The sequence below is a fragment of the Bacillus sp. 22190 genome (assembly GCF_052045575.1).
In the GTDB taxonomy this organism is placed as follows: domain Bacteria; phylum Bacillota; class Bacilli; order Bacillales; family Bacillaceae; genus Bacillus; species Bacillus altitudinis.
Genome location: NZ_JBQEPF010000004.1, coordinates 1 through 230,686, shown reverse-complemented (window position 1 = coordinate 230,686; position 230,686 = coordinate 1). Strand labels below are relative to the sequence as shown.

The 230,686-nt window shown below is 40.8% G+C and carries 222 protein-coding genes, 12 tRNA genes, 1 pseudogene and 1 riboswitch (1 of these 236 cut by a window edge); of the genes and pseudogenes, 81 read left to right on the top strand and 154 right to left on the bottom strand.

The genetic code is table 11. The features are described from left to right. The 10 genes from ACTJKA_RS07655 to ACTJKA_RS07610 form a co-directional block, all read right to left on the bottom strand. Positions 1-2,466, bottom strand: the 5' portion of a protein-coding gene (locus ACTJKA_RS07655) for a carbamoyl phosphate synthase large subunit (protein WP_171465173.1). Its footprint begins 615 nt before the window's first position; the window shows 2,466 of its 3,081 coding nt (coding positions 1-2,466); the start codon lies at positions 2,464-2,466; the stop codon falls past the left edge of the window. Continuing rightward, positions 2,459-3,520 (bottom strand): carbamoyl phosphate synthase small subunit, encoded by a 1,062-nt coding sequence (locus tag ACTJKA_RS07650; protein ID WP_265154051.1) that lies wholly within the window; start codon positions 3,518-3,520, stop codon positions 2,459-2,461. The genes ACTJKA_RS07655 and ACTJKA_RS07650 overlap by 8 nt, the downstream gene beginning before the upstream one ends. A gap of 69 nt (positions 3,521-3,589) precedes the next feature. Further along, positions 3,590-4,741 (bottom strand): acetylornithine transaminase, encoded by a 1,152-nt coding sequence (locus tag ACTJKA_RS07645; protein ID WP_265154050.1) that lies wholly within the window; start codon positions 4,739-4,741, stop codon positions 3,590-3,592. After that, positions 4,738-5,514: an acetylglutamate kinase gene (gene argB, locus ACTJKA_RS07640; RefSeq protein WP_345912206.1), complete on the bottom strand. Its 777-nt coding sequence runs from the start codon at positions 5,512-5,514 to the stop codon at positions 4,738-4,740. The genes ACTJKA_RS07645 and argB overlap by 4 nt, the downstream gene beginning before the upstream one ends. 14 nt (positions 5,515-5,528) lie before the next feature. After that, positions 5,529-6,749 carry a bifunctional ornithine acetyltransferase/N-acetylglutamate synthase gene (gene argJ / locus ACTJKA_RS07635; RefSeq protein WP_060832234.1) on the bottom strand — a complete coding sequence of 407 codons (1,221 nt, stop codon included), beginning with the start codon at positions 6,747-6,749 and terminating at the stop codon, positions 5,529-5,531. A 20-nt stretch (positions 6,750-6,769) separates the two neighbouring features. Then, positions 6,770-7,807 carry an N-acetyl-gamma-glutamyl-phosphate reductase gene (gene argC / locus ACTJKA_RS07630; protein ID WP_176544686.1) on the bottom strand — a complete coding sequence of 346 codons (1,038 nt, stop codon included), beginning with the start codon at positions 7,805-7,807 and terminating at the stop codon, positions 6,770-6,772. Positions 7,808-7,945: 138 nt separating this feature from the next. Beyond that, the gene (locus tag ACTJKA_RS07625; protein ID WP_025207139.1) at positions 7,946-8,494 is read right to left on the bottom strand and encodes an MFS transporter; all 549 of its coding nucleotides are present in this window, start codon (positions 8,492-8,494) and stop codon (positions 7,946-7,948) included. Beyond that, complete coding sequence (locus tag ACTJKA_RS07620) at positions 8,491-9,936, bottom strand: FAD-binding protein (RefSeq protein WP_440607671.1); 1,446 nt, start codon at positions 9,934-9,936, stop codon at positions 8,491-8,493. Before ACTJKA_RS07620 ends, ACTJKA_RS07625 begins: the two co-directional genes overlap by 4 nt. Before the next feature lie 123 nt (positions 9,937-10,059). Next, a complete protein-coding gene (locus tag ACTJKA_RS07615) occupies positions 10,060-10,368 on the bottom strand; it encodes a metal-sulfur cluster assembly factor (protein WP_003211530.1) in 309 nt (102 codons plus the stop codon). A 46-nt stretch (positions 10,369-10,414) separates the two neighbouring features. Further along, positions 10,415-11,200 carry an alpha/beta fold hydrolase gene (locus ACTJKA_RS07610; RefSeq protein ID WP_008348536.1) on the bottom strand — a complete coding sequence of 262 codons (786 nt, stop codon included), beginning with the start codon at positions 11,198-11,200 and terminating at the stop codon, positions 10,415-10,417. A 137-nt stretch (positions 11,201-11,337) separates the two neighbouring features. On the opposite strand from ACTJKA_RS07610, the gene ACTJKA_RS07605 reads away from it, so the two are divergent. The 3 genes from ACTJKA_RS07605 to ACTJKA_RS07595 all read left to right on the top strand — a co-directional run bounded on the left by ACTJKA_RS07605 (position 11,338) and on the right by ACTJKA_RS07595 (position 12,579). Then, positions 11,338-12,150 carry a Cof-type HAD-IIB family hydrolase gene (locus tag ACTJKA_RS07605; RefSeq protein ID WP_008348537.1) on the top strand — a complete coding sequence of 271 codons (813 nt, stop codon included), beginning with the start codon at positions 11,338-11,340 and terminating at the stop codon, positions 12,148-12,150. An 88-nt stretch (positions 12,151-12,238) separates the two neighbouring features. Continuing rightward, positions 12,239-12,391 (top strand): hypothetical protein, encoded by a 153-nt coding sequence (locus ACTJKA_RS07600; protein ID WP_008348539.1) that lies wholly within the window; start codon positions 12,239-12,241, stop codon positions 12,389-12,391. Continuing rightward, the gene (locus tag ACTJKA_RS07595) at positions 12,388-12,579 is read left to right on the top strand and encodes a DUF3813 domain-containing protein (RefSeq protein ID WP_008348541.1); all 192 of its coding nucleotides are present in this window, start codon (positions 12,388-12,390) and stop codon (positions 12,577-12,579) included. The genes ACTJKA_RS07600 and ACTJKA_RS07595 overlap by 4 nt, the downstream gene beginning before the upstream one ends. A 40-nt stretch (positions 12,580-12,619) precedes the next feature. On the opposite strand, the gene ACTJKA_RS07590 is transcribed toward ACTJKA_RS07595, so the two are convergent. Together ACTJKA_RS07590 and ACTJKA_RS07585 are read right to left on the bottom strand one after the other, a co-directional pair. Then, positions 12,620-13,075, bottom strand: coding sequence for a BsuPI-related putative proteinase inhibitor (locus ACTJKA_RS07590; RefSeq protein WP_235702035.1), 456 nt, complete (start codon positions 13,073-13,075; stop codon positions 12,620-12,622). A gap of 14 nt (positions 13,076-13,089) precedes the next feature. Continuing rightward, positions 13,090-13,932: a YitT family protein gene (locus ACTJKA_RS07585; RefSeq protein ID WP_007499067.1), complete on the bottom strand. Its 843-nt coding sequence runs from the start codon at positions 13,930-13,932 to the stop codon at positions 13,090-13,092. A 141-nt stretch (positions 13,933-14,073) separates the two neighbouring features. Between ACTJKA_RS07585 and ACTJKA_RS07580 the strand changes: the two genes are divergently transcribed. Then, entirely contained in the window at positions 14,074-14,931 is an 858-nt protein-coding gene (locus ACTJKA_RS07580; protein ID WP_268357510.1) for a DegV family protein, read from the top strand. A 41-nt stretch (positions 14,932-14,972) separates the two neighbouring features. Here ACTJKA_RS07580 and ACTJKA_RS07575 read toward each other — a convergent pair whose 3' ends face one another. From ACTJKA_RS07575 to ACTJKA_RS07565, 3 genes are all read right to left on the bottom strand, one after another. Further along, on the bottom strand, positions 14,973-16,622 hold the full coding sequence (locus ACTJKA_RS07575; RefSeq protein ID WP_255836042.1) for a methyl-accepting chemotaxis protein: 1,650 nt from the start codon (positions 16,620-16,622) through the stop codon (positions 14,973-14,975). Next, positions 16,619-17,596, bottom strand: a complete 978-nt coding sequence (locus tag ACTJKA_RS07570) for a BMP family lipoprotein (RefSeq protein WP_144740717.1) — start codon at positions 17,594-17,596, stop codon at positions 16,619-16,621. The genes ACTJKA_RS07575 and ACTJKA_RS07570 overlap by 4 nt, the downstream gene beginning before the upstream one ends. A gap of 353 nt (positions 17,597-17,949) precedes the next feature. Then, the gene (locus tag ACTJKA_RS07565; RefSeq protein ID WP_017360190.1) at positions 17,950-18,798 is read right to left on the bottom strand and encodes a CvfB family protein; all 849 of its coding nucleotides are present in this window, start codon (positions 18,796-18,798) and stop codon (positions 17,950-17,952) included. A 226-nt stretch (positions 18,799-19,024) separates the two neighbouring features. On the opposite strand from ACTJKA_RS07565, the gene ACTJKA_RS07560 reads away from it, so the two are divergent. From ACTJKA_RS07560 to ACTJKA_RS07540, 5 genes are all read left to right on the top strand, one after another. After that, positions 19,025-19,516, top strand: a complete 492-nt coding sequence (locus ACTJKA_RS07560) for a YajQ family cyclic di-GMP-binding protein (RefSeq protein ID WP_345912205.1) — start codon at positions 19,025-19,027, stop codon at positions 19,514-19,516. 81 nt (positions 19,517-19,597) lie between these two features. After that, a riboswitch (SAM riboswitch) is annotated at positions 19,598-19,716 on the top strand. Between the two features lie 78 nt (positions 19,717-19,794). Continuing rightward, on the top strand, positions 19,795-21,636 hold the full coding sequence (locus ACTJKA_RS07555) for a bifunctional homocysteine S-methyltransferase/methylenetetrahydrofolate reductase (RefSeq protein WP_050827137.1): 1,842 nt from the start codon (positions 19,795-19,797) through the stop codon (positions 21,634-21,636). Then, positions 21,620-25,048: a methionine synthase gene (metH, locus tag ACTJKA_RS07550; RefSeq protein ID WP_250026582.1), complete on the top strand. Its 3,429-nt coding sequence runs from the start codon at positions 21,620-21,622 to the stop codon at positions 25,046-25,048. Before ACTJKA_RS07555 ends, metH begins: the two co-directional genes overlap by 17 nt. Positions 25,049-25,165: 117 nt before the next feature. Then, on the top strand, positions 25,166-26,101 hold the full coding sequence (locus ACTJKA_RS07545) for an anti protein (RefSeq protein WP_345912204.1): 936 nt from the start codon (positions 25,166-25,168) through the stop codon (positions 26,099-26,101). Positions 26,102-26,198: 97 nt separating this feature from the next. Next, entirely contained in the window at positions 26,199-27,056 is an 858-nt protein-coding gene (locus ACTJKA_RS07540) for a GNAT family N-acetyltransferase (protein WP_348936634.1), read from the top strand. Positions 27,057-27,101: 45 nt separating this feature from the next. Here ACTJKA_RS07540 and ACTJKA_RS07535 read toward each other — a convergent pair whose 3' ends face one another. The 6 genes from ACTJKA_RS07535 to ACTJKA_RS07510 are packed head-to-tail and all read right to left on the bottom strand — an operon-like array spanning position 27,102 to position 35,412. Beyond that, positions 27,102-28,916, bottom strand: coding sequence for an IucA/IucC family protein (locus tag ACTJKA_RS07535; protein WP_440607670.1), 1,815 nt, complete (start codon positions 28,914-28,916; stop codon positions 27,102-27,104). A gap of 13 nt (positions 28,917-28,929) precedes the next feature. Beyond that, positions 28,930-30,279 carry a lysine N(6)-hydroxylase/L-ornithine N(5)-oxygenase family protein gene (locus tag ACTJKA_RS07530; RefSeq protein ID WP_047945522.1) on the bottom strand — a complete coding sequence of 450 codons (1,350 nt, stop codon included), beginning with the start codon at positions 30,277-30,279 and terminating at the stop codon, positions 28,930-28,932. Further along, on the bottom strand, positions 30,254-30,808 hold the full coding sequence (locus ACTJKA_RS07525) for a GNAT family N-acetyltransferase (protein WP_008348567.1): 555 nt from the start codon (positions 30,806-30,808) through the stop codon (positions 30,254-30,256). Before ACTJKA_RS07525 ends, ACTJKA_RS07530 begins: the two co-directional genes overlap by 26 nt. Beyond that, positions 30,805-32,586, bottom strand: coding sequence for an IucA/IucC family protein (locus ACTJKA_RS07520; protein ID WP_440607669.1), 1,782 nt, complete (start codon positions 32,584-32,586; stop codon positions 30,805-30,807). Before ACTJKA_RS07520 ends, ACTJKA_RS07525 begins: the two co-directional genes overlap by 4 nt. Then, complete coding sequence (locus ACTJKA_RS07515) at positions 32,583-34,079, bottom strand: pyridoxal phosphate-dependent decarboxylase family protein (protein WP_440607668.1); 1,497 nt, start codon at positions 34,077-34,079, stop codon at positions 32,583-32,585. The genes ACTJKA_RS07520 and ACTJKA_RS07515 overlap by 4 nt, the downstream gene beginning before the upstream one ends. Then, positions 34,066-35,412, bottom strand: a complete 1,347-nt coding sequence (locus ACTJKA_RS07510; protein ID WP_017360200.1) for an aspartate aminotransferase family protein — start codon at positions 35,410-35,412, stop codon at positions 34,066-34,068. Before ACTJKA_RS07510 ends, ACTJKA_RS07515 begins: the two co-directional genes overlap by 14 nt. Before the next feature lie 387 nt (positions 35,413-35,799). Here ACTJKA_RS07510 and ACTJKA_RS07505 point away from each other — a divergent pair, with 387 nt between their 5' ends. Further along, positions 35,800-36,336: a serine O-acetyltransferase gene (locus ACTJKA_RS07505; RefSeq protein WP_322536338.1), complete on the top strand. Its 537-nt coding sequence runs from the start codon at positions 35,800-35,802 to the stop codon at positions 36,334-36,336. A gap of 168 nt (positions 36,337-36,504) precedes the next feature. On the opposite strand, the gene ACTJKA_RS07500 is transcribed toward ACTJKA_RS07505, so the two are convergent. The 3 genes from ACTJKA_RS07500 to ACTJKA_RS07490 all read right to left on the bottom strand — a co-directional run bounded on the left by ACTJKA_RS07500 (position 36,505) and on the right by ACTJKA_RS07490 (position 38,285). Further along, positions 36,505-36,780: a hypothetical protein gene (locus ACTJKA_RS07500; RefSeq protein ID WP_008348576.1), complete on the bottom strand. Its 276-nt coding sequence runs from the start codon at positions 36,778-36,780 to the stop codon at positions 36,505-36,507. A 63-nt stretch (positions 36,781-36,843) separates the two neighbouring features. After that, the gene (locus tag ACTJKA_RS07495; protein WP_035392472.1) at positions 36,844-37,404 is read right to left on the bottom strand and encodes a GNAT family N-acetyltransferase; all 561 of its coding nucleotides are present in this window, start codon (positions 37,402-37,404) and stop codon (positions 36,844-36,846) included. A 14-nt stretch (positions 37,405-37,418) separates the two neighbouring features. Next, on the bottom strand, positions 37,419-38,285 hold the full coding sequence (locus ACTJKA_RS07490; RefSeq protein ID WP_336749567.1) for an AraC family transcriptional regulator: 867 nt from the start codon (positions 38,283-38,285) through the stop codon (positions 37,419-37,421). A gap of 113 nt (positions 38,286-38,398) precedes the next feature. Here ACTJKA_RS07490 and ACTJKA_RS07485 point away from each other — a divergent pair, with 113 nt between their 5' ends. Then, the gene (locus tag ACTJKA_RS07485) at positions 38,399-39,775 is read left to right on the top strand and encodes an MATE family efflux transporter (RefSeq protein WP_336749566.1); all 1,377 of its coding nucleotides are present in this window, start codon (positions 38,399-38,401) and stop codon (positions 39,773-39,775) included. Positions 39,776-39,856: 81 nt separating this feature from the next. Here the strand turns inward: ACTJKA_RS07485 and ACTJKA_RS07480 are convergent, their stop codons facing one another. From ACTJKA_RS07480 to asnB, 4 genes are all read right to left on the bottom strand, one after another. Continuing rightward, complete coding sequence (locus ACTJKA_RS07480; protein ID WP_017360206.1) at positions 39,857-40,696, bottom strand: phytoene/squalene synthase family protein; 840 nt, start codon at positions 40,694-40,696, stop codon at positions 39,857-39,859. Beyond that, complete coding sequence (locus ACTJKA_RS07475; RefSeq protein WP_046526629.1) at positions 40,689-42,164, bottom strand: phytoene desaturase family protein; 1,476 nt, start codon at positions 42,162-42,164, stop codon at positions 40,689-40,691. The genes ACTJKA_RS07480 and ACTJKA_RS07475 overlap by 8 nt, the downstream gene beginning before the upstream one ends. Further along, complete coding sequence (locus tag ACTJKA_RS07470; RefSeq protein WP_171465165.1) at positions 42,161-43,678, bottom strand: phytoene desaturase family protein; 1,518 nt, start codon at positions 43,676-43,678, stop codon at positions 42,161-42,163. Before ACTJKA_RS07470 ends, ACTJKA_RS07475 begins: the two co-directional genes overlap by 4 nt. Before the next feature lie 147 nt (positions 43,679-43,825). Then, positions 43,826-45,667, bottom strand: coding sequence for an asparagine synthase (glutamine-hydrolyzing) (asnB, locus tag ACTJKA_RS07465; protein ID WP_035392662.1), 1,842 nt, complete (start codon positions 45,665-45,667; stop codon positions 43,826-43,828). 156 nt (positions 45,668-45,823) lie between these two features. Between asnB and ACTJKA_RS07460 the strand changes: the two genes are divergently transcribed. Beyond that, entirely contained in the window at positions 45,824-46,351 is a 528-nt protein-coding gene (locus ACTJKA_RS07460) for a DUF2777 family protein (RefSeq protein WP_025207116.1), read from the top strand. Between the two features lie 38 nt (positions 46,352-46,389). On the opposite strand, the gene ACTJKA_RS07455 is transcribed toward ACTJKA_RS07460, so the two are convergent. From ACTJKA_RS07455 to ACTJKA_RS07440, 4 genes and pseudogenes are all read right to left on the bottom strand, one after another. Further along, positions 46,390-46,758 (bottom strand): YisL family protein, encoded by a 369-nt coding sequence (locus tag ACTJKA_RS07455; protein WP_007499115.1) that lies wholly within the window; start codon positions 46,756-46,758, stop codon positions 46,390-46,392. Positions 46,759-46,849: 91 nt separating this feature from the next. Beyond that, positions 46,850-47,755 (bottom strand): fumarylacetoacetate hydrolase family protein, encoded by a 906-nt coding sequence (locus tag ACTJKA_RS07450; protein ID WP_007499116.1) that lies wholly within the window; start codon positions 47,753-47,755, stop codon positions 46,850-46,852. An 18-nt stretch (positions 47,756-47,773) separates the two neighbouring features. Continuing rightward, complete coding sequence (locus ACTJKA_RS07445; RefSeq protein WP_440607687.1) at positions 47,774-48,058, bottom strand: hypothetical protein; 285 nt, start codon at positions 48,056-48,058, stop codon at positions 47,774-47,776. Continuing rightward, positions 47,952-48,407: pseudogene (locus ACTJKA_RS07440) on the bottom strand (CotG/ExsB N-terminal domain-containing protein); the annotation flags it as partial. The gene ACTJKA_RS07445 and the pseudogene ACTJKA_RS07440, both read right to left, overlap by 107 nt. 203 nt (positions 48,408-48,610) lie before the next feature. On the opposite strand from ACTJKA_RS07440, the gene ACTJKA_RS07435 reads away from it, so the two are divergent. The 8 genes from ACTJKA_RS07435 to ACTJKA_RS07400 all read left to right on the top strand — a co-directional run bounded on the left by ACTJKA_RS07435 (position 48,611) and on the right by ACTJKA_RS07400 (position 52,080). After that, a complete protein-coding gene (locus tag ACTJKA_RS07435) occupies positions 48,611-49,705 on the top strand; it encodes a CotH kinase family protein (RefSeq protein ID WP_171465162.1) in 1,095 nt (364 codons plus the stop codon). Positions 49,706-49,827: 122 nt separating this feature from the next. Then, on the top strand, positions 49,828-49,989 hold the full coding sequence (locus tag ACTJKA_RS07430; protein WP_008348605.1) for an aspartyl-phosphate phosphatase Spo0E family protein: 162 nt from the start codon (positions 49,828-49,830) through the stop codon (positions 49,987-49,989). A 127-nt stretch (positions 49,990-50,116) separates the two neighbouring features. After that, positions 50,117-50,338, top strand: a complete 222-nt coding sequence (locus tag ACTJKA_RS07425) for a spore germination protein (protein WP_003211745.1) — start codon at positions 50,117-50,119, stop codon at positions 50,336-50,338. 14 nt (positions 50,339-50,352) lie between these two features. Beyond that, positions 50,353-50,586, top strand: a complete 234-nt coding sequence (locus tag ACTJKA_RS07420) for a spore germination protein GerPB (protein ID WP_003210877.1) — start codon at positions 50,353-50,355, stop codon at positions 50,584-50,586. 31 nt (positions 50,587-50,617) lie between these two features. Further along, a complete protein-coding gene (locus ACTJKA_RS07415) occupies positions 50,618-51,232 on the top strand; it encodes a spore germination protein GerPC (RefSeq protein WP_008348607.1) in 615 nt (204 codons plus the stop codon). After that, positions 51,229-51,405 (top strand): germination protein GerPD, encoded by a 177-nt coding sequence (locus ACTJKA_RS07410; RefSeq protein ID WP_003210893.1) that lies wholly within the window; start codon positions 51,229-51,231, stop codon positions 51,403-51,405. Before ACTJKA_RS07415 ends, ACTJKA_RS07410 begins: the two co-directional genes overlap by 4 nt. Further along, positions 51,405-51,839, top strand: a complete 435-nt coding sequence (locus ACTJKA_RS07405; RefSeq protein WP_025207112.1) for a spore germination protein GerPE — start codon at positions 51,405-51,407, stop codon at positions 51,837-51,839. Before ACTJKA_RS07410 ends, ACTJKA_RS07405 begins: the two co-directional genes overlap by 1 nt. Before the next feature lie 22 nt (positions 51,840-51,861). Beyond that, positions 51,862-52,080, top strand: coding sequence for a spore germination protein (locus ACTJKA_RS07400; protein ID WP_003211468.1), 219 nt, complete (start codon positions 51,862-51,864; stop codon positions 52,078-52,080). A gap of 47 nt (positions 52,081-52,127) precedes the next feature. Here ACTJKA_RS07400 and ACTJKA_RS07395 read toward each other — a convergent pair whose 3' ends face one another. From ACTJKA_RS07395 to addB, 5 genes are read right to left on the bottom strand one after another with little or no spacing between them, the layout of a single operon-like run. Then, positions 52,128-52,427 (bottom strand): hypothetical protein, encoded by a 300-nt coding sequence (locus ACTJKA_RS07395; protein WP_025207111.1) that lies wholly within the window; start codon positions 52,425-52,427, stop codon positions 52,128-52,130. 17 nt (positions 52,428-52,444) lie between these two features. Continuing rightward, on the bottom strand, positions 52,445-55,840 hold the full coding sequence (gene sbcC, locus ACTJKA_RS07390; RefSeq protein WP_144684696.1) for an exonuclease subunit SbcC: 3,396 nt from the start codon (positions 55,838-55,840) through the stop codon (positions 52,445-52,447). After that, the gene (sbcD, locus tag ACTJKA_RS07385) at positions 55,837-57,012 is read right to left on the bottom strand and encodes an exonuclease subunit SbcD (protein ID WP_345912197.1); all 1,176 of its coding nucleotides are present in this window, start codon (positions 57,010-57,012) and stop codon (positions 55,837-55,839) included. The genes sbcC and sbcD overlap by 4 nt, the downstream gene beginning before the upstream one ends. 25 nt (positions 57,013-57,037) lie before the next feature. Next, entirely contained in the window at positions 57,038-60,742 is a 3,705-nt protein-coding gene (gene addA, locus ACTJKA_RS07380; protein WP_345912196.1) for a helicase-exonuclease AddAB subunit AddA, read from the bottom strand. Further along, the gene (gene addB / locus ACTJKA_RS07375) at positions 60,720-64,229 is read right to left on the bottom strand and encodes a helicase-exonuclease AddAB subunit AddB (RefSeq protein WP_216099312.1); all 3,510 of its coding nucleotides are present in this window, start codon (positions 64,227-64,229) and stop codon (positions 60,720-60,722) included. Before addB ends, addA begins: the two co-directional genes overlap by 23 nt. A gap of 166 nt (positions 64,230-64,395) precedes the next feature. On the opposite strand from addB, the gene ACTJKA_RS07370 reads away from it, so the two are divergent. After that, positions 64,396-64,842 carry a ferritin-like domain-containing protein gene (locus tag ACTJKA_RS07370; RefSeq protein ID WP_007499129.1) on the top strand — a complete coding sequence of 149 codons (447 nt, stop codon included), beginning with the start codon at positions 64,396-64,398 and terminating at the stop codon, positions 64,840-64,842. Between the two features lie 191 nt (positions 64,843-65,033). Here the strand turns inward: ACTJKA_RS07370 and ACTJKA_RS07365 are convergent, their stop codons facing one another. From ACTJKA_RS07365 to ACTJKA_RS07355, 3 genes are read right to left on the bottom strand one after another with little or no spacing between them, the layout of a single operon-like run. Continuing rightward, a complete protein-coding gene (locus tag ACTJKA_RS07365) occupies positions 65,034-65,444 on the bottom strand; it encodes a DoxX family protein (protein ID WP_008348626.1) in 411 nt (136 codons plus the stop codon). Between the two features lie 57 nt (positions 65,445-65,501). Then, complete coding sequence (locus ACTJKA_RS07360) at positions 65,502-66,341, bottom strand: M56 family metallopeptidase (RefSeq protein ID WP_025207106.1); 840 nt, start codon at positions 66,339-66,341, stop codon at positions 65,502-65,504. Next, on the bottom strand, positions 66,334-66,756 hold the full coding sequence (locus ACTJKA_RS07355; protein WP_007499135.1) for a BlaI/MecI/CopY family transcriptional regulator: 423 nt from the start codon (positions 66,754-66,756) through the stop codon (positions 66,334-66,336). Before ACTJKA_RS07355 ends, ACTJKA_RS07360 begins: the two co-directional genes overlap by 8 nt. Positions 66,757-67,030: 274 nt before the next feature. Between ACTJKA_RS07355 and ACTJKA_RS07350 the strand changes: the two genes are divergently transcribed. Next, the gene (locus ACTJKA_RS07350) at positions 67,031-68,173 is read left to right on the top strand and encodes an AbrB family transcriptional regulator (protein ID WP_046526642.1); all 1,143 of its coding nucleotides are present in this window, start codon (positions 67,031-67,033) and stop codon (positions 68,171-68,173) included. A 35-nt stretch (positions 68,174-68,208) separates the two neighbouring features. Here the strand turns inward: ACTJKA_RS07350 and lepB (ACTJKA_RS07345) are convergent, their stop codons facing one another. Both lepB (ACTJKA_RS07345) and ACTJKA_RS07340 read right to left on the bottom strand, forming a co-directional pair. Continuing rightward, complete coding sequence (lepB, locus tag ACTJKA_RS07345) at positions 68,209-68,721, bottom strand: signal peptidase I (RefSeq protein ID WP_007499139.1); 513 nt, start codon at positions 68,719-68,721, stop codon at positions 68,209-68,211. Next, positions 68,721-69,338 (bottom strand): TVP38/TMEM64 family protein, encoded by a 618-nt coding sequence (locus ACTJKA_RS07340; RefSeq protein WP_017366969.1) that lies wholly within the window; start codon positions 69,336-69,338, stop codon positions 68,721-68,723. The genes lepB (ACTJKA_RS07345) and ACTJKA_RS07340 overlap by 1 nt, the downstream gene beginning before the upstream one ends. Before the next feature lie 160 nt (positions 69,339-69,498). Here ACTJKA_RS07340 and ACTJKA_RS07335 point away from each other — a divergent pair, with 160 nt between their 5' ends. Together ACTJKA_RS07335 and ACTJKA_RS07330 are read left to right on the top strand one after the other, a co-directional pair. Further along, entirely contained in the window at positions 69,499-69,861 is a 363-nt protein-coding gene (locus tag ACTJKA_RS07335; RefSeq protein ID WP_017360224.1) for a hypothetical protein, read from the top strand. An 86-nt stretch (positions 69,862-69,947) separates the two neighbouring features. After that, positions 69,948-70,382: an enoyl-CoA hydratase gene (locus ACTJKA_RS07330; protein ID WP_081114760.1), complete on the top strand. Its 435-nt coding sequence runs from the start codon at positions 69,948-69,950 to the stop codon at positions 70,380-70,382. Between the two features lie 34 nt (positions 70,383-70,416). Here the strand turns inward: ACTJKA_RS07330 and ACTJKA_RS07325 are convergent, their stop codons facing one another. The 7 genes from ACTJKA_RS07325 to ACTJKA_RS07295 form a co-directional block, all read right to left on the bottom strand. Continuing rightward, on the bottom strand, positions 70,417-71,373 hold the full coding sequence (locus ACTJKA_RS07325; protein WP_007499147.1) for an LCP family protein: 957 nt from the start codon (positions 71,371-71,373) through the stop codon (positions 70,417-70,419). A 337-nt stretch (positions 71,374-71,710) separates the two neighbouring features. Then, positions 71,711-72,655, bottom strand: coding sequence for a siderophore ABC transporter substrate-binding protein (locus ACTJKA_RS07320; RefSeq protein WP_286108810.1), 945 nt, complete (start codon positions 72,653-72,655; stop codon positions 71,711-71,713). Positions 72,656-72,677: 22 nt separating this feature from the next. After that, positions 72,678-73,436: an iron ABC transporter ATP-binding protein gene (locus tag ACTJKA_RS07315; protein ID WP_019743341.1), complete on the bottom strand. Its 759-nt coding sequence runs from the start codon at positions 73,434-73,436 to the stop codon at positions 72,678-72,680. After that, on the bottom strand, positions 73,427-74,377 hold the full coding sequence (locus tag ACTJKA_RS07310) for an iron chelate uptake ABC transporter family permease subunit (protein ID WP_017366965.1): 951 nt from the start codon (positions 74,375-74,377) through the stop codon (positions 73,427-73,429). The genes ACTJKA_RS07315 and ACTJKA_RS07310 overlap by 10 nt, the downstream gene beginning before the upstream one ends. Then, complete coding sequence (locus tag ACTJKA_RS07305; protein ID WP_017366964.1) at positions 74,370-75,320, bottom strand: ABC transporter permease; 951 nt, start codon at positions 75,318-75,320, stop codon at positions 74,370-74,372. The genes ACTJKA_RS07310 and ACTJKA_RS07305 overlap by 8 nt, the downstream gene beginning before the upstream one ends. 158 nt (positions 75,321-75,478) lie before the next feature. Then, positions 75,479-75,757: a barstar family protein gene (locus tag ACTJKA_RS07300; RefSeq protein WP_025207101.1), complete on the bottom strand. Its 279-nt coding sequence runs from the start codon at positions 75,755-75,757 to the stop codon at positions 75,479-75,481. Positions 75,758-75,819: 62 nt separating this feature from the next. After that, a complete protein-coding gene (locus ACTJKA_RS07295) occupies positions 75,820-76,989 on the bottom strand; it encodes an MFS transporter (protein WP_017360232.1) in 1,170 nt (389 codons plus the stop codon). Positions 76,990-77,132: 143 nt separating this feature from the next. Here ACTJKA_RS07295 and pdxR point away from each other — a divergent pair, with 143 nt between their 5' ends. Next, complete coding sequence (pdxR, locus tag ACTJKA_RS07290; protein ID WP_440607667.1) at positions 77,133-78,572, top strand: MocR-like pyridoxine biosynthesis transcription factor PdxR; 1,440 nt, start codon at positions 77,133-77,135, stop codon at positions 78,570-78,572. A gap of 30 nt (positions 78,573-78,602) precedes the next feature. On the opposite strand, the gene ACTJKA_RS07285 is transcribed toward pdxR, so the two are convergent. The 3 genes from ACTJKA_RS07285 to ACTJKA_RS07275 form a co-directional block, all read right to left on the bottom strand. Then, entirely contained in the window at positions 78,603-79,085 is a 483-nt protein-coding gene (locus ACTJKA_RS07285; RefSeq protein WP_046343108.1) for a hypothetical protein, read from the bottom strand. 386 nt (positions 79,086-79,471) lie between these two features. Continuing rightward, on the bottom strand, positions 79,472-80,578 hold the full coding sequence (locus ACTJKA_RS07280; RefSeq protein ID WP_129548215.1) for a D-TA family PLP-dependent enzyme: 1,107 nt from the start codon (positions 80,576-80,578) through the stop codon (positions 79,472-79,474). A 143-nt stretch (positions 80,579-80,721) separates the two neighbouring features. Then, on the bottom strand, positions 80,722-81,300 hold the full coding sequence (locus ACTJKA_RS07275; protein WP_017366958.1) for a competence protein ComK: 579 nt from the start codon (positions 81,298-81,300) through the stop codon (positions 80,722-80,724). A gap of 289 nt (positions 81,301-81,589) precedes the next feature. Between ACTJKA_RS07275 and ACTJKA_RS07270 the strand changes: the two genes are divergently transcribed. Next, complete coding sequence (locus ACTJKA_RS07270; protein WP_008348804.1) at positions 81,590-81,826, top strand: IDEAL domain-containing protein; 237 nt, start codon at positions 81,590-81,592, stop codon at positions 81,824-81,826. 58 nt (positions 81,827-81,884) lie between these two features. Here ACTJKA_RS07270 and ACTJKA_RS07265 read toward each other — a convergent pair whose 3' ends face one another. After that, positions 81,885-82,745 carry an SDR family oxidoreductase gene (locus ACTJKA_RS07265; protein WP_017366957.1) on the bottom strand — a complete coding sequence of 287 codons (861 nt, stop codon included), beginning with the start codon at positions 82,743-82,745 and terminating at the stop codon, positions 81,885-81,887. Between the two features lie 142 nt (positions 82,746-82,887). On the opposite strand from ACTJKA_RS07265, the gene ACTJKA_RS07260 reads away from it, so the two are divergent. The 4 genes from ACTJKA_RS07260 (at position 82,888) to ACTJKA_RS07245 (ending at position 87,986) form a co-directional block, all read left to right on the top strand. Further along, positions 82,888-84,420: an FAD-dependent oxidoreductase gene (locus tag ACTJKA_RS07260; RefSeq protein WP_125589117.1), complete on the top strand. Its 1,533-nt coding sequence runs from the start codon at positions 82,888-82,890 to the stop codon at positions 84,418-84,420. A 25-nt stretch (positions 84,421-84,445) separates the two neighbouring features. Next, entirely contained in the window at positions 84,446-85,807 is a 1,362-nt protein-coding gene (locus ACTJKA_RS07255) for a globin-coupled sensor protein (protein WP_370539267.1), read from the top strand. Between the two features lie 61 nt (positions 85,808-85,868). Continuing rightward, on the top strand, positions 85,869-86,453 hold the full coding sequence (locus ACTJKA_RS07250; protein WP_035700154.1) for a histidine phosphatase family protein: 585 nt from the start codon (positions 85,869-85,871) through the stop codon (positions 86,451-86,453). Between the two features lie 387 nt (positions 86,454-86,840). Next, complete coding sequence (locus ACTJKA_RS07245) at positions 86,841-87,986, top strand: serine alkaline protease SapB (RefSeq protein WP_008348814.1); 1,146 nt, start codon at positions 86,841-86,843, stop codon at positions 87,984-87,986. A 46-nt stretch (positions 87,987-88,032) separates the two neighbouring features. Here the strand turns inward: ACTJKA_RS07245 and ACTJKA_RS07240 are convergent, their stop codons facing one another. Next, positions 88,033-89,316 carry a M48 family metallopeptidase gene (locus ACTJKA_RS07240; protein WP_008348815.1) on the bottom strand — a complete coding sequence of 428 codons (1,284 nt, stop codon included), beginning with the start codon at positions 89,314-89,316 and terminating at the stop codon, positions 88,033-88,035. Between the two features lie 177 nt (positions 89,317-89,493). Between ACTJKA_RS07240 and ACTJKA_RS07235 the strand changes: the two genes are divergently transcribed. After that, entirely contained in the window at positions 89,494-89,910 is a 417-nt protein-coding gene (locus tag ACTJKA_RS07235; protein ID WP_056705121.1) for a hypothetical protein, read from the top strand. A 15-nt stretch (positions 89,911-89,925) separates the two neighbouring features. Here the strand turns inward: ACTJKA_RS07235 and ACTJKA_RS07230 are convergent, their stop codons facing one another. The 3 genes from ACTJKA_RS07230 to ACTJKA_RS07220 all read right to left on the bottom strand — a co-directional run bounded on the left by ACTJKA_RS07230 (position 89,926) and on the right by ACTJKA_RS07220 (position 93,387). After that, positions 89,926-91,479: a fatty acid--CoA ligase family protein gene (locus tag ACTJKA_RS07230; RefSeq protein ID WP_076821940.1), complete on the bottom strand. Its 1,554-nt coding sequence runs from the start codon at positions 91,477-91,479 to the stop codon at positions 89,926-89,928. Positions 91,480-91,651: 172 nt separating this feature from the next. Continuing rightward, positions 91,652-92,641 (bottom strand): lipoate--protein ligase, encoded by a 990-nt coding sequence (locus ACTJKA_RS07225; protein ID WP_008348846.1) that lies wholly within the window; start codon positions 92,639-92,641, stop codon positions 91,652-91,654. Positions 92,642-92,643: 2 nt separating this feature from the next. Beyond that, positions 92,644-93,387 (bottom strand): MBL fold metallo-hydrolase, encoded by a 744-nt coding sequence (locus ACTJKA_RS07220; protein WP_440607666.1) that lies wholly within the window; start codon positions 93,385-93,387, stop codon positions 92,644-92,646. A gap of 155 nt (positions 93,388-93,542) precedes the next feature. On the opposite strand from ACTJKA_RS07220, the gene yhfH reads away from it, so the two are divergent. Beyond that, positions 93,543-93,680 carry a protein YhfH gene (yhfH, locus tag ACTJKA_RS07215; RefSeq protein WP_008359029.1) on the top strand — a complete coding sequence of 46 codons (138 nt, stop codon included), beginning with the start codon at positions 93,543-93,545 and terminating at the stop codon, positions 93,678-93,680. Positions 93,681-94,019: 339 nt separating this feature from the next. Continuing rightward, a complete protein-coding gene (locus ACTJKA_RS07210; protein WP_008348850.1) occupies positions 94,020-95,309 on the top strand; it encodes a cation:dicarboxylate symporter family transporter in 1,290 nt (429 codons plus the stop codon). A 32-nt stretch (positions 95,310-95,341) separates the two neighbouring features. On the opposite strand, the gene ACTJKA_RS07205 is transcribed toward ACTJKA_RS07210, so the two are convergent. The 7 genes from ACTJKA_RS07205 to ACTJKA_RS07175 all read right to left on the bottom strand — a co-directional run bounded on the left by ACTJKA_RS07205 (position 95,342) and on the right by ACTJKA_RS07175 (position 105,604). After that, the gene (locus ACTJKA_RS07205) at positions 95,342-96,391 is read right to left on the bottom strand and encodes a M42 family metallopeptidase (protein ID WP_050827110.1); all 1,050 of its coding nucleotides are present in this window, start codon (positions 96,389-96,391) and stop codon (positions 95,342-95,344) included. 360 nt (positions 96,392-96,751) lie between these two features. Then, positions 96,752-99,061 (bottom strand): YhgE/Pip domain-containing protein, encoded by a 2,310-nt coding sequence (locus ACTJKA_RS07200; protein WP_268396906.1) that lies wholly within the window; start codon positions 99,059-99,061, stop codon positions 96,752-96,754. 64 nt (positions 99,062-99,125) lie between these two features. Further along, a complete protein-coding gene (locus tag ACTJKA_RS07195) occupies positions 99,126-99,704 on the bottom strand; it encodes a TetR/AcrR family transcriptional regulator (protein ID WP_026050070.1) in 579 nt (192 codons plus the stop codon). Between the two features lie 175 nt (positions 99,705-99,879). Beyond that, complete coding sequence (gene hemY / locus ACTJKA_RS07190) at positions 99,880-101,292, bottom strand: protoporphyrinogen oxidase (RefSeq protein WP_048002574.1); 1,413 nt, start codon at positions 101,290-101,292, stop codon at positions 99,880-99,882. A gap of 22 nt (positions 101,293-101,314) precedes the next feature. Next, positions 101,315-102,253 (bottom strand): ferrochelatase, encoded by a 939-nt coding sequence (gene hemH, locus ACTJKA_RS07185; RefSeq protein WP_045034863.1) that lies wholly within the window; start codon positions 102,251-102,253, stop codon positions 101,315-101,317. 32 nt (positions 102,254-102,285) lie between these two features. After that, entirely contained in the window at positions 102,286-103,344 is a 1,059-nt protein-coding gene (gene hemE, locus ACTJKA_RS07180) for a uroporphyrinogen decarboxylase (protein WP_025207037.1), read from the bottom strand. 124 nt (positions 103,345-103,468) lie between these two features. Continuing rightward, positions 103,469-105,604, bottom strand: a complete 2,136-nt coding sequence (locus tag ACTJKA_RS07175; protein ID WP_017360307.1) for a transglycosylase domain-containing protein — start codon at positions 105,602-105,604, stop codon at positions 103,469-103,471. Between the two features lie 127 nt (positions 105,605-105,731). Between ACTJKA_RS07175 and ACTJKA_RS07170 the strand changes: the two genes are divergently transcribed. Next, complete coding sequence (locus ACTJKA_RS07170) at positions 105,732-106,217, top strand: antibiotic biosynthesis monooxygenase family protein (RefSeq protein WP_007497177.1); 486 nt, start codon at positions 105,732-105,734, stop codon at positions 106,215-106,217. A 697-nt stretch (positions 106,218-106,914) separates the two neighbouring features. Beyond that, complete coding sequence (locus ACTJKA_RS07165; RefSeq protein WP_050827107.1) at positions 106,915-108,102, top strand: M20 family metallopeptidase; 1,188 nt, start codon at positions 106,915-106,917, stop codon at positions 108,100-108,102. 29 nt (positions 108,103-108,131) lie between these two features. Here ACTJKA_RS07165 and ACTJKA_RS07160 read toward each other — a convergent pair whose 3' ends face one another. Genes ACTJKA_RS07160 through ACTJKA_RS07150 form a run of 3 tightly spaced genes read right to left on the bottom strand, consistent with a single transcriptional unit; the run spans position 108,132 to position 110,839 of the window. After that, complete coding sequence (locus ACTJKA_RS07160; protein WP_017360311.1) at positions 108,132-108,839, bottom strand: EcsC family protein; 708 nt, start codon at positions 108,837-108,839, stop codon at positions 108,132-108,134. A gap of 46 nt (positions 108,840-108,885) precedes the next feature. Continuing rightward, positions 108,886-110,106 carry an ABC transporter permease gene (locus tag ACTJKA_RS07155; RefSeq protein WP_046527139.1) on the bottom strand — a complete coding sequence of 407 codons (1,221 nt, stop codon included), beginning with the start codon at positions 110,104-110,106 and terminating at the stop codon, positions 108,886-108,888. Continuing rightward, positions 110,099-110,839, bottom strand: a complete 741-nt coding sequence (locus ACTJKA_RS07150; protein WP_008348877.1) for an ABC transporter ATP-binding protein — start codon at positions 110,837-110,839, stop codon at positions 110,099-110,101. Before ACTJKA_RS07150 ends, ACTJKA_RS07155 begins: the two co-directional genes overlap by 8 nt. Before the next feature lie 486 nt (positions 110,840-111,325). Between ACTJKA_RS07150 and ACTJKA_RS07145 the strand changes: the two genes are divergently transcribed. The 3 genes from ACTJKA_RS07145 to ACTJKA_RS07135 all read left to right on the top strand — a co-directional run bounded on the left by ACTJKA_RS07145 (position 111,326) and on the right by ACTJKA_RS07135 (position 113,636). Next, entirely contained in the window at positions 111,326-111,754 is a 429-nt protein-coding gene (locus ACTJKA_RS07145; RefSeq protein WP_171465144.1) for an HIT family protein, read from the top strand. 158 nt (positions 111,755-111,912) lie between these two features. Beyond that, positions 111,913-112,992 (top strand): 3-phosphoserine/phosphohydroxythreonine transaminase, encoded by a 1,080-nt coding sequence (gene serC, locus ACTJKA_RS07140; RefSeq protein WP_007497164.1) that lies wholly within the window; start codon positions 111,913-111,915, stop codon positions 112,990-112,992. A gap of 125 nt (positions 112,993-113,117) precedes the next feature. After that, positions 113,118-113,636 (top strand): tryptophan transporter, encoded by a 519-nt coding sequence (locus tag ACTJKA_RS07135; RefSeq protein ID WP_008348886.1) that lies wholly within the window; start codon positions 113,118-113,120, stop codon positions 113,634-113,636. Positions 113,637-113,683: 47 nt separating this feature from the next. On the opposite strand, the gene ACTJKA_RS07130 is transcribed toward ACTJKA_RS07135, so the two are convergent. After that, positions 113,684-113,875: a hypothetical protein gene (locus ACTJKA_RS07130; protein WP_008348888.1), complete on the bottom strand. Its 192-nt coding sequence runs from the start codon at positions 113,873-113,875 to the stop codon at positions 113,684-113,686. Between the two features lie 128 nt (positions 113,876-114,003). Between ACTJKA_RS07130 and ACTJKA_RS07125 the strand changes: the two genes are divergently transcribed. Both ACTJKA_RS07125 and ACTJKA_RS07120 read left to right on the top strand, forming a co-directional pair. Next, positions 114,004-114,360, top strand: a complete 357-nt coding sequence (locus ACTJKA_RS07125; protein WP_007497160.1) for a YtxH domain-containing protein — start codon at positions 114,004-114,006, stop codon at positions 114,358-114,360. Positions 114,361-114,547: 187 nt separating this feature from the next. Beyond that, positions 114,548-115,162, top strand: a complete 615-nt coding sequence (locus tag ACTJKA_RS07120) for an HTH-type transcriptional regulator Hpr (RefSeq protein ID WP_008348891.1) — start codon at positions 114,548-114,550, stop codon at positions 115,160-115,162. On the opposite strand, the gene ACTJKA_RS07115 is transcribed toward ACTJKA_RS07120, so the two are convergent. After that, positions 115,140-115,484: a YhaI family protein gene (locus ACTJKA_RS07115; protein ID WP_440607665.1), complete on the bottom strand. Its 345-nt coding sequence runs from the start codon at positions 115,482-115,484 to the stop codon at positions 115,140-115,142. The genes ACTJKA_RS07120 and ACTJKA_RS07115 overlap by 23 nt on opposite strands. Positions 115,485-115,718: 234 nt before the next feature. Here ACTJKA_RS07115 and ACTJKA_RS07110 point away from each other — a divergent pair, with 234 nt between their 5' ends. Both ACTJKA_RS07110 and ACTJKA_RS07105 read left to right on the top strand, forming a co-directional pair. After that, complete coding sequence (locus ACTJKA_RS07110) at positions 115,719-116,237, top strand: DUF3267 domain-containing protein (RefSeq protein ID WP_007497155.1); 519 nt, start codon at positions 115,719-115,721, stop codon at positions 116,235-116,237. Positions 116,238-116,319: 82 nt separating this feature from the next. Further along, positions 116,320-116,505, top strand: coding sequence for a hypothetical protein (locus ACTJKA_RS07105; protein WP_072368131.1), 186 nt, complete (start codon positions 116,320-116,322; stop codon positions 116,503-116,505). Between the two features lie 53 nt (positions 116,506-116,558). On the opposite strand, the gene ACTJKA_RS07100 is transcribed toward ACTJKA_RS07105, so the two are convergent. Both ACTJKA_RS07100 and ACTJKA_RS07095 read right to left on the bottom strand, forming a co-directional pair. Beyond that, a complete protein-coding gene (locus ACTJKA_RS07100) occupies positions 116,559-116,648 on the bottom strand; it encodes a YjcZ family sporulation protein (protein ID WP_017360317.1) in 90 nt (29 codons plus the stop codon). Positions 116,649-116,793: 145 nt separating this feature from the next. After that, positions 116,794-116,880 (bottom strand): YjcZ family sporulation protein, encoded by an 87-nt coding sequence (locus ACTJKA_RS07095; protein WP_008361129.1) that lies wholly within the window; start codon positions 116,878-116,880, stop codon positions 116,794-116,796. A 161-nt stretch (positions 116,881-117,041) separates the two neighbouring features. Between ACTJKA_RS07095 and ACTJKA_RS07090 the strand changes: the two genes are divergently transcribed. Beyond that, positions 117,042-117,917: a peptidylprolyl isomerase gene (locus ACTJKA_RS07090; protein ID WP_007497153.1), complete on the top strand. Its 876-nt coding sequence runs from the start codon at positions 117,042-117,044 to the stop codon at positions 117,915-117,917. A 53-nt stretch (positions 117,918-117,970) separates the two neighbouring features. Here the strand turns inward: ACTJKA_RS07090 and ACTJKA_RS07085 are convergent, their stop codons facing one another. The 4 genes from ACTJKA_RS07085 to ACTJKA_RS07070 all read right to left on the bottom strand — a co-directional run bounded on the left by ACTJKA_RS07085 (position 117,971) and on the right by ACTJKA_RS07070 (position 123,342). Beyond that, positions 117,971-118,201 carry a sporulation YhaL family protein gene (locus ACTJKA_RS07085; protein WP_017360318.1) on the bottom strand — a complete coding sequence of 77 codons (231 nt, stop codon included), beginning with the start codon at positions 118,199-118,201 and terminating at the stop codon, positions 117,971-117,973. 107 nt (positions 118,202-118,308) lie between these two features. Beyond that, on the bottom strand, positions 118,309-119,262 hold the full coding sequence (yhaM, locus tag ACTJKA_RS07080; protein WP_007497151.1) for a 3'-5' exoribonuclease YhaM: 954 nt from the start codon (positions 119,260-119,262) through the stop codon (positions 118,309-118,311). A gap of 62 nt (positions 119,263-119,324) precedes the next feature. Continuing rightward, positions 119,325-122,111 carry an ATP-binding protein gene (locus ACTJKA_RS07075; RefSeq protein ID WP_268357547.1) on the bottom strand — a complete coding sequence of 929 codons (2,787 nt, stop codon included), beginning with the start codon at positions 122,109-122,111 and terminating at the stop codon, positions 119,325-119,327. Between the two features lie 16 nt (positions 122,112-122,127). Then, the gene (locus ACTJKA_RS07070; RefSeq protein WP_440607664.1) at positions 122,128-123,342 is read right to left on the bottom strand and encodes a metallophosphoesterase family protein; all 1,215 of its coding nucleotides are present in this window, start codon (positions 123,340-123,342) and stop codon (positions 122,128-122,130) included. Between the two features lie 173 nt (positions 123,343-123,515). On the opposite strand from ACTJKA_RS07070, the gene ACTJKA_RS07065 reads away from it, so the two are divergent. Then, on the top strand, positions 123,516-123,704 hold the full coding sequence (locus ACTJKA_RS07065) for a YhzD family protein (RefSeq protein ID WP_008348907.1): 189 nt from the start codon (positions 123,516-123,518) through the stop codon (positions 123,702-123,704). Positions 123,705-123,739: 35 nt separating this feature from the next. Here the strand turns inward: ACTJKA_RS07065 and ACTJKA_RS07060 are convergent, their stop codons facing one another. Then, positions 123,740-124,555, bottom strand: coding sequence for an enoyl-CoA hydratase (locus ACTJKA_RS07060; protein ID WP_268439109.1), 816 nt, complete (start codon positions 124,553-124,555; stop codon positions 123,740-123,742). Positions 124,556-124,690: 135 nt separating this feature from the next. Between ACTJKA_RS07060 and ACTJKA_RS07055 the strand changes: the two genes are divergently transcribed. From ACTJKA_RS07055 to ACTJKA_RS07045, 3 genes are all read left to right on the top strand, one after another. Further along, positions 124,691-125,017, top strand: a complete 327-nt coding sequence (locus ACTJKA_RS07055; protein ID WP_025207030.1) for a hypothetical protein — start codon at positions 124,691-124,693, stop codon at positions 125,015-125,017. 64 nt (positions 125,018-125,081) lie between these two features. After that, positions 125,082-125,579 (top strand): cation:proton antiporter regulatory subunit, encoded by a 498-nt coding sequence (locus ACTJKA_RS07050; protein WP_017366937.1) that lies wholly within the window; start codon positions 125,082-125,084, stop codon positions 125,577-125,579. 3 nt (positions 125,580-125,582) lie between these two features. Then, positions 125,583-126,806, top strand: coding sequence for a cation:proton antiporter (locus ACTJKA_RS07045; protein ID WP_007497140.1), 1,224 nt, complete (start codon positions 125,583-125,585; stop codon positions 126,804-126,806). Positions 126,807-126,848: 42 nt separating this feature from the next. On the opposite strand, the gene ACTJKA_RS07040 is transcribed toward ACTJKA_RS07045, so the two are convergent. The 5 genes from ACTJKA_RS07040 to ACTJKA_RS07020 all read right to left on the bottom strand — a co-directional run bounded on the left by ACTJKA_RS07040 (position 126,849) and on the right by ACTJKA_RS07020 (position 132,737). Further along, positions 126,849-128,123 (bottom strand): lysine N(6)-hydroxylase/L-ornithine N(5)-oxygenase family protein, encoded by a 1,275-nt coding sequence (locus ACTJKA_RS07040; RefSeq protein ID WP_440607663.1) that lies wholly within the window; start codon positions 128,121-128,123, stop codon positions 126,849-126,851. A gap of 75 nt (positions 128,124-128,198) precedes the next feature. Then, positions 128,199-129,698, bottom strand: coding sequence for a coproporphyrinogen III oxidase (locus ACTJKA_RS07035; protein WP_025207028.1), 1,500 nt, complete (start codon positions 129,696-129,698; stop codon positions 128,199-128,201). Between the two features lie 113 nt (positions 129,699-129,811). Next, positions 129,812-130,678 carry a Cof-type HAD-IIB family hydrolase gene (locus ACTJKA_RS07030; RefSeq protein WP_171465141.1) on the bottom strand — a complete coding sequence of 289 codons (867 nt, stop codon included), beginning with the start codon at positions 130,676-130,678 and terminating at the stop codon, positions 129,812-129,814. Between the two features lie 446 nt (positions 130,679-131,124). Beyond that, positions 131,125-131,481, bottom strand: coding sequence for a YlbF family regulator (locus ACTJKA_RS07025; protein ID WP_008348927.1), 357 nt, complete (start codon positions 131,479-131,481; stop codon positions 131,125-131,127). A 122-nt stretch (positions 131,482-131,603) separates the two neighbouring features. Continuing rightward, a complete protein-coding gene (locus ACTJKA_RS07020; protein ID WP_017366934.1) occupies positions 131,604-132,737 on the bottom strand; it encodes a DUF445 domain-containing protein in 1,134 nt (377 codons plus the stop codon). Between the two features lie 214 nt (positions 132,738-132,951). Between ACTJKA_RS07020 and ACTJKA_RS07015 the strand changes: the two genes are divergently transcribed. The 7 genes from ACTJKA_RS07015 (at position 132,952) to ACTJKA_RS06985 (ending at position 139,200) form a co-directional block, all read left to right on the top strand. Then, positions 132,952-134,058, top strand: coding sequence for a YheC/YheD family protein (locus ACTJKA_RS07015; RefSeq protein ID WP_322536328.1), 1,107 nt, complete (start codon positions 132,952-132,954; stop codon positions 134,056-134,058). Continuing rightward, a complete protein-coding gene (locus ACTJKA_RS07010; protein WP_282900499.1) occupies positions 134,015-135,373 on the top strand; it encodes a YheC/YheD family endospore coat-associated protein in 1,359 nt (452 codons plus the stop codon). The genes ACTJKA_RS07015 and ACTJKA_RS07010 overlap by 44 nt, the downstream gene beginning before the upstream one ends. 145 nt (positions 135,374-135,518) lie before the next feature. After that, the gene (locus ACTJKA_RS07005; protein WP_008348933.1) at positions 135,519-135,728 is read left to right on the top strand and encodes a YheE family protein; all 210 of its coding nucleotides are present in this window, start codon (positions 135,519-135,521) and stop codon (positions 135,726-135,728) included. 20 nt (positions 135,729-135,748) lie between these two features. After that, a complete protein-coding gene (locus tag ACTJKA_RS07000) occupies positions 135,749-136,624 on the top strand; it encodes a helix-turn-helix domain-containing protein (RefSeq protein WP_017360327.1) in 876 nt (291 codons plus the stop codon). 137 nt (positions 136,625-136,761) lie between these two features. Continuing rightward, a complete protein-coding gene (locus ACTJKA_RS06995; protein ID WP_024719977.1) occupies positions 136,762-137,868 on the top strand; it encodes an ABC transporter ATP-binding protein in 1,107 nt (368 codons plus the stop codon). Between the two features lie 226 nt (positions 137,869-138,094). Then, complete coding sequence (locus ACTJKA_RS06990) at positions 138,095-138,298, top strand: alpha/beta-type small acid-soluble spore protein (protein ID WP_008348940.1); 204 nt, start codon at positions 138,095-138,097, stop codon at positions 138,296-138,298. Positions 138,299-138,582: 284 nt separating this feature from the next. Continuing rightward, the gene (locus ACTJKA_RS06985) at positions 138,583-139,200 is read left to right on the top strand and encodes an NAD(P)-dependent oxidoreductase (protein ID WP_008348943.1); all 618 of its coding nucleotides are present in this window, start codon (positions 138,583-138,585) and stop codon (positions 139,198-139,200) included. Positions 139,201-139,325: 125 nt separating this feature from the next. Here ACTJKA_RS06985 and ACTJKA_RS06980 read toward each other — a convergent pair whose 3' ends face one another. Both ACTJKA_RS06980 and ACTJKA_RS06975 read right to left on the bottom strand, forming a co-directional pair. Continuing rightward, the gene (locus tag ACTJKA_RS06980) at positions 139,326-141,341 is read right to left on the bottom strand and encodes an ABC transporter ATP-binding protein (RefSeq protein ID WP_008348945.1); all 2,016 of its coding nucleotides are present in this window, start codon (positions 141,339-141,341) and stop codon (positions 139,326-139,328) included. Continuing rightward, positions 141,338-143,095, bottom strand: a complete 1,758-nt coding sequence (locus tag ACTJKA_RS06975) for an ABC transporter ATP-binding protein (protein ID WP_035392543.1) — start codon at positions 143,093-143,095, stop codon at positions 141,338-141,340. The genes ACTJKA_RS06980 and ACTJKA_RS06975 overlap by 4 nt, the downstream gene beginning before the upstream one ends. Before the next feature lie 559 nt (positions 143,096-143,654). On the opposite strand from ACTJKA_RS06975, the gene ACTJKA_RS06970 reads away from it, so the two are divergent. Further along, positions 143,655-144,161: a universal stress protein gene (locus tag ACTJKA_RS06970; protein WP_035392544.1), complete on the top strand. Its 507-nt coding sequence runs from the start codon at positions 143,655-143,657 to the stop codon at positions 144,159-144,161. A 47-nt stretch (positions 144,162-144,208) separates the two neighbouring features. On the opposite strand, the gene dat is transcribed toward ACTJKA_RS06970, so the two are convergent. Continuing rightward, a complete protein-coding gene (gene dat / locus ACTJKA_RS06965; protein ID WP_129548201.1) occupies positions 144,209-145,063 on the bottom strand; it encodes a D-amino-acid transaminase in 855 nt (284 codons plus the stop codon). A gap of 295 nt (positions 145,064-145,358) precedes the next feature. Between dat and ACTJKA_RS06960 the strand changes: the two genes are divergently transcribed. Next, positions 145,359-146,213 carry a polysaccharide deacetylase family protein gene (locus ACTJKA_RS06960; protein ID WP_035392549.1) on the top strand — a complete coding sequence of 285 codons (855 nt, stop codon included), beginning with the start codon at positions 145,359-145,361 and terminating at the stop codon, positions 146,211-146,213. Positions 146,214-146,251: 38 nt separating this feature from the next. On the opposite strand, the gene ACTJKA_RS06955 is transcribed toward ACTJKA_RS06960, so the two are convergent. From ACTJKA_RS06955 to ACTJKA_RS06945, 3 genes are all read right to left on the bottom strand, one after another. After that, a complete protein-coding gene (locus tag ACTJKA_RS06955) occupies positions 146,252-146,983 on the bottom strand; it encodes an NAD-dependent protein deacylase (protein ID WP_414834776.1) in 732 nt (243 codons plus the stop codon). A 29-nt stretch (positions 146,984-147,012) separates the two neighbouring features. Beyond that, on the bottom strand, positions 147,013-148,101 hold the full coding sequence (locus ACTJKA_RS06950) for a mechanosensitive ion channel family protein (protein ID WP_007497114.1): 1,089 nt from the start codon (positions 148,099-148,101) through the stop codon (positions 147,013-147,015). Between the two features lie 164 nt (positions 148,102-148,265). Further along, on the bottom strand, positions 148,266-148,367 hold the full coding sequence (locus ACTJKA_RS06945) for a YhdX family protein (protein ID WP_017360338.1): 102 nt from the start codon (positions 148,365-148,367) through the stop codon (positions 148,266-148,268). A 305-nt stretch (positions 148,368-148,672) separates the two neighbouring features. Here ACTJKA_RS06945 and ACTJKA_RS06940 point away from each other — a divergent pair, with 305 nt between their 5' ends. The 3 genes from ACTJKA_RS06940 to ACTJKA_RS06930 are packed head-to-tail and all read left to right on the top strand — an operon-like array spanning position 148,673 to position 150,156. After that, positions 148,673-149,389 carry a glycerophosphodiester phosphodiesterase gene (locus ACTJKA_RS06940; protein WP_025207021.1) on the top strand — a complete coding sequence of 239 codons (717 nt, stop codon included), beginning with the start codon at positions 148,673-148,675 and terminating at the stop codon, positions 149,387-149,389. Next, positions 149,389-149,790 (top strand): fluoride efflux transporter CrcB, encoded by a 402-nt coding sequence (crcB, locus tag ACTJKA_RS06935; protein ID WP_017366925.1) that lies wholly within the window; start codon positions 149,389-149,391, stop codon positions 149,788-149,790. Before ACTJKA_RS06940 ends, crcB begins: the two co-directional genes overlap by 1 nt. Further along, complete coding sequence (locus ACTJKA_RS06930) at positions 149,791-150,156, top strand: CrcB family protein (RefSeq protein ID WP_046527367.1); 366 nt, start codon at positions 149,791-149,793, stop codon at positions 150,154-150,156. Here ACTJKA_RS06930 and ACTJKA_RS06925 read toward each other — a convergent pair. Both ACTJKA_RS06925 and ACTJKA_RS06920 read right to left on the bottom strand, forming a co-directional pair. Beyond that, positions 150,153-150,545: a hypothetical protein gene (locus tag ACTJKA_RS06925; RefSeq protein ID WP_017360342.1), complete on the bottom strand. Its 393-nt coding sequence runs from the start codon at positions 150,543-150,545 to the stop codon at positions 150,153-150,155. The genes ACTJKA_RS06930 and ACTJKA_RS06925 overlap by 4 nt on opposite strands. A gap of 89 nt (positions 150,546-150,634) precedes the next feature. Beyond that, positions 150,635-152,017: a hemolysin family protein gene (locus ACTJKA_RS06920; RefSeq protein ID WP_025207018.1), complete on the bottom strand. Its 1,383-nt coding sequence runs from the start codon at positions 152,015-152,017 to the stop codon at positions 150,635-150,637. Positions 152,018-152,352: 335 nt separating this feature from the next. Between ACTJKA_RS06920 and ACTJKA_RS06915 the strand changes: the two genes are divergently transcribed. Continuing rightward, positions 152,353-152,793 (top strand): MerR family transcriptional regulator, encoded by a 441-nt coding sequence (locus ACTJKA_RS06915; protein WP_076821966.1) that lies wholly within the window; start codon positions 152,353-152,355, stop codon positions 152,791-152,793. A 58-nt stretch (positions 152,794-152,851) separates the two neighbouring features. Then, the gene (locus tag ACTJKA_RS06910; protein ID WP_007497105.1) at positions 152,852-154,183 is read left to right on the top strand and encodes a hemolysin family protein; all 1,332 of its coding nucleotides are present in this window, start codon (positions 152,852-152,854) and stop codon (positions 154,181-154,183) included. A gap of 39 nt (positions 154,184-154,222) precedes the next feature. On the opposite strand, the gene ACTJKA_RS06905 is transcribed toward ACTJKA_RS06910, so the two are convergent. Then, positions 154,223-154,825, bottom strand: coding sequence for a lysophospholipid acyltransferase family protein (locus ACTJKA_RS06905; protein ID WP_017360344.1), 603 nt, complete (start codon positions 154,823-154,825; stop codon positions 154,223-154,225). A gap of 385 nt (positions 154,826-155,210) precedes the next feature. On the opposite strand from ACTJKA_RS06905, the gene ACTJKA_RS06900 reads away from it, so the two are divergent. Genes ACTJKA_RS06900 through ACTJKA_RS06890 form a run of 3 tightly spaced genes read left to right on the top strand, consistent with a single transcriptional unit; the run spans position 155,211 to position 157,031 of the window. Beyond that, positions 155,211-155,702, top strand: coding sequence for a sigma-70 family RNA polymerase sigma factor (locus tag ACTJKA_RS06900; RefSeq protein WP_008348979.1), 492 nt, complete (start codon positions 155,211-155,213; stop codon positions 155,700-155,702). Then, positions 155,695-156,753 (top strand): anti-sigma factor, encoded by a 1,059-nt coding sequence (locus ACTJKA_RS06895; protein WP_024719964.1) that lies wholly within the window; start codon positions 155,695-155,697, stop codon positions 156,751-156,753. The genes ACTJKA_RS06900 and ACTJKA_RS06895 overlap by 8 nt, the downstream gene beginning before the upstream one ends. Next, entirely contained in the window at positions 156,741-157,031 is a 291-nt protein-coding gene (locus ACTJKA_RS06890) for a hypothetical protein (protein ID WP_008348984.1), read from the top strand. The genes ACTJKA_RS06895 and ACTJKA_RS06890 overlap by 13 nt, the downstream gene beginning before the upstream one ends. Positions 157,032-157,075: 44 nt before the next feature. On the opposite strand, the gene ACTJKA_RS06885 is transcribed toward ACTJKA_RS06890, so the two are convergent. Together ACTJKA_RS06885 and ACTJKA_RS06880 are read right to left on the bottom strand one after the other, a co-directional pair. Then, a complete protein-coding gene (locus tag ACTJKA_RS06885) occupies positions 157,076-158,476 on the bottom strand; it encodes an amino acid permease (RefSeq protein WP_017360346.1) in 1,401 nt (466 codons plus the stop codon). A gap of 456 nt (positions 158,477-158,932) precedes the next feature. Then, entirely contained in the window at positions 158,933-159,763 is an 831-nt protein-coding gene (locus tag ACTJKA_RS06880) for a C40 family peptidase (RefSeq protein ID WP_008348987.1), read from the bottom strand. Between the two features lie 354 nt (positions 159,764-160,117). On the opposite strand from ACTJKA_RS06880, the gene ACTJKA_RS06875 reads away from it, so the two are divergent. Continuing rightward, complete coding sequence (locus ACTJKA_RS06875; protein WP_008348991.1) at positions 160,118-161,482, top strand: alkaline phosphatase; 1,365 nt, start codon at positions 160,118-160,120, stop codon at positions 161,480-161,482. A 50-nt stretch (positions 161,483-161,532) separates the two neighbouring features. On the opposite strand, the gene ACTJKA_RS06870 is transcribed toward ACTJKA_RS06875, so the two are convergent. Continuing rightward, positions 161,533-162,957, bottom strand: a complete 1,425-nt coding sequence (locus tag ACTJKA_RS06870) for a SpoVR family protein (protein ID WP_428004183.1) — start codon at positions 162,955-162,957, stop codon at positions 161,533-161,535. A gap of 67 nt (positions 162,958-163,024) precedes the next feature. Next, on the bottom strand, positions 163,025-164,224 hold the full coding sequence (locus ACTJKA_RS06865) for a globin domain-containing protein (RefSeq protein WP_116306647.1): 1,200 nt from the start codon (positions 164,222-164,224) through the stop codon (positions 163,025-163,027). A 183-nt stretch (positions 164,225-164,407) separates the two neighbouring features. Between ACTJKA_RS06865 and ACTJKA_RS06860 the strand changes: the two genes are divergently transcribed. Together ACTJKA_RS06860 and ACTJKA_RS06855 are read left to right on the top strand one after the other, a co-directional pair. Then, positions 164,408-164,839 carry an Rrf2 family transcriptional regulator gene (locus tag ACTJKA_RS06860; protein ID WP_007497090.1) on the top strand — a complete coding sequence of 144 codons (432 nt, stop codon included), beginning with the start codon at positions 164,408-164,410 and terminating at the stop codon, positions 164,837-164,839. Between the two features lie 160 nt (positions 164,840-164,999). Beyond that, the gene (locus ACTJKA_RS06855; RefSeq protein ID WP_045034838.1) at positions 165,000-166,475 is read left to right on the top strand and encodes a catalase; all 1,476 of its coding nucleotides are present in this window, start codon (positions 165,000-165,002) and stop codon (positions 166,473-166,475) included. Positions 166,476-166,520: 45 nt separating this feature from the next. On the opposite strand, the gene ACTJKA_RS06850 is transcribed toward ACTJKA_RS06855, so the two are convergent. Further along, on the bottom strand, positions 166,521-166,904 hold the full coding sequence (locus ACTJKA_RS06850; RefSeq protein ID WP_046527363.1) for a YqzG/YhdC family protein: 384 nt from the start codon (positions 166,902-166,904) through the stop codon (positions 166,521-166,523). 128 nt (positions 166,905-167,032) lie between these two features. Between ACTJKA_RS06850 and ACTJKA_RS06845 the strand changes: the two genes are divergently transcribed. Further along, a complete protein-coding gene (locus tag ACTJKA_RS06845) occupies positions 167,033-167,281 on the top strand; it encodes a YhdB family protein (RefSeq protein ID WP_008349000.1) in 249 nt (82 codons plus the stop codon). Between the two features lie 178 nt (positions 167,282-167,459). On the opposite strand, the gene ACTJKA_RS06840 is transcribed toward ACTJKA_RS06845, so the two are convergent. The 11 genes from ACTJKA_RS06840 to ACTJKA_RS06790 all read right to left on the bottom strand — a co-directional run bounded on the left by ACTJKA_RS06840 (position 167,460) and on the right by ACTJKA_RS06790 (position 181,139). Then, positions 167,460-168,110, bottom strand: a complete 651-nt coding sequence (locus ACTJKA_RS06840) for a response regulator (protein ID WP_007497084.1) — start codon at positions 168,108-168,110, stop codon at positions 167,460-167,462. Beyond that, entirely contained in the window at positions 168,107-169,252 is a 1,146-nt protein-coding gene (locus tag ACTJKA_RS06835) for a GAF domain-containing sensor histidine kinase (RefSeq protein WP_286108798.1), read from the bottom strand. Before ACTJKA_RS06835 ends, ACTJKA_RS06840 begins: the two co-directional genes overlap by 4 nt. Before the next feature lie 151 nt (positions 169,253-169,403). Beyond that, on the bottom strand, positions 169,404-171,149 hold the full coding sequence (locus ACTJKA_RS06830; protein ID WP_286108797.1) for a phospho-sugar mutase: 1,746 nt from the start codon (positions 171,147-171,149) through the stop codon (positions 169,404-169,406). A 144-nt stretch (positions 171,150-171,293) separates the two neighbouring features. Next, positions 171,294-172,955: a glycerol-3-phosphate dehydrogenase gene (gene glpD / locus ACTJKA_RS06825; protein WP_345912178.1), complete on the bottom strand. Its 1,662-nt coding sequence runs from the start codon at positions 172,953-172,955 to the stop codon at positions 171,294-171,296. A gap of 139 nt (positions 172,956-173,094) precedes the next feature. Next, the gene (gene glpK / locus ACTJKA_RS06820) at positions 173,095-174,591 is read right to left on the bottom strand and encodes a glycerol kinase GlpK (RefSeq protein WP_007497075.1); all 1,497 of its coding nucleotides are present in this window, start codon (positions 174,589-174,591) and stop codon (positions 173,095-173,097) included. A gap of 15 nt (positions 174,592-174,606) precedes the next feature. Continuing rightward, positions 174,607-175,422: an MIP/aquaporin family protein gene (locus tag ACTJKA_RS06815; RefSeq protein WP_008349011.1), complete on the bottom strand. Its 816-nt coding sequence runs from the start codon at positions 175,420-175,422 to the stop codon at positions 174,607-174,609. Between the two features lie 215 nt (positions 175,423-175,637). Further along, positions 175,638-176,195, bottom strand: a complete 558-nt coding sequence (locus tag ACTJKA_RS06810; protein ID WP_017360356.1) for a glycerol-3-phosphate responsive antiterminator — start codon at positions 176,193-176,195, stop codon at positions 175,638-175,640. 326 nt (positions 176,196-176,521) lie between these two features. After that, positions 176,522-177,859: an aspartate aminotransferase family protein gene (locus ACTJKA_RS06805; RefSeq protein WP_099496410.1), complete on the bottom strand. Its 1,338-nt coding sequence runs from the start codon at positions 177,857-177,859 to the stop codon at positions 176,522-176,524. 241 nt (positions 177,860-178,100) lie between these two features. Next, the gene (locus ACTJKA_RS06800; protein WP_081114738.1) at positions 178,101-179,693 is read right to left on the bottom strand and encodes a PucR family transcriptional regulator; all 1,593 of its coding nucleotides are present in this window, start codon (positions 179,691-179,693) and stop codon (positions 178,101-178,103) included. 28 nt (positions 179,694-179,721) lie between these two features. Next, positions 179,722-180,639, bottom strand: coding sequence for an AEC family transporter (locus tag ACTJKA_RS06795; RefSeq protein WP_138825449.1), 918 nt, complete (start codon positions 180,637-180,639; stop codon positions 179,722-179,724). Between the two features lie 83 nt (positions 180,640-180,722). Continuing rightward, positions 180,723-181,139, bottom strand: coding sequence for a VOC family protein (locus tag ACTJKA_RS06790; protein WP_008349030.1), 417 nt, complete (start codon positions 181,137-181,139; stop codon positions 180,723-180,725). 166 nt (positions 181,140-181,305) lie between these two features. Here ACTJKA_RS06790 and ACTJKA_RS06785 point away from each other — a divergent pair, with 166 nt between their 5' ends. Continuing rightward, positions 181,306-181,722: a hypothetical protein gene (locus ACTJKA_RS06785; RefSeq protein WP_007497062.1), complete on the top strand. Its 417-nt coding sequence runs from the start codon at positions 181,306-181,308 to the stop codon at positions 181,720-181,722. Positions 181,723-181,767: 45 nt separating this feature from the next. Here ACTJKA_RS06785 and ACTJKA_RS06780 read toward each other — a convergent pair whose 3' ends face one another. The 3 genes from ACTJKA_RS06780 to ACTJKA_RS06770 all read right to left on the bottom strand — a co-directional run bounded on the left by ACTJKA_RS06780 (position 181,768) and on the right by ACTJKA_RS06770 (position 184,635). Continuing rightward, entirely contained in the window at positions 181,768-183,306 is a 1,539-nt protein-coding gene (locus ACTJKA_RS06780; protein WP_007497061.1) for a bifunctional GNAT family N-acetyltransferase/carbon-nitrogen hydrolase family protein, read from the bottom strand. A 14-nt stretch (positions 183,307-183,320) separates the two neighbouring features. Next, positions 183,321-183,986, bottom strand: coding sequence for an HAD family hydrolase (locus tag ACTJKA_RS06775; RefSeq protein WP_072368402.1), 666 nt, complete (start codon positions 183,984-183,986; stop codon positions 183,321-183,323). Positions 183,987-184,293: 307 nt separating this feature from the next. Further along, entirely contained in the window at positions 184,294-184,635 is a 342-nt protein-coding gene (locus tag ACTJKA_RS06770; RefSeq protein WP_322536322.1) for a DUF5365 family protein, read from the bottom strand. 108 nt (positions 184,636-184,743) lie between these two features. On the opposite strand from ACTJKA_RS06770, the gene ACTJKA_RS06765 reads away from it, so the two are divergent. Further along, on the top strand, positions 184,744-185,646 hold the full coding sequence (locus ACTJKA_RS06765; protein WP_098681055.1) for an RluA family pseudouridine synthase: 903 nt from the start codon (positions 184,744-184,746) through the stop codon (positions 185,644-185,646). A 34-nt stretch (positions 185,647-185,680) separates the two neighbouring features. On the opposite strand, the gene ACTJKA_RS06760 is transcribed toward ACTJKA_RS06765, so the two are convergent. The 3 genes from ACTJKA_RS06760 to ACTJKA_RS06750 all read right to left on the bottom strand — a co-directional run bounded on the left by ACTJKA_RS06760 (position 185,681) and on the right by ACTJKA_RS06750 (position 192,631). Further along, the gene (locus ACTJKA_RS06760) at positions 185,681-186,247 is read right to left on the bottom strand and encodes a class D sortase (protein WP_025207002.1); all 567 of its coding nucleotides are present in this window, start codon (positions 186,245-186,247) and stop codon (positions 185,681-185,683) included. 32 nt (positions 186,248-186,279) lie between these two features. Next, complete coding sequence (locus ACTJKA_RS06755) at positions 186,280-189,186, bottom strand: 5'-nucleotidase C-terminal domain-containing protein (protein WP_440607662.1); 2,907 nt, start codon at positions 189,184-189,186, stop codon at positions 186,280-186,282. A gap of 82 nt (positions 189,187-189,268) precedes the next feature. Continuing rightward, a complete protein-coding gene (locus ACTJKA_RS06750) occupies positions 189,269-192,631 on the bottom strand; it encodes a CheR family methyltransferase (protein WP_089374177.1) in 3,363 nt (1,120 codons plus the stop codon). A 144-nt stretch (positions 192,632-192,775) separates the two neighbouring features. On the opposite strand from ACTJKA_RS06750, the gene ACTJKA_RS06745 reads away from it, so the two are divergent. Then, positions 192,776-193,420: a spore coat protein gene (locus tag ACTJKA_RS06745; protein ID WP_072368398.1), complete on the top strand. Its 645-nt coding sequence runs from the start codon at positions 192,776-192,778 to the stop codon at positions 193,418-193,420. 28 nt (positions 193,421-193,448) lie between these two features. Here the strand turns inward: ACTJKA_RS06745 and ACTJKA_RS06740 are convergent, their stop codons facing one another. Both ACTJKA_RS06740 and ACTJKA_RS06735 read right to left on the bottom strand, forming a co-directional pair. After that, entirely contained in the window at positions 193,449-194,324 is an 876-nt protein-coding gene (locus ACTJKA_RS06740) for a hypothetical protein (protein ID WP_019743739.1), read from the bottom strand. A 156-nt stretch (positions 194,325-194,480) separates the two neighbouring features. After that, positions 194,481-194,987, bottom strand: a complete 507-nt coding sequence (locus ACTJKA_RS06735) for a YhcN/YlaJ family sporulation lipoprotein (protein WP_008349054.1) — start codon at positions 194,985-194,987, stop codon at positions 194,481-194,483. A gap of 153 nt (positions 194,988-195,140) precedes the next feature. Here ACTJKA_RS06735 and ACTJKA_RS06730 point away from each other — a divergent pair, with 153 nt between their 5' ends. Further along, positions 195,141-195,548, top strand: a complete 408-nt coding sequence (locus tag ACTJKA_RS06730) for a spore coat protein (RefSeq protein WP_440607661.1) — start codon at positions 195,141-195,143, stop codon at positions 195,546-195,548. A 34-nt stretch (positions 195,549-195,582) separates the two neighbouring features. Here the strand turns inward: ACTJKA_RS06730 and ACTJKA_RS06725 are convergent, their stop codons facing one another. Continuing rightward, entirely contained in the window at positions 195,583-195,963 is a 381-nt protein-coding gene (locus ACTJKA_RS06725) for a hypothetical protein (RefSeq protein WP_129548188.1), read from the bottom strand. Positions 195,964-196,057: 94 nt separating this feature from the next. On the opposite strand from ACTJKA_RS06725, the gene ACTJKA_RS06720 reads away from it, so the two are divergent. Both ACTJKA_RS06720 and cspB read left to right on the top strand, forming a co-directional pair. Continuing rightward, positions 196,058-197,149: a GGDEF domain-containing protein gene (locus ACTJKA_RS06720; protein WP_048003248.1), complete on the top strand. Its 1,092-nt coding sequence runs from the start codon at positions 196,058-196,060 to the stop codon at positions 197,147-197,149. A gap of 211 nt (positions 197,150-197,360) precedes the next feature. After that, entirely contained in the window at positions 197,361-197,561 is a 201-nt protein-coding gene (cspB, locus tag ACTJKA_RS06715; protein WP_008349061.1) for a cold shock-like protein CspB, read from the top strand. Positions 197,562-197,674: 113 nt separating this feature from the next. Here the strand turns inward: cspB and ACTJKA_RS06710 are convergent, their stop codons facing one another. The 9 genes from ACTJKA_RS06710 to queG form a co-directional block, all read right to left on the bottom strand. After that, positions 197,675-198,034, bottom strand: coding sequence for a hypothetical protein (locus tag ACTJKA_RS06710; RefSeq protein ID WP_268390537.1), 360 nt, complete (start codon positions 198,032-198,034; stop codon positions 197,675-197,677). A gap of 13 nt (positions 198,035-198,047) precedes the next feature. Then, positions 198,048-198,572: an NAD(P)H-dependent oxidoreductase gene (locus ACTJKA_RS06705; protein ID WP_008358701.1), complete on the bottom strand. Its 525-nt coding sequence runs from the start codon at positions 198,570-198,572 to the stop codon at positions 198,048-198,050. Between the two features lie 17 nt (positions 198,573-198,589). Then, a complete protein-coding gene (locus ACTJKA_RS06700) occupies positions 198,590-200,209 on the bottom strand; it encodes a DHA2 family efflux MFS transporter permease subunit (RefSeq protein WP_017366903.1) in 1,620 nt (539 codons plus the stop codon). A gap of 39 nt (positions 200,210-200,248) precedes the next feature. Beyond that, entirely contained in the window at positions 200,249-200,881 is a 633-nt protein-coding gene (locus tag ACTJKA_RS06695; protein WP_007497037.1) for an HlyD family efflux transporter periplasmic adaptor subunit, read from the bottom strand. Positions 200,882-201,244: 363 nt separating this feature from the next. Beyond that, positions 201,245-202,408 carry a sporulation protein YhbH gene (yhbH, locus tag ACTJKA_RS06690; protein WP_007497035.1) on the bottom strand — a complete coding sequence of 388 codons (1,164 nt, stop codon included), beginning with the start codon at positions 202,406-202,408 and terminating at the stop codon, positions 201,245-201,247. A gap of 140 nt (positions 202,409-202,548) precedes the next feature. After that, the gene (locus tag ACTJKA_RS06685; protein ID WP_017360374.1) at positions 202,549-204,444 is read right to left on the bottom strand and encodes a PrkA family serine protein kinase; all 1,896 of its coding nucleotides are present in this window, start codon (positions 204,442-204,444) and stop codon (positions 202,549-202,551) included. Positions 204,445-204,886: 442 nt separating this feature from the next. Next, positions 204,887-205,360, bottom strand: coding sequence for a tRNA (uridine(34)/cytosine(34)/5-carboxymethylaminomethyluridine(34)-2'-O)-methyltransferase TrmL (trmL, locus tag ACTJKA_RS06680; protein ID WP_003211950.1), 474 nt, complete (start codon positions 205,358-205,360; stop codon positions 204,887-204,889). A gap of 43 nt (positions 205,361-205,403) precedes the next feature. Continuing rightward, positions 205,404-206,306 (bottom strand): amidase domain-containing protein, encoded by a 903-nt coding sequence (locus ACTJKA_RS06675; RefSeq protein WP_050827087.1) that lies wholly within the window; start codon positions 206,304-206,306, stop codon positions 205,404-205,406. A gap of 61 nt (positions 206,307-206,367) precedes the next feature. After that, positions 206,368-207,516, bottom strand: coding sequence for a tRNA epoxyqueuosine(34) reductase QueG (queG, locus tag ACTJKA_RS06670; RefSeq protein ID WP_026050065.1), 1,149 nt, complete (start codon positions 207,514-207,516; stop codon positions 206,368-206,370). 83 nt (positions 207,517-207,599) lie between these two features. On the opposite strand from queG, the gene ACTJKA_RS06665 reads away from it, so the two are divergent. Then, a complete protein-coding gene (locus tag ACTJKA_RS06665) occupies positions 207,600-208,196 on the top strand; it encodes a hypothetical protein (RefSeq protein WP_156061623.1) in 597 nt (198 codons plus the stop codon). A gap of 96 nt (positions 208,197-208,292) precedes the next feature. On the opposite strand, the gene ACTJKA_RS06660 is transcribed toward ACTJKA_RS06665, so the two are convergent. The 14 genes from ACTJKA_RS06660 to ACTJKA_RS06595 form a co-directional block, all read right to left on the bottom strand. After that, positions 208,293-208,366: transfer RNA gene (locus ACTJKA_RS06660), tRNA-Gly, on the bottom strand. Between the two features lie 127 nt (positions 208,367-208,493). Beyond that, entirely contained in the window at positions 208,494-209,150 is a 657-nt protein-coding gene (locus ACTJKA_RS06655; RefSeq protein ID WP_268357602.1) for a hypothetical protein, read from the bottom strand. Positions 209,151-209,229: 79 nt separating this feature from the next. Continuing rightward, complete coding sequence (locus tag ACTJKA_RS06650) at positions 209,230-209,511, bottom strand: hypothetical protein (protein WP_024719932.1); 282 nt, start codon at positions 209,509-209,511, stop codon at positions 209,230-209,232. Further along, on the bottom strand, positions 209,508-210,413 hold the full coding sequence (locus tag ACTJKA_RS06645; protein ID WP_265153746.1) for a PqqD family protein: 906 nt from the start codon (positions 210,411-210,413) through the stop codon (positions 209,508-209,510). Before ACTJKA_RS06645 ends, ACTJKA_RS06650 begins: the two co-directional genes overlap by 4 nt. After that, the gene (locus tag ACTJKA_RS06640; RefSeq protein WP_213406530.1) at positions 210,397-211,863 is read right to left on the bottom strand and encodes a hypothetical protein; all 1,467 of its coding nucleotides are present in this window, start codon (positions 211,861-211,863) and stop codon (positions 210,397-210,399) included. The genes ACTJKA_RS06645 and ACTJKA_RS06640 overlap by 17 nt, the downstream gene beginning before the upstream one ends. After that, entirely contained in the window at positions 211,841-212,587 is a 747-nt protein-coding gene (locus ACTJKA_RS06635) for an ABC transporter ATP-binding protein (RefSeq protein ID WP_008349096.1), read from the bottom strand. The genes ACTJKA_RS06640 and ACTJKA_RS06635 overlap by 23 nt, the downstream gene beginning before the upstream one ends. 115 nt (positions 212,588-212,702) lie before the next feature. Next, positions 212,703-212,915, bottom strand: a complete 213-nt coding sequence (locus ACTJKA_RS06630) for a hypothetical protein (protein WP_003211695.1) — start codon at positions 212,913-212,915, stop codon at positions 212,703-212,705. Positions 212,916-213,031: 116 nt separating this feature from the next. Continuing rightward, the gene (locus tag ACTJKA_RS06625) at positions 213,032-213,154 is read right to left on the bottom strand and encodes a hypothetical protein (RefSeq protein WP_345912174.1); all 123 of its coding nucleotides are present in this window, start codon (positions 213,152-213,154) and stop codon (positions 213,032-213,034) included. A 737-nt stretch (positions 213,155-213,891) separates the two neighbouring features. Further along, positions 213,892-214,725, bottom strand: coding sequence for a CatB-related O-acetyltransferase (locus ACTJKA_RS06620; RefSeq protein ID WP_171465754.1), 834 nt, complete (start codon positions 214,723-214,725; stop codon positions 213,892-213,894). Between the two features lie 508 nt (positions 214,726-215,233). Continuing rightward, on the bottom strand, positions 215,234-216,376 hold the full coding sequence (gene ssuD, locus ACTJKA_RS06615; protein ID WP_345912173.1) for an FMNH2-dependent alkanesulfonate monooxygenase: 1,143 nt from the start codon (positions 216,374-216,376) through the stop codon (positions 215,234-215,236). A gap of 14 nt (positions 216,377-216,390) precedes the next feature. Then, positions 216,391-217,179 (bottom strand): ABC transporter permease, encoded by a 789-nt coding sequence (locus ACTJKA_RS06610; RefSeq protein ID WP_419715764.1) that lies wholly within the window; start codon positions 217,177-217,179, stop codon positions 216,391-216,393. Between the two features lie 44 nt (positions 217,180-217,223). Beyond that, complete coding sequence (locus tag ACTJKA_RS06605; protein ID WP_336749509.1) at positions 217,224-218,213, bottom strand: aliphatic sulfonate ABC transporter substrate-binding protein; 990 nt, start codon at positions 218,211-218,213, stop codon at positions 217,224-217,226. Positions 218,214-218,227: 14 nt separating this feature from the next. Continuing rightward, positions 218,228-218,995, bottom strand: a complete 768-nt coding sequence (locus ACTJKA_RS06600; protein WP_345912172.1) for an ABC transporter ATP-binding protein — start codon at positions 218,993-218,995, stop codon at positions 218,228-218,230. A gap of 163 nt (positions 218,996-219,158) precedes the next feature. Continuing rightward, entirely contained in the window at positions 219,159-219,314 is a 156-nt protein-coding gene (locus ACTJKA_RS06595; protein WP_019743964.1) for an FbpB family small basic protein, read from the bottom strand. Positions 219,315-219,579: 265 nt separating this feature from the next. Here ACTJKA_RS06595 and ACTJKA_RS06590 point away from each other — a divergent pair, with 265 nt between their 5' ends. Continuing rightward, the gene (locus ACTJKA_RS06590) at positions 219,580-220,872 is read left to right on the top strand and encodes a homocysteine synthase (RefSeq protein ID WP_008349114.1); all 1,293 of its coding nucleotides are present in this window, start codon (positions 219,580-219,582) and stop codon (positions 220,870-220,872) included. Positions 220,873-220,915: 43 nt separating this feature from the next. Here the strand turns inward: ACTJKA_RS06590 and lepB (ACTJKA_RS06585) are convergent, their stop codons facing one another. Next, positions 220,916-221,482, bottom strand: a complete 567-nt coding sequence (gene lepB / locus ACTJKA_RS06585) for a signal peptidase I (RefSeq protein WP_035703366.1) — start codon at positions 221,480-221,482, stop codon at positions 220,916-220,918. Positions 221,483-221,638: 156 nt separating this feature from the next. After that, positions 221,639-223,582 carry an LTA synthase family protein gene (locus ACTJKA_RS06580; protein WP_108611614.1) on the bottom strand — a complete coding sequence of 648 codons (1,944 nt, stop codon included), beginning with the start codon at positions 223,580-223,582 and terminating at the stop codon, positions 221,639-221,641. Positions 223,583-224,116: 534 nt separating this feature from the next. On the opposite strand from ACTJKA_RS06580, the gene ACTJKA_RS06575 reads away from it, so the two are divergent. From ACTJKA_RS06575 to ACTJKA_RS06555, 5 genes are all read left to right on the top strand, one after another. Further along, on the top strand, positions 224,117-224,920 hold the full coding sequence (locus ACTJKA_RS06575) for a DUF2262 domain-containing protein (RefSeq protein WP_336749507.1): 804 nt from the start codon (positions 224,117-224,119) through the stop codon (positions 224,918-224,920). A gap of 18 nt (positions 224,921-224,938) precedes the next feature. Beyond that, the gene (locus tag ACTJKA_RS06570) at positions 224,939-225,628 is read left to right on the top strand and encodes a DUF1963 domain-containing protein (RefSeq protein ID WP_336749506.1); all 690 of its coding nucleotides are present in this window, start codon (positions 224,939-224,941) and stop codon (positions 225,626-225,628) included. Between the two features lie 64 nt (positions 225,629-225,692). Continuing rightward, positions 225,693-225,986 carry a hypothetical protein gene (locus ACTJKA_RS06565; protein ID WP_008349126.1) on the top strand — a complete coding sequence of 98 codons (294 nt, stop codon included), beginning with the start codon at positions 225,693-225,695 and terminating at the stop codon, positions 225,984-225,986. A gap of 117 nt (positions 225,987-226,103) precedes the next feature. Next, positions 226,104-226,295: a hypothetical protein gene (locus ACTJKA_RS06560; RefSeq protein ID WP_008349128.1), complete on the top strand. Its 192-nt coding sequence runs from the start codon at positions 226,104-226,106 to the stop codon at positions 226,293-226,295. Positions 226,296-226,366: 71 nt separating this feature from the next. After that, on the top strand, positions 226,367-226,912 hold the full coding sequence (locus tag ACTJKA_RS06555; RefSeq protein ID WP_336749504.1) for a histidine phosphatase family protein: 546 nt from the start codon (positions 226,367-226,369) through the stop codon (positions 226,910-226,912). A 42-nt stretch (positions 226,913-226,954) separates the two neighbouring features. Here the strand turns inward: ACTJKA_RS06555 and ACTJKA_RS06550 are convergent, their stop codons facing one another. The 14 genes from ACTJKA_RS06550 to ACTJKA_RS06485 form a co-directional block, all read right to left on the bottom strand. Beyond that, positions 226,955-227,659, bottom strand: a complete 705-nt coding sequence (locus tag ACTJKA_RS06550; RefSeq protein ID WP_345912171.1) for a hypothetical protein — start codon at positions 227,657-227,659, stop codon at positions 226,955-226,957. A 119-nt stretch (positions 227,660-227,778) separates the two neighbouring features. Next, positions 227,779-228,573: a phosphotransferase gene (locus ACTJKA_RS06545; protein ID WP_336749501.1), complete on the bottom strand. Its 795-nt coding sequence runs from the start codon at positions 228,571-228,573 to the stop codon at positions 227,779-227,781. A 416-nt stretch (positions 228,574-228,989) separates the two neighbouring features. Beyond that, positions 228,990-229,415: a hypothetical protein gene (locus tag ACTJKA_RS06540; RefSeq protein ID WP_017360396.1), complete on the bottom strand. Its 426-nt coding sequence runs from the start codon at positions 229,413-229,415 to the stop codon at positions 228,990-228,992. A 254-nt stretch (positions 229,416-229,669) separates the two neighbouring features. Further along, positions 229,670-229,751 (bottom strand) — tRNA-Leu (locus tag ACTJKA_RS06535). A 38-nt stretch (positions 229,752-229,789) separates the two neighbouring features. Continuing rightward, positions 229,790-229,878: transfer RNA gene (locus ACTJKA_RS06530), tRNA-Leu, on the bottom strand. Positions 229,879-229,892: 14 nt separating this feature from the next. Further along, a tRNA-Cys gene (locus ACTJKA_RS06525) sits at positions 229,893-229,963 on the bottom strand. Positions 229,964-229,968: 5 nt separating this feature from the next. Then, positions 229,969-230,043: transfer RNA gene (locus ACTJKA_RS06520), tRNA-Gly, on the bottom strand. Between the two features lie 7 nt (positions 230,044-230,050). Further along, positions 230,051-230,122 (bottom strand) — tRNA-Gln (locus ACTJKA_RS06515). Between the two features lie 9 nt (positions 230,123-230,131). After that, positions 230,132-230,207: transfer RNA gene (locus ACTJKA_RS06510), tRNA-His, on the bottom strand. Between the two features lie 24 nt (positions 230,208-230,231). Further along, positions 230,232-230,305: transfer RNA gene (locus ACTJKA_RS06505), tRNA-Trp, on the bottom strand. A gap of 13 nt (positions 230,306-230,318) precedes the next feature. Further along, positions 230,319-230,403: transfer RNA gene (locus tag ACTJKA_RS06500), tRNA-Tyr, on the bottom strand. Between the two features lie 15 nt (positions 230,404-230,418). Further along, a tRNA-Thr gene (locus tag ACTJKA_RS06495) sits at positions 230,419-230,491 on the bottom strand. A gap of 6 nt (positions 230,492-230,497) precedes the next feature. Beyond that, positions 230,498-230,573, bottom strand: a tRNA-Phe gene (locus tag ACTJKA_RS06490). A 19-nt stretch (positions 230,574-230,592) separates the two neighbouring features. Beyond that, positions 230,593-230,669, bottom strand: a tRNA-Asp gene (locus ACTJKA_RS06485). Between the last annotated feature and the right edge of the window lie 17 nt (positions 230,670-230,686).

The window sequence follows — 230,686 nt, the reverse complement described above, 5'->3', positions numbered from 1 at the left end:
TTGAATATTCATAATGCCTTTAAAAGCTAATTTCTTTGCGATTTGTTCAGAAGCGTTATACACCTGCTCTTTGATGTCTTCACTAATAGAGACACTTGGCAAGATGGCAAAGCTGTCACCTGAGTGTACGCCCGCTTTTTCAATATGCTCAACGATTGTTGGAATGAATGTCGTTTGTCCGTCTGAAACGAGATCCACTTCCACTTCTTTTCCAGTGACATACTCATCAATTAAGATCGGATAAGGTAAATGATCTGGCTGATCAAGTAGTTCTGCCAATTGAGCTTCTGTATGAACAACGATCATGCCCATTCCACCAATGACATATGATGGACGAATAAGAACAGGGTACCCGATGCTTGCAGCATGCTCCAGTGCTTCTTCTTTTGAATGTGCTGTATCTCCTTTTGCATGAGGAAGATTCAGTTCATCAAGAAGCTGATAGAATAAATCGCGATCTTCTAATGCATCTAGTGTGTCAAAGGACGTGCCTAACAAGGTAACGCCGGCTTTTTCTAAACCTTCCGCCACATTGATTGCTGTCTGCCCGCCAAATTGAACGATGACAAAATCAATTTGCTCCGCTTCAACTACGTTTAAAATATGTTCTAACGTGATCGGCTCAAAGTATAAACGATCTGCAATCTCATAATCGGTACTAACCGTTTCTGGATTGTTGTTCATCATGATGGTTTCAAATCCAAGCTTTTGTAAAGTAAGAACGCCATGAACGGCACTATAATCAAACTCGACCCCTTGCCCAATTCGAATCGGACCAGAGCCAATGATGAGTGCACGCTCCTTTGTTTTCTCTTGATGCTCTCCATCACTTTTGCCAAAGTACGTAGAATAGAAGTAATTCGTTTTTGCATCGAATTCAGCCGCACATGTATCGACAATTTTAAATGAAGCGGCAATGCCATACTCTTGGCGAAGCCGTCTGATATCTTGTTCACTGCGATCCGTCAGAGAAGCGATTGTTTCATCAAGGAAGCCTTTTTCTTTCACCTTTCTTAAGGTGTCTTTGGATAGCGTCCCCTGATGGTTCTTCAATTCTTGTTCGAGTGTGATCATATTCTTGAAAACATGTAAGAAAAACAGATCAATCTTCGTCGTTTCATGAATCGTTTCAACGGTTTCTTTTCTGGAAAGCAGCTCCATGACAGCAAAGAAACGGCGATCGTCCGGTGTTTTGATTAATTCAAATAACTGTTCAGTCGAATGTTCTTTCAGTTCAGGCAAGTGGAAGCCCTTTGTTTTGATTTCAAGTGATGCGACTGCTTTTTGAATGGCAGATTCTAAATTACGGTCAATCGCCATGACTTCACCAGTCGCCTTCATTTTTGTGCCTAATTTCCGGTCTGCCTGTTTAAATTTATCGAACGGCCAGCGCGGGAATTTCACCACGACATAATCGAGTGCCGGTTCAAAGCTAGCATACGTTGTTCCTGTAAGCGGATTTTTCAATTCATCTAGTGTATAACCGACCGCAAGTTTTGCCGCCATTTTGGCAATCGGATAGCCTGTTGCTTTCGATGCAAGAGCAGAAGACCGGCTGACCCGAGGGTTGACCTCAATGACAAAATATTCTTTGCTGAGTGGATCGAGAGCGAATTGGATATTACAGCCGCCAACGACATCAAGCGCTGAAATAATTTTTAAGCTCGCTGAGCGGAGCATTTGATAATCCTGATCCGTTAATGTCTGTGACGGTGCAACGACAATCGAGTCACCTGTATGCACACCAACTGGATCGATATTTTCCATGTTACATACAGTGATACACGTATTTTGACGATCTCTCATGACCTCATACTCGACTTCTTTAAAGCCAGCAATGCTTTTTTCAACTAAGCACTGATGAATCGGACTCGCTAGAAGAGCACCTTCAATCAGCGGTTTAAAAGCCTCTTCAGTTAAAGCGATGCCTCCCCCTTTACCACCAAGTGTGTAGGCTGGTCGAAGAATGACGGGAAAGCCCACTTCTTTTGCAAATTGAAGGGCGTCTTTCGCATTATCCACAATTTCACTTTCTGGTACAGGTTCATTCAAATGCTTCATGAGAGCACGGAATTTCTCACGATCTTCACCGTTTTCAATTGTTTCAACTGACGTTCCGAGCAGTTTTACCCCATGCTTTTTCAGCACACCGGCTTTTTCCAGCTCGACAGCAAGGTTTAAAGCCGTCTGTCCGCCAAGATTGGCTAAAAGACCATCTGGTTTCTCTTTTTCAATGATTCTTGTCACTGAATCAACTGAAAGCGGTTCAAAATAAATTTCATCAGCAAATGACTCGTCTGTCATAATGGTTGCTGGGTTGTTATTCACTAAGATGACGTTGTAGCCTTCTTCTTTTAAGGCCATACAACCTTGTGTTCCTGAGTAATCAAATTCTGCTGCCTGACCAATGATGATTGGACCAGACCCGATGACTAGAATGGTTTGTATGCTTTGATCTTTAGGCATGTGCGACTTCTCTCCTTGCTTGTTTCACTTTCTCAATAAAATCATCGAATACCCATTCACTTTCTGCAGGGCCTGGGTGTGCTTCTGGATGAAATTGAACGGACATAATCAGCTTCTCTTTATGAATGAATCCTTCAACAGATCCGTCATTCACGTGGAGGAATTTGACGTCCACTTCTTTGTCATTCATGCTTTTTTCATTGACCACATAGCTATGATTTTGGCTTGTCATAAAGACACGTTTTGATTCTGTATCTTGTACAGGATGATTCGCCCCGCGGTGGCCAAAAGGAAGCTTATACGTATCCCCGCCAAGCGCAAGAGCAATTAATTGATGACCTAAGCAAATGCCTAGTGTCGGGAAGGTCATCATGATGTCATGAATGGTTTTTAAATATGGCTTCATTGTTTTTGGATCTCCAGGTCCATTTGACAAAAGGATCGCATCTGGCTTGATATCAAATACCTTTTCCATTTGTTTGTACGGAATCACTATGACTTTACAGCCGCGCGCTTCGAGTGAGTCTGCAATAGATTTTTTAAAGCCAAAATCAATGAGTGCTACATGTTCCTCGCCGCTGCCTTGTGTGTATACTTCATCTTCTGTGACCTGCTCAACCACATTGTCTTGCTTCATTGCAGGTGGCGTTTCATTTTCGTCTAAACTAAGCACTGCGTTCATCGTTCCATTTGCTCGAATGTTCTGCACGACTGCGCGAGTATCTGTATGTGTAAGAAGCGGAATGTTCCACTTCTGTAAATAATCCTTTAAGCTTACGGCTGCAAGGTGATGAGAAAAATGCTCAGCTGCCTCATAGACAACGACCGCTTTTACTTGTGGTTTTTTGCTCTCAAAGTCTTCATGATTGATCCCGTAGTTTCCGATGAGTGGATATGTGAAAACAATGATTTGTCCTTTATAAGAAGGATCTGTGAGCACCTCTTGATAACCTGTCATCCCCGTAAAAAAGACCACTTCACCTGTTATGCCAGCTTCTCCTGTCAGATCTCCTTCAAAAGAGGCTCCATCTTCTAAATTTAAATAACCTTTCATGCTTGTGTCACCCCGTATTGAATAATTAATAATATAAATGCATGTTTATACGTTTTGTTGCAAAAAAATTTAGACCGTTACTGTTTCATTTGCTAACACTTGAATGATTGCTTCAATGGCTTGATCCAATTCAACTTTTTTGACATTCAGTGGAGGTAATAAACGAATGACATTCGGACCAGCTGGAAGCACCAGCAAACCTTGCTCTCGAAGGGCTGTGATGTAATCACCTACTGGCTGATGACACTCAATCCCTGCCATTAATCCTTTGCCCCGTACTTCTTTCACGATATTCAGCTGTTTGACTTCTTGCAGTCTCTTTAAGAGATACGCACCCTTTTCTTTCACTTCTGAAAGAAAGTCTTCTTTGAATATCACATCAAGAGTTGCGTTCACAGCTGACATAGCGAGCATGTTGCCACCAAATGTTGTGCCATGAGAGCCTGGAGAAAATGCATCCCCTAAAGCTTTTTTCCCTATCACTGCACCGACTGGAAACCCATTTCCTAAACCTTTTGCGACTGAAATAATATCAGGATCAAGTCCCGATTGCTCATAGGCAAATGCTGTCCCTGTTCGCCCAATACCCGTTTGGATTTCATCTACAATCAGCAGTGCTTGATGTTTTTTACAAAACTCTTGAACGGCCTTTAGAAATTCCGCTGTAGCTGGATTCACTCCACCTTCACCTTGCACCACTTCCAGCATGACCGCTGCGACATCATCGATTTCACACGCTGTGATCGCTTCAGGGTCATTAAACGGTACATAATGAAAGCCTTCCAGCATCGGTCCAAAACCAGTTTTGATTTTATCTTGACCTGTGGCAGCCATACCAGCATACGTGCGCCCATGGAAAGAGTGCAAAAACGTCACAATATTTGTTTTACCTGTTGCTTTTCGGGCCAATTTGATAGCCCCTTCATTCGCTTCAGCCCCGCTGTTGCAGAAAAATACGAGATCTCCTGAACTGTTTGCTGCCAGCTTTTCCGCTGCTTTTTCTTGCAGTCCATTTTCAAATAGATTTGATACGTGCCAGACCTCGTCAAGCTGCTTCTTGATGGCTTGATTGACCTTTGGATGATTGTGACCTAAATTCGTGACCGCAATGCCTTGTATAAAGTCTAAATATTTTTTCCCAGTTGTATCAACTGCCCAAGAACCTTCTGCCTCTTTAATTTCAACATTCCACCGTCCGTACGTTTGAAAGAGATGACTCACAGGACCGCCTCCTTTTGTTTTACAATTCGAGTTCCTTTAAAGGTATCTCCTGTAAAAATACTGCCTTTTCCATTCACAATCATGACTTCATCCACATCTCCTGATAAAGCACTTAGCGCAGATTGCACTTTTGGAATCATTCCCCCGGAAATAATACCTTCATCGATGAGCTTGAGCGCTTCTTGTTCGGTGACAACGTCTAACAGCTCACCATTTTTTAAAATTCCTTCCACATCTGTGACAAACATGAGCTTATCAGCTTTCATAGCTCCTGCGACTGCTGATGCTGCAAGATCAGCATTTACATTTAACGTTTGGCATTCTTCGGTCATAGATAGCGGCGCAATGACGGGAATGAATTGTTTCTCCATTAGTGCTTCTGCCATCTCTGAATTGACTTCTTTGATTTCGCCAACGTACCCATATACATCTTGATCGAGAAAATCGGCGACAAGCATCTGTCCATCTTTACCAGATACACCGACAGATGATATATCATGCTTTGCCAGCTCTGAAACAAAGTATTTATTCACCGTTCCTGAAAGGACCATTTCGGCTACCTCTAACACCGGCTTTGTTGTTTTGCGCTGTCCATCTACAAATTCCGTTTTCACTTCTAATTTTTGCAGCATGCTCGTGATTTCAGGACCTCCGCCATGTACGATAGCCAGTTTAAATCCAGCAGCTTGAAGTGAGCGGACATTTTCATAAAAGGTATCGGAAAGTTCTCGAATGACACTGCCTCCACACTTGAACACGATCGTTTTATCCATGTCTATCTCCTTCATTATGTGCGATAGCTCGCGTTAATTTTCACATAATCATAGGTAAGGTCACAGCCCCATGCGGCCGCTTCACCATTTCCTTCATTCATTTGAATGAAAATCGTAATCTCATCCTGCTCTAGATACGCTTTTGCTTCCTCTTCTGAGAAAGACTGGGGTTCATTATGTTTAAACAGACATTGCCCGCCTAAGTAAACTTCCACCTCTTCTGGCGTGACAGAAGCTGCGCTATGACCGATTGCTCCGACAATCCGGCCCCAGTTGGCGTCCGTACCGTATACGGCTGTTTTCACAAGACTTGAACCTACGATTTTTTTTGCAATAATACCAGCTTCTAAGTTGTTTTTTGCACCAACAACTTTCGCTTCGATTAATTTAGTTGCACCTTCTCCGTCTCTTGCAATCTCTTTTGCTAGATCTTCGCAGGCTAGTTTTAATCCTTCTTTAAACAATGGCCATTCTGGATGTTCTTCATTCAGTGCCTGGTTTTCTGCCATTCCATTTGCCATCACAAGCACCATATCGTTAGTTGATGTTTCTCCATCGACGGTAATTTGATTAAACGTCACATCTGTAATGTCACGAAGAGCATTTTGCAAAGCTTCTTGTTCGACATTTGCATCGGTTGTGACAAACCCGAGCATTGTGGCCATGTTCGGATGAATCATACCAGAGCCCTTTGCTGCACCAGAAATGAGAATCTCTTTCCCGTCTATCGTCAAGGAGTATGTCGTATTTTTAATGACTGTATCTGTTGTTAGAATCGCTTCTTCAAAGTGGCCATTTCCTGCTTTTGCTTCTTTTAGCTGAGCGATGCCTGTTTTGATTTTATCCATATCCAGACACTCTCCAATGACACCAGTAGAAGAAACAGCAATGTAATCAGACTCTGTCCCTAACATGTCTGCACAGGCTGCCTGCATGTCGTATGCATCTTTTAATCCCTGCTCACCTGTACATGCGTTGGCGATGGCACTATTGACAATGACACCTTTTAGTTTGCCCGTCTTTTTCAAGCTTTTTTGTGTGACTTGAAGAGGCGCAGCTTGAAAGTGACTTTGAGTGTATACCGCTGCACTCGCTGCTGGTACTTCACTGATGATCAAGCCAAGGTCTTTTTTTGAATAGCGTAATCCTATATGAATCCCCTTTGCTTCAAAACCTTTTGGTGATGATACGTCCCCGTCTATTTTGACAATACTTTTTTCATTCAATTCGATCATGTTTGTTGTCTCCCCTGTTCTTATGGATAGAGAGGTGTCATTGTGAGGCCCGCCTCTTCATGTAAGCCTTTGATGATATTGAAGTTTTGAACCGCTTGGCCGGCTGCGCCTTTCATGAGATTATCTATGACAGATACAATCGTCAGTCTGCCTGTTCGCTCATCTAAATGAAAACCAATGTCACAGAAGTTACTGCCGTATACTTCTTTTGTTTGCGGATATATCCCATGATCTCTCACTCTTACAAAATAGGAATCTTCATAAAAGTCCTTCATCCGTTTCATTAATTCTTCTTTTGTGACATCTGATTTCAATTGTGTATACATCGTCGCCATAATCCCTCTTGTCATCGGGACAAGGTGTGTTGAAAATGTGATGTTCGCCGTTTGCGGGTTCCATTCTCTAAGTACTTGTTCTATTTCAGGTGTGTGCTGATGTTCATTCACCTTATAAATTTTAAAGTTATCGTTCAGCTCTGAAAAATGTGTGCCAAGTGAGGCTGATCGTCCTGCACCGGACACCCCGGTTTTTGCATCTATTATGATCATAGATTCATCGATTAAATTCTGTTTCATCAGCGGTGCTAATCCTAGAAGAACTGCAGTAGGAAAGCAGCCTGGGTTTGCAATGACTTCCGCTTGCTTAATGGTTTCACGATTCAATTCAGATAATCCGTATACAGCTTGTTGAACCGATGCTTCATCCGCTGCCCTTCGTTTATACCACGCTTCATAAACAGTTCCATCTTGAATGCGCAAGTCACCTGATAAATCAATAATTGGCACCCCTTGATTCATGAGCTTCGGTGTGAGTTCACTTGAAACGCCTGCTGGTGTCGCTAAAAACACAGCATCTGTTTCTTGCACAATGGTAGCCGGATCAATGGCTTTTAATGTTTGGTCAGTAATCGTTGTCAGATGCGGATAAGATTGACTGTATAATTGCCCATCACCACTTGATGAATACAATATACATTCCTCCACATGTGGATGCTGCTTAAAGATACGAACTAATTCCGCACCGCCGTACCCTGTAGCACCTATAATACCTATTTTCAACGTCAATACACCCTCTTGATCTTTGTGAAATTATTTAACATTATAACATGTATAAAAATTAATTCAATTGTATATTTAATATTTGTTTTCATTTTTTTTCATAAAAAAATCCACATATCTTCGTGAGACATGCGGATTTTATCTATTGTTCTTCATATTGAGGACCAGAAGCGCACTGCATAAATATAATAGGGAACTTGCATAAAAAATCAAATGAATGGTGAAGAAATCAGCAAACAGGCCGCCAAGCATAATGGCGATCGATGAAAAAAGCGCTGTCCAAAAATGATAGTGCCCAACTTCTTTCATACGCTTTTTCTCGTTTGTGAGTTCGGTGACGAGTAGTTTCTCTCCGTGCTTCTGAACACCACCTAGCACACCTAAGGCAAGCTGAATCATATAAACTTGCTCTACTTCTGTGATATGTGGAAAAAGGAGAAGAAGAAACGCCATACCAAACGAATGAATGATTAAAAAGAGACGCCTGTCGGTCATTTCAGGAAGTTTTCCTAATAATAAATGAATGAACGCACCGCTCAAACCAAACAGACCATAAGCAAGACCAAATTGAGAATAGCTCGACCCAACATTTTTAATAAAAAGAATATAAAAAGGGAAAATGAGACTACTGGCGAAAAACAGTAAACTTTGTGAATAGACGAACCATTTCATTGCTTTAGCATTCATTGTGTATTATACCTTTCATAAAAGTAGTTGATAAATCTGCCATCTGGATCTGCTTGCTTTTTCTTTTGAAAGAATTGATCGGTTTTTGGATACGCTTGTTTCATTTGTGCTTTCGTTTGATAAGGCATGTATGGTAAGTAATAGCTTCCATGGTGTCGCAAGGTGATATCTGTCATTTGCCGGATGACCCGCTCTGCTTCTGCCTTCTCTTCTTTCTCAAAACCATAATTCACTAACAAAACAAGTGCAAACATATCTTCTTTCGCATATGAGAGATCCGCTTTTTCATTTTTTTGTACGTAGCGGATCGTGATGTTCATTAGATTCAATTCTTCCTGTTGTAAAAAACCTCTCATGTCATCGATATACGCACGAAAACGATCAACTGGAACAAAGTATTCTTGAAGCACATCGGTATCTGACTCATTTTCATATTCTAAAAAAGCAGAATCAGACCGCATCACGTTATTTCTTGTGATCAGCTGGTCATTTTGACTTTGAAAATACTTCTTTTGCAAGTTCCATAGCAAATCTTTCCCCATATCAAATCTTCTCGAAAGGCCGAGCATAAATTTTAAAGGGATGACGAGCTGATCTTCTTTGAGCTCGCGGTATGGATCGATCTGTTGATCAGAAGTAAGCGAATAATTCGTCACATACATCTCTTTCAAAAAATTTGTTTTCGCTGTAGAGATTCTTGCGAGATGCATGCGCACTTCTTTATTGTTCTTTACATACTTTTGAAAATAATCAGTGTATTCATCGAAGTGTAGAGAGGTTGTCTCCATTTTATATAATTCATCCTTTGTTAAGGACAGCTCAACATCTAAAATGACACCGAATAAGCCGTATCCTCCAATCACGGCAGTAAATAAATCATCGCTAGGCTTTACTGTGATGATCTCTCCACCTGCTTTTAACAGTGTGAAAGAGCGCACAGTGTCAATAAGTGAGCCGTAGCGAATGTCACGTCCATGTGCATTTGCACTTAACGAGCCACCAATCGTAAAGATGTTTTGAGATTGCATCACCTTTACTGCAAGACCATATGGGTTCACATATGTTTGAATATCATCCCATGTGGCGCCGCTCTGGACACGAATGGTCTTCTTTTTTTCATTAAATGATACGATTCGGCGAAATTTCGTCATGTCTAGTACAATGCCATTTTCATAATACGTGTGGCCGCCCATACTATGCTGCTTTCCGGCGATTGAAATGGGCAGATTTTTCTCTTTTGCTTCTTCTAATACTTCTTTTAAAGATTCTATTTCTTTTCCTTGCACGACTTTTTTTATTTTGACCGGCATGAGGTGACTCACATCTGTAAACGCCTCAAGTCCTTGTCTTTTGTGTGCTTGACCTTCACGTATAGAGACTGATGCAAAAAAGGCAGCACCATATCCCATTAAAAGAACGATCCATATCCACTTTCGTTTCATTATAGGTACTCCGTTCTATAAAATTACATCCATTATATCAAGCCATACTCCTCCTCTACCTTAATTTTTCATAAAAAAACCTGGTACGAGTTTATCTCATACCAGGCATTTTTCATTTTGTGCTTATTGAATACCAAGCGCAATTTTAGCGTATCTTGACATTTTGTCACGTGTCCAAGGTGGATTCCAGACGATGTGAACTTCAGTTTCCTTCACTTCAGGCAAGTCGCTCAATGCTTTTTTGACTTCATCGACGATAACTGGTGCAAGAGGACAGCCCATTGATGTTAAAGTCATTGTGATATCCGCTTTTCCATTCTCATCAAGATCGACATCATAGACAAGTCCAAGGTTGACGATGTCTACGTTTAACTCAGGGTCAATCACCTGTTCTAGGGCGCCTAAAATATTTTCTTTCAATGCTTCATCCATGATATCCACTCCTTTTTCAACTAGTATAACGTACTTTTCCTTTTGGCTAAACGTTTGTGCTTTTCAGGTGTGTCACAAACCAATCAATCGTTTCAAACATCGCTTGTCTTGAGACCTTATGGCCAGCCTGTCCATCTGTAATAAAACGAATCAGGTGCGGATCTTCTTTATATTGGGTTTCTGCTAACTCGTCATAAAGAGCTTTTGCATGTCTGTAAGGGACAACTGGATCGTTTTCTGCATGCCAGAATAACAGCGGTCTTTTGTTTAGTCGATCTGTTTGTAGCGTTAAATCATAAGGACGCAGCGCGTCTAATTGCTGATGAACCTCTTCATCTGTAATCTCTTTCATCAACCCTTTGTGCCGCATGTCCATAATTTGTGCTTGTAGGAATGTCGTATATTTCGGACTGCCCATCAAGCTGACTGCCGCTTTAATCCAATCATGTTTTGCGAGTGCACCAAAGGTCGTGATGCCTCCCATGGAAGTACCTGCAACGCCTATTAGGTCGGCTTCAATCAATTGTTTTTCTTGAAAATGTGTCTTTAGTATATCGATTTCACGGATTTCGTTCAGGACGATTTCCCAAAACTTTGATGCCAGTTCCTCTAAGCTGAGGTTTTCTGATCTTACACCATGATAAGCACAGTCAGGCAAAATGACTCTCATGCCTTTTTCCGCCAAATGAAAGGCGAAGTGTAAGTTGTGCTCGCGTGCACTTGTAAATCCATGTATAAAAAATACAAGTGGCAGTGGTTTATCTTTATTTTCAGCTTTTACGATATGTAAAAATGGAATATCGTGCGTCATTTGCTCATCAATGGTGATCACAGCCTATGAATCCTCCTTTATCATTCCCGTCTTTGTTTATTTTAACATGTAGACAACGAAGATGTGATAAAGATACACTATAGGTGGAGGCACCCGCACCAGCTGCCTCCTATTACTTACAGATCAAAGGAGATTTTATGGAGACTAAACCTTATCTAATCGCACTTGACCTGGATGGCACGTTATTAAAAGACGATAAAACGATTTCAGCACACACACTTGATGTCATTCAAAAAGTGAAAGACAGCGGGCATCATGTCTGTATTTCAACTGGCCGGCCATTTCGTTCCAGCTCTCCTTATTATCAGCAATTGCAGCTCGATTCTCCGATTGTGAACTTTAATGGAGCGTTTGTCCATCATCCTCTTGATGAAAAATGGGGCAGATTTCACACATCACTTGATCTTCAAGTCGTAAAACAGCTTGTGGATATTAGTGAGGAATATAAAGTACACAATGTGTTAGCTGAAGTGCTAGACGATTTGTATTTCCATTATCATGATGAAAAGCTCATTGATATATTTAATATGAATGCAAACAAAGTGACCGTTGGAGATCTTCGGAACAATCTTGGAGAGAATGTCACAAGCGTCTTAATTCACGCAAAAGAAGAAGACGTCGGAGCGATTCGGAGCTATTTGACAGATGTTCATGCAGAAGTGATTGACCACAGACGCTGGGCTGCTCCGTGGCACGTCATTGAAATCATTAAAACAGGCATGAACAAAGCCGTTGGACTGCAAAAAATTAGTGATTATTACGGTGTGCCTCAGGAACGGATTGTGGCATTCGGAGATGAAGACAATGATTTAGAGATGCTTGAATTTGCTGGATGCGGGGTTGCAATGGGCAACGGGATTGATGCAGTGAAACGCGTCTCTAATGAAGTGACAGATACGAATGAACAAGATGGGATTGCAAAATTCCTAACGAATTACTTCTCGCTTTAATTTTTCCATTCATACATAGCAGGTCGAAGCGGGCATACTACCGTTAGACAGGTTGTCCTGTCAGCTTGTGTAAAGGGGCGGATTCCGAATGGGTAAAAGAAGCAAATCGAAACGCTTTATACAACAAGGTAAAGATTCAGTCAGTCTGCATGACGCACGTTTTCCGTATCGTTCCACACTTGAAGAAGCTGCGGAGGACAGGGGAAATATGAAGACTGATGCTTCTGGAGGTTCATTGTGAGAAACGAACTTTTTGATCAAGCCAAATCATTTACTGAGGAAGCCCTTACTTCTTCATTTCCATCTGGTTTAGAGCGTCAACAAGCAGTTCAGCGAGCTAAAAACGCCGTATCATCTGCATTTGCTAATTCGACAGATGCAGAAAGAAACCAGCTGCATACGTTCCAAGACCTGCTTGATGATCTTTAACGAAAAAAGCTGTCCGCTTTGTGGACAGCTTTTCTTATGCTTATTTCACTTGGAACGTTTTCTTCTCAATGATTTGCTTTAGCCCTTCTGCTTTTCCTTTAAATGTGACGACCGCTTCATACGTTCCCGGCTCCACACCGTTTGACCACGTATCTTGGAAGTCATATGTTTCATCTGCTTTCAGCACAAAGGATTGGATGGCTTGTGTGAACATACGGTCTTTCGAGTAACGGTATTTTTCATTTCCGTCTTCATCGTACACACTCAATTCGAATTTTTGGCTTGTGTTAAACGTGAATTCAATATCTCGATCTGATTCATTTTTGAGTGACATATGAAATTGAACCGAAGAACCTTTTTGGACGGGGTCTACTGTGAGTACAACGGTTTTTTCTCCCATTTGACCGGATACCTCCTTGTCTGGTTCATCCTTTTTTTGTTGCCCACAAGCTGTTAAAACCAATAGAACGAGAAAAAGCACTAACCCTTTTTTCATCTTCTACCCACCTTTTAATCTCGTCTGAAAAATCCAAGAATATTGGTTGTTTGAACAATATTTGTAAAGGCTTTTGGATCGACTTCCTTTATAATTTGTTCAAGTTCATACAGCTCATACCTTGTAATGACAATGACCATCATTTCTTTTTGTTCATTGGTAAATGCCCCTTTTGCCGGAACAGTCGTAATCCCTCTGACCATTTTTCCATAAATGGCTTCTTTGATTTCATCTGCTTTCTTTGTCACAATCATGGCAGTCAGCTTTTCATGTCTCGTATGGATGGCATCAATTACCCTAGTCGTCACATATAATGTGACAAGGGTATATAAAGCTTTCTCCCAACCTTGTAACAATCCTGCTGTAAAAATGATAATTCCGTTTAAAATGAAGAAATACGTGCCCACTGGTTTGTCTTTCCATTTCGCTAAAATCATCGCAATAATGTCAAGGCCGCCTGTAGATGCCCCATATTTCAGTGTAATCCCAATGCCAAGTGCAGAAATGACTCCGCCAAATACAGCATTTAATAAAATATCTTCAGAAACACTTGTCTCTGGTAAAATGCCGAGGAAAATCGTTGTCAGTGCCACACTAATAATGCTATACAAAGTAAAGGAACGACCAACCTTCATCCAGCCTAAAATGCCGACCGGAATGTTTAAAATAAATAATAGGATCCCTGTTGATAAATAAAACGGTGCATATTGATCGATTAAACTAGATAACAGCTGGGCAACCCCTGTAAAACCACTTGCATATACGTCAGCAGGGATTAAAAATAAATTCAGTCCAATCGCATTGAGTAAGGCACCAATGACGACGACGATGAATTTTTTTGCTTCTCCAATGAACATGTTGTCATTCCTCCACTTACCATTCTCTCTATGGTTTTCCCTAAAATTTAGAATTTGAACACGAAAAGATGATTTTCTATGATATAGTTAGGCTAAAAAGATGTAAAATATGGTTGATTTTTTTAGAAAGAAGGGATTTTGATGACCGTTCATATCATAGCAGACAGTGCTGCTGATCTGCCTCTTTCTTATTATGATGAACAAAACATGACACTCATTCCGCTGCGTGTGTTACTCGGCGAGCAGGAATTTGATGATTTGATTACCATTGAACCAAAACAAGTATTTGATGCGATGAGACAAGGTGCAAGTCCAAAAACATCACAAGCTTCACCGAACCGGATAAAGGAAGCCTTTGTTTCTGCAGCACAAACCCATACATCGGCTATTTATGTTGCCTTTTCATCAGAGCTTTCAGGTACATACCAAACCGCTGTGATGATGGCAAACGAAGTGAAGGAAGAATACCCTGATTTCGATTTACGAATCATTGATTCTAAATGTGCTTCACTTGGTTATGGACTAGCTGTCAAACACGCTCAATCACTTGCCATTGACGGAAATACAATACAAGAAATTGAAACGTCTGTAAAGCATTTTTGTGAATCTTTACAACATATTTTTACTGTAGACGATTTATCGTATTTAGCAAGAGGCGGAAGAATCAGTAAAGCGTCCGCATTTGTTGGCGGATTGTTAAGTATTAAACCCATTTTACACGTTGAGGATGGAAAACTGATACCCCTTGAAAAAATTCGTGGCCGTAAAAAATTATTGAAACGCATTATCGAGCTGATGAAAGAACGCGGATCTGACTGGTCTAGTCAAACTGTTGGCATTAGTCATGGAGATGACCCTGCACTTGCAGAAGAAATGAGACAATTAATCGAAGCCGAATTTCATCCAAAAGAAATCGACATCCAGGTCATCGGCGCGGCTGTCGGGTCCCACTCAGGCCCTAGCACACTTGCCATCTTCTTTACAGGCAGCCCATCATAAAAAGCACCCTTCCCTGAAACATCACGGGAAGGGTGCTTTTCTTATGATAGCTTAAATCGGTGAACGGTTTCGTTTAACCTTGCCGTCATACTCATCAGTTCTTCTACTTGTTTGTTCATTTGATGGAAAGATTGCAGTTGTTCGTTTGCCGAGGCAGAAATTTCTTCGCTGCCCGCTGCCGTTTCTTCTACAACGGCACTAATATTTTCAATCGAGTTCAGCACTTGTCCGCCAAGCTCTGTTGATTGAATAATTTGGTCATTTAAGACCGCCATTTCTTGCTTAATATGTTGTGCTTTTGTTTCTATATCTTCAAAGGAGTGTGAGGTTTTGTCCATTGCATCTTGCTGCTGAAGTGATAGCTTGACCCCTTCTTGTACAGTTTGGCTAATGGATTGAATGCCTTTTTCAATATGACTCACCATGTCAAAAATTTGTCTTGTTGCACGAGATGATTCATCTGCGAGCTTACGGATTTCGTCCGCTACGACGGCAAACCCTTTGCCAGCTTCTCCTGCTCTTGCCGCTTCAATCGCCGCATTGAGCGAGAGGAGGTTTGTCTGGTCCGCAATGTCAGAAACCGTTTTGGCCATTGCGGAGATTCCGCTTGCGTACTGAGTGAATTCTCCTGCTGACTCTTCAATTTGTCTCGTCGCACGTGTATTTTTTTCAATGGCTGCTTTTGTTTCTGTTAACGTGTGCTTTCCGCTTTCCACCGCTTCAATGGCATCCTCTGTACTACGGATGACTGTATGTGATCTTTCGGAATTCTTACGGCCATGTGAATCCATTTTCTCAATCAAACTAACGCCATGCTGAAGGTCTTCTGAAATCGCTTGTGAACCATTCGCCATTTCGTCTGTCGATACAGACACTTGATTGGCCGATTCCATAAGCTTTTTGTTTTCATCATCTAGCTGAATCGAGAACGATTCCACTTGACTTGAGACATGACTGATTTCTTGAATCAAGCTAATCAGCTGATCCGTCATTTGATTGAACGACTCATTTAAGCCACCGATTTCATCTTTCCGCTTGATGTTCATCCGCTCCACAGCGAGGTTTCCTTCGGCAATCTGTTTTGCCCGGTAAGAAAGGGATTTGATTGGTGTCACAATGGATCTCGTTAAACCAATATTTAAAAAGACGGCGATGACAATCAGCGTGAGGGCTGCGACAGATGCGCTTGTGATGATCCTTTGCACATTGTCTGCCGCCTCCTCTAAATGGTATTCATACGCTTCTTGTGCTCTTTTATTCATCGTATGCACGTCGTTTAAAACACCGTCAATTCTGGCAGCCACTCGTCTGGCATCAGAGGCATTTTTTTCACCAATGGCATTGTTTGCTTCTTGCGTCCATGTGTCAAACTTTGAATTTAACCGTGTTAGGGCTTCTTTGTTCATATTTCCTGCGTTTTTGTTTAACGTTTGCAGCTGTTTTTTCGCTGTCGATATATCGGTTTGAACGACCTCTAGCTGTTCATCTGAAAGGGTCATGGAATAATTGGTCATGGCTTGTTCGACACTTTCAAAGCTGGCCTTCGTTTTTTGTACGTTCAGTAAGGTTTGAACTTCTGTTTCGCTTGATGACTGAATCTTTGTCATGCTCACAATAATAAAGGCAATTACGCCCACCGCTAAAAGAAGTGAAATGAGTGAGTTGAGCAAAATTTTGATGCGTAAGCTCATGATGCTGCCCCCTCTTCTTTCAGAAGTGTCTGCTTCAGTCCATTTAATTTTTTGGTCAATTTCTCAGCATCTTTGAGCACCCGGATTCTTGCCATATCGATTCCGTCATTACTTAAGTCATAAACGATATGCCCGCTTTTGATTTTGCTGCTTTTGACGAGCTGTTCGCTGAATTGATAGACGACTTCATCGACTTTTTTGACCATAGACGAAATAACGGCTTTTTCAGCTGTATAATACTGATCGCTGTCCACACCGATTGCATATTTGCCTTGCGTTTGCGCTTCTTTTAATACACCAACACCCGTATAACCGGCTGCGGCATATAAAACATCTGCTTTCTTTTTGATCATGTCTTTCGCTATTTTACTGCCTTTGCCTGCATCACTAAATGTGCCAGCATACGTGGATACAATCTTGATGTTCGGATTCACTGATTTTGCACCTTTTTGATAGCCTTGTTCAAATCGGTGGATAACCTCTGCATCGACTCCGCCAACAAAACCAATGACATCACTTTTTGTTGTCATGGCAGCAAGTGCTCCCGCTAAATAGCTGCCCTGCTCTTCTTTAAAAGTCACTGATGTGACATTTTTCAGTTCAGACACAGCATCAATGAGTAAAAATTGCTTTTTCGGATATTTTTTCGCTACCTTTTCTAAGTCTTCTTGCATACTGAAACCTACACCGATGATCAGGTCATTTCCATCTTTCACAAGCTCGGTCAGCCCTTTTTCATATGTATCGGTTTCTGCAATTTCTCTATAATCGAATTCAATGCCAAGCTCATCACGTGCTTTTTCTAATCCTTTAAATGATGAATCGTTAAATGATTGATCACCAAGACCATCATCCGTCAGCATGACACCAATATGTTTCGCATTTGATATCGGTGGTCCTCCCTGCTGATTGCTGCATGAGGCGAGTACCATGATCATAGCTGCCATCAGAAGTAATGAAATCTTCACTTTCATCCAAAAACACACTCCTTTTATCATCCTTACCCCTTATTTATCGGATTTGAGAGTCATTGTTTCAATGATAAAGTGAAGGATTTTCAGCTTTTTTCATGACTTTTTTCACTGAAAAAAACCATTATTTATGACAAAAATAAAAAAAGTGAGCAAATGCTCACTTCAGATTGTTGACAAAGGGCTAAAATGAACTTGATTTTAGCCCTTTGTCTTCTTTTCAGCGTGATAGAAAACCTTTGCAGTCTAGGAAGTACAGCTACTTTTACGGAGCGAATTTGACATTCGTGAGTACCAGCGCGCAGGACTGACAAAGAATGCGAGGGTTTGTCTACACGCTGAAAGTGAGCAAATGCTCACTTTTTCTCGTATGTCCACCCTTCTTTTTGGTAAACAAGATCATTTTTCATCAGATGACCTAATGCTCGTTTGAAGGCTGCTTTGCTCATTTGAAATCTTTCCCGGATATCTTCTGGATCACTTTTATCCCCGTAAGGCATTGCACCGTTTCTCGTTCTCATGTAAGTTAAGATTTCTTCTGCATCGACAGATAATGCATCCTGTTTTCTAGGAAGCAGAGAAACGTTTACAGTTCCGTCCTCTTTCACTGCAATGACGCGTCCTGTCACGGTCGATCCTAGTCTAGGCTCTTCCTTTCGTTCCGTGCGGTGGATAAATCCACGCACGCCTGTATCTGTCAGCATAAAAGAACCTGTCGCAATTAAGCGATAGATTGTTCCAGTAATTTCTTTGTTCATTAACGTTTCTGGCGCTTCAGTAAATAATTCACTGATCACATCTTCAGTGGCTGGTTTTGCGAACATTCTCCCGTAACTTGTCACTTTGAGCATACAGTATAGTTTGTCGCCTTTTTTCGGCCACGCTTCCTCAAAAGGCGGGAGGTGTTCAGTTGCAACAAGTGCATCCTTTGACAAACCTATATCGACAAAAGCACCCATATCTTCTACAACGTCTACGACTTCTACCCAGTCGTATGTATGTGCATTGATTTTAGGAATTTTCATCGTCGCTGCCAGTCTTTCCTCATGATCTACATATAAGTAGACCTCTACTTCATCACGATCTCCAATATCCTCTGTCATCTCACTGCGATGTAGGAGGACAGAATCTTCTCCATCTGTTAAAAAGTAGCCGTATTCCATCTCGTTATCTATTTGCAAGGTCAGTTGCTCACCTGGTCTCATGTTCTCTTCCTTCCTATCTGCCCTTAAAAGAGCGTTCGTTCATCTTTTGATTCACTTTATTCTACTATACTTCTGTCATCATGAACATCTCTAGTTCTGTTAGCTAAAGTGGACAAACTGCACTTGAATTATACCGCATGCATCTGAACTCTCTTCGATAAAGTTTCTTCTTCCCCTATTGGCATGATAAAATAGACGCAATATCTATAGTTGGAGGTCATATGTGATGGCAAAAGAAAGTTCATTTGATATTGTATCGAAGGTGGAGCTGCCAGAGGTGCAAAACGCCTTTCAAGCAGCACTGAAAGAAATTAAAAACCGTTATGATTTTAAAGGAAGTAAAAGTGATATTTCACTAGAAAAAGAAGAACTCGTTCTCATTTCTGATGATGACTTCAAGCTGGAGCAGCTAAAGGATGTCCTTGTGACAAAACTGATTAAACGAAACGTACCGACTAAAAACATTGACTACGGAAAAACAGAACATGCCCTAGGTGGAACCGTTCGCCAGCGTGCAAAGCTGATTAGCGGGATTGATAAGGACAATGCCAAAAAGATCAATGCCTTGATCAAACAATCTGGTATAAAAGTAAAGTCGCAATTTCAAGATGACCAAGTGCGTGTGACAGGAAAAAATAAAGATGATTTACAAGAAGTGATTGCGCTCATGCGCAAGGCAGATTTACCGATTGACGTCCAATTTATAAATTTTCGATAAATTTCAAATTTTCCATTGATTATTTCCGATTTTTTCGATACAGTTGATGGAAGTTCAATTCATTGACATGTTCATATCGCTTTCTTATCAAGAGAGGCAGAGGGACTGGCCCTGTGAAGCCTCAGCAACCGGTGTAGTAGAAATCTATTTTCTATGACCAAGGTGCTAAATCCAGCAAGCAACTGCTTGGAAGATAAGAAGAAGAATTTCCATACAGCCAAAAAGTCTTCTTCTTATCAGAAGGCTTTTTTTGTTACATAGAAATAAGGAGGAAACCAATGGGCCTATTACAAGACTTACAAAATCGCGTACTGATTGCTGATGGAGCAATGGGAACACTTTTATACTCTTATGGCATTGACCGTTGCTTTGAAGAATTAAATTTATCAAAAGAAGATGAAGTCAAAAGAGTGCACGAAGCATATGTGCAAGCTGGAGCGGACATTATTCAAACGAACACATACGGTGCGAATTATATTAAACTATCCCGCTACGGCTTAGAGGAAGAAACAAAACGCATTAACACAAAAGCTGTACAAATTGCCAAAGCTGCCGCTGGCTCAGCTTATGTCCTTGGAACGATCGGCGGTATTCGAACATTTAACAAAAATGCCTACTCTTTAGACGAGATTAAACGGAGCTTTAGAGAACAGCTCTATATCCTTTTAAATGAAGAGCCTGATGGATTACTGCTTGAAACGTATTACGATATTGAAGAAGCAAAGGCCGTGCTTGAGATAGCGCGCAAAGAAACAGCGCTTCCGATTGTCATGAACGTCTCCATGCATGAGCAAGGTGTATTGCAGGACGGTACACCGCTAAAAGACGGTTTATCTGAATTATCCTCACTTGGCGCTGATGTTGTCGGCATTAACTGCCGGCTGGGCCCTTATCATATGATTCAGGCACTTGAAGGCGTTCCACTTTTGCAAAATTCGCATTTATCTGTCTATCCAAACAGCAGTCTTCCCTCCCTTGAAGAAGGCAGACTCGTCTATGATACAGATAATGATTATTTCCGAAAAAGTGCACTTGAGTTTAGAAATCAGGGCGCACGAATCATTGGAGGCTGCTGCGGAACAACCCCTCAGCATATAAGCGCCATGGCAGAGGCGGTCAAAGATTTAGCACCTATCACCGAAAAAGAAGTGAAAGTATTAAAAGAAGAAATCATTTCCATCCAAGATCAACGGACAGAACCAGGTCTTGACGAGCTGGCTGTGAAAAAACGTTCGATTATCGTCGAGCTGGACCCGCCGAAGAAGCTGAACTTTGAAAAATTCCTTGTCGCAGCGAACGAATTAAAAAGTGCTGGCATTGATGCCCTCACGCTGGCCGATAACTCTCTAGCTACCCCGCGTATTAGCAATGTGGCATGCGGCGCTTTATTAAAACAGCAGCTTGATATGCGTTCACTTGTCCATATCACATGTCGTGATCGCAATTTGATTGGACTCCAATCCCACTTAATGGGGCTGGACACACTTGGACTAACCGATATTTTAGCCATCACAGGCGATCCGTCTAAAATTGGAGACTTCCCAGGTGCGACATCTGTGTATGATTTAACCTCCTTTGATTTGATCCGTCTGATCAAACAATTTAACGAGGGACTATCTTTCTCCGGGAAGCCGCTCGGGAAAAAGACTAATTTTTCAGTGGCTGGCGCGTTTAATCCAAATGTCCGTCATATTGATAAAGCAGTCAAACGCCTCGAGAAGAAAATCGAATACGGTGCCGATTATTTTATTTCACAACCTGTATACTCTGAGGAACAGCTTGTGAAGATTCATGAAGAAAGCCGACATTTGGATAAACCGATTTACATCGGTATTATGCCGCTAACAAGCAGCCGAAACGCAGAGTTTATTCATCATGAAATTCCCGGCATTAAATTGTCTGACTCGATTCGTGAGATTATGGCCAAGGCAGGCGAAAATAAAGAAAAGCAGCGGACAGAAGGGTTAGCGATTGCCCGCTCTTTATTAGATACAGCTTGCGAATTGTTTAATGGTATCTATTTAATTACCCCTTTCCTTCGATCAGATTTAACAGCAGAACTGACAACTTACATCCATCAGAAAGAAAAGGAGCCAAACATCCATGCCAACTATCACTGAACAGCTCAAAAAACGCATCCTCGTCCTTGACGGTGCAATGGGCACAATGATTCAAAACGCCGATCTCACAGCAGAGGATTTCGGCGGAGAAGAGTATGAGGGCTGTAACGAATATTTGAACGTCACAGCCCCTCACATTATCTCCACGATTCACCGGCAATACCTAGAGGCAAGTGCTGACCTCATTGAAACAAATACATTCGGTGCGACGAAGCTCGTTCTCGATGAATATGGACTTGGCCATCTCGCCTATGAATTGAACGTAAAAGCAGCTCAGCTGGCAAAGCGTGAAGCAGACCGTTTGTCGACGCCAGACTGGCCCCGCTTTGTAGTAGGCGCAATGGGGCCCACTACAAAAACATTATCCGTGACAGGCGGCACAACGTTTGAAGAGCTCGTTGCAAATTATGAAGAACAAGCCCGCGCCCTGATTGATGGGAAATGTGATGCTCTTCTTTTAGAAACGAGTCAAGACATGCTGAATGTCAAAGCTGGATTTAAAGGCATTCAAGAAGCCTTTCACGCAACCGGTATTGAGCTACCACTGATGGTGTCAGGGACGATCGAACCAATGGGCACCACCCTTGCCGGTCAAGATATTGAAGCCTTTTATATCTCACTTGAGCATATGAAACCAATCAGCGTCGGACTAAACTGTGCAACTGGTCCAGAATTTATGACAGACCATATCCGTACACTTTCCTCCATCTCAAAGTCGGCTGTCAGCTGCTATCCAAACGCTGGTCTCCCTGATGAAGAAGGACAATATCACGAATCCCCTGCTTCGCTTGCTAAAAAAATCGCCGCTTTTGCAAAAGAAGGCTGGTTAAATATCGTTGGCGGCTGCTGCGGTACAACGCCTGCACATATTAAGGCATTATCAGATGAAGTACGTCCGCTTCAGCCCCGCAGCATGTCGCATGAGTCATCACCGCATACCGTATCAGGAATCGAGCCCCTCATTTATGAAGAAGCGATGCGCCCCCTCTTTGTTGGTGAGCGCACAAATGTCATTGGTTCACGCAAATTCAAACGGCTCATCGCAGAACAAAAGTTTGAAGAGGCAGCAGAAATTGCCCGTGCTCAAGTGAAAAATGGCGCTCACGTCATTGATGTGTGTTTAGCAGACCCTGATCGTGATGAGATAGCAGACATGGAAGGCTTTTTAAAAGAAGCCATGAAAAAAGTGAAAGCTCCTTTTGTCATTGATTCAACCGATAAACATGTCATCGAAAAAGCACTCATGTATTCTCAAGGAAAAGCCATTATTAATTCTATTAATTTAGAGGATGGAGAAGAGCGCTTTGAAGAGATTCTTCCGCTTGTCAAGCTATATGGCGGCGCACTTGTTGTTGGAACAATCGATGAAACAGGGATGGCCGTCACAGCAGATCGAAAACTTGAAATTGCCGTAAGATCCCATGACCTGCTCACGAAAAAATATGGAATCCCTGCGAGTGATATCATTTTTGACCCGCTTGTCTTTCCAGTAGGTACTGGAGACGAACAGTATATTGGTGCTGCTGAAGAGACGATTAAAGGCATTGAGCGAATCAAAGCAGTACTGCCTGAATGTCTCACCATTTTAGGCATTAGTAACGTGTCTTTCGGACTCCCGCCAGTTGGTAGAGAAATATTGAATGCCGTTTATTTGTATCACTGCGTCAAAGCAGGGCTTGATTATGCGATCGTGAATACTGAAAAGCTTGAACGCTTCGCTTCAATTCCAAAGGAAGAAATCAAGCTGGCTGAAACTTTACTTTATGAAACAAATGATCAAACCCTTGCTGAGTTCACACAATTTTATCGCGGGAAAAAGAAAACAGAGAAAAAACCAAAGATCTCCTTATCGCTTGATGAAAGACTGGCACTCTATGTCGTCGAAGGGACGAAAGAAGGCCTGATTGATGACCTTGCCCTTGCTTTGGAGAAATTTGAATCACCTCTTCATATCATCAATGGACCATTAATGCAGGGAATGTCAGAGGTTGGGCGGCTTTTTAATCAAAACGAATTGATTGTAGCTGAAGTCCTCCAATCCGCTGAGGTCATGAAAGCATCTGTTTCATACCTTGAGCAATTTATGGAGAAAAAGGACGCAAGCGGCAAAGGGAAGATTCTCCTCGCCACCGTCAAAGGAGATGTCCATGATATAGGGAAAAACCTGGTCGACATCATTTTGAGCAATAATGGCTTTCACGTCGTCGATCTCGGAATCAAAGTAACCCCACAAACATTGATTGAAGCGGTGCAAAAAGAAAAGCCAGATATGATTGGACTATCAGGTTTACTTGTCAAATCAGCACAGCAAATGGTCTTGACCGCTCAAGATTTACAAAAAGCAAACATCTCTGTTCCCATTTTGGTGGGCGGCGCGGCGCTTTCACGGAAGTTTACGAAGATGAAAATTTCGCCTCAATATGATGGCCCCGTCCTTTACGCCAAAGATGCAATGGACGGTCTGTCTTTAGCGAATGAATTAAGAACGAACCCTCTTCAATTTCAAACAAAACCCTTAGAGGATCAAGAAACGCTCCATAAGGAAAAAGAAACAACGCAGCCAAAAGCTGTGATTGAATTACTAGAAAAACGCGCGACACTTCCGGAGGCAGCGATATTCACGCCAGAAAATACGAAACGCCATTATGTACGGGATATTGATTTGCACCACATAATGCCCTATGTCAATGAGCAAATGCTGATCGGCCATCATCTCGGTTTAAAAGGAAAGGTCAAAAAGCTCTTGGCTGAACAGCATCCAAAAGCATTGGAGTTAAAACAACTGATCACAGATCTTCTTCAAGAAGGCAGAGAGAAAAACTGGTTTGCACCTGCATTCGTCTATCAATTCTTCCCTGCCAATTCAAATGGGAATGACCTGCATATCTATGATCCAGAAGCGCCTGACCGCGTCATTGAGACATTCCAATTTCCAAGACAGGAAAAACTTCCGTACCGGTCTATTTCTGATTATGTGCGGAAAACCGGAGAGAACGAGAAAGATTATATCGCCTTATTTGCAGTGACGGCTGGTGCCCGCATACGAGAAGTTGCGCAGCAATTTAAACAAGAGGGTGACTATTTGAAAATGCATGCTGTCCAAGCTTTAGCACTTGAGCTTGCAGAAGGATTGGCTGAACGAACGCACCAAGTAATTCGTGATAAATGGGGATTCCCAGACCCAGTCGATTTCACGATGGAGAAACGATTCCAAGCCAAATATCAAGGTCAGCGCTATTCCTTTGGTTATCCAGCGTGCCCTAATCTAGAAGACCAAGAAAAACTATTCCACCTGCTGCAGCCAGAAAAAATCGGGATTCATCTCACAGAAGGGTTTATGATGGAGCCTGAAGCATCCGTTTCAGCCATTGTCGTTTCTCATCCTGAAGCTCGATATTTTAACGTTCACTAAAAAAACCTCCTGAATTGGAGGTTCTTTTTATAAATAAAAATGGAATAAATATGAAAAATTAAGTTTATTTACCGATATTATAAATGAAAGTCATTTACTTAAAAGGAGATGTTTGTCATGTTCAAAAAGAAGATCGGGGTTTTATTGCTTACAGGCCTCTTTATCGCTAGCCCTCTTTTCCAATCACCTGCTCAAGCAAGTGAAACGTCTACTAAACAAACCAAATATTATACAGAAGAATTGGAGCATCTGCATCCAGACAGTGATTATGCAAACAATGATACGATGGACAAAGCTCAATTCTTACAGCACTCTCTTCATCTAAACAAGACCTATTTATATCACGAAGGCAGTATCTCTTCTATGAATGACATTGATTTTTACCGGTTCACCAGCTCTAAATTTGATGGAGCAGATGGCCGCTTTTCTATCAAACTCGTCAATGTGAAAGCTGGAAATGATTTCGATCTTTATCTTTACAATCAGAGCGGGTCACTCGTGTCTTCCTCTGTGCGAACAAACAACCAAAATGAAATCATCCATATGCCGAAAATTGCCGCCAGTACTGACTACTATTTAGCCGTCAAACCAAAGCAATTATTAAATGAAGAGGACAACATGTATCGTATTGTCTTTGATAAAAGTATTGAAAAAGGCACAACCAAACGATATGGATCACCTGCCACATTGAATAGTTTCAATGAAGCCGGATCTCCCAATTCTTCTTTTGATTTAAGCAGCTTGCCGCAGGATGCCGTTGTCACTGGCCTGTCATTAGAAGCTGAAAAAGGTAGTACAAATGCATATAATTATGTATTCACCGTCTCTTCCTTAAAAGGCGGAACAGTGAACGTACCTTGGAACGGTCAAAAAGTTGACATCTCTTCTTATAAAACAAGTCAAGTGCCAGCAAAAGACCGCTTTTTTGTTTCTTTTAATGCAACCGAGGTTCCTCAATTGATCGGTGGACGGTTAATCAAAGTAGGCGTTGTCTCAATTAAGAACTTACAGCTCACCTTTGAATATGAATACAACCGTGACCTCAATTATTAAACTAGACAAAAGGAAAAGGTATCCCCTTTTCCTTTTTCTTATGCGTTCTTATGGTACGATACATAGAGAGAAATCAGCTAAGAAGGAGTTGCGTGTATTGCCAAACGTTATTCAACGATCTTTAACCCTTGATGACATACCAGACCTTGTCGCATTGTCAAAAGAGGTCGATTGGCCTGATTACAATGCGGAAGAGCTCACATCTCTTTTAACAAATGGACACTTTACCGGTTTTACAACAACTGACGGACAAGTCATTTCATGCGCTGGACTTTTTCAGTATGACAGTGTGGCATCAATTGGAGCGGTCATTGTATCTGAGACACATCGAGGCCTCGGTCTTGCCCGTCAAATGATTGACACACTGCTTCGTCATAGTGATCCAAGTGTCCCTGTCGTTTTAACGGCTACTGTACAAGGACAGCCAGTTTATGAAAAAATCGGCTTTCAGACAGCCGGTTATATTCATACATACAAAGCACAAAAAACAAATCCTAGTGCGCTTCACCCGTCACATCAGATTCATCTTTTTCCCGCTGATGAAACGCACCTCCCGTCTATTGAAAGGCTGGATGAAAAAGGCGCAGGGACCAATCGATCAAACTTCTTAATAAAGCGAATGGAGCGAGCAGCATTTAAACTGATCGCAAAGGATGAACACCACGAAATCACCGGCTTCGCGTTTGGTGTGGAAACACCAGCTAATCTGATGATTGGCCCGCTTGCAGCAAACGATGAACAAACGGCGCTATCACTCATTCAATCACTTCTCACGTCTTATTCTGGCGCCTTTCGTATAGATATGCAGGAAGAAACAGCTGAACGCCTGCATGCATCACTTGTAGAAGCAGGATTTACGAAAACAAACGTCGCACATTTTATGATGATTCGCGGGAACGAAAAGCAGAACGATCCGGCGCTTCTCTATTTCCTGGCCTCACAAGCATTTTCATAAAAAATCAAAAAGCTGTAGACAGATGTTGTCTACAGCTTTTCTTATTTACTTTTCGCCTACGGATGAGAGGACTTGAGCGAGTGCATTTGTGACCTTGCCATGCTCTGATGCATGCGGCCGGTCATCTCCGTCTCCATAGCCGTAATCAATCATGCGATTACGGTTTAAGCAAAGCTTTGTCAGCTGAGGCTGGAATAGATCAAATAAAGCAAAACGATCTTTTAGCTGTGGAAATTGCTTTTGATACTGCTGAATTTCTTCTGCAAGCAAGCGCCAAAGCGTCGTTTCATCTAACAGATTGTGATTGTCTAACACGTTTGACACGTAACGAAGATTGCAAATAAACAGACCCGTAAAAATAAATTGTACAAGACCCTCAGGCGGCTCACTACGCAGCACTTCCTTTAGATCTTCTTCTAATGAAGCCAATTCAGGCAGCGGTTGATCACTAATGTTCACATCATCAACAAAATCTTTGATCGCCAAACGATGCGGCTTGTGATCTTTTAATACAAGAATTGTATTTTGTCCGTGCGGTGAAAACACCGTGCCATATTGATACATAAAGTGCAGAAGCGGCGGCATGACAACGTGGAAGAATGACGCCATCCATTCTTTTGCTGACAGACCCGATTTCTCAATGAGCTGCTTCAGATAAGGCTCGCCTTCATGATCTTCATACGTCAGTGCCGCCAACGTAACAGGGCTCTCCCCTTCATCTAAATACGTATAAATGCTTTCTCTAAAAATGACTCCAAGCATTTCAAGGTATTGATATGGCGCACCAGGTAGCTTGCTGTAATAAGGATGATCAACATTGATACTCGCATTCTCACCCGGTAAAATCACGCGGCATACATCGGATAAATAGGCGTCTTGATCGGCGATTCCTTTAATATGTGCTGTAATACGAGGAGCAATCACCGTACGTTCTGATGGGAGCCCCCGGTACACTAGCGTATTTAAAATACTCATTGGCAGTTTAATATGATGCTTGCCTTTATTTGAGATGTTTGTAAAGGTTCTGATCGATTGCTGTGGAATATATTGATCCAGCCCTTCTCCTAAATACACAATACGGCGCATGGCTAAATCTTCAGGGAAATGCTGGATGATCATATGCGTCCACTGCCATTTATGAACAGGCATCATATAATAATCAGCCGCATTCAGCCCTTCATCCTTTAACACACGTTGGAATTGACGAATCGTGACTTCGTCTAATTCTTTGGCAATGATGTGCTCATAGTTCTCATGATCGACCGCATGGAAAGTCGCAAGTTCTCGGTGAACAGCAATCCAAGACAGCTGCACACATTCCTGCCTTTCAGGTGCATAGGCTAAGTAATCATCGTAGCTGAATCCAATACGCCCTTTGTTATAGACGATCCACGGATGACCAGTCATCTCGCCCTCAATCCATGCATAATCTGTATCTGTTAGCTCATCTGCACGAAGTGCTTTTTTCGACAGCAAATGAACATCCGCTAACAAGGTATGGTGAAGCTCTTTGATCAGATGACCAGTTGTTTCAGAAGACATTGGGATGATTGGCTGAATGTCTAGTAAAAACACAATGGCACTAACATCCTTTGTCCATGTTCCGTCTTGACAGCACTCGATCGATTCAGCAATCGTATCAAAACTATCAAACAAACGAGGTTTTGCGAGATAACGATATTTCTTCTGATCGTGAATGATTAATTCATATTGGGCGATGCCATCCTGATGATTTAGCTGAACGGGATGCAGCATATCCTCATACATATATTCGGACAGCATTTTTGCCACCATTCGCTGGTTTGCTTTTTTCCAAGCAGCAGGATTGACCGCTTTTTTCAATTCATCTTGTACACTCATCGGTTCATCCTCCTTACCCTTTGATTTCTTCAAATGTATTTGCGTGTTTATGTGTACCGAATGTCTGGAAAACATGCTTTTGATAAAGTGGATACACAGGTCGACGAGCCAGTTCATTGATAATGACACTGTTTCGGTACGCCCCTAGCCCTAAATCTGGTGCGCCTACTCCATGTGTATGAAGCTCTGCATTTTGTACAAAAATATCATTCTCACCTAATGTGTTTGTTTTCAATCGATATTCACGTTCAACCTGGAAGCGTCCTTGATGATCCCACTGAATATGATGGGAAATCGGATCAATAAATGGTGGTAATACAGATTGATAGCCCGTTGCCAAGACGACAATGTCTGTCTCATGCGTAAAGGATTCCTCTTTGACCCATTGATTGCATGAAAGCGATAAGCCGTCCCTCGTTTCCTCAATCAAATTGACTTCCGTCATCGCCTGCAGCACGGTGTTCAGCTGCTCTCCGCAAGCAGAACGTTCATAAAGCAAGTGATAAATATCTCGGATCATCGCTGAGCTGATGCCTTTATACAGCAAATCTTGCTGCTTTAATAGCGCATCTTTTTTAGGCTGAGGAAGCTCATAAAAGAAATCAATATAGTCTGGAGAGAAATACTCAAGACCCAAATTTGAATATTCCATTGGGAAAAACCCTTTAGAGCGTGTAAACCAATGAATATCCTTCGCCTCATCGTCTGATAAAATGTCATAGAATACTTCTGCCGCACTTTGACCAGAACCGATGACCGTCACGGATTTTCCTTTAAAACAGCCTTCTTTCTTTCGTTTCAAGTAATCAGCAGAATGAAACACCCGATCCCCTAAAGCTGGCTGAAGAGATACTGGTACCGCAGGCTGTGTGCCGATACCTAAAACAAGATGCTTACTTTCAAACACCTCTACCGTTTGATCTTTCACATGACGGACATGCACTTCATATCGTTTTTCTCCAGCTTTTTCAACGATGGAGACAGATTCGACATTCATGCCAAATCGGCAAGAATCTAATTGATCCGCGACCCAGCGGCAATAATGACTATATTCCTTGCGCGGGATATGGAAGTCTTCTAGAAAGTAAAATGAATACAAACGGTTTTGTTCCTGCAAATAGTTGAGAAAGCTATATTTACTTTTCACATCCGCCATACTGACAAGATCCGCTAAAAAGGGGACTTGAAGTGTTGTCCCTTCAATGAGCATACCTGGATGCCAGTGGAACGCTTCACTTCTTTCAAAAAACAAAGCGTCAATTTCATCTACTTCTTCAGATAATGCAGCAAGCCCTAGGTTAAATGGTCCAATGCCAATCCCAATGACATCCACTACATTATTTTGCTTGTTGAACCGCGTCATGGTTATACTTCCTTTCAAATCGATCTCGATGACAAAACATCAAAAGACCTGTTTTATCTGGTAAAGTAACTGGTTTCACACGTTCGAATCCACACTTTTCAAAGACATGAATCATTTTTTCGTTCCGAATATCTGGCTCAGCCACGATTTTTTCTGTTCGTTTGTTCTGCTCAAACTGAAATGCTGTCATGGCTTGAAGCAGCGGAGCCGCAAATCCTTTCCCTACATAATCTGGCTCTCCAATTAACAGGTGAATGCCTTGATCATGCGGAGAAGGCTGATAGTACGATTCAATGATATCCCCTTTCACATTGTATGCTTCAAAATAGCTCATCGGCGTGCCATCAATGGTTCCTAAATAAAGGGTTTGATGCGGATCATGAATGGCCTGATAAAAGTGCTTTTCAAAAGCAGGAAATGGAATATTCAAATGCCAAAATGGGTGGACATACTCTTCTTGCATCCACTTGTGGACAAGCTGGACGTCCCGTTCATATTCAGCGCGAATGAACCCAATTCGATGCCTCATCCAATCAGCGCCTCCTCATGTAAAAAGAGCGGATTCAATACAGACGTGTACCTGGATTGAGTTTCTAAAGAACCCGTCAGCTCATCCATATCTTCAAACCGCGTGAGTAAGTTCGCTTTTGAAGGCAGCTCCTGTGACCGAAGAAGACTGTTCGTCAGCTCAGATGCACCATATGTCTCTTCATGCGCAAGCAGTGTGTCTCTAATCAGGGCTAATAAATCTTCTTCTTTTGCAAGCCCCTCTGTACCAAAACCATTCACAAGACCAAACAAATGATTAAAGAAGAAATAGTAACGCAGTCTCTCAACCGCTACATCGTCTGCACAAATGGTTTCACTTCTGACGCTTAAGTTTTGAACAAGCTTCGCAAGCTGATCCTTTTTCGATTCGCTATAATAGTAGCCTTGGTTGTCACGATAATAGAATGTGTGCGGATATCCATTCTTTAGCTGTACGACAGCATTTTGCTGATGGGCTTCAAGGGCAAGTCCATACGTTTCAAACAGCCAAAGCATCGGCTCTAACGCAATCGATAAATATTGTGTGAACCAATCACGGCTAACATCTTCTGTTGATCTGCCTTCAGCGTCTGCTAATTCATGGATAATGCCTGAAAGCCTTGATTTTCCTCCGTATGCATGATCCTGACATAGCCCTGCAATTAAGCTTGCCCCTTTTTCATGATGCAAAAATGGATTTTGACGAATGACGACTTCAAAGCCAGATTCCGCCTCATCCCCTTGAATAGATAGATACGCAGGATCTTCAATCACACGGAATCCAGAGAATTTGTCATATAATGAAACGCCTAATTCTGTTTTTAAGATACGAGACATCTCAACTCCGCGATCAAGTTCCTTTTGTTTGTTAACGCGTAAAGAGTTTGTGATCTTTACAGGGACAGAGAATTTAAGCATGTACGCAGAGTCTTTTTGATAGACCGTTCTAAAGGAAGATGTCGCTGTGTATTCAGATCCTAGCGGCCCTAAATACGTCAGCATTCCGTCCTCTATATAACGCTTGACGAACGCTTTCTCCATGACCACTTGGACTTGTAGCGGATGAATCGGAATCAGGACATATTGACCGCCTTCTGTTAACGTCGTCAGTCTCTCTTTTTCTTCTGGCATCTGGCGCATGAGCTCCTCAAACATGAGGCTTGCCGCAGACTGTGAAATTGAAGAATCCTGAAGCACAATTGACGGATGTGCTTTAAAGTAATGAAGCTGGAAAGAGCCTTTCAGCTCAGGAGAATAAATAGCTTCCTCCTCTTCTGTCATTCCTTGTCTGCTTTTTGGTGTAGGATGCGTTAAATGCCCAAGAAGGAGTGACTGCTCCGCTTCGATATATTCAAAATCAGCTGAAGAAAGAGCTGCTCGATCACTTTCTCTCTCTCTGATGAATCGTTCAATATTCCGGCAGCTTAAAATGATGCGAAGCATGAACTCATCCTCTGCATCTGTGCGGCCATATTCAATGAGAAGTTCCTTTGAACATAAAGCAACAAGTGTGGTGTAATCGATGATCGTTCCCTGTTGCTCACTGCCTTGCGGGCGAAAGCGAACGGGAAAATCAAAGAGATGACGGCCTATAGGCGAAAAATATCGAATCGGAATGACAAGCTCAAGATCTTGTTTTGCTAATGCTGCTACAAATACAAGTGAGCCGTCTGCTTTTGTCTCTTTCTTTGCAGATCGATCAATTCCTGTTTCACGTAAAAAACAGTTTAAAAAGCTTTGCATCGTTGCATTTTCAGCCATTTGTTTATATTGACTCAACGTAGTACCCTCCCGGATTGAATATGAGCGATCCCGATATCAACAATGTCAGAAAGGATTTCCTCAATATGTGTAATAGTCGTTCTCGGATTTAACAAAGTGAATTTTAAGCATGTTTGACCATCGGCTACTGTTTTTGCTACGACAGCCGTTCCTGTTTGGAAAAGTGTGCGATGAATGATTTTATTGATGTCATCTGCTTGATGATCATCTATAAAACGGAACACGACTGCATTGATTTCTGGATTAGGATTGATCACCTCAAGATGCTCATTTTTCTCAATCAACGTAGCCACATCTTTCGCAAATTGGATGGTATGGTCAATGATACTTGCAAATCCTTCTTCTCCAATCATACGCAGAGAGAGAAGGAGTTTTAGCGCATCAAACCGGCGCGTCGTCTGAACAGATTTATTCACGAGATGCAGAATGCCTTCCAGTTCATCTTCCTTTGGATTGAGATAATCTGCATGGTAATCAATCAAACCAAAATATCTTTTATCCTTTAGTAGAAATGCCCCGCAGGAGATCGGCTGATAAAATTGCTTATGAAAGTCGATCGTGATCGAATCAGCAAGCTCGATGCCATCTAATTTTCCTCGGAACGTTTTGCTTAATACAAGCGCTCCTCCATAGGCAGCATCTGCATGAATCCACAAACCGAAAGGCTTCACCATGTCATATATGTCACGTACAGGATCAATACTGCCAAAATCAGTTGTCCCGCAAGTCGCCACGACTGCAAATGGAAGCAAATCCTGCTCCTTAAGCTCCATAAGCTTCTTCTGCAAATCATGCAGGTCCATTCGGTGATGTTCGTCTGTCTCAACTAACACAACAGCCTGTTCACCTAAACCTAGCTGAGATGCTGATTTTTTCACAGTGAAGTGGGCATTCTTGGAGCAAAGAATCCGCATACGGTTTGCCTCGCTCGGCAACCCTTTCTGCTGTACATTCCATTGCCATGTGTTTTCGCAAAATGCATCTCTTGCTAAAAGCAGTCCCATGTAGTTAGATTGGGTTCCACCGCTCGTAAAGGTCCCATCTGCTCGTTCTCCATAAGAAAATTTTTCACATAACCACTTGAGGATTTCCTCCTCAACCAAAGATGCAATGCCGCTTTGATCAAAGGAATCCATTGATTGGTTAAAGGAACTTACGATCACCTCTGCTGCCAGAGCAGGGATAAGAGGTGGGCAATGCAAATGTGCCAGGCATTTAGGATGTGACACATCAACCAAATGCGGTAAAAGGTGATTTTTTATATCTTGAAAAACAGACTCAATGGATTCACCAGCCGGTTGTATCTGGAATAACGATTCGACATGAGTCGCTAATTTCCCAGGCAATATTCCGCTATACGGTCCTCTGCTTGTTTGCCACTCTGCCAGTAAACTGTCGATGGATGTGTAGAGAGCCGCTTGGAAGGACTCCCTCCCAAGCTGGCTTTGTTGAATAAATAATGAATCGACAGATGGTTTAGTTGACTGCATCGTAAACTGCCTCTTTAAAAATCGTGATGACTTTTTCAAGCTGTTCTTCTGTCATGATCAAAGGCGGTAAGAATCGAATCACACTTCCAAAACGGCCTCCTGTCTCCACAATTAAGCCTTTATCAAAACAATTCTTTTGAATGAGACTGGCTAGCTCTGGATTTGCTGGATAACTGCCGTCCACATCCTGTTTCTCATCTGGATTCACAACTTCAACACCAATCATTAATCCTCTTCCTCGCACATCACCGAGAGCAGGCACTTGTTTTTGAATGTCTTTTAGATTGGCCTGCATACGCTGACCAAGCGCTTCTACATGATCAAGCAGATTGGTTTCTTTTATATATTTAAGCGTAGCAGTTCCAGCTGCCATCGCCATTTGATTTCCTCTAAACGTGCCAATGTGTGCACCTGGATTCCATTGATCTAAGTCTTTGTCATAAATCACAACGGATAGTGGCAGGCTTCCCCCAATTGCTTTTGATAACACAATGACATCTGGCACAATACCAGCATGTTCAAAGGCAAACATCTTACCAGTTCGGCCGATGCCTGATTGAACCTCATCAATAATAAGTGGAATTCCTTTTTCTTTTGTGATTCGTCTCATTTCTTGTATCCATTCAATTGATGCCGGGATGGAGCCGCCCTCCCCTTGCACCGCTTCAAAGATCATGCCTGCTGGCGGGAGAATTCCACTCTCAGGATCATTTAATACACGCTCAATATAAGAACTGGAAATGCGATGTGAGTCTTTACCGCCGATTCCAAATGGGCAGCGGTATTCATATGGATAAGGCAGGAAGTGAACATCTGGCATTAATCCTTGTACTTTTTCTTTTGGCGATAAGTTGCCGCTTAATGACATCGTGCCATGCGTAGCACCATGATATGCTCCGTGGAATGATAGAATGGAACGATTTCCCGTCGCTGTCTTGACTAATTTAATTGCTGCTTCTATAGCATCACCACCAGTTGGTCCACAAAATTGAATTTTTGCTCTTTTTGCAAACTCTTCTGGCAAGTGAGAAAAAATCTCATTCACAAATTCTTCTTTAATCTCTGAAGTGATGTCCAGCGTATGCAACGGTCTTTTTTCATGAAGCATACGTTCAATAGCATCTATAACAACCGGGTGATTGTGACCAAGGGCAAGTGTTCCTGCACCTGCTAGGCAGTCATAAAATTCTCTACCATCTGCATCTGTCACGATCATACCTTCGGCTTTTTGCATGGCTAATGGGAACCGTCTCGGGTAAGACCTTGCATTAGATTCTCTTTGACTTTGTTGCTCTAAAAATTGCTGATTTTTAGAAACGGTTTTGATGGACATAATAAAACACTCCTCCAATTGATAAAGATTATCATTTTCATTTACTAGCCTAGAGGATGTAAGATACGAAAGTCAATTGTATTCAAAAAGATGATTCTAAAAGCATATGAATGCTATATTCTCTTTTTAACGAGTAATTTCGTGTATTTTTTACAAACATCTACAGCCATAAGGGCGATGTAACGTTTGAGTATGAAAAATATTGAAAAAAATTACAAAACAATTCTCCTAGTTCTTTTGCTCTATGCGTTGTAGCTCCCTTGCTTGATACGCGACGGCCGAATGAAATGAATGCAGTAAAACAAAAAATGAACGTTATTTTATCTTGATATAAATGGTTATGATGGTATAATTTCTCTGAAACGAAAGGGAATCGAGGGAGATCTGATGATTTTAACGAAGCATGACCTTCACCACTACTTGGCACAAGATCAGAAAGCACTTGCAATCAATCGAAAAAGTCCAAAGTGGCTTGGGGATGATATTTGGAAATATCAAAGATATTTACGAAAATATGAGTACTATACGAATAGCGGTGCTACGTTACGCAAATGGTTTTATCGTTACTTACATAAAAAGAAAGGCATGCAGCTTGGCTTTGATATCCCAATTGGTGTATTTGGACCTGGGCTCAGAATCAACCATACTGGGCTGTTGATTGTGAACAAGCACGCCAAAATCGGATCGTTTTGTGATATTCATCAAGGCGTGAATATCGGTCAAAACCATCATGAAAAAGATGTGCCCGTCATTGGAGATCATGTATGGATCGGCCCTGGCGCTAAACTGTTTGGAAATATTTATATTGCGAATCATATTTCCATCGGAGCAAATGCAGTAGTGAATCGCTCCTTTCATGAAGAGCGGATTGTCATTGCAGGTGTCCCTGCTCAAAAAATAAAAGAAAAAAGCCCTTCTTTATGAAGGACTTACTTGACCAAAGCAGTGAGCCACATGAGATAAAATAAGATGGATAAACATGAGGATCATCCTGCCCGATCCCCATCACCATTTATCCTAAGATGCTTTGGCGCAATCAAACCATCAATCGGTAGCAACTTGAAGTGAAACAAATCGCCACAGCCGTACTCTCTAATTTGCGTTGGAGTACCCGAAGACCAGCATGAGAAAGTACAAGACAAAGACGAGGATGGCAATCGCATAGATGAGAATGGACACAATCAGTACTGTCCAGCCCAACCCTTTTCTTCCTGTTTGAATGAGATATATTCCAAGTGTGAAGAGCCCGAGTAAAAGACCTAAGATGGCCCATAACCATTTATTTTTCCCGTGTTTTGGTGCATCAACGAATAGGTAGATTGCGACTAAGATGGATACAAACCAACCTGTAATCCATTTCACATTCATCCGCCACCCTTCTTTTTCAATTTATTGAATCTTACTATACTTTTTTCCTAATCTTAAAAACAACTATTCAAATGAATGATTCGGAAGGCTTTGCCATTCTTCTCTCAGCATCCCATACCGCATCGAATCATAATACTCCCCTTGATAGTAACGTACCTTGCGCAGTCTTCCCTCAAGGATAAACCCGCATTTCTCTGCGCAACGCATCATGCGTTCATTTCCAGACCAGGTGGTCAGGCCGATGCGTGGGATATCAATGTGTGAAAAGAGTTCATCGATCCATAGACGCAATGCCTTTGTACCAACGCCCCCATTCCAAAAACGTGAGTCATAAATAAGAATCCCACACTCCAGCCAGCGTGTGCGTTCATTCTCCCAATAATAAGAAACTGTGCCCTTTAATTCACCTCCGACATCAATGCCAAATAGTTTTGGCAGGACAGAATCATCCTGTAAATAGCGTTTTTTAAATGCAGCAAGCGATATGTCATGTTCAATAAAATACGGAGCATTCCACTTTCGATAGGCCTGATCTGGTGCTTTAAACCTTAAATGCCATACCACTTCTAAATCGGTTTCGTCTAATGGACGTATGCTCACAATCTCTTCTTTTTTTCCTTTCATCTGTTCACGTTCCTTTACTTTGTCGTTCTTTTAGCAAGATGACGATACTCGATAGGCGTCATGCCTTCATTTTGCCGAAACAGCTTTGAAAAATAAGTAGGGTCATCAATGCCTACATGTTCTGCAATGAGAGCTATTTTTTCATTCGTTGAAGCAAGCAGGCTTTTGGCTTTTTCAATTTTGAGTCGATTGATGTACTGGCTCGGCGTCAGTCCGTACACGGTCTGCATGCACCTTGTCATGTAATCAGGATGATAATGAAGAATCTCTGCCAGCTTCTCCATCTGTAATTTTTGCGTAAAATGACGTTCAAGATAGTGAACCACTTCTGAAGCGACAGTCTCCTTTGCACTTGGAATATGAAATGCTTCTTTTTGTAAATGAATGAGCATTTCCTCAAATTGAAGCTGCTTTTTGAGCTGAAGTTCAGACGCATCATCATTTAAAGCGCGCATCGCTGAAAGATGCTTCTGTAGCACGCTTCCCCCTTTCACTTTTCCTTTTCGGGGCAGACGAAATTCATAGCTTGCTGCTTTTTCAAAAGTGGCTTGATTTTGCTTCATGTCAAACCAGTGTTCTCTCGGCCGATCTGTAAACTCAAATGAATCAATTGAAAAATGCAGCCACTCATAAAGTGTTTCTTCTTTGCATGGCAGATGTCCACCATGGGCAAGTCCCGGTGATAAGATGATATATTCTCCCTCTTTTACATGATGAGGCACTTCGTCTTCTGTGATCCACAGTTCACCTTTCGTGACATAAAGAAGATCAAAGACGGTGAAAATTCTGGAGATATGTCGTTCTCCTGGGTGGAATACACCTTTACCTGAAGCAATATAGACTGAAAATGGCGGTACAGTAAATGTAATAAACGGACCCATATTCATCCCCTTATGAAGTCGGATTTCTCCAATAAGTTTCGGTTTCATCTCTTCTTATTATAGTCGATGCAAGGTACACTATAAATCGGATTTATACGAAAGAAGGTGATGTGATGAAACCACAAGCACTCACAATACAAAAGGTTCAAGCCAAAAGTGAAAAATTCCACCCTTCATTATTTGCATTAACTTGGCCTATTTTTATCGAAATCTCTTTATATATGCTGATGGGGAGCGCAGATACACTGATGCTCAGCCAGTATTCTGACAATAGTGTTGCCGCAGTAGGGGTTAGTAATCAGCTATTAAATCTATTGATTGTGATGTTCAGCTTCATTACGACTGGGACGACGATTGTCATTGCGCAGCTTTTAGGAGCGGGCCGCAAGCAGGAAGCGACCCAAGTTGCCTATGTATCACTAGGCACTAACTTCCTCATTAGCTTTGTGATCAGTCTTCTTATGTTTGTGTTAGCTGTGCCCATCCTGACTATGATGGGATTATCTAGCGAGCTCATGCCAGATGCAACCGTCTTTTTACAGATTGTCGGCCTGCTTTCTTTTATTCAGGCGCTCATTATGACCTATAGTGCTATTTTAAAAAGCTATGGATTCACGAGAGATACGATGTATGTCACCATCGGTATGAATCTGTTAAACGTTGCTGGTAATTATTTGGTCATCTTTGGACCATTTGGCTTCCCTGTATTAGGTGTCATGGGTGTTGCTCTTTCCACATCATTTGCACGGTTAATCGGTCTAACAGCCATGATTCTCATTGTTCGACACCGCATTGGATTGCGGTTTTCATTCAAGCGAATGTTTTACATCCAGCGAACGCATTTGAAAAAACTGCTAAAAATCGGCATTCCTTCTGCTGGAGAACAGCTTTCTTATAATGGCTCTCAAATGATTATTACGCTGTTTATCACATTTATGGGCACGCAAGCACTGGCAGCAAAAGTCTATACCCAGAATTTGATGATGTTCATTATGTTATTTGGTGCCGCCATTAGCCAAGGAACGCAAATCTTAATTGGGCGCCTGATCGGGGCGAAAGAATTTGATGCGGCCTATCGAAGGTGCATGAAAAGCTTATACTGGGCCATTGCCATCTCACTTCTTTCTTCGACTGCTTTATCTTTATCATCGACGCATTTACTTACTTTTTTCACTAGCAACAGTGAGATCATTCAAATAGCGAGCGTCCTCCTCATATTGACGATTATTTTAGAGCCTGGACGTTCTTTTAATATGGTCATCATCAACTCCTTGCGGGCAGCTGGTGACGCGAAGTTTCCAGTCTATATGGCGATGATTTCAATGTGGGGCATCGGCCTTCCAATCGCTTATTTATTAGGCATTCAACTTGAGATGGGCCTGATCGGGGTTTGGATTTCTTTTATCGTGGATGAATGGGTAAGAGGTATCTTCATGTATAGGCGGTGGCGTTCAAGGGTGTGGACGGAGTACCGGTTTACTTCCACATAAAAAGGACTGCGGGTGCAGTCCTTTCAGATTGTTGACAAAGGGCTAAAACGAACTTTATTTTACCCCTTTGTCTTCTTTTCATTACGTAATATCTTCTAAAATAAGTGCTTTTTCTTGTGTTGAAATATATGACCGCTTCGTAAAGACGCGGTATTCGTTTTCTCTAGTTTTATCTAGAATAGCCTTATAAAAGTGAGCAGCTGCTTTCACTGGTATCCTTGAATAAAGTGGGAATTCATGGAGATGGTCAAAAAATTCCTCATAGTACGCCTCTGCCTCAAACGCTATATATTCCCATACATGCTGGAAGGCTTGATTGACGATCCCTTCTTGTAATTCTTGCTCTGTATACCCAAATTGATCCATGACTTGTTTTGGCAAATAAATGCGGTTCCTTTCCGCCTTATCCTCACCAATGTCTCGAAGAATATTGGTCAACTGCATGCCAATCCCAAGGGAAATCGCGGCTTCTTTTAGCTGTTCTTTTTTACGCGGTGCAATGATCGGAAGCAGCATTAATCCAACTGTACTTGCGACATGATAGGAATAAATGAGCAGTTCATCTAACGTTTCATACCGGTGCTGCTCTAAATCCATCTCCTGTCCACGCAGCAGGTCACGGAATGGGGATTCATCCATACGAAACTGTTGAAATGTATACTCCAGCGCCACCCACATTGGATCATCACGATCTACTTCTCCTTGCAAGAAACGATCAAATGCCTCCTGAAAAGACGCCAGTTCTTCCTTTGGTGAAGGAGACTCATCTACAATGTCATCCGCTCTCCTACAAAAGGAATAAACAGCCCAAACAGCCTGTCTTTTCTTTTTAGGCAGCATGGAAAAGGCACGATAAAACGTTTTTGAATGGGTTTGAATGGTCTCTTCACATATTTTCAATGCTGTTTGCACATCAACCACTTAGCTTCACTTCCTTTCTGTTGTTCAGATCTTTAAGCAGTACAGAAGCCATGAGCTTTGCACTTTGCATCACGATCGGTACCCCGCCGCCGGGATGGATGGAAGCACCTACCGCATATAGATTGTCTACATCTGCAACCTTTACTTGCGGGCGAAACACACCTGATTGAAACAAATTAGGAGCGAGTCCAAAGCTGCCGCCTTCAAACAATCCTTCTCGCATTGAATCATTCGGTGTTCTCACCTTATGCCAGACAACCGCCTCTCGCAGCTGTGGAAAGCCTCTTTTTTCAAGACGCTCCACCATTTTATCCACAAAGTCTGTCTCTTGTTCCCAGTTGATGTGATCTCCTGATGGAACAGGAATGAGCATATATAGGACACTGCTGCCTTCTGGGGCAAGGGATGGATCGATGGTCGATGGATTAAACGTATAAAATGATGGATCTTGAGGTATCGTTTTCGTTTGGAACACCTCTCTCATATGCTGATCAAAGTGTTCTCCCATGAAAAATTGATGAACAGGTGCTTCATCGTATACTTTGTTTAACCCTAGATACACCATCACGCAGCCGGAGGATGGAACGTATTTACGCCGGTCTTGTTCACCTAAACCAAGCTGTTTTAACGCCGCTGGATAATCTCCGTTCATCACAAATGCATCAGCTGCTATGTGCTCATCATTTATTTTTGCCTTGACCACACGTTTCCCCTCAAACTCAAATTGTGCGACTTCTTCACTTTTTCTTATGTGTACACCCGTCTTTAAGAGCTGTCTCTCCAATATATCTACTAAACTCGCATATCCGCCTTTTAAATAGTAAATTCCGTGTGCGTGCTCACTATATGAAACAAGCGAATAAATGGCGGATGCTTCATACGGATTTCCTCCGACATAGAGGGTTTGAAGTGCATATGCATCTCGGAGGCGCTCATCTGAAAAATATTTTTTGAGAGAACTTTGAACGGTTCGATATGCTTTTAATTTCATTAAAATCTTCATGTTCGCTTTTGTAAAAAAGGTTCGTTTTTCATGAAATGATTTTTCTAGAAAAGCTTCCTGCCCTTCTTGAAACCGATCCGTCATTTCTTGCATAAATGTTAAATATCCCTGTTCTTCCTTTGGAAATACACGTTTGATTTCTTCTAGTTGTCGCCGTGTATCAGAGTATTTCGTGTAGGAAGTTCCATCTTGATAGTGGATCGTATACAGCGGATCGAGCTGCAAGAGATCAAGAGATGTTTCATCAATGCCTACGTCATGTAAAATGCCTCTTAACATATCAGGAAGTAGGACAATGGTCGGACCTTCATCTACTTTATATCCTTTCTCACGTACAAAAGCAAGTCTCCCGCCGAGCCGTTCATTTTTTTCAACAAGGGTGACATCATGTCCAGCTTTTTTTAAATAGAGGGCTGAGATCATTCCGCCAATACCGCCGCCAGCAATCAATATATGTTTTTTCATGAGGCGCTCCCCTTTTCTTGATGTGGCACTCTTTTGTGCGTATGTTTCTCTTTTGCCAGAATCGCATTTGTCGTAATACGCGCTGATTCTAAAATGGTTGGCAATCCACTGCCTGGGTGGGTTCCTCCACCAACGAGCCAGCAGTGTTTCAACTCATCAAATTCATTATGCGGCCTGAGTACCATCATCTGCGTCAACTGATGACCCAGATTAAATGTAGCTCCTTCATATACATACAGCTCTTCTTCCCAATGCTTCGGCGTGATCATCCGCTCGACTTCAATATGCTGCCTGATATTCTTAAAGCCCGTTTTCCGCTCCAGTGTATCCAGCACAAGCTCTCTAAATTCTTCTTGATGCGCTTCCCAGTCAATACCGCTTTGATTATTGGCAACGGGTGCTAACACATAAAGAGCGGACTTGCCTTTTGGCGCAAGCGAATCATCTGTCACACTTGCATTTTGAATATAAATGGACGGATCATCCGGCAGCTCAAAGGTTTTCGTAATCTCTTTGACGAACTTCGCATAGTCATCGGAAAAAACGATGGTATGATGTGGCTCATCATATATCGTATCTAAACCTAGGTACAGCATAAAGGTGGAGCATGAGAATTTTTTCTTTTTCAGTTTCTTCTCGCTATATTTCTTTAAAAGACCCGGCTCTACAAGCTTTGTCATCACGTGTGCAAAATCACCATTTACGACGACCTCATCTGCCTGTATTTCTTCACCAGTTTCTAAGCGAATGCCCTTCACTTTCCTGCCTTCCGTCAGCAACTTGTCAACTCCAGTTGATAGATGAAGGGTAGCCCCAGATTCAACAGCTGCCTTTGCCATCGCTTCTGACAGCTGATTCACTCCGCCTTTCGGATGATAAACGCCTGTGTCATGCTCCATAAAGGAAAGAATTGAGAACGCTCCTGGGCATTCCCAAGGTGACATCCCTAAATATTTTGATTGGAATGTAAAGGCATATTTCACTGATTCATTTGAGAAATAATCCGACAGCACATCATATAAGCTTTTATTTAATGAGAGCTGTGGAAGTGCTTTGATGACTTTTGGACGCAAATAATGATGGAAACGATCCATTTTACTTTGTAGAATCGGCGTTAGGCGGTCCATTTTTCGTTTTGTATCATTCATAAAATGTACATACCCTTCGCCCTCACCAGGTGCAAAGGCTTCTAGCCGTTTGTACATTTCGTCTCGATCTCGAATCATATCAAGCTTCTCATCTTGAAAGATTAATCTATACATTTCTTTTAATTCAATCACATCTATATAATCATAGAGATTTTTACCGGCAAAGGTGAACAGTTCCTCTGCAATATGAATCATACTGAGAAAAGTAGGACCTGTATCAAACGTGAAATCACCAAGTTGAAACTTAGAGTTACGTCCGCCAACAAAGGACTGTTTTTCATATATATGAACATCATGTCCTTTGCTTTGCAACATCATAGCTGCTGCAAGTCCCCCTGGTCCTGCTCCGATCACAATGATTTTCATTATCCTTTTTCCTCCAAATTAATTCACTTTAAGTTAATTATACAAATTGAAGCGGTTAGATCAACTTTTGATGTGCTCTAAAAGTCTCATGTTATGTATCAAAAAAGCCGACTTCCTTTCAACAAGTGCAAGAAAGCCGACCCTTTGTTATGCTTCTATATCAATTCGATATGTTTCAAACCAATGATGAATCTGTGCCAAATGGGCAATGAGCTGTGGGCCTTTCATTAACTGACCATACCAAGGAACCTGGAAAGAAGCCCCTTCTGTTTCAATCAGCTGTTTTAATTGATGTGGATCTAAAAATTCATGAAGCACAGAATCCTTTTGCGCGAGACAATCTGTTAACATCTCTTTTACCGCCTGAGTATAAGCAGGATGATGTGTTTTCGGATAAGGGCTCTTCTTGCGATAAAGCACTTCATTCGGTAAAATTCCCTCTAATGCTTTTCTCAAAACCCCTTTTTCCCGATTTCCATACATTTTCATTTCCCAAGGAATATTCCATACATACTCAACAAGACGATGATCTGCGAATGGTACACGTACCTCAAGGCTCGCACCCATGCTCATACGATCTTTTCGATCCAGCAGTGTTGTCATAAACCAAATCATATTTAAGTAAAAAAGTTCTCTTCGGGCTTTATCTACTCCAGTTTCCCCATCTAAAAGAGGGGTTTCTGCCACGGTTTCTTCATATTTGCTTTGCGCATATTCCTTCAGTGATAATTTCTTTTGCCATGAGTCTTGAAGAAGCTGAATGCGTGCTTCCGTTGATCTCATCCACGGAAATCCATTGGTTTCGCTTGCCATGTGAAACCATGGGTAACCTCCAAAAATTTCATCTGCACATTCACCTGATAAACCGACAACAAAATCCTTTTTAATTTCTCGGCAGAACCATAGCAAAGAAGAATCAATATCTGCCATCCCCGGCAAATCTCGCACTTCAACCGCTTCTTTCAAATAAGAAGCCAGCTCTTTTTGCCCAATGATACAGCTGTGATGATTCGTTTGAAACGCTTTGGTCATTCGATCAATCCACGGCCCGTCAGCATTGGGCTGGAATTGACTTGCTTCAAAGAATTGATCATTTCCGTCGTAATCAACGGAATACGTATGCAGCGGGGCTTTCCCTATTTTCTCAAAGTGCTTGGCGGCAATAGCTGTAATGGCACTAGAATCCACTCCACCCGATAAAAACGTACATACAGGCACATCAGAGACGAGCTGTCTTGTAACAGCATCCGTAAAGAGTTCCTTCACGTGCTGAGCGGTGTCATCAAGCGAATCTGTATGTGGCTTACTTTTGACATTCCAGTACCTCCACACACGCAAACCATCTTTTGAGAAGGTTAAAGCATGAGCAGGTCTCAGCTCTTTCACCCCTTTAAATACGCCTTGCCCTGGTGTTCTAGACGGCCCTAGGCCAAAAATTTCTGATAAGCCTTCATGATCGACTTTGGCTTTCATCTCAGGATGAGCCAGAAGTGCTTTGATTTCTGAGCCAAACAAAAAGGAATGATGACGTTCTGTATAGAAAAATGGCTTGACACCGAGCCGGTCTCTCGCTGCAAATAATAATTCACGCTCACTATCCCAAATGACAAATGCAAAAATTCCATTAAAATGGGTCACACACTCTTCCTTCCATTCTGTATAGGCGTGAAGAAGAACCTCTGTATCAGAATGCCCAAGAAAGCGGTGCCCCCTTTTGAATAATTCTTTTCGTATATCCTCTGTGTTATAGAGTTCTCCATTGTATACCACCGTATAATCATGGTGTTGATGGGTATATGTCATCGGCTGCTTTCCGCCTTCAACATCGACAACGGCTAACCGTTTATGGCCGAAAAGAACGTGCTCACTTTTCCACGTATTTGTATCATCCGGCCCTCGTTTAGATAATGTATCTGTCATTTGATTGATTACATGATCCTGTTGGATGAGCTGCTTTTTAAAGTCTGCCCAGCCTGTTATTCCACACATCATCATCAGCTCCCATCCGTTTTTCATCAAGTGTTCTCATTTAGCCTTTCTTAGTTTATGCATCGTCTCCTTGATAGTTGATTTGTCCTTTTTTCCTCCTGTGTATAGGACAAGCTTCATTTGGTAAGAAAAGAAAGAGGAAAGGAGGTTTTGCGAATGGAGAACCGCATGACATATCTTCAGCAAAACCACCCAAAATGGTGTAACGGATACTTACTGATGGAAAACGGTCATTGTCTGATTGAAGACGAAGAAGGAGACATCATGATGCCTGAAAGCCTTCAAAGTTCTATGATCTGTTTGAAAGAAAAGGATCGATGGACAAAAGGAGAATTGCTCGGGTCTGTCGTTCTTTGTGAGAATGGGAAGTTGATGGAGGTAAAAGGCGGTGAACGCATTCAATATACAGCGTCTCTTTCTAAAGGGTGGCTTGATTTGCTCATGTTCGTACCGGAAAGCGTCTTTTATCAGATCATTGACTATGTAGAACAGCTTGGCTTTTCCGTCTATGATTGTGTCTTCTCTTCCTTCCATCCTTCTCATCGCGTGTCTTTTTTTCAGTTTTCAGGAGACATGCAATCACTTGCCCTTCAATGCCACCATCATTCGGACGCAAATCAAGTTCAATTGGAATGGACGACGTCTGACGGTCACCGGCTGATGTCTCAGTTTGATCTCACGTAAAAAGGGCACTGCTTTTGATAAGCAATGCCCTTTTTATCTTAAAAGATATGGAAACCGATCGGCAGACGTAAGCCGAGAAGAATGGTCACAATGGCAACCACGATAAAACCAATGAATACACCCGTCACCGATTTTCCTTTTTTCTTGCGTACAAGGACCATTTCCATGAAACCAATCACAAGAATACCAAGTATCATTTTTCCAACATACTCGCCCCCGTAACCCGGGATTTTCATTCCTGTGCGAACATACAGCTCTACACCCGTTGCAATAATAATCAAGTAAAATAGGCGTACGATCATATGCACAATTTTAGCGCCTTTATCGTTTTTACCTGCTAATGCAAAGGCAACGAAAAATAAAATAATACCTAGCACCCACGCTGTAATATGTAAATGTGTTCCCATTTGTGATTTCCCCCTTTATCAGAACAATTACCTTCTCATCGTACCACGAAATAAGTCGAACACAAAGCGACAATCCTGTGTCAACACGCCTTTATTTGACGCGATTTGATAACGTCCCAATTGGTTCAATTGTTACTTCAACCTGATCGCCTGAGGCTAAAAATTTTGGCGGTTCAAAACCTTTGCCGACTCCAGAAGGTGTACCTGTTGCAATGATGTCTCCCGCTTCCAGCGTCATCCCTTTTGAAAGAGTTGACACAATGTCTTCAATTGGGAAGATCATTAATTCCGTACTGGCAGACTGACGAACCTCTCCGTTTACCTTTGTTTCCACATGGAGTGCTCCATGATCCTCGATCACTGACTTGTGAACGATATAAGGTCCCATTGGACAAGTTGTATCTAAGCTTTTTCCGATGAAAAATTGTTTGTGTTTTTTCTGCAAATCTCTTGCCGTTATATCATTTAAAATGGTGTAACCGAAAATGTAATCGTGGACCTCTTCAGGAGCAATATTCTTTCCTGTTTTGCCAATGACAATGGCAAGCTCCCCTTCGTAATCCAATTCACTTGTCACATCTTCATGGAGAAGAATATCCGCTTCATGCCCTACAACAGAGGTAGGCGCCTTTGTAAAGATCATCACGTCTTTAGGAATATCTGCTGCACTTCCCATTTCCATGACGTGATCTTGATAGTTTTTCCCAACACACATGATGTTTTTCGTTGGTTTTGGAATCGGTGCATGGAGTGTCACGTCCGAAAGCGGATAGACATAAGAGCCGCGGTCTTCTTCTTTTTTCTCCGCCCAATCAAGAAGTTGTTTGACGTGTTCGACAAACTTGTCCCCCATGTTGATGCATTCAGATAAAGAGTTTGGCAATGTTTCTAGCTCAAATAGTTTTGCTTCTGCCTTTTTGACGTCCATCACCCATTCATCATCAATGACGACCCCGATAAACAATCTGTTATGTATCTCACCTGTAAAAAACTTCATGTTTTCCCCTCACAATCTTCATTTCAATACATTATGATGTCTCATTTTTATTTCTCTACGAAATAAAAAAAACCCTTTTTTATCATACTCTCTTTTAAAAAGGGTTTCAAAAATGAAGACCTGACATTTAGCGGCAGCGTCGATACTCCCACATATTCCCTTGATCCCATTTACGATCAACATTTCCTTGATGGCGGGAATGATGTTTTTTCTTCCCGCATCTTCGGCAAGAGTGACTCCGTTTATGGTGATGAGAACGTTTAGATCGATGGCTGCGGTGTGATTTGCGGCAGCTTTTCTTATGATGTGATCTGTGTTTGCTGCGGCATGATTTTTTTGGTTCACTCTTTTTGCTGCGGCAAGACTTTTTGCTTTTATACGACTTTTTACTTTTGCATGGTTTCTCGCTCTTTACACTTTTTTTTGAGCAGCGACTTTTTTTAGAGCGATAGCTTTTATGGCTTTTTTTGCTGCGATGTGACTTACGGCAGCCTCCTCCACCAAAGAACCAGTGACGGCGATTTGAATGACGAGAACGAGATGATTTGTGCGAATGTCCCGATTCTGGTTCACGATCTAAGTGATGATCACGCCCCTCACTTCGAAGTGAATCAACTGCATGTTCAATATGCGAATGATCAAATGTGCTCACGAACAATTCCCCTCCCAATCTGTGCTCTGACAAAACAAACAGACAAAGCTGTTTATCTTCTCTGCTTTATGTTACGAGACTCGATAGACAAGTGTTCTTGGCGAATGCCTCTTTCTTAGAAAACTCCATGAATACCTACCAGCAGGTACAGGACATTCCTTCATTTTCATATAGTGGAGGAGATATAGGAGGGTGATGAACGCATGGACACAGAACCTTTAAAACAACTGGATATCTGGATTCATCCAAAAGATCTCATGGAATTAAAAAAGGACGTATGGAACGATGAACCCGTCGAGGCCATTCTGAAAACCGGCCAAACGAAGTCACATATTTATGCCTCATACCGAGGATCACACATCCGAAAGCTCAAGAAAAAATCCTATCAAATTGAATATCGAAAACCAAAGCAAAGACAGGGCGAATCCCTTTTTCACTTAAATGCAGAGTACAATGATCCTTCTTTCATTCGCAACAGGCTGTCTTTTTATTTCTTTGAACAAATGGGTGTCTTCAGCCCGTCCGCTTCTCATGTGTTTCTGACCATTAATGGAAGAAAAGAAGGCATTTATTTAAAAATAGAATCTGTAGATGAGCTGTTCCTCCAAAAACGACAGCTGCATGGAGGCGGCATTTATTATGCTGTAGATGATGACGCCAATTTCTCTCTTTTAAGTTCATTTGATAAAAAGCCAAAAAAACATCTTCTTCTCGGTTATGAGAAAAAAACGGGAACTCCTGAACACGACAAGCAGCTGAGTGAATTTATTTACTTTTTGAACACCGCAAGGGACGACACGTTTGCAAGTAAGATTGAGCAGTACCTTGATGTAACACAATATTTCCGCTGGCTCATTGGTGTCGTGTGTACCCAAAATTTTGATGGCTTTGTTCATAACTATGCGCTTTATGTGAATGATCAAGGAAGGTTTCAAGTAATGCCTTGGGATTATGATGCGACTTGGGGTCGTGATATTCACGGAGAAGAAATGGCGTTTGATTATATTCCAGTCAGCGGTTTCAATACATTAACCGCTAGATTGCTAGACATCCCTGCATTTAAAAGAGACTATTATGCCCTTTTCCAGCACGTACTAGATACACATTTTTTAGAAAAACGGCTTCTCCCCATCATTGAGACATGGCATGCTTCGATTGAGCAGCGAATTGGAGATGATCCATATACGAAAAACCGACAAGACATGCTGCGTTCAGAGCGAGAATTAATCCGACAGTATATCAACAAAAGACGACGTTATTTACAAACTGAGATTAAAAAAGAGACATCGCACCTGTAAAGACACTTTCGAATTTTGTCACTTTAGTTCTCATATTGACGAAAGAGCTTTTTTTATAGAAAAATAGGGTATACTAACCATATCCTTCTATTTGATAAAAAATGTGAGAGTTGGCGTCCGTTATGATCAATTATGAAATTGAACAAAAAAGATTACATTTGATTGAGACCGCAAAAAAATTCGGAATGAATGCCGAAGAAACCATCAGGTGCAGTCAAGAGCTTGACACACTCTTGAATAAAGGCATCAAAACCACCTCTAAAGAATGCTCGAATAAAGGGTAAACCATACACTTCATTCCTCTCATCAAAGTTCTTCAAAAAGACAATCACATATTAAAAGACCCATCATAAGCTATGGTGAAACGCCCAAAAACGAAGTGCCCTATTTTTCTAAAGGATGTGCACCGCTATGCCGGCTATTGTTGGAGCCTTTAAAGTAAATGCCGTCGGAACGAGCGGAGTCGTTCATGTTGGAGATTGCATCACCATTTCTCCAAATAGTCAGGTTAAAACGTTTGCCGGCGCAGGCAGTTTTAACACTGGTGATCAATTACGCATTAGCAACTATAAAAGTGTGACAAATACGTATGATAGTGATGTCATTGATCAACCGCTTGTTGGTAACTTGTAAGGAGTGAGAATCCATTGAACTTCTATATTAATCAAGCGATACAAATTAATTACTTACGTGTGGAGTCTGTGAGTAACTCATCCGTTCTGCAAATCGGCAGTGCTGGATCAATCAAAGCACTCTCCAATCTGTATAACACTGGTAGCTACGTAGAAGCAGCACCTGCCGCAGCAGGCACACAAGGAATTGAAGAGTCTCAGGGCGCAAGCACGGCACCTTTTGTACCGCTTCAGTCACCAACAACATAAGTTCATCTGCAATCCCCGGAGGTGTATGCATATGTATGACTATCAAAACAGCGCTTCACAAATGTATGGCATCATTCAAAAGCAAACACAGCAAATCATGATGCTTGAAAAAAGGCTTAACGAGCTTCAGCAGGAAATGCAAATGATCAAAGATAAACCGACAACAACGATTGAACGGATTGATTATCAATTTGATCAACTGAAAATCGAGCGGCTGGAAGGCACATTAAATATCGGCCTCAATCCATCTGATCCAAATAGTGTTCAAAATTTTGAAGTGGGCCAAACAACAACCCCGGGAATTGGAATGATGCAGCAAGAAATGGCTGATCAATTTTTCAATCAAACACGCCAGCTTGTCGATGCATTCTTAAATGAAGAAGCACCGCAGCTTCTTGAAGAACTAGAGCAGCGATACGAAGGCTCGCTTGATGAAAGCAACAAACACCATATCATTGAGGACATTCGAAAACAAATAGACAGCAGAATCAAATATTATGCGGGGCAGCTGCCACAAAGGGAAGATATGACCCCGCTTCAACGTTCCGAGCAAATTGCTGAATACGTGAAACATGATGTCAAACGGGCAATCGAGCACTTTTTAGCCCATATTCCAAATGAAACGAAAGGAGAGGAAAACGGATGAATTTCACAGTCGTCAACCGCAACATCGAAACCGGAAGCATTAAAGTAGTTGGGGTATCGTCCTCTTCCCTATTTATTATCGGGGACACGGATCACGTACAACTGTCATCGATTTTCGATACACCGCCAGAATCATTAATTATTGGCCCGTTTGTTCCTCTAGCCCCTCGATAATGATCAAGCGCACATCTCAAGTGAAGTTCTCGAAGGTGAATTCTGTCGGGATTTCAAGTGTTGTTCAAATTGGTGATACACAAGAGCTATGTCCGAACGTGAAGGTGTTAGCTGTTCAGCGAACCATTAGTTTGTTTTATGGAAATGAAGCTGAAAACCTAGATGCAAAAGAATTTGAAGTGTATTATGAGCCGATCCCATTGATGCTGCCAGAACGAGCGGTTAGAACGGCCTTTTATCATGAAAAGCCTCTCATTAAAGTGTCGTCCATTCATGTAGAAGGGGTCTCTTCCTCCTCTATCTATCAAATTGGCTCTACGTGCGGAATAAATGCCGTTGCGCGAGTGAAGCATATTCGAGAGTTATTTAGCAACAATGACGAACAGCCGCCAAACTCACAATTGGACCTACCTGCGCATATGATGGTGATATGACTTCGAATAAAGGATGTCGATTATGCCAGCAATTGTCGGACCCATTTACATTAACTCGATTTCTGGGGGCGTCGTAAACGTCGGTGACTCATTTTATCTTTCGCCTAAAAGTTCTTCAAAATCTGCTTTAGGCTCTGGAGCGGGGAATACCGGAGATTTCTTGATTTTAAATAATGGCATTAGCGCCACCAACTATGTGGATCCTGACTTAAATGATCAGAATATGGTAGGCAATGCATAAAGCGGCTCCTCTTCACTCATTTCATTTAGAGGAGCGCTTTTTTATGTTTATTTCTTTCTGCGTTGTCTTGATTTCTTTGTTTTGACCAGCTTGCTTGCCGGCTGCTTTCGAATCCATTTGATGTACGGAACAAGCTTTTCATCTTGTCTTAGTGCATCCAGCGTATTCAAACGTGCGGCAAGCTCCTGGTTTGTATAAAGAGCATGTACTTGTTTATGGCAAGGGATACACAGGAAGGCAGTCGGTAGAAAGGCCCCGCCCTCTTCTTTTGGGGTCAAGTGATGTTCCGTAAGGACGACCTCTTGTCTTCCGCACAGCTCACATAATCCAATCGTTTGCTTTGCCATCCTGAGATCACCTCACTTTACATTAATTCCATCGAGACTGTTGTTCCTTTCCCGCTTGGATCTGCTGGGTGGACAATCAGTTTCTTTGGCAGTCTCATCTTTAATTCTTCCACATGGCTGATCACACCAACAGCTAAATTTTGAGACTGTAGTTTCTCTAATGCCGTAATCACCGTATCTAACAAGTCTTGATCGAGTGTACCAAATCCTTCATCTAAGAAGAAGAATTGCAGCGGGAACTCACCTCTCAGCTGAATTTGTGCAGACAGAGCAAGAGCAAGTGCTAAAGACGTCAGGAAAGTTTCTCCCCCAGACAAGCTGGATACCGGACGTCTGACACCTCCATTGGCATCATCCCGCATCACAAAACCGCCCTCTGAATCGACTTCAATGGCATACCTTTGTCTTGTCAAAATCCCAAGACGATGAGAAGCATCACGGCTGACACTTTCTAGCTGTTCTTCTGCTAGGAACTCAACAAATGTATTCCCTTTAAACACAGTTTGAAGCTTATCCAGCCGGTCAATTTCTTGCTGCAGTTCTTCAAGGCGCTCATGAATGCTTGCAAAGCGCTGATGGTTTGCTTCAATCACTCGCAGATGCTCCTGTGCAGATCCACTCAGCGCTGTCGCTTCTTCAAGCGCTTTTTCCGCCGCTTCTTTTTTTAGTTGAATATCTGTCCACTCGTCTTCATCCAGCGACTCACCTTTTAACAGTTCCGAAATTCGCTTTAAGTTTGCTGCACATTGCTTTCTTTTATCCTCAAATTCCTCAATTTCCTGTTTGACTGTAAGACGTACAGATCGATCCATTAAAGCAGGTTCAATCTCCTGCGGCTGATCAAAAGGAGTAGATCCTGTTTCTTTTTGCCATGCTTCCTCAGCTTCTTGTTTTCGCCGCTTCGCCTCTTGGAGCTGACGTTCACTGCTTGAGAAATGGCTTTGCGCCTCACTAAATAATTGCTGTGCATGCTTGAATTGCTCGTACGATTGCTGTTCTTTTTCATTTAGATGAGCAAGAGATTGTTGAACTTCGTCCAGTTCATCAGAAAGAGAAGCGGCTTTTAAAGGATATCGCTGTAAATCTGTTTCATATTGATCGATCAGGTGCTGCTGGCTTCCGAGCTGATGCGCCAACTTATCGAGTTCCTTCTCTAGATCGTATATGGCTGTTTGCAGATGCTCTTTTGCCTGCTGTTTTTCCTCTAGAAAAGAAATACTCTTCTCAATACGCTCTTGATAACCTTCCGCTTGTTGATCCTTTTCGTCAATTTGTTGCTGCATTTCCTGCACTTGGTTGATTGTCAGGTGAGGAAAGGTCTGTTCAAATTGCGTCAGTTGTTCGGAAAGCTCAGATCGAAGCTCCTTGATCAGCATGTCTAGTTCTTGTATGCGCTGCTGCTCAAATGTCAGTTGATCTTTGACTTTGCTCATTTCTGCCGCTTGATCATAAGTGACGTCCATTAAACGAGCTCGTTTGCTTTCGATTGCTTGAATATCTTGTTTTACGCCTTTCCATTCTTGAATCAGCTGGTGCAAAGACTGCGGATTCTGTACTGCTTCTACTGCTGCAGCTACTTCAGAATCGGGGGCTTTTTGAGATAAAAAGGAGAACTGTTTAACTAATTGATTGGCATGCGTTTCAAGCAGCTGCTTTGCAGCAAACATGTCTCTAGCATATTCCTCTGCCTGCTTGAGCTCTTTATCCATTTTTACAATCCATTCATCAATTTGGGCAACCGTTTCTTCATGGTCATTGTCTATCACAGCATTTGGATCATGATGAATTGATCCACAAACAGGACATGGTTCACCGTCTACTAGCTCTGCCGCTAATTCTTTTCTTAATTCTGCCGATCTGACAACATCACGCTGTTTTAATTTTTCTTGTTTTTTGTCCTGCTCTTTATGACTCCATTCTGTAAGACCTCGTTCAAATTCACATACATAAAAATACAATTGTTCTATCGCTTGAAACGATTGATTTATTTTTTCATGATGATCTTTTTGCTGTTTTTGAAGCTTTTCATATGATTGTGTCGCCTGTGCTGAACGCTGTCTTAGCTCCTCAATCTTTTGTTCTTCCTTTTGAATACTCACATTCATTCTTTGAACATTTTCACTGAAACGAAGTGCGTCTTGTACAAGTTTCCGCTCTTTGACAGAGACTTGTAATTGTTCCAGCTCATGCTTCAACTGTGTTTGTTTCGCAAGCGCACGCTCTAATAAAGATTGCAGGTTTTCGGCTTCCGCTTTTTTTTGAGTCAATTGCTGCGCTTTTTCATGGTTTTGCTGCTCTAGTACGGTCTTTTCCTGAAGAGCTGTTTCTTTTTTTCGTTCAATTTCTTTTAATTGAATCAGCTGCTCTTTCTTTTGAAGAAGCTCTGGCTCATTTTCCATTTTCTTTTGCCGTGTTTGCTCATACTCCTGCGTCATTTGATCATAGATCGTTCGTTGATGAAGTAAATGTTTTTCTGCTTCCTGCTTCTCTTTTGATGCTTGAGAGAGCTGCTTTTCAGCCTTTGTTAATGCATCCGCATAAGGCTTTAATGTCTCTGCCTGCTCTGCAATGCGAAGTTGATTCTTTTTCTCTTCCATCGTTGGTGCCAGTAGATTGAGTTTGTTTTGTTCCTTCTCGTACGCTTCTTGTTCCTTTTGATACTGCCAGATGGCTTGCGCTTTTGTAAAAGTAGTGAACGCTTCGTCCCGCGTTTGTTTTTTCTCAAGAAAAATAGCTTGCGCCTGCGCAGCTGCTTCTTTAGCTTTCGCTAATGCCTCTGGACCAGCTTCTCCTAATCCAGTCAGTTCAGCCAGCAGTTCGTTTTTCTGACCATAGTGATTTTGAGCCTTTGCGCGTAAACGTTTGACGAGCTGATCACCATATTTCTCCAAATTAAACAAACGCTGCAGCATTTGGCGTCTGTCGGCTCCTTTCAATGAAAGGAATTCCGCAAACTTTCCTTGGGGTAAAACAACCGCTCTCGTAAAATCGTCAATGGTTAAACCAAGTAATTCTTCTATTTTACGATTGACCTCACTTGCTTTATCTGCAAGAACTGTCTGCGTATCACCAATTTCAATCAATCGGCATAACGTCGTTCTAACCTTCATTTCATCTGCCCGTTTAAAGGCACGTTCCACTTTATAAGAAATATGGTGTTCCCTTTGCAAAGCGAACGTAAAGGAGACAGACAGCTTTTCTTCAGCTTGGTTCAAAATACCATGCGTATTATTGAGTGCACGTTCGACCTTGCCATAGAGTGCTAGTGTCATGGCATCTAATATAGACGATTTTCCGCTTCCAGTCGGTCCAAAAATACCAAACACACCTGCATCACATAAGGAGCTAAAGTCAATGGTTTGCTCTTCTCTGAAGCTATGAAGTCCTTTAATGGTTAGCGTGATCGGCTTCAATTCGCTTCCTCCTCTTGCATGTCATTGGCAAGCTCTAAAAATAGCTTGACGGTTTTTTCATCAGGTAGACCTCCACCTGTCTGACGCTCATAAAATTTCACGAACCGCTCTTCAATCGAGAGCTTTTCCACTTGTTTTTGTTCTTCTTTTTGCTGTAACTCTTTAAACTTTGGTCTAATATGGACAAATCCACTATGCTGTTTTCTAAGCTGATGAATTTGTTCGATCGACAGCTGATCTGTTAAGTGAATCTCTAAATCAATCCAGGCTTGAAGATCCCGCTTTTCATCCAGCCAACTGTGTACTTGGCTCAGTCCTTCAGTCGCCTTCCACTTCATAAGTGGTTTACCGCTTGATAAAAACACTTCTTTCCAGCTTGCTGTTTCATTCGGTTTTGCATCTACAATGGTGACTGATTTGGCGTAGCCTGCTTCAGAAAAGCTGTATGCAAGTGGAGAGCCAGAATAGCGGGCAATCGTTTTGGCACGTTTAATGGTTTGGGGGCGATGCAAATGCCCCAATGCGACATAACAAGCCTCCTCAGGCAGACTTTCGGCCGCAACGGTATATGCGCCTCCCACTTCAATCGGCCTTTCCGAATCCGTTTGACTGCCACCTGCCACATAAATATGACTTGTTGCGATATTAACCGTATCCGCCTGAAATTGGCTGCTTAAATGTTGAAACATTTGTTGTATTTTTAAATTGTACTGATCACGAAGCAGTTTCTCTTCAAATGTTTCAGCCAGCACTTCGTTGAGCCTTGCTTCGGACGGGTAAGCGAGTGCTGCAATAGATAGACGTTCACTTGCAGAAGGAACATCGACATGAATTAAATCATTTGTCGGATATCCAATTAAATGAATCCCCTGCTCATTCGTTAAAGGAGATGCGGCTGATAAACGGTCTGGGTTATCATGGTTGCCAGAGATCACAACCACCTGACGCTTTCCTTTATCAGATAATGCAGACAGACTTTCATAAAAAAGCTGTTCTGCGCGAGCAGGAGGGTTCACTGTATCAAAGGCATCTCCAGCCATCACAACGACATCAATGTGTTCATCCTTGACGATTTGATTTAATTCATCTAAAAACTCAGCTTGCTCCTCAAGCCGGCTTCGGCCTTCAAGGGTTTTCCCTAGATGCCAATCCGCTGTATGCAGAATCCTCATGTGATTCACCTCTCATTCATTCCACCTATAAAGAAATTTCTAGATTTCCATCAAAGAAATAAAGGATTTTTTCCTCTAATGTTCTGTTTGTTAAACGTTCTACCGCTGCTGTATACAACGATATTTGCGTTTCATAGCGTTTTTTTAACATCGCTTCAGCTTCCTCTAATCCACCTGAGAATCTGCCAGTCACTCGATCTGTTTTATAATCAAGTAAATAGAGCTTGCCATCTGCTTCAAATAAACAATCAATCATTCCTTGAATGAGCACAGGTTCACCTTCTGCATCAATATGGCTGTATACCTCTTTAACCGGTAAAACCATACTAAACGATACTTCTCGTTTCACCCAGTCCGCTTTCCGCAGTTTTTGACCAATAACAGTAGAAAAGAAGGCCACAATTCCTTCTCGATTGATGGACTGGATTTGTTCATCTGTTAGTAAGTCTTTCTCTTTTAAAGAATGGAGCAGCTCTTCTACACGAGATTCATCATATGGTTCATTTGAAGGAAGAGGGATATGCTGCATGACTGTATGCATGGCCGTCCCTTGTTCTGCGGCTGTGAGTGTTTTTTTCTTCATAAAAGCCGGTCGTTCGTACAGTGTCGCACGAGTCTTTCGGATGGAAGAAGGCACACTGTATTCATCCTGTATTTCTTTCATTCTTTTGATCTCAGAAACTGACTGCTTTGTCCCTACTTGGGAGGCCGCTAAATATGGATAACGCCATGTAAGTCTTTCTTTTACTTCCTCCTCGTAATCGCCATATCCTTGAACAGGCACACCTTCCATTAATGCTTGTACCACTTCGTCTTGTTTTTGTTTTTCAAGTGACATGTCTTCTTTTAGAAGATCGGACGCTTGATGAAAGGTGATAGAAAATGATGATGGATGCGAGAGAACGACTTCTCTCGATTCTTCTAAAAGAGAAGACATCGCTTGATGACGGATAAGGGCTGGGCCAATAAAATCTAAGTATGTTCTCGCTTGATATCGTTCAAAATCAGGAAGAAGCCAGTCATCTCCGTTTGCGGCATTTTGCCACTTGCTTAAAGCTTTCACTTGATTTTTGACAGAGCCGACTAAAAATAATTTTTCCTTCGCCCTTGTGAGCGCCACATATAGAACCCTCAGTTCTTCAGATAATAGTTCTTTTCTCATCTTTTTTTTCATCGCGATCAGCGGTAAGGTTGCATAACTAATTCTCAGCTCAGGATGAATATATTTGCTGCCAAAACCTAATTCTTTATCGAGCAAGTAGGACTGATTTAGATCCATCATGTTAAAGTTCCTGCCAAGTCCTGCAGTAAATACAACAGGGAATTCGAGTCCTTTACTGCTATGAATGGTCATCATGCGGACAACATCCTCTGTTTCACTGAACGTTTTTGCCGCTCCAAGATCATCTCCACGCTCTTGCATTCTTTCAATAAATCGAAGAAATCGAAACAGCCCTCTAAATGCAGCCTTTTCATACTGTTTCGCTCGATCATATAAAGCCCGAAGGTTTGCCTGTCTTTGCTTACCTCCTGGCATCCCGCCGACATAATCTAGATATTGTGTATCTCGGTACACTTCCCAAATCAGTTCTGCTACCGAATGCTGAATCGAAAAATCACGCCATTTGCGTAATTGAAGGAAGAAACGCTCCAGCTTTCTGCATGTCGGATGATCAGAGTGTGTCACACTCATAAATGCCTTCACAGCGTCATAATAAGTGCCTTTTTTATCACTTGTTCTAATCAGTGCCATCTCATTTTCGTCTAAATGAACAAGAGGTGACCTTAAAACAGCAGCGAGCGGAATATCTTGATATGGATTATCAATCACTTTTAACAAAGAAAGAATGACAGATACTTCTGTAGCTTCAAAATAACCTGAGGAAAGATTCGCATAAACAGGGATTCCCTGCTTCTTCAACTCTTCCATCATTTGCGGAGCCCACGGCATTGAGCGAAGCAAGATCACAATGTCTCGATACTGCAAGTTGCGGGTCAGCTGCTGTTTTGCATCGTACACTTGAAAAGGCTGTTCTACCAATTCTTTTATTTTCTTCGCAATCACTCTCGCCTCAAATTGTACCGTCTCTAGCTCTTCTCGTTCTTCATCGTTTTCTGTGTCGTGCTGATCTAAATGAACAAGAAGCATTTCTGACGTCGTGTCTTCGCTTTGCGGATAACTCGCTCCAAGCTTTAATTCAGCTTGTTCATCATATTCAATTTCTCCAACTGTTTCTCCCATCAGCTGTTTGAACAGAAAGTTGGTACTGTCTAAAACATCAGCCCGGCTGCGGAAGTTTTTATTTAGATCAATTCTTTTACCTGTTTCTTTGCTGTCTGCTTTGAATTGTTTATATTTATTTAAAAAGAGCATCGGCTCTGCAAGTCTAAAGCGATAAATGGACTGCTTCACATCACCAACCATAAAGCGGTTGCCTTCGGCAGGATGTTTTCCTTTAGACACGAGCTTTAAAATCGTTTCTTGGACAAGGTTTGTATCCTGGTATTCATCCACAAGTACTTCTTCAAATTGCTGTTGATAGTATTTAGCCGCTTCTGTTTCAATGAGATTTCCTTCTGCGTCCTGCTTCGCTAAAATGCGCAAACAATAATGTTCTAGATCCGAAAAGTCTACGATTGATTTTTCTTGTTTTGCTCTTTCGAAACGCTCTCCATATTGAATCACAAGCTCTACAAGTGTTTCTACAACTGGCTTCATTTCAGCCAAGCTTTTTAAATGCTGATCGGGACTGCGCATAAAGTATTCATCTTTTAGCTTTTCTAATTGTTTTTTGGCTTGATTGCGTGAATCTGTTGCTTTTTCTAACAGAGCTGGGTCATAGTCATCCCCTTTGCAAGTCTTTAACCTTTTAAAATTGATGTTTGGCAAAAGCTCATAAAGTGTCCCAAAATCATCTTGATGCCTTATTAATTCATTTACTTGCTCTAAATCATCTATAAAATTCTCTGCTCTCGGTGCTGGACCGCCCGGCTCTTTTGATAAAGTGAGCGCTTGTTCCAGCAGTTCCTGACAGCTTCTTAAAACGAGAGAAAGGTCCTCTTTGATATATGGATAAAAGGGTAACTCTTCTACCTTTGTCTGTGTATCCACATCATAAAGAGAAAGGAATGCCCGCATCCATTGTTCGGGCGCTGGATGTGACCTAGAAAACTCATAAATTCTTTTGACAAGCCATTGAAGATCTAAATCATGCCGATCAGATGTGTAACGATCAACGAGTTCAAAGAATGACGGCTTTCCAGCCTTATACTCATCCTCAAACAGTTCATCTAACACTTCATCTCCTAATAATTCTCCTTCTGTTTGATCAGCCAAACGAAAACCTGGATCAAGGTCAATCTCATAATAAAAGGTACGGAGAACTTGCAAACAAAAGGAGTGCAAGGTAGAAATATTGGCACGATTCATAAGTGACAGCTGCCTCCGCATATGAAGGGAACCAGGGTTTTTAGATAGTTCTTTTTCAAGTGCTTCAGTGATCCGGTGCTTCATTTCTGCTGCTGAAGCATTGGTAAAAGTCACTACGAGCAGCCTGTCCACATCAACTGGCTGCTCCGGCCGAGTCATTTTTCGAATGAGCCGTTCAACCAAGACCGCTGTTTTCCCTGACCCCGCCGCCGCAGCAACAAGAATATCTTGTCCTTCTGAAACGATGGCGTTCCATTGGTCATCTGTCCAAGTACTGTTATTCGGTTTTGGTATTTGCATACTGATCCCCTTCTTTTTTGATCCGGTCTAACATGACATCATCCTTCTCAGAGGTGAGCACCCTAAATTCATTATCTTCTATTGATTCATCAAATTGGCAAATAGACTTAAAGGAGCAAAAGCGGCAAGGGGTTTGATCCTTTAATTTATATGGGTTTATCTCTACCTCACCGCTTGTAATTCTTTCTCCTGCCTCTTCAAAGGTTCGCCGAACGTGTTTTGTGAGAATGTGAAAATGATCTTCACTTAATACCGCAGAGTCAGATCGGAAAGAACCATCCTTTTTCAAACCAGCTTGGATGACTTGTGATCTTCCTGATTCGAGTGTTTGATCCATCAACTTCACTGCTTCCACATCTTCGAGCAATAGACCCTTCATTTTAAATTTCTTCAATATTTCCTGCTCAATTGCATCTTCTCCAAGCGGAATAGGCGTTTGAATCAGCGGGTCATGAATATGGAAGTATAAAATTCCTGCCGGTGTCGCCTCCATGCCAAGCCATTCTTTAGAATACGTAATGGTCAGGTCTAAATAAGTGAGCATTTGCAAGGCTAAACCGTAGTAAACTTCAGCTAGATCAAGCCCCTTCTCACTGGACTTATAGTCGACAATTCTTAAAAGAAGTCCTTTTGATCCTTCTGCTTTATCCACTCGGTCAATCCTTCCAACAAGCTCCATCGTGCAGCCGTTTTTTAATTGAAAAGTAAACGGCGGCAGAGGTCCTTGACCTCCAAAACCTAACTCAAGTCCAACCGGAGAGAATCCGCTCACTTTTGCATGTTCGCTTAATATAGAAGACACCCTGATGAGGATTTTTTGGAGCTTTTCTTTTATATAAGCATGCCGATTAGAGCTTAATAAAATTTCTTTTTGTAGACGTGGAGCCAGCTGTTCGATTGCATGCCTTGAGTAGGTCACACAATCTTCCTTCGTTAAGTTTTTCCAATCCTTTTTTTGTTCAACAAGCGTATCTGAAATCAGTTTTAAAGCTGAGTGAAAGAGCTGGCCGATATCAGGTGCTTCTAATTTGTAAAATTGTCGATCTTTTAGTTTTAGCCCGTGGGAAGCAAAATGAGAAAATGCACATGCATTGAATTTCTCCATTCTTGAAACACTGCCCTGAATATGGTCACCGTAAAGTTCTTTTGTGACATTCGGATTTAAACGTGTCGCTCTATTTGTAAAGAACAAGCTGGACATGATTTTATTTGATACGTCGCGGTTGGACGAGGTCATCAAATGATTATATACACTCCACCATACGCCGCTGATCGGATATTGATTGAGCCATTGTTGCAGCTGCGAAACGGTATAGGATAACGAGACATGCTCGTTTGTTACAAATTTTAATTGCTCCTGATCATCCAACTGCTCTGGATCTAACACATAGAGGGCTTGCTGATGGTTTGGCATCAGTTCCTCACAATACTTGATGAGGGTCGAAGGCAAAAGAGACCGCCCTTCCGTATCTGAAGCTGAATAGGATACATACAGGTAGTGCGATGGACTGGACAGCGCTTGATAAATCAAAAATTGTTCATCCAGCAGCCGTTCCTTCCCTGTCTCTGCCAGCTCTGCTCCTGCACGTTTTAACCATTCCCGGTCGTCTTCAGACAATACACTTTCATCAGAGGGCCGTGCAGGTATAACTCCATCATTTACTCCAATGACAAACGTACACTTTACTTGATACATTCTGGATAAATCCATACTTCCGATAAACACTTGATCAAGTGAAGGGGGAATCAAAGCGAACTTGAGAGAGGACAGTCCTGTATCCATCATCTGTTGAAATAATGGAAATGAGAGCTCCTCCTCGCCCAGCATTTCAACAAATTCATCCATCAATTGAACGACAGCATCCCACACTTGCCCATGCTGCATCGCTTCAGCTAATCTGCCTGCTTCTTCTGCCTCAAGCCTTGCCTTTTCAAGCTTTTCTGGCACTTGGGCTTCCTCTAGAAAGACATACACTGCCTCCACCATGTCTCTTAGCTTTTGCGCTTTTTTCAATCTTTTTTGCAATTGAAAGAGTGGCGGAACAATCCATTCTTTTACATCATTCAGCATTTGCTCCATTTCTATTTCTTGATCGGTTTGTCCAAAATCTTCATCTAATGATTGAAAGCGGCGATAATGAAAGCGTGAACCATTCGTCCAGCGTTCACCTTTTACACCGTAAGCAATACAATAGTTTTCAAGCTGATCCGCCTGTTCTCTCGCTTTGTTTTTAGCGAGTTCAAGCGGAAATAAGAACTCCGTTTTCACACAGCGAAACACCGCCTCATACCGCCAGTTCCCTTTTATGACATCGAGGCTCGAACGAATGAACTCAATGAGCGGATGATACTGCATCGATTCATTTCCATCAATAAAGAAAGGAATATCGTAATCTCGAAACACCTCTTTTAACGTATCTTTATAGTCGTCTACATGTCTTGCAACAATTGAGATATCTCGTAACCTAAGACCTTCCTCTCTTACTAAATCAAGAATATCTCTCGCTACTCCCTCAATTTCAGCTCGTTTATTTGCACTTTTCGATACGGTAAGGTGAGGCGTTTCTTCTTGATACGGCCGCAAAGGTCTCTGTTCATATTGATTTTCTAAATAAGCTAGATCTGGGGTATGAAGATGCCGCTTATTTCTCTCCAAAATGTTCTCAGAAATAACCGCTCCGCACTCTTTAGCCAGCTGATAAAGCTGGGAATATGTCTTACCTGTCATGCGAAATAAATCAAGTTCATTTGGCTGCGTGTCATGATAGGAACGATCCACTGTGAATGCAGCTGTTATTTTTTCTGCATGTAGCAAAAGCTGTTCAATGACAAGAAGCTGCTGGGGGGTAAACTGATAAAAACCATCTATATAAATGTGTGCCCCTCTCAATTCTTCTGATAAAGGAATTTGCTGAGCCAGAAGTGTCAAGTAATCCTCTGAATGCACATACTCATCTTGCAGATGCTGCTCCATCTGCTGATAAAGAACATGAAGATCATGCAATTTTTCCGCCGCACGTCTTTCTTCTGTATACTCTGAATGCATACTGGATGCCGAGATTTTTTCAATATCCTCCGGCATCATACAGTACCTTTTGAATTCAGCCATCGTCTTTTCTATTTGCTCAACAAATCCCGGTTTATCACTCGCCTTTTTGAATACCTTAAACTTGTCTTTCTGTTCTTCTATTACTTTTCTTAAGAGCATTTGAATCCCTGTGCTTGTGACAAATTGACGGTTCGCACCGCCAGTCTGCTGTAATATAGACCAGGCAAGCCGAGTAAAACTAAAGACTTTGGCCCTGATCATTCCACCAGCTTCAGACGTTTTTGCAAGCTCATATTCTATTAAAAATGTCATTTGATCCGGGACTAAAAAAATGATTGGCGGACCCAGCGGATCAAGCCGCAGTTGTTCTTTGATTTCTTCTAGAATTGCAGTCGTTTTTCCACTCCCCGATCTGCCTGCTAAAAACTGAATCTCCACGTTCCACAACACCTTTCTTATGTACTCATATTCTAGCGAAAATAAAGGTAAATAGCTATTTTCCTATCACCTCCCCTTTCTCCTCCGATTGAAAAGAAGATAGGCACCTTTCCCGACTCTTTTCATATCATAAACCATCATGATCTAAAAGGAGGCTGGCAATATCATGTATTACGGTTATTATGACTACTCGCCATATGACATGCGCCAAAACACAAGGATCATTGCAGACCTTGAAAAGGCCATCAATGGCGAATATTCTGCGATCCAATGCTATGAAAAACTTGCACAAAAAGCAAAAAATCCTGAAGCGAAAAAAATCATTCAAGAAATACGTCAGGATGAAGTCAGACATTATCAGCTATTTACAAAGCTATACTATTCTTTGACTGGTAAAAACCACAAACCAAGCATAACAGAGCCTTGTCCAGACCAATTTAGGGAAGGTCTCTTATTTGCCTTTAAAGACGAACAAAAAACAGTCGATTTTTACTTAACGGTATCAGACTATGTCCGTGATCAAGGAACAAAGGAATTAATGAAGCGTATTGCTCAAGATGAACAGCAGCATGCTGTCTGGTTTCTATATCTTTTAACGCACCATGTTTCTTAGTTACCCCTATTTTAATAGGAGATCGTATGTTCCGTCAAAAAATGAAATTGCTTTTTTGCTCATTCAATATGTGAAATAAAGGGCTGTCATCATCAAAACGACTCTTCGCTTTTCCTTTTTTAATGATAAAACGACCTTTTGACCATAAAAAAACTCCTCTGCTACAAATCGCAGAAGGAGTTTTTTGTTATTTAATGAAATTTTGCTTCATTGCTTTGTTGCTGTTGTTTTAACAATCCATCAATCGAAAGCATCTTGCTGCCACTAAGTGTCAAGTAAAGCGCCATGACCATTAAAGAAAGTTCAAATTCATAACCGCCCACAAATCCTCTTGCAAAACCAACTGTGATAATGGCTACAGCCATAATTGGTACAAATAAAGCTGCGAAAAGACGTGTGCCTAAACCTAGAATCAGGGCAATTCCACCAACCAGTTCAATTGTTTTGACAATATAGGCCATAAATTCAGGAACACCAATTTGACCAAAAAATGCAGCAGTGCCTCCTAGTCCACCTTGATATGCTTGAAGTCCATGTAAAAAGAAAATAATGCCTAAGATGACGCGTACAAAAAGTGTTCCTATTTCTTGATTTGTTTTCATATAGTGATTTCCTCCCATTTTTACACTACATCATGTAATGTTCATTCGTAAAAAAAATTAGTAATTTAAGTTGAGCATAATCATTAAGACCAACATGAGGATGGTTGATGTCACAATTGGGATAAGTGGTACATTGAACGGTATGTTGTATGTTGGGTTTAAGATTTTTTGGATTCTTAAATTCAATGCTCGATCTCCAAAGGACACGGCAAATTTCGTTTGTTTTTGAAACTGGGTTCTATTTTTAATGAGTTTCAAAAGGGCTTGCCCTACTCCTAGCTCAGTCCCTGTCTGTTGAATGGCATAGTCATCTGCAATGACCTCACGAAAAACGGAGTAACTTTGTCTCATATGCTTTAACACAGGAATGTACCAAATCACTTTTGTGAGCATAGAGAAAGCGAAAGTCTTTAAAGGATCGTAGCTGTATTTGTGATGTAATTCGTGATAGACAACCGCATCGATTTCCCCTTCATCCAGCATGTCTATAAGCGCTGTTGAGAGATACACTTTTGGCCGAAGCATCCCCATTGCGAAAGCAAGCGGTTCATGGCAATGAAACACAATGATCTCATTTCTATAATTGTCTGATAGACTTTGCGTTGAATGTTGATCGACTGCCATCATCATATTTCTTTTGAAATGAAGATACTTTCTGACCTGCTTCGTCATATAGAAAACGGCAAAACCAAGCGTATACAAGACGAACGCATCCAGAAAATACTTTAGAGGAGTGAATCCATAAAATTCGAGAACAGATTGACATACATGGATCAGGTTATATGCTTGATTCCAGCCAAAAAAGCTTGAGAGTACATAATAGCCCATCTGGTAAAAGATCACTAAGCCAATCAATATACCGCCTAAAAACAGCAGACTCGACTTCATTTTAATCATGTCGTTTCTCCTCTTTTTTGGATGCAAGCCTTGCTTCGAGTACCTTCAGTAATTCAGGATCAGCACTTTCAATTGCGTCCACCATATGATTGACTGCAAGGGGGCCGAAATCATCCATCAGTCCTTGAGTAATCCATTTCGTTTGCTCATTTAGAAATTCTTCTTTTGTTAAAACAGGGTTATAGATAGATGAACGCCCTTTTGTTTTCTTTTCCACAATTCCTTTTTCGGTTAATCGATTGAGTACCGTCATGACCGTGTTGAAATTAATTGGCTTCTCATCTGACAGCTTCTGCTGTACCTCTTTAATCGGCATATCCTCACCTTGATAAAGGATCTCCATAATCCTTCCTTCTAAAGGACCGAAAAAGCGGTTCAATCCCTTTTCGTTATATTTAAAAGAAGGAATTTTCATGTCATCACCTCACACTAAGCATTGTAGTGTAATTGAAAATGATAGTCAACTGATAACAAAAATAGGGGAAAATCGTTGTATATTGTATTTGTTTTTGACAAAAATTATATGTCATTTATATCAAAAACAATTTTTTCTAACAGAGTTAACCATAAGATAATCTTATGAAAATACTAAAAAAATTCGTATTTTATTTATAGAGACTTTTGTATTATAGTGAAGATAACAACATTTCACTTACTGAACAAATATACAGGAAGAAGGTTTATACGTGATGAAGCAAGGAAACAGCCTTCGAACCGATCTCATTTTGATTGCGGTAAGCGGTTTAGGTGGATTCCTTTTGTCTCTAACAGGGATGTCTATCGGCTGGATGATTGGCACATTAATGACAGCTGCATTTATTGCCCTGCGCCGTCCCGCCCTGTTTCAGCGTAAAGGAAAGAATACCTTACGTATTCACAGCAGATGGCTACTCCTTGGTCAATTCATTCTCGGAATCGAACTAGGACAAAAAATGAACATGAAAGTCCTTCACATTTTCGCTGAAAATTGGCTTCCCGTGAGTTTCATGCTCGTCTTTTCTATTTTATTAGCCATGCTCTCCGGGTTTGTCTTATGGAAGCTGAGTAAAACAGATATGCTGACTAGCTTTGTCGGCACTGCCCCCGGCGGTCTTTCCGCTATGCCGGGCATCGCCCAAGAGGTTGGAGCAAATACAGCTGTAGTGAGTCTCGTACAAACGATACGTGTGTTAATGGTCGTACTGACCATTCCATTTACGGTATTTTATTTAAATACAAAAAGCCAATCAGATGCGGTAGTCGCCCAAGGCAGCGCCTTCTCATCAGGCGTTTTCACAATATCAAACATATCTTGGACTGCTGCACTCATTTTAGGGGCATGGCTGATGTCACGCCTAGCCGTGCGTCTTCACTTTCCCGCCCCTTGGCTGATCGGCAGTATGTTAGGTGTAGCGGCTCTCCAAGTAGGGGCAGGCGCCTTGACAGGTCATGATTTGATTCCTTACTGGCCAGCCCAAGCGAACATTGCGTCACAGGTATTTCTAGGGGCAACCATCGGGTCAAAAATGAATAAACAAATGTTTGTCGGGTTAAAAAATACCTTGATTGTGGCCGCCGTCAGCTCAGCCGGATTGATTGCTGCGACCGTTCTCAGTTCAATTGCCATTGCAGAAATAACAGGTATTTCTGTCATTACAGCCATTCTTGCTTTTTCGCCTGGCGGTATTGCAGAAATGGCCACAACAGCTGTTACACTTCATGAGGATTCCACCTTTGTTGTGGCTGTACAAGTCGTTAGAATTATTTTGGTCATCGCCATGCTGCCACCGTTTTTTCGTTTCTTACATCATGTCTGGGCAAAAAGACAGACTGATTATAAAGCCGCTAAATAGAAAGAGCCGCTCTACTTATGCAGAGCGGCTCTTTTTTATTCATCATGATTCCTTTTTACACCGACTACTTGATCCTTTGAGATCGTTCCAAAATGCCGGCTGTCAAAGCTATGTATTCGATTATCTCCGATCACGAAGTAATGATTGTTTTGTATGTTCTGACGACCGGTGATGGCTTTCAGCTGAAAATCACCTGTTAGGACGTTGCCCATTTTATGTTTTTTCTGCTCTTTTAAATACGGCTCTTTCCACTTTACACCATCAACAAACAGTTGATCATCTTCATATTTGATTGTTTCTCCTGGAAGCCCAATGACCCGTTTGATCAAGATTTGATTTTTAGGGCCATGAAATAATACATAGTCAAACCGGCTAATTTTCGTGAGTTTTGGCGAGAACTTGTTAATTAATAATTCTGTTCCATCTGTAAATGTCGGGTCCATACTAACCCCTTCTACTTTGTACGTGACAAACATGAAATTCTTTACTTGGAACAACAAGACGATGCATGTAATAATCATGAACCATAGCAATGGCTTCTTTTTCATTAAGAGCCTCCTTTGTCCTCACGCTGACTCATCCGAATATTCAACCTATTTTCTACTCTCTTTCCAACATACCATAATAAAGCAATGACTAGAACCGCAAAAACACTTCTTAACGGATTCTTTACTAAAGCTGAAATGTCATAGCCGATAAAACTAATAATAAAGAGCATGACACACTTCCCTGATAAAGCAGCTAATGAGAACTGCCAGACGCTGATTCTTGATAGACCTGCTACGACATTAACGGCAGCAGACGGTGTAAAAGGAAAGCAGAGTAAAATAAACAACGGACCAAATCCCCGCTTTTCAACCCAAAGCATTAGCTTTTGAATAGAAGGGTGTCTGCTAATAAAGTTCAACATCCTCATCTGTCCAAATTTTCTGATCAGTAAAAAGACAAGGATAGACCCTGCACTTGCACCAATCCAGGTCAATAAAAAGCCTTCCCATAGCCCAAAAGCATTTGCATTGGCCACCGCAAATGCCACGAGAGGTAAAAACGGTAGAAATGCTTCTATTAAAGGGAGTAATATAGCCACAATGGGTCCAAAAGCCTTGTAGCTTTCAAAAAATGATGTGATATTTTCATGAGTAAATATAGAAAGAAATAATGGCAACTTGTTTGACTCCTTCAAGGTTTGTCTATCTTTCATTTTACATGGAAAACATAAAAATATACAAATGAATCCCTCTCAGCCCCCCCCTTGAGATTTTTTAACTCATCCGATATAATAAATAAGAACAAATGTTCTATATATAAAGAAAGCAGGCATGGACATGACGAGATTATCAAGCGTACAACTTCAGATGATGGAACAAGCCATCTTTCTTCCAATGGTCATCTCCATCCTCAATCGTGATTTGACGTACCTTAAAAAACATCAAACATTCAAACTAAATGAACCATATATTCAGCTAGTCACCTCTTCATTAAAAGAAGCACAAAAAGCCCTTTATCAACTGAAACAACAGTTGCGTAAAGAAAAAATGAACGTACAGCAAATTGAACACGATGAAGGATTTACGACATATTTATTTCTGATCAATGGCTATGAAGAAAAGCATAAATATTTTAATCCCCGTATACGTCATCGTGTAGAAGAAATGCTCACCCATTATTTCCTCCATTCAGGAAAATAATATGGTTATATTTTACATTTATAGAAGGAACTCTTCAGTTTTTGGCGAATTGATTATTATACCAAAAATTAGGAGGTTAAAAACTAATGTTCAAAAAAATAACAGCACTCACCTTAGCAGCAGGATTACTTGTGCCAAGCACAGTGTCAGCATTAGAACCACTGCAAACAGGAAAACAAGCCCCAGCAACATCTGCACAAATAACAAGTGTAGCCTATACAACGGTTTCTATCGTTGGAAAACGAGTGAAGTTTGAAGTGAAAGCACTCGAAAATCCTTTTAACATGAATTACTATAATCGAATTGCTTGGACGAGTACGGACGAAGAGCCAAGTGTATTCAATGACAATATTCTATCGGTCATTGTCGCTAAAAAAACCGGACAGGCTTATCAAGTCTCTTCATACGAAGCACTCATTTCGGTAAAGGACAAGATTGAATCAGGTCAAAAGGTGTATGGCTGGGCGCTTGCTTTAAATGGTGTGTGGTACCCAACGATGCCTGCAACCCTCTATTATTAAAAAAAGCCTGCCACTGTGGCAGGCTCTTTCTCCATTATGATAATTCGAGCTGTTTTCTCAGCTCTTGTCTCACTTCTTCTAATCCTGGTCCATCTAACTCAAAGTAATACACATTCCCAGGCTGGTAATCGTGCCCTTTTAACTGGATGGTATCCACTGATTTTAATGAACTCAGTAAAGGGAATAGACCGATCAACTGTTTCATGGATAAATTGGTGGAGACGTTATCTCCAAGTGTATCAATGATGTTGTCATAAGACGGTATGGACGAAATGGATTTGGATTTTTCAAAGATGGCTTGAAGTGCTTCCATTTGGCGCTTTCCGCGCATGAGATCACTATCTGCCTTTCTCGTTCTCACAAACGCTAATGCTTCTTCACCACTGAGCGTATGCGTGCCTGTTTCCACATGAACTTTTCCTTTTGAATCCTTTTCCATTTGTTTTGCAATGCCTTCATCTTCAATCGTTACGTCAATTCCATTTAGCTCATCGACAATGTCTTGAAACGCCTTAAAGTTTCCTGCAATCACATAGTCTACCGGGATGTTTAACAAATTCTCTACCGTTTTGACTGATAAATCTGCACTCCCAAACGCATGGGCGTGAGCAATTTTATCATATCCTCTCCCCGGTATATCAACATAAGAATCACGAGGAATACTTAGGAGCTTGATCGTTTTGTCTGTTCGATTCACCGTCGCCAGTAAGACCGCATCACTTCTTGCTTCGTCTACCGTTTCACCTGGACGGCTGTCAATCCCTAAGAGCAGCACCGAAAAGCTATCCTTTCCTGGATCAAAAGCTTTCACACGCTTTTGCGAGGTCTCTCCTCTTTCTAAAGATACTTGCGCTTTATTCGACGCTTTTGAAATTTTATAGTATGCGTATCCTGTGACAGATACTGCCATGATCATGACAAATGCCATGATAAATAGCACGACTTTCACCCAAGGTCTTAGCCTTCTTTTTGATCTTGTTTTCTCCTTCATCCTTTCCGAACCCTCACTCTATCTTAGTCTCACAATGTAGGTTCCACTATAACATATTTTGATGAAAGTTTCCTGCATGCAACATATTTTTATGTATCCACAATAAAAAAGCTGCTCAAAATGAGCAGCTTCAGATTGCTGACAAAGGGCTAAAATGAACTTGATTTTAGCCCTTTGTCTTCTTTTCAGCGTGATAGAAAACCTTTGCAGTCTAGGAAGGACGAGTACTGGCGCGGAGCGAATTTCACATTCGTGAGCACCAGCACGCAGGACTGACACCGAATGCGAGGGTTTGTCTACACGCTGAAGCTGCTCAAAATGAGCAGCTTTTCATCCATTACTTTTGTTCAATTCCTTTTTTCACTTCATCAATCATCGCATTCAATGATTCAAGGCCGCCGCCTGCTAAATACCACATGTCAGAGTTTAAATACACCACATGATTGTTTTTCACTGCGTTGACTGATTTCACATAATCATTTTCAACAAGTTGTTTCGCAGACGTTTCTTCTCCAATTGCCGCGCCGCGATCCACGACAAATAAGTAATCTGGGTTCGTTTTGACCATATACTCATACGAAATGCTTTGTCCATGTTTATCAGATGGCTCTAGCTTTTGATCTGCTGGTGTGATGCCAAATACATCATGGATCAGACCATATCTTGACTTAGGACCAAATGCCGTCATTTTGCTGTCGTTCGCCATGATGACGAGACCATTTTTCTTTAACTCTTTTGCTTGTTTCTTTAATGCATCTACTTTTTGATCAATAGCAGAAAGTTCTTTTTTGACTTGGTCTTCCTTATCAAAAATCTTTCCTAATGTTTCAGCATTCTTTTTAAATGAATCCATATAGTTTGCATTATCTACATCCATATAAATCGTCGGAGCAATTTTAGAAAATTCATCAAATGCATCTGCTTGACGGTGCTGAATAATGATCAAGTCAGGCTTGATTTCTGCAATTTTCTCAAAGTCTGGCTCTTTTAAGCCGCCGACATTCTCATATTTGTCACTTTCATATTTAGATAAATAGTGAGGAATCACTTGTTTTGGTAAGGCTGTCACGTTGACACCAAGCTTATCAAGTGTATCGAGACTTCCCATATCAAAGACGACGACTTTTTTCGGGTTTTTCTTGATTTTTACACCGTCTTTATTCAACATATCCTTTACTGTTACGGTTTCCTCATTCGTTCCCGCTGTTTTTCCTTGGTTACCACAGGCAGCAAGGACAGCAATCGCTGTTAATACTGTTATCATCCAAATCCATTTTTTCATGATTGATCACCTCTTCATTTTTTCAAGAAAAATATAAGCAAATACGCTCACCACGAATGACTTCGATCGGTATGCGCATGTCATAAATGTGTTCAAGTGCTTCTGTTTGAATCACTTCATCAACGCTTCCTTCTTTGATTACCTGACCCTCTTTTAAGGCGACGATGTGATCTGAATAGACAGATGCAAAGTTAATATCATGGAGAACAACAACAATCGTTTTTCCAAGATCTTTCACGAGCTGCTGAAACAGCTTCATCATTTCAACTGAATGGTTCATATCTAAATTATTTAAAGGCTCATCTAAGAAAATATAATCCGTATCCTGAGCCAGCACCATGGCAATAAAGGCTCTCTGCCTTTGTCCGCCGCTTAGTTCATCTAAATATTGATGCTGGATTTCGACGAGTCTCATGTATTGAAGCGACACATCAATCATGTTCTCATCTTCTTTTGTCAAGCGGCCTTGAGAGTAAGGAAAGCGACCAAAGCTGACAAGCTCACGAACGGTCAGACGCACACTCATGTGGTTCGACTGCTTCAAGATGCTCATTTTTTTCGCAAGCTCCTGAGGAGAGTACGCACGATAAGGTTTGTCCTCTAAATAAGCTTCCCCAGTATCAGGTTGAATCAGGCGGCTCATGATGGACAAAAGCGTACTTTTGCCTGCGCCATTTGGACCAATGAGAGAGGTCAGCTGTCCTTTTTTTACACTGACAGTTGTTTCGTGAAGCACTGTTTTTCCGTTATATGTCTTACTGACTCCCTTCATCACGACCATGAACGACTCTCCTTTAAAAGTAGATAAATAAAATACAGTCCGCCGACTAAATCAATCAGCACACTAAGCGGTGTTTGAAACGTAAATACCTTTTCCACAAGAAATTCCCCGCCTACAAGCGCAATGACACTAATGAAAAACGAGCCTAATAGCAAGTACGTGTGCCGATATGTACGAAACAGCTCTCTTGCCACATTTACAACGAGTAAGCCAAGAAACGTAATCGGGCCGACGAGGGCCGTCGCAATAGAAACAAGGACGGCAATGACGATCAGCATCTTTTTTGTGATCCTGTCATAGTCAATCCCGAGATTCACAGCCTGTTCCTTTCCTAACGACATGACATCTAATTTCGCGCGGAAGGTCCATATATAAAGACAAAGTGCCGCAAATAAAAGAGAAGCGAAGAGTAAAATATCTGTGTTCATGTGATTAAAGCTGGCAAAGGACTTGTCCTGTACGACTTGGTATTCATTCGGGTCAATGAGCATTTCCATAAAGGAAGAAAGACTTTTGAACAATGTTCCAAACACAATCCCGACAAGCAGGAGTAAGAAAATATGCTTGTTTTTGCGCTTGAACATGACCGTATAGAGCAGCACAGAAAACAGAATCATTAATCCAACGCAGAGAAAGAAATTCAGGTTCTTATTCGCGATCATCAAATTGGTCGATCCAAAAAGATAAATAATCGCCGTTTGCAAAAACAAGTAAAGCGCGTCTAACCCTAAAATGCTTGGCGTTAAGATTCGGTTGTTGGTCAATGTTTGAAATACAACAGAGGAAAAGGCAATCGCGCCTCCTGTCAAAGTCATGGCAAGCACCTTTTTTAAACGGCTCGGCACTGTGTACTCCCAGTACCCCATTTGAAAGGTGACGAAGATGACAACGAATACGGCTGCAATGGCTGCAATGAGAAATAATGTTCGTTTCTTATGCATAGCGCTTCCTCCTTAATAACATGTACAGGAAGATCGCACTTCCAATGATGCCGACCATAAGCCCGACAGATATTTCATATGGATAAATAATCACCCGTCCGAGCACGTCACATATGAGCACAAAAATGGCCCCTAATAAAGCCGTATGCGGCAGGCTCTTTTTCAAGTGATCCCCTCGGTAGATCGATACAATATTCGGAATGATTAAGCCAAGGAATGGCAGCATGCCAACAGTCAAAATCGTTACAGAAGTAATCATCGAAACAATCACCAAACCAACTGCCATGACACGTTTATACGTTAAACCTAAATTGACGGCAAAGCTCTCACCCATACCAGCCACTGTAAAGCGGTCAGCATATAAATACGCGATGATCAATAGAGGAACACTCACATAGAGCAGTTCATAACGCCCCTGAACAATAAGAGAAAAATCCCCTTGCAGCCATGCGGATACGTTTTGGATCAAATCATATTTATAGGCTATAAACGTGGAAATTGAACTAACAATTCCGCCAAACATTAAGCCGACTAACGGTACGTAGATCGTATCGTTCACCTTAATATGGCGTAGAATTTTTAAGAATAATAGATTGCCAGCTAACGTAAATAAAAACGCAATCGCCATTTTCATCAGCGGGCTTGCCTGTGTAAAAACAAGCATAGCGGTTAAAATACCCAGCTTGGCCCAATCCATTGTTCCTGCAGTCGTTGGAGAGACAAATTTATTTCTCGTCATGCTTTGCATGATAAAACCGCATAAGCTCAGGCTCATGCCAGCAAGCACAATACTCATCAGCCGCGGGATGCGACTTGAAAATAAGGTGTTCATTTGTTCATCTGATAGATGAAACAACTGTAAAAGAGACAGGTCCTGTACTCCGACAAACAGCGACGCACATGCCAAACACACAAACAACAAACTTAATTGGTACAACTTCATACAGGGTTCACACTTTCTATCAAGCTCTCTGCCACAAATGATTATCATTATCAATTAACGGCAGTTCATATATTATCATATTTAGTGAAATATTCAATAGTAGAATGAGAAAGGGTGAAAACTGCATAAAAAAACAGCTTTTAGGATCAGCTGCTTTTTTACACTTCAATATTCAATTGAAACTGCCCTTGCAGTTCCTCTTCAGCCTCTTGAAATAACTGCCGCAAATTCTCTGCATAATCACCAAGCTCGTCTTTGCTTGCTTGATAATGAATCCATGTAAGCTCTACAGGCAAGCTCACTTCTCCTGTTAAACAGTCCCAAAGGGCATCAAGATTTTTCCCGTAATGATCAGGAAGTTGTAACACTGTTTTTAGTTGATCATGAAGCTCCTCTTGTGATCTGCACATCGCTCCATTTAGCTGTACTTTTTTCATTTCCCTCCCCCTCTTCTGTCTTTATTTTAAACGAATTGGAGAGGAAAGAGAAAGAATCCATTTCACTTTTGCCTCTCTCTGAAACTTAAACTAAACAAGATCAGACAGGCTGCCAGCACGAGCATGAAAAAGAGCGTTAACACTGTCTGAGTACCGTACATATCAGCAAAGAGACCAACGAACACACTTGGTATGCCAAGACCTAGATACGCAAACAAGTAATATCCAGCAACGGCTCTAGCCGCTTCCTTCTTCCCTTTCTCAACAATCAGCTGGAGACCGCCTAAGTAAGTAAATCCATAGCAAGCTGTGCCCGCTAAAAGAGTTCCAGCAAGGACAAGGAATATAGACCCGCTATTAGCACCGAATAACAGCAGGCCATATCCGCACGGAAGACAAATAAAACCGATACGAAGCGCTGCACTGCTATTCATCTTTCGGACAAAAGGCTGCATCAGAACACCTGCCATATTAATAAAAAACAGCGCCGGGCCTACCCACAATTCATAGCCATTTAATTTAAGCTGTGCTGGCAAAATCGAAATGACAAGACCGCACACAGACCATGCGATAGCAATGGCTATGTTCGCAGGCATTGTCCCTTTTGGAAACCTCGGCATGTTCATGAGCGGTTTACTTGCATCCCCTTGTACAGGCGGCACCAAAAAGAATACAGCAACAATCGTCAACATAATCAAGACCAACACAATCCAATAGCTAAGAGGCGTCAGTGACACTTGCTCAAAAGAAAGAATCGCTGTAAAAAGAGCACCTCCACCAAATCCAATTGAACTGCATAATGCGATAAACGTTGGGATCCAGCCCGATTTCTCTGGATATAAAGCAATCAAGTAGGCAGTACATGTGCCAACACTTAACCCAAGTCCCACTCCTTGCAGCAGCCGGGCGACAAAGAGCATTTGTATGGTCGGATGCACGATCATGAGCAGGGTGGCACATAATGAAAAGCAAAGAGCGATCAATAAAATCGGTTTTCGTCCAGCCCGGTCAGACATGCCGCCAAGTAACAGTAATACTGGAATCAGTCCGAAAACATACGCAGCAAACACAAGGGCTGTTGACGCCTTTCCGTATCCTGCCTGCTCTGCATATTCCGTATAAAGAGGGACTTGCAGGTTCACTGCTGTTGTAATCATAAAAAGGCTAAATAAAACGAACACAAACGGAATCATGGATAGCTGTGCTGTTTCTTCTTTTGATGCAGGAATCATGGGACTCTCTCCTCTGTGTAAATGATATGAACCAGTGTACACATCATTTGGATTTCTTCCCACATCCAAAAATGAAGCTATTGACCAGTCCATAATTCCATGTCATCATCAATGATGACATGACAAAGGAAAGAAGGTGCACTGTGTACATTCATTTAGACCGTTCCAGCTCTACCCCGCTCTGGCAGCAAATCGTCAATGGCATCATTCAAAAAATTCATACAAACACCCTGAATCCTGATGATCAGTTGACTCCGACAAGAGTATTGGCACAAGAGCTCAACGTATCTCGATCCACCGTACAGCTTGCCTATGATGAACTGCTGGCAAGAGGCTATGTCAGCACCTCTAGAAGAGGCGGAACAAAGGTCATTTCAAGTGATCACTATGCTGCTTCTCCCCCACATCAAAACGAACCGCCTTTTGCACTTCCGACAAGACCTCACTTTGACGAGGCTGAAAAACAAATGGATCACTGGCTCTCGGCCAATCAATTTCATGACACACTTGAGATTGATTTCCGCCATCAAGAACCAGCCATCGACGACCATTTTCAAAACATATGGAAACGCTCGCTTCTAAAAGCATTACAGCGTTTAAATATGAAAGATTGGGGCTATTCTTCTCCGCATGGATTATGGGAAGTGCGTTCAGAAATTCGCCAATACTTATCCGTTGAACGCGGCATTGATATAGAAGAAGACCAAATGGTGTTAACAGGGGGAACACAACAAGCCATTGACTTGATTTCACAAGTCATGCTCAAAAAAGGAGATACAGTCGCTGTTGAAGATCCTGGTTTTCCTGGAGCTAGGTTGTCCTTTTTACATCGCGAAATGAATATTTACCCCGCACCAGTCGATGAAGAAGGAATGATGGTGAATACATTGCCAGAACGTACAAAGCTGATCGCTGTAACGCCCTCTCATCAGCGGCCAACCGGTGTCTGTATGAGCGTCAATAGAAGACGGGAGCTGTTGCAGTTTGCTGCGAAGGCTCAATCTTACATATTAGAAGATGATTTTGATGGGGATTATCGTTATCATGGCGGACCGCTTCCTTCTTTATTTTCAGAAGCACCCGATCATGTGATCTATATTGTCAGTTTTTCCAAGGTGCTTGCACCAGGCATCCGCCTTGCTGCCATCATCGGCTCCAAAGCAGTCATCAAAGAAATCGCTGCACTGCAATCACTTATTCAAAGACAGCTGCCGATCATGGAACAAATCACTCTTGCCTCTTTTTTCAGAGAAGGAGAATTTACGCGATATGTCAGGCGGATGAGACAGGTGTATAAAAAACGGCAGGCAGCGATGATGGATGCTCTTTTGACACATCACTTTGATAAACACTTCCGTTTATATGGAACCGATACAGGCCTTCACGTCTTTTTGGAAGGAACATCAGAATTTGATGAACAAGGCACGATTGAGGCCGCAAAAGCGGCAGGTGTCGGCATTTATCCATTAAGCCCCTATTGTTATGAAAGCAAAAGGAAAGGGTTACTGCTTGGTTTTGCCTGTACGGATGAAGCCATGATTCAAGAAGGTGTACGCCGATTAAAGCAAACACTGCACATCTAAAAAAGCCTGGAAGTCTCTCTTCCAGGCTTTTCATTGTGATTGCTGAACGTTTCCCACTTCTTCAATGAAAGAGGCTGTCTCTTGCAATCCATCTTGAAAATATTGAGTGGCTGACATAAACAGCTTTTCTTGATCAGGACGCTTCAACAGCTGCTCTACCTTGCTCATTCCTTTTTCAAATGAAGCAAGACCTGTCTTTAATTGTTTGTCTGCCTTTTGATACACAGCTGGCACTTCTTGATGAGTAAGCCCTTTTTGAATGACACGGTCGAATGCTTTCGTCGCTTTTGTCAATTTTTCATTGACTTGAATTTTTCCATGTCCATCTGAAATAAATTGATCGGTCATGTTTTCATATGCTTCATTTAACTCATCCATATAACGCTGAACCCATTGTTCATACGCAGCTTCTTTTGTGTTTTGTTTTGAAGGCGGCTGACCTGCTTGATTGCAGGCTGTGAGTAGTGTCACTGTCACGGTAAATAGCAGCATCAAATGCCATCGTTTTTTCATACACGGCCCCCATTTCTCTTTCCCATTTGTTCATATCGGTCAAATATGATCAACTTTTACCTCATACGAACACCTTGCAAGAAATGACTTATTTTTATTGTAACAGACCGCATGTATCACTTCTGTGATTTATGCGGAAATGAATGAAAATCCTTCTAATGGTTCACATTTCCCTGCCATTTCATGATGATACAGTCAATAGACGACGAGAAAGGCACATTTGGTTTCAATCTATTTCATCTTCGTCATTTTTTCTCAAATAAAAAAGACCCCTTTCGGCGCCTTTTTCTTAGATGTATGGATTTCAAATGATGATCTTTCTTAGAATCAAATCTGCCTTATATTCTGCTCTGCATAGCGGCAACACCCTCTATGATCCTACCCATTTATTGCAGCTTTCCTTTACAAGCAATATCCAGCTCTTCTACCACTTCGCCATCTTGAATGAGGTATGCTTTTTCATGAAGATTCACAGCAGGACAGATGTGATTCGGAATAATTTGCACCTTCTCACCGATTTGTACACTTTGACGAAAGCCTTCATGATAGATAATGGCATGCTCGTCAAATACGCTTGAAACAAATACATCATCATATTCTTTCACTTTGCCTAAGCCCTCTGTTTTGGTCAGCCCTTTTGTACGTGTTTGTGCCGTCAGCCCCTTGGCCCCTACATCTGTAATCACCCGGCGCTCTGTCGGTTTACTAATGACCGTCGTCAGCACAGATGCTGCACAATGTGAATATGTGCCGATTACATTGGACTGGGAAGCATCCATCAAGATGTATGTGCCTGGCCGTATTTCTGTGACTCCTTTTGGAATATCAAATTGAAATAAAAATGGCGGTGTTGATCCAATACTGACGACCTCTAGCGGCATACCAGCTTCTTCTGCAATCTGCGCAAAACGGAGCGTTCGATTTACAGCCTCCTTGTATAATGTCTGGCAATGTGCTTTACTTTCGGCTTGATACGTATGACCATCATGAGAAAAAATCCCCTTTAAATGAACGGCATCACTTGTTTGAATCGCCTCTAATATGTGGCAGAAATCACGTTCTTCAATGACACCAGATCTTCCCTCTCCAACCTCTATCTCAATTAAAACCTCCGCTTTTTTCTCTGATTCACGAAAGACTTGCTCAATCTGCTTCACATGCTCAACACAATCTATACCGAATGAAATCTGTATCGACTCTGCCAGTTTACGAATCCGCTTGAGTTTAGTCTCACCTACAATTTGATTGGCGATAAAAATATCCTTGAGCCCATGGGCTGCCATTACTTCAGCCTCTCCTACTTTCGCTACCGTAATGCCAGATGCACCTTTCTCTTCCTGCAGCTTGGCAAGTGCAGGCGTTTTATGCGTTTTCGTATGAGGGCGCAATTTGACATGCTGACGGTCTGCGTATTGCTGCATCGCCGCTACATTCTCCATCATCACCCGTTTATCAATGAGTAGTGCCGGCGTATCCAGTTCTTCATACATCATCCCCATGACCCCTTTCATTATATAAAAAATTATACGATATAGATAAATTATATATTTTTTTATACGATAATCAATGGTTTTTTCTGCAAAAAAGTGATGGCGATGAGTAAGCAGTCCAGCGGCTGTCTGCCGCTGGTCTCTCACTAATAACGATTACGAAGTTCTCTTAAGATAAAATCATACACAAGGTTGAGCTGCTGTTCCTTTGGATACAGCATAAATTCTTGTTTCTTAGGAAGACCTCCATCAAGTCGATCTTGAAATTTCGTTCGGAGATACGCTGTTCGGTGTACCTGACTCTCAAATGACTTATATGAGACATCTAGTTTGACCGATTGCTCATTTGTAAAAGTAACAACCGTGTCTCCGAGGGATGATTCCTGAAAGATATGAATGTATTTGTGGGAGATCCATCCGCATTGAGGGCGGTTGGATGAATAGGTTGGGAAGAAATACAGATGATTGGATGAGTCAATCACGATGGGAGGCTTGTGGGAAATTCCTGTTACTTCGTATGTTCCCGCTTTTCTGCCTGCATAGCTTGAGCCAAAGAACCTGCAACTACGTTCTATAATTTGCAGCGGCTTTAATTCAACGTAAAAGCTTGTCTCTCTTTCGATCACTTTTGAATATACTCGTTTTCCTTCTTCAACCGGAAGGACCGCCATTGTTGTTTGATTAATGACGTATGAATCTAATGGTGTTTCACTAATTCCTGACACTTCATTTCCTCCTGTGTTAATTTTTGGTTATTTTAGATACTATTAATCTATCACCAACGTATAAGAAACGACAGGATTTTTTCAATATTTATTTAAAATTATCTTTTTATCATATTTTTTAGTACATTCGATCTATCTAAAAGCCATTTTTAAAGATATATCGTATCTTGTCGACTGGACAAGGGGTGTCGATATGGCTCAAAAATAAATTGTCTAAAAATTATAAATTCTTGTTGATTTTTTCTCCGCCAATCCATATACTATAAAAAAGGCATCGGGGGGATTCTTTATGAAAGAGAAAAAAACGTATGCTGAGCTCATGAAGTCCCGCAACACCCAAAAAACCGAAGAGAATGGCGTTACTATTTTAGACATTTATATTCAAATGGTTTTAGATGAGGCGCTTTATAAACAGCGCTTAACCTTCCTTAGAGAAGAGATTGACAAGGCGCTAGATCAGCGTGATGAAAAGCGTTTTAATGACCTGTCAGCTCAATATGCAGAACATTGCTTACATCAATCATGATGATTTTACTTGCGGCAGAGAGACAGAAACTTGTCTCTTTACCGCAAGTTTTTTGTTTTTATCCATTTAATATGGTTCCGCCATTCACATGAATCATTTGTCCATTTATATAAGAAGAGTCTTCGCTCGCTAAAAATAAATAACTCGGCGCTAACTCTACTGGTTCACCAGGCCGCTCCATTGGGACATCTCCACCAAATTCAGACACTTCCTTTTCCGTAAATGTGGATGGAATCAGCGGTGTCCAAATCGGTCCAGGCGCTACCCCATTTACCCGAATCCCTTGTTTGATAAGAGATAGAGATAATGACCTTGTAAACGTTACAACCGCCCCTTTTGTCGATGAATAATCAATTAAGGTTTCATGACCTTTATAAGCAGTGACCGATGCTGTATTAATAATACTGCTTCCTTTCTTTAAATGAGGGAGCACCGCTTTTGTTAAATAGAACATGGCAAATATATTCGTTTGAAATGTCCGAAGAAGCTGGTGAGAGGTAATCTGTTCAATGCTTTTTTGCGGATGCTGTTCACCTGCGTTGTTGACCAAAATATCAATCGAACCGAAAGCATCTTTTGTTTGTTTGACGACCTCGTGTGAAAAAGCTTCATCGCCTAGATCACCTGCTATTAAGATGACGCGGCCTCCCATTTTTTCAATATAGTCCTTCGTTTCTTCCGCATCACGGTGTTCATTCAAATAAACAATCGCTACATTGGCTCCTTCTTTCGCAAATAAGACAGATACTGCTCGTCCAATCCCGCTGTCTCCACCTGTGACAATCGCCGTTTTCCCTGTCAGCTTTTTGCCTTGCACCTCTCGATCAAAGATAGGTCTAGGGTTCATTTTATATTCAAGTCCTGGACGTTCGTTCTGATGCTGAGGCGGTAACGTTTTCTTTGGCTGCTTTGTTGACACGTCAGTCCACTCCTTCCTTTTTATCTCGTTTATTTTTATGTGTTGCTCATTTTTTTATGTATTTCGCTCTTGTTTTCACTAAAATGTATGATTTTCAGCATCGTGGAAAAATTATACACAACAAGTGACTGGAGGCGACAACATGGAACAAGAACATAAAGGATCGGAGCAAGCAAAGTCGTTATGGCTAGCTGATAGTGAGAAGCCCTCTTTTCCTACTGTCAGCGAAGATCTTACAGCAGATGTCATCATTGTCGGTGCCGGTATTACCGGTATCGCTACTGCATTTGAAATGACAGAACGCGGACTGAATGTCATCATCATAGATGCTGATCAAGTATTGCAAGGAACCACCGGACATACGACAGCGAAAATTACCTCCCAGCATGATGTGTACTATCATGAGCTGATTCAGCATATAGGTATGCCGAAAGCCCGTTTATATGTAGAAGCAAATGAAAAAGCAAAGGAACTCATCCAAGCACGTGTGAAAGAGTATGACATTGATTGTCATCTTGAGGTAAAAGATGCTTACCTTTATGCAACAGAAGAAAACGGCGTCAAAAAGTTAAAGAAGGAATTAGATGCGTACAAACAGCTCGGTATCGATCGCGAATGGAAAACAGAGCTCCCGTTTGATGCTGGCATCAAGGCAGCCCTCGCCATGACGCAGCAAGCACAATTTCATCCTCTTCATTATCTTCATGCACTGATCGATCAGCTCATTGACCGAGGCGTGCGCATATTTGAACAGACAACGGCAGTCGATGTAAAAGAAGGAAAACACCCTGCTGTCATCACAAAAAGTGGCCATCATCTGATGGGGCGCTCTATCATTTCATGCTCACACTTTCCTTTTTACGATGGCAAAGGACTGTATTTCACTCGAATCCATCCTGAGCAATCTTATGTCGTCGCAGCCAAAACAAAAAAACCGCTCCCAGACGGCATGTACTTAGGAATTGATCAGCCTGCCCATTCATTAAGAACGGCGAGATTCCATGGAGAAGATGTCGTGCTCATCGGTGGACAAGGTCATAAAACCGGACAAGGCGGAGATGAATCCGCACACTATGAAGCACTAGAAAAGTTTGGTGAAGCCACCCTTGGTATAACGGAAGTCCTTTACCGCTGGTCCACTCATGATATGGTCACAATGGATCAAATCCCTTACATTGGCCGCCTGACATCACATCATTCGAATATTTTTGTGGCAACAGGCTTTAGAAAATGGGGCATGACCACAAGCCACGTAGCAGCGACACTGATCGGAGATTTGATCGAAGGAAAATCGAATCCTTACGAATCCCTCTTTACTCCATCAAGACTCGTGTCAGACGCATTCGTAAAAGACTTTATCAAAGAAAACACCAATGTTGCAGCAAAGCTGATCAGCGGTAAATTAAAGCGAGCTGATCAAACAATTGATGATTTAAAACCGGGTGAAGGCGGCATTGTATCTTATGAGCACAAAAAATGTGGCGCTTTTAAGTCAGAGGACGGCGATCTCTTTCTTGTCGATACAACCTGTACTCACTTAGGCTGCGAAGTCGCGTGGAATAATAGTGACCGCACGTGGGACTGTCCTTGTCACGGGTCTCGTTTCTCCATTACGGGAGAAGTAGTAGAAGGTCCGGCGAAAAAACCACTAAAAAGGTCATATAAAGAACAGTAAAATTTCACTGTTTCCCCTTTAAAAAATCCAATATTATCCGATAAAAAACATAAAGTCTGATATTTTTGATGATCATGGGGGGACAAACACATTGTTATTTAAAAAAGAGAGTAAAAAGAAAAACACTGCTTTTTTCACACAGCAGGATGATGGGATAAAACGAATCAATTTTCCGGAGAATACGGACATTGCCAAACAAATTAAAATGATTGATTTGACGCAGCAAGACCTTTTTATCTTGAAACAGCTGAATCCAATCGTTCAAGATGAAATTGAACATATCGTCGATAAATTTTATAAAAACCTAGAAGTCGAGTCTTCCTTGATGCACATCATTCAAGATAACAGCTCAGTCGAGCGTCTAAAGAAAACACTACGCATTCATATTAGTGAAATGTTTGCCGGTGTGATTGACGAATCTTATGTGGCCAAAAGAATTAAAATTGCACAAGTTCATTTAAGAATTGGACTTCAACCTAAATGGTATATGGCAGCCTTCCAAGACCTATTGCTATCCATTATGGATTTATTCGCCCAGCATATCCAAGATTTCAAAGAATATCAGACGGCAGTGAAAGCGACGACGAAAATTTTAAATCTAGAGCAGCAGCTTGTCCTAGATACGTTCCAAAATGAATACTCTAAAGTTCGTGATGAAGCAGAACTACAGCAAAAAGAGCTTCATACAAAAATTACAGAAACATCTAATTCACTTGCTTCTCTCTTCTCAAACACAACAAATGCAGTGGACAAACTTGTATCAAAATCTGATGAGATGGCGGATATGTCACAGGCTGGCACAAAGATTTCTGCACAAGTTGAAGAGAAATCAATTGGCGGTAAAAAAGAGTTAGAAATTCAGCAGACGCAAATGAACCAAATTGACGGCAGTATGACAAAGATTGAAACAGAAATTAAACGCTTAGAAGAAATTGCAAAACAAATTGAACAAATTTTTGGGATCGTCACAGGTATTGCGGAGCAAACGAATTTACTATCTTTAAACGCTTCAATCGAATCAGCTCGAGCAGGTGAACATGGCAAAGGCTTTGCTGTCGTTGCAAACGAGGTTCGCAAATTATCAGAGGATACAAAGAAAACGGTTTCAACTGTATCTGAGCTCGTCAACAACACAAATTCACAAATCGCCATTGTGTCACAGCATATTGCTGATGTGAATTTACTTGTGACAGACAGTAAAGAAAAAATGACCCAAATCAACTCGCTATTCGATGATATCGTCAGCAGCATGAACTTAAGCAAAAACCAAAACGGAAAAATTGAAATAGATTTGCAAACATTCCTAAACGAATTGAAAGAAGTCAAACAAACAGTGTCCCAAGTGGCAAGTTCGGTCGAGTCATTAACGAGCCTGACAAATCACTGATCCAGTCATTCTTCTTCTGTTTTAGTATAATAGAAGAAAAGATAGAAAAGGCGGGATTTGATTGACAGCAATTTGCCTAGTCAGACACGGTGAAACCGATTGGAATGCAGCAAAACGAATTCAAGGACGAACAGATATCCCTTTAAATGACACTGGTAAATGGCAAGCGGAACAAACCGGTCTTTACTTAAAAGATGCCCACTGGGATGTTGTCATTTCCAGTCCGCTATCAAGGGCAAAAGAAACAGCTCATTTGATTTTACAGCATGTACATGCACCGCTCGTGATCATGGACGATTTTATTGAACGTGACTATGGCGACGCTGAAGGCATGTCATTTGAGGAACGTCAGAAACTGTTTCCAAATAAACAGTATCCAAATATGGAACCACTATCGGCACTTCAAGATCGAATGCTAGAAGGTATCGAAAAAGTGAGAGCAACCTACCCAGATAAACGGGTACTCATCGTGGCACACGGGGCTGCCATCCATGCCTTACTCACCTCACTAGCTGACGAACAGATGGGTATTAAGGATACAAGACTTGAGAATGCCTGCTTAAATTATGTGGAATGGACAGATGGTGAATGGAAGGTGAACGATTACAACGTGGTCAGCCATTTAACACAATCTGCCCCTTCTTAAAGAACCTGTTTTCATAGCAGGTTCTTTTTCATGACAAAAACAATGATAAAATAATATTTTTTTATATCGAAATTCGAAATAGATGATAGCCTTTTCTACCTATTTTATGGAATTTCGGGTATCGAATGTTTATCCTCAAATGGATCATGAGAAAAAAAGCACGATTCCTTTTTAATAGAAAACCGTTGAGAATATAGAATAAACATATTTTTCCATCATTTCCAAGTGACTTAATTCCCTATTTTTCGCTAGGACTTCCACAAAAATTCGGGTCTACTCTTATTTGCCTATCTCTATTAAACTGAAAATACAGAATAATCAAACGGATCATTCTTATAGACTACGGATGATTATTCTGAAATAAGAAAAAAGGGATGTGGAATGTGCGTGAAAAAGAAAAATGTGATGACAAGTGTTTTATTGGCTGTCCCTCTTCTGTTTTCAGCAGGGTTTGGAGGCTCGATGGCAAATGCCGAGACTGCCTCAAAGTCAGAAAGTGAAAAAAGCTATATCGTTGGCTTTAAAGCTTCTGCCACCACAAACAGCTCTAAGAAACAAGCAGTGACACAAAATGGTGGGAAATTAGAAAAACAATACCGCCTCATTAATGCTGCACAAGTGAAGATGTCTGAACAAGCCGCAAAAAAACTTGAACACGACCCTAGCATTGCTTATGTAGAAGAAGACCACAAAGCAGAAGCATATGCACAAACCGTCCCTTATGGTATCCCTCAAATCAAAGCTCCAGCCGTACACGCTCAAGGTTATAAAGGTGCTAACGTCAAAGTAGCTGTCCTTGATACTGGAATCCACGCCGCACACCCTGACTTAAATGTTGCAGGCGGTGCTAGCTTCGTCCCTTCAGAGCCAAATGCCACACAAGACTTTCAATCACACGGAACTCACGTAGCCGGAACCATTGCTGCCCTTGATAACACGATTGGTGTTCTTGGGGTTGCGCCAAGCGCCTCCTTGTATGCCGTTAAAGTGTTAGATCGTTACGGCGATGGACAATACAGCTGGATTATCAGTGGTATTGAATGGGCTGTTGCCAATAACATGGATGTCATCAATATGAGCTTAGGCGGACCAAACGGCTCCACAGCGCTTAAAAATGCTGTAGACACAGCGAATAATCGCGGAGTAGTTGTCGTTGCCGCAGCAGGGAATTCAGGTTCCACTGGCTCTACTAGCACCGTTGGCTATCCTGCTAAATACGACTCAACCATTGCTGTTGCCAACGTGAACAGCAACAATGTCAGAAACTCGTCCTCTAGCGCAGGTCCTGAATTAGATGTTTCTGCACCTGGTACATCGATTTTAAGTACAGTACCAAGCAGTGGATATACATCTTATACGGGAACATCGATGGCATCTCCTCATGTAGCAGGAGCAGCAGCGCTTATCCTTTCTAAGTATCCGAATCTATCAACGTCTCAGGTTCGTCAGCGCTTAGAAAATACGGCAACACCGCTTGGTAATTCGTTCTATTACGGAAAAGGATTGATTAACGTTCAAGCAGCTTCTAACTAAAATAAGTGTGACAAAAAAATCCGGCGAACTGAGCCGGATTTTTTATTTATTGCTTTTTCGATGTTTCCTCTTTTTTCGCCGCTTTTTCCATATCGATGATTCTCTCCATCATCGTCGGGTGTCCATAGCGGAATATTTTCACTAAAAGTGGCGGATTGACTTGGGAAAGCCCTGATTTTGCAAGCTTTTGAAATGATGTTACCCCCGCCTCTCCATCTTTCGTCAAGTTCACGGCGTATTCATCAGCTGCACGTTCTTGATGCCTTGACACAGCATTTGTAAAAGGAGAAGCAGCAAATGACAGCATAGATACAATGATTAAAAGAAGCGGAAGAGCAGCAACGTCATGTGGTGCCTTCAGACGAAATGGAGAAGCGCCTTTTTGGTAAAGGGAAAAATAAAGACGATCAATGGCAAAAAATCCAACCAGAGACAACACTAAATATCCTGCTAAACCAATATATACATGCTTCATCACGTAATGTCCCATCTCATGCGCCATGATAAATAAGATTTCACGGTCTTTCAGCTTTTGAAGTGTCGTATCCCACAAAACAATACGCTTATTTTCACCAATTCCTGTGACGTAAGCATTCATCGTGTTTGTTTTCTCTGACATGTTGACTTCATATACATGATCTGCTGGAATGTGCGCTTTCTCTGCAAGAGTTAATATCTTTTTCTCAAGCGCTTGATCCTTCAATGGGTAAAAATCATTGTAGAGTGGATCAATAACGACCGGCTGTATAAAGAAGAGAAATAGTGTAACTGGAACGGTTAAACACCAAGCATACAGCCACCAATATTTCCTTTTCTTTTGAATGAGCCAAAAGAACACAATCGCGCATAGAACAAGCAGTGGATATTGAATCCAAAAATCAAGCGTTTGGTCTTTTAGCCAACTTGCCGTGCTTTGTGCTGAAACACCGTAGTGCAAGGACAACTGGTAGCTCACCCACTTGACCGGCAATGTGATCAGCATCGTCAAAAGTGACAGCACAAACACATACACAAGTTTGCTCAAAAGATGAAAACGAGCTGCTGCCAAGCTCCAATCTGCTAATTTCCTTGAAAACCCTGAAATGAGCAAAAGGAAAAAGACATACCAATCTAAAGGAATTGTCATAAAGTACAACAGGTTACGAATGTTCGAGTAACTTCCACTAATCACAAGCTCATGGCTTGTCATAAATGTATGCGGGTCTGCACTTGTCCCTTTCACACTGTCAGGGACAGATGAATCCCCCATTAGAAATAAGTAAGAATAAATAAAAAGACCGTACAATATGTATGCTACCGTTGCAAGAGCTACCCATTTGCGTACTCGCACTGGTCAGCCTCCTTTCCATTTCTCTCTCTATTGTAATCACGCACGTTTTTGTTTAGAACCTGTCTCATGTGGCTCCATCATAGCATGCCCTATCTGAAAAAGCTTGAGTGAAAAAAATGATTATGCTGTTCAAAAATCGGAGAAACTAACCATAAAAAAGTGAGTTGGAGGTTCATCATGAAGAAAATCCTTGCAGGAATTGTGATCTTTGGGCTTTTACTGATTACCTTCTTTTATGTGTTCAGCCGGACAAGTGACATCTTCGATGAAAATCGAGCAGAGAAATTATTGCTTTCACCGACGAACCAGTCCATTTCTTATGAAATAGATGATAAAGATACAACTGAGGATCTAATTGAACAATTAAACAAAGGGAAACAAACAAGCAGCCATCTCAAAAAGAATGTAAAAAAGCCAGATTATATCGCCAAGGTCATGTTCGGACGGACAAATGGTACTTCTTTTCAGCTATGGACCAACCGCTCTCAAGTTGTTTTTTTAGTAAACGGCACCTATTATGAATTAAATCAAAAACAGTCAAATTCCTTTCGAAAACAGGTACAAGAAGCGATTCAAAAAGGAGCCTCTTCATAAGAAGAGACTCTTTTTTTATTTACTTGTTTCTGCTTGGTACTTATCCTTTAGCGCTCTTCTTAAAATTTTACCAGTCGTGTTTTTTGGAATATCATCAATGAAATGGATCGTTTGGGGCTGCTTATATTTCGCCAAATAGCGTGAACAATGTGTGATGATGTCTTCTTGATTGATGTGAGCATGTTTCTTAGGGGAAATGTAACAGACAACAGCCTCTCCTGTGTTTGGATCGGGCACACCGATGACAACGGCTTCTGCTACAGCTTGATGTTGATAAAGTACTTCTTCTACTTCTCTTGGATAGACATTATACCCGCCAACGAGAATCATGTCCTTTTTTCGATCGACGATATAAATATATCCGTCTTCATCTCTTCTCGCCAAATCTCCTGTGTACAGCCAGCCATCTTTCAGTGCCGCCTCTGTGTCTTCTGGCATTTGATAATAGCCTTTCATAATGTTTGGCCCTTTTGCGATCAGTTCTCCGACTTCGTTTGGTCCAACTTCCTCTCCAAGTTCATTCACGATCTTATTTTTCACATTCATAATATCAGTGCCGACCGAGCCTGGTTTTCTTTTTCCATCAAGGGGATTGAATGCCGTCACTGGGGAAGCCTCTGATAATCCGTAACCCTCTAGCACCGTGACACCGAACTTTTCTTCAAAACCGTGAAGTAAAGCAACAGGCATGGACGCACCGCCTGATATACAAATCCTCACCGACTTCATCGCTTCCTCATGACCGTCCTGGCGGTATAAATAGTTATACATGGTTGGAACACCAACAAATAACGTTGGTTTTTCTTTCTCCATCATTCGTAAAAGCTCTGATGGGCTGAAATGCGGCAGGACATAGATGGTCGCTCCATGAATCAAGGGGGCATTCATACAGACGGTCAAACAAAACACATGGAACATCGGCAAAGCAGCAATCACCTTGTCCTTCTCATCAATTGACAGGTACTCCGCAATGTCTCTTGCATTTGAATAAAGGTTAACATGAGTGAGCATTGCCCCTTTTGGTTTTCCTGTTGTGCCAGATGTAAATAAAATAACAGCCGTATCGTCAGGTTGTATGGAAGGATGCTCAGCTTCTGGTGCACCTCCAGATACAAGCTTTCCGAAGAAAACAAGACGATCAGATACTTCTTTTAAACTTGACCTGCACGCAGATTCATTTTGAGCACAAATAATGACTCGTTCAATCGCTGGAAGCTGTTCATACACCTGCTCGTATATCGGCAGAAGCTGATCCGGTGCAACAATCCCTTTTACATCACCAGTGACCAGCATGTAGCCGATTTCACTTGGCGTATATGTTGGATTGACAGGTACAACAACAAGCCCTGCCTTTAATGCACCAAAAAATGAAATCACAAAATGCGGTGAATTTCCTAAAATCAGCGCGATATGATCTCCCGCTTGAAACCCTTCGCTCACTAAACCATCTGCAAAACGTTCGATACTTGTCATCAGTTCTTGATAGGTCCACTTGTTCCCTTCAAAGATCAGTGCGACGTTCTCTCCCTTGGTCATCGCAGTCTGCTCAAGATTTTTGATCAAATCCATTCTCCCACCCCTTATACTTCATCAATGAATGAATAGCCATTCATTTTATGACCAAACATTCCTCCTTTCTATTATAATAGACAATCGAAAAAATTCACAAGATCAAATGTAAACCGCTTTCATCCCTTTCATTAGAAAAAGCACCGCTATCTCTAGCCGTGCCTGTCCTTGCTTAATAAATCAAATCCAGAAAATCTTCTTTTGATACGTTACCAAAATAATGGCGCATATCCATGTCTTCTAATACATCACTAATGGTTTTGCGATCATATTGCTGCCCAATGAGTCGTTTCTCAATATCAGCAATATCCCCTACACCGAAGAAGTCACCAAAAATTTTGCAGTCTTGAATGATGCCTTTTTTCACTTCTAATCGAAGATCAATCGATCCAGCTGGAAAACGCTTAGAGTGCTGCAAGTTAAACTTAGGTGAACGGCCGTAGTTCCATTCCCATTTTTGGTATCGATCACGAGAAATCTCATGAATCTTCTCCCAATCTTTTTCTGTCAGCTGATACTCAGGCACGTCTCCGTTCGTGTCAAAAATATAGCTTAAAAGAATTTTTCTAAATTCTTCTGTTGTCATTTTTTGATCCATCAGTTCACTAATGTTGGCGACCCTGCTTCTAATGGATTTAATCCCTTTTGATTCGATCTTTTCTTTCTTCACATTTAATGCCGAGACAACATGTTCGATTTCTGAATCAAATAATAGGGTGCCATGACTGAAGATACGTCCTCGTGTAGCAAATTGAGCATTCCCCGAGATTTTACGCCCATCTGCCATGATGTCATTTCTGCCGCTTAATTCCGCTTTGACGCCAAGCTTTTCAAGCGCTTTGATGACTGGCTCGGTGAATTTTTTAAAGTTATGAAAGCTGTCCCCATCGTCTTTTGTAATAAAACTGAAGTTCAAGTTTCCTTTGTCATGGTAAACTGCACCACCGCCAGATAACCTGCGAACGACTTTGATGCCATTGTCTTCCACATATTTTGTATTGATTTCTTCTATTGTATTTTGGTTTTTTCCAATAATAATGGACGGCTGGTTGATGTAAAACAGCAAATACGTTTCTTCTGGATCTAAATATTTTAAGCAATACTCTTCAATGGCTAAATTAATCATTGGGTCATAATGTTGCTCGTTATCGATAAACAGCATCTCTATCTTCCTTCCTTGTTCCATCTAAGCCCTGATTGGGCAAGCTGTATATTGCCAGTATATAACGCCTGTGCTTCATTGACTAGGTCTTTATGCCGACCGAAATGAGGGAGATGGGTGATGATGAGCTCTCCAACATTTGCTTCACTTGCCAGCTTCCCTACTTCAGTACTGTTCATATGTCCTGCACCCGATCCATCTTGTCCGGCGTAAAAGTTGCTTTCGGCAATAAGTAAGTCTGCATCCTTGCTAAAAGGGATAAATGCATCTTGATAGCTTGAGTCAGCTGTATACACCACCACAGCCTCATTTGCCTGAATTCTCATCGCATAGCATTCTGCCGGATGAACCGTTTTCAAAAAATCAATTTGAAATGGTCCGATTTGAATGCCCTCTTCCGGCTGATAAGGTGTTGTCTTTGTATGTACATCATCAGAGAGCCGCTGAAATGCTTCTTGATCCCCGGTGTGTCCGTAGATCGTCAGCGGACCACTGCTTTTTCCTAAATGATAACCCACTAGCTTGGCATATTGGAGAGGTCCGATATCTGCAATATGATCGTGATGATAATGAGAAAGGAGTACAGCATCTAGTTCTTCTATATCAATGTATTGCTGAAGCTTTGACAGAACTCCGCTCCCGCAGTCGACAAGCAGACGAAAACCATCTGATTCAAAAAGATAACCTGATGTGGCTTCACCAGCTGCTGGAAATCCTCCGTAGCAGCCAATCACGGTTAATTTCATCGTCATATTTCCTCCTTTTCAAAAAATCCCCTTCTTACAATATACCCATTTTTCATAAAAAAAGCATTCTTCTTGCCTATTGTTACAAAACAGATTGACAATTATCAATCTGTTATAATACAATGATAACAATTAAACGTATTGGAGGATGACAAATGCTAGGAAAAATCACTGAGTTTTTTAGAAATTTGCCTTCAAAAAAATGCACAAAATGTGGAAATGATTTAATGGAACAGCACGAGTGTTACGGTAATGAATGTGAGGAATGCTCACAAGTAAGTTATCTTAAATAAGGAAATAAATAGAATAAAAAAGCACTTTTTTCCTCCTCCGTCAGTTGGAGTCAAAAGTGCTTTTTATTTTTTCTGAAAAATAGGTAAAAAGGTAAAACCCTTGGTACAGAAGGGTTTTTTAGTATTTTCATATGATGACTTTTAGTTCGGAAGGCACTTTTTATTGACTTAAAACAACGAAGGGGGTTCGAAGTGTCCATTTTTTCAAATAATTTTGTATTTTCTTAATATAATTTAATCGTGGACGAACCTCTTTAATTTTAGTTATACTTTAATTCATATATTAAAACTTAATATAATGGGAATATTCCTTTAATGAATATGTTAGGGAGGAAATCTATGAAAAAATTAAAATTTGGATTAGCTACTCAAATCCTAATCGGTCTTATTCTCGGTGTCGTGGTTGGTGCGATCTTTTTCGGTAACCCTGGTGTTGAGACATATTTAAAACCAATTGGAGACTTCTTCTTACGACTCATTAAGATGATTGTCATTCCGATTGTCGTATCTAGCTTAATTTTAGGTGTTGCAGGTGCGGGTGATGGTAAAAAAGTAGGGAAGCTTGGTTTTAGAACCATTCTTTATTTTGAAATTATCACAACGTTTGCGATCATCCTTGGTCTTGTGCTTGCGAACTTTGTTCAACCAGGTGCAGGCGTTGACTTTGGACATACAGAAAAACAGGATATTAGCCAGTATGTTGAAACGGAAAAAGAACAAAGCAGTAAATCAGTTGCTGATACGTTCCTTCATATCGTTCCGACGAACTTCTTCCAATCATTGGCGGAAGGTGATTTGCTTGCGATTATTTTCTTCACTGTATTATTCGCACTTGGCGTTTCAGCGATTGGTGAACGCGGCAAACCAGTGCTCGCCTTCTTTGAAGGTGTGTCACATGCGATGTTCCATGTCGTCAATGTTGTGATGAAAGCTGCACCATTTGGTGTGTTCGCGCTCATTGGTGTGACAGTATCAAAATTTGGTCTTGAATCTCTTGTTTCATTAGGTAAGCTCGTAGGTCTTGTTTATTTTGCGCTCGCTCTCTTCCTTATCGTTGTATTCGGAATTATTGGAAAGATGATTGGCGTCAATATTTTCAGATTTCTTGCTTACATGAAAGACGAAATGCTTCTCGCCTTTAGTACATCCAGCTCTGAAACAGTTTTACCGAGAGTCATGGATAAAATGGAGCGCATCGGGTGTCCAAAAGGAATTGTTTCTTTTGTTATCCCAATTGGTTATACGTTTAATCTAGACGGCTCCGTCTTGTATCAAGCCATTGCGGCGCTTTTCTTAGCGCAGGTATATGGCATTGACCTCACGATCGTACAGCAGCTCACACTAATCCTTGTATTGATGGTGACATCAAAAGGAATGGCTGCCGTTCCTGGTACATCCTTTGTTGTATTACTTGCAACACTTGGAACGATCGGTGTTCCTGCTGAAGGTCTAGCCTTTATTGCAGGTGTTGATCGTATCATGGATATGGCAAGAACCGTTGTCAACTTAACTGGTAATGCACTTGCAGCTGTCGTGATGTCTAAATGGGAAGGGCAATATGACCCTGAAAAAGGACACCGCGTGATGACTGGACAAGATGTACCTGAGCCAACACAACTTTCAAGCTAATCAAAAAGAACCCCGCGATCGGGGTTCTTTTTTTATACTGTGATTAATTTGCTTTGAACATAGTGGTACAGAAGATTGGCCGTATGAATCAATGAGTCTTCATGGGTTCTTTCAAAGGCATGCGAAGAGTCAATGCCAGGTCCAATCAGTCCATGAATGATATCATGCCCTGCTCGAATCGCTGCTGACGCATCTGAACCATAATAAGGGTATATATCAAGGCGGTAATCGATCTTATTTGCCTCAGCTAATGCGGCTAAATGTTTGCGCAGACCATAGTGATAAGGACCGCTAGAATCCTTCACACATATTGACACACTGTATTCATCAGTTGATTGACCGTCACCGATGGCTCCCATATCAACAGCCAAATATTCCACCGTTTCTTCCGGGATATTCGAGTTCCCACCGTATCCGATTTCTTCATTATTTGAAATTAAGAAATGTGTCGTATGCGGCAATGTGATGTTCTCTGTTTGAATGCGGTGAATCAATCTCAGCAACAACGCCACACTTGCCTTATCATCAAGGTGTCTTGATTTAATAAAACCTGAAGATGTCACTTCCACTCTAGGATCAAATGAGATAAAGTCTCCTACTTGAATGCCGAGTGCTTGCACATCGTCTGCATTTTTCACTTTTTCATCTAAGCGAATCTCCATATTTTCTTGATTTCGCTTCGCTTTTCCAGCATCCTCATATACGTGAACGGACGTTTGATGCATCAGAATGGTACCTGTGTATGTACGGCCTGTTACTGTTTCAATTTCACAATACTCGCCTTCTATCGAGTTATATTGAAAGCCTCCAATGAGTGCAAGACGCAGCCGACCATTTGATTTAATTTCTTTGACCATCGCACCGAGCGTATCGACATGTGCTGTCAACATGCGGTGTTCCTTGTCATCTGTTCCTTTTAGGGTGGCAATTAATCCGCCTTTTCGATTTCGCTTCGTTTCAATATTTAAATCTTGTAAAAAACGTTCGACAAAGCCAATCACTTTCTCAGTATTTCCTGATGGACTTGGGATTGACACAAGCTTTTGAATAAGCTGAACCGTTTCATTTACTTCCGTTGTCATTCGGCATATCCTCCTTCATCTAAAAGAAATTCTTTCCAAGCATGCCTTTTTTCAGCATCCTTCTTAAAATATATCGCTTCGGGTTCCTGATGTCTAATTTCTAATAGAAAAAAACCTTTCTTATGAAAGAGAAAGGTTTCAACGTGTAGACAAACCCTCGCATTCGGTGTCAGTCCTGCGTGCTGGTGTTCACGAATATCAAATTCGCTCCGCGCCAGTACTCGTCCTTCCTAGTATTCAAAGTTTTTCTATCACGCTGAGCTGAAAAGAAGACAAAGGGATAAAATAAAGTTCATTTTATCCCTTTGTCAACAATCTGAAATGAAAAACCTTTCTCATGAAAGAGAAAGGTTTTTTTGATTATGCTTCTTCTTGTTTCATTTTTCTTATGTTCCAAGCAAAGTATGCTGTTGTTGCAGCCATCATGATGATGGCTACTGTTCCAAGAATCGCTGCTTGGTGCCATAAATAACTGTTATCACCGCTTGCAATGATCGTTCTAAATCCGTTGATGGTATACGTCATTGGAAGCAGACTGTGAATGACTTGGAAGAATTTTGGTACAAGCTCAAGCGGGAATGTACCCGCACTTGCTGCAAGCTGAAGAACCAAGATAATGACGGCAATGAAGCGTCCTGGATTCCCCATCGTCGTCGCAAGAAGCTGAATGATCGCTAGGAATGTCAGACTGACGATGATTGCAAAGAGATAGAAGCGCCAGAGGCTTTCCACTTCAAGTCCAAGTCCAAAGATCAGCATGGAGCTTGCAATCACTGCCTGCAAGATACCGACTAAGAGAAGCACACTATATTTGCTGACAAACCATTCAAACGCATTTCTAGGGCGTCCAGCAGGATCTTTCATTGGGAATACAACAGTTAGCATAAGAGCTCCAACAAAGAGTCCCATTGATAAAATATATGGTGTGAGCCCTGTTCCATAGTTATCAATTTTTTTCGCTGTATCATTCTCTGTTTTGACTGGGCTTGCAATCATATTGTAATTGTCCTGCCCCGCATCAATCTCTCCTGTTTCATCTGCAGCGCTTTTTAGCTTATCAGAAAGCTTTCCAGTTCCACTTTTTAAGTCACCTAATCCTTTATCAAGGGATTTTGACCCTTCAGCCAGTTTAGATGAGTTGCTTTGGATACTCGCTGATCCACTTTCTAGTTTATTCAATGCTGCACTAAGCTGGCTTGATCCGTTTGCCAGTTTATCCGCACCACTTTTCGCTGTATCAAGCTTTCCATTTGCTGTTTGCAGGCCATCTTGTAATTTCCCTTGACCCGTTTGAAGCTTCAGTGCACCTTGATACAATTTATTCGTACCGGATGTCATTTGATCAATCGCATTTTGTATGGCGACTGTTGATGTATACAGCTGTTCTGTTTTCTCTGGCAGCTGCTTGACTTGCTGTAGCTGTGCTTTTGCAGATGCAACCGCAGACTGAACTTCACTTGCGTCAGGCAGTTCCTGCAGCGCCGCTAAACTTTGCTCAAGCCCAGACAAATCAGGCAGTTCGATTGTAGGAAGACTGTCTAGTTGATCCATTGCCGCCTTTTTCTCTTCATCTGTCATCGAGCTGTTTTGAATAATACTTTTTACTTTTGCATCTCGATTAGATAATGCTTCTTTTAAAGAAGCAAGTTTGGTACTAAACGTTTTTGCATCTTTTTTCACCTGATCAATCTTAGGCGCCATCTTTTCAAGATTCGCTAATTCAGGTGAAGACAATACTTTCTCCACAGCAGCGATTTTTTCTGAAAATGACTGTGCTTTATTGTTCAGCTGCTCAATGCCTGCTGTGAATTGCGGCATTTTAGAAGAAAGCTGCTCATGTCCTTCACGGCTTGTGTTTAACCCTTCGGTCAATGTATCAATTCCTGTGCCAAGTTCACCAAATTTCTGATCAATCGTTTGATAGCCTGTTAAGAGCTGACCAAGACCGCTATCAAGAGATTGAATTCCAGTGTTCAGTTCACCCATTTTTCCTGCAAACTGATGAACACCTTCGCTATACGTTAACGTTCCTTCTGCCAATTTCGCCAGATTGTCTTTTAACTTTTGGCTACCGTCTTTTGCGCTTTTTGTTCCGTCATCAATTTTCTTCGCTCCATCGCTTGCTTGATCTAATCCTTTTGCAATCGTTTTGAAGTTATCAAAGATGACCTCTGCATAATTTTCTGTGACTTCCTTTGAAACCGAATCTTTTAATTTGATAATGGCGTTATTCGCAATTTGAGACGCAGCATAGTTTGCGCCTGGATTCGTATAATATTTCAGATTCGATTTTTTCGGATGTTTGTCTAGTACTGTACTCGCATTTTTCGAGAAATCTTTCGGAATCTCGACGACGAGATAATAGTCTTCGTTATTTAACCCTTTGATGGCCTTTTCTTCACTATCAACAAAATGCCATTTAAAACTATCGTTTTTCTTCAATTCCTTCACTAAATCATCGCCCACTTGAAGGGTTTTGCCGTCATAATGACTGCCTTCATCCAAGTTGACAACCGCTACAGGTAATTGATCAACTGTACCATATGGATCCCAGTAAGCTTTTAAAAATACACCACTATAAATCAGTGGAATAAATAAGACAGCTAAAATCGGGATCAGTAGTTTTTTGCTCGTCACAATGTCTTTCCATTGATTCCGAATTACATTCATTGCTGTTTTCCTCCCATTGATGAATGACTAAATTAAGAATTCGGTCATTTGAACTTAAAAAAAATTATGTTGTTGCAGACAGTCCTTTTAGTACATAAAGCTCGAGCGATTCAGCGACCTCTTCTTTTGTTAAAGGCTCATATCGCTTTTCCCAGTCAAAAATAAGTGCAATATATAGTTTCACCATCACAAATGCCGTCAATTCAGGATCACAGGGCTTAATGTCGCCTTTTTCAATCGCTTCTTTTACTTTTGTTTTAATATAGCGAATGATCATCTGCTCCATTTTTTCAATCATTTCTTTCACTGCTGATGTGCCAAGCTCCGCATTTTCCTGAAAGATTTTAATTGTAAGCTGGTGGTTTTTTCGAAATTCTAATATTGCAAAGAGTGCTAAGTGAAGGTTTTCAGAGAAACTATTCTTCTCATCTATTGCTTCATCTGCAATTTTCTTCATCTCCATTAACAGTGATGTGAAAATTTCATCGAACAGCTCTTCTTTGTTTTTAAAAAAGGTATAAATCGTTCCTTTTCCGACGTTGGCAAGCTTTGCTACAAGGTCCATTGTCGTGGCTTTATACCCGAACTGGGTAAATGCCTTTGTTGCTCCATCTAAAATCATTTGTCTCCTATCAACACTCATGATCTCACTCCCAAAATGACTATTTGAACGTTTCGGTCATTAAGTACAGAAAGTAATATACCACATCTTTTTCGTCAGATGCAACAACTTTGTTCAATTTTATTATTCACCACTCTTTTCTAAACATACGAACATGAAAAACTCCCTTTCCATGACAGAAAAGGGAGTTTGTTTTTTATGAAAATAGATAAGATACAGCTTCTGAGATGGCAGCTTTTCCTTGATCAATACAATCAGGAATCCCAACACCTTCAAATGCAGCACCCGTGATATAAATACCAGGATATGATTGCTTAAACGTTTCTCTCATCGTCGAAATCTGTTTTTGATGACCCACATGATATTGCGGCATGCTTGTTTTCCAGCGAGTCACTGTCGTCAGCTCTGGATCTGCTTTAATATCCATGATTTTCTTCAAATCCTCCAGCACGATGCTCACGATTTGATGATCAGACTGTTCGACAATTGATTCATCGCCAGCTTTCCCGACGTATGCACGGAGCAATGTTTTTCCTTTAGGTGCAGTGTGAGGCCATTTCTTATTTGTCCACGTACATGCTGTAATGGAGAAATCACTATTTCTTGAGATGACAAAACCAGTACCATCATATTCATTGTGAACATCCTCTTCTTTAAATCCGAGTGCAACTGTTGCAACAGAAGTCGATGTCATGTCATGCAAGTACTCAAGCCCTGCTTCTTTTGGAAACATGGAATAGATCGATTGGTGAGGAGTTGTCACAATGGCAGAATCTGCAAAAAGCGTTTGACCGCTGTCTAATTGAACGCCATAGCCTCCCTCGGCTTTTTCGATCTGGGTCACTTTTGTCCCTTTGTAAATCTTCGTCAGCTTGAGTTTACTTTCGACCGCTTCAACAAGTGCTTGCAGCCCTTGATTGATTGTCTGGAACTGTCCTTGCTTTTTCGCTGTCACTTGTTGCGCTTTTGCATGCTGCTGTGATTTTTTCATCCCAAGAATCAAACTACGATGCTTCTGTTCTGTTTGATAGAACTGCGGGAAGGTAGACATTAAGCTCAGGCGATCAATGTCACCAGCATAAATGCCTGATAGTAGCGGTTCAATTAAATTCTCCACCACTTCATCACCCACACGTCTTCTAAAAAATTCCCCAAGAGATTGATCTTCTGTCTGTTTGCTTTTTGGCAAAACGAAATCCATCGCTGCACGTGCTTTTCCGGCAACTGAAAAAAGCCCAGTTGTAATGAAAGGACTGATTTGAGTTGGAATGCCCATGACAGCGCCCTTTGGCATCGGATGAAGGGTTTCATTGACTAATACATACGCTTGCCCTGTTTCATTATTGACGAGCTGATCAGATAGCCCAACATCTTTTGCCAGCTGGGGTCCACTGACCTTTCTTTCTAAAAATGAATCGGGTCCACGTTCAATGATATAACCGTCTTTATATAATGTTTGAATTTTTCCACCTAGCCTAGGACTCGCTTCAATAAGAGATATTTGGAGAGGAAGGCCTTTTTCTTCAATTTCCTTTTCCAAATAGAAGGCGGCGGCCAAACCCGTGATGCCACCGCCAATGATGACAAGGTGTTTTTGATTGTCATGCATAGGATCGCCTTCTTTTATATGATTACTTGCTTTCATTAAGCTTCTTTAATACGACTGTTGCCAGTGCATCAATAAATGCTGGTTTCGCATTTGGCATTTCTGGACGATAGTAGGCTGCACCAATTTCATCCGTGACGACTTTACATTCATAATCATTGTCGTATAACACTTCAAGGTGATCAGCGACAAATCCAACAGGCACGTATACAAAAGTTTTATAGCCTTTTTGCTCAAATAGGTCACGCGTGAGATCCTGTACGTCTGGTCCAAGCCACGGATCAGGCGTATTGCCTTCACTTTGCCAGCCAATTTCATAATGCTCAATTCCTGCACCTTCAGCAATCATTTTTGCAGATTGTGCAAGCTGTTCAGGGTATGGGTCCCCTGCTGCAATAATTTTTTCAGGAAGACTGTGTGCAGACACAATCAGCACTGCTGAATCTCTTTCTTCCTGACTCATGGATGCATACGTCTCTTTCACTTGTTTCACCCAATAGTCCACAAACTTCGGTTCATCGTACCAGCTTTCAACAGAAGTAATGTTCAGATGGCCAAGCTTTTCTGCTTCATCTTGTGCACGTTTGTTATACGATTTCACACTAAATGTGGAGAAGTGCGGTGCAAGGACAATACTCACCGCTTCTGTGATGCCATCTCGGTGCATGTCAGCGACTGCATCTTCAATGAAAGGCTCAATATGTTTTAACCCAATGTATACATGAAATTCAATCTCGTCTTGGATCTCATTCAAATGTTCACACAAACCATTTGCCTGCTGTTCTGTAATTTTGGATAAAGGAGAAATGCCGCCAATTGCCTTGTAGCGGTCCTTTAAATCTTGCAGCATCTCCGGCTCTGGCTTTCTGCCTCTACGGATATGTGTATAGTAACGTTCAATGTCTTCTTCTTTATATGGGGTGCCATATGCCATGACAAGTAGCCCCATTTTCTTTTTCTCCACAACCAACACTCCTTCAGATCATTTGAAATCATTTAGATGGATGTCTTTTTATGTTTAGCTGAATAATCGTGAATAAAATCAGTCAGCTTCTTTAACGTGTCTGGTGAGACATCAGGAAATACCCCGTGACCTAAGTTAAAGATGAATTGATCTGATTTCATCCCTTGATCTAAAATCGCTGCTGCTCTTTCTTCAATCACTTCCCAAGGAGAAAGTAAAATCGTTGGATCAAGGTTTCCTTGTAACGTTTTTGTTAAGCCTTCTTTTCGCGCTTCGTCTATACTCATACGCCAATCCAGTCCAACGACATCAAGCGGCAAGTCATGCCAATCTTTCGCCAGATGGCTCGCACCGACACCATACATAATCATTGGTACGTTTTCAGACTTCAGCTCTGTGAAAATACGCTGCATGACAGGCTTAATGAAGGTCCGGTAATCTGCTGCATTTAAAGCGCCAACCCAAGAGTCGAAGATTTGAAATGCTCGGACGCCTGCTTTTACCTGAGCGCGTATGTATGTGATCGTCATATCGGCTAATTTATTCATCAAAAGCATCCATGTCTCTGGCTCACTGTACATGAGCGCCTTTGTTTTATGATAATTTTTAGATGGACCGCCTTCGATCATATAGCTTGCCATCGTAAAAGGTGCACCTGCGAAACCAATCAGCGGAACATTCAACTGCTCCTCTGTTAACAGCTTGATCGTATCAAGCACATACGGCAGGTCTTCTTCAGGATGAAGCTCTCCAAGACGCTGGATATCTGCCTTTGTCCGAATAGGCGAGTCAATCACTGGTCCAATTCCATTTTTAATTTCAACATCCACACCAATAGCTGGAAGCGGAGTCATAATATCTTTATATAAAATAGCGGCATCTACACCATATTGTTCTACAGGAAGTCTTGTTACGTAAGCACATAGCTCTGGCTGATGCGTAATTTCAAATAGCCCGTATTTTTCTTTAAGGGCACGATATTCAGGCTGCGAGCGTCCTGCCTGTCTCATATACCAAACTGGTACATGGTCTGTTTTTTCCCCTTTGCACGCCTTTAAGAACGTGTCATTAAAAGCCTTCGTTTTTCCCATTACCTTTCATTCCACCTTTCGCCTCACACTCTCTTTGTATAAGGCTCAAACACTGCTTTTACTATACCGCTTTTTCAGGGCTCGGTATACTAAAGCGGCTCAATGTTCAAAAAATCGCCGAATATTAACGTCCAAAAGCCTCTGGCTTGATATAAGCACTACCTTCGCCTTCTTCTTGTGTTTGAGTATTGTATGGAACAACCTTATACTGCGCATCTGAAAACACATTTGCATACGGCATTGTGTAGCTGTTTGTTCCTGTTACAGAATCGATCAGGGTCTCGCTTCCATTTCTCTTTTCATAAATACGATATTCAACGCGTTTGTCTTCCTGTTCATCCCATGACAGCTCCAATGTAAAGAGCCCTTTGATTTTAAATGCATAACGTGCTTCAAAGCCTGACAGTCCTTCTAAATGGATTGGCGATTGAAGTTCTTTAATTCCCTCTGGTTTTTGGAATGTTTCATTGGTTATTTGGGCTGTCGTTAAAATATCTTTCATTAACTGCACTGGATACTGACTGCCGCCAGTTAAATAATGACTGTTATCCGTTTTGTCATACCCCATCCAGATTGCCCCTGTTGTACTAGGCGTGTAGCCAGCAAACCAAGCATCTTTCGTTGCCCCTTTGACACCGGAATACGTAGTTGTGCCTGTTTTACCAGCCAAATCTCCAGCGTATGATCCGCTCTGAGCGGTTCCGCCTTTGACGACCTGTTGAAGCATTCTTGTCATATTCCAAGCATTTTGTACGCTAAACACTCGTTCTTCTTTGTTTCGATTTTTTTCAACGGTTTCACCATCATCATTCGTGATTTTCTGAATGAAGAACGGCTTTTTATAGACGCCTTCATTTGCAAATGTATGAAATGCTCCAGCTATCTGCAACGGAGAAACCCCTTTTTCTAAACCGCCAAGCGCTATGGCAAGTCCTTTATCCGAAATATCCATTCCCATTTTCTCAAGATAGGATTTAGACGTATCGATGCCAAGCTGGCTTAACGTCCATACGGCAGATGTATTTTTACTTTTCATGAGAGCCTCTACCATCGTGACCCTGCCTTCGTACTGTCCATCGTAGTTCTTTGGAGAATAGCCGTCATAGCTTTTTTCCTTGTCCTCAAGCAGTGAATACGGTCTGAATTTTTTCTCCTGCATCGCTGGACCATATACTGCGATCGGCTTAAAGACAGAACCAGGCTGTCTAACAGCTGTGACTCTGTTATAGCCTCTTGCCTGATATTCTCGTCCGCCTATTGCTGCTTTTACACCACCAGATGCGTTGTCAATAAACACAGCGCTGCCTTCAGGTGACCCGCTTTTTCCCGGGAAATAACGATTGTTTTTCATCGCATCATAGGCAACTTTTTGCAAATTCATATCGATTGGTACGGTAATAGTATAGCCGCCTTGAAGCAATTGTTCATGCGAAATCGAATACTGTGATTCTGCTTCTTTAATCATGAGATCTACATAACTGTCCACCCAAGGGGTTTCTGATTTCTTTTTTAAATGAATACCAAGTGTTCTTCCTTTTGCTTCAACTGTTTCTGTAGAAGACAAATATCCTTGTTCATTCATTAAATTCAGGATGGTATCCCGTCTTTGTTTATTTTTATCTGGGTGTAGAACAGGGGAATACGTTGAAGGTGCCTTTGGCATGGCAGCAAGTGTAGCTCCTTCACTGACAGTGAGATCTTTTACATCTTTACTAAAATAGTAATTGGCCGCTGCTTGGATCCCATAGACGCCATGACCAAAGTAAAGCTGATTCAAATACATTTCAAGCAGCTTGTCCTTTGAATAATCTCTTTCTAAATTGATCGCAATAATGACTTCTTTTGTTTTTCGAAGAAACGTTTTATCATTTGTGAGAAAGATATTTTTGGCGAGCTGCTGGGTGATGGTACTGCCGCCTTCTACCTTTCCACCTGCTAATATATCTCGATAAACCGCCCTTGAAATCGATTGTGCATCAATTCCGTGGTGCTCATAAAAGCGCTTGTCCTCTACAGCAACAAAAGCTTTCGCCACTTTATCTGGGACCTCTTTTAATGACACAGGGTCCCGATTTTCTGAATACATGCTTGTGAGTTCTTTTCCATTCTGATCAATGATTTTCGAGGAAGCGTGAAAAACGAGCTTCTTTTCGTCTATGACATAATGTCCTAAAAATAAAATGGTCAGATAGCCAATAAATGAAAGCACGATTGTACTTCCTGCAATGACTAATGGAATGATTATCTTCTTTTTCTTCAAATTAGGTCACCTCATTCCTTTATACGGATAGTATGGGATGTATTGCTTCATAATATGTTTTATGGATTGACTACCAAAGAATTATATATCATTCTTTTGTTATACTATCAAGCAGGAGGCGGTTTAGATGAATTTCTATATTACATATGGAACAGCAGACTTTTTGCAAAAAATCGCAAAAAAACATCATCTTGAAAATCTGCTTTATACGGTCGGTAAGGAACAAGCGGCTCTTTTTCATGAAACGGAGGGTGAGACAGTCTTTAAAGCACCCCATGCCTATGATGTGATTTATACAAAAGGTGAGCTCGTCCAATCTGGCTTTGTCACGCTGAATCATATCCCTGTAAAGCTCGAAAGCAGAGCACTTTTTGAATCCACCTTTCAGAAAAAAACAAATATGTCAGAACACCAGCGCGGCTTTCAGGCGCTTCGTGTGTTAAGACCAAAAAAGGATGAAGAAGTGTACTTAATTTTGACCCTTTGGGAATCTGAAGACTTATTTCAAGACTTTCAAGAGTCAGAAGCCTTCTTTCAGCCGCACGAGGATACTGGCTCCATCTTCTCTCGTCCTGCCTATCTGACATCCTATCATGCCGTCATAGACCATTAAGGAAGTGCTGCTCTTCGCACTTCTTAGATTGTTGACAAAGGGCTAAAATGAACTTGATTTTAGCCCTTTGTCTTCTTTTCAGCGTGATAGAAAACCTTTGCAGTCTAGGAAGGACGAGTACTGGAGCGGAGCGAATTTGACATTCGTGAGCACCAGCACGCAGGACTGACAAAGAATGCGAGGGTTTGTCTACACGCTGGGAAGTGCTGCTCTTCGCACTTCTTTTTTTCATAAAAAAAAGCCCTTCTACTGCTGGGCTTTCAACGCTTATCTCTAAGCTCGTACCGATGAATGATTGGCTGAAGTACATAAAAATTCAGCAGGATCCATCCTAATAAGATGGGCCATTTGAGCATAGGTGAAGCACCTTTCATCTGAATAAGTAGTACCAACAGTGGAATCAAACAAATCATCAAAAAGCTCATCTTCGAAACGAACGTTTCTTTGATTTGATGCCGGCAGCTTGGACAAAGCATCATTCTCGTATGCGATAAATGAAATTTTTCGACGAAAGAAAATGCTTTTGAACAATTTGGACAGCTTCCCAATGCCACTCCCCCTTTTTCAAGCTTCATACTTAACCTTCGACTTTTATGTAAAATGACCTTTTCTGTCATTCTCGACATCCTCTTCTGTTGAAAGATTCTAACAATTACCATACAATCAGTAAAAGAGCCTAAAGGAGGTTTTCGGATCAATGACAGTATCCACTTTACACAAAAGGATCAATGAACGTCTTGATGAACATTATGAGGAAATGGTTGAAATTAGACGCTATCTCCATATGAATCCAGAACTTTCTTTTCAGGAAGAGGAAACAGCTGCTTACATCGCTCAATATTATGACAGATTACATATCCCAACACGCACACATGTAGGCGGACATGGTGTACTCGCTTTTATTGAAGGAACTTCCCCTGGACCGACCATTGCACTGAGAGCTGATTTTGATGCACTTCCCATTCATGATGAAAAGGATGTACCTTACCGTTCAACAAAACCTGGCGTCATGCACGCATGCGGTCACGATGGCCACACAGCAACACTTCTCGTCTTAGCGAAGATCTTACATGAGCACCGAGATCAATTAAAAGGAAAAATCGTCCTCATTCATCAACACGCTGAAGAATATGCCCCCGGCGGTGCGAAACCAATGATTGAAGATGGCTGTTTAGACGGTGTTGACGTCATTTTCGGCACCCACCTTTGGTCCTCAGAGCCATGCGGCACTGTTCTTTATAAAAGCGGGAACTTTATGGCAGCCGCCGATCGTTTCTCTATTCAAGTGCAAGGGAAAGGCGGACATGGCGCACAGCCGCACCTGACGAAAGATGCCGTACTCATCGGTTCACAAATTGTAGCCAATCTTCAGCAGGTCGTGGCCCGTAAAGTCAACCCGATTGATTCTGCGGTTGTATCTGTAGGGGGATTTGTCGCTGAAAATGCCTTTAACGTCATTGCAGATTCGGCCGTGCTGACAGGTACTGCACGTTCCTTTGAAGAGAGTGCACGCCATATCATTGAACGTGAAATTGAACAGGTGGTGAAAGGTGTCTGCCACATGCACGATGCTTCTTATACTTATGAATATGTAAGAGGCTATCCTGCAGTCAAAAATCACCCTGCACCAACTGAATATATAGCAGAAATAGCCAAACAGACAGAAGGAGTCACAGAAGTAAAAGAAGCCGAAACCCAAATGGGCGGAGAAGACTTTGCTTACTACCTTCAGCATGTTCCTGGTACTTTCTTCTACACAGGCGCTATGCCAGAAAACAGCCAAGATGTGTATCCACACCACCATCCAAAATTTGATATTAACGAAAACGCAATGCCTGTCGCAGCAAAGGTAATCGCTCATGCCGTCCTTTCCTACGATGAATGAAAAAAAGCCGCTGCTGGGCAGCGGCTTTTCTATTTCGATTCTTTCAACACTCTCAAGTGAAACACATGGCGTGCGACTTCACCAAGCTGTCCTGTCAGCTGATGATTTGCCACCCCGCCAACAGCGGCACCGACCACAGGCATTAATTGAAACAGCTTCACAAGATCAATATAATCTCGATATTCCTGCTGAAAGCTATACCAATCCATTTCTTCCCGGGTTGTTTCCCATTCTTCAATGAGTTTCATCATTTTTTGACGGTGTGTACTGCTTGAAAAGGCGAGTTGAAAAATACAAAGCAAAAAGAGCCTTTCCTCTTTTTGAGACAAATCAAATCCATATATACAGGCAAGCTCATAAAGACATTTCATTTTAATACTCAAAAGGAGAGGGAAATCCGCCATTCCGAGAAACAATCCACCCGCACCTGTGCCAATTCCTTCAATCGCAGCGGCCTTTTGATAATATGTCACCTTTTCCTTTGCCAGCTCATTTCGCTCTACAATAGACAATTGTTCATCAATGACTGTAAATGAAGTAAAATGGCTTCCTGATACGGTGGATTCAACCATTGTTTTCACCGCACTTGTGATGACTTGATGAAATCGAGCAGGGATTCGGCGATTCACTTGCTGCTGAACGCCTTTTGAAAACCGCTCGATCTTGGATGGTTTTCTTAAAAAACGCATTTGAAAAAAAATGGCCTCTTCATACAGTTCCCGTTCAGCTGCATTCATCCCAATTCCCTCCTTGGTGACATCATACACACGCTGTAAAAAATGCTTATCTCATCTTTTTTAATCTGCTTTGTACGTAAGGCTTGAAGAGGACAAGCACAAATACCAATGAAATGAGAAGAGCAAGTCCGCTTCCCTTCCATCCACCTGCTGGGAAAACGGCGGAGCTCAGTACAATTGACTGGATGATGAGTACATTTCGTACGAGAACAAAAAAGCTTCGATCTTTTTCTTGCTGAGACACAGGATAAAGTGCCTGTAACGACAGATGAGCAAAGTGCTTTGTTAACGGGACAAGCTGTACACCTGTGATAAAGACCGTAAACAAGACAAGTAATGCACCCACCCAGCCTGCTGCACCCGTATACAAGAGGATGAGCACAAACACGACCGTTAACCTAAACACAAGACCAAAATAGTCATTTGAACGTAAAAACGCCCTCACATACATATAAGAAAAAGCTTTACTCTGTTCATAAGGGACAAACTGCAAGACCCAGTCCATATACGCCCTTCTTTTCACTTGTTTCTTTAGATGAGGGACATCCGTAAATAAGTTTGCCAAGCGGTAAAAACGCTGTTTTCGTTTTAACTCATCAGAAATATGCAATTCCCATTGAAAGGGCTGTTTTTTTACTGCATTTGTTAGATAAATGAGATAGACAGCATATAAAAGATAAAAAACAATGGCAATGGCATAAGCTGCTTGTAAAACGGTATACATTAACATTGTATTGAGCAGAAAACGAATCACTGCATCAATCCATCTGACATGTTTCCCTTGAAAATAAGTGATTCTCCATTGAATTGCTGTATTCAGACCTTTTATTAAGATCATTTGCGCCAAAATGAGCACATATAGCATCAGATCGCCTGAGGAGACAGCCGAATATAGCGGAAGTGCAATAATGGACACGGCAATCAAAGGAAATAACTGAGAAATGAAGCTAAAGTTAAACGCTTGTTTTAAATAAGGGTCCATCTTAGCTTCCAAAGGAAGCATAAACACAAGATCTGCCTCTTTGATCAACGTTCGCACGTAAGAACTAGTCAGTACCAATGAGAAAACAACTGCCATCACCCAATAGGATGGGAAGTGAGCTGGAATATGCTTCAGCCAATTACTGTACCAGCTCGCCCCGCCTGCAAGGAAAAAAATGAGCACAATCACAAGATGATCGTTGAACATATATTTTAAATATTTTCTTGTTTCTTGTACGTGTTCTTCTAATCGTGATTTCCAAATGGTTTGCGTTGTTTTACTCATAGCTTTCTTCCTTTGTTAATTCCAAATAAAGATCATCGAGTGTCGCATCTCTCATGTTGAACTGCTCTCTTAGTTCTGTCAGTGTTCCTTTCGCTCTAATTTCCCCTTCATGCAAAATAATAAAGGAATCACAATAACGTTCCGCTGTGGCTAAAATATGCGTTGACATCAGAACACTTGCGCCATTTTGTTTCGCCGCATTCATACGTTCTAATAGTGCGTTGATCGCAAGCGGATCAAGCCCTAAAAACGGCTCATCGATAATATACAACTCTGGCTCCACAAGAAACGCACACATAATCATCACCTTCTGCTTCATCCCTTTAGAAAAATGAGCAGGGAACCATTTCAATCGCTTCTCCATTCGGAATTCCTTCAGCAAAGACGGCAGACGTTCTTCTAATTGTTCTTTTGAAAGGCCGTAAGCCATCGCTGTCAGCTCTAAATGCTCTTTTAACGTTAATTCTTCATATAAGACAGGTGTCTCTGGAATAAACGTAAATTGTGAACGATACGCCTCTTGATCTTCTTGAAGGGTTCGTCCGTTCAGCTCAATGACCCCTTTATGAGGTTTCATTAATCCAATAATATGACGAATGGTTGTACTTTTTCCCGCCCCGTTTAAGCCAATGAGACCAACGATTTGGTTTCTTTCTAATTCAAATGAAATATTTTTCAGAACGGGATTCTTTGTATATCCACCCGTTACATCTTTTACAGTTAGAAGGGACATCAGTTCGTTCCTTTCTTTCTTTTTTCCTTTATAGTACCAAAAACGAAAGACAATTTGAAATGTTTACCTATAGACAACTCATGAATAAAACATCGGCATACTGGTCATCATAATGTATGTAGAAGAAATGAACTTGATGACCAATACGTAAATGAGGTGTTTGTTAAAGGCAATGACCGCATGACAAATTGGTTTTTCATCTAAAACCTTAGCTTCTGTTTTGCTTCACTGATTCTTGATTTTTGTGTCCTATACAAATATGTATACGACGAACCAAAACGTCAAATGAGGTGTTTACGGCAGAAATAGCAGGCATATGAATTCTTTATTTCAGTAAATAGAGAATTCAAAAGGCATATCAAATGAAAGCATCAGCATTTCTTCTGCAGGAGCAGGATGAGCGACCAAAGGAGTTCGCTTGTCCTGTTTTCTTTTTTGCTTCTTTTTGTGATACGATAAAGGAAAAATAATGAGGAGTGACATGGCGTGAGCGACTGCATTTTTTGCAAGATCATTGATGGAGACATTCCATGTGCAAAAGTATATGAAGACGAGAATGTATTGGCTTTTCTTGATATCAGCCAAGTAACAAAAGGACATACCCTTGTAATCCCGAAAATACATAAAGAAAACATTTATGACATGACACCAGAAGTGTCTAATCATTACTTCCAAGCGATTCCAAAAATCGCTAGAGCCATCAAACAAGAATTTGAACCAATTGGTTTAAACCTTCTGAACAACAACGGTGAAAAAGCCGGACAATCTGTGTTCCATTACCATATGCATATTATTCCGCGTTATGGCAAAGGCGACGGCTTTGGTGCCGTATGGAAATCTCACCAAGATCAATATACATCAGAGGATTTAAAAGACATTTCTTCTGCCATCCATACGCGCCTTACCTCATCTTAATTGATGAGGTTTTTATTTTTTTCGCCTCTTTTCTGAGCTTATCCTCTGAATCGTAAGATATTTAGGACGATTCAAATTTTTTGTCCAAATGCTTCAAATTTGTGATAGGATGGTTTTATCTTTTGATCCATTAACGCGAGAAATAGGGAGAGATTGTGATGAAGCGAACGACGAATTTTAATGCTGGTCCGGCGGCGCTGCCGCTAGAAGTGCTTCAAAAAGCACAGGAAGAACTTGTTGATTTTAAACAAACCGGGATGTCTGTGATGGAACTTTCTCATCGCAGCGGTGAGTATGAAGAAGTCCACAATAAAGCGAAAGCACTCTTGGTAGAATTGATGGACATTCCAGAAGATTATGAGGTCCTCTTTTTACAAGGCGGGGCAAGTCTTCAATTTGCAATGATTCCGATGAACTTCTTACATGAAGGCGAAACGGCTCATTTCATCCAAACAGGTGCTTGGTCAGAGAAAGCCTTGTCAGAAGCAAAAGGGTTTGGTGAAACATCAGTGTTTGCCTCAAGTGAAGACGACAACTATTCGTATATTCCAGATGTAGATGCGTCCGTTTTAAATGACGGTGCTTACTTGCACATCACATCGAACAATACCATTTTCGGTACTCAGTGGAAAACGTTCCCGAACACGTCACTCCCGCTTATTGCCGACATGTCCAGTGATATTCTCAGCAAAAAAATAGACGTGTCTTCATTTGATTTCATTTATGCCGGGGCACAAAAAAATCTAGGGCCTTCTGGTATCACGATTGTGATCGCGCGCAAACGTTTATTAGAGAAAGAAAAAAGCGGCACACCTAAAATTTTAAAATATTCAACACATGCCAAAGCCAATTCTCTTTATCACACACCACCAACTTTTGCGATTTATATGCTGTCCCTTGTCCTGGAGCATGTGAAACAGGCGGGCGGTGTAGAAGCAGCAGAAAAACGCAATGAACAAAAAGCAGCGCTTCTGTATGATACGATTGATCAAAGTGGCGGTTTTTACAAAGGGCATGCACGTGCTGACAGCCGTTCGCATATGAATGTCACGTTTACCCTGCGTGATGATGCACTCACTGCATCCTTTGTGGAGAAAGCAAAACAAGAACAAATGGTTGGACTCGCCGGCCACCGTTCTGTTGGCGGATGTAGAGCCTCGATTTACAACGCTGTCTCTATAGAAGACTGCCAAAAGCTTGCGGACTTTATGAAAAAGTTCCAGCAAGAAAATGAGTAAAAAGGCTTTTCTATCGTGAAATAAATTTGTTATAATAACGAGAAATATAAAGTCATGACTCTTGCAATAAATGATCAGCCATATTATTGGAGAGTTCTAAGAGCTTAGCAGAGGAGAGCATAGAAATGAAAACAAAAGAATTAGTGATTATGTCATTGCTTGCAGCAATGGGAGCTGTTTTGCATACGATTTTTCCGCCCATCTTTTTCGGAATGAAACCTGATATGATGCTGGTCATGATGTTTTTAAGCATCATCCTTTTTCCGAAGGTACAGCATGTCGTTGTGATCGCCCTAGTCACTGGGGTCATTTCCGCTTTGACAACAGGTTTTCCAGGCGGACAAATTCCAAATATGATTGATAAACCGGTGACAGCCTTTATCTTCTTAGCCCTTTTCTTATCTTGCCAGAAGATCAAGAACAAAGTCGTTCTGACTGCTGTACTCACCGCTGTTGGGACCGTCGTATCAGGCGTGATTTTCCTATCTGCCGCTTTACTGATTACTGGACTGCCGGCTGCGTTACCAGCACTTCTTGTAGGTGTTGTCTTGCCAGCAACTGTGATCAATACGATAGCTATGGTATTTGTCTTCCCGATTGCTCAGTCCATATTAAAGCGCGCAAGAATGATTGAAGTCGCTTAACGAATAACTGAACCTCTTCATTGGATGAAGAGGTTTTTTTCATGCTTCTATAAAAGAAAAAGGGTAAGCAGCAAAATGGAGAGCGAAATCCCTGCACCTGCTGCACACACAATTGCTTTTTGTCTTAATACATGTTTTGGCGGATAAGACCCCGCATACCCAAGCTGCCTTACATAATGAATAGAACCACCTGCGAAAATCACACACATACACGTAAAAACGAACAGAAAGACAGACAACCTTCTCCCCTCCCTTTTCTTCAAAAGTATGCTAAAATAAAGCAAGCTATGTATGGAAGTTCAATGAAGCTGATCGTCAGCTCAGAGAGAACATGCGAATGTGTAAAATTTGACTAGAGGTGATTGGAATGGCTAGTGGACGTTCTTTATTAACAGGATTATTTGTAGGCGGTCTCCTCGGAGGTGCGGCAGTGCTCCTGACGACTCCCTCTTCTGGCAGAGATGTACGCGGAAAGATGAAAGACGGCTATGACAAATTCGAAGATACGCTGACAAGATTAAAAAGAGATGGACAAGCTTTAAAAGAGCAGATTGTTGAAACCGCAAAAGAAAGTGCTGAGGTCATTAAAGAGGTCGGAACTGAATTGCAAACATCCATTCAGCAATGGCGCGAGGAAATCAAACCTCATCAGCAGGACTTACAAAAGGAAATTCAGGAAATTGAGGAAAAGCTCAAACAACTGGAGAAAACCTTACAAAACTAATATACTCACAAAAAAATATTCGTTTACAAAAGTGTGCGGGGTGCGTATCCCGCACTTTTTTTGTTGAAAAAAGGTTATTTTGTCAATGTTTTTCATGACTTTTAAAAATTCTTGAATTTTCAGCTTTATTAATCTTTATTTTATTGGCATAATAGAATTACAAGAAAAAGAGAAGTAGGTGAAATGGATGAATCATTCGGAACAGCCTTTCGATGTAAAAGAAGCACTTTTATTCAGTCAAAGAATGGCCCAATTGAGCAAAGCTCTTTGGAAATCCATTGAAAAGGACTGGCAGCAGTGGATCAAACCGTATAACCTAAATATCAATGAACATCATATTTTGTGGATTGCGTATCAATTAAAAGGAGCTTCAATATCAGAAATTGCAAAGTTTGGCGTCATGCATGTATCAACGGCGTTTAACTTCTCTAAAAAATTAGAGGAAAGAGGATTTTTAAAATTTTCTAAAAAGTTAAACGATAAACGCAATACGTATATTGAACTAACGCCAAAAGGCGAAGAGACATTCCATAAACTACTCGAAGATTACGACCCGGCCCGAACTGGTATTGTTAAAGGCGCACAGCCGCTTCATGACATTTACGGAAAGTTCCCTGAAATTTTAGAAATGATGTGTATTATCCGAAACATTTATGGTGAGGATTTCATGGAGATTTTTGAGAAATCGTTTTCAAACATTGAGAAGGACTTTTTGAATGAACGTGGGAAAGTCACGAAAAAGCCTGAAGAACTTGAAGACTCAGCAGAGGAAAAAGCGGCTAAAGCAAATCAAATTGTTTAATGATCTTTATAAATTCATTCATTAACGGCTGAAACAGCCCTTGATCATGCAAAGCAAAAATCGTCTCATGAACATCCAGCTTTCCAATTAACTGTCCCGCAAACAGCGCAAGGAGATCGTCGAACATGACGTAGCCTTGTGCTTTTTGCTTGTCCATTTCATCTGAGAGCTCAACACAAATACGCTCAATGTCCTTTGCCTCTTCTTTCGATACACGCTGCCGGATCAATAGCGCATAATATGGATAACGGCTCATATCTGTCGCCGTCAGTAACAGTTCCATATAATATTCGAGCTGGCTCATTCGTTCCTCAATACTCATGTACGTTCCCTCTTTCTCTTAGTCACTCTATTTTAGCCGAAATTACTCATTGACGAAAGAGACGAACCTCCCTCTTATGTCTTTTTTTCTTGAAAAACCCAAAGTTTCCTCTCTTTATTCCTTATGAATGTAACAATTTATTTTTTTTCTTGAAAACCATTGATTTTTATCCTCAGGAAGAGTAAATTATCTTGAGATATTCAATTAGTTTTTTTGAGATTGGAAGGATGAAAAATGAATTGTTGGAAGACCATTAATCTTGAAAAGGATTATGGTTATACGAGAATGATGATTTCAGCCATATGTCTTACTGTATTTTTTTTCATTATGGCATTTTTATGTTTTCAACTGACTCATCCTGAAACGAGACTCAGCAGTCACAATGCACCACTTTTTGTCGTGCTTTTACTTGCGACATTGCTTGTCCACCGCGTGGTTCACTTGATCCCAGTCATGAAACATAAGAAAAAAATGACGTTATTTAAACGAAATTGCTGGCAGCGCGTGCCTAAGAGAGTGATGCTTTTCTCACTGCTCAGCCCGTTTTGTGTCATCTCACCTGTTTACTTTGTTTTAGGAATGGCATTTCCAATGTACGCACACTATTTTATCATGATCGCAAGTATTCATGCAGGCTATTGTTTGCCTGACTTTTTATTTGCTTGGAAACTGCTCAAAGCGCCAAAATCATGCATCATTGATCAAGCCCAAGACGAGTTTGATATTTTAGTTGACCCAACTTCCTCATCATGAGGTTTTTAAAGCCAACTTCTATCTTTTTCATAAAAAATTTGGTAATGTAGTATGGGAATAGCATAGAGAGGGGGGATCTCCGATAGTTTTATTTTACTTCATCGTCTTTGCCGCGTTTATTGTGTATTCAATAAACAGGCTTACTAATACATTATGCCTTGTCAGAGAGATTCCTGAAGAACGGCAAGATAAGGTGTTTCGCTTTATCAATGTATCGATACTGATCTTACTGATCTCATCATTTGTTGAAATTACCATATCTATTTAAGATCAAAGCAAAAGCTGCCTGTTTGATGGCAGCTTTTTGTGTATGATGATCTATTAGCAAATCCAAGATGCACCGATAATGATCAATAAGATGAATAATACGACGACTAGTGCAAAACCGCCAGCAAAGACTTCTCCTCCCATGTGAAAACACCTCCTGCCAGTTCTTCCTCTGTTCTAAGCTCAGTGTATGCAGAAAATTTTAAAACGTTTAGGCACTTGTCATCGTTTTAAAAAAGAACCGCCCGCACGCATGGCAGGACGGCTCCTTTCTGTAACAGCGATTTAATTAATAAAGATATGCTGCACCAACGATGATCAGCAAAATGAATAGCACGACCAATAAAGCAAACCCATTAGAATATCCTGCTCCCATATAATTCAGCCTCCTTTTTGTGATCAATATATGTGTATGTTGGTCGCAAAAATTTGACTAGACGAATGCCCTCCCATTTGCATTTCTTTTTACAGCATGTCACAATATGTTATGATACAAGCAATGATAAATAAATTGGAAAGATTAGGAGTGTTTTTTGAATGAAAAAAATGGCTTTAGCAGCTGTAACAGCAGTAAGTGTTTTAACTCTTGGCGCATGCAGTAGCGGTGACAAAGAAGTGATCGCAACAACAAAATCAGGAGATGTCACAAAAGAAGAGCTTTACACAACACTTAAGAAACAAGCAGGTGGAGATGCTTTAAACCTACTTGTTCAACAAAAGGTTCTTGCTGACAAATACAAAGTATCAGATAAAGAAATTGATAAGAAATTGGAAGAATATAAAAAGACACTTGGTGAAGATCGTTTAAAACAACTTCAAGATGAATTCGGAAAAGATTACATCAAAGATCAAGTAAAATATGAGCTGCTGACTCAAAAGGCTGCCAAAGCTAACATCAAAATCACTGACAAAGAAGTAAAAGCGTATTACGATGACCTAAAAGGAAAAATCCGCGCAAGCCACATTTTAGTTGCTGACAAGAAAACAGCAGATGAAGTAGAAAAGAAATTAGATAAAGGCGAAAAATGGGATGACCTTGTATCTGAATATTCAACTGACACTGCTTCAGCAGCACAAGGCGGCGATGTAGGCTGGTTCGCAAAAGATGGCCAAATGGATGAGAACTTCAGTAAAGCTGCCTTCAAACTAAAAGTAAATGAAATCAGCAAACCAGTAAAATCTCAATTTGGTTACCATATCATTAAAAAGACCGAAGAACGCGGTAAATACGATGACATGAAAGCAGACTTGAAAAAAGAACTGCTTGATCAAAAACAAGCAGATAACAATGAAATTCAAACGATCTTAAACAAATTGGTGAAAGATGCTGATGTGAAAGTAAAAGATAAAGAACTTGAAAATACATTCAAAGAAAAATCTGAGCAAACCACACAACAAACAACAAACCAATAATGAACGAAAAACCCCTCTACATGAACTTGTAAGGGGTTTTTTATTCTTATTGATTATGCAATCGAATGGTCCTCATGCTTCGCCGTTTCCTGGGATCGTTTCATTTGCTGTCCTTGACGTCTACGCTCTCTCTCTTGCTCCATTCGTTCGATAAAGATTTCTCCCTCTTTTTCAATAAAGGATTGATCAATCTCTTGCTCCTCTTTGGCTGTCGTCATTAATTTATAGGCACAAAAGATAATACCAATGATACATGCATATACCCACCATGGAAAAAATAACATTGTCTTCCCCTCCTTTTTCAGGACTAATCTCTCTTCCTTTGTGTTACATGCTTATGCGAAAAGAAGACAAGTTATGAAAAAAACGCCCGCATCAAACGGGCGTTTTATCATGATGATTCATTGTGAAAGGTTGGTTTATAAAACGAACGATTCTCTAGTGCAAAAATACGCTCTGTATATTCTCCTGGCTTCACATGCTCAAGCGCACGATCCATCATGTTCATTTTTGCATCTAAATTATCTATATAGTGGAGAATTTCGGCTTCCTTCACCATTGGTGGTTTAGGACTACCCCACTCCCCTTTTCCATGATGACTGAGCACTAAATGCTGCAGAATCAGAATTTCCTCAGAATCAATGCCAAGCTCCTCTGCGGCTTTCGCAATTTCTGTCACCATAATAGAAATGTGGCCAATTAAGTTCCCTTCTACTGTATATGTGGTGGAGACAGGACCCGAAAGCTCTTTGACTTTCCCTAAATCATGTAGAATGATCCCTGAATATAAAAGATCTCGATCTAGTGATGGGTATAGATCAACAATGGATTTCGCTAAATGAAGCATCGATACCACGTGATAGGCAAGACCCGAAACAAACTCGTGATGGTTTTTCGTAGCTGCTGGGTAATCAGCGAATTCCTGTCCATATTTCTTCAGCAAATGTCTTGTGACACGCTGAATATTAGGGTTTTTCATATCAAAAATATATTGCATGATGGTATCCATCATATCGTGCTTTGGAATAGGAGCTGTTTCAAGAAAATCATCAATGCGGATTTGCTCGTTTTCAGCAACAGGACGTATATTCCTAAGCTTCAGCTGATTCCTTCCGCGATAATGATGAATATCACCTACTACCTTCACAATGGTTTGCGCAGCATATGTGAGTTCATCATTCTGCTTTGCATCCCATAGCTTCGCCTCAATATCTCCACTTTGATCTTGAAGAATTAACGTTAAAAATGGTTTGCCATTACTCGCAATCCCTTTAGTAGATGATTTAATTAATAAATGCAGGTCAACTTGTTCGCCGACGTCATAGGTCATGATCCCTTTAGCCATTCAATAAATGCTCCTTCCATGTTTCTGCTCATATAAGTATAACATAAGTCATAATTTGTCAATCATTCCACTACTAAACTAGTAATCTGCCCGTCTTCCGCAGCTTGTTTCATATAATGATGACAAGTGAAATAAAACAGCTGTGTTTCAAAACGAGTGAGTTCATTCATCAGCTCCAGTACCCTGTCTAGACGGACATGATCAAAGTGAACGAAACTGTCATCCATCATAAATGGGAGCTGACAATCTTGCTGGTGGGACAAAGCAAGTGCAAAACGAATCGAGAGATAAATTTGCTCACATGTTGCTTGTGAAAGCTCCTCCGGGCGGAATAGGCGTCCATCCCTCCGTTTCACAATCAGACGGTCATCTTCGGCAGAAAATAAAATCACTTCATATCGATCATTCGTTAACAGCTGAATAAATCGGGAAGCTGTTTGGAGGAGTGCTGGTAGCCTCGTTTCTTTATGCTCATTGAGTTTCTCTCGAATGACGGAACGAACGAGCTGAATAGCCGCCCATTTTTTCGCTAGATGCTTTGCCTGCTCCTGCTCTACAGCAAGCTGATGAGTCAAATCAGACACTGTACCTGATGCTTCTATTTGGCGTATTTCTACTGCTAATTCTGCCAAGCGTTTTTTCATATTCGTCACATTCTCTTGCATGTCATTCAGACGTCTTTTTGCTTGTGCACACTGCTCCTCAAGAGTGCGTAAACCTTTACGGACAATGACCTCTTCCTCATCTATATAACCGCTTTTGTGTAGCTCTTGGTTCAGCTGCTGCAAATTGTACAGCCGCTCCCGGTATTCTTTTGATAGATGAGATAGGACATGATAATCTTCTTTTGACGCTGCTTCTACTTTTCGAAAAAGCTCGTCCGTTTGTTTTTCATAATATTGAACTTCTCCTTCTAATGTTGTCAGCTGCTGCTCTACATGTTGAATGGATACGTGCAATGTCTGACGTTCTTTTTCTCTTTTTTCCTCATCTTTCAATATCTCTTGAAAAGCTGAGATATTCTCTTGAATGGTCCCTTCTTTTCTTTGAAGGAGACTCATGAGCGCTGAAACTCTTTGCTCGTAGATCGATTGCTGCTGTGTGAGCATCTCTATTTCCTTGTTAAGCGCCTCATATGCCGCTGTATTCGCTTTTAATTGTTTCAAGATATGGAAAGCTTCCACAAGGAATGAGAGCTCTGAGGACAAACCCAGCTGCCTTCTCATATCTTCTACTTGCTGCTGTACAGGTTCCAGTTCCCGCTCCCAGTCTTCATATTGCTGTATCATTCTTTCGTATAAAAGCTCCTTTTGCTTCACTAGCGTTTCAGCTGAAGCTGTTTGAACTTGAAAAGAATGATAGGCGTTACTGTCGTTTGCTTCCTTCAGCTGAGTCTGTTTAAGCACTGGATAAATAGCAATCAAGATAAATACGGAAAATCCTGCAAACAGTAACGTCACCCAGCTCTCTGCTAAAACGAATAAGACCGTGAGAATGATAGCACATAGCACGAACATCAGCGGGAATAACCACACTCTGGAATGCTTCTGTTTCACTGTAGCCCTTGTGCCCCTGACATCTTCTGCATCTTGCTCTTTAACGGGCTGTTCCTTTAATCCTTTTAGAGCGGTTTCCGCTTCTTCTAGCTCATGTCTTGCATGATCAAACCGGTCATCGAGCTGCGTTTTCCTATCCATTAAACGAACGTATTGGCTCACAGCCTCTTTTAATTCCCACTCAAAGTCAAGTGAATCATCCAGCTGGTCAAGCTTGATTGGACGCTGCCACTTCAGCTTCGCTGATGCTTCTTCTATTTTTTGTTTCAAAGAATTCTGCTCTGATTTCCCTTCTGCTAAGCGTTTCTTCACAAGTTCAGCATCAGATGATTCAGCTATGACTCGCTTCATCTCCAATACCGTATCCTTGTCATAGAGTGGCTGAACTTGCGTGAGCGACGTTTGCAAATGATCTAATTTTTGTTTCAGTGCCGTCACTTGCGCCTTTTTTGGGTGAAGGTGTGATTCTAATTTATCAAGTTCATGCGCGGTTTCCGGTCTAAACCGTTTGACTCGTTCTGGATAACTAGCCAAATCTTTTTTTAACTCTATCTTGTTTTCTATCATAGGATAAAGTCGAATATGTTCCGTCAAAAGCTGAATCTCTTCTTCAGTCTGTCTCATTTCATGCTGAAGCATTTCTACCTTTTCGGTTAATTCAGCTTGTTCTTTTTTCTTTGCGGTATAACGACTTTCTACCAATTTGGCCTGTTTTAACTTACCTGACAGCTCTTTTACATGATCAAGCTGCTGATTTAATTCAGGCTTACGTCCATTCGGTTTAAAAAGCTGCTCCTGCTGTTTTAGCAGCCTGCTGTCCATTTTGGATGCCGCATCTGAGCCAAACAAACTTGAAAAGAGTAGAAATTCCCCTATTTGATCTTGATTTAATGCTTGTACATTTTGCAGACCAAACACGTCAAAAGAATAGATCGATTGGTATAATCTGCGATCCGTTCCCTTTAACATCGCATGTAGAAACGCTTCATCTTTCACTTCACCATTTGGCAGCAACACCTGAGCTTGTCCGCCATGATCAGATGTTCTTTCAATATGAATCACACCTAATTCTTCATCTAAACATGTAAGAGACCCGCCATAAAATGAGCCATGCTTTGGCTTATACATATGGCTTTTGGAAAAACCAAATAACATCGATTCAATAAACGCCTTCAATGTCGTTTTCCCCGATTCATTCAGGCCATAAACTAACTGAAAACCGTCATCAGAAAAGTGGAAGGTTTGATTGGAAAATTTCCCGAAATTCGCAATATGGAGTGAACGTATTTTCATCATACCTCTCCTTTTCTCATAATTGCTTCAGCTGTTCTGCCAGCAGCCTTTGTGCCTCTTCTTTAATATCGATCTCGTCCTCTTTTGTAAATGCTCTTCCTGCCTTTCTATAGGTTGGATGACGCTTGATCGGTGAAAGCAGCTCATCATACGCATCAAACTCGGCAATTTCTGCTGTTAGTTCTGTCAAAAAAGAATCTTCTGGATAGACGGCATCTTCATGTGTCCGGCAGTCAATCGACATCACCCAAACGAACAAGTCTTCATCTTCCTCCTGTTCATGAAGAACAGCCATCAGCTCCTCAAGCACTTCAAGCTGCGTGAGCTCCATATAAGCAGGAGCATCGCCAGTTAGTTCGATTTTCACAAAATGAGGAACACCTCTCTCTTTCAGTCCACTCATCTTTTTGTCCACAAGTATCACAAGATCGGTCATATGAGCGGTATGCGTGATATCTATAGTCAATGTCTCAAAGATGACATCTGAACAGCTCATAAACTCCGCTCTTTGAGCATCTTCAGATAGGTAAACGACATAACAGCCTTTCTCTCCTGTTTCTTTTATATGTCTTCCTTGCACGTTTCCAGGATAGATCACCATTGGATCTTCATGCAGAAGAGCCCGCTTATGAATATGTCCAAGCGCCCAATAATCAAAATCCCGCGCTAGAAGCTGCTGAAGCTGAAATGGTGCATACGCATCATGCCCTTCTTGACCTGCTAATGTGCCGTGAAGCATGGCAATATGATAGGGGGCATCTGTTTTTTTTTCATAATAAGGTGTCATATTTTCATGGACAGCCCGCTCTTTGTAGCTGAACCCGTAAATACTTGCCACAAGCTGACCTTCTCTATAAAAGGCTTGCTCACTTGGCGTACTGCTCAAAAAAACGTGAACATTCTCTGGCCACTCAATTGGTGTCCATTCACCACCTAAATGATCATGATTACCATAAATAATAAACACTTCAATCCCGTGTGATTGCAGCTGAAGAAACTGATTTCTTAAAAAAAGTTGTGCTTTTAGGCTGCGATTCGATTCGTCAAATAGATCTCCGCTAAGCAGTATAAAGTCTACTTCTCGATCAATTGCAAGTTCAAACATGTTCTTGGCACTTTGAAATGTACTTTCTTTCAACCTCTTAAAAATTCGGTTCGGTATATTGGACATTCCCGCAAACGGACTATCTAAATGAAGATCTGCGGCATGAATAAAAGTGAGCTTCGTCAAACGTCTATCTCCTTGTACGTTACTGTAGTTATCCATATTTTATCACGCCGTTTTTACGAATGCACGTTCTATCGCTCTTATTCTAAAAAACACATTTTTAGGGGTAAAAAAAGAGGTTTTAACTTCCTCCTTGTATAATTCATTAAAAAACAAGAAGAAAGGGAAGATCAGAGATGGAGAAAACCTACTTTTTGACTGTATTTGATTCGTCAGGTGAAACCTTATTAAACGAAAAAATCACCACAGATAGTGATGAAAAAGCAAAAGAATTAGGACGTCATCGTTTAATCGAACAACAATACACAAAGCATTCTCACCGGCTCGTAAATGATGCAGGTAAACTTCTTTTATTTGAACGTTAAAAAAGCCGGCATCCGCCGGCCATTCATTCTTCTATTTAATGAAACACAGGACGTCTTTTTTCCAAAAACGCTTGAACACCCTCCTGATGATCACGGCTTTGTCTCAGTCTAGCTTGTGCAGCACGCTCTTTTTGAAGAACGGCTAACAGCTGTGATTCTGACTGCTGAAAATAAATCATCTTTGTTTCAACAAAGGCTTGAAGCGGCATATTTAAAAACGTCTTGACGCACGCTTTCTGATACGTATCCACCTCATCTTGAAACACGCCGTCTGCAAGGCGAAGCTTGAGCGCTTCTTCAGCCGGCAGCTTTTGCCCGCTCCAAATCAATTGTTTAGCGGTTTGCTCACTAACTCTTTTGGTGAGGAAAAAATGCCCTCCGCCATCTGGGATTAACCCGATTCCATTAAAGTTCATGGCAAGTTTAGCATCTTGATGCATAAACAAATAGTCACAGCTAAGAGCAAAGCTAAAAGCAAGACCAGCCGCTGCCCCGTGGACAAGTGCAATCGTCACTTTTTTCATACTGGCTAAAGAAAGTGTAATTCCCTCGATCAGATCCATCACGCGATGAAAATCTTCTTCACGATCTTGCTTTAGCATCATTCCAATATCTCCGCCTGCTGAAAACCCTTTGCCCATCCCCTTGAGTACAACAATTTTCGCACTGCTCTCACTCGCTCTATCACACGCTTCCTTCAATTCAGCAAACATGTCAACATGAAACGAATTATACGCTTCAGGCCTATTGAAAACGATTTCAAAAATATCCCCATCTACCTGACAATTGATATATGTCATCATCCATTCCCCCTCTTTCTTTTCAAGCTCATCACTTACTTCAATTTCCATCAAGTAATTCCTTTTCCTCTACATAAAAAATTTCAAGATCAACTGATACTAAAATAAGCATAATTGTTGAAACGAGAAATATATTTTTATATAGTAAAATAAGAAATAAAACATCATATGAAAGGGGGAGAATGATTGATAAGAAGTTCCATATGTATATTGATTAGCTGCATCGTCATGTTTTCTCCCTTTTCAAATGTCGTTTTTGCTTCACAAGCAGAAGCGAGCACACCCAGCCTGATTTCTCCATCGATTTATGATGAAGAAATCAATGCTGTGAAGACACCTCCATTTTCAAAAAAACATGCCGCATCTCTTCTGTTAAAACAGAGGTTATCAATGGGCGCTTCAAAAGCTTTTCTTGTAAAGCTTGCATCAACCACAGCGTTATCTATTGATTTATGTTTTTTAGAAATGAAGTGTGCGATCCCCATTATGTACCAATCAAATTACCTCGACTGATTCATTTTATTTCATCCGTACTCACTATATGAAAAACAAAACCTATCATATTCGGAGGGATAAAATGAACATTAAAGAAAATGATCTTCCTGGGATTGGAAAGAAATTTGAAATTGAAACGAGAAATAGAGAAAAGATGACGATTGTGATTCATGATGATGGCAGACGGGAGATTTATCGTTTCGACGATGAAGATCCAGATGAAGTACTGTCCACCATTTCTCTCGATGATGCTGAAGCCCGGCAAATTGCTGCCATTATTGGCGGTATGGTGTATAAGCCGCAAGCACTTGAAACGATTGAAATGGCGTTCAATGATTTGATCATTGAATGGTTTAAGGTAGAAAAAGACGCAAAAGCGGTTGGACATACACTCGGCGATTTAGATGTGAGACAAAATTATGAAGTTACCGTCATTGCGATCATTAAACATACAAATGAAAAATTACTCAACCCCGGTGCCGATTCGATTATTCAAGCAAATGATACGATGGTCATTTCAGGCGAAAGAAAACACTTGAAGCGATTGATACGTGATTTTCTTTCTAGAGGGGGAGAGTGATGAATGGATCATTTAGTCTTTGAAGTTGGAACGGCGCTTATTCTCATCGCCATTGCCAGCTTAATCGCCAATAAAATTAAATTTTCTATCATTCCTTTTCTCATTGTCCTCGGGATGATTGTTGGTCCGCATGCACCAACCATCGGGATCATTGATTTGAAGTTTATCGAGAGCACCGAGATTATTTCATTTTTTGGTAGAATGGGTGTCCTGTTCCTTCTATTCTACCTTGGGCTTGAGTTCTCTGTCGGCAAACTCATAAAATCGGGTAAATCCATTGCAGTCGGCGGATCTATTTATATTTTGATCAACTTTAGCTTAGGATTGCTTTATGGGTTTATCACAGGCTTTGGATTCCTTGAAGTTCTCATTATGGCAGGCGTTATCACCATTTCATCCAGCGCCATTGTCGCCAAAGTCCTTGTCGATTTAAAACGGACAGCGAACCCTGAAACAGAGTTAATTCTTGGGATTATTATGTTTGAGGATATTTTTCTCGCCGTCTATTTATCTGTTGTATCCGGTCTTGTCCTTGGAGATGCCACGTCCGTTGGCGGTGCCTTATTATCTATTTTAATCGCTTTTGGTTACATGATGATTTTCTTTATCATCGCACGTAAGCTGCCAAAACTATTAAACAAACTATTCGATATCCGTTCAAATGAAGTATTTATCATTGTCATTTTTGCCGCTTTGTTCTTCGTGGCTGGTTTTTCAGAGACGATTCATGTCGCAGAGGCCATTGGCGCTCTCTTACTCGGTCTTGTGTTTTCAGAAACAGAGCACTCAGACCGCATTGAACATCTCGTTGTTCCTTTTAGAGATTTCTTTGGCGCCATGTTCTTCTTCAGCTTCGGATTGAGTATTGATCCATTTACATTAGGAGATGCCTTCTGGCTTGCGATCGGCGCTGTCATTCTTACCTTAATTGGGAACTTCACCGCCGGGATGTTTGCTGGAAGAAGAGCCGGTTTCTCTCATAAAGCTTCTTCTAATATTGGATTAACCATCGTATCAAGAGGAGAGTTTTCCATCATTGTAGCCGAACTTGGGATTGCAGGCGGGCTTGCCGCTACATTGAAGCCATTTGCTGCATTATATGTATTAATCCTTGCGATTTTAGGACCACTAGTGACGAAAGAATCAAAGCGTATCTATCAAATCCTAAACAAAATCTTCAAATGGAAAACTGAAAAACCAAAAGTAAAAAGAGAAACAACCATTTAATTGAAAAGGGCCCAGTGCTGGGGCCCTTTTTTTATTTTATATCTATTCAAATTGCTGAAATGCTGTTTCTTGCTTCACTTGTTCTTTCGTATCCCCGCGAATGGTTCGGATGACTTTCTGATTGCGGTAAATCGATAGTTTTAAATTGGTCGCCGCTGTTCCATGAGAGTGATCGAGGTTCGTGAATGTAAAGAAATGATGAGACCGTTTGTCTTTAAACACAAGCCTGAAGTCGTCTGTCACTTTAAAATGCTTATCGCTCTCCCATTCAATCAATGGTTCATATACGCTAAACCATTCCGGAATATTAGGCGTATATCCTGTAGCCAATACCACATGATCGGCTGTGATTTTCTTTTCTTTCTTCAGCTGCCATTGTTTCAAATGCAGCTCTACCTGCTGCTCATCCTCCATATGTATCGCTTCAAGCTCCGTCATTGGCTGAATGAGTACAGATGGCTCTTCTCCTGAAACGGAGCGATGGTACAATTCCTGATAAATACGAGAAAGCGTCGATGCATCTATGCCATTCCTTAATCCTGCCAGTCTAGGCAATGTGTTCATCCGTTCTTCATAAGGAAGGGAATGAAAATATTCAACATACTTAGGTGTAAATAGCTCCTGACCAAGCTCCGCTGTCTCTAGTTCTCTAAATTCACTTGAACGTGTAAACCATGAAAGCTTCTGTCCTTTCTTCTGATGCTGAAGCAGGTCTAAGAAAATTTCAGCTGCACTTTGACCTGAACCAATCACCGCCACCGTTTCAGCTTCATGAAGTTCTTTTTGTTGATCTACATAACGGCTGCTATGGGTCACATGCGGCAACGCAGCTTCTGGCACATCGACAGGAATCATCGGCTTGCTTCCAGTTCCAAGGACGACATGCTTTGCACGATATTCAGAAAGCGCCCCATCTTTCAACCGCCGAACTTTTACAAGATACCCGTCTTCACAGTCGGTCACTTCTTCCACCTTCATCCCGAACTGACAGCTATCTAATTCACCTGCAACCCATGATAAATACTCATTGAATTCTCTCCGGGGGGTATCAAATTGTTCAAATGTATAAAAGCGGTGAAGCCTGTTTGATTCATGTAAATAATTTAAAAATGTATACTTGCTCCTTGGATTAGCCATTGTCACAAGGTCCGCTAGAAAGGAAACTTGTAAGTCCGTTCCTTTGATGAGCATACCAGGATGCCAAGCAAATTCGCTTTCCTGTTCAAAAAAACAGCATGTCACATCTTCATACTCCTCTAATAAAGCGGCCAATCCTAAATTTGCTGGCCCAATCCCAATTCCGATCACATCCATCATATGTACACCTGCTTTACCTTTTTACCCCCTATATACCCTTTTACAAATGAAAAAAACACTGCGTCACCGCAGTGTTTACATGTGAGAAACAAATAATGACTCAAGAAACTGAATCTTCTCTTCCGTATAGTGCTCATAACGATCATTATAAGACTTTGGATCTTTTGGATTGGCATACTGCGTAATTTTTCCGGTTCGCGGATCAATGAATTTACTCGCAGCGCCGCATCCGATGCCAATGATCGTCTGCACCTCTTCCATAATGATAATATTATACAAACTTTCCTGTCCATCTAACGAATACCCGACATTTTCGAGATTCCCCAAAATGTTTTTTTGTCTGTATAAATAGTACGGATGATAGTCATGTGCTTTTGTCCAAGCAACCGCTTCATCCATCATACGTGTGATCTCTTCTCGGTCTGCCACTTGATACTTTTCCTTATTGCGGGTCATTTCAGACGCTCTCTTAAAGGAAAGTGTATGCACCGTTAAAGATTCAGGCTTCAGTTCTTCTGTTTGCTGCAAGGAATGTTGGAATTCCTTTAGCCCTTCTCCTGGCAGCCCGATGATTAAGTCCATGTTAATATTATTCATGCCATACTGCCTTGATAAATGATACTTTTCAATCGTTTCTTCCACACTATGGTGCCGGCCAATCGCTTTCAATGTTTCATTCTCATATGATTGCGGATTGATACTAATCCGGTCAATATGATAACGGTTGAGCACCTCCAGCTTATCAGGTGAAATCGTATCAGGTCGTCCCGCTTCTACTGTGACTTCCCGAATATGTTTCACATCTGGAAAAGAGCGATACATCTCCTCATACAGCAAATCCATTTCTTCTGCTGTAATACTCGTTGGAGTACCTCCGCCAAAATAAACAGTCGTCACTTTAATCCCATGTTCCTTTAACCATTCGCCCATTTTTTGCATCTCATAATGCAGCCCAAAAAGAAACGTTCCCACTCTTCCAGCTTGTCCTTGAATGGCATAAGCAGGGAACGTGCAATAAGCACATTTTGTTGGACAGAAAGGAATACCGATATAAATACTCACTTCCTCCTGTAGATCGTACAGATCTGGAATGGCTTTGATTTGACGATCAACAATCTCCTGCATCAAATGAATCTTTTCATCATGAATCAAGTAATCGCGCTTTAACGCTGCATGTGCTTCTTCCTTTGTCATGCCTTCTCTTAGCATCTTATGAAGTAATTTCGTAGGGCGTATCCCCGTAAGAATCCCCCATTTTTGCGTCATTCCTGTATGTTCCTGAAGCAGATGTAAATAAACAGACAACACAGTGTTTTTGATTTGCTTCCAGCGCTCTTTATCGTTCAAGCCCTCTGGCATCTCTCTTGTAAAACGACTCGTCATATCTGATCCAGCAATATGGCCAGAAGCCTCCACCCTACCATGGGTTTCTTTCCAATCAAACACCATGACTAGGCCATCGTTTGCTTCACCTGAATCAAACAGCACTTCACTATCTTCCTCGAATAAATTGGCTATATTGACAAGCGGTCGATGAAATCGTTCATCAGACAGCCCTTTAACTAAAATTCGCATCGTATCACCTTTATCTTCAAACTTGTTTCATTTTACAAAATTCATCTAGGAAAAGCAATGAAGAGAACAGACGAAGGCCCTGCCATTTCTTAATAGACAGGGCCTTCACTATATTATCGTTTAATATCAAATTGATGTAAAAAACCTTCCCTTTGTTGCATTCTAAAATATTCTTTGATCATATAAGCAACACCCTGTTCATCATGAGAACGTGTCACCCAATCGGCTTTACGTTTGACCGAATGAGGTGCATTCCCCATCGCAACGCCTAAGCCAGCTAACTCAAGCATCGGGATGTCGTCTGTCCCGTGACCGATCACGACCGTATCTTCTAATGTAAAACCTAGTGCTGAAGTTAAAAGAGAAAGTCCTGCTTCTTTCGATACCCCTTTGCATACAATGTTCATTTTCTCATCACTGATCTTAATCAGATCCACAGATGGGAATGCTTGTAGAATGGTTGTGTGGATTTCAGGCTGAAGTGCTGCCGTCGAATACACTTCAATGACAGGTGTGCTAACCGGTTCATCCATGAGCATATCACTTAATGATTCAACAAATTGAACGGGATAGAAAATGGGATCAGACGGATGAATCAACGTTTTTCCCATCAATTGAGACTGTGTTTTTTTCCGATTGCCGATTGAGAATTTTTCATGTAACAAGCGAACATTACAATCAAAGCTTTCAAGGATCTGCACAAGATTAAATGTTTTCTCTTCCGTTAATTTCTTCACATGGAGCGGCTCATCAAGCTTATCAGCGATAAATGCACCACTATGCGTCACAAGAGTTGAAGTTGGTATTTTCAACGCCTTGGCAATTTTTTGTGCAGATCGAAAATGACGGTTGGTGACAATCGTCACGTAAACCCCTTTTTTCTTAACATATTCCACAGCTTCTTTTGTAGCGGAATGGATTTTCCCATTGGAACGAAGTAACGTTCCATCTATATTGAGTGCAAGTAGCTTTTTTGACACTGAGGCATCCCCCTTCTTGATGACTGTACTTACGATGAGGATATGCCCTAGCTTATCGCTTTAGAACATGCAGTTGAAGCAGCCCTTGTTTTATGCCTCAATCGCAAATAAAAAAAGCCTACCCCTAGGCTTTTTTTTATGTATGGTTTGGATGCGTAACAATGGCGTGATGAAGCTCCCCATGATCCCCTCATCTTTCACACACCAAAGCATTGCTTATATCATATCCCCTTATGCTTTGCTTTTCTCCCAGAAGCGCTTCTCTCTCATTTGGCTCATCGCCGTAAATCCAAAGTGGAACGCACCCAATTCATCACGATAGCGCTTTTTGAAAGCACTTTCAATAAGTATTATCGCAGAATTTACGAGCTTCGACAACCCTTTTTTTAAAGATATACAAGCGGCGATATGAATGAAAAAAAGGGCGAATATGATCGCCCTTTCAATTAATTTTCTTCTGTATTTCCATAAAGCTCTTCAAGAGGCTTCATGATAATTTTATTTAATTCACCGATGAGAACACTTACGCGTTGTTCTGCTTCCATCAACTGAGAGATTTTATCGTGCTGCTGCACAAGTGCAACCGTTTTTTGCGCTTGCTCTACTTCTTCTTGTGTAATCTCTTGACCAGTCATTTGTTTTTGTTGAAGGTTTACTTGAATGTCACGGAAGTTCTCAAACATTCTTTTAGAGGATTCATCCCCGTTTACCTCATCATAAAGATTTCTTAACGCTGAATATTCTTCGCTATGACGCAGTGCTTTTTCAAGGTCATATGCAACATCATAAAGATTTACAGACATGTTATGTCTCCTTTCTATCCGTTATCACCGATATGGATCGGCGGACACCACTCCACTATAACAAACTATGGCTTTCGTTTCACATATATACAATAAATTCATCGAAATTTCTCGATCTTGCCTTAGAATAAGGTGACAAAAATCGCTTGGACAGCACCGATCAATCCACCTAAAAGACCGCCTAAAAATGTGATCATCTTCAGCTCCTTATTAGATATGCTGATCACAAGCTCTTCCATTTTTTCAAGCGGGAAAAGTTCAATTTGTTCACGAATAATTTCTTCAAATTGGAGCTTTGCGAGCAGTCCCTCAAGCGCATTAGATGCGGCTTCAATCCCTTTATCAATGAGAGATGGAGCAAATTTGGTCTTAAGATCATCCGCTACTGCACTGATGTAAACTCCTACTGGTCTATCTAACAGCACCTTTGTAGAAAAATGTGAAAGCAATTGCTTTTTCACACTAAATAGAAGCTCTTTCACATTCCATTTTTCATCAAGCTCATGTAAAGAAAATTGCTTTACCTTGTCCCATTCTTGAACAAGTAAATCTGATAAAAACCTTTTTGTCTCCGCATTCTTTAAGAACTTCATCATTTCAGGATGCACGCGATCAATTAAGCTTGAATTCCCTAAAAACATTTGGACCATACTGCCAAGCATTCCTCGTTCTTTTAAGAAATCATCTATCATATGACCGAGTCTTGCTTTTCCCTCATCACTTTCAAAATAATGAATGCCTCTCTTTAAAATATAATCTGCGGCATCTGGAATTTTTGATGCAAGCTTATTTTCTACATCCTGTGGTAGCAGCTCAGACAACGTTTGCTGATCATACTTTTCAAGCAGTGAGTGGAGCTTATGATCAGTCCACTGATGAAGCCATGCGTCAGCTTTAACGTCAGCCTGTGAAAAACCGTATTTTTCTAACATGGAGAAAACCGTCATTTCCATATCAGCACCTTTATCAATATATCGGTGCACTGCCTGCAATATCTCTTGCTTTGCCTCTGATGATTCAAATCGTTTTTTAATGCCCTCTGGCGTTAGTAAATGCTCCATCACCATGACGCCAACCTGCTTGGCTACTTCATCTCTTCTTTTAGGAATGAGACCCGGTGTAAATGGGAGCTGCTTCCCAAATAAATAATATGGCTTATACGGACGAAAAAGCATTTTAATCGCGAGATGGTTTGTTGCTGCCCCTATCACTGCACCTATCACAATCATAAAGATAAACGTTGTGAATATATCCAAAGTCGTCATCTACCTTTCAAACAACACCTGAAGATTATTGTTTTTATCTATACGTATTATAGTTGTTGTCAAGAGTCCAAGCAAATGAAGCATTCAATGTGACATATGAGACAACGATCTGTCGTAATGATATAGGAACGCCAAGTTTATGTAAAATCAACAAAAAGTGTTTTTCAGATGTTAAAAAAAGAATTTGAAAAGTAGGTGTTGTTTCATGACGTCAACGCTCGGCATTGTCACTCTTTCTCCGAAGCATGAAGAAGCATTGACACATCAGCTTGCCAAAGCAGCCTCTTCTTTTGAATTAGAAGTTGTTCGTTTTTCACCTCTAGATTTAAAGCCTGCTTCAAATGTCATTCACGGTCAAAAATTTAAGACTGGCAAAGGATTTGAAGCGTCAGAATTTCAGATTCCTGACTTGATTTATGATCGTTGTCTTTATCAGCATGACGCACAATCAAAAAAAGCAAAACCTATCATGAATTGGTTAAAAAAGTATCCAAAAACCGTTTTTTTGAATACTGGAATTTCAAATAAAATGCGGCTATTCGAGCAGCTCCGTCTCCTCCCTTCTTTACAACCATACTTACCTGTCTGCTCTCTATTGACAGAGCCTTCAGACCTTCTCAACTTGGTCAGAAAGGGCGGATATTGTAAAATACAGCCGCTTTCTCAACAGCACGCAGCACCCTCTTGCTTCATTTCTTTAAGAGACAAATCACTCATTACTGTGCAGCTAAACGCTAAGCAAATCATCACCTTTTCACATTCAGCAGAGGTTGTGCGCTGGTGCAAAAAGTATATCGGCCGATCTTTCCTTCAATTTTTTAACACGAATGATCAAAAAGACGTTATATTCAATGAAATTAGGATTTTTCTTATAAAAAATTCACAAAATCAATGGAATAGCATGGGGATTCATACAAAACCATCAGTAGAAAACAGCCTTTTAAGCAATACACAAAATTCCATTCATGTGGTAGCCTTTGATCACTATTTAAACTCATTAAAGCCACACATCAAGGAGCTGCTGTTAGATGATATTGCTTCCATTCAGTCATCTCTTCCAGCGTTTATAGACAAAACTTTCTCACCGTGTATTGAATTCGCTATAGACTTGCTTCATACAAATGAAGGCAGACTTTTTATCTCAAACGTAAGATCAAAGCCAGGACGATCCTCTTTTTTAAAAGCTTACCCTGAGAGGGAGAATCAATTGATTCAGACCATACTTGAACATGCCAAATCGATGATGGCTGAAGAAAAGGAGGTTCCTTATGAAGAGAAAACGCTACATCATCGCTCCTCATTCAGCAAGTGAAAAAACAGTACATCTCCCTGCTCAGTTTAAAGAGCAGGGGGCAATTTTATCTATTGCTTTAGGTTCTTGTTTAGTAGATGATTTCACCATTTCCTATCATCATCAATCACAAAGAATTTTATTATCAGAAGACCTTTATCGCGCTTTACTGATTCCATACAAAACGAAAGCTGATGTCATATTAGTTCAACATACACTCTATATAGGACCTCTCATCGGCATTTTCACTGCAGGATTCGAACAAAATACAGCACCTTTAGGCGCAAGATCTTCCTATTTTATAAAACTGCTGCAATCTTGCAGGCAGCATGCTGGTTTTGCATATCTTTTTGGTACTCATTCTATCGATTGGGATAAAGGAATAGTAGACGGTTTGCTTTACCAAGAGGAGCGCTGGGTAAAAAAGCAGATGCCCCTCCCATCCGTTGTTTATGACCGGCTGCCTAATAGAAAGGCTGCTCAGTCGGCATTCATTCAAGAAACAAAACGAAAACTCACTCAAGACTACGATATCCCTTGGTTCAACCCTTATTTTTTTAATAAATGGGACATTCATGAACAGCTATTAACAGATGAAAAAACAAGCTTTTTCTTACCACATTCCATACGATTAGATCCTTTTGATGCTTTAATTAAAATAGAAACACTCCTTCATCTGCATCATGTCATTTATTTAAAACCAACAAACGGCAGTCACGGAGACGGTATTTATCAGTTAAAGAAGACGGAAAACGGGATCACTGTCTGCTCAAATAAAGGGAAATCCACTTCATATCATTCCGTAGACCATTTCGTGAAAAAACTGCGAAAAGATTGTGCAATGCAAGACTTGATTGCACAACAAGGCATTGAGCTTCTTCAAATAGACAATCAACCACTGGATTTCAGAATTCATACGAATAAAAATAAGTATGGTCATTGGACTGTTACAGCCGTTGCTGGAAAAGTTTCAGGAGATCACACTGTCACAACCCATCAACTGCATGGTGGTTCAGTAAAAACACTGTATGATATCTTTCCTGATGCAGAGAAACGTTTGAAGATTTTGCAAGAGCTCTCTGATACTGCCCTAGCACTTAGTCGTGTGATAGATGAAAAAATGCCTGGTCTGATTGGGGAAATTGGCTTTGACTTAGGTATTGATCACTTGGGTGCTATCTGGATGTTTGAAGCCAATTCTCGTCCAGGCCGCGAGATTTTTCTGCATGCACCATTGAAAAACTCAGAATGGCTGATTGGGAAAAGAATCGTTGAATACGCATCTTACCTAACACAAATGGCTCTTACTCCTATAGACCATGCAAACGCCTACTGATGTTTTCTTTTCATGTCTCTGAAATCTGTGCTTTCCCTATGCTCTTTTCATCAGATGAGATACAATAAAACCAAGTTCAAGGTTGTTTCCGGATTGTCGTGTGTATTTATTGTTTCATCAATAAAAGCAAGGAGGCAATGATGATATGATTTCTCATTTTCAATGGAAACCTCTCTTTAAAAAAGCGCAATTACCTGGCTGGAAAATATCCTTTTTTCATAATGGTTCACACTATGAAGGCATTTATCACAAAACGGGTGATATTGAATGGGGCTCTCAGCTTCCGCCTCATGAAGTTGAACCAACCTTAAAAGAAGAAATCCACGAATTAATGCTATTCCATGTGTATGATTAAACTGTTTAAGGAGCCTCGCCATGTTAGAAAAACTAAAACTTGTTTACGGACACCATATCATCAGTTCACCAACAAATGATAAACAAATTCTCTGGTATCAAACAGACGAAGGCGAAATTTTCGGAGTAAACAAAACGGAGCTAACAGAAAGAGAAACGCTTCTTCTCAATTCATTCCTCACACCAATTGATGTACCTCATACGCAGGAGACGGAAGAAGAACAGAAATGGTACAGCTATCTGTTTGAAAACAAATCAATCACCATTGATCAATCTGTCCGTGTTCATTTTTTTAAAATGGAGCACCAAGCAGAACAAAGGCAGCAAATAAAAGAGGCTGTGAACAGCAGCCTCGAACATATTCATTTCATATGGACAGGCACTGAAACAGCTATGCTCATTCAAACAAATGCTACATCAGAAAATGGTCAACTTGAACAGCTACATGATTTGTCTCAAGCCATCACAAGTGATTTTTTAACAGACGTTGTCTTCATGCAAGGACAGCTGCATTTGCCGAATGGAAATTTAAAAATGAGATTATTAAATGAACATCAGCTCTTTTTATGGCATCTGAAGCAAGGAAAACTTAGGTCAGGGGTTGCAACATTTTATCAATGTCTACCTGCTTTCATTCGCCATGATACAGACATGGTTTCTGCCGCTATTTCAGATGCATTTATAGAAACAATCTTTGATCGGGACGTTTACCGGACTCTCACGACCTATATGCAGTGTAATTTAAATGCATCGCAGGCAGCAAAAGCGTTATATGTTCATCGAAACAGCCTTCAGTATCGGATTGATAAATTTATTGAACGGACAGGGCTAGATATACGGCATTTTCAAGAAGCGTCAGCTGCTTATTTCATGATGAATCTTCTCGATCTTTCTTAAATGATCCTATCATGAGCACCTTGCCTAAAAATGAAAATAAGATGTTGTGCACGTTGTCCATTTACAGACACCCTTCCTTTTTATACACTTCATTTATAAGTAAAGCGCTTTCAAAAAGGACTGGGAGGCTACCACCTATGGCTGAAATGATGCTGAATCAAATTTATAAAGTGTACGATAACAAAGTAACAGCAGTAGATAACTTTAATCTACATATTGAGGATAAAGAATTTATTGTGTTTGTTGGTCCATCTGGGTGCGGAAAATCAACAACCCTCCGCATGATTGCAGGCCTTGAAGAAATTTCACAAGGAGATTTTCTATTAGACGGCAAGCGAATGAATGATGTGGCACCAAAAGATCGGGATATTGCGATGGTTTTCCAAAACTATGCCTTATACCCTCATATGAATGTGTACGATAATATGGCTTTTGGATTAAAGCTTCGAAAATTTCCTAAAGCAGAAATTGATGAGCGGGTACGAAACGCTGCAAAAATATTAGGGCTTGAACAATACTTAGATCGAAAACCTAAGGCATTGTCTGGAGGTCAAAGACAGCGTGTTGCACTTGGAAGGGCCATTGTGCGCGATGCCAAAGTCTTTCTTTTGGATGAACCTCTCTCTAATTTAGATGCTAAACTTCGTGTTCAGATGCGTGCCGAAATTTCTAAACTTCATCAGCGGCTGCAGACGACATTCATCTATGTCACACACGATCAAACAGAAGCCATGACAATGGCTACTCGGCTTGTTGTCATGAAAGATGGCTTTATTCAGCAGGTTGGCGCACCAAAGGATGTGTATGAAAACCCAGAGAATGTCTTTGTAGGAGGATTTATTGGCTCTCCAGCGATGAACTTTTTTACAGGAAAACTGTCTGACGGAGCCATTGCCATTGGGAATACGCACATTCGTGTACCAGAAGGAAAAATGAAAGTATTACGCAGTCAGGGCTATATCGGAAAAGATGTGATTCTAGGCATCAGACCAGAAGATTTCCATGATGAGCCTGTGTTTATAGAGGCTTCTGAAGGAACAAAAATTGAAGCAAACGTAGAAGTGGCTGAATTAATGGGAGCCGAAACGATGCTTTATTCTTCTCTCGCTGGTCAAACGTTTATTGCACGTGTTGATTCTCGCACAGATATTCAGGCAGGTCAGACGATCCCTCTTGCCATTGATATGAATAAAGCGCACTTCTTTGATACAGAGACTGAGCTGCGCATTCGCTCAGCTGAATAAGAAGACGTTCCACAAACCATCACCATTGGGTGGTGGTTTTTTGTATATGAAAACAACATTTACCATGTTCTTTTTCCGTATGTTTTTTTCGTTGCGAACCATAATATTTAGTACAAAGCAGTTACCGCATTGGGTTTCGCCAAGTGGCAAATGACTTGGTCATTTCGCTGGTGCGATTCCAGCAAACCCAACCAAAAAAATCATATATAAAAAGGAGATTCACATCATGGCAAATTCTAATAGTTCAAATCAATTACTAGTTCCTGGAGCAGCGCAAGCAATCGATCAAATGAAATACGAAATCGCTTCTGAGTTTGGTGTAAACCTTGGAGCAGAAACAACAGCTCGTGCTAACGGTTCAGTTGGTGGAGAAATCACGAAACGTCTTGTATCTTACGCTCAGCAAAACCTTGGCGGAACAAAAGCTTAATTTCATATCTGGATCATAGAAGGCACCTCTTATGGTGTCTTCTTTTTTTGGTTTTATCCCTCACCGATTCCTTTTGACTTCATATGATGTATTAGAAAGGAGCGGATCTTCATGGACATTATTTCAGGTGTGAATTTTGAACTTCTACAATTTGTCGGTCTTTCTCTATTATGTGAATATGCTCATAGTATTCGGTCCTTTCATCTTTATAAAAAAAGCATGACATAAAACTGTACCATTTTAAGTTCTTTTCACTTATAGTATGTAGTGGAGGGATCGATCAGATGAAAATAGCTCTTTTCGGTGCTCATGGACGTGTAGGACAAGCATTTCTTCGTTTCGTAAAAGAAGATGATCGTTACATGGTTCGCTCGTTAATTCGGACAAACCGGGAAGAAATGCTTGCGGGTATGTTTCAAGTCACCGGCAATTCCAGAAATCAAGAGGATGTTCTTGAAACAATTAAAGGATCAGATATTGTCGTGAGCTGTCTATCAACAGATGGTGATGATACTTTATCTGTTTCAATGGAGCATATCGTACAAGCCATGAAGCAAACAGGAACATCAAGAATTATAACAATTGGCACTGCGGGGATTTTGAAAGCAAGGCAGCAGCCTGAGCTTTACCGCTTTGAAACAAATGAATCAAGGCGAACCACTTCCCGAGCTGCTAAAGAACATGCCAAAGCATTTGAAATTCTTCAATCAACGGAACTAGATTGGACAATCATTTGCCCAACCTATTTACCAGATGGAGAAGTGACACGGTCATATCGCTATGAAAAGAATTTTCTCCCTATAGATGGACAGAAAATTTCAGTTGAAGATACCGCACACTTTTTGTATCAGCAGTTAAACTCAAAAGAATTTGTGCATCAACGCGTCGGTATCGCTTATTGACCATTTAGTTCGTGTAAATGATATACAACCAGTAAAAGTCGAGATCATATCATGAAGCCTCGACTTTTTTCATTGCCATGAAAAAGCCTCTTTCAAATTGAAAGAGGCTTTTGCTGCTTATCCTATCAGCTGCTCGTCACAGCTCCCTTTTGTAATTCGTACATTTGCGCATACAGTCCACTTTGCTCCATGAGCTCTTCGTGGCTGCCGCGTTCGACAATTTCACCCTTTTCTAACACCAAAATCATGTCAGCTTTCTTAATAGTAGATAATCGGTGTGCAATGACAAAAGTGGTTCGTCCTTCTTTGACGACATCCAGTGCCCGTTGAATGATGGCTTCTGTTTCTGTATCAATGTTAGCCGTCGCTTCATCTAGAATTAAGATCGCTGGATCGTATGCCAGTGCACGGGCAAATGAAATCAATTGACGCTCCCCAGAGGAAAGAGTACTCCCCTTTTCAACAACTGGTTCATCAAAACCTTCAGGCAAATGCTTTAATAGTTCTGCTGCGCCCACTTGCTTTAACGATGTTTCAATCGTTTCTCTTTTAATGTCTTCATTTCCTAAACTGACATTGGATGCGATCGTTCCAGAAAATAAATAAGGATCTTGTAGTACAATGCCCATTTGCTTACGCAGCGTTTGGCGCGACTGATCATAGATGCTTTCTCCATCAATGAGAATGTCCCCATGCTGAATATCATAAAAACGCAGCAGCAAATTCATGATCGAACTTTTCCCAGAACCGGTATGTCCAACGAGTGCCACCGTCTGACCTTTTTTGGCCTCAAAGGTGATGTTCTTTAATACATTTTTCCCTTCATTATACGCAAAGGTAACATCCTGAAATTGAACGTGCCCCTCGATTTTCTTCTGAACCGGTTCTTCCACTTCAGTACCAGGCTCATCTAATAATCGAAAGACCCGTTCAGATGAAACCCTTGCTAATTCTAATCTAGAAAATTGATTCACAATGCCTGTAATCGGCTGGAACAAACGATTTAAATAATCGACAAATGCATAGAGCACCCCAATCGACACAATGCCCGTCGCGCTTAAGGACGCGCCGCCAAAATACCAAATGAGTGCGACGTATGCTAAGTTCCGAAGCAGATTCACCAAGTTATGTGAGAGCAGTGAATTTAAATGAAGCATCTTTCGCTGATATCGAAAGTGATTGTTATTCAGCTCATCAAATTCTTCTTTCGTTGCTTGTTCATGTCGAAATGCTTGAATAATCGTCATTCCTTGAATAGCTTCATTTAGCTTGGCATTAATTTCACTGATGATGGATCGAATGCGATGATTGTAAACCGACGCAAACTTTCGGTAAGTCATCGACCATAGGAAAATAATCGGAACAGCCACTAAACAAATGAGCGCCAACTTCACATTTAATAAAAACATGGCGATATAAATGCCAATCATGTAAATGGCACTTGTGACGAAATTCGCTAGTACTGTGACATATAAATCACGAATGGTTTCTGTGTCATTGGTAATCCGCGCGACAACCTTTCCAGCCGGTAAATTATCAAAATACCGAATCGGAAGCGTTTGAATATGTTCAAATACGTCCACTCGCATTTTTTGAATAATGCGATTTGCAATACGCTGGAGTAAATAGTGCTGCCCATATTGAAAGAAAATCGCAATGACGAGCATCCCAAAATAAAATAGAACAAGCTGCACCAAACCACTGATTTCCGGCTGATAAAAAGCGAAGATTTCCTCTTTGGATAAACGCTGTACCTGATACGTCTCACGCTCGCTCCCATTTTCAATGGTGAGCTGATCCCCTTCTATTGTCCGGCTCCCGTCAAAGCGAATCGGTTCATTCACAAAATAGTACCCAAATCCGACTTGCACGACATTGATTTGCTTTCCATCTTCATTTTGATTCTGTAGCCGGTCACTTCTTATATAGTTATTTCCCTGGTAATAAACCGTTTTATCTGTTTTTTCATTTACCTCAACATACGGTTTTTCTACACCTAAAATATGATCATCAATCATTTTTTTCCCAATGAAAGGTCCTGTCAACTCAGCACCAACTGCAATGATCAGAAAGATCAAAGCAACAGACAATACTTTTTTATATAGGAGTGCATAGGCAAGAAGTCTTCTCCCTGTTGTCATGCCTCATCCCCTCCTTCCAGCTGATTTGTCAGCTGCTGACGCAGAAATTGCTCTTTATACCATCCATCTTGCTGAATAAGCGCTTGATGGGTTCCCTTTTGAACAATACGTCCTTCTTCCATGACAAGAATGAGATCCGCATGCTCTACAGCTGATAGACGGTGGGTTGTAATAAATGTCGTTTTTCCATGACGATTTTGTCTTAAATTCTCTAAAATAGCCGTTTCTGTTTTTGCATCAACTGCAGATAACGAGTCATCCAAAATCAAAATGTCTGGATCAATTAATAAAGCACGTGCAATGGAAATCCGCTGCTTCTGTCCTCCTGACAGCGCCACTCCCTTTTCTCCAACCATGGTTTCCAAGCCTTCTGGTAAAAGGCGTAAATCCTTTTCAAAGTAAGCATCTTTAATCGCTTGTGCTAATTCAGCTTCTCTCGCGTCTCTATGACCGAAACGCATATTCTCTTCTACACTTTTAGAGAAAAGGACATGATCTTGCGGAACATAGCCAATCCATTGGAACAGTTGATCCAATTCAATGTCCTCAATTGGAACACCTGAAAACAAGATCTTTCCATCACCTGTCGGATACTGACGAAGAAGCTGTTTGACAATCGTTGTTTTTCCGCTTCCCGTTTTTCCTGTAATACCAATCGTTTGCCCTTTTCGTACAGTAAAGGAGACATCCGTTAGATTATCTTTAGAGGAAGTTGGATATCTAAATGTCACATGTTCAAATTGAATATCGCCAGGCTCTTGTAATCTTTTTGGCTTGGCTGCGTCAGTTACATCCGGTTGATAACTGAGTGTATGATTCAACCGGTCTAATGAAGCATTTCCTCTTTGCATGATATTAATCAATTCACCAATGGCAAACATTGGCCAGATCATCATCCCCAGATAGACGTTAAATGCGACAAGCTCACCAATGGTTAAATCACTTTGGAACACAAGATATGCGCCGTAACCGATACCGATTAAATAACTGATCCCCACAAGCAATTTCACCGTCGGCTCAAACAATGAATCAATGATCGCCACACGCATATTTTTTTGAAAGACATCGTCTGTCATTTCTCGAAAGCGATTCACATCTTGTTTTTCCTGTACAAAAGACCGAATCACCCGAACGCCGGCAACTGATTCTAATACACGATCATTCATATCACCAAATGCATCTTGAGCGACAGTAAAGCGTTCATGAATTTTACTGCCATAAAACGCTATCAAAATCGCCATCAGTGGCATTGGAATAATGGCCATTAAAGTTAATTTCCAGCTGATCGTCAGCCCCATCGTAAAAAAGATCATGAGCATGTAAGCAGTGGAATCGACTAATGTTAAAACGCCAAAGCCTGTTGTTAAAGCCACAGCATTCAAATCATTTGTACCTAACGCCATTAAATTTCCGGTTTTTTTCTTTTCATAAAAGGTGGGTGTCATCTTAAGTAAGTGGCGCATTAATTTTCCGCGCATTACACGCTCCATGACATTCGCGCCACCAAATAACTGATACATCCAAAAATAGGTGAGCGCATAGACACTGACACCAAGTAAGCAAAAAATGGTTACGTAAAACAGAATACTGGATGTTGTAAATTGACCAGACCGAATGTCATCAACTGCTTGACCTAGATACCTCGGTGGCAGCATTTCAAGCACATTCACAATGAGCAGCAGCGTAATGGCGATTGTATAGCGCCTCCACTCTTGTTTAAAGAACCAGCCTAATTTCACAAATACTGAAAACATGTTTGTCTCTCCTTTTAAAGCTAGCCGCTTTCTATATTTTCCTGATTGTCACCTTGTTTCGTTTCTTGAGCTTTTGTCATTTGTCTTGCCTTTGGCATGTTCACATGCTTTCACTCCTCTTCATTTAGTTGTTGATGCATTCCATTATTTCGATATACGAAATGTATACAACAAAAAAAGAGGCAACCAGCTGACTGGTACGCCTCTTTTATACATGATAAAAAGGCGCATGTTGACAAATACGCAACATACGCCTTGATTCATCCGATCAATTGGAACATACGAGTCCCTTTTCAATGACCAATGAAGGTGTAATTGTCACGTGAATCAACCCATTCATGCAGTTTGATTTCATTCTTCCAATGATGTTGCACATGACATTTCCTCCTTTTGGCTCTTGAATCTTTTTTTATCTTATAGTGGCTGTCACTATTTTGTCAATAAATATTTTTCAATAAATGAAATTTTCTAACAAAAAGTTCACACCCTTTATGTGTATCTTTTTCAGATATCGGGTATACCATGAACGTATAGACTCCTTTTGAAAGGAATGAGGACATTGTTTCAAGCTGATCGGATGGTCGTTGCGTTTGATGGACATGAAGACAGTAAGAAAGCATTAAAGAAGGCAATCGCTTTAGCCAAAACGTTGCATGCCAAGCTGACCGTTGCCTACGCTCATGATGGGAAATCCAGCAGACAGGTGTTTGATGCACCTCGCCCAATGACTGGCGGCGCTTATATCGGAGGCGGCATGGCAGACCTTCAAACACCCCCTGTGTATGTACCTCATGATGAACAGCAAAGTCCCTTGATTTTTGAAGATCATACAGAAGAGGTCGTTGCAGAAGCAAGAATGCTGTTAAATGAAGAGCAGTTTGAAGCTGCGATTGAAATTGTTGAAGGGGAGCCTGCAGAAGCGATTATCGAATACGCTGAAAAGATTTCAGCAGACCTCATCGTCATGGGAGCACGTGACCAAAGCAGATTGAAAAAAATGCTCTTTGGCAGTGTGAGTGAAAAGTTATCGTCCAAATCAGATATACCTGTACTGATCGTGAAATAAATGTCATCACAAAAGGCTGTAAACATTGGTTTACAGCCTTTTTCTTTTTACGAAGAAATAGATGCTTCGCTTTCATGCTCAATTTTCTTCTGGAACCCTTCCTGTACACGCTTCGTGATCTCTCCTGGAACACCTTCCCCAACTGGCTGACCATCTATCTCTACAATTGGAATCACTTCAGCTGTCGTTGAACTGATGAAAATTTCCTGTGCATGCAAAAGTTCGTCTTTACTCATGCGGGTTTCTTCCACACGACATCCTTCTTCCTGACAAACCTCTAGCAGCTTTCTACGTGTAATGCCGTTTAAAATCAGGTGATTTGCTGGGTGTGTACGAATGACACCGTCAATGACGGCATATACATTCGAGGACGTCCCCTCTGTCACAAAGCCGTCTCTTATTAAAATCGCTTCAAACGCACCAGCTTCAGACGCTTTCTGCTTTTCCATGACGTTATATAAAAGGTTTAAGCTTTTAATATCACACCTTAACCAGCGAAGATCTTCAGACAATAGAGCTTTCACACCAGCTGTCTGCTCTTGAATAGGCTTTTTCACTTGAAATGTATATGCCGTAATCTGAGGGGTAAGTACACCATATTGATGTTTACGAGGTGCGACGCCTCGCGTGACTTGAATATACACGCCGCCATCAATCACTTGATTATCTGCGACTAGCTTCTTCAAATTCTCTTCCATATCCGATACTGTACCTTGCAGATGAATGCCGATTTCCTTTGCACTCTTGAATAGACGCTCAGTATGCTCTTTTAATGTAAACAAAGTCCCATTATATACGCGGATGACCTCATAGACTCCGTCGCCAAATTGATAGCCTCTGTCTTCAATATCAACATGTGCATCTTTTTTTTCAATAAAATCCCCATTGTACAATACTTTCATATGGAATCTCCCCTTCGCTTTGCTTAATGGTTGAATCTGATGCTATCTTAGCGGATAAATGTAAACGTTTCAATGATTATTCAGAATTATTTCATATCCATTTGACTGGATAACCTTCTATTGTAACAAATATAGATTCATAACCAAAAAGATTCCAATTTTTTAGCATCTTCTATATTCATAGGCTCTTTTTTCCTGTATACTTACTCCATATGAGCACGACAAAAAACAGCGAAAAAAGACAGAATCCACTACATGATTCGACACAAACTACTGATTTATTGGAGCGATTGTAATGCAACGGGTTACGAAAAAACAGACACCTTCAAACACGATGCTGCTCTCAAAGGCAATTGGTCTAGTCATTCTGACATTGATTCTTTTTTTCATTTGGGATATATCTAAAACCAATATGCAGGCAGCAGATCAACCGAATGAAGTGTCTGCGAGCAGTCTATTTCGAGACACAAGTACAAGTCTGAAAGCAAAAGATGATTCGCCAAAAACATTAGATGCACATTTTAAGATCAATCCAAACAAACATGTAACGGATCAAACGATCTTTTTGACCTTTGATGATGGCCCCTCTGCTACATCAAATCAGCTGTTAGATGTGCTAAAATCACAGCAAGTGAAGGCCACATTCTTTATGCTCGGGCCGCAAATCAAAGAACACCCAGCAGCTGTGAAAAGACTTCATCAAGAAGGTCATCAATTAGGACTTCATGGCATCACACATGATGTGAAACGCTTTTATCAAAAAAGTGATTCTCCTGTAAATGAGATGAAAGAAGATCAACGTATATTGGCTTCTGTTACTGGTGAATATACACATCTTGTGAGAACACCTTATGGCAGTTCTCCAAACTTAACAGACCAGCAAAAAACACGTTTAAAACAAAAAGGCTTTGTATACTGGGACTGGACCATTGACAGTCTTGACTGGAAATATAAAAGCTCAAAATATGTACCAGAAGTATTAAATCAGCTGCAAGTGCTTGAAACCAAGTACCCGAAAGAGCCAAAAATCATCTTAATGCATGATCAGCCAGCTACCGCAAAATACTTAAACAGTCTGATCACACAATTAAAGGCGAAGGGCTACACGTTTGAAGTCCTTGATGAAACAATGAAGCCACTACAGCAATAAAGAAAACCCGCACCTGTTGGATGCGGGTTTTTTATGATTTATAAAGCATTCACAAGCTCGCCAATTCGTTCGTGAAAGACAAGATCAAACAGCGGATCGAATTCCGTTTCACTTAAATTCATCATGACCTTAAAGATGGAAGGATGATGAGCAGCATCTTCTGGAATATATCGTGCTGGTGCCACTTCTAAGGAAGTTCCCATGACGAGCAGCATGTCCGTTTGCTGGAGCGATTTCTCCACTTGATCAAAGTGCTTCACCATGTCTCCAAAAAGGACAACATCTGTTTTAAGTACTCGTCCACATGTGAGGCCGTCTGATGAAATCCGCTCACAAACCGGCACCTCTTCTTGTAATAAATAAGGCAGTTCGTATGTTGACCCGCATGATGGACATGTAGCTGTTTGAATGGAACCATGCAGTTCATACACATGCTGGCTTCCCGCTTTTTTATGCAGACCATCTATATTTTGCGTGAAAATATCCACGCGTTTTCCTTGCTTTTCTAAATTGGCTAAAAAAGCATGTCCAGCGTTTGGCTCGTACTCTCCACTCATCTTCATTTGAAACAATTCTTTGAATTTCGGCCAAAATTGATGCGGATGTGATAAAAAGTAGGACCGGCTCATTGCCTCCATGCGAGAGGTATCTTCTGTCCATAGTCCACCCGTTGATCTAAAATCGGGAATTCCAGATTCTGTGCTCATCCCAGCACCTGAAAGGACTGTAATATGTGAGGCCTTTGATAATCTCTCTCTTAGCGCTGCCACTTTTGTTTGATCCAACCACCATTCCTCCTTTATTCACCGAGCTGTTTCTCACCTTTTTGTTTCATATAAATGGTCTGTCCAGGGAAAGCAAATTCTACCCCTTCTTCATGGAAAATATCAATAATGCGATAGTTAATATCCTGCTTAATATCCAGGTTTTCAGACCAAGCGGTTGTGTTTGTATAAAAGTTGAAGAATAAGTTTAAATAGCTGTCTGCCAGCACATCGAGATTCACCATAATCGTTTCCTTATGAACCCCATCATGCTCATAAAGCATTTGTTTCAGACGTTTGATGCACTTATCAATGTTTTCTTTCGGTGTATTGTAAGATACGCGAACGGAGAACGTAATTTGACGTTTATTCATTCTCGTCCAATTTGTGATCGGCTCCTTTGAAAGGGTCGAATTTGGTACAGTCACCACCGCTTCAGCAGGTGTTCTAAATTTTGTGCTTCGGAAGGTAATGTCCTCTACAGTCCCAAGTACACTTGGAGTCTCTACAAAATCGCCCATTGTAAAAGGCTTCTCTGTAATAATCACAATTCCTCCAAAAAAGTTCGCCACTGTATCCTGCGCAGCGAGCGCAAAAGCAAGACCACCTAGACCAAGCCCAGCCACAAGTCCGTTCACATCATAATTAAACTCTTGTGCAATGACGCTAATACTCAGTGCAATAATAATAAAACGAAGAACCTTTGATAAAAATGGCGCTAAAATATCATCCATCTCTAATTCAAATTTTGAATTCACTTTTTGAAATAAGAAGGAAGAAGCTGCGGTTAGATTACAAAGTCCCCACGTCAGCATCAAAATAATAGAGGATCTATACAATTTGACAATGACATCCATATGGTGCTCAAAGTATGGGGCTTGTCTTAACGCAAAATATAAACCTAGTGCCACAAAAAACAGTCTCGCAGGTTTTTCAAACGCCACGACAATTTGGTTAATGACTTCGGTTTTAGACCGGTTTGTCAGCTTAAAGAGCAGGTGAAACAAGTATTTCGTAAATACTTTTCGAAGTAATAAAAAAAGCAATAAAATACAAAGGCTAATGCCTATTTGGATCGCAATATCGACTGTAAAATATGTATCCATCCATTTTTGTGTAAACATCTCTGTCTCTCTCCTTTAAAACAATCCTCTCTAGTTTATAATATAACCTTCGTTTATGTCCTCTCTTAAATGTCTGACCTCTATATAAAAAGCCTCGGGACCTATCCCGAGGCATGATGTTCAATTATGAAATTTTGGCTTGAGACATATCGACGGGCAGCAAACTACTTTTTCTTCTGAGCCTGATCAAGGAGAGTCGCTTTAAACATTTCAGCATCCGTTTCGGCCTTAATACGTTCTTCCACTCTAATTCTCCCTTTACCCAATCATCTCGCCTCCTTTTCATCATTATAAAACATCAGAATTTTCAGTCAACATGACGAAAGCACTAATATTTTGACGAACGCTGACGATTTGGACAAAATTGATCGAAGAAAAATTGATGTAATTCAGGTTTACTCAATCAAAGCTTGCTCTATTCCTGTAACTTTTCAAAATGATACATCAAGCTTTTTCGGTACATGAGGTTCCATGATAATACGGCGCTCTTCTTCTCCATATAGTAAAGAAGGAAAACAACCAAAGCATTTGATATGATAAGACCAGAACTTATGTCAGGGAGCTGGAGCAAGTGTATATTATCGCACATAGAGGGTCATCAAGCGCCGCCCCAGAAAATACAATCGCTGCGTTTGATGTAGCTGTCGAGCAAGGAGCAGATTATATTGAATTAGACGTACAAATGACAATGGATCAGCACGTCGTCGTCATCCATGATGATACCGTTGATCGAACGACGAACGGAAACGGTTTAGTCAAAAGCTATACACTTGATCAGTTGAAAAAATTGGACGCAGGAAGCTGGTTTGACCACCAGTATACGAATGAACGAATTCCAACATTACAAGAAATTCTTGAAAGATACAGTCAGCGGATTGGGATATTGATCGAGATCAAACACCCAAAACGGCAGATAGGAATCGAAAAGGCCGTTGCCCGCATCATCAATCGGTTTGCCTATTCTCGTCATATCATGATTCAATCTTTTGATGTTCATGCACTGCAAAGAATCAAAGCATTCGCCCCTTCTCTTCGCACAGCTTTGATTATAAAGCCTGATGCATTTAAACTAACGAAACGAAAGTTAACGACATACAGCTCGTTTGCAAATTGTCTTAATATGAAGAAAACGATGATCAATAGATGGTGGATAGACCGCATCCACACATTCGGGATGGATGTGTTTATATGGACTGTAAAAGATCAAAAAACAGCGGATCGAATCAAAAAATATCCAATTGATGGTGTGGTAACCGATAACCCGCTATTTTTTCAAAAGGAGAAATGATGCAGATGAAAACTTATTTCGCCGTTTTTATCGGTGGATTGATTGGTACACTTTGCAGATATGAACTAAGTCAAACTGTCATCAGCCAGACATTCCCCTATGCAACGATGATTGAAAATATTTCCGGCAGCCTGCTTCTTGGTTTTGCGACAGGATACTTTCTATTTCAGAAAGGAAAAAAAGATCTTGCAGCTTTGATTGGAACAGGTTTTTGCGGCGGGTTTACGACCATGTCCACCTTTTCTAAAGAGACAGTTCTTCTGTTACAGGCAGGGCAGTTCAATTTAAGTATGATGTACATCCTGCTCTCAGTCATTGCTGGAGTAGCCGCTGCTTTAGCTGGCCTGATCCTTGCTGAACGGCTCTTTCATCAAAATAAGCAGCAGAAAGGAAGCAGATAAATGATTGTTTTTTGTACAGCTGTAGCTGGAGGGATCGGTAGTGCATGTCGTTTCTTCATCAGCCAAACAATCCAGAAAACTCCATCCCATGCCCTTTTCCCGTACAGTATTATTTTCATTAATTTATTAGGTGCAGCCGGTTTGGGTTTTCTCACAGGAGCTTTAACGTCCAATCATCCACTGCTAGTGATCATAGGAACCGGTTTTTTTGGCGGCTTTACCACATTCTCTACGTTTAGTGTAGAATCTGCGACGATGCTGATGCAGCGTCAAATAGGAAAGCTTGCTGCCTATTTACTTGTGACAATTATCGGCTCTTTATGCCTTTTTGCGGCGTTTTATCAAATAGGACAACTTCTGTTTTAAATATCTGTGATGGCAGCTAGGCTGATGAGCAGTTGATCCATCAGCTGTCGCTTCATTAAAAATAGTGTCTTCTCACTATAGCCGATTTCGATTGCACATTTTGCCATGCGCCAATCTCGAAAATACTTATAATCAATGAGCTGCTGCTCTATTTCATCCAATTCTTTTAAAGCCGTTTCAATACAAGCAACAATCAGTTCATACTGACTTTTCTGCTCTTCTAATTTTTGACGTGCCATATGATGATGTTGGAGAGAACTTCGTTTTTCAAGCTGTCTTTCAATATTTAAAATGGCTGCTTGATAGTTCTTGAAATTTTTTAAATGAAACTCAATACGTTTCATTGAGGTTTTTTTCTCCGTGATACTTGCTGTTTCATACCAGAGCATGTCCATCCCCCTTTTACGAACGTTTGTTCTTATTATATACGAACATATATTCTCAAAAAAGAGGCTAAATACCTAAAAAAACCTTGAGCTTATTTTTCGCTCAAGGTCATTTCATTTACTAACAGCGGCTCTTTTATATCAAGCCCTGTGCGTGTATTTTCTTTTTCTGATGATGTGACGCCTTTTTTCAGGTCGATCTTTTTCACATAGCGTCCATCCATCTCCAAGACCTTCATCCGAATATCATCAAGGTAAATGGATTGTCCTTCTCGGATATCAATGTTCTCATTTAAGATTAGCCCGCCAATCGTATCAATTTCTTCATCATGATATGACATTTCGATCAAATCTTGAACTTCCTCTAATCTCACTTTTCCATCTAATATATAATGATGCTCCGCTCTCTTTTGAATGACCGGCTGCTCATCTTCATCGAATTCATCTCGAATGTCTCCAACAATCTCTTCTAAAATATCCTCCGTTGTGACAAGTCCAGATGTCCCGCCATATTCATCCGTTAAAATCGCCATATGCATTCGATCGCGCTGCATCTTGACGAGAAGCTCTTGAATTGGAATCGTGTCAATCACTTCAATCACTGGATAAATATAATCTTGAAGCTTCAGTTGATCTTTTTCTCCTAGATACACAATATCTGCAAAGAGCTGCTTTTTGTTGAGCATGCCAATGACATGGTCTTTATCCCCTGAAAACACGGGGAAGCGTGTGTACTTTTCCTTTGTCATGATCGCCAGTATTTCGTCTAACGGCATATCTTCTGGAATCGCACAAATTTCTCTTCGCGGTATCATAATTTCTCTTGCGATTCGATTATCAAAATCGAATATCTTGTTCATATAATTATACTCTGATGAGTTGATTTCCCCATTTTTTAAGCTTTCAGATAATAAAATCTTTAATTCCTCTTCGGAATGGGAATGTTCTTTTTCAGACCCCATATCGATACCCATCATTTTCGTTAGTACACGGGCTGACCCGTTCAACACATAAATGAAAGGGTACATAAGGATATAAAATGCATGCAGCGGTCCTGACAGCCAAAGCGTCATTTTTTCTGCCTTTTGTATGGCAAGTGTTTTTGGTGCAAGCTCGCCAACAACTACATGCAAAAAGGTAATAATAGAGAACGCAAGTGTTGCTGAGATCAGGCTGATTGCTGAATCAGGAATGTTTGTCAAACCAAAACCTCGAACTAAAAGTTCTTTTACTGCCGGTTTACCGATCCACCCTAAACCAAGGGATGTCACTGTAATACCGAGCTGGCAGGCTGACAAATATTCATCTAGCCTTGATGTCACCTTTTTCGCCATGATAGCCTTTTTGGACCCTTCGGCAACAAGCTGATTAATTCTTGAACTTCTCACCTTTACAATGGCAAATTCAGATGCAACAAAGAAAGCTGTTAAAGCAATCAAAACTCCGACTATACTCAGATTAACAATATCGTCCATTTAACCTTGCTCTTTCTTAGAAGAACAAGGAGTCACCTCCTGATTGATGATGTTGTCTTTTGCAAAACGGTTAACTGATTAAATAAGACTACTTTGAGGGCCCCACTTAACCACCTCCGGTTCACGTAAAATCCGTCTCTCTACATATATATGAAACGGTATTCATTTTATCTTACCATAAATAATCTGAAAATTCCTGTATCGCTACAGTATTTTAGAGATGACAACCTAAATTGATGGAAATGCCCTTTGTTTCTTCATATTGGCAGGAAATCTGAACAATTATCTTGTATTTCAGACTCGAATTATATTAAACTATTTTCATAAACTATAACGTGACGGTTAGGAGGAGATGTTCAGATGGGGCTGAGAAAAAGTATCGTATTGGTGAACTAGCACAGATTGCACAGGTGACGAAACGAACTGTAGATTATTATACGAATCTAGGGTTGCTTGCGCCTGTTAGATCTTGCTCTAATTATCGTTATTACGATGAACATGCTTTAAAACGATTACAATTAATCGTTCTTTGCAAACAGCAGAGATTGGCTCTTTCTGACATCAAATCCAGATTAGATGAACAATTCCCTTCTCAAAAGGAAGAACATGACGAACTTGTCCATTTAACCTCTGATATCGATCGGATGAATGAGCATATGGACCGCATTTTGGCACGTTGTAAGCAGCTTCAGCCAGAACAACGTGAAAAACTAAAAGAGCAGCTTACTCCTGAAAAAATGACGGCTGTCCAATCATTTTTACTGCTGTTAAGTTAAAATTTTTACTAAACAGGAGGTGTTACCTTCGTTCTCAAAGTCAGAACGAAGGCCTTAATTGGACATAGTGAATTTACTCATAGTTGCTTTACTTATAGCTTTAACCGCGTTTTTCGTTGCATCGGAGTTTGCGATCATTCGCTTAAGAAGCTCAAGAATTGATCAATTAATTGCAGAAGGTAATAAAACAGCAGTTGCTGTCAAGCACGTCACGACTCACCTTGATGAGTATCTGTCGGCCTGTCAGCTCGGTATTACCATTACCGCCCTTGGGATTGGTTGGTTAGGGGAAGAAACAATTGCGCACATGCTTGCTCCACTATTTGTAGAGCTGTCGATTCCTCAATCAGCCAGTCATATTGTCACTTTTATTATTGCGTTTAGTATTATGACGTTTTTACACGTCGTGGTTGGAGAGCTTGCACCAAAAACACTCGCCATTCAAAAGGCTGAGCAAGTGTCCCTTCTATTTGCTAGACCGCTTATGATTTTTTACAAAGTGATGTTCCCTTTTATCTGGGTATTAAATGGATCTGCTCGTTTGTTAACAAAAGCGTTTGGTCTTCAGCAAGTATCTGAGCATGACATGGCGCACTCTGAAGAAGAATTGCGGATTATTTTATCTGAGAGCTATAAGAGCGGCGAGATTAACCAGTCTGAATTCAAATATGTAAATAAAATTTTTGAATTTGATGACCGTCTGGCGAAAGAAATTATGATTCCTCGTACCGAAGTTGTCAGCTTCCCTCATGATATTACCATTGAGGAAATGCTGAAAGTGACCAAGGTCGAGAAATATACACGTTATCCAATTGAAGATGGCGATAAAGACAACATCATCGGTGTTGTGAATATTAAAGAAGTACTCACTGCATGTATTAGTGGTGAATGTTCCACAAGTGATACGATCGAACATTTTGTAAACCCGATTATTCATGTAATTGAAACAGTTCCTGTTCATGATCTACTGCTTAAAATGCAGCGTGAGCGTGTACACATGGCCATTTTATCAGATGAATATGGCGGTACAGCAGGACTTGTAACAGTTGAAGACATCCTTGAAGAAATCGTCGGTGAGATTCGTGATGAATTCGATATTGATGAAATCAACGAAGTGCGTAAACTGGGAGAAGACCACTATATCTTTGATGGAAAGGTCCTTGTAGATCAAGTTAACCTGCTACTAGGTATTCAGCTTGATAACGAAGAAGTCGACACAATCGGCGGCTGGTTCCTTACACAAAAATATGAAGTCGAGAAAAATGACGCGATTCGTGAACAAGGCTATGAATTTATCATTAATGAAGTCGATGGACACCATGTGGCATACATCGAAGTCAAAAAACTAAACGAACAACTATTAGAAGCAGCTGAAGAAGGCGCTTCTTAAGAAAAAAACGACCCTTGCCTTAGCAAGTGGTCGTTTTCTTTATCCCTTTTCGATTAACTTAGCTTCAAGTTCTTTGATTCTTGTGTTTAATACTTCTGTCATCGCACCTAATCTTTCTTTTGGCGGCAGATGATCAAATTCAGACAGCTCAATCGGTTCACCAATGATTAAGCGCATTTTCCCCTTCTTAAAAAGGCTTTTTGCATTAGAAGGTCCTTTGTACGCTGCTGGTACGATTGGTGATTTGCCGAGCTGCGCAATCGTAACGGCCCCTCTTTTTAAAGGAACATCTTCTGTTGTACGTGTTCCGCTTGGAAAAATCCCAACGATTTTCCCCTCTTTTAATAATTTAATGGGCGTTTTAATACTGCTTGGCCCAGGATTCTCTCGATCAACTGGAAAAGCATGAATCTTCTTTAAAAATCCGCCGATCCATTTATTTGCAAACAATTCTTTTTTCGCCATGTAGTGGATCTCAAACGGAAGAATTCCTGCGCCTAATGCAAGAACATCCACAAAACCCTCATGCGTACAAGCAATGACAAACCCCCGGTCTGTTGGCAGATTCTCTTTTTGATATACTTTGATTCCGCCTCGGAGAGCAAAAAATGCTTTGACGGTATAGCCTGAAAATTTATACATAGTGCACTTCCTTTGTTTGAAGAATGAAGGATTTGTTTCTATTATAACAAATTTTTTATTACCTGGTACTAAAAATTTTCTCCTGCTGATAAAATAGAGACGGTTCACTAAAATCATCTTTTCACTTAAGAGACCGCTCCTTCTGTATTCAAGTATGTGTTTTTAGGAGAGAATAGAGGAAGAAATGTGTCCAAAATTGTCGTTTTTTGAGTTTTTTTCCTGATTTGTTCTATTGAAAACACTTTATAAATGATGCAAATTTCGCTATGATAAGGAGAAATGATTTTGATTCGGTGAAAGAGATGAGTAATGTACGGCCTATGAGAAGTTTCGTGCAACTTTATGCCTTTCTTATGCGTGTATAACATAGAGGGGAGAAAAATCAGTGACGATCGATGAAATTTATCAAATGTATATGAACGATGTTTACAGGTTTCTGCTCTCCATGACAAAAGACAAACATTTGGCAGAAGACTTATTGCAGGAAACCTTTATGCGTGCTTATATACATATTCATTCCTACGACCATAGCAAAGTGAAACCTTGGTTATTTCAGGTGGCACGAAATGCTTTTATTGATTATGTCAGGAAACATAAAAAAGAAGTGACCATATCGGATGATCTCATTGGCGGCCTTTTACAAACGTCTGTACAAAGTCCTGCTGAACAGATTGAAATAAAAGAAGTCCTCAACATGTATTTGGAGCAGCTTCCAGATAACTACAAGGAAGCGTTGACATTGTATTATTTAAAAGAACTGAATTACAAAGAAGCATCCAAGGTCATGAATATTACTGAAGCAAATTTTAAAAGTGTTTTATTTCGTGCAAGGCAGCGCCTAAAAGCACTATATAACAGAGGTGTTAATGATGAATGAAGAGTTTAATAAGCGATGGGAACAATATAATAATGGCGAGATGAACGAAGAAGAAATGATGGCGTTTGAAGAAGAGCTCGAAGAAAATGAAAAACGCTTAAGCCAAGAACTGAATGACTCAGATTGGACAGACTTCTCCATCAGTCCTGAAAAACAAAAAGCCATTTTACAATACGGAAAAAGAAAGTCCTATTTACGTATTTCTGTGCTTGCTGTTATATCTACGCTGATTATTTTACCGCTTTGTACACTAGGTAGTTATCTATACTACGGCGTTGGCGGAGCAGACAGTAAAGGCAATCATTTTATGGAAACGGCCGCTGTAACAGTCGCCCTAACAAAACCGAATGTCGCCATTGATATGAAGGATTTAAAAGGGCAGGTCAAACTGTTTGGTATGAACACAGAACTTAAGCTGCAAAAACAAATTGGCAATAAAACAGAAGCCATCGGTAGTGAACAAATCGAAATGTTTTTCGATAAATTAAAGCAGCCTACGATCTCTTATTATGGCGACAGCGCACGTAATACGGAGGATTTCTTTACGCACCCATCGTCTCAGGCAGATACATCTAAAAAACAAACACTCACTACTCTAGACAAGCTACCTGAAGGAACAGTGAGTGAAGTGTATGTATCCTATGACAAAGCATACACACCGAAAGACGTGTATTCATTTGCTAAAAAATATGATATGAAAGTGCTTTGGAATGCGATCAAAACAGAAGATTCATTAAGTGGAAATCAGCGTCCAATCGGTTTTCCCGGGAAAGACTCTGAATTTTTAAAAGAGCTTCAGCACACATCAAAAACAGAGGTTGATCAGTTCAAAGATGCCCTCGCCTATGTCAACCAGCATCCATCCTGGGCAAAAACGATCTCTGGCAGACCTGAACTTGACCTCTCTAACCGAATACGCTACATCAATCAAAATGGTGTCACGGTTTACGGTTCTGTTGTCACAGGTCCTTCTAAAGAAATAGAGAAATTTGTGAAGACAAAACGCATTAAAACGGCCAAAGTGAGCGAGGTGGAATTATGGAATTGGTAAGAATTTTTAAAGAGCATAATGTGTTTGGCTGGATTTCGGTCGGCACCGCTATTTTATCGCTGCTCATGCTGAACCTCGCCATTATTAGCAATGTGACATTTTATTCGTTTCAAATGCTTCCTTTTGCAATGGCCGCAGTTCCATTCGGTGTGATTGAACTGTTCATTAAAAAAGGCCGCACTGGACCAGGTTTTTTAGGCGTCGTTCTGAATATTTTTGTCATCGTTTGTGTCTATGCGATCGTCTCCATTGATGTCGATCTTCAATTAGGTTTTTAATACTAAAAAGCCAGTCATACTTGACTGGCTTTTTCTGTACACTCTTATTTTTTGTTTAATTCGGAGTGCTTTCTTGAATATAAGAAATAGACAACAAGCCCAATGGTAAGCCAGATTAAGAAACGAACAAATGTGATGGTGCCAAGCTTATAAATGAGCAGTCCGCAAGATAGAATAGCCAAGATCGGAATGAGCGGCACTGCGGGGCATCTGAATGCTCTCGGTAAATCAGGCTGTGTTTTTCTCATGACAATGACAGCAACTGAAATCAAAATGAAAGCTGAAAGTGTTCCGATGTTCACTAGACTTGCCAGCTCATCAAGCGGAATGAATCCACCCATTAATGCTGACAATGTTCCAAAGAAAAGAGTATTGATATAAGGTGTTTTATGTTTTGGATGAACCTTTGAAAGAACCTTTGGTACCAAGCCATCACGAGACATGGCAAACATGACACGTGTTTGGCCGTACAGCATGACAAGCATGACCGTGGTCATCCCTAAAATCGCCCCAACATCTACAATACCCGCCACCCAATTTTGACCGGCTACTTGTAAAACAAGAGACACTGGATGGGATACCCCCTCAAAGTTCATAAATGGAACAATGCCTGTCATGATCGCACTGACTACCACATACAACACGGTACAAATCAATAAGGAAGTGATGATTCCTCTTGGCAAGTTGCGGGACGGGTTTTTTGTTTCCTCTGCCGCAGAAGCAACTGCATCAAATCCGATAAATGCAAAGAATACGAGAGCTGCTGCACTTAACACGCCTGAAGTTCCAAAAGGAACGAATGGTGTCCAGTTTTCAGGTTTTACATATTTCACAGCGACTAAAATAAAGAGCAGAATCACCGCAATTTTCATAATGACCATGATGTTGTTGACTCGTTTTGATTCTTTAATACCGAAGTACAGCAAGAAGGTGATGATCATTAAAATAATAAATGCAGGAAGATTAAAATATGTCACTTGACCCTTTAAACCACCTGGTGCTGCTGTTAATTCAACTGGTATATGAATCCCTATCCCATTTAAAAACGACACAAAGTAGCCTGACCAGCCTGCTGAAACGGCACTAGCGGCTAGCATATATTCTAATATCAAATCCCAGCCAATGATAAACGCTAAAAATTCTCCCATAGATGCGTACGTAAATGTATAAACAGATCCTGATACTGGCACTGTGGAAGCGAATTCCGCATATGACAATGCCGCAAATAAACATGCAAGACCTGCAATCACAAATGATAAAACAAGTCCTGGTCCTGCTGTGACGGCGCCTGTACCTGTCAGAACAAATATCCCTGTACCGATAATCGCTCCAATACCAAGCATCGTTAAGTCAAATGAACCTAATTCCTTTCTTAACGCTTTTTCCCCTTGTGTTGCCGCAATTAGCTCTGAAATGCTCTTCTTTCTAAACAACGAATTGCTCATACCATCACTCCCAAAACTTAGTATCCGTCTAAAGACGCCACCACTTCGTAATTCACTTTATTTTCTGAATATTTAGATTTAATTTAACGCAATAAATTAGTGGCGTAAAATTATTATATATGAAAATTAAAAAATGAAAACACTTTTTTAAAAAATAGAGTGAAAATTCTTATTTATCAACAAAATACTTGTCAATATTCATGGTAGATTTTCTTCAATCTTTATTCAAATCATAGCTTGGCTTCTTCTATTTATTATACAACATACAAAATTATACTTTTTTGATATAATTTTTATAAAGTGAAAATAAAATTATTCTTTTGATAACTCGTCTCCACTTTTGCTTATTTAAAAGCCTTTAGACTCATAGAGAGCTATGATAAAGGACTGATTGAGCTGCGCAAACGATATACAAAAAAAGAGACTGCCTAGTAAGCAGTCTCTTAAGATCCATTATTAGTTTACAAATGTCTTTGCGCCAAGGTAAATTGGCTTCCAATAGCTTGAAGTCATATCGCTGATCGTCACACCATCAGAAGCAGCGTGGATAAACTTGTTGTTCCCAAGGTAGACACCCATGTGAGATGGGCCAGATTTATAGGTTGTAAAGAAGACAAAATCTCCAACTTTAGGTGTTGAGACGCTTTTCATTGATCCCCAAAAACCTTCAGTCGTTTGTCTTGAAATCTTTGTTTGTTTGTTAATGATATACCACATAAAACCGCTGCAATCAAAGCCTTTCGGTGTCGTTCCACCCCATTTATATGGTGTACCGTTTTGTGCTTTCGCATCTGCTACGAGTTTAGACGTGTTTAAAGAAGAAGTAGCAACTGTTTTTTCTTTGACAGGTGTTGGTTTCACTTTGGACGTCTTTTTCACTTTCAGCTTTTGTCCAATTTTAATCAGATCTGTTTTGAGTTTATTTAACGATTTCAGCTCTTTCACTGTCATTCCATATTTTTTGCCGATTTTAGATAAAGTATCACCTTTGACAACTTTATGAGTGGCTGTCGCTGAAGACGCTTTTACTTTTGTTGTTGTTTTTGATGTTTTCGTTACCTTTTTTGAAGAAGTACCATTCACTTTTAAAGTTTGTCCAACATAAATCGTGTTAGATTTCAACTTATTGTCTGATTTAATCTTACTCACGGTTGTTTTGTATTTTTTCGCTAGAACAGAAAGAGAGTCACCTTTTTGAACCTTTACTGATTGTGCTGAGGCAGCTCCGGCAAATAATGTCGTCCCAAGTAGAACTGCACTTGCAGCTGTGATCAATTGTTTTTTCATTTGTTCCTCCTGTATGTTTCTATCGTGATCCGAATTTTTATCTACTTTCTATTATAAGGATCGAATACCAGAAGAAATAGTCTTGACTTCCTACGACATTATGCTTATTAATTCGGCAAAAATTATTTTTTTTTAGGGTTCTTTTTATTTCATTTTTATTACACAATCATGACAAAACAAATGCATCTTGTCATAGATAAATCATACATTCATTTCTCTTTTTGGTTCATTCTATGTAAAGTGGACCTTTACAATTTTAAAGTGAACTTTACGGTGCTGTCATTTGGAATCCACACTTCTGCTCTACCATTGTAAACGTGAGAGCGATACATAAACAATGAGGAGGCAAAATGAATGAGTGTGTTGAAAAGCTCGAAAACGAAAATAGCTGCAATCGCAGCCGCATCAGTGTTATCGATTGGTATTTTTTCAGGAATTGAATTTGGACAGGCTGACAAAGCTGAGGCTAAAAAGAAACCAAAAAATGACGTACAAAATGTGATCGTGCTCATTGGAGATGGCATGGGAACACCTTACCTTTCAACTTACCGCTCATTTAAACACAACGGTGATCTTTCCAAGCAAACAGCGTTTGACCCTTACCTCACTGGCATGCATAAAACATACCCTGATGATTCTAAAAGTAACATTACTGATTCAGCAGCAGCTGGTACAGCCATGGCAACTGGTCAAAAGACATACAACAACGCCATTGGTGTAAACAAAAATGGCAAAAAACTAAAAACAGTATTAGAAGAAGCAAAACGCAAAGGAAAGTCTACTGGTCTCGTCGTCACATCTGAATTAACCAATGCGACACCTGCTGCGTATGCCGCCCACGATGTGTCTAGAAAAAACACAGCAGCCATTGCTGATGATTTCTTCGATGAGAAAATTGGCAAACAGCATACAGTCGATGTCATGCTTGGCGGAGGACTGATCGATTTTGTCCGCAAAGATCGTGATTTGACGAAAGAATTTCAAAAAGCAGGCTACCGTTACGTAACCAATAAAGCTGACTTACAAAAAAACAAACAGCAAAAATTGTTAGGCATTTTTGCTGACGGTGGTCTCGATAAAGCAATTGATCGTGATAAAACGACCCCTTCTTTGCAAGACATGACATCCTCAGCCATCAAACAGCTGTCTAAAAACAAAAAAGGATTTTTCCTCATGGTTGAAGGCAGTCAAATTGACTGGGCTGGACATGACCACGATATTGTCAGTGCGATGAGTGAGATGAAGGATTTTGAAAAAGCATTTGAAGAAGCCATTCGTTTCGCAAAAAAGGATAAAAATACATTAGTCATCACGACAGCAGATCATTCAACTGGCGGCCTTTCCTTCGGGGCAGACGGCTCGGGAAGCTGGGATTATCAGCCTGTCAAAGCAGCAAAGAAGACACCTGATTTTATTGCAAACAAAATTGTTGGGGGTATGACGGTCGAGACTGCGCTCAAACAATACATCGACCTTGATTTCTCAAAAGAGGAAATCGCCTCTATTCAAAAGGCAGCTGAAACAAAAGATCCTGTTCAAATTGATGATGCCATCGAAAAAGTCATTAATACGAGGTCTCATACAGGCTGGACCACATCGGGTCATACAGGGGATGAAGTACCATTTTATGCTTATGGACCAACAAGCGAGCAGCTAAAAGGACTCATGGAAAATACAGATCAAGCGAAACACATTTTCAAACTGCTGAAAAACCAATAAAGTGCTAATCACAAAAAAAGATGTCTAGTCGTAGACATCTTTTTTGATCATTAAGTGAGATACTTCCTATGAACCCCTTTTCCATCGTATGAAAACATCACTTCTTTTCCTTCAAGAACTGACTCGATATGCACACTTCTTCCCCATAGCTGATGCAAATATGGAAGTACCTTTTCTAAGTATTTGAGATCGAGCTCAATGCCTTCATACCAATGTTTAATATAGAGTTCATTGTTTTTTAAATAGTCACCATCGATGACTGTCAAATACGGAAAGCCGCCATTGACCCTCATGCTGACTAGCTGATCACGGACTGCCTTCCATTCTTTATCAATGACTTTATAGTCTCTCCCCTGCTTTTGAAACAAGTACAAATCTTCCCTCATCACAAGGTCTTTCGTTAAGTAATTTCGAATAAAAGAAATGTCTGATTCAATTTCTCGCACTTCAAACATTTTGCTGCGACCGGACCCTTCCGTCACTCCTGCTTTTTTTAATTCCTCGCATGGATGATCGTAGCGCTCTTCAATATCTTCAAAAATCTTCAGCCCTAAATAGTAAGGATTGATTCCTGTCTTAGATGGCTGCACGACACCTGCATTTAATTTGGCAAATTCAATCGATTCACTTGAATCTAAATCAAGTTCACGCATAATCCGCTGGTGCCAATACGATGCCCAGCCTTCATTCATGATTTTCGTTTCTAGCTGTGGCCAAAAATAGAGCATTTCCTCTCTCAGCATCGTCAGCACATCCCGCTGCCAAGGCTCTAGCTCCCGGGAGTGTGCCTCGATAAAGAGCAAAATATCTTTTTCTGGCTTTGGGGGGAATTGCTTGATCGTTTTCTTTTTCTCACGTGTTTTTGATTCATCCATTCCCCACAAATCATCATATGGCGTTTGACGTTTTGGTTTGTCCTCTTCATATTCATCTTCATCGTCGAGATTCCAGCTTAATTTTGAACGAACAAGCGACGGATCAATATGCTCCTGCAATGCCAATACAGCATCTAAAAAGGACTCGACTTCTTTTGTACCGTGGATATGTTCATATTCTTTAATTCGCTCTGCTGCCGCTGACATACTTTCCACCATATCTCGTTTTGTGTTTTGGAAACGGCAGTTGTTTTTAAAGAAATCGCAGTGTGCCAAGACATGAGCCACAATTAGTTTATTTTGAACAAGCGAATTGTTATCAAGGAGAAAGGCATAGCAAGGATTTGAATTAATCACCAGCTCATAAATTTTGCTTAATCCTAAATCATAATGAAGCTTCATTTTGTGAAATTGCTTTCCAAAGCTCCAGTGGCTAAATCGTGTTGGCATGCCATATGCACCGAATGTATAAATAATCTCCGCGGGACAGATTTCATACCTCATCGGATAAAAATCTAGACCAAATCCTTCTGCAATTTCTGTAATTTCATCAATGGCTCGTTGTAAAAGACGCTTTTCGGTTACGCTCAAGGAAACCATCCCTCCTCATCGGACTTATCCCTACTATATGAGCGTACCTAAAAAAACATGATGTTCAGCCAGTTGTTTAGACGACTTCCATCTCTTTCATGGACTGCCCGCCGAACGCTTCAAAATGGATATTCTTTTCCGGGATGTCCATCGCTTTTAGAATAAGGATCATCTCTTGAGTAAATGCTGGAGAACCGCAAACATAAAATTGGCCTTTTCCTTCACCAATGACTGATTGAAGGAAAGGTCGGTCAATCCGCGTAGCCACCTTCTCAACCAGCTCACTCTTTCCACTCTTTTCAAATTGTTCGTTACAAAGGATAATACGCCCCTCTGGAGATGAAGTGAGAACGTGTTCAAACTCTTGTTCGAAAGCGGTTACATCCTCTAGTCTGTCTGCATGAATCATCGTGAATGGCTGATTGTTATGCGACGCTGTTTTCACTAAACCAATCATTGGTGTGACACCAGAACCGGCACTAATCAAATAAACGGGTTCTTTTGTGTCATCTTGCAAGCAGAACATTCCCTGCGGCATACTGACGTGAAGAATATCGCCTTCTCTCATTTCATCATGCAGGAATGTGGAGACATGCCCATCTCGTTTCACGGTGATGCGATAGTAAGATGGGTGATATTGATCTGATAAACTGTATTGTCTGCTGCATACATAGGCTTCACCCGGCATATCTACCTGCACCGTAATGTATTGACCAGCTTCATACATTGGTAGCTCAGATTCATCCTCTGGTACGAAATAAAAGGAAATGAGTGATGGAGATTCTTGTTTCTTTTTCTTCAGAATAAACGGTTTGACATCTGCCCATCCACCCGTTTGTTTCACATTTTCAGCCATCATTTCTGCCTCAATGGTGATGAATATATTCGCAATGATGTCATATGCAGCCTTCCAAGCCAACAATGTGTCATCTTCCTCTGATAACCCAAATACCTCTTTCATTGCTTCAAGAAGGTGATATCCGACGATTGGGTACTGCTCTTTTTTCACCATGACACTGACATGCTTATGGGCAATTTGTTTCACAGCAGGTAACAAGTCTGCCAAGCGATCAATGTGCAGTGCAGCTTGATAGAGTGTTGCGGCAAGCGCCTCTGGCTGGCTTCCATTCATGAGATTTGTTTTATTAAACTGATTGAGTAGCTCTGGGTGCTGTCTAATCATATTTTGATAAAAAACAGTCACAAGTTTTGTTCCCTCAGCTTTTAGAAGAGGGGCTGATTGTTTTATGGCATTCATTTGATCTGTGGATAACATCGTTATTCCTTCTTTCAAAAGATGTATTTTAAATACATCTTTATCGTAATGGATGACAGCTTATAAAAGCAATATTTAAAATGCATGTTTTAAATGTTGTCACATTTAGTACTTTCTCGAACAGTTTTTGTCTAAAATGTGTTACGATGATACAAAACTCTATTAGGTTTAGAGGTCGTCCAAATGAAACTTACGAATTATACAGATTTCTCATTAAGGGTACTCATTTATTTAGCTTCGAGAGAAAACAATGAACTGTCAAATATTCAGCAGATTGCCGATATTTATGGCATTTCGAAAAATCACCTGACAAAGGTCATTTACCATCTTGGAAAACGTGGTTATGTAGAAACGATCCGCGGAAGAAATGGTGGGATTAGGCTGGGGAAAAGCCCAGAAAGCATTAATATTGGTGAGGTTGTCCGCTATACAGAGGATGATTTAGTCATGGTTGAATGCTTTGATCCGAAGAAAAACAGCTGTATTATCTCCCCGATTTGTTCATTAAAGCACGTACTTCATGAAGCTCTCACTGCTTATTTACGCGTTCTTGACCAATACACATTAAGTGATTTAACACAAAACAAAGATGCTCTAAGAGAGCTTCTGCTCTAAGGCGAAAGAATTTATTTCTTTCGTCTTTTTCTTTACCTCCTTGTAATAATAATTTATTTAAAATTATTATAAATAAATATTGACTATCATGTTTGATTCAATATAATTAGGGTATATAGATTGCTAGAAACCATTTTTTGTTTACAGGAGGAGAAAAAGAATGACAAATTCTAATCATAAAAATTTGACAACGAATCAAGGCGTGCCAGTTGGCGATAATCAAAACTCAAGAACTGCTGGTCACAGGGGGCCTTCATTTCTTGATGATTACCATTTGATTGAAAAACTTGCACACTTTGACCGTGAACGTATTCCAGAGCGTGTCGTTCATGCAAGAGGCGCCGGCGCTTATGGTGTATTTGAAGTAGAAAATAGCATGGAGAAACATACAAGAGCAGCCTTCTTAAGTGAAAAAGGAAAACAAACAGACGTTTTTGTCCGTTTCTCAACGGTTATTCATCCTAAAGGTTCGCCTGAAACATTACGTGACCCTCGCGGCTTCGCAGTCAAATTTTATACAGAAGAAGGCAACTATGACCTAGTTGGGAACAACTTGCCGATCTTCTTTATTCGTGATGCACTCAAGTTCCCTGATATGGTTCACTCTCTCAAGCCAGATCCTGTAACAAACATTCAAGATCCTGACCGTTATTGGGATTTTATGACGTTAACACCTGAATCCACTCACATGCTCACATGGCTCTTCTCTGACGAAGGTATTCCTGCGAACTACGCTGAAATGCGCGGTTCTGGTGTTCATACGTTTAGATGGGTAAACAAATACGGAGAAACAAAATATGTGAAATACCACTGGAGACCATCAGAAGGCATTCGCAATTTATCGATGGAAGAAGCTGCAGAAATTCAAGCAAACGACTTCCAACATGCGACAAGAGACTTGTATGATCGTATTGAAAAAGGAAATTATCCAGCATGGGATCTTTACGTTCAGCTTATGCCGCTCAGTGATTATGATGAACTAGATTATGATCCATGTGATCCGACAAAGACGTGGAGCGAGGAAGATTATCCGCTGCAAAAAGTGGGCCGCATGACACTGAACCGCAATCCAGAAAATTTCTTTGCTGAAACAGAACAATCTGCTTTCACGCCAAGTGCCCTAGTACCAGGAATTGAAGCATCTGAAGACAAACTGCTTCAAGGTCGTCTGTTCTCTTATCCTGACACGCAGCGTCACCGCCTAGGTGCAAACTACATGCGCATCCCAGTGAACTGTCCTTATGCGCCTGTTCACAATAACCAACAGGATGGCTTTATGACAACAACTCGTCCAAGCGGTCATATTAACTATGAACCAAACCGTTATGACGATCAGCCAAAAGAAAACCCTCACTACAAAGAAAGTGAACCGGTTCTTCACGGTGACCGTATGGTGAGACAAAAAATCGAAAAACCAAACGATTTCAAACAAGCTGGAGAAAAATATCGAAGCTACTCTGAAGAAGAGAAACAAGCATTGATCAAAAACTTGACAGCTGACTTGAAAGACGTAAATGAAAAAACGAAATTACTTGCGATCTGCAACTTCTATCGTGCAGATGAAGATTATGGACAGCGTTTAGCGGATTCACTCGGTGTGGATATTCGCTCATATCTTCAAGGAAGCATGAAATAAATCTTCTTTTCAGCTGGAGCACCTCTTTTTAAAAGAGGTGCTTTTTTATAACCGAAACACGTTAATACTAATCAAATGACCCGTCACCGGATGAAAATAAATTTCTGCATGTGCTGCAAATCGTGTGGAGCCTTCCTTCACGGTCACGCGAAACACATCTTTTGTTTGATCTTCATTCACTTGTGTACGTCCAATGTAATGATAATCGTTTAAAGCGGCGCCTTCATATTCATCTTGCAACGCAGTATACGCAAGTCTTTCCCAATTCTCTGCCGGCTGCACAGCTGCTTGTGAAGATGGATGAACCATGAGACTGCCGAATAAAACAATTCCTACTGCAAAAAGCATCCATAATTTCGGGTGCATAATATCAATATTCTCACTTTCATGTCTATTTTGTTTAGGTTTTGCTGGTTGGTTCTTTTTCATACATCAAGCATTTATTCAGCCTATAATTCCCGGTACCCTGTTTATGCAGACACCAACTTTTCCCCTGAAAAAGTCGACCTGATCCGAGCAAACTAATGAGGACTTCTCAAGGGAAAGGAGAAGGTTTAATGAATGTGGCAGATTATGATAAGGCACTTTATTATACGCATCGCTCGCAATGGGATAATTTACTTATTCTTATGGTCCGTACGCAAGATGATTTGCTCTCGAAACGTATTGAGCATTTCTTACATGCGTATCAATTTAACCGGAACGATGCAGATGTTGAAAAATGTTTATATGGACTCCTGCAGTATATCGACCATGCTTCAGAGGCTGCCGTTGCTGAAGCATATGCTGAACCGATGTACACATAAAGAAAAAGGATGATTTTCGATTGTTGACAAAGGGCTAAAATGAACTTTATTTTAGCTCTTTGTTTTCTTTTCAGCCTTTTACTAACCGCCTTTCATAAAGAAGAAAAGACTTCATGAGAAATACTCATGAAGTCTTTTGGAATGTCCACCATTCATATAGACTGTATATGCTCTTCTTTTACAACAGCTCTTTCGGCTGATTTTTTTGATAATCTACTGCATAGAGAGCGGCCTGAGTTCGATCTGCCAGCTCTAACTTTGATAACACATGAGACACGTGAGTTTTCACAGTCTTTTCAGAAATAAAAAGCGATGAGGCGATTTCTTTGTTACTTTTCCCTTTTGCGATTTCAAATAAGACATCACGTTCTCTATTGGTCAGTTCGTTCATCAATGCCCATTTCTGCTCTTTAGGTTCAGTTAGATGCTGGACAAGAAAAGCTGTAATATGACCATCTAGCTGGTACGTACCATTTTGCACCTCAATCATTGTCGTGAGAAGCTTTTCAGGTGCTACATCTTTGAGCTGATAAGCCTTTGCTCCCGCTTGGATAGCAGGGATCACATAGTCCTTATCTGCATAGCTTGTCAGAATGACAATGCGGACATCCGGCATATCCAGCGTCATTTGCTTTGTCGCCTCAATCCCATTCATTACAGGCATAGAGAGATCCATCAAGACAATGTCAGGCTTTGTCTGCCTCACTACCTGTAGTGCCTCTTCTCCATTGGATGCTTCACCAACGATGTCCACATCTGGCTGGGTTTGCAAGAAAAAGACCAGCCCTTTTCGGACAATGTGATGATCATCTGCAATGACTACCCTCATGACAATCCCTTCCTTTCTTGAGAAAATGGTACTTTCACATGAATCGTGGTTCCTTTCCCTAGCTCAGAATTGATGCAAAATGTACCGCCTGCTCTTCGGATACGATCAGCCATCCCTTTCAGCCCAAATGAAGGAAGACTCATTTGTTCATCATACTGAAATCCCTTTCCCTGATCGATGATTTTCATACCAAACGTATCTCCTGATTGCTCCAGTTTGACCTCTACTTTCTCAACGCCCGCATGCTTTTGGCAATTATTTAGAGCTTCTTGGCATACGCGAAATAAGGTTTCGTGCTTTGAATGATCTATTTCCATACAGCCTGATAAAGACAATGAACAATTTAGACCTAAAAGCTGTGCATACTCTTCAATCGCTGTCGTAAATCCTTTTTCAAGTCCTTTTGGTCTTAACTGCCATATGAGTGAACGCATTTCAATGAGGGCATCTTGTGATAAATGCTGAATAAAATCAATCATTTCCCCTAAATGTTGATCACTGGTCATTTGACGCGCTGCCTTTGCAGTCAAACTCACGGAAAACAGCATTTGATTCACAGAATCATGTAAATCCTGCGCAAGCCGGTTTCGTTCTTCTAGCAGTGCATGCTGCTGCTCATTTTGCACAAGCTTCATACGCTGAATAGCCGTACCTATTTGCAGTGCAATACTTTCAAGCAGATTCAGCTCCTCCTGTGTAAATGTGACCTTCCCTTTTGCCGCCACATTTAATAAGCCAAACGTACGCTTACATGCTTGGAGCGGAACGGTTGCATGATGGGTAATTCCTTCTGTATCTCCAAGCTTTTGCTCAATCGCCGTTTCAATCCGTTTACAATTGATAATATTGGTAGCTGATTGCAGTGAGCCTTTCGTGTAGCGGTTGATGCAATAGCAATCGTTTTGACACATCAATTGCTTTCGATCCTTTGCCAGCGCTTCAGGTAAGCATACTTCTGCCATTAGTTCATACGATCCGTCTTCTTCTATAAAATAAATCCATGCTGTTTGAAAGCCTGTCACTTCCATAAGCATATGAAGCACTTCATGAAGCGTTTCCTTCATTTCCATCCCTTCATTTAGCTTTTCAGCAATTTCTTTTAACGTTTTTAATGTTTTGACTTTTTCTTGGTAATCTCCCATCGTGTGTACCCCCGGCTTTTACTGCCTCTCTTATCAATATGTTGATTATACCATGAGCATCTGTACGGCTCTTTCTCAAAAAGGATGATTTTTTCTCATCCTTTTGACTGAGAAAAAGCCATCATGCATGACATGATGGCTTTGTGATGTTTTATTTAGCTGTTTCTTCCACAATGTCATAGACGACTTTCATGACTTCTTCTGATAAGTGTTTCAGCTTTTCTTCGCTGTCTGTTAACGATGTGCCTTTGACTGCAATATAAAATTTGACTTTAGGCTCCGTACCAGAAGGTCGTAAACAAAACCATGAGCCATCTTCAAGGAAATATTTCAGAACGTTTGATGCCGGCAGATGAATCGTTTCTTCTTTCTTTTCAGCCACAAGGTGCCTTTGACTTGATTGATAATCCTCAATGACCGTAATGCGCTGACCGGCGATAGAAGCTGGTGGGTTTGATCTAAAGGTATGAAGAATAGCAGAAATCTGCTCCGCTCCTACTTTCCCCTTTAAGGTTAATGACTTTAACCCTTCTCTGTAAAATCCAAATTCCTTAAAAATATCAACAAGCGCATCATATAATGACTTCCCTTGTTTCTTATAAAAGGCTGCGACTTCAACTGCTAATAGCGCAGCTTGAACTGCATCTTTATCTCGTGCAAAATCACCGATCAAATAGCCATAGCTTTCTTCATAGCCGAATTGAAACGTGTATTCTCCGCTTTCCTCAAACTGCTTGATTTTTTCTCCAATAAATTTAAAGCCAGTGAGCGTATCAATCGTGTCAGCTCCAAATGCTGAGGCAACAGCACGCCCAAGCTCACTTGTCACAATCGTTTTCATCACAACGGGGCGAGGCGGCAGTTGACCTAGTTTTTGTTTTTCAGAAAATAAATAATGAAGTAGTAAGGCGCCTGTTTGGTTGCCGGTCAAAACGGTAAATTCACCATCATGATTTTTCACAGCGATACCTAATCGATCTGCATCTGGATCTGTCGCAATCAACATATCAGCATTTTGCTTTTCGCCAAGCTTGATGGCGTATTCAAAAGCGGCATGCTCCTCTGGATTTGGAGACGTGACCGTCGAGAATTGCGGATCTGGTTTTTCCTGTTCAGGCACAACCGTCACATGCTTATAACCAAATGCCTGAAGTCCATTTCGGACAGGTTTATTCGCCGTCCCGTGAAGCGGGGTAAACACCACTTTGACATCGACTTCTTTTGCAAGCTCAGGATGCACACGAATCGTTTTTAATTTTTCCATATACGCTTGATCGATTTCTTCACCAATCATGCGGATCAAACCATTTTGCTTCAATACTTCTTCTGATTCCACTGAAATGGCTAATTCATTTTCGATGGCATCTACTTCTTTAATGACTTGATCTGCTTCAAATGGGGGCATTTGGCCTCCATCTTCTCCATAAACTTTATAGCCATTATATTCTGGCGGATTGTGACTTGCTGTCACAACAATCCCTGCAAAGGCATTCAGTTCTCGAACTGCAAAAGAGAGTTCTGGTGTCGGACGCAGTTCGTCAAATACGTATGTTTGAATGCCATGTGAAGCAAGTGTTTTGGCCGCTTCCATCGCAAATTCAGGAGATTTATGGCGTGAATCATAGGCAATGGCGACGCCTCTTTTTTTTGCATCCTCTCCATGTGCTGCAATATACGCAGCAAGACCAGCAGATGCTTTTCGAACAGTGTAAACATTCATTCGGTTCGTTCCAGCACCAATTTCTCCGCGCATTCCTCCAGTACCAAACTCAAGGTTTTTGTAGAAGCAGTCTTCAAGCGCTTGATGATCATCTTGATGTGCCTCCAGCCATTCCCTTAGTTCAGTATCCAGGTGCTTCTCATTGATCCAACGCTCATAATTCGTAATCCAACTCATGTTCGTCCTCCCAGTTCTTATCATCAATAAAATAATATCTACTGTTATTTTATATGGAATTATCCTTTATGTCATGTTATATCATGAACATATGAAAAAACGATGTACAAAATAAAAAAAGCCGATACACGATCGGCTTTTTACTTATTCAGCATCAAGCGGTACGACTGCTTCATGGAATAGTCGGTCTAATTCAGTTTGATGTTTCTGTTTTGTCGCTTCATCCCAGCCAAAACGATCTGCCATATAGTCAACAACAGGCTGTGCATACGTTTTTGCCCAATTGATATTAAATAATAGGCTGCCTGTTCTTCTCAAGAAGAAATCGACAGGTGTAACAGCCAATTCTTCTTCGATCGCATAGACAAGTTCAGCCAACACATAAGCGGGAATGTTTCGTTTGTCTGCTTCCCCTTGAAGCAGCTCCACACGCTTGAAGACATTGCTGACGTTTGAGCCATATTTCTCAGCTAATTTTTGTGCAATCGGTTCTGTCAAACCAACGGATGCTCCTTCTGCCGTTTTCGCTTGAACAAAGGATGCCATATTTTTTGAACCGCCTACATGCCCGCCTGAAATTGGCATATGTTTCGTTTTACATGGTCCAAAATCTTTTCCAGTTTCCTCTTTAAGTCCATCACGTACAAGATTCACAATGTGTTCAGCCATTTTACGGTAACCTGTTAATTTACCGCCAGCAATCGTGATTAAGCCTGAAGATGATGTCCATACCTCATCCTTACGAGAAATTTCTGAAGGATCTTTGCCTTCTTCATGAATGAGTGGACGAAGACCAGCCCAGTTAGATTCAACGTCTTTCTCTGTAATATGAAGATCTGGGAACATATATTGAATGGCTTTGATCACGTAATCACGATCTGCTTTTGTCATACGTGGATGTTCCAGCTGTTTTTTGTAAACTGTATCTGTTGTTCCCACGTACGTTTTTCCTTCTCTTGGAATCGCAAAGACCATTCGTTTATCAGGTGTGTCAAAGTAGATTGCTTGTTTTAATGGGAAAACAGATTGGTCGAATACTAAGTGAATTCCTTTTGTATGTTGTAAATGTTTCCCCTCTTTTGAGTGATCCTTGTCTCTTAGCTGATCGACCCAAGGACCTGTCGCATTGACGATTTTTTTCGCATATACATCGTATGTTTTCTGTGTTGTGACATCTTCAATGACAACACCGACAACTCTGCCTTTATCATAAATAAATTCTTTTACTTTCGCATAGTTGACCGCTTCTGCCCCAAATTTCACAGCCTCTTTCATGACTTCAATTGTCAGGCGTGCATCATCTGTACGGTATTCAACATAGTAGCCCCCGCCTTTTAAGCCATCCTTTTTCACAAGTGGTTCTTTTGCAAGTGTCTCTTTTGCACTTAGCATACTTCTGCGTTCACTATGCTTAACGCCAGCTAAAAAGTCATATACTCTAAGTCCGATTGAAGTTGAAAACTTACCGAATGTCCCGCCTTTATGCATCGGAAGAAGCATCCATTCTGGCGTTGTCACATGAGGACCGTTTTCGTATACGATGGCACGCTCTTTACCGACCTCTGCGACCATTTTCACTTCAAATTGTTTTAAATAACGAAGTCCGCCGTGTACAAGTTTCGTTGAGCGGCTAGACGTACCTGCTGCGAAATCCTGCATTTCCGCAAGACCGACACGCATTCCGCGTGAAGCCGCATCAAGTGCCGTACCTGCGCCTGTAATACCCCCACCAATGATAAATACATCATATGGTTTTTTTGTCATGTCCTGAAGCATTTGTTCTCTTTCTAAGCTAGAAAAAGTCATCTCTTGTTCCTCCCATGTTGTACGGTAAAGAAAAAGAGACCGCAAACACCCAAAGCGTATTTCTACACTTCGGTGCTTGCGGTCTCTCCAGTTCTCCAACCGTTCTATTAACTTACTTGAAGTATACCATACTTTTTGTTTATTTGAAAGCTTGAGCTGCTTTTACAGCCTTTTTCCACCCGCTGTATAACGAGTCACGGCTGTCTTCTTCCATTTTAGGTTCAAAGCGCTTGTCAAGGTTCCATTGTTTTGCAATGTCTGAACGGTCGTTCCAGAAGCCAACTGCTATTCCCGCAAGATAGGCCGCACCGAGTGCCGTCGTTTCATTAATTTCTGGACGTTCTACTGGCACATCCAGCAAATCACTTTGGAAGCCCATTAAGAAATCATTCTTTACAGCCCCGCCATCGACACGCAATGTTTTAAGTGAGATGTTTGAATCTTTTTCCATCGCATCTAAAACATCTTTTGTTTGATAAGCAAGTGATTCTAACGTTGCACGAACAAAGTGCTCTTTAGAAGTACCGCGTGTTAAACCGAATACAGCGCCTCGGACATCACTATCCCAATATGGTGTGCCTAAACCAACAAATGCTGGTACGACATATACGCCGTCTGTTGACTCAACGCGCTCAGCATAAGCTTCACTGTCTTTTGAGTCTTTAAACATTCTAAGTCCATCACGCAGCCACTGGATCGCTGAGCCAGCAACGAAAATACTTCCTTCTAAAGCATATTCAACTTTGCCGTCAATGCCCCATGCAATCGTCGTTAACAATCCATGATCCGACTTAATTGCTTTTTCCCCTGTATTCATCAACATGAAACATCCTGTACCATATGTGTTCTTCGCCATTCCTTCTTCAAAGCAAGCCTGACCGAATAGCGCAGACTGCTGATCTCCTGCCGCTCCTGCAATCGGAATATTTTTACCGAAGAAGTGATAGTCTGTTGTTTCACCATAAATGTGTGATGATGGTTTGACGTCTGGCAGCATGGAAGCTGGAACACCTAAAATATCAAGTAGTTCTTCATCCCATTTCAGATCGTAAATATTGAACATTAACGTTCTTGATGCATTTGAATAATCTGTCACGTGTGATTGACCGCCAGTCATTTTCCAAATGAGCCATGTATCGATTGTGCCAAACAGCAAGTCACCATTTTCTGCTTTCTCACGAGCACCTTCGACATTGTCTAAAATCCATTTCACTTTAGTACCTGAGAAATAAGCATCAATGAGTAGACCCGTTTTATTTCTAAACGTTTCATCGTGCCCTTGCGCTTTTAGCTCATCACATATACCCGATGTTTGTCTAGACTGCCAAACAATTGCATTGTAAACGGGTGCGCCTGTATGTTTATCCCAAACGACAGCTGTCTCACGCTGGTTCGTAATTCCGATACCGGCGATTTGATCTGCTTCAATTCCTGATTCGATTAAAGCAGTTGAAATAACTGATAGAACAGAGCTCCAAATTTCATTTGCATTGTGTTCTACCCAGCCTGGGTTCGGAAAATATTGATTGAATTCCTTCTGAGCTGTATGTGCAATTTTACCTTCTTGATCAAATAAGATCGCTCTTGAGCTTGTTGTCCCTTGATCTAATGCGAGAATATATTTTTCTTTTGCCATGGTGTTTTCCTCCCCTTACATACTTTCATTGACAGCATTTGTCTGGTTTTTCGTAGAAACATAGAGTCCTAACAATACCACAACTAAAATAACGCTTACAATCCAAAAGGCTGGTGTGACGTTCGCTTTAAAGGCTGCATTATAGAAAACACCGCCAAATGCACCGCCCAAAATTGGACCAACAACAGGAACCCAAGCATATTTCCAATTTGATGGACCTTTACCTGGAATCGGCAGAATGGCATGTGCGATTCTTGGACCTAAATCACGTGCAGGGTTAATTGCGTAACCAGTTGTACCACCTAATGAAAGACCAATTGCGACAATTAAGAAACCAACAATCAGCGGATTGACTCCGTCTGCAAATTTATTTGCACCAATCGCTAAAATTCCTACCACCAATACAAATGTACCGATGACTTCACTGAGCACGTTTGCAAAAGTATGCGGAATCGCAGGACCAGTTGAGAATACGCCTAGTTTTGCACCTGGATCGTCTGTCGCTTTCCAGTGTGGTAAGTAATGTAAGAAGACAATAATAGCTCCGAGTAATGCGCCAAGCATTTGACCGACAATATACATTGGAACATCAGCCCAAGGAAAACTTCCTTCTAATGCAAGACCTATTGTCAGCGCCGGGTTTAAATGTGCACCGCTGATTCCTCCAGTGGCATAAGCTGCAATCGCTACTGCAAATCCCCATCCGAAAGCGATTACAATCCAACCGGACTGATAAGCGAGCGATTTCTTTAAACTGACTGCCGCACACACACCGCCTCCGAAAATAATCAGAAGCATTGTACCAACGACTTCACCCCAAAATGGTGTCATGAAAAATTCCTCCTCTGGTTCAGTTGCCATCCCCTATAAATGTGTAGAAAAGATAAAGAAAAAAGACCCACAACAAACATACTTTACATCAGGGTCATTTGTCACCTAGTAAAGCGTCGTTGTGGATCTCCGTTTCTCCATCACATGATATTAACTTAGTGCTATAGTATCAGAGGATGAAAACGTTGTCAATCAATTTTCACATTTTATCTTTTTCATTTTTGGAACGCTTTCCAAAGCTCTGTATTCGATGTGGTGACAGCTGTCGCCCCTGCTGCAAGCGCCCTTTCTACATCTTCTTTTGTTCGGATAAACCCTCCTGCAAATATTGGTATTCCAGCTCTTTCGCGCACTTCTGTAATTAAATCTGGCACGACACCAGGCAATACTTCAATAAAATCTGGACGATGTTTTCCGACAAACTCCATGCTTTTTTCCATCGCACTTGTATCAAGTAAAAACATTCGCTGGATAGCATATACCTTTTTCTGCTTGGCTTTTACTATGACAGAAGACCTAGTAGAAATAATGCCTGCCGGTTTCATTTCCTGACAAATAAATTCCGTTCCGTACTCATCATGTTTGATTCCGTGAATGAGATCGACATGGACAAACATTTTTTTATGATGCGCATTCGCCTCATTCATGATGCCCTTAAGCCGCCCTAAGTGAACATCAAGTAAGACCCCATATGTAAATGGACTTTTTAAAAATTCCTCAAATTGCTTCATATTGCGAACAGCAGGTAGAATGGGTTGATCATGAAAACTCATATGCCGTCTCCTTCTCGTGTGTATTGGTTCTATCTTCTCCTTACAGTAATAGAATCGCATGTTTTTTTCAATACACCTAGTGTGCCCATTGACCATTCAGCCTAGCAGATCTATTAAGATCTGATCCTTTCTGGACATAGAAAAAAGCAGAGAAATCTCTCTGCTACAGCGTGTAGACAAACCCTCGCATTCTTTGTCAGTTCTGCGTGCTGGTGCTCGTCCTTCCTAGACTTCAAAGATTTTCTATCACGCTGAAAAGAAGACAAAGGGCTAAAATAAAGTTCATTTTAGCCCTTTGTCAACAATCTGAAGCAGAGAAATCTCTGCTATAATTGCGCCATGCTTTCTTTTAAAGTATGAATAATGAATGAGGCGTCTTCATCAGTGATATTTAGCGGTGGTGCGAGCTGTGCCACGTTATTATAGCCAGCCACTGTATCGCCATTTTTCCCAATGATCAATCCTCGTTTTTTACATTCTGCAATCAATTGACCGACTACACTTGGATCAGCTGGCTTTTTTGACGCCTGATCCTGCACAAGCTCAATTCCAAACAGCAGGCCTTTTCCTCTCACATCACCGACAAATGGATGCTCTTTTAACTCTTGCAAACGTTCGAGCATGTCTTGGCCAAGCGTGCGTGACCGCTCCACTAATTGCTCGTTTTCCATGATCTCTAAGTTAGCAAGCGCAACCGCACAGGAAGCAGGGTGACCGCCAAATGTATTCACATGCCGTAGCCTGTCATACGTATCTTCTCCTGCATACGCTTCATAAATGTCTCGTTTCACGCACGTTGCAGATAGCGGTAAATATCCACTTGTGATCCCTTTTGCCATGGTGATAATATCTGGTTTTACCTCTTCATGCATAAATCCAAACCGCTTTCCTGTCCGGCCAAAGCCGCATATCACTTCATCCACAATGAGGAGCGCCCCATGATCTTCACAGATTTCTTTCACCTTCTTCAAATATCCTTTTGGCGGCATTAAGATACCGCCTCCTGTAATCATCGGCTCCATGATGACGCCAGCAATGGTCTCACTTAATTCCCACGTCATCGCTTGATCGATTGCATCAGCACTTGCCAAGCTCTCTTGATCTTCAGGATGCCGGTACATATCAGGCGGTGCGACATGGATAAATCCCTGCCCTAACGGTTCATATTTGTACTTGCGCTGCGCTTGACCCGTTGCGGCTAGAGCTGCTGCTGTATTGCCATGATACGATCGATATCGGGAAATGAATTTTGTTCGTGTACTCTCTCCCTTTTGCGCATGATATTGTTTGGCTATTTTAAATGCCGCTTCGTTCGCTTCAGAACCACTGTTAGAAAAGAAAATCACATAGTCCCCGCCTAGCCATTCATTGAGCTTCTCAGCCAGCTGAATCGCTGGCACATGGCTTTGTGTCAGTGGGTAGTAAGGCATCGTATTTAATTGCCTATACGCCGCTTCTGCAAGCTCTTTACGTCCATATCCGGCATTTACACACCACAACCCTGACATCCCGTCTAAATAGCGATTTCCATGAATATCTGTCACCCATGCGCCTTCTGCCTCATGAATCACCATACTTTCATTTTCTTTGTTTGTCCCTTTCATATGATGCCAAATAAACTGATCATCTTTCGCCTGAAGATCTTGTGCGTTATGTGTTTTCATCTTCCCACGCCCCCATGTATCCGTTTTCATCATCAAAGAAGCTTAAACCGGTCCTGCATATGACCTCTCCATTCATTATATGGATAAAAAGTGAGGCATATGAAACTGAAACAAGACCGCCCATGTCGTTACTCTCATTATAAAAAAGGGGCCAGACACATTACATTAGACAGATCGTCAACTGATTGAAAAGAACCATGAGACACTCTACTTGATCCCTTGGCAAATCTAACATATACCGTTAATGGCGATTCCCCTGTAAAAATTCATAAGCAAGGATCGCAAATTCAAGCGCTTGACGTTTCGGCGCTTGCATCATATCCTCACCAAGTAAAACATGAAGCTTATCCAATCTGTGATAAAGCGTCTGCCTCACAATATAGAGCTGGCTTGCGGTTTCTTTTTTAGAACCGTTTGTCTGTAAAAAGATATTCAGCGTCTGATAGAGCCTGCCGCTATTTTGTTTATCATATAAAATCACCGGCTCTAAATACTCTTTCACCATGCATTCTAATAACCCGCTTTCTTTCATGACAGGCATCAACCGAAGCATATGTAAATCTTGATAAAATGGGCTTTCTACCCGCTGCGGCATCACTTTCTTTAAATGCAGCACTTCTTTCGCTGCTTGAAAACTTTTTCTCATGTGCTGAAATTGCTCACAATATGAACCGATTCCATAATTGATGACTGCCTCGCCGGGCTGCTCACGGTCATATAATTGCGTGATGTCGTTTGCCGCTTTTTCTGCACGCTCTTTCCAGTCCTCAACTTTTCTTGTATTCAATAAGATAAATAAGGTTTGTCCTTGATGCTCGTACACAATCAAATGGAAACCAGCACGCTGAAAAATAGAGCGGCAAGAGACAAGAAAATAAAGATTCCCTGCGATTTCTTCTATTTGGTGGTTTTTTTGAAAGAGCATCACCACACAGCCGGTCGGTTTTTTCAGCCCTTCTGTCTCCTCAAGGTGTTCTATGATCTCTCTTTCTGTATGATCTTCATGAAACCATTTTTGCAGCCATTCATTCTCTTTTGTCTTCTTCAGCTCTTCTGTATACAGCTCTCTTAATGTTTGCTGGGCAAGGGCATTCGCTCCTTTATCCATCACAAGCAGTTCAAATTCCGAGAGCGTGTTCGATTGATGAATGAGGACGAGGTCTGCAAAGGTTTGTTTGAGTGCAAGGACTTGTTTTTGCGTCACTTCATATCCTTTTGGTAATGAAGCATATTGCAAATAATTCATCACAAGCTCTTCTGTTTGTTTGGAAGAATCACATAAAATAATCGGCTCACCTTGAACAGGGATCAGCAGTAGTATCCCTCTCACGTGCTGATACACTTGATCCAAAATATCCATCTGCGGATGAGGAGTTAGTAAAAGCTCATTCAGCTTTGACGACAAGGCTTCTAAATCTGCCATCATCTGATACTGACGTTCAATCATCATCGTATGGAGATGCTGTGTAATATTGACGAACTTCACTTCTTTTGTAAACAGAATTAGCGGAAAATCACGTTCTTCTGCATAAATAATCAGTTCTTCCGGTACATCAAACCGGAGCGGTACAAACTCAATACATAATCCAGCCGCACCTGAGTCAATCAACTGCCTTAAAAACGCCTGAAAGACTTCCAATTGATCATGGAAGCCTGCGGCCGTCGTTAAAATCAGCTCGCCTCCGTTTAACAAATCCTCTACAGCAGGCACTTCAAGTACATGTACCCATTTTACCTGCCGAAACAATCCCTTTTCCCCAGCTAACACTTTCGCATGCGTAAAATGCTTCGTTTTTAACACATCACTTACTTGAAAATGAACATCTACATTCATTCATAAGTCCCCCTTTGTTTGCCGTCCCCTATCCCAGAGGGTGCATGGATAAAATCCATAATAAAACAGGTAAAGTCACAATACTTAAAATCGTACTGAGAAACGTCGTGCTTGAGACAAACTCAGGCTTCGTTCGAAATTGCACAGCCATCAGCGTGGTATTCGCCGCAGTCGGCATCGCTGCAACTAAAATCATAATTTGTTTCACCAAATCATCTACCGGTAAAATAAGCGTAAAGCCGAATGCGATGAGTGGTGAGATAAACAGCTTCAGCAGCACCGCATAGGAAATATTACGATAATCCACTTGTTTAAAAGAAATCACTGCGAGCTGCATACCTAAAATTAGCATAATCGTTGGTATCGCTGCATCCCCGACCAGCTGAACACCTGTCATAAGCTCTTTAGGTAATGAAAGGTCAATGAGCTGAAATAATAGACCAAGAAGAGCCCCGTAAGCAACCGGCATACGCAGCACTTTTTTTAGAACGACCTTCAAGTCTCCCGCGTCCTCTCCACCTTTTGCTGCATAATACATGCCGATCGTACTCATGACGAGCTGCTGAAGGACCATTAGCACAATCGCAATATCTAAACCAGCTGCTCCAAAAACAAGAAGGACAACAGGCGTGCCGTAATTTCCATTATTCATAAATGCTGATGACAAAATCATGGCACAATACGTTTCATTCGAATACCCGTAAATTCGAGATAAAATGAAGACACATAAAACAAGTGAAAGACAAAGCCCTACGACAAATATTGATAAGTACACATAGTCCATCGATACTTTATTTTGATAAAAGGTTTCAAACGCAAGAAATGGTGACATTAAATATAAAGACATTGATGAGAGCGTATGTATATCAAAACCAATTGTCTTCTGCCCAATATACCCTATAAAGAATATGCCGAACACTGGCATTAAGACAAGTAAAAACTCCATGTAGCACCTACTTTTCTCTAGATGAATTCCTTCTTTTTTACCCTCTTATCATACCACTGATCATCAATTAAAAAGAAGCACCCTTATGAAAGGTCGCTTCTCTCCTCATCCATATAAAACACTTCCCATAAATGACCATCACGATCCTGAAAGCTCCAGCCATACATGAAATCATGGTCTTGTTTTTCTTTAAACGGTGAACCACCAGCTGCGATCGCACGCTCTACAAGCTCATCAACCTCTTCCCTCGTCTCGACCTGTAAAGAGATAATGACCTCTGCGCCATTTCTGGCATCTACCAATTCCTTCTCTGAAATGGATTGGAAATGCTTAAGTGATAACAGCATGACGGTGATCGTCTCATTCATCACAAAACAAGCAGCATGTTCATTCGTCAGTTCTTGTTGAAAGTCAAAACCCAGCTGTTCAAAGAAAGCCTTTGACTCATTTACATGCTTAACCGGCAAATTGATATACAAATGTTTAGATTGTCGCCCCATATCCCTCTCCCTTTGTAAAACATCATTTCCATTCAGTATATTCGTCTTTTCATTTGGCATCCCTTTGTCGCATGAAAAAATAAGCGGTAAGTCTCATTACCTTATTTTAACAAAAATGTATAATAAATCTCGTGCACAATACTAAATGAACTAGGAGGTTTTCTTAATGAAAACAATCGCAAAATCTTTGATGCTCTCCACCACTGTCCTTTTATTCGCTTCACCTATTACACAGACAGCTGATGCTGCATCTATTCAAACGAAGCAGGTGACAGCAGAAAGTGATTTTCAGCTTCCTTCAACAACAGACACCATTAAACAAAACATTGAACAATCTTTCCAAAAACAAGAAAAATGGCTACAAAAATTAGAAGTGATTGCCGGACAAGAAAAACGTGAACAATTTGAACAGTTTTTCAACCAGCATGTAGGACCTGATTTAAAAAATCTTTTAGAAGAGTCTGATCTTACATGGAAACAAGTAGAAAAAACGATTTATCAATCTCTTGTTAAATCAGACGTTCCATTTTTAGCTGCCAAAAGCATTGCCCATTTTGCTACAGTGGCATTAAAGAAAATGTAAACATACAGAAAAGCGCCTCGCATAACTGCGGGGCGCTTGTTTTGGTTATTTCTTATATTCAATATGGTACACGTCTCTTCTTCGGTCTTTCAGCTGACGAACCGTCCCATCTTGACGCTGCCTTCTTAATATTTCTAAGTCGACATCACCGACAACTACCATTTCAATATTCGGGTTGCACTCACCTACAATGCCATCTCTTGCGAATTCAAAATCAGATGGTGCAAAGATGGCTGATTGTGCATATTGGACATCCATGTTTTCTGTTTGCGGAAGGTTTCCGACCGTTCCAGAAATGACCGTATATATCTGATTTTCAACCGCTCTCGCCTGCGCACAATAACGCACTCGTAAATAGCCTTGACGGTCTTCTGTACAGAATGGAGTGAAAATAATTTTCGCTCCTTTGTCAGCTGCAATTCGAGCAAGCTCAGGGAATTCAATATCGTAGCAAATTTGGATCGCAATTTTACCGCAGTCCGTATCAAATACCCGGACTTGGTCACCAGCTGAAATCCCCCACCATTTTCTTTCATTCGGCGTGATATGCAACTTATATTGCTTTTCAATCGTTCCATCACGTCTAAATAAATAGGCGATATTATAGATTTTCCCTTCCTCTTCAACGAAATGAGAACCACCGATGATATTAATGTTGTACTTGACCGAGAGATCTGTAAACAAATTGATGTAGTCCTCGGTATATTCTGTGATCCGCTGCACTGCTAGACTTGGTGATCTCTCTTCTAAATATGACATAAGTTGCGTTGTAAAGATTTCCGGGAAAACGGCAAAGTCAGCTGACGCATCTGATGCCACATCCACGTAATACTCCACTTGATTCATAAACTCTTCGAAGGAATGAATTTGCTTCATTGCATATTGAATGACACAAATTCGCACTGGGAACGCCGATTTATAATATCTTTTCGATTGCGGGCGATAATCGACATTATTCCATTCCATTAGCGTTGCGTACGTGCTGGAAGCTTTATCATCCGGCAAGTAATTCGGATTGATCCGCATCAGGCTAAATTCATTTAACAGCTGAAAAGATAGCACAGGATCATAAATTTGGTGCAGCATGACTTGCTCTACATATTGGCGAGGCGTCATTTCCTCTTGATATTTATGATAATTCGGGATACGTCCGCCAATGATGATGCTTTTTAAATTTAATCTTCTCGCTAAGTCTTTTCTTGCTTCGTATAAACGATGACCGATTTTCATCCGGCGGTACTCAGGACTGACCATTACTTCAATTCCGTACATATTCATCCCATCTGGATTATGGTTTGTGATATATCCATCATCTGTGATGTCCTGCCATGTGTGACGATCATCGTATTCATCAAAGTTAATTAATAAACTTGAACATGAGCCGATAATTTCCCCCTCGAATTCCGCACAGAACTGACCTTCTGGGAAATGTTCAAGGTGGCTTTCAAGGTGCTCTTTTTTCCAAGGGTCCATGCCTGGAAAGCATACTTCTTGCAATGCGATGATTCGGTCGATATCTTCTTCTCTAATATTTCGAATCACCATTCTTTTTTCAAATCGCGTTAAATCTAGTTTTTCTGCCATGATGTATTGCCCCCTTACTGATCCTCTTTTTCAAGCTGATGGAATAGCTGGAGCAATTCGATTTCAGCCATGGATTCTAATCTCGCGTCATATTCTTCAAACTGCAGTGTGCTCGTCACTTTATTTGGCACGATGACACATTTCATACCCGCTCGTTTGGCAGCGATTGACCCATTCACAGAGTCCTCAAATGCCACGCAATCTTTTGGCTCAACGCCTAAGCATTGTGCGGTTTGCAAATAAAGTTCTGGGTGAGGTTTCACTTCTTCCACATCGTCTGACGTGCGGATACATTCAAAGTAATCGAAAAGTCCAATTTGTTTCAGGTGATCAGACACCCATTTATAATCTGAGCTGGAAGCAAGTCCAATCTTAATTCCAAGCTCCTTTGCCGCTTCTAAATAAGCTTCTACACCAGGTCTTGCTGCTTCGTCCTTCATTCTCTTTTGAAAACGAGAACGCCGGTCCGCTGTAAGCGCCTCATGATCTAATGTCTTCCCTAACTGCTCTTCCAAATATTCAAAAGGCTTAAAACCTGCCTGCGTTCCAATCACATTTCCCCATACAGACAGAGGCAGCTCCGATTCATGCTCCGCAAACATTTCCTGCAGAACCTCATATTCATGTGTTTCTGTATCTAAAATTAATCCATCAAAATCAAATATAATCGCCTTTACCAAAGAGGCCACTCCTTTTTTCCGAAAGTCTGAAATATCTTCCATACTGCTATCATATCGTGAATAAAATTGACTTTCAAAGATGAATGTCTGCTAAAATGATTATGTATAAAAGGAGCCTGCATCGTTTTGTCAGGCTCCTGTCATGTTCGATTCTTTCTGCAAGAGATCCAAGCGCTCCGATTCGTGGAGAATAGACATTGTTGAAAAAGAGCGGAATTGGTATTACAGATCTTGAAGGTTTCTCCGTTCCCTTAAAAATAGTATGTGCGACGACCTTGTAAGTTAACAAGGAAGTTCACACCAACTTTTACGCATTTTGAAGGTGACGGCCTGCAAAATCATCTAAATCAAACGGGAAAGAAAAGCCGCACGCATTAACTTGTTCACGGTTGAGTTCAAATAACTCACGATCTCGTTTTGTCATATGTCGCTTCGGCTTTAAAATAATGGTATGTAATAGCTGAAGACCTGATAAGATACGAAAAGCATCATCCATTGTCCCGTTATACACACCATCAATGAAAGTAAGCGGGGGTTGTTTTTTCTGCTCTTCTCCATTGACAGAATGGGATAAAAGATCTTCAATTTCCTTTGATACTTCTTCAATTGCCTGCTCTTGAAGGTCTGTCGCAGCTTTCATTAATCTCACGTGGCATCTACCTCTCTGTCGTTATTACTCCATTCAGAATAGCACAGAAAAAAAGTCATTCGCTAAGGTAAGTGTTTCCTATATATACCCATAGAGAGGACGAATATCATGATCATAAAAGGACACACGCTCTCCCTAAAAGTAGGTGAGCAGCAAAATGGCATTTCCTTAAGTCAATTTTTAAAAGACGAAGTGTCTGCCTCTAAACCGATTATCCATTTTTGGATGGAGCACCAAAAAGTCCGTCTCAATCAAAAACCTGCCCACCATGCTGCAAAAGTGAGTACAGGTGATCAGATTCTCATTGATTTATTTGAGACGGAAGAAAGTGATGTGACGCCAGAATACGGTGAATTAGAGGTACTCTTTGAAGACGAGCATTTATTAGTTGTCCAAAAGCCTGCTGGAAGACCGACGCATCCAAATGAAAAAGGACAAACAGGTACGCTGGCGAATCTAGTCGCTTTCCATTTTCAAGCAAATGGAGAAGAAAAGCGGGTCAGACATATACATAGGCTGGATCAAGACACAAGTGGCACCGTCATTTTTGCCAAACACAGGTTGGCACATGCTGTACTCGATCAAATGCTTTCAAAAAAAGCAATTAACAGAACGTATCTTGCCATCGCACAAGGACTGTTTAAGAAAAAGAAAGGAACGATCCAAGCAGCCATTGGACGTGATAAACACCATGCTGTCAGAAGGAGGGTTTCTCCTACTGGTCAAAGCGCCAAGACTCATTATGAGGTCTTCCATCTCAATAAACGTTTACAGGTGACGGCCGTTAAGCTGCGATTAGAAACAGGCAGAACGCATCAAATTCGGGTCCATCTTAGCAGTCTCGGGCATCCTTTAGCTGGCGATACATTATATGGCGGGAAGCGTGACCTGATAAACAGATGCGCCCTTCATGCCAAACAAGTAGACATGAACCATCCATTCACAGGTGAAAAGCTGACGATAGAAGCACCGCTCCCACCTGATATGGCTGAATTAATGGACAATATGTAGAAAAAAGAGCCTGATCATACAGGCTCTTTTGACGTTAGACAGATGCTCTTTTCGCATAAATAATGTACCGCTCTGGTGCGTTGCCGACAAAATGAAATGGATAGCATGTGGTTAACACAAGCTCTTCTTTTTTATTTTGTAAGGTAATAATGGATGTATCATGCTGATCCACAATTTTCGTATGCGTGATTTCATAAACAAACTCACCATACGGTACAGTGATTTTCAGCTGATCCCCAATATCCAGTTCACCAGTCCGGCGGAAGACCGTATCCCTGTGTCCCGACAAAACGATTTGTCCATTTTGATCAGGGTAATAACTGCCTTTATAATGACCGACGCCTTTGGCAAGGTCGTCCGCATCTGTCCCTTCAACAATCGGCAAATCGGCTTTTAATTTCGGAATGGTCAGGATGCCAGAGGCTTTCCCCATTTCAGGTGAAAATTTTTCCTTTGTCATCCCTTGATCAGTTTCTACGACCTTCTTTGCTTCCTCTAACGAATGTGCTGTTTGTAAGTGAGTAGAAGCGATTTGCCAAATTCCCCAGCCAAGCACCACAATCCCCGCTGACATGACAATCACTGCAAGCCATTTTTTCATGCGTTAACTCCTTTGTCTTTGCTGATGATTCTTTAGCTTGCTGCTGCCTTTTCTTCTTGTTTCGCTTGTTGAATTCGGCCCTCTTTTTGATACACAATAGAAGCTCCCTCGAAGCTCTTTACAAAAGCGACCGTTGCTTCTAAATCTTCTGGGCCTGTTTCCGGATTTTTCCCTAGCCGCCCAATCGGTGCATACTTACTTCCAGTGGCAGTCGCCATGAAGTTGTTCACTGTGAGTGTATACGTTTTATCGAAATCAACGGAAGAACCATCAGGCAGTTTTAAGTCGACTACTTTATATGTTAACGGATCGTACGAATAAGAAAAGCCTGAAATGCTATAATCCGGTCCAAATTGAGGAGATATTTGAGCTTCAATGATATCAACTAAATCTTTCCCCTTGATGTCCAGCTTCACTAACACATTTCCGAATGGCTGAATATTAAAGAGATCTCCCCAAGTAATCGGTCCTTTTTCGAGATTTTGTCTGATACCGCCGCCATTCATCATGGCAAAGTCACTTTTCATTGAATATCTCATGCCATCCGCAATGAGGTTGCCAAGTGGTGTATCACCATCATTGGAATAGCCACCTTCCATCTTGACGCCAGCTTCTCCAACAACCTCACTAATAATCGGCTCCACTTCTTTTCCGTAATGGGCTAAAATGTCCGCTGCTTCCTGATCCTTTTCAATACCAGCCTGGTCTACATACTGGATGTTTGCACTCTTTTTGACAATATCTTTTGTTTTCCGGTCAAGTGTGACATTGACTTCTCCAATTGCCTTTCCGTATTCAAAGGCTTGGACAATTAATTTTCCATTCACCTCTCCATTGACCACTTCGTGATTATGGCCAGCGAAAATGACATCGATTTCGTCATCACCTTCTTTGGCAAGCCTTGCACTTTCTCCAGTAATGGTATCACCATTTTGAGAGGCGGTCATATGAGCCAGAACTGCGATCGCTTTAATCCCTTTTTGCTTTAATTCCTTCGCTGCTTCATTGACAGCTTTGACTTCATCAGTAAATTGAATATCTTTAATTCCTTCTGGCATGACCATTCCTGCCGCTGATGTTGTCACAACCCCGATAAAAGCCACAGGGATTCCTTCGACATCCATAATTTCATAGGCCGGTAAAAGTGGTTTGCCAGTATCCTTGTATTCACAGTTTGCACAAACAAGCGGGAAATTCTGCCCATCGTATCCTTTTGTGCCTTTCGGGTGATCTCCACCTTTTAAGATTCGTAATAGTTCGTCTACACCTTCATCAAACTCATGGTTGCCGACTGTCCCAACATCAAAGCCGATGTTCTCCATTAGTTCAACGGTTGGTTCATCTTGTAAAAGAGAAGATATTGGCGAGCTTCCGCCTATCATATCTCCTGCATGAACTGTCAGTGTATTTTTTTGCGCAGCTTGCTTTTGTTTTATATAAGCCGCCACATAATCCACCCGTCCATATGTTCCTTTACTGCCATCACCTTTTACATCCAGCTCATATTGCTGATCAATTTTCCCATGCAAATCATTCATACTTAAAATGGTTAATGGAACTTCACTAGATGATTCTGACGCCTGATATCCAGCCTGCTCTGCTTCTTCTTTAGAAGCAAAAAAGATACGTTTATCCACATCGATCTCATTCCAGCTGTCAGGTGATACGTAGGTTTTTGCAGATGAATCCCCCACATAACGCGTGAGCCCTTTTTTCTGCTCGCGTGCTCTAAATTCAAACGGCTGTTCTAGCAGAGGATCTTCTTTATTCCAAATACCAAGCCCTTTTTTCTTGGCATCTTTCACTGCTTGCTGGAACATCCGATACTCTTTTTCATCTCCAACAGGCCAGATGAAATAAGTAGGGGCATACCCTTTTTTCACAAGCTCTAGGTTCGTATTCAGCCCTTTTTTGGTTTTGACTTGAGCTAAAAGACGTCCATATCCATCCTTTGCTTCCGGGCCAATCTTTAATGTGACTCGATCACCGCTTGAAAGAAGCGTTTTTAAATAATCCGTCGCTTTTTGTCCAAAGCGCAGCTGGTTTTGATCTAATTCATTTTTGGGCTTGTGGTAGGTTTCTGGTGTGTCCATATTCACGAAGCGTACCTTTGTTGTGCCGAGCACAGGCTTCTTCAAATGAATGGTATCTCCATCCACAACACGATCTACCGTTGCCTCGTATTCTTTTTTGATTTTTGGCGGCTTTGGCTGGTTCTTCAGCAATTTGACATCGGTTTTGTGTCTTGGAAGTACTTGCAGCGTATCATATCTGCTTAAAACGCCAGTAAACTCATACCATTTTCCGGTCTTCACTTGATCAATGGCACCCGTATCAACCATGACTCTAAGGACTGTACTATGATATTTTTTATCGATGATGACCACATTGTATCCACCGCCAGCTGGCTGATCTGGCGCCTGTTCTACATAGCCTTTTACCTTCACTAATCTTCCTTCATATTTGCCTGCCTGATCCGCTTCCAATTGTTTAATGGAAACTTTCTTTGGCGAAGGCAATGGCTGATTCACAGCATCTATCTTCAGACGATCTTGATCTGGTACAATTTCAACGAGCCCTTTATAAGTCGTCACCTTGCCAGTCACCGTGACCTTCATGCCTGCTTTCAGTTCTGGAAAATTCTTAGGCTGCGCAGAATAAATATTGAGACCAGCTGTTTTGTCTTGAATATATGTTGATAGTTTCCCATTCCCTATAGCGGATTGATCTGCTGTTACGATTCCGCTCACTGTTACCGTTTCTCCTATCAGTTTTCGGGCTTTTTTTATGTTCATCGGCTTTGTTTGTTTCCATAAAGTCTCCTTTTTCTCAGAAGAAGATAACGCCTCAGCAGTCATCATACTAGGCAGTAAAGATTGCAGACTAAATATCACCAAAATCAAACAACAGACCATTCGAATGGATTGTATACGTTTCATTAGATTTCTCCCCTTTGAACTTCATCTCTTCTATTGTACAAAGCAATTATTGAGACTGGATGGATTTCATGTAAAACTGATCTCAATTACTTGGAAACGTAATAATCACACGTGTCCCTTCAAAGCTTTTGCTCTCAAAACGAATGGTACCGCCATGACTTTCAATAATCTTAATGGTCATCATTAATCCAAGACCCGTTCCTTTTTCTTTCGTTGTGTAAAAAGGTTCGCCTAATTTCCCAATCTCCTCTTCTGGTATGCCCTTTCCTTGGTCTTCAAATATCAGCATCATTTGGTCGTTTTTCAATAATGAAGTCACTTGGATCACACCTGTTACTCCATCCATCGCTTCAATTCCATTTTTAAGAATGTTAAGAAACACTTGTTTCAGTTCATTTGGAATGCCTTGAATATGTGGCAAAGAGGGAGCCAAATTCTTTTGAATCGACACTCCTTTTAAGACCGCCTGAGATTCAACGACCATAATGACTTCTTCGAGGAGAAGGTTCACATTCACCGGTTCAAATTTAACAGATTTGCTTCTAGAGAGCACAAGGAATTCGTTAATAATAGACTCAAGCCGATTAAACTCTGACATCATCACATCGGCATAATCCTTCTGATACTTTTTACTTTGAATCATTAGCTGTAAAAAGCCTTTTAACGACGTAAGTGGGTTACGTATCTCATGGGCAATACCAGCTGCAAGCTGTCCAACTGCTGACAGCATTTCAGACTTCATCAGCATTTTCTCAGACTGTTTTTGACTTGTAATATCCTCCGAAATCCGCATGACAGTAGACTGCATTTTGTCAGGGTCATCGATTCGGTGTAAAGAGACTCTTTCCCATCGCTCACGCCCTGATAAGTCCTGAAAATACAACTCACCTGTCCAGCTGCCCTCTCTTAAACACACGTCCCATTGTTTCACTAGATCATCACATTGACACAACGCATAATAGACAGAAAAAATATCTTTTCCGATCAAGTCATATTCATGCTGCTGTACAAACTGACAAAAGCGCTGATTGACACACTGAATAACACCTTCTCCCGTTGCAACCACAATATGAATATGGCTGTTATCAAGTGCTGTCACCGCAAGATGAAGAGCCTGCTTCAATTTCGTCATTTCGGTCATTTTGATCCAGGTCATCACCGCTCCCTCGCGATCTTGATCATAGAAAGGTGTCATATGAACCGTGAATTGTTCTCCTTCGTTCGTTTCAATTTCACGTTCGATTACGCGCCTATCTGAAATGACAGATTGAATATCATGATAGAGCATTTCCTTCGATAACTTCTTCACCATCGACTGAAACGTTTGCTGGTGCCGGGTTTGAGCTGAAGTGAATAAAGAGGTAGCTGTAGGAGTGTGATAGCGAATATTCATTTCCCGGTCCACAAACAACGTGGCAAGTTCTGGCTTCACAGACGGCCGGTACAGTTCTTCTCTTGTCACCTTTAAGTTGTTTATGATATTAATAAAATGCTCGTTTGTTTTCTCGCGCACTTCTATTTGCTTGTTTTTTTCTTTTAATTGAGCCCTTGCTTCTTGCTCCTTTTGTTTGACCTCATTGAGCTCGTTTTCTAAATCGACAATTCGCTGTTGATAAACCGAATTCTGCTCTAACATCCCTTTGTCCCTGCCGTTCTTTTGATTTTTTCCTCTCTCACTCTTCCGAATGAGAATGACGTATACTCCTTTAAAACGGCGATCAAAATGTTTCACTGTAAAATCTGCATACTGCTTTCTGCCATTTTCCGAAATGAGGACATGTTGAAAAACAACCTCAGTCTCTTCAGTCCATACCTTTTGAAAGCTTTGACTTAGTATCTCTTTCATATAATCAGGGGTTACATATTCACATAATTCATCTGAGACTTCTGCATGCGCTAAGAAAGAATAGGCACCGTTTGATATCGCGAGGATTTTCTCGCAATCGTCTATGATGAAACATGCATCATACTCCTGCTCTACTTCTTTCATATATTGGACAGCTCGTTTTTTTAACTCCGTATGACCTACATTGTATTTAGGAACGTTTGAGTGGGTGTAAATGTTCCACTTTTCATTTAACAAATGAAATAAACGAGGGATATTGGGTACCTTTTCATTCGGTCCTAATATCAACATCCCTTGATCCTTTAGTGCATATTGGAATCGAGATAAGACTCGTTTTTGTACTTCTGGCTGGAAGTACATCAGAACATTTCGGCAACTGATAAAATCGAGGTGGATAAAAGGTGAATCGATCAATAAATTGTGAGGAGCAAAGACAATATGTTTTCTAAGCGACTGCTTCACAATAAAAGCGTCACCTTTTTTTTCGAAATATCGCGCCCTCCATTTTTCTGGCATCCGTGCCATAGACTCAAGCGAATAAACACCTTTGCTTGCACTTTGGATGGCTTTCCGGTTGATGTCTGTTGCAAACACTTGAAGTTCAATGGACACTTGTCTTCGTTTCATTTCTTCTAAAAATAACATCGCAAAAGAATAGGCTTCTTCACCTGTAGAACATCCTGCAATCCAAATGCGGCATCGAGATTTCCCATTTTTCATTGTGTTTTCAATGATCGACGGAATGATGTGATGTTCACATACTCGAAAGGCTTCCATATCTCTAAAAAAGGAAGTCGTGCCGCTTAAAAGCTGTACATGCAGGCGATCAAGCTCATCTGGTTCTCTCTCTAATAAACGATCGTACTCGGACAATAAGGAGATCGATTGGTTCGCACTCCTCATTCTTTTTTGAATGACAGAGAGCAGTCTGCGCTTCTCATAGGTTGAAAATGCAATTCCTTTATGCATTTCAAGACGTTCAATGATTCTGATCAAAACAGGGTCTGCAACATCTGTATGCGGAACGTTGATGATGTTGGCTATATATGACGCAAGTGCAGAAGGGTCTTGAAATGTTTGATGATACATACGATCAAACCCCCTATTTGTCTCACTGCACGATATAGCTGTACCGCCTTGCTCAACGATTTGAAGCAAACCACTTCCTACACAATAGCCTTTTTGAAAAAAGATCGCATAGGCCTCTTCCTTTTGCACATTGGCAAGTGACTGAAACAACGAATTTACAGCACACGCCTTGTTTGTAGGATGCTGCTCTGTTATGTGTAGCCGTTTGTCTTCTGTCAATGTCACAGCTGCATGCTGCGGACAAACATAAATCGTATTTTTCATGACTTTCTCACCATGCTTAATCGGCTTTGCCCGGTAGCCAATCGGTAAAACAAGTGCTTCCAAATCAGTTACACAATCGCCTGTCACATGATTTTGCACAACAATAAAAGAGGCATTTAATTCATGCGGAAATGATTGAAAAAAAGCCTCAAGATGATGCTGTTCAAACGGCGAAACACCGATGCCAATCACTGGTGCCTGCACATGTTCGTCTTCTATCAAACGATTAATGATTTTGTCCTGCATCTGGTACCCCCATGTTCATTCGTCTGATACATTTTTTCGACAAAAAGGAAGAAAACCCTCTAATTGTAAATAATGTTTTTTGCATGAAAGGAGGAAAACTTCCTCACATTAAAACAGACTGTATAAACAGAAGGAGGATTCTTTATGCAAAACGATCAGCAGACAAATGTTCAAGGACATGCCCAGCAGCCCCAATTCAATCATGGCGGGCATGAGTTATTTGATTTACATGAGGTATTAGCAGGGACCATTAATATTTTGGATCAATACATGATCTTTCGGCAATTTATCCAAGATCCCGCATTATCCGACATGTTAGATCGACAATATCAATTTGTATTGTCCCAGTACAACGTCACGGTAGATTGCTTTTCTACTGGTCAAAAGCCTAGTGAAGAAACATCTACTTATATGATGAACGAACAGACACAGGTGACATACGGAATAAAACCATCTCAGCCTAAGAAGCCAAATCAATCATTACAGGATGTAAAAGATGCGGGAATTACAGGGCATATGCTTGGTCTCGTGAAATCTCATGCTGGATTACTCTCAATGACTGCATTAGAGGTCACAAACCCTGTGGTACGACGTGTGCTTGCAGCGCAAATCCCGAACTTTATTGAAATGGCGTATGAAATTTTCTTATATCAAAACAAACATAGCTATTATCAAGTTCCGCAGCTTACAGCGCAAGATATGCAGGCGATGACGTCTACATTTGCCCCTATGCAGGGACAGGTGCAGATGCCGCCAAGCAAAGCCAATCAGCAAAAACCGCTTCATTAAACAAAAAAACGGCTACCCGATTTTCAGGTCAGCCGTTTTTTCTTTGATATTTCAGTTTAAATTGCTCTTCAAAATCTGTGAGACGTTGTCCTGTCGCTTGTTCAAACCCTCTATCAAAACGACTAGTTTTCGCCGTTTCCTCCATGATCTCATGTATGACATCTCGTCCATAAAGCTGCACAAGCTCATAGATCATATAGTAGCTTTGTAAATAAACATCTGTCTCATACGTCGTGCGAGATTCTTGCCAGTCTTGATCAGAATAAAGAGATTTAAAAGGAATGACGTCAAACCGTTCAGACGTGGCATTCAGCACATCATAGGCCGTCCATTCTGCTGTTCCTTCATGGAACCAAAGGGGAAAGACGACTGGAGATACATTGTATGCATGCACCTTTTCATAGAAAACAAAATGGGCATACTCATGAATGAATAACGTGTTGAAAAAGTATAAAGGCAGTGTCTCTTTCTTCAACAATTCTTCCCGTTTATCTGGGTATAATCCAATCATATGATCAACATCAGAATAAAAACCTGTAATATGCTTGATGCCAGCAAATTGCTCAATCGTCTCTTTATCATCAAAATAAATGATATCTAACGGTTTATCAGCTTCATACTGAAACACTGACATCGTTCTCTTCTTTGCCTGCTCAAGCGCTTCTATGGTCAGATCGACAAAGGCGCCCTCATCCTCTGCATAGTAGATTCGAATATGTTCATAGACTTGCTTATTGAGTCCTTCCGTTAAGACCGTTTTAGGCGAAGAATGCTCCTCTAGATATTGCCCTGCCAGCTGGAACGCTACATAAATCAAGTACGCAGTGAACGCATAAAAAATCAAACCTGCTGCAATCATTCCGCTTACAAGTTTTTTATGAATTAATGACGGTTTTGCTTTCATTTACTCCCCACCTGAATTCATCCTGCAACCTCTTTCTCTTTCTATGAAAAAACAAAGATCAACAAGAGGTGATATATTTTTTACTTTATGCAGTCAGGTGCGCAAGGTGCGGTTCCAAACAAAAAAGCCGCATATGACATACGGCTTTTGTCGTAGCTATTTTGATTCAGGGAAGACACGTCGAACCGTTTCAGTAAACTCGTCGAAGAATCCTGAAATTGGTTCTCCACTTCTAATACGTTTTCCGTACCCTGCCATACGATCGACAAAGTCTGGATTAGCAGATACATACACATTATCAATTTGTTGATCCGTCGATTTGACTTTGTCAGAAATTTTCTTTTTCAAATCGTCTGTTACATCTCCGCTTTTATTGCCTTCAAGCACGACAGCAACAAATGCATTTTTCCCTGTGACAAGTACGTTCGCTGTTTTCACTTCAGACATGTTGGCAACAAGCTCTGATGCCTTATCTGCCACTTTCACCTTCTGAGGTGTTTGTACATTTGGTTGATCCTGTCTCATGTTGTCGTTCTTATATGTGACATTTTCGTACTGTCGTTTCATTGTTCCTCTTCGTTCATCGCCTTGGTTGTTCATTCCACACCCAGCAGTGATCAATGTTGGAACGAGTAATAAAGATAGCATCCATTTCTTATTCATCAATTGATTCCCTCCTTTTGCTCATAGGTTTTTCATCCAGCAGACTTTTTATGCACACATCCTCTATTTCAGCAATGAATTCATAAATCGGCCTTGATTGGTCATCCTAAACATGATGAAGAAGTATCATCACGATCAAATGGAGGGATTCGTTTGTTTAAAAAGAGAAAAGGTATGAGTACTGGTGTAATGATCGCAGCATCAACAGCCATCATTGCATTATTTTCACCACTATTACGGAGAAGACTTAGCAGCATGACTCAAATGAATTTGTCCTCAATGATGAAAGGCAAAGATCAACACCAGCATGAGTCATCTCGTCATGAGCCCCAGTCGCATTCACGTAAAGACTCAAAAGAAGTAGGACAAATGATCAAGCAGGCATTCAGCGCTGTCCAGCCTAATGAAACAAGCCAGCATCAAACATCATCAAAAACATACCAAACTCATCAGCCGCCGAGAGAGTCTTACGCCCAGTCTCTTCACATTGATGAAAGTGTCATGAATGTAATGGATGATGAATCCATTCAGCAAGTGCTCAATGACATCGAGCACAAATAACTAAAACAGGAGCCTTTTTTCAGAAGGCTCCTGTTTATTCTCCTGAAAAATGCTCTTTCACCATGATGCAGAAGGAAGGCAAGAAGGTGATTTCGATCGTGATAACAAACCGTTCCACACCATCTAATAGTATCAACAGCTCTTTTTCATGCTGCCGATCCTTTTTTATTTCTACATGTCGCACAGTTTTAAAGGCATATACTCCTAAAACAGATGCGTCCATTTTTCGAACAGCCTTCAAAGAAAATTCTTGTACTCCAAGAGACATCGTCACCACAAATCGCTCTTCCTCATTCTCAAACCGAAACGTTAGATCTTGATATTCAATGGGCATATCTCGTTCAAATCCTTCATCAGGCCACGTCTCAAAAAAAGAAAGCCAGTCCGTTCGATCTGGAAATTGTTTTCTCCTCATTTTAAACCCCTCATAAGTGAAATTTTTATTAATTATCTTGTTTCCTCTTTTCTTTTGCAACAAATTTTAGTAATTTTAAAAAGGTGATTTTATTTTGCTAAGAGACCTCTTTATTAATTTAACAATTCTTGTCACTTTCCATTATTTATTGATGCTTGTGTTTAAAGAAAATTTTTTAAAAAAGGAAGACACCCTGCTCAGACAAATTTTTAAAGGAATGATTTCTGGGTTACTCGGTGTCCTCTTAATGTTTTTCTCTATTAAAGCAGGACCAGCCATCATCGATTTAAGACATATCCCCCTTATTTTAACGGCATTTTATGGAGGCATTGCACAAACGTTCATTGCAGCCTGTGTGATCATTATTGGCCGATTATTAATTGAAGCCAATGTCGCTTCTTTCATTAATATTTTTTCCATGATATTTATCGCCACAGCTTCCTTTTTAATTGCTGAGCGTCATATCAATCACGTCGTAAAAATGCTGTTATCTATTACCATGAGCAACGTCATAGCGACGATTTTATTTATCATCATCGTCAATGAAAGATCGTTTGAACTGCATACTGCCTATTGGATGTTCTCGTATATTGCCGGTTTATTTAACTTTTATGTCATTGAGCATCAAACAAAAGCGTATCAGATGTTAAATTTGTATAAATTCCAAGCTCATTATGACTTTTTAACTGGTGTTTTAAATAAACGGAAATTCGATGAGATATTAAGTGATGCTTTTTCTCTGAACTTAAAGCAACCTATCCATCAAATGTCCTTGATTTACCTAGACATCGATTATTTCAAAACCATCAATGATCAGTATGGACATCATGAGGGAGATATCGTTTTAAAAGAAATCGGAACAAGGCTGATTAAGAACACAAGAAGCTCTGATTATATTGGGCGGATCGGCGGTGAAGAATTTGCTGTGCTTTTACCGAATTGTTCCGTTGAAAAAACATGGCAAATTGCGGAACGTTTACGAAAAAAAATGGCGGATCAGCCAATTTATTTACAAAACGGAACATCGATTCACATTACGGTGTCAATTGGCTGTGCTTATGATGCAGGAACAAGTGAAAACATGAAACAATTACCGATTATTGCAGATCAGGAGCTCTATAAAGCGAAGCAGTCAGGCAGAAACAAAGTGAGCTTTTCTGGACGAAAAAGAGAACACTTAACATAGGCTTTTTCCTCAATTTGTTAGCGCTAATTATTTTTAAAAAAGTTTTCGTATAACAGTTGTTTTTTCCCGCAAACACTGGTAAAGTAAAGGTAATTATTTTTGTTCGTATCATCTTTAAGAAGAAAGTTTTGAAAGAGTTTTCGTCTTTGAAGTTTGTGTAAGAGCAAGAATAGTGAATTTAAGCGTTAAGATCGCTTTAGGAGGAAATTTCATGTTAGAAGGTAAAGTAAAATGGTTCAACTCTGAAAAAGGTTTCGGATTCATCGAAGTAGAAGGTCAAGACGATGTATTCGTTCACTTCTCTGCTATCCAAGGCGAAGGCTTCAAAACTTTAGAAGAAGGTCAATCAGTTTCTTTCGAAATCGTTGAAGGTAACCGTGGACCACAAGCTGCTAACGTTAACAAAGCGTAATTTAAGAGCATCTGCTCTTTTAGCACTTTATAGAGTGAAGGAAAACCGCTCGGCTTTTATGCCGGCGGTTTTTTTGTGTAATAAAAAAGAGAACCTGACGAGAGGTTCTCTTTTTATTTGTCCTTCTGCTTTAGTTTCTGTAAAGCAGAACGATACATATCATCATTCATTTTCGTCTCTGGTTCTTCTTCTTTGACAGGTGGTTCTGGCTGTTTAAACTTTTGAAGCGCCTGTCTATAGAAATCATCACCTGACGGAGCATCATCTGTCTGAGAAGGCTCTGACGCTTTTTCTTCCACTTCAGGCTCTACAGGTCTCGCCGCAACTTCTGGCCCGCTATGCGGCACGTCAGGATGATTCGATACATCTTCTTTGATCTCTTCCTTCTCGGCCGAAGCGTGTCTGACATTGAACGCTACTAATCCGATAATGACTAGAACAGCAGCTACTAACGCTACAATAATCGTCGCCAAAAGAACCCTCTCCTTATCGCTTAAATGACGCAGTGACTGATGCTACACGTCTTCCTAATGCTTTCCCTAGCTCAATGCCTTCTGCAGAAATCACTTCATCAGAATCAATCGGGCACGTCACACCTGCTCCATAATAAGAGCCGTATAACGCATTTTCTGGAACATTTCCAGGAAGGCCGACCACAAGCATCCCTTGATGGAACATCGGCGTAATCAAATTGTGCATCGTCATTTCTAATCCGCCATGTGTTGTCGCAGTGGTACAGAAAACGGCACCGACTTTATCGATGAGTTTTCCTTCTGCCCATAAATACCCAAGACGGTCAATCCATGTCTTTAATCCAGAACTAATGGTACCAAAGTGACCAGGGCAGCCCCAAATGATTGCATCCATTTGATCAAGCTTGCGGATATCCGCATCTTTCACATGATCAATGAACACTTCAGCTTGCTCTGTTTCACCTGCGCCAGCTGCAATCGCTTCTGCAAGTGCTTTTGTATGGTCACCTTCACTATCGTATACGACATAAATTTTCATGTACGGTCCCTCCACACTTATCTTGCATCTTGGTTTGCTTCCTTAGGTGCTGGAAGCAATGTCATTTCTTGTTTCTTATCCTGCTTTTCTTTTCGCTTTTTATCCTTACGTACATCTCGCAGGAATAAGCTAAGAATCACACCAGCTGCACAGAATAATGTCACCCACATGTAAGCATCATTGATGCCCATCACATTTGAATCAACTTGTGCTTTCGTAAAGAGCTGGGTAGACACATATTTTTGAGCAGCTTCTGCTGTCATGCCCATATGGTGCATCACATTAGAGACAGCCGCCTGGAATGAATTCATAAAGAACGGATCAGCTGTATTCGTTTGATCTGCCATATTGGAATAATGGAATGTCGTGCGATTTGTATAAATCGTCGTGATCAAACTCGTACCGATCGAACCACTGATTTGTCTCAGTGTATTTGACATCGCTGTACCATGACTGTTTAAATGCTGCGGTAATTGGTTCATCCCAGCAGTCATGACTGGCATCATTAAGAGTGACATACCAAAGGCACGTACTGCATACATGAGCACAATGTGACTATAAGATGTATCAATCGTTAGCCTTGTAAACTCGTATGTGGTGACAACCGTAATCAGCATCCCCACAATGGCAAGTGGACGAGGTCCAAATTTATCAAACAAGATCCCTGAAATTGGAGACATAATCAGCATCGCAAGTGCCCCTGGAAGCATTAATAACCCCGATTGCAGTGCAGTAAACCCAACGAGGTTCTGCAAATAGATCGGAAGTAAGAACATCCCAGTGTATAAGGCAACGGTAATAATAATGTTAATAACACTTGATAATGAGAAAATGCTGTATTTAAACACGCGGAAATCAAGCATCGGATTATCCGCTTTTAGCTGTTGGAAAATAAAGAGAATGATCGCAATCGCACCAACAATAATCGTAGATAGAACAATTGGATCTGTCCAGCCATCGCTTCCCGCTTCGCTCACTCCGTATAGAAGCGAAGCAAAACCAACGATCGACAGAATCGCACCAAGGCTGTCCAGCTTGATTTTTTTAGGCTCTACAATATTTTTAAACATAAAGAAAGCCGCGATAATGACAATCGCACCGATTGGTACAAGTCCATAAAACATAATACGCCATGAATAGTGTTCAATAATATAACCAGATAACGTTGGTCCAACAGCTGGCGCAAACATCATCGCAAGACCAAAAATCCCCATTCCTTTCCCTCTGTTTTCTGGAGGGAAAATAAAAAGGATTGTTGTCATGACGAGCGGCTGTAAGATACCGCCACCGACTGCCTGAATCAAACGACCAATCAGCATCGTAGAAAAGTTTGGCGCAATACCGCAAATAAAAGTCCCTAGTGTAAATGAAATCATCGCCACGAGGAATAAGCTGCGCTGGCCAAAACGTGTGATTAAAAACGCAGATAACGGAATGAGCACACCGTTGACAAGCATGTAACCTGTTGTAAGCCACTGAATTGTCGTCGCACTCACATTAAATTCAGTCATTAAATGGGGCATGGCTACGTTCAAAAGCGTTTGGTTTAAAATCGCTACGAACAAACCGGCCATTAAAATGATCAGTAAAGACAAGGAGCCTGCTCCCTGTTTTGTCGCTGCAGGTTGATTTGCCATCTCAGACAACCTCCTTTCATTTTTTGATATCAGTCATCATTAAGATGAAATTTTGACAGAAGCATTCATACCTGGAAGTACTTTGTCAGATGGATTTTTAATTGAAATTTTCACTGCTACTTTTTGTGTCACTTTCGTGTAGTTACCACTTGAGTTTGTTGCTGGCAGCATATTGAATGTTGAGTTTGTTGCATAACCAATTTGTTCAACTGTTCCTTCAAATGTTGTATCAGGATCGCCGTCTACAACGATGTCCACTTTGTCGCCTTTTTCAATGTTCTTAATGTCTGTTTCTTTAATATTCGCTGTAATGTAAAGCTTGCTTAGGTCAATCGTTTCACCAAGAACTGTCCCAGGCTGCACTTGTTGGTTGTTTTGTACTTCTTTTTTGACTAATGTGCCATCAGCCACTGCTTTAATGTTTGTTTTTGCTTCTCCTTCAACTTTTGCAACTGTGCTGTCTTTTTGCACTTCGTCACCTTCATTGATGTCCCAGCCTTTGATTTGTCCAGCTGCTGGCGCTGTAATTTGGTACATGTCACCTGTCACTTTTGCTTCATCTGTTTTTACGAAGTTTGTGCTTTCGTAGTAGTAATAAGCACCTCCGGCAATAATGGCAAGAATCACAATAAGGCCAATAATATTCGTTAGCAATAAACGCCCTCTGTTCATGTTTTGTTTCTCCTTTCATGTATAAAAATATAGTGTCATCTGCTTTAGCAAACTTAGAATGCCCATCATCTGACAGATTATGAAACAAGCTCATAGAGCTGCCTGTTTCCCCTTTTTCTACTCCGCTGAAAATGGTGTGCAGCCCATTTATACTTATTGTTCACTTATGAGCAAAAAGCAGAAAAAGAAGAAAAGACGATCGGCATCTTTTTTTGAAAAACTTATATTTAACAAGATTAAATATTAATAAATGAAAATTGAAATGTCAAAGAGAAAGTTTTACTTTTTTTCTGGTGATCCCTTCCTTCTCCACACAAAAAACCTTTCAGCCCTTATGCTGAAAGGTTTTTTTGAATGTTCTCTTTAAGAAAGAACTTCTTCCTGCTGAAAAAATTTTTTTAATGCGAGAAAAACGTCTGATTTTTGCTTCAAAATATAATGCTTAAATTTCTCATCCTGAATATGTTTATATGCTGACATTAACGTAGAATGCCGATTATATTGATTCACTTCACCATAACAAAATAAATTGGCTTTTTTCATAATTTCAGAAACGAGCTTCACGCACCGTGCATTATCAGAGGTCAAATTGTCACCATCAGAAAAATGGAAAGGATAAATATTATATCGTGACGGAGGATATCGTTCGTCTATGAGCTCTAGTGCCTTTCGATAGACAGAAGAACAAATGGTTCCCCCGCTCTCTCCCCGAGAAAAGAAGTGCTCCTCATCTACGACCTTCGCCTCTGTATGGTGGGCAATGAATTCGATCTCGACTGTCTCATACTTTGTCCGCAAGAAACGTGTCATCCAAAAGAAAAAGCTTCTCGCCATATATTTTTCCCAAAGCCCCATACTTCCGCTCGTATCCATCATCGCTAGGACAACCGCTTTTGATTCTGGTTTGGTGACTTCATTCCACGTCTTATACTTAATATCCTCTGGATAAATAGGATAAAAGGAAGGGCTTCCTGTCATGGCATTTCGTTTAAATGCTGACAGCATTGTGCGTTTTTTATGGATATTACCGGTTAACCCCGTTTTGCGAATATCATTAAACTCAATTTCCTCGACAACGATATCATCAAGTTCCTTTTGTTTAAGATTTGGTAGCTCCAGCTCACGAAACAGCGCTTCCTCTAAATCCATTAATGAGACTTCAGCTTCGTAATAATCATCACCGGCTTGATCTCCAGCACCTTGACCTTTTCCCTGCCCTTGCTTACTGTCAGATCCATCCCGAGCGACCACATCGCCAACTTGGCTGTCTCCATCTCCTTGACCTACATGCTTATTTTTATCATAGTTGTACCGAATTTTATATTCATCTAAAGAACGGATCGGAATTTTGACCACATCTTTGCCATTAGACATGATGATGCTTTCCTCTGTGACAAGATCCGGCAAATTGTTTTTAATCGCCTCTTTGACTTTTTTCTGATGACGCTGCTGGTCATCAAAGCCTTTTCGATGGAGGGACCAGTCTTCCTGAGACACAATAAACTGACTTTTTTCTTGCCGGGACATCCATCCCCCTCCTCACCTTTTTGCACAATTCTTGTACCCATCGATTCCATTATCGTATGCTGGCCGTCGTCGAAATGACGATGATTTTTAAAAAAGACATTACTGGTGCTGGTTTGCGCCAATAATGCCTCCTTCATTTATTAACGATTCAGAAGACTGCCTACATATTTTAAGAGTTCATTTGCACTTGTAGAATTATAGCCATGCTCATCAATCAATCGCGCCACTACTTCATTGACCTTTTTCAACTGCTGCTCATCCGGCGTTTTTGTCGATGTCGTAATTTTCACGACATCTTTCAAATCGGCAAAGAGCTTCTTCTGAATGGCTTCTCGTAACCTCTCATGAGAATTATAATCAAAGCGTTTGCCCTTTCTCGCATAAGCTGAAATCCGAATGAGGATTTCTTCTCTGAATGCCTTTTTGGCGTTTTCAGAAATGCCGATCTGTTCCTCAATTGAACGCATGAGCTTTTCGTCAGGATTCATTTCTTCACCTGTTAACGGATCACGCAGTTTGTTTTTATTGCAGTACGCCTCAACATTATCTAAGTAATTATCCATGAGAGTTTTCGCAGACTCCTCATAGGAATACACAAATGCCTTTTGAACTTCCTTCTTCGCCATATCGTCATACTCTTTTCGTGCGACAGAAATAAAATTCAAATAACGTTCCCGATCTTCACTTGAGATCGATGGATGCTGATCGAGTCCTTCTTTTAAGGAACGGAGGACATCCAGTGCATTGATGGATTCCATGTTCTTTCGAATAATGGTGGATGAAATGCGGTTAATGACATATCTCGGGTCAATTCCGCTCATTCCTTCGTCATGAAATTCCTTTTTCATCTCATCAATATCAACAGATTGGAAACCTTCGACACTTTCCCCATCATACAGTCGCATTTTTTTCACCAAATCGATATCAGACCGCTTCGGCTCTTTCAGCCTTGTCAAAATAGAGAACATCGCAGCCACCTTTAGCGTATGCGGTGCAATATGAACATCTGAGACATCACTTTCTGAAATCATCTTATGATAAATACGTTCTTCCTCTGTCACCTTTAAATTATAAGGGATCGGCATCACAATAATTCTTGAGTGTAAAGCCTCGTTCTTTTTATTCGAAATAAATGACCGGTACTCCGTTTCATTCGTATGTGCAACAATCAATTCATCCGCACTAATCAACGCAAAACGCCCCGCCTTAAAATTTCCCTCCTGCGTTAATGAAAGAAGATGCCATAGAAATTTCTCATCACACTTCAACATCTCCTGAAATTCCATCATTCCACGGTTCGCTTTATTGAGCTCTCCATCAAACCGGTACGCACGCGGGTCTGACTCTGAACCAAATTCAGCAATCGTTGAAAAATCAATACTTCCTGTTAAGTCGGCAATGTCCTGAGATTTCGGATCAGACGGGCTGAAGGTACCAATGCCGGTCCGTTTGTCCTCTGAGAAAAAAATTCGTTCCACTCTCACATCCTCAATGCGGCCGCCATATTCCTCTTCGAGCCTCATCAAGTTCAAAGGTGATAAATTCCCCTGCACACGTATGCCGTATTCTCTATAGAAATCCTCCCGCAGATTTTGCGGAATAAGATGAAGCGGATCTTCATGCATTGGGCAGCCTTTAATCGCATAGACTGCGCCATGATCTGTTAGTGAATACTCTTCCAGCCCTCTTTTCAGCCTTGTGACAAGCGTCGATTTCCCGCCGCTGACTGGACCCATTAACAATAAAATACGCTTTCTGACATCTAAACGTTTAGCCGCAGGGTGAAAATACTCTTCCACTAGCCTTTCCAATGATTCCTCTAATCCAAAAAGCTCCTGATCAAAAAATTTGTAGGTTCTGACCCCATTCTCCTCTTCAATCCCGCTGTCCTTAATCATATGATAAACGCGAGAATGAGCAGATTGAGCGACAAGTGGATTTTCTTTAATAATATCTAAATATTCGCTGAATGTGCCTTCCCATTTCAGTCGCTGCTCTTCTTCTCTGTGCTGTTCAATTTTCTTTAAAATATCCATATGAACCTCCTCTTTCAAGATTGAAGCTAGAAATCAGATACTGTTTTACAATCTATGCGGAGGCGTCCTATTACATGCTTTCGTTCTTCAAAATGACGAATTGGCAAACTGAATTGACAACCATCCGCAAGACCCTTCATAATAAAGGAAAAACAGGAGAAAAATGATCTTCATCTCCTGCTTTTCAAGGCGAACTTCGCAACATATGAAACCGGCAGCAAAGGAACAAAGGGATAAGGGGGAGCTTATATGAGAACGGTCATTATGATGGGCGTCATCATTACGTTTTTAGTATCCATTTTCACAGCTGGCTACGAAGGCAAGCCTGGCAAATGAAAAAAAGGATGTTCCATCAGCGGAACATCCTTTTTCATTTCGTTCATATTTTCAGCACTTACATATTCACTGAAAGCGAGATGGGATCTCGGCTTTTATCATGTTCTTATATCAAATCTCGGTATTGTTGCTGGCGAAGCGCCTCATACACAAGAATCGCTGCCGTATTCGATAGATTCAGTGAACGAACATGCTCTGTCATTGGTAAACGTAGACAGCGATCCATATTCCGTTCAATCAAATCTTTTGGCAATCCACTCGTCTCTCTGCCAAATACAAAGAAGTAGTCTTCATCTAGCTGCGAGTAATCGAACGTTGTATGCGGCTTTTGCCCAAACTTTGTGATATAGAAAAATTGCCCCTTCGGATGAGCCTCAAACAATTCATCTAATGAATCATGATAGACGACATTGGCATATTTCCAATAATCGAGTCCTGCACGCTTCAGCATTTTATCATCTGTCGAAAAACCAAGCGGACGAATCAGATGAAGTGTTGTATTTGTTGCTGCACATGTTCGCGCAATATTTCCAGTATTAGCTGGAATTTCTGGTTGATATAAAACGACATGAAGTCCCAAAAAAGTTCACCTCTAATTTTCTTTTCCGCTCAACATTATACCATTAACTATCCTTTGGAGCATCGTCCAAAATGTGAAAAAACGTATAACGAATACTAGGTGTATAAGCCGTTGAATCTTCATACGACCAGTAACGCATACGGCTGTCATACGTTTGTGCATTCACAAGCGGCATTCCGCCTTTATCATGATCAACGACAATGGTTGTATGATTATACCTACCGTCACCCTCAAAATCGTAGCAAATCACATCACCTATTTGAAGCTCCTGCGGTTCCTTGAGCTTCTTCGCTCTCAACCCCGCTTTGGAATTGGCTAAATAATTTTTCATCGAATGTGCCACCGTCCAGCTGTAACTCCACGTATGTGGACGAACCCACCAGCCAGATCCACGGTTCGGATATCCTCTCGTTGGCGCATTCCCTGCTTTTAGACATTGTGAAATAAAATTCGTACAGTTATCTTCAAAATTTTTATAGGCTGGATTCCGTTTATTCCAATACGTTTCAGCATATTGAACAGCTGCACGCCGGTCATAGTGAAAAGCTCTTCCAAATTGGTCTTCGTTTTGGAAGCGCTCATCCACCTGATCTTCCTTTTGTCGTTCTTCTAACATCATCCGATCTTTCACAAGCATGTCGTTATAAAGAAACGCTTCTCTTTTCTCAACCTGTTCCTCTAAATAAAAAGAATCGTCTATATCCTTACAGACATAAGTGAGGTGAGCGAGATATTGTATTTGCTGAGCTCCATCATCTTGAATAGCTGAATCGAGAAGTTTTGCTTTTGCTTTCGCCTTGACAATCTCAACTTGTCTTCTTGCAAACAGCTCTTTCTTTCGCTCCACAGCGTCCACATCAGACATCAGCTGCGGCTGTTTGATCGTACTGCCATTTAATAAATATGCCAGTCTGTCTTCTAACGTTTGTTCTAATAATTGTTTCACACAGACACCACCAAACTTTTTTTAACATCTCTGTTTGGTTCATTCTATGTTCAATGGGAGGTTATTTAGTATTTAAAGGTGTTTGTAACAATTCAATCCCTTTGATGATCTCTTGTTTTGCTTCTTCATCACTTTCCCGTTCAAGGGCTTTTTCGAGTTCTGAAAGCTGCTGACCATCGCCAATTTTACCGATTGCCCAAGCAGCCGTGCCTCGAATGACCGGTCTTGGATCTTTATGCATCAGGTCAACCAAATCTGGCAAAGCAGATGTATCTTTAAAGTGAGCAAGTGCCAAAATGGCATTCCGCTGAATAGGCTTTTTCCCTCGCCATGATCCAGAAACATGACCATACTTCTCTTTAAACTCACGATTGCTGATTGTCAGCAGTGGCTTTAAGAGTGGCTTTGCAATTTCAGGGTCCGGCTCCATTTCAGGATGTAGATGAAAGTCTTTCCCTTTATTAATTGGGCAGACCGTTTGGCACGTATCACATCCATACAACCGATTCCCTATTTTCGAGCGAAATTCGTCAGGTAAAAAACCTTTTGTCTGTGTTAAAAACGAAATACACCTTTGAGAATTGAGCTGGCCTGGATTCACAAGAGCACCCGTTGGGCATGAATCCACACATTTATTACAAGTTCCGCACTGGTCTTCTATTTTCTCATCCGGTTCAAATGGAACATTTGTGATCATCTCAGCCAAATAGACATAAGATCCGAACTCTGGTGTGATAATCATACAGTTCTTTGCACTAAAGCCAATGCCAGCACGTTCGGCTACAGCACGGTCAGACAATTCACCTGTGTCCACCATTGATTTTGTCCGTATATCTTCGTGTTTACTGCGCAAAAATTCTTCAAGCATGTCGAGCTTTTTTTTCAGCACAACATGATAATCAGTTCCCCATGAAGCCCTGCAAAAAATCCCTCTTCTTGCATCCTTTGTACTTCGGGGAGCATCTTTCATTTTGGAAGGGTATGCGAGCGCAATGGCGACAATTGATTTTGCTTTTGGAAGCAGCAAAGCAGGATTTGTTCGTTTTTCGATATCAGGCTCTTCAAAACCGGACAAATACCCTAACGATTCATGTAAGATGAGGCGGTCCTTTAATGAATCAAATGTATCAGCACTTGCAAATCGAATTTTATCGACACCAATTTCGTTCGCATATTGAATTAATTCTTCTTTTAATTGTCCAACATGAATCACCTTGCAAACCTCCTTTCTTTGTTTCTTCAGTTGTTTTCAGTATAATACGAGTGTATCATGACCGATTGGAGTGAGTCACTGTGAAGATACAACTGGAAATCTCCCAACCTCAAAGCCCGTCTATCCATGTTGGACAGATTGAATATTCACATATTGAGATAGGAAAATCCCCTCAAATGTTAAAAGGCCGACTGCGCCTGTTTCAAGAATCTTTGTTTTTTGAATATGAAGATCAAACTTTGGAAGAAGTACCAGCGATCAAAGAATGGACGAATCATCTAGAAGGTATCCCCTTTCTTCCGCTTCTTGCTGATATTCAAAAAGAACAATTTATTGACTCGACCAATTCCGTACAGGATTTGTCGATATTTTTTTCACTAAAATATTTCTTGCCTATCCTTACATTAGATGCCGATCAATTGAAAGGGCCTCTTTCATTATCCAAAAATGAAACTGGTCATATTGAATGGCAGGATGGCGCAGAGCTTAAAGGGTTATTTTCTCAAGCAAGTAAAGCTCAAATTTCTCAAGACACAAAAAGCATTCTTCAAATCATTCTCTTCCCACCATCTATTTCCCGGGAAAAGAGTGAGGCGCTTATACAATCCTTGACGAAGATGTTTATACAAATACATGGTGGAGAAAGTAAATATGAACTCATTGAAAAAGCACTGTAGGTCACAGTGCTTTTTACATTATACTGACATAATAAAAAACGCAACACTTCGTTTATCTATGAAACGAAATACTGCGTTATAAACAAAATTATGTATTGGAGCGGGTGATGAGAATCGAACTCACGACATCAGCTTGGAAGGCTGAGGTTTTACCACTAAACTACACCCGCATCAATCTTTTAAAGACAACGTCATTGCGTTGACTTTTATTATGTTACAACTTTCTTAACAATTCGTCAAGAGAATATGAAGATTTTTCGTCAAAAAATTTCATATTCTCCATATATATTACGATAGTTATTTGTCTAGCTGGATATAAAATAAGTAGGCATGTGACTTATTCTTCAGCGCTTGTTTAGGATTTTTCTCAATCCTTTCAAGCATCGGTGAATTCCCGTCTTTTCCCATTGCCGCTGTATATGCAATCAGTGCCTTTCCTCCAGAAGAGACTTTGACAGTATCAGATTGTGCAGAAAAAACATAATCACTTACTTTGAACGGAAAACTTGCTGTTGCTTTTGTCATTCCCTCATTCTTGTTGTCTGACCACATACTAAATTGTGATTCATATGTATCTTTCTCATCTCTTAATTGTAAAAGTATATTCATCGTTTGGTCAGTTCCATCCTGATGTAACGTAAAAGTCGAAGAAGATGATTCCTTATCAACTAGCCGGCCATTTTTGTAGTGGCTCCCGATAAACGTAATACTCTTATCCTTCTTTGTTAATCCTTTTATTGTTAAAGCCACCTTTTCATTAGTGGTTGATGCTTCTAGTAAGTTCTTTTCTTTTTTTGTCAGTTTCATTTGTTCGATCGTTACTTGCTTCTTTATAGCAGACTCCGTGTTTATTGTAGATACCGTCTTCTCGGTTTGCGTGGTTTCTTCGGCCTTCTCGCCGCATCCTGCTAATAGAAAAACAGTCAATAAAAGAATGCTCCATTTCTTAATCATTGATATCCCCTTTAGTATTTTTATTCTTCATTATACTAAAATTTGGTTGATTATACAAAAAAAGATTAGGAAAATTCTCCTAATCTTTCGCTTTTTTCTGTTTCATGGCTGATAGGAATGCCACAATGAGAAAACTGACAACAAAAATGACAACCATATAAATAAAAAAGTTTGGTTTGATTTGGAACGTAAATGCAGACGAACCTTCCATCTCAAAAGCAAGACTGTTAAATAATAATTCATTATTTGTTTTTGATTGAAATAAGTGATAGAACAGAACACCAATGGTCAACATCGGAAAACCTAAGAAACCTAGGAAACTGCCAACAATTGCACCTTGTTTCATTGCCTGAACGTTCATGATCGTTGTCCTCCCATTCCACCAAGCAATAACTGCTTCATAATAGACTTACCATCCCCCATAAACGGAAGAAGGTAGAGTAATTGAATAAAATACGTGATTGAAAAAATGAAAAACCCTGTCGAAATTGGATTTTCTTTTAGAAATAAAACAGTCACAATGATTCCGGCTGCGCCAATGAGCCCCGGCAAAAGCGGACCAAGCAGTGTAATCCACACCTGTTTTTTCTGAAACGGATCTAAAACAGGCCTCACAAATTTCACAGACATCATATCGCTCGCAAAAAAGCCTTGAGGACCATCCCGGCCGGCGAACTTCCGATGTGCATACCCATGTGCCGCCTCATGCAAGGCAGTTCCAGTAATTAATCCAAAATAAATAATCGTAAAATATATTGCAATGGCTGCAATCGATGGATCAGGAATAAATAAAAAGGCGATTCCCGCCATGATCATAAAGAGCACCCAGAAAAAGATGATTTTGCGCGTCACCATCAGCAGAGCCGTACCCAATATGTGAAGAAATGAATGACCCGTGCAGTCAAACCGCTCTTTCATCTTTACTTGATACTGCTTAAAAAATTGACAGAAGGCTGTGACAGTCCGAGATGGCGATTGATAATGAATCGACAGCAAGTGATGCTGATTCAGCCCCATCATCAATTGATAAAAATCGCGGGCAATCACAGACTCATCGACCTGAAACAAATCGGCGAGCTCTGCCGTAATACTCGCCTCTGTCCTTTGACCATCCACTTTCGTTAACATATGATATGCACTTTCGTTAATTGGAAGTGAGCTTCCGTACTGCGTATCAGTCAAATGCCTTTTTTGTAAAGTCACATATGGCGCAAGTGCCGGCACCCGCTCAATCTTTAGCTTATTGTTAAGAAGTTGAATCATGTGAATACCTCCATGAAAAACCTTTATATATGGCAAAGATGAGCAGACATTCAAATCCTGCCACAAGCAGCCACTGAAGCATTTGACTCGATTCCCCTATCACATAGTTTCCAATAAATACAATCGGAATCATGATTAAAATAAGCGCTCCGAACGAGAAAATACCTGTGTAAGGATTATTTCGATCAAGGGGTAATAAAATACCTACCACATAAAAGAGAGCCGTTGCATTACACAAGACAGCAGCGCCAATCAACACGATCCATATCTGATCCGGGAGCGTCAGTGTTGTGATCATAAATAAAACAATTTGGATCACACCAACGAGCAAAAGTCCGAGAAACTTATAAAGAGCCACTTCCCACGGCCTTAGACCAAACGTTTTATACATCCCAAGCATACGTTTGTCATTGCCAAATGAATTAAAAGCTGTTAACCCAGCTAGCGCACATAAGACAAAAAAAGCTTCTCCTTCAAAGCGGAAGGCAAACTGATAACGGACAAATAAAATGACAATAAGGAGGATGAGAAAGTTTAAAATATTTTCTTCATTTCTCACTTGTGACTTTATTTCCTTTACAATGAGTGACCACTTTTTCGAAGATGAAAATGGCAGTTTGTGCAGAAAGGTTAACGCTTTTTTCTCAGCCATAATTGGCATTAAAGAAAGAGAAATAAATGCGCCTCCCGCAGATAATAGGATGAAGAGGATCAACATCGCATAATTCACCCCGTCAGGAGACATCCCTTGTGCCGCTAAGAAAAACGGTGCTGTAAAATACATCAAATGATAATCAAACTGTACATATGATTGCTGTATTTGATTGATGTCGAAATGTGTCATTCCATACGCTACAACTAGCGCTAATAAAACAAATATCGCTGCAAATTTTTGCAACGGTAATTTTAATTTTAGTACGAGTAAATAAGTCACGTTGTAAATGAGCTGAAGCAGTGTTAAGACAAAGAGCGATTGCAACAGCACCATCAAAAAGAACGTAAGAATAAAGAAAATACCGATCCCTTGTGCAATAAAATTAGGTAAAAGCAAGATCCCGATGAAAAATAAAACAAGCCCTGTCACGACTGTCACCATCGGAATGAAGTAACCAAGACTTTTTTGAAAGGTAGACAGCGGAAACCAGCTGAGCTGCATAGAAAAACGATCTTGTTCAGGTGTTCTGACTTTGATCAGCACAAATAACAAGCTTGTAAAAATGGATGCATTGATTGCCATCGACACAACCAACAACCCAAGTGAACGTTCATCTCCATTTAAGAAAGCCTTCATAAAGACACCCGTAAAACTGTATCCGATGATGGCTCCCATTGTGACTGCAAACAAAAAGAATAAGACCACAATGATTCGCTTCGTTTGAGTATCAAAGAGCTTATACATCTCCTGCTGCCACATTTTAAGCATCATTTTAGAAATGATTAATGATTTCATCAAAATGTGCACCCCTATCACTTAACATTGAAGCTTTCAGAAACACCTGTTCCAATGTGCTTGATTGATACTTTTCTTTTAAGGCTGAAACCGTCCCTTCATCCATTTTATTTCCTTTAGAAATAATGGCGATCTTGTGGCACAGCTCTTCCGCTGAAAGCATATCATGCGTTGAAAGCAAGATTGCACCATGGTGCTCGGCATAACGTTTCATCAGTTTCTTTGTGTTTATAACCGCTTCAATATCAAGTCCTCTAAAGGGCTCATCCATGATCACTAATTGACTCTCAAGCATAAAGGCAGCAATCAGCTGTGTCTTTTTTTTCATTCCATGGGAATAGGTTTCAATCGGTCTTGATAAAGCTGATTCCATATCAAACAATTCAATTAGTTGATTTCTTCTTTGAATTGTTTTACATTCATACATAGAAGAAACAAAATCTAAATATTCAGCACCAGTCAATGCTTCAGGGAGCAGCAGATCATCTGGAACATAGGCGACTTGTTTTTTAAAGGATGGATCATCATTTGTGACATCCTTGATATGAATGGTTCCTTCTGTATGCTTAATGATGCCGAGTACACAGTTAATCATCGTTGTTTTACCGGATCCATTTGGTCCAGCCACAGCAACGATTTGATGAGGGGCAATTTTCAAATGAAAATCATTGACAGCAGTCACGTTATTTTTATACGTCTTGGTTAAATTCTCGATCGTAAACATATAACCTCCAAGTGTCTGCATATTCTTTAAAAACAGATCAGGCTAAACCGCCCGCCACAGACGGTTTAGCCCTGGTGTCTTATCTAAGAAGTAAAAAGATGAATCCTAAGTATAGCTACTTACATTCAATTTGGACTTTTAAGCCACTTTCCCACTGAACGGCTCCTGTAAAGCTCCCCTTGCCGTTTGCTAAACACCAAACTGCTGCTCCTAGAACAACTGTTGCTCCCAATCCAAGAAGGACAGCAACAAATACTAAGAACCAAGCTTGGTCCATAATAGCAGGTTCCATAGTGGAATAGTCAACTTGCGGCGCTGCATAAGTCATACTTTTCACCTCCCAGCTTATGATGATCGTATCATAGGCGTCACACTCCAAACATCAACAGAAGATCCCATTTTTGACCGAACATATTTTCGTGTAAAATGTGACTTTTTATTCAATTATTCATGTTCAACTGTATAAATACTCCCTTTTTTACTATTTTTCACCACAACATAAGAACCATCGAACCCATATATTGTCAATAAATCCATCTTTTTTCTGCCTTTTTTCAAATAGTTCATTTTCATCATCTCTTCTATTTAATCTTTCATTTTTTTGAGATAGAAAGAATTCCCCCGATACATCAGATATAAAAGTCCTAATTATATGTCGTTAACACATCAAATACGACATATTAACTGATAATTCCGACAAAAGAGTGAGCATATTTTCCTTCTTCTCTTGTCTCTTAAAATATGTATATACAAGAAAATTGATTGAAAAAAAAGCCCTTCCAATCTTAAAGATTTCTTTAAGAATAATTCTGATTAATTAACTAATTAATACTAAAATTTAAAGAGCGCATCATTTTCAAAAATAATATAATCCTCTCTTTATAAAACCTAACATAGAATAACGATTTTCTGTCGACGCTTAAAGGCAAGTTAAAAGTTGAATAGGTTGGAGGGATATCAATAGATATTAAAACAAATAAAAATAGGGATAAAAACTTTTGTAGGAGGAACAAAGAGAGCTTTAAAGTTATTAAAAGAAGTAATACAAAGTAAGGTTAAAAAGATTGAGAGAAGTGTAGGATGATGCTAATATTGTATAAAATTTTTTAGTGTGAAATTTTTGTTTGTATATATAAGAAAGTAGAAAGGCTGATTATTAAGTATCCATTTAATTATGTATATGATTAAATAAGAAATCTCATAAAACCTTTCTATATCTTTCTGACATACAAAATCACTAAACTTTATTCAGATCACTGGCAACAGAAACTTTCAAAAGCTAATGAACAAGCTCTCTTCTTGCTTTAATTTTCAGATTCTATAAAATCCTTAATGGTTGCCACCTCAGGGATAAATGGTTTAATTGCACCAGACTCAACAAGAACTGTTACTTTATCAATAAAAGTTTCTATATCATCATCAGCTCTTACCGTTGAAAAATCACCGTAGGCATATTGCCACCATTTTAAGTTCATTAGTTTTTGAACAATATGTGGAGGAAAACGAAATTTTATTAACTTAGCAGGGGTTCCACCCACAATTGCATATGGAGGTACATCCTTGGTAACAATGGAACCAGCTGCAATAATAGCACCATCTCCTACAGTAATACCAGTTGTAGAAAAACGCACATCTTGCCCAACCCATACATCGTTACCAATTACAATTGCTGACGCATTTGGACTTGGATTAGGAACATAGTAAAAGCTTTTTTGGCTTTCAGATAAGTAATCGTTAAAAGTTGTCACATTCTGGTCGTAAGTCAACATGGAAGTAGTAAATCTATTAGTTGGGTGATTACCAAAAAAGCGATCAATATTCTGAGCTATTGAAGAATAACGACCGACAATAGTGTTAATTGGTAAAGCGCTATTTGATGAACTAAAGGCACCCATAGAATGGAAATGTGCGCCTTGAAGAAACATTGTGTATGGTTCAATTACAGCATTTTGTCCTACCAAAAAAGTTTGGCCTTCTTTTAAACGTTGATGACCAGGAAATCTCGGATAGGTGTATATTTTCTTCTTGTTCAAAATACTCTCGAATCTCCCACTATATTTTAAAGCTGATAGAGCATGCGAACGGGAAGAAATAAGATTGTCTGTGAAAAATTCAACATGATTAATAATGGTTGACATGAAGCATCTCCTTCTTCTACATAATGGGCATATTGTAACATAAATACAAAATAAATTAAAGTTATTTTTTGGATTTAAACAGACAATAAAACCTGTACTTATAGTGGTTTGAAAATAGCTTGCACCTTAGGGTTCGACCGAGTATTATCACATAAAAAAATAAAATTATAATATATGAAAAAATAAAGAGAAACACAACATCATTACAGTACACAAAGAACCTTTTATTTCATTAAGACCCGCTTTTTTTAATAGCTTGTTCAAGGTCTGCCAGAATATCTTCAATTACTTCTAACGAATGAGAACTAGTATAGCCTGTCTCTTTTGTTCTGCTTCATTTACTGATGAGTCTATTTATCCAATATAAGCACTCCTTTCTTCTTACACTACTAAAAATATGTATATATAAGAAGGTTTATTTAGAAAAAAAGACCTTCCCACCTTTAACTTTCATAGTCTCTCTATAAAAAAGCAAAGCAGCTCTTAAATGACTGCTTTGCTTTTGGGTTTATGAGGAACTTGTAGCTGATGTCGTATCAGGAAAATGATTGTTCCCAATGATTTCACCAGCTGGCACAGAGAGTCCTGTATCCCCTGATCTCTTGAATGGAAGGAGCGGGAAAACAAGCTCTGCTAAATAATAAGCTTCTTCTAGGTGCGGGTATCCAGAAAATATAAATGTATCAATACCTAGAGACTGATATTCTATTATACGTTCTGCTACTGTATGCGGGTCCCCGACGAGTGCTGTTGCTGCCCCGCCTCTAACTAAGCCAATGCCCGCCCAAAGATTAGGGCTAATTTCAAGCTTCTCTTTATTCCCTTGATGTAATTCAACCATTCGTTTTTGCCCTACTGAGTCCATCCCTTGTAAAGTCTTTTGCGCCTCATCAATAGTCACTTGATCTAAATGACGAATCAGATGTTCCGCTGCCTGCCAAGCTTCATCTTCCGTTTCTCTCACGATCACATGAAGTCGAATACCAAACCTCACCGTTCTTCCTTCCTTTTCAGCCTGCTTTTTCACTTGTGCGATTTTCTCTTTTACTTGTGCAGGCGGCTCGCCCCAAGTTAAATAAACATCTGTATGTTTTGCAGCGGCTTGAATGCCTGCTTCTGATGATCCTCCAAAAAAAACGGGTGGATGTGGTGTTTGAGCTGGTGGAAATAGCAGACGTCCATTTTGTGCTTGCAGATGCTTCCCTTGAAACTGAACATTCTCTCCTTTCAATAACCGCTTCCAGATGGTCAAAAATTCTTCTGTTGCCTCATAGCGTTCATCATGAGAAATGAATAGCCCGTCTCCTTCAAGTTCTTCTTTACTTCCTCCCGCTACAACATTGATCAGCAGTCTCCCGCCTGAAAGCCGATCAAATGTGGAGGTCATTCTAGCAGCAACAGACGGCTGCATCAACCCTGGCCGAAGAGCCACAAGAAACTTTAAATGAGTTGTTTCTGCAGCTAAAGCGGCCGCTGTCAGCCATGGATCTTCACAAGATCTACCAGTAGGCAGCAAGACCCCTGTGTACCCAAGCTGATCGGCAGCTTGAGCAATTTGTTTAAAATACGGATAGTCTGCCTGTCTTGCCCCTTTCGATGATCCTAAATAACGCCCATCCCCATGCGTTGGAATAAACCATAGAATATTCATCATATCGCCTCCTATTATTTTTCACCTTGATAACTTGTGCGCCATTTGAGCAGTTGCTTTTCTAACAGCCGTACAAATGAATCAGTCATCTTACCAACTACCGCAAAGATGATAATCCCTACAAACACTTTATCCGTTTGCGAGAATTGTCTTGCATCCATAATCATGTAGCCAACTCCACTACTCGACCCCATCAATTCAGCCACCACTAAACCAAGCCAGGCAATGCCTAATGAAAGCCTCACGCCCAGAAGAATATGAGGAAGGGCAGCAGGTAAAATGAGCTTTGTGATATTTTGATACAGATTAAACTCTAAAGCGCGAGCCACATCGAACAGCTTGTTATCTACACTGCGAATTCCTAGAAAGGTATTGATATAGATCGGAAAAAAAGCCCCAAGTGCAATCAATAAAATTTTCGCTGATTCATCAAAACCAAACCAAAGAATAAATAAAGGAGTCACCGCTAAATGAGGAACTGTTCTCAGCATTTGCAAGGTCGGATCTACATACTGCTCGGTTTTCCTAGAAAAACCGACACACAGACCCATCGCAAGTCCTAAACCTCCCCCAAGTAAAAACCCGCATATTGCTCGGTAGAGACTGATGTAAAGATGGCCAAACAGCTCACCGGAACGAATCAACTCACGAAAAGATTCCGCAATGACAGTGGGTGCAGGTAGTACAGTAGAAGAAACGATTTGGGAAGCAGCAGCTCCCTGCCAAATCGCAATGAGTAAAGCAGGTAATACAAGTCCTTTTAATATGATGAAGGATGAAGCTTTTCTCCTTTTTTTCTTCATTCGCTCGGTTTTAGTCACAAGGGCTGGGTTAGATGCAGCTTTCATCAACTCTTCTCCTCTTTCAGCATTTTTTCAATAAACGAATTATCTACCACCTGATTGACATCAATCTTCCGCTGTATCGCCTTTGTTTGATATTGAAAATCAGCTGTATGCTGCTGGGCGTTTATGATCTTCTTAGAAATGGGCTCATTGAGCGGCTCTGTATTGTTTAATACTTGTGTCACCACCTTCTGATCTAATTGTTTCAAACGAGCATAAAGTGTAATGGCTTCCTGTTGATGATCTTTCTGCCATTTCACCGCTTTGTCATATACTTTTAAAAATTGCACCACTAGTTCAGGGTACTCATCGGCAAACTTGGTTCTGACAAGTGTGAATCCAGGTGAATATAAATCGGTCGCTTCTCCATTAACCAGTAGCTTTGCTCCCTTTTCTATCGTTTCAAGTGATAAGAACGGCTCCCAGATCGACCAAGCATCAACTGACCCATTTTCAAACGCAGATATTGCCTCATCCGGCTGAAGCTGAATGATCTGGACATCCTTTGCAGATAAACCTACCTGATCTAATACTTTGTATAAAAAGTCAAAACCACTGCTTCCTTTGGCAACGGCGATTTTTTTCCCTTTTAAATCTTCTACTTTTTGAATCTCACTGTTCTTATTCACTAAAATCCCATTCGCCTTTAACCCATCCTGAGATAAACCAATTTCCTTAAAATCAATACCTGCTGCCTGACCAGCTATAACAGGTGAATTACCAACCTGTGAAAAATCTAATTGATTGGCGGCGAGCCCTTCGAATTGGGGAGGACCACTTTGGAACTCCACCCACTTGACTTTCATACCTTCTTTTTCAAATGATTGCTCAAACCACCCTTTTTCCTTTGCTAAAAGAAGTGGGCTTAGACTTTGCTGAATCCCAATCCGAACCTCTTTCGGCTTGTCTTCTGATCCATTCGCTGCTTGACCACACCCAGCTAATACAAGGAGGATACCCAGAAAGAGAACGATCCTTTTTTGCCTTTTCATTCGATTTGACCTCCTTAAATTCCTGAGCCATTCGTCAGTAACAGCTCATCTGTTTTCTCAAATTCTGAAAGCACCTTTTGTCTTAAGCTCTGAAAAGCTGTTGACGTTCTATTCCTCGGGAATGGTAAGTTCACGGGAAGGATTTTATGAATTCGGCCGGGTCTTGCTTGTAACAGCACAATTTCATTGGCTAAATAAATGGATTCGTCAATATCATGAGTGACAAGCACCATCGTTGTTCTTTTCTCCTGCCAAATATCCAGCAGCACATCCTGTAAGTGTTTCCGTGTAAATGCATCTAGCGCACCAAAAGGTTCATCAAGCAATAAAATCTCCGGATCACGCAGGAGTGCTCTTGCAATAGCAACACGTTGTGACATCCCGCCTGAAAGCTCATGTGGATAGGCGTGTTCAAAATCTTTTAACCGAACAATTTCAATTAATTCATCCACTTTGCGGCGAACAGCCACCTGTTTTAAATTGAAATTGGCAGCGATATTTTCTTCGACCGTCAGCCATGGAAACAAGCGATGCTCTTGAAAGATAAAGCCCTGTTTCATTCCTGGTTCTACCACACGCCTTTCTCCTATCACGATCTGCCCATCATAATCTGTATCAAGCCCTCCAATCATCTTCATCAATGTACTTTTCCCGCAACCGCTCGGACCAATCACCGTCACGAATTCACCAGGAACGATGGTGAACCTTACGTTTTCAAGCACTTGAATGGTTTGTTTGTCTTTCCAAAAAGACTTATCCACAATATCAACGGAAATAGTCAATGCAAGTTCACTCCTCTTGTCATCAGATAGATACACAGAAAGGCCCTTATCCCAAAAATAGAGATAAGAGCCTTCGTGTTGTCCGATCAGCTATTCATATTGAGTTGTTAGCACCATCCTAAATCATATTATTCCTATAAATCAACTGTATTTTATAAAATAGTTATTTCGACCTTGTATGCTTTTCATCAATACGATCGTAAATGGCTTCTATTCGTTCTTGATTGCTGTAAATCTCATATTTGTTTCGCTCAATCAAAATGTCTAATGTGATATCCAAATGTTTTCTGTATTTTTTTCGTTTTTTCTTTTTCTCCATCTTCAACTTCCCTCCTGATTAAAATAAAAAAAGGCCCTTCACTCATGCTTGAGTGAACGAGCCTTCGGTTGACCGATCAGCGATTCTTGTTGGTATTTTCAGTATGCTTATGTTAATACATACTATTCCGACATGTCAACTATATTTATTGTTTTTTCAGATTTATCTAAAAAATGATTGACCGGGCAGTAAACAAGATTTATAGTCTTATTAAATATTTCTTATTAAAGTAGTTGGTTTTATCTAACAAAAGGAGGATACACACATGTCAGAAGAACTTCAATTTCGTTTAGAAACAAAAGCAATACACGCAGGTCAAGAACTGGATTCAGCCACCTATTCAAGAGCTGTACCTATTTACCAAACAAGCTCTTTCGGTTTTAGAGATAGTGAGCATGCGGCGAATTTATTCGGACTTCAGGAACCCGGTAATATTTATTCACGTATTATGAACCCGACAAATGATGTGTTTGAAAAACGGATCGCTGAGCTTGAAGGTGGAATTGGTGCACTTGCTGTCTCCTCAGGACAAGCAGCGACCACTTACTCCATTTTAAACATTGCAGGAGCTGGTGACGAAATCGTATCCTCCAGCAGTCTGTATGGCGGCACATATAATTTATTTGCTCATACCTTGAAAAAGCTTGGAATAACAGTAAAGTTTGTGGATTCCTCAAACCTTGAAGAACTTGAAGCAGCCATTACAGATAAAACAAAAGCAGTGTATGCAGAGAGCATCGGAAATCCAAAAGGCGACATTTTACATATTGAAGCCGTATCAGCCATTGCACACAAGCACCATATCCCTCTAATTGTGGATAACACACTTGCCAGCCCTTATTTGTTAAGACCGATTGAATTTGGTGCAGACATTGTTGTCCATTCAGCGACGAAATTCATCGGCGGCCATGGCACATCCATTGGCGGAGTCATCGTCGACAGCGGCAAGTTTCCTTGGAGTGATAGCGATAAGTTCAAAGGCCTGACTGAACCAGACCCAAGCTATCATGGCCTGACGTATACGGAAGCGATTGGCGAAGCGGCTTATATCACAAAGGCACGTGTACAGCTCTTACGTGATCTAGGGGCGGCTTTATCACCATTCAACTCATTTTTACTCTTGCAAGGCTTAGAAACATTGCATCTTCGCCTTGAACGCCACAGTGAAAATGCATTGAAGACAGCTCAATTTTTACAAGATCATCCTCTTGTAGAATGGGTCAGCTATCCAGGTCTTGAAGGCCATGAATCCTTTGAGCTGGCTCAAACTTATTTACCAAAAGGACAAGGTGCCATCCTCACATTCGGCATTAAAGGTGGCAAAGACGCAGGAAAAAAACTCATTGATTCGGTTCAGCTTTTCTCACATCTTGCAAACGTAGGCGACTCTAAGTCACTCATCATCCACCCTGCCAGCACAACGCATCAGCAATTAAGTGAAGCAGAGCAAAAAGCCACAGGGGTGACACCAGAACTTATTCGTTTATCTGTTGGAACTGAAGCGATTGAAGATATTCTGGCAGATCTAGAACAGGCGATTTCAAAAAGTCAGTCTTAACCAAACAAAAAAAAGCACACGCCTGTGTGCTTTTTCTTATTGATTAGTGATTGATTAACCGAATATCTTGGACGGGATAAAACACGAATGATGTTGTCCCTTGAATGTCACTCTTTGTAAAAAGACCTAAACCATTGCGACTGTCCATTGACTTTTGGCGATTGTCACCCATGACAAAGTACTTTCCTTTAGGGACTGTAAGAGGACCAAAATCAGGTGTCAGCAAGGTGCCATCTGCGGCAGCTTTCTTTTTGTTTGATGTTAAATAAGGCTCCGCCACTTTTTGACCGTTCACATATAGCTGGTCATTTTTCATTTCGATTTTATCACCAGGTAAACCAATCAATCGTTTCACATAGTGAGTACTGCGGTCTTCCCCATCAAGAACAATGATCTGTCCGCGTTTATAATCGCCGAAGTAATCGACTGTTTTATTCACAAACACCCGCTCTGTATTATGCAGTGTCGGTTCCATAGAAGTCCCCTTCACAATATACGGTGCGAATAAAAAGTTACGAATGATAAAAACAGCAATAAATGCGATTAAGATGGCTTTGATCCAGCCCCATAATTCTGATTTCTTTTTTTGTGTTTTTGTATTTGTTGTCATAAGCTCCTCCTGAAATCCCCTAGGACAAAATGAGTTATCGCCAGCTGACCGCTAGCGCCACGCTTGTTTCTCCCTAAATATAAACATATTTTGCCAACAAATCAAGCTGTAAGAGAGAAAAAGGCAAGCACCTTTCTGTGCTTGCCCAAAACTCAGTTAGTTAGCAGAAGAATCCGTTTCTGTCTCTTTGTTTGTTTTACCATAGAAATAATCAGATGGATTTACTGGTTTAAAATCAGATAGCTTATGGAATCGAAGAAGATCCCTGTACAGTACTTTATCTGACAGGCTTAACTGATTATCAACACGGGCTTTAATCGCTTCTGTCTTTTTGTTTTGTTTCACCACTTTACCCGTTTTTGTATCGTAGACCGTATTATCTACAAGGGTATATTTTGGTGTCACATAGTTTCCGTTACGGAATGCAACAGTTTGATCATGCTTCTTAGAGAATAAATCTGTTCCAAAATTCACGTACTCATTTGAATCAATACCTTGTAAGTGAAGAAGCGTTGGCATCACGTCTACTTCACCGCCATACGTATGATTCACGCCGCCTTGTTTCCCAGGGATACGAATCATGAGCGGTACACGCTGATTTTGTGCATTTTGATATGGCGTAATTTCTTTCCCTTGAATCTCACTCATTGCACGGTTATGGTTCTCAGAAATTCCATTATGGTCACCATATAATAGAATCACTGAGTCTTTATACAGACCCGATTTTTTCAAGTCCTTAAAGAATTGTTCTAATGACTCATCCAAATATCTCGCTGTTTGGAAATAATTATCCACTGTTTTATCGCCAGTTGTTGCCTTAGCAATTGTCGCATCTTTCTCATCTAGATTAAATGGATAATGGTTGGTCAATGTCATTAAGTGTGCATAAAATGGCTTTTTCATTGATTCTAACATTGGGATTGATTCTTTAAAGAATGGTTTATCCTTCAGACCCATGTTTACAAGGTTTTCTTCATCCATGTTGTAATAAGATGCATCGAAGAATTGATCAATTCCCATATGTTTATAAATCGTGTCACGGTTCCAGAAAGATTTATAATCCCCGTGAAGCACTGCACTCGTATAGCCTGCTTTTTGATCTAAGATGGCAGGAAGTGATTGGAAGGTATTTTCACCTTTTGTCACAAACGCTGCACCCTCTGGCAAGCCAAACATACTATTATCCATCATGAGCTCAGCATCAGAAGTCTTCCCTTGACCAGTCTGGTGGAAGAAGTTGTCAAAATACGTAAAATCTTCTTTTCCATGAGCTAGTTTGTTTAAAAACGGCGTCACTTCTTCTCCATTTAACTTGTAGTCAATTAAAAATGACTGGAAGCTTTCTAAATGGATTTTGATGATGTTTTTTCCTTTTGCTTGACCAAAGTATTCTGCATTTGGTTTCGCATAGTGAGAGGTCGTATAGTTCACGACATCCGTTAAATCATCACTACTCGCATTTGCTACCTGCGTTGCATTTTGTGCGGTTTGCACGCCGTCATAAATCGCATAGTTATAAACACCTAAATATTTCACAATGTACTTATGATCAAATGTTCTCGTCAATAATTCTGGACGATCTTTTTCAGCTAAGTGTAGGTTAACGAAGAATAGTCCAACACCTGCAGCCACAATCAGCAGTGCGAAAGTTTTTTTCATTTGGAACTTCTTCACTTCTGGTCTCCAAATGACAATGGCAATTAAAATGATGATATCAAGGAAGTACAAAAGGTCATGCGGCTTAATACTTGCTAACACACCGCCGGTCATACCTCCCCCAAGATTACCGGCTTGTTTCATTGTCGGGAATGTTAAAAAATCATCAAAGAAACGATAGTACGCTACATTCGCATATAAAAGTGCGGTCATAATAAAATCAATGACAATTAAAACAATGGCCGATTTACGCCCCTTCAAAAAGAGAGCAAGTCCTAAAAACACGATGGCTGAACTGAATGGATTTAATAAGAGAAGCCCCTCTTGAAAAGATCCCTTCACTCCTAAATTAAAGTCCATTTTGTAGGCTGTGTACGATTTTGCCCAAAATAAAAGGACAGCCAAAACAAAAAAGCTATATTTGTTCGCAAATATTTTTTTCATAAAACCTCTTCTTTCTTATTTTCGATCTGATATAAATGAAATCATAAAAAATTTACATTGATTTTGCAAATGTAAATCTTCTGCACCAAGTATTCCGATGCTCTTTTTTCCGCAGGTTACATGTGCTCCTTTAATATAACGAATAAGAAGCATCATAAGTTTCAAAAAAAACACGAGTAAATAAAAGGAAAAATATCCATTTACATTAAATTTACTGCCGCTTCATGTTTCAGAGAATGATGAAGGTTTTGTAAATCACTCAGTACTACTTTACTTTTTTCATCTAATCGTGTCAAAGTAATTATAAAGAAAAGGAAGAATCACCTAGGCTTTTCGACTCACTTAGCCAAATTTATACAAAATCCGAACCGATTTGCTTTTTTATTGTGACTCAACCTCCAGCAATCCATGTATCCTCTCTGTTGCCACAAACCTAAAAAACAGTTTTAAGTAAAAAAAGCTTGATTTCCCCTACCAATGTAAGGTGTGATAAAGGTATAGCTCCATCAAATAAATCAAGCTGGGGGACATCCTATGAAATCAAACAAACAAATCAACATATTTGAACAAAGATTCTCAGAAGAAGTGATAGAAATCGTGACTGTTACAGGACCTTCTGGAGTCGGCGCAGGAAAAGCAGGAAAAGAGACTCTTTGGACTGCTTCAATCCCGCTCATTGCATGGAAGGAAAAAGACCGCATCATAACCGAAAAAGTGAGACTGTGCTGGTTAACAGATGAAAAGGGATTACGAGAAAAACAAGCGCAATTACATAAAGAATCTATCGTCACACTTCAAGTACGTAAAGGTGAAGGTGAATTTATGCTCGTTTCACTTGTTGATACAGATACTGAAGATAAGGAACTTCAAGAAATATTAGAAGAAGCTCAACAACCTATCTTTTACCACGATGACAAGCTGGGTACCTTTGAATTAGTGAAAGGACTAGACTTATTTGAAACAACCATCCAGTGGGGCAATGAGGAGTGCCTTCTTTACTTCAATCTTGAAGAAGAGGAAGAAATGAATGACTCTCTGAAAACGGCTAGACAACTCGTAGAAGAGCAGACAACATGGGATGCCTCCATGAAGTCATATGCAGCAAATCAGCTGATTGAACTAGCAAAAGATTGGCAGGAACAAGACGACTCCGCTGAAAATTCAGAAGAGATCACACCGGATCAATTTATCAGCCGCATTTCACTTGAAAGCCTCCATGCTTATCCAAATGGAGAATTCGAAGCCTACTATCATGACGGAGATTTATTTTGGGGACATGTCATCATTGTCTCTGGCAATATGAATGGAACGTTTCAAGATGCACACATTGCTGGCTAAAGAATGGGGGATGGATAAATGAAGATCAAAGCTTTTGACGAATTAAATCAACTAGGAAAAACACCTATTGTAGCCAAAATAGGCGGGTTTCGCCCTGATCCTTCTAAGTACAGCTGGTTTGCTGGTCATTTTTTCATCCAACTTGATAAAGGGTGGCCGGCAGACCAAGATGGAGCTATGATTCCCATTTTACAAATGTATTTACCCGAAGTACCAGGGGGAATGAACGGCTTTGATGAATGTAAGATGATTCAAATTTTCATCAACAAGAAAACCCTTCCGATCGATATCGCCAAAAACGGTGAGGGCTGGAAACTCATTGAATATTCATCAATGGAAGGATTAGAAATCGCTGAGACCCCTGAAGAAGTGAAAGGAATTAAGCCTTTCCAGATAGAGTGGCTCGAAGGGGAACAACCGGATTATCCATGCTGGGAGGAAGCTTGGTCATACGTTGACTTATCAGAGGTTAATGAAAGTGAAGAAGCGACAGATCATTTCTTCGAGCATTACTCAAACTACTCGTTCACAAAAATCGGTGGATACGGAGCTTACATCCAATCTCCTCCCCACCAGATGTCAGGAGAATTCATGCTACAAATCGCTTCAGAAGAAAAACCTCGGTTCATGATTGGTGATAACGGCACGATGTATTTCTATTACGACAAAGACAATAAAGAATGGTTCATGCACTGGGATTGTTTTTAAAACCAATTGTATGGAACCATTCCCCTTTCTAAACGTAATAAACGATATGAAGGGGGCAGGTAATATGGGATTCATTTTAGACATCTTCAATCTTGCTCTGTATATCCCTTTTTTACAGGTAGATGAAGATGATATATCACGAAATGCAGCACAGCTAAAAAAATACAGCTGGTTTCAAGCGTTATTAAGTGATCAAACGAGCAGAGAGCTGATCATTTATGATCAAGGAGTCCGCCGTGTAATTGGTCAATTTAAGACGAGTAAACTCCATAAGAAACCATACAACATCAGATGCGAACGAAAGGTACAACAAGCCATACACCGTGCCATGTCAAAACATGGAAAGAGCCGCACTTAGCTGTGGCTCTTTTCGTACAAATGTAATAAATCCTTTTGAAGAAAACAATTGACGCTCGGACAACTCTCCCCGTATATTATGTATAAATCCATCTTTTTTTAGAAAAGGGGGCCTCACATGCGCTTGTTTAAGAACTGGAGAAAAAAGCAGCACAAACAGCCGATTACTTCAGATACGCAAGAAGACAGCATCCCAATTAACTTTTCCACTCTTCCCTTTGGCACAGACACCGTAGATGATTTTTTGTTCAACTTAGACCTAACCTCAAAACTGATAGATCCATACAAAGAAGCAGACACGAACAAATAGAACCTAAACTTTCGTGAACCCTCATCCAATATTGGATGATTTTTTTATACTTAGAGGAAGGTGTACCCCCTATGAAGACATATTATTTCGTCAGACACTGTCAAGCAGATGGACAATCCGAGGATGCGTCTTTAACGCCTCAAGGCATCACACAATCGCATGAACTCGCACAGTTTTTTTCCGGCATTCAGCTCAACCACATCATCTCAAGTCCTTATAAACGAGCGATTCAAACCGTTGAGCCCCTTGCTCATGCCAAACAAATAAAGGTACAAATGGATAAGCGTCTCTCTGAACGTAGGTTAAGCAGTCAACCAATGAAGGATTGGTATGAAAAACTAAAGCTCAGTTTTTCGGACTTGCATATGACATGTGAAGGCGGAGAATCAAGCCAAGAAGCGATGAATCGTATTGTAGAGGCACTCTATGAACAAATAAAATTAGGAAGAGATCATACTTTATTCGCCACTCATGGCAATATTATGAGCCTGCTTCTAAAACACGCCGATCCTGCAATTGGATTCAAGGAGTGGGAACAACTAAGCAATCCAGATGTCTACATCCTGAAATATTTTAAACCAGGCCATGTAGAAATAGAAAGAATATGGCATAAATAAAAAAGGCAGAGTTGACCCCTGCCTTTTTCTTATGAAAAACAACTATTGGTGATAGTAAAATGTCTGTACCCACTCATAGGGCTTCTTACGATCCGCACACCATTTCACAAAGCCTCTTGTCTCCGTCTGCTGAAATTCCTTCCAGTCCGATAAAAGCTGGTTATAGTAGACTGCTAGTTTTTCAACATTGGTTTGAACCTTTTTATCTTCGATCAGTTTCATGACATCTTGAATCCCTTGAATTCGCTCATGATCTTTCTCATAGGTGCTTAAATAAAGATCTTCATGTATATGATGGAACGAATACCACAAAGCCGAGAAATAGGTTTCGCAAATTTGGACAATCACTCGCTGCTCTTTGCTGCCTCCCATCTCTAATGCCTTCAATAAATAGGGCAGCCCTTCCTCCTGATGCACAAACAAGCCTTGCCATCGATACGGTCTCACATCCGTTGGATCAATATTTTCCCACTCTTGAAGAACAGGGTGGATCACCCCATTTACCAATGGATACACAAGCAAATGATGACCATCCTCAAAACGTTCAATGTAATCAAACAGCCAAGCAACAAATGAACGCCGTGCTGTAAATTCGTTCTTATTCATCTCTTCAACAAAAGACTGAAGAACCTTTAACGCATCTTTACGCAGACCCTGTTCTTTCCTGACACAGTACTGTCTAAAAAGCGGATAATCATGTGATCGCTCATCTTCAATAATAGTCTGTAATATCGTCTTCGTTTGCAAGATAACAACTCCGCCTCTTTACATTCATTCTATTGAACTATTATAACCAATTGTAACATCCACATGAAACTAGTAAAAAGATGAGTTGTCCTTTTTCTTTTATAAAACCCTTGGCATCCTCAAACCCATTCTTTTCTGTGCTCATGAATGAATTGTATGTCTTTTTGATAATGTTCAAAGTGCCCCTCATGAATCATTTTTTGAAAAGCTCTATCCCCTTCACTCGCTTTTCGCTTCATGTATTGACATAAACCTTCTAAACGCAGCAGCACCATATCCACATAATCTTCTGCTATGTCCTCACCATAAGCTTCAAAAAACAGTTTGACTCTATACTTTATATGGGCTGCATGCTCTAATGAATGATAATTCACGACCTCCCCTGTTTCAGTGCGAAAAAGTCTACTGAGAGGCACACATGTATAAAGGGTATATGCAATATCCCAAAGCCTTGGACCAGGGGCAGCTACATCAAAATCAATGATTCCCACTGGCTTTTTATTTTTGAAAATAATATTGTACATCGCAAAATCATTATGGCACACAACCTCTATGTTGTTAGGCGTATTGTCCATTCGTTCCCAATCGTCTGAAATGGGAAAATCACTAACAGCATCATGATACAGTCTAAGCATTCTCGCTATTTCTTTTAAAGCATTGTGAGAGCACATGTATTCTTTTAAGGGATCATGACCGGCTACACCTTCAATGAAGGACAAGATCTCTCTACCTTTTTCATCAACCCCTAAAAACGTTGGAGCATAGGAGAAATTCTTTTTTTCTAAATGCTTTAGCAGCTTTTGTATATTCATATTGTCTGACTTTCCCTCTCTGCGAACCGTATCTCCCGAACGATATACGTTGGAGACATTTCCACCTGTCAATAACTCTTCATGATCATTTTGTTTTTTCATAAATTCTCCCCCAAACTTGGGTCACAATGATGATGCCAGCTAAAGATGTGCATGTACCCACAAATATTCATTTAGTTACACAAAGGTAATTCACTGTTTTATGTGAATGCGCCAATCCATTCTGTTTCCTTATATGGTTAAATGTATCGTACCAAATGTTGCAAATCATCAAAAGTTTATTCTGTTAAAATTAGTACATGCTCATTCTATTCTAATAGGATTCTATTTTCATCTAAATAACTCATTTAAACCACAAAAAAACGTTTCACCACGAGGGTGAAACGTTAGGTTCACGGTAAAAAACAAAATTATAATAGATACCGGTGGCCGGAGTCGAACCGACACTCCGTGATAAATGAGTCCAAAAAGGCAAGGTATACTCTCTGAAAGTAAAGCAGCCGTTAATGAAATAAGAATTAAAGTTCTTCTTGATATATTGCTGATTTTATCGGCTTTAAAGTCAAAGGAATTTTAAACTCATGAATACTTTCAATATGATGAAAAAAATGATCTATATCGTCATAATCCATTGACCATTCTTCTACTACCTTTAACTTTTTTAACTCGCTTGTTGGTTTAAATAAAAATTCACAGTGCAGTTGTTCCATGTGAGAATAATCATCTTCTTCATAAATTGTAAACTGACGTACAAAATCAAGATGAAATAGTTCCTCTCCTGTAAAATCATAGACACCACACTGAAATAAAATTTCTTTATCTTCTTCGCCCTCAACGGTCTCCTTTGAAAAAGCCTTAAATGTTTCCCAAACCTTATTTATCTCATCGGTATCTTCACCGATGCTATCTTTAAGATAACTTTCAGCATTTTTAACCGTAATCATTACAACACCTCCTATGTACAATTGATCCAATCCATCTTCAATTGTCCTGCCCCTTTAGTTTAATCATAAGGTAACCATCAATAAAGTAAAAGTTAATCTCCTTTGAACACGATTTGAAGTAATTTTTCCGTGTGAAAAATCAGCTAAACAACAAATAAAAAACGCCCTCCTACAATTTGTAGAAAGACGTTTTAAACGTTAATATTCCTTAATTCTTCTGTAATTGACGATAATAAAGAATATCTTAAACTAGATACCGGTGGCCGGGGTCGAACCGGCACTCCGTGAGGAACACGATTTTGAGTCGTGCGCGTCTGCCAATTCCGCCACACCGGCATGATCATTAAAGAGCGCAACTTATAATAAATAAAAAATGGTGCCGAGGGCCGGACTTGAACCGGCACGGTAGTCACCTACCGCAGGATTTTAAGTCCTGTGTGTCTGCCAATTCCACCACCCCGGCAGTCTTTTCAAAAAAGGCGACACCCGGATTTGAACCGGGGATAAAGGTTTTGCAGACCTCTGCCTTACCACTTGGCTATGCCGCCATAATTGGAGCGGAAGACGGGATTCGAACCCGCGACCCCCACCTTGGCAAGGTGGTGTTCTACCACTGAACTACTTCCGCATATCAACTGGGCTAGCTGGATTCGAACCAACGCATGACGGAGTCAAAGTCCGTTGCCTTACCGCTTGGCTATAGCCCAATAATAAAATGGGGCGATTGATGGGAATCGAACCCACGAGTGCCAGAGCCACAATCTGGTGCGTTAACCACTTCGCCACAACCGCCATAGATGTTATGAATCATATAATTGGCAGGGGCAGTAGGAATCGAACCCACACCGGAGGTTTTGGAGACCTCTGTTCTACCGTTAAACTATGCCCCTATGAAAATAAAAATGGTGGAGGGGGGCGGATTCGAACCGCCGAACCCGGAGGGAGCGGATTTACAGTCCGCCGCGTTTAGCCACTTCGCTACCCCTCCACATTTGAAAAACAGTGCCGGCAAGAGGACTTGAACCCCCAACCTACTGATTACAAGTCAGTTGCTCTACCAATTGAGCTACACCGGCAAATAGTGGTGGCTCGGGACGGAATCGAACCGCCGACACACGGATTTTCAGTCCGTTGCTCTACCAACTGAGCTACCGAGCCAAGTATTCTTTTTAAAAAATGGCGGTCCGGACGGGACTCGAACCCGCGACCTCCTGCGTGACAGGCAGGCATTCTAACCAACTGAACTACCGGACCATTAGAGAAAAAATTTG

Bases quoted from the DNA above. Each gene is read 5' to 3' on its own strand.
- hemE (WP_025207037.1), bottom strand. From the start codon at position 103,344: ATGGGAAAAACGAAGGCTTTTAATGACACGTTCTTAAAGGCGTGCAAA.
- ACTJKA_RS06815 (WP_008349011.1), bottom strand. From the start codon at position 175,422: ATGACACCATTTTGGGGTGAAGTCGTTGGTACAATGCTTCTGATTATT.
- ACTJKA_RS07195 (WP_026050070.1), bottom strand. From the start codon at position 99,704: ATGAGTGTTGATAGGAGACAAATGATTTTAGATGGAGCAACAAAGGCA.
- ACTJKA_RS07350 (WP_046526642.1), top strand. From the start codon at position 67,031: ATGAAGCAAGGAAACAGCCTTCGAACCGATCTCATTTTGATTGCGGTA.
- ACTJKA_RS07575 (WP_255836042.1), bottom strand. From the start codon at position 16,622: ATGAGCTTACGCATCAAAATTTTGCTCAACTCACTCATTTCACTTCTT.
- ACTJKA_RS06790 (WP_008349030.1), bottom strand. From the start codon at position 181,139: ATGGGGCGACAATCTAAACATTTGTATATCAATTTGCCGGTTAAGCAT.
- ACTJKA_RS06850 (WP_046527363.1), bottom strand. From the start codon at position 166,904: ATGAAAAAGAACCAACCAGCAAAACCTAAACAAAATAGACATGAAAGT.
- ACTJKA_RS07335 (WP_017360224.1), top strand. From the start codon at position 69,499: ATGACGAGATTATCAAGCGTACAACTTCAGATGATGGAACAAGCCATC.
- ACTJKA_RS06555 (WP_336749504.1), top strand. From the start codon at position 226,367: ATGAAGACATATTATTTCGTCAGACACTGTCAAGCAGATGGACAATCC.
- ACTJKA_RS07025 (WP_008348927.1), bottom strand. From the start codon at position 131,481: ATGTCTGTAAATCTTTATGATGTTGCATATGACCTTGAAAAAGCACTG.
- ACTJKA_RS07285 (WP_046343108.1), bottom strand. From the start codon at position 79,085: ATGAAAAAACGATGGCATTTGATGCTGCTATTTACCGTGACAGTGACA.
- ACTJKA_RS06890 (WP_008348984.1), top strand. From the start codon at position 156,741: ATGGAATTGGTAAGAATTTTTAAAGAGCATAATGTGTTTGGCTGGATT.
- ACTJKA_RS06745 (WP_072368398.1), top strand. From the start codon at position 192,776: ATGCAAAACGATCAGCAGACAAATGTTCAAGGACATGCCCAGCAGCCC.
- ACTJKA_RS06875 (WP_008348991.1), top strand. From the start codon at position 160,118: ATGAGTGTGTTGAAAAGCTCGAAAACGAAAATAGCTGCAATCGCAGCC.
- ACTJKA_RS06975 (WP_035392543.1), bottom strand. From the start codon at position 143,095: ATGTTTTCAGTATTTGTGAAATTAGGCTGGTTCTTTAAACAAGAGTGG.
- ACTJKA_RS07085 (WP_017360318.1), bottom strand. From the start codon at position 118,201: ATGTTATTTTTTCCATGGTGGGTATATGCATGTATCATTGGTATTATC.
- ACTJKA_RS07115 (WP_440607665.1), bottom strand. From the start codon at position 115,484: ATGAGTATTGAGGAACGAATGAGCCAGCTCGAATATTATATGGAACTG.
- ACTJKA_RS07585 (WP_007499067.1), bottom strand. From the start codon at position 13,932: ATGTTCATTGGAGAAGCAAAAAAATTCATCGTCGTCGTCATTGGTGCC.
- lepB (WP_035703366.1), bottom strand. From the start codon at position 221,482: ATGACAACAAATACAAAAACACAAAAAAAGAAATCAGAATTATGGGGC.
- ACTJKA_RS07310 (WP_017366965.1), bottom strand. From the start codon at position 74,377: ATGCATAAGAAACGAACATTATTTCTCATTGCAGCCATTGCAGCCGTA.
- ACTJKA_RS07010 (WP_282900499.1), top strand. From the start codon at position 134,015: ATGAAGAGAAAACGCTACATCATCGCTCCTCATTCAGCAAGTGAAAAA.
- sbcD (WP_345912197.1), bottom strand. From the start codon at position 57,012: ATGAGGATTCTGCATACAGCGGATTGGCATCTAGGGAAAACCCTTGAA.
- ACTJKA_RS06865 (WP_116306647.1), bottom strand. From the start codon at position 164,224: ATGTTATCCACAGATCAAATGAATGCCATAAAACAATCAGCCCCTCTT.
- ACTJKA_RS07560 (WP_345912205.1), top strand. From the start codon at position 19,025: ATGGCAAAAGAAAGTTCATTTGATATTGTATCGAAGGTGGAGCTGCCA.
- ACTJKA_RS06805 (WP_099496410.1), bottom strand. From the start codon at position 177,859: ATGAAAACACATAACGCACAAGATCTTCAGGCGAAAGATGATCAGTTT.
- ACTJKA_RS07205 (WP_050827110.1), bottom strand. From the start codon at position 96,391: ATGACAACGGAAGTAAATGAAACGGTTCAGCTTATTCAAAAGCTTGTG.
- ACTJKA_RS06925 (WP_017360342.1), bottom strand. From the start codon at position 150,545: ATGCTCTGGTATGAAACAGCAAGTATCACGGAGAAAAAAACCTCAATG.
- ACTJKA_RS07065 (WP_008348907.1), top strand. From the start codon at position 123,516: ATGGAGAAAACCTACTTTTTGACTGTATTTGATTCGTCAGGTGAAACC.
- ACTJKA_RS07430 (WP_008348605.1), top strand. From the start codon at position 49,828: ATGATCAATTATGAAATTGAACAAAAAAGATTACATTTGATTGAGACC.
- ACTJKA_RS07305 (WP_017366964.1), bottom strand. From the start codon at position 75,320: ATGAAGTTGTACCAATTAAGTTTGTTGTTTGTGTGTTTGGCATGTGCG.
- ACTJKA_RS06920 (WP_025207018.1), bottom strand. From the start codon at position 152,017: ATGGACGATATTGTTAATCTGAGTATAGTCGGAGTTTTGATTGCTTTA.
- cspB (WP_008349061.1), top strand. From the start codon at position 197,361: ATGTTAGAAGGTAAAGTAAAATGGTTCAACTCTGAAAAAGGTTTCGGA.
- ACTJKA_RS06930 (WP_046527367.1), top strand. From the start codon at position 149,791: ATGATTGTTTTTTGTACAGCTGTAGCTGGAGGGATCGGTAGTGCATGT.
- ACTJKA_RS06880 (WP_008348987.1), bottom strand. From the start codon at position 159,763: ATGAAAAAACAATTGATCACAGCTGCAAGTGCAGTTCTACTTGGGACG.
- ACTJKA_RS06640 (WP_213406530.1), bottom strand. From the start codon at position 211,863: ATGAAATCATTAATCATTTCTAAAATGATGCTTAAAATGTGGCAGCAG.
- ACTJKA_RS07260 (WP_125589117.1), top strand. From the start codon at position 82,888: ATGGAACAAGAACATAAAGGATCGGAGCAAGCAAAGTCGTTATGGCTA.
- dat (WP_129548201.1), bottom strand. From the start codon at position 145,063: ATGAAAGTATTGTACAATGGGGATTTTATTGAAAAAAAAGATGCACAT.
- ACTJKA_RS06655 (WP_268357602.1), bottom strand. From the start codon at position 209,150: ATGATTAAGAAATGGAGCATTCTTTTATTGACTGTTTTTCTATTAGCA.
- ACTJKA_RS07155 (WP_046527139.1), bottom strand. From the start codon at position 110,106: ATGAGTAAAACAACGCAAACCATTTGGAAATCACGATTAGAAGAACAC.
- ACTJKA_RS07100 (WP_017360317.1), bottom strand. From the start codon at position 116,648: ATGGGAGGAGAAGTCTTTGCTGGCGGTTTTGCACTAGTCGTCGTATTA.
- ACTJKA_RS07525 (WP_008348567.1), bottom strand. From the start codon at position 30,808: ATGAGGCATCGAATTGGGTTCATTCGCGCTGAATATGAACGGGACGTC.
- ACTJKA_RS07370 (WP_007499129.1), top strand. From the start codon at position 64,396: ATGTATTACGGTTATTATGACTACTCGCCATATGACATGCGCCAAAAC.
- ACTJKA_RS07500 (WP_008348576.1), bottom strand. From the start codon at position 36,780: ATGAATGTGAAATGGATTACAGGTTGGTTTGTATCCATCTTAGTCGCA.
- ACTJKA_RS07090 (WP_007497153.1), top strand. From the start codon at position 117,042: ATGAAAAAAATGGCTTTAGCAGCTGTAACAGCAGTAAGTGTTTTAACT.
- ACTJKA_RS07365 (WP_008348626.1), bottom strand. From the start codon at position 65,444: ATGAAAACAAATCAAGAAATAGGAACACTTTTTGTACGCGTCATCTTA.
- yhbH (WP_007497035.1), bottom strand. From the start codon at position 202,408: ATGTCCCGGCAAGAAAAAAGTCAGTTTATTGTGTCTCAGGAAGACTGG.
- ACTJKA_RS07225 (WP_008348846.1), bottom strand. From the start codon at position 92,641: ATGCTGTTTATCGATAACGAGCAACATTATGACCCAATGATTAATTTA.
- ACTJKA_RS07360 (WP_025207106.1), bottom strand. From the start codon at position 66,341: ATGATTAAAATGAAGTCGAGTCTGCTGTTTTTAGGCGGTATATTGATT.
- ACTJKA_RS07165 (WP_050827107.1), top strand. From the start codon at position 106,915: ATGACAGTATCCACTTTACACAAAAGGATCAATGAACGTCTTGATGAA.
- ACTJKA_RS07210 (WP_008348850.1), top strand. From the start codon at position 94,020: ATGAAAAAATTAAAATTTGGATTAGCTACTCAAATCCTAATCGGTCTT.
- ACTJKA_RS07405 (WP_025207112.1), top strand. From the start codon at position 51,405: ATGATCAAGCGCACATCTCAAGTGAAGTTCTCGAAGGTGAATTCTGTC.
- ACTJKA_RS07530 (WP_047945522.1), bottom strand. From the start codon at position 30,279: ATGACGCGGTTCAACAAGCAAAATAATGTAGTGGATGTCATTGGGATT.
- ACTJKA_RS06750 (WP_089374177.1), bottom strand. From the start codon at position 192,631: ATGCAGGACAAAATCATTAATCGTTTGATAGAAGACGAACATGTGCAG.
- ACTJKA_RS07415 (WP_008348607.1), top strand. From the start codon at position 50,618: ATGTATGACTATCAAAACAGCGCTTCACAAATGTATGGCATCATTCAA.
- ACTJKA_RS07045 (WP_007497140.1), top strand. From the start codon at position 125,583: ATGGATCATTTAGTCTTTGAAGTTGGAACGGCGCTTATTCTCATCGCC.
- ACTJKA_RS07160 (WP_017360311.1), bottom strand. From the start codon at position 108,839: ATGAATGCAGCTGAACGGGAACTGTATGAAGAGGCCATTTTTTTTCAA.
- ACTJKA_RS07060 (WP_268439109.1), bottom strand. From the start codon at position 124,555: ATGGAAATTGAAGTAAGTGATGAGCTTGAAAAGAAAGAGGGGGAATGG.
- ACTJKA_RS07040 (WP_440607663.1), bottom strand. From the start codon at position 128,123: ATGATGGATGTGATCGGAATTGGGATTGGGCCAGCAAATTTAGGATTG.
- ACTJKA_RS06610 (WP_419715764.1), bottom strand. From the start codon at position 217,179: ATGAAGAAAAAAAGGAGAAAAGCTTCATCCTTCATCATATTAAAAGGA.
- crcB (WP_017366925.1), top strand. From the start codon at position 149,389: ATGCAGATGAAAACTTATTTCGCCGTTTTTATCGGTGGATTGATTGGT.
- ACTJKA_RS06560 (WP_008349128.1), top strand. From the start codon at position 226,104: ATGCGCTTGTTTAAGAACTGGAGAAAAAAGCAGCACAAACAGCCGATT.
- ACTJKA_RS06765 (WP_098681055.1), top strand. From the start codon at position 184,744: ATGATCATAAAAGGACACACGCTCTCCCTAAAAGTAGGTGAGCAGCAA.
- ACTJKA_RS06630 (WP_003211695.1), bottom strand. From the start codon at position 212,915: ATGACTTATGCAGCGCCGCAAGTTGACTATTCCACTATGGAACCTGCT.
- ACTJKA_RS07535 (WP_440607670.1), bottom strand. From the start codon at position 28,916: ATGAGTGTACAAGATGAATTGAAAAAAGCGGTCAATCCTGCTGCTTGG.
- ACTJKA_RS06840 (WP_007497084.1), bottom strand. From the start codon at position 168,110: ATGAGGGTAGTCATTGCAGATGATCATCACATTGTCCGAAAAGGGCTG.
- ACTJKA_RS07510 (WP_017360200.1), bottom strand. From the start codon at position 35,412: ATGTCCATCAAAACCGTTTCTAAAAATCAGCAATTTTTAGAGCAACAA.
- ACTJKA_RS07355 (WP_007499135.1), bottom strand. From the start codon at position 66,756: ATGAAAATTCCTTCTTTTAAATATAACGAAAAGGGATTGAACCGCTTT.
- ACTJKA_RS07095 (WP_008361129.1), bottom strand. From the start codon at position 116,880: ATGGGAGCAGGATATTCTAATGGGTTTGCTTTATTGGTCGTGCTATTC.
- ACTJKA_RS07475 (WP_046526629.1), bottom strand. From the start codon at position 42,164: ATGAAAAAACATATATTGATTGCTGGCGGCGGTATTGGCGGAATGATC.
- ACTJKA_RS06800 (WP_081114738.1), bottom strand. From the start codon at position 179,693: ATGAATGTAGATGTTCATTTTCAAGTAAGTGATGTGTTAAAAACGAAG.
- ACTJKA_RS06760 (WP_025207002.1), bottom strand. From the start codon at position 186,247: ATGAAAAAATGGCTTGCAGTGATTGTCATGTCAGCGGGGATTGTGGTG.
- ACTJKA_RS07000 (WP_017360327.1), top strand. From the start codon at position 135,749: ATGTTAGAAAAACTAAAACTTGTTTACGGACACCATATCATCAGTTCA.
- ACTJKA_RS07005 (WP_008348933.1), top strand. From the start codon at position 135,519: ATGATTTCTCATTTTCAATGGAAACCTCTCTTTAAAAAAGCGCAATTA.
- ACTJKA_RS07470 (WP_171465165.1), bottom strand. From the start codon at position 43,678: ATGAAAATCATTGTGATCGGAGCAGGACCAGGGGGACTTGCAGCAGCT.
- ACTJKA_RS06545 (WP_336749501.1), bottom strand. From the start codon at position 228,573: ATGAAAAAACAAAATGATCATGAAGAGTTATTGACAGGTGGAAATGTC.
- ACTJKA_RS07330 (WP_081114760.1), top strand. From the start codon at position 69,948: ATGTTCAAAAAAATAACAGCACTCACCTTAGCAGCAGGATTACTTGTG.
- ACTJKA_RS07505 (WP_322536338.1), top strand. From the start codon at position 35,800: ATGATTTTAACGAAGCATGACCTTCACCACTACTTGGCACAAGATCAG.
- ACTJKA_RS06905 (WP_017360344.1), bottom strand. From the start codon at position 154,825: ATGTATAAATTTTCAGGCTATACCGTCAAAGCATTTTTTGCTCTCCGA.
- ACTJKA_RS07620 (WP_440607671.1), bottom strand. From the start codon at position 9,936: ATGAAACGAAAGTGGATATGGATCGTTCTTTTAATGGGATATGGTGCT.
- ACTJKA_RS07600 (WP_008348539.1), top strand. From the start codon at position 12,239: ATGGGTAAAAGAAGCAAATCGAAACGCTTTATACAACAAGGTAAAGAT.
- ACTJKA_RS06785 (WP_007497062.1), top strand. From the start codon at position 181,306: ATGAAAACAATCGCAAAATCTTTGATGCTCTCCACCACTGTCCTTTTA.
- asnB (WP_035392662.1), bottom strand. From the start codon at position 45,667: ATGTGTGGAATAACAGGCTGGGCAGACTTTAAAAAGCAGCTCATCCAA.
- ACTJKA_RS07545 (WP_345912204.1), top strand. From the start codon at position 25,166: ATGTTCAAAAAGAAGATCGGGGTTTTATTGCTTACAGGCCTCTTTATC.
- ACTJKA_RS07515 (WP_440607668.1), bottom strand. From the start codon at position 34,079: ATGCAGTCAACTAAACCATCTGTCGATTCATTATTTATTCAACAAAGC.
- ACTJKA_RS07590 (WP_235702035.1), bottom strand. From the start codon at position 13,075: ATGAAAAAAGGGTTAGTGCTTTTTCTCGTTCTATTGGTTTTAACAGCT.
- ACTJKA_RS06620 (WP_171465754.1), bottom strand. From the start codon at position 214,725: ATGTCAACCATTATTAATCATGTTGAATTTTTCACAGACAATCTTATT.
- ACTJKA_RS06755 (WP_440607662.1), bottom strand. From the start codon at position 189,186: ATGAAACGTATACAATCCATTCGAATGGTCTGTTGTTTGATTTTGGTG.
- ACTJKA_RS06830 (WP_286108797.1), bottom strand. From the start codon at position 171,149: ATGAGTTGGATTACGAATTATGAGCGTTGGATCAATGAGAAGCACCTG.
- ACTJKA_RS07315 (WP_019743341.1), bottom strand. From the start codon at position 73,436: ATGGTCGTGATGAAGGGAGTCAGTAAGACATATAACGGAAAAACAGTG.
- ACTJKA_RS06580 (WP_108611614.1), bottom strand. From the start codon at position 223,582: ATGAAAAAAATATTTGCGAACAAATATAGCTTTTTTGTTTTGGCTGTC.
- ACTJKA_RS07295 (WP_017360232.1), bottom strand. From the start codon at position 76,989: ATGATTCCTGCATCAAAAGAAGAAACAGCACAGCTATCCATGATTCCG.
- ACTJKA_RS07580 (WP_268357510.1), top strand. From the start codon at position 14,074: ATGACCGTTCATATCATAGCAGACAGTGCTGCTGATCTGCCTCTTTCT.
- lepB (WP_007499139.1), bottom strand. From the start codon at position 68,721: ATGAAAAAGAAGCCATTGCTATGGTTCATGATTATTACATGCATCGTC.
- ACTJKA_RS06885 (WP_017360346.1), bottom strand. From the start codon at position 158,476: ATGAGCAATTCGTTGTTTAGAAAGAAGAGCATTTCAGAGCTAATTGCG.
- ACTJKA_RS07135 (WP_008348886.1), top strand. From the start codon at position 113,118: ATGAAAACAAAAGAATTAGTGATTATGTCATTGCTTGCAGCAATGGGA.
- ACTJKA_RS07395 (WP_025207111.1), bottom strand. From the start codon at position 52,427: ATGGCAAAGCAAACGATTGGATTATGTGAGCTGTGCGGAAGACAAGAG.
- ACTJKA_RS06950 (WP_007497114.1), bottom strand. From the start codon at position 148,101: ATGTTTACACAAAAATGGATGGATACATATTTTACAGTCGATATTGCG.
- ACTJKA_RS07325 (WP_007499147.1), bottom strand. From the start codon at position 71,373: ATGAAGGAGAAAACAAGATCAAAAAGAAGGCTAAGACCTTGGGTGAAA.
- ACTJKA_RS07200 (WP_268396906.1), bottom strand. From the start codon at position 99,061: ATGAATGTAATTCGGAATCAATGGAAAGACATTGTGACGAGCAAAAAA.
- ACTJKA_RS06695 (WP_007497037.1), bottom strand. From the start codon at position 200,881: ATGAACAGAGGGCGTTTATTGCTAACGAATATTATTGGCCTTATTGTG.
- ACTJKA_RS07615 (WP_003211530.1), bottom strand. From the start codon at position 10,368: ATGGATGAAGCATTGAAAGAAAATATTTTAGGCGCCCTAGAACAGGTG.
- ACTJKA_RS07400 (WP_003211468.1), top strand. From the start codon at position 51,862: ATGCCAGCAATTGTCGGACCCATTTACATTAACTCGATTTCTGGGGGC.
- ACTJKA_RS06565 (WP_008349126.1), top strand. From the start codon at position 225,693: ATGGGATTCATTTTAGACATCTTCAATCTTGCTCTGTATATCCCTTTT.
- ACTJKA_RS07490 (WP_336749567.1), bottom strand. From the start codon at position 38,285: ATGGGTCCGTTTATTACATTTACTGTACCGCCATTTTCAGTCTATATT.
- ACTJKA_RS07120 (WP_008348891.1), top strand. From the start codon at position 114,548: ATGAATCATTCGGAACAGCCTTTCGATGTAAAAGAAGCACTTTTATTC.
- ACTJKA_RS07075 (WP_268357547.1), bottom strand. From the start codon at position 122,111: ATGAAAATACGTTCACTCCATATTGCGAATTTCGGGAAATTTTCCAAT.
- metH (WP_250026582.1), top strand. From the start codon at position 21,620: ATGCCAACTATCACTGAACAGCTCAAAAAACGCATCCTCGTCCTTGAC.
- ACTJKA_RS07455 (WP_007499115.1), bottom strand. From the start codon at position 46,758: ATGGGAACACATTTACATATTACAGCGTGGGTGCTAGGTATTATTTTA.
- ACTJKA_RS06810 (WP_017360356.1), bottom strand. From the start codon at position 176,195: ATGAGTTTTCATGATCAACCCATTCTACCTGCTGTTCGCAATATGAAG.
- ACTJKA_RS06570 (WP_336749506.1), top strand. From the start codon at position 224,939: ATGAAGATCAAAGCTTTTGACGAATTAAATCAACTAGGAAAAACACCT.
- ACTJKA_RS07050 (WP_017366937.1), top strand. From the start codon at position 125,082: ATGAACATTAAAGAAAATGATCTTCCTGGGATTGGAAAGAAATTTGAA.
- argB (WP_345912206.1), bottom strand. From the start codon at position 5,514: ATGGATAAAACGATCGTGTTCAAGTGTGGAGGCAGTGTCATTCGAGAA.
- ACTJKA_RS07495 (WP_035392472.1), bottom strand. From the start codon at position 37,404: ATGAAAGGAAAAAAAGAAGAGATTGTGAGCATACGTCCATTAGACGAA.
- ACTJKA_RS07220 (WP_440607666.1), bottom strand. From the start codon at position 93,387: ATGAAATTAACCGTGATTGGCTGCTACGGAGGATTTCCAGCAGCTGGT.
- ACTJKA_RS06540 (WP_017360396.1), bottom strand. From the start codon at position 229,415: ATGATTACGGTTAAAAATGCTGAAAGTTATCTTAAAGATAGCATCGGT.
- ACTJKA_RS06995 (WP_024719977.1), top strand. From the start codon at position 136,762: ATGGCTGAAATGATGCTGAATCAAATTTATAAAGTGTACGATAACAAA.
- ACTJKA_RS07555 (WP_050827137.1), top strand. From the start codon at position 19,795: ATGGGCCTATTACAAGACTTACAAAATCGCGTACTGATTGCTGATGGA.
- glpD (WP_345912178.1), bottom strand. From the start codon at position 172,955: ATGACTTTTTCTAGCTTAGAAAGAGAACAAATGCTTCAGGACATGACA.
- addA (WP_345912196.1), bottom strand. From the start codon at position 60,742: ATGCAAATACCAAAACCGAATAACAGTACTTGGACAGATGACCAATGG.
- ACTJKA_RS07235 (WP_056705121.1), top strand. From the start codon at position 89,494: ATGAAGAAAATCCTTGCAGGAATTGTGATCTTTGGGCTTTTACTGATT.
- ACTJKA_RS06735 (WP_008349054.1), bottom strand. From the start codon at position 194,987: ATGAATAAGAAATGGATGCTATCTTTATTACTCGTTCCAACATTGATC.
- ACTJKA_RS06650 (WP_024719932.1), bottom strand. From the start codon at position 209,511: ATGAACGTTCAGGCAATGAAACAAGGTGCAATTGTTGGCAGTTTCCTA.
- ACTJKA_RS07650 (WP_265154051.1), bottom strand. From the start codon at position 3,520: ATGAAAGGTTATTTAAATTTAGAAGATGGAGCCTCTTTTGAAGGAGAT.
- ACTJKA_RS07435 (WP_171465162.1), top strand. From the start codon at position 48,611: ATGGACACAGAACCTTTAAAACAACTGGATATCTGGATTCATCCAAAA.
- ACTJKA_RS07150 (WP_008348877.1), bottom strand. From the start codon at position 110,839: ATGTCCCTTCTAACTGTAAAAGATGTAACGGGTGGATATACAAAGAAT.
- ACTJKA_RS06705 (WP_008358701.1), bottom strand. From the start codon at position 198,572: ATGAAAATTTATGTCGTATACGATAGTGAAGGTGACCATACAAAAGCA.
- ACTJKA_RS07410 (WP_003210893.1), top strand. From the start codon at position 51,229: ATGAATTTCACAGTCGTCAACCGCAACATCGAAACCGGAAGCATTAAA.
- ACTJKA_RS07125 (WP_007497160.1), top strand. From the start codon at position 114,004: ATGGCTAGTGGACGTTCTTTATTAACAGGATTATTTGTAGGCGGTCTC.
- ACTJKA_RS06635 (WP_008349096.1), bottom strand. From the start codon at position 212,587: ATGTTTACGATCGAGAATTTAACCAAGACGTATAAAAATAACGTGACT.
- argJ (WP_060832234.1), bottom strand. From the start codon at position 6,749: ATGATCGAATTGAATGAAAAAAGTATTGTCAAAATAGACGGGGACGTA.
- ACTJKA_RS06725 (WP_129548188.1), bottom strand. From the start codon at position 195,963: ATGAGGAGAAAACAATTTCCAGATCGAACGGACTGGCTTTCTTTTTTT.
- ACTJKA_RS07015 (WP_322536328.1), top strand. From the start codon at position 132,952: ATGACGTCAACGCTCGGCATTGTCACTCTTTCTCCGAAGCATGAAGAA.
- glpK (WP_007497075.1), bottom strand. From the start codon at position 174,591: ATGGCAAAAGAAAAATATATTCTCGCATTAGATCAAGGGACAACAAGC.
- ACTJKA_RS07450 (WP_007499116.1), bottom strand. From the start codon at position 47,755: ATGAAGTTTTTTACAGGTGAGATACATAACAGATTGTTTATCGGGGTC.
- yhfH (WP_008359029.1), top strand. From the start codon at position 93,543: ATGCTAGGAAAAATCACTGAGTTTTTTAGAAATTTGCCTTCAAAAAAA.
- ACTJKA_RS07170 (WP_007497177.1), top strand. From the start codon at position 105,732: ATGAATTTCTATATTACATATGGAACAGCAGACTTTTTGCAAAAAATC.
- ACTJKA_RS07425 (WP_003211745.1), top strand. From the start codon at position 50,117: ATGCCGGCTATTGTTGGAGCCTTTAAAGTAAATGCCGTCGGAACGAGC.
- ACTJKA_RS07280 (WP_129548215.1), bottom strand. From the start codon at position 80,578: ATGATGTATGAAGAACTGGATACGCCGGCACTACTCATTGATAAACGG.
- ACTJKA_RS06625 (WP_345912174.1), bottom strand. From the start codon at position 213,154: ATGAACTATTTGAAAAAAGGCAGAAAAAAGATGGATTTATTGACAATA.
- ACTJKA_RS06685 (WP_017360374.1), bottom strand. From the start codon at position 204,444: ATGGATATTTTAAAGAAAATTGAACAGCACAGAGAAGAAGAGCAGCGA.
- ACTJKA_RS06990 (WP_008348940.1), top strand. From the start codon at position 138,095: ATGGCAAATTCTAATAGTTCAAATCAATTACTAGTTCCTGGAGCAGCG.
- ACTJKA_RS07230 (WP_076821940.1), bottom strand. From the start codon at position 91,479: ATGGATTTGATCAAAAATCTTGAGCAGACTGCGATGACCAAGGGAGAG.
- ACTJKA_RS06605 (WP_336749509.1), bottom strand. From the start codon at position 218,213: ATGAAAAGGCAAAAAAGGATCGTTCTCTTTCTGGGTATCCTCCTTGTA.
- ACTJKA_RS06795 (WP_138825449.1), bottom strand. From the start codon at position 180,639: ATGGAGTTTTTACTTGTCTTAATGCCAGTGTTCGGCATATTCTTTATA.
- ACTJKA_RS06780 (WP_007497061.1), bottom strand. From the start codon at position 183,306: ATGGCAGAAAAACTAGATTTAACGCGATTTGAAAAAAGAATGGTGATT.
- ACTJKA_RS06645 (WP_265153746.1), bottom strand. From the start codon at position 210,413: ATGATTCAACTTCTTAACAATAAGCTAAAGATTGAGCGGGTGCCGGCA.
- ACTJKA_RS06855 (WP_045034838.1), top strand. From the start codon at position 165,000: ATGACAAATTCTAATCATAAAAATTTGACAACGAATCAAGGCGTGCCA.
- ACTJKA_RS07625 (WP_025207139.1), bottom strand. From the start codon at position 8,494: ATGAATGCTAAAGCAATGAAATGGTTCGTCTATTCACAAAGTTTACTG.
- ACTJKA_RS06845 (WP_008349000.1), top strand. From the start codon at position 167,033: ATGAATGTGGCAGATTATGATAAGGCACTTTATTATACGCATCGCTCG.
- ACTJKA_RS06590 (WP_008349114.1), top strand. From the start codon at position 219,580: ATGTCAGAAGAACTTCAATTTCGTTTAGAAACAAAAGCAATACACGCA.
- ACTJKA_RS06870 (WP_428004183.1), bottom strand. From the start codon at position 162,957: ATGGTTTCCTTGAGCGTAACCGAAAAGCGTCTTTTACAACGAGCCATT.
- ssuD (WP_345912173.1), bottom strand. From the start codon at position 216,376: ATGAATATTCTATGGTTTATTCCAACGCATGGGGATGGGCGTTATTTA.
- ACTJKA_RS06960 (WP_035392549.1), top strand. From the start codon at position 145,359: ATGCAACGGGTTACGAAAAAACAGACACCTTCAAACACGATGCTGCTC.
- ACTJKA_RS06895 (WP_024719964.1), top strand. From the start codon at position 155,695: ATGAATGAAGAGTTTAATAAGCGATGGGAACAATATAATAATGGCGAG.
- hemY (WP_048002574.1), bottom strand. From the start codon at position 101,292: ATGCATGACAATCAAAAACACCTTGTCATCATTGGCGGTGGCATCACG.
- ACTJKA_RS07605 (WP_008348537.1), top strand. From the start codon at position 11,338: ATGGAGACTAAACCTTATCTAATCGCACTTGACCTGGATGGCACGTTA.
- serC (WP_007497164.1), top strand. From the start codon at position 111,913: ATGAAGCGAACGACGAATTTTAATGCTGGTCCGGCGGCGCTGCCGCTA.
- ACTJKA_RS07570 (WP_144740717.1), bottom strand. From the start codon at position 17,596: ATGAAAGTGAAGATTTCATTACTTCTGATGGCAGCTATGATCATGGTA.
- ACTJKA_RS07485 (WP_336749566.1), top strand. From the start codon at position 38,399: ATGAAACCACAAGCACTCACAATACAAAAGGTTCAAGCCAAAAGTGAA.
- ACTJKA_RS07300 (WP_025207101.1), bottom strand. From the start codon at position 75,757: ATGAAAAAAGTACAGCTAAATGGAGCGATGTGCAGATCACAAGAGGAG.
- ACTJKA_RS06835 (WP_286108798.1), bottom strand. From the start codon at position 169,252: ATGGGAGATTACCAAGAAAAAGTCAAAACATTAAAAACGTTAAAAGAA.
- ACTJKA_RS06595 (WP_019743964.1), bottom strand. From the start codon at position 219,314: ATGGAGAAAAAGAAAAAACGAAAAAAATACAGAAAACATTTGGATATC.
- ACTJKA_RS06980 (WP_008348945.1), bottom strand. From the start codon at position 141,341: ATGACAACAGGGAGAAGACTTCTTGCCTATGCACTCCTATATAAAAAA.
- ACTJKA_RS06700 (WP_017366903.1), bottom strand. From the start codon at position 200,209: ATGGCAAATCAACCTGCAGCGACAAAACAGGGAGCAGGCTCCTTGTCT.
- ACTJKA_RS07110 (WP_007497155.1), top strand. From the start codon at position 115,719: ATGAATTGTTGGAAGACCATTAATCTTGAAAAGGATTATGGTTATACG.
- ACTJKA_RS06740 (WP_019743739.1), bottom strand. From the start codon at position 194,324: ATGAAAGCAAAACCGTCATTAATTCATAAAAAACTTGTAAGCGGAATG.
- ACTJKA_RS06575 (WP_336749507.1), top strand. From the start codon at position 224,117: ATGAAATCAAACAAACAAATCAACATATTTGAACAAAGATTCTCAGAA.
- ACTJKA_RS07565 (WP_017360190.1), bottom strand. From the start codon at position 18,798: ATGAGACCAGGTGAGCAACTGACCTTGCAAATAGATAACGAGATGGAA.
- ACTJKA_RS06985 (WP_008348943.1), top strand. From the start codon at position 138,583: ATGAAAATAGCTCTTTTCGGTGCTCATGGACGTGTAGGACAAGCATTT.
- ACTJKA_RS06860 (WP_007497090.1), top strand. From the start codon at position 164,408: ATGAAACTTACGAATTATACAGATTTCTCATTAAGGGTACTCATTTAT.
- ACTJKA_RS07320 (WP_286108810.1), bottom strand. From the start codon at position 72,655: ATGAAAAAATGGATTTGGATGATAACAGTATTAACAGCGATTGCTGTC.
- ACTJKA_RS07035 (WP_025207028.1), bottom strand. From the start codon at position 129,698: ATGCGAATTTTAGTTAAAGGGCTGTCTGATGAACGATTTCATCGACCG.
- ACTJKA_RS07460 (WP_025207116.1), top strand. From the start codon at position 45,824: ATGGAGAACCGCATGACATATCTTCAGCAAAACCACCCAAAATGGTGT.
- yhaM (WP_007497151.1), bottom strand. From the start codon at position 119,262: ATGGCTAAAGGGATCATGACCTATGACGTCGGCGAACAAGTTGACCTG.
- ACTJKA_RS07270 (WP_008348804.1), top strand. From the start codon at position 81,590: ATGAAAGAGAAAAAAACGTATGCTGAGCTCATGAAGTCCCGCAACACC.